The organism is Arthrobacter sp. Z1-9 (genome assembly GCF_054792695.1).
Window position 1 is genome coordinate 3,985,025 of record NZ_CP096456.1, and the last position, 230,686, is coordinate 4,215,710.

193 protein-coding genes, 1 tRNA gene, 9 rRNA genes, 2 pseudogenes and 2 riboswitches (2 of these 207 cut by a window edge) are annotated in these 230,686 nt (G+C 64.2%); of the genes and pseudogenes, 90 read left to right on the forward strand and 115 right to left on the reverse strand.

Going from position 1 to position 230,686, the window contains the following annotated elements; genetic code table 11:
• Positions 1-184, forward strand: partial view of a low molecular weight protein-tyrosine-phosphatase gene (locus M1D93_RS18430; protein ID WP_461172897.1) — the 3' end only. Its footprint begins 350 nt before the window's first position; only the last 184 of its 534 coding nucleotides appear in the window; its start codon lies beyond the left edge, outside the window; it ends in the stop codon at positions 182-184.
• Between the two features lie 33 nt (positions 185-217).
• Positions 218-2,302 carry an aminodeoxychorismate synthase component I gene (pabB, locus tag M1D93_RS18435; RefSeq protein WP_461172898.1) on the forward strand — a complete coding sequence of 695 codons (2,085 nt, stop codon included), beginning with the start codon at positions 218-220 and terminating at the stop codon, positions 2,300-2,302.
• A gap of 12 nt (positions 2,303-2,314) precedes the next feature.
• On the opposite strand, the gene cls is transcribed toward pabB, so the two are convergent.
• A complete protein-coding gene (gene cls / locus M1D93_RS18440) occupies positions 2,315-3,787 on the reverse strand; it encodes a cardiolipin synthase (protein ID WP_461175065.1) in 1,473 nt (490 codons plus the stop codon).
• 99 nt (positions 3,788-3,886) lie between these two features.
• On the opposite strand from cls, the gene M1D93_RS18445 reads away from it, so the two are divergent.
• Together M1D93_RS18445 and M1D93_RS18450 are read left to right on the forward strand one after the other, a co-directional pair.
• Complete coding sequence (locus M1D93_RS18445; protein ID WP_461172899.1) at positions 3,887-4,816, forward strand: aminodeoxychorismate lyase; 930 nt, start codon at positions 3,887-3,889, stop codon at positions 4,814-4,816.
• Positions 4,817-4,873: 57 nt separating this feature from the next.
• Entirely contained in the window at positions 4,874-5,338 is a 465-nt protein-coding gene (locus M1D93_RS18450) for a pyridoxamine 5'-phosphate oxidase family protein (protein WP_461172900.1), read from the forward strand.
• A gap of 21 nt (positions 5,339-5,359) precedes the next feature.
• Here M1D93_RS18450 and M1D93_RS18455 read toward each other — a convergent pair whose 3' ends face one another.
• Positions 5,360-6,070 (reverse strand): TetR/AcrR family transcriptional regulator C-terminal domain-containing protein, encoded by a 711-nt coding sequence (locus M1D93_RS18455; RefSeq protein WP_461172901.1) that lies wholly within the window; start codon positions 6,068-6,070, stop codon positions 5,360-5,362.
• 233 nt (positions 6,071-6,303) lie between these two features.
• Between M1D93_RS18455 and M1D93_RS18460 the strand changes: the two genes are divergently transcribed.
• Positions 6,304-6,558, forward strand: a complete 255-nt coding sequence (locus M1D93_RS18460; protein ID WP_461172902.1) for a hypothetical protein — start codon at positions 6,304-6,306, stop codon at positions 6,556-6,558.
• Between the two features lie 62 nt (positions 6,559-6,620).
• Here M1D93_RS18460 and M1D93_RS18465 read toward each other — a convergent pair whose 3' ends face one another.
• From M1D93_RS18465 to opgC, 4 genes are all read right to left on the reverse strand, one after another.
• A complete protein-coding gene (locus M1D93_RS18465) occupies positions 6,621-7,346 on the reverse strand; it encodes a Rid family hydrolase (protein WP_461172903.1) in 726 nt (241 codons plus the stop codon).
• Positions 7,343-8,785, reverse strand: coding sequence for a flavin monoamine oxidase family protein (locus tag M1D93_RS18470; protein ID WP_461172904.1), 1,443 nt, complete (start codon positions 8,783-8,785; stop codon positions 7,343-7,345). Before M1D93_RS18470 ends, M1D93_RS18465 begins: the two co-directional genes overlap by 4 nt.
• Positions 8,761-8,946, reverse strand: coding sequence for a twin-arginine translocation signal domain-containing protein (locus tag M1D93_RS18475; protein WP_461172905.1), 186 nt, complete (start codon positions 8,944-8,946; stop codon positions 8,761-8,763). Before M1D93_RS18475 ends, M1D93_RS18470 begins: the two co-directional genes overlap by 25 nt.
• Before the next feature lie 143 nt (positions 8,947-9,089).
• Positions 9,090-11,513 (reverse strand): OpgC domain-containing protein, encoded by a 2,424-nt coding sequence (opgC, locus tag M1D93_RS18480; RefSeq protein ID WP_461175066.1) that lies wholly within the window; start codon positions 11,511-11,513, stop codon positions 9,090-9,092.
• Positions 11,514-11,800: 287 nt separating this feature from the next.
• A riboswitch (SAM riboswitch) is annotated at positions 11,801-11,915 on the forward strand.
• A 13-nt stretch (positions 11,916-11,928) separates the two neighbouring features.
• Here opgC and M1D93_RS18485 point away from each other — a divergent pair.
• The 3 genes from M1D93_RS18485 to M1D93_RS18495 are packed head-to-tail and all read left to right on the forward strand — an operon-like array spanning position 11,929 to position 13,823.
• Positions 11,929-12,207, forward strand: coding sequence for a DUF1737 domain-containing protein (locus M1D93_RS18485; RefSeq protein ID WP_461172906.1), 279 nt, complete (start codon positions 11,929-11,931; stop codon positions 12,205-12,207).
• Positions 12,204-12,614: a rhodanese-like domain-containing protein gene (locus M1D93_RS18490; protein WP_461172907.1), complete on the forward strand. Its 411-nt coding sequence runs from the start codon at positions 12,204-12,206 to the stop codon at positions 12,612-12,614. The genes M1D93_RS18485 and M1D93_RS18490 overlap by 4 nt, the downstream gene beginning before the upstream one ends.
• On the forward strand, positions 12,615-13,823 hold the full coding sequence (locus M1D93_RS18495; RefSeq protein ID WP_461172908.1) for an O-succinylhomoserine sulfhydrylase: 1,209 nt from the start codon (positions 12,615-12,617) through the stop codon (positions 13,821-13,823).
• Positions 13,824-13,895: 72 nt separating this feature from the next.
• Here M1D93_RS18495 and M1D93_RS18500 read toward each other — a convergent pair whose 3' ends face one another.
• From M1D93_RS18500 to M1D93_RS18510, 3 genes are all read right to left on the reverse strand, one after another.
• On the reverse strand, positions 13,896-14,198 hold the full coding sequence (locus tag M1D93_RS18500) for a DUF1905 domain-containing protein (protein WP_461172909.1): 303 nt from the start codon (positions 14,196-14,198) through the stop codon (positions 13,896-13,898).
• 124 nt (positions 14,199-14,322) lie between these two features.
• Complete coding sequence (locus M1D93_RS18505) at positions 14,323-15,552, reverse strand: glutamate--cysteine ligase 2 (RefSeq protein WP_461172910.1); 1,230 nt, start codon at positions 15,550-15,552, stop codon at positions 14,323-14,325.
• A 67-nt stretch (positions 15,553-15,619) separates the two neighbouring features.
• Positions 15,620-17,143 carry a UDP-N-acetylglucosamine 1-carboxyvinyltransferase gene (locus M1D93_RS18510; RefSeq protein WP_461172911.1) on the reverse strand — a complete coding sequence of 508 codons (1,524 nt, stop codon included), beginning with the start codon at positions 17,141-17,143 and terminating at the stop codon, positions 15,620-15,622.
• 225 nt (positions 17,144-17,368) lie between these two features.
• Here M1D93_RS18510 and M1D93_RS18515 point away from each other — a divergent pair, with 225 nt between their 5' ends.
• Entirely contained in the window at positions 17,369-17,620 is a 252-nt protein-coding gene (locus M1D93_RS18515; RefSeq protein WP_461172912.1) for a hypothetical protein, read from the forward strand.
• Positions 17,621-17,734: 114 nt separating this feature from the next.
• Here M1D93_RS18515 and M1D93_RS18520 read toward each other — a convergent pair whose 3' ends face one another.
• The 3 genes from M1D93_RS18520 to M1D93_RS18530 are packed head-to-tail and all read right to left on the reverse strand — an operon-like array spanning position 17,735 to position 20,711.
• Positions 17,735-18,535, reverse strand: coding sequence for an energy-coupling factor transporter transmembrane component T family protein (locus tag M1D93_RS18520; protein WP_461172913.1), 801 nt, complete (start codon positions 18,533-18,535; stop codon positions 17,735-17,737).
• Positions 18,532-20,088, reverse strand: a complete 1,557-nt coding sequence (locus M1D93_RS18525; protein WP_461172914.1) for an ABC transporter ATP-binding protein — start codon at positions 20,086-20,088, stop codon at positions 18,532-18,534. Before M1D93_RS18525 ends, M1D93_RS18520 begins: the two co-directional genes overlap by 4 nt.
• On the reverse strand, positions 20,088-20,711 hold the full coding sequence (locus M1D93_RS18530; RefSeq protein WP_461172915.1) for an ECF transporter S component: 624 nt from the start codon (positions 20,709-20,711) through the stop codon (positions 20,088-20,090). The genes M1D93_RS18525 and M1D93_RS18530 overlap by 1 nt, the downstream gene beginning before the upstream one ends.
• A gap of 65 nt (positions 20,712-20,776) precedes the next feature.
• Positions 20,777-20,917, reverse strand: a riboswitch (TPP riboswitch).
• A gap of 72 nt (positions 20,918-20,989) precedes the next feature.
• Here M1D93_RS18530 and M1D93_RS18535 point away from each other — a divergent pair.
• The 7 genes from M1D93_RS18535 to M1D93_RS18565 all read left to right on the forward strand — a co-directional run bounded on the left by M1D93_RS18535 (position 20,990) and on the right by M1D93_RS18565 (position 25,211).
• A complete protein-coding gene (locus M1D93_RS18535) occupies positions 20,990-21,532 on the forward strand; it encodes a heme-degrading domain-containing protein (protein WP_461172916.1) in 543 nt (180 codons plus the stop codon).
• A gap of 92 nt (positions 21,533-21,624) precedes the next feature.
• A complete protein-coding gene (locus M1D93_RS18540; protein ID WP_461172917.1) occupies positions 21,625-21,834 on the forward strand; it encodes a hypothetical protein in 210 nt (69 codons plus the stop codon).
• Positions 21,835-21,953: 119 nt separating this feature from the next.
• On the forward strand, positions 21,954-22,430 hold the full coding sequence (locus M1D93_RS18545) for a DUF4383 domain-containing protein (protein WP_461172918.1): 477 nt from the start codon (positions 21,954-21,956) through the stop codon (positions 22,428-22,430).
• 61 nt (positions 22,431-22,491) lie between these two features.
• Positions 22,492-23,553: an iron-containing redox enzyme family protein gene (locus tag M1D93_RS18550; RefSeq protein ID WP_461172919.1), complete on the forward strand. Its 1,062-nt coding sequence runs from the start codon at positions 22,492-22,494 to the stop codon at positions 23,551-23,553.
• Positions 23,550-24,614, forward strand: coding sequence for a glycosyltransferase family 2 protein (locus M1D93_RS18555; RefSeq protein WP_461172920.1), 1,065 nt, complete (start codon positions 23,550-23,552; stop codon positions 24,612-24,614). Before M1D93_RS18550 ends, M1D93_RS18555 begins: the two co-directional genes overlap by 4 nt.
• Positions 24,611-24,826 carry a CDGSH iron-sulfur domain-containing protein gene (locus tag M1D93_RS18560; protein WP_461172921.1) on the forward strand — a complete coding sequence of 72 codons (216 nt, stop codon included), beginning with the start codon at positions 24,611-24,613 and terminating at the stop codon, positions 24,824-24,826. Before M1D93_RS18555 ends, M1D93_RS18560 begins: the two co-directional genes overlap by 4 nt.
• A gap of 121 nt (positions 24,827-24,947) precedes the next feature.
• Positions 24,948-25,211: a DUF4235 domain-containing protein gene (locus M1D93_RS18565; RefSeq protein WP_461172922.1), complete on the forward strand. Its 264-nt coding sequence runs from the start codon at positions 24,948-24,950 to the stop codon at positions 25,209-25,211.
• 1 nt (position 25,212) lies between these two features.
• On the opposite strand, the gene mnhG is transcribed toward M1D93_RS18565, so the two are convergent.
• Genes mnhG through M1D93_RS18595 form a run of 6 tightly spaced genes read right to left on the reverse strand, consistent with a single transcriptional unit; the run spans position 25,213 to position 31,641 of the window.
• Positions 25,213-25,566, reverse strand: coding sequence for a monovalent cation/H(+) antiporter subunit G (gene mnhG, locus M1D93_RS18570; protein ID WP_461175067.1), 354 nt, complete (start codon positions 25,564-25,566; stop codon positions 25,213-25,215).
• 46 nt (positions 25,567-25,612) lie between these two features.
• On the reverse strand, positions 25,613-25,891 hold the full coding sequence (locus tag M1D93_RS18575; RefSeq protein ID WP_461172923.1) for a monovalent cation/H+ antiporter complex subunit F: 279 nt from the start codon (positions 25,889-25,891) through the stop codon (positions 25,613-25,615).
• On the reverse strand, positions 25,888-26,433 hold the full coding sequence (locus M1D93_RS18580; protein WP_461172924.1) for a Na+/H+ antiporter subunit E: 546 nt from the start codon (positions 26,431-26,433) through the stop codon (positions 25,888-25,890). The genes M1D93_RS18575 and M1D93_RS18580 overlap by 4 nt, the downstream gene beginning before the upstream one ends.
• Entirely contained in the window at positions 26,430-28,034 is a 1,605-nt protein-coding gene (locus M1D93_RS18585) for a Na+/H+ antiporter subunit D (protein ID WP_461172925.1), read from the reverse strand. The genes M1D93_RS18580 and M1D93_RS18585 overlap by 4 nt, the downstream gene beginning before the upstream one ends.
• Positions 28,031-28,552 carry a Na(+)/H(+) antiporter subunit C gene (locus M1D93_RS18590; protein WP_461172926.1) on the reverse strand — a complete coding sequence of 174 codons (522 nt, stop codon included), beginning with the start codon at positions 28,550-28,552 and terminating at the stop codon, positions 28,031-28,033. The genes M1D93_RS18585 and M1D93_RS18590 overlap by 4 nt, the downstream gene beginning before the upstream one ends.
• Positions 28,549-31,641: a Na+/H+ antiporter subunit A gene (locus M1D93_RS18595; RefSeq protein ID WP_461172927.1), complete on the reverse strand. Its 3,093-nt coding sequence runs from the start codon at positions 31,639-31,641 to the stop codon at positions 28,549-28,551. Before M1D93_RS18595 ends, M1D93_RS18590 begins: the two co-directional genes overlap by 4 nt.
• Before the next feature lie 193 nt (positions 31,642-31,834).
• On the opposite strand from M1D93_RS18595, the gene M1D93_RS18600 reads away from it, so the two are divergent.
• The 7 genes from M1D93_RS18600 (at position 31,835) to M1D93_RS18630 (ending at position 38,950) form a co-directional block, all read left to right on the forward strand.
• Positions 31,835-33,238, forward strand: a complete 1,404-nt coding sequence (locus M1D93_RS18600) for an MFS transporter (RefSeq protein ID WP_461172928.1) — start codon at positions 31,835-31,837, stop codon at positions 33,236-33,238.
• Positions 33,239-33,441: 203 nt separating this feature from the next.
• Positions 33,442-34,542 carry a Gfo/Idh/MocA family protein gene (locus M1D93_RS18605; protein WP_461172929.1) on the forward strand — a complete coding sequence of 367 codons (1,101 nt, stop codon included), beginning with the start codon at positions 33,442-33,444 and terminating at the stop codon, positions 34,540-34,542.
• Positions 34,539-35,498 carry a DUF6807 domain-containing protein gene (locus tag M1D93_RS18610; RefSeq protein ID WP_461172930.1) on the forward strand — a complete coding sequence of 320 codons (960 nt, stop codon included), beginning with the start codon at positions 34,539-34,541 and terminating at the stop codon, positions 35,496-35,498. The genes M1D93_RS18605 and M1D93_RS18610 overlap by 4 nt, the downstream gene beginning before the upstream one ends.
• Positions 35,499-35,506: 8 nt before the next feature.
• Entirely contained in the window at positions 35,507-36,229 is a 723-nt protein-coding gene (locus M1D93_RS18615) for a cupin domain-containing protein (protein ID WP_461172931.1), read from the forward strand.
• Entirely contained in the window at positions 36,226-37,284 is a 1,059-nt protein-coding gene (locus M1D93_RS18620) for a LacI family DNA-binding transcriptional regulator (RefSeq protein WP_461172932.1), read from the forward strand. The genes M1D93_RS18615 and M1D93_RS18620 overlap by 4 nt, the downstream gene beginning before the upstream one ends.
• Positions 37,281-37,763, forward strand: coding sequence for a cation:proton antiporter regulatory subunit (locus tag M1D93_RS18625; protein ID WP_256246589.1), 483 nt, complete (start codon positions 37,281-37,283; stop codon positions 37,761-37,763). The genes M1D93_RS18620 and M1D93_RS18625 overlap by 4 nt, the downstream gene beginning before the upstream one ends.
• A gap of 5 nt (positions 37,764-37,768) precedes the next feature.
• Positions 37,769-38,950 carry a cation:proton antiporter gene (locus M1D93_RS18630; RefSeq protein WP_461172933.1) on the forward strand — a complete coding sequence of 394 codons (1,182 nt, stop codon included), beginning with the start codon at positions 37,769-37,771 and terminating at the stop codon, positions 38,948-38,950.
• An 18-nt stretch (positions 38,951-38,968) separates the two neighbouring features.
• On the opposite strand, the gene dcd is transcribed toward M1D93_RS18630, so the two are convergent.
• Positions 38,969-39,544: a dCTP deaminase gene (gene dcd / locus M1D93_RS18635; RefSeq protein ID WP_461172934.1), complete on the reverse strand. Its 576-nt coding sequence runs from the start codon at positions 39,542-39,544 to the stop codon at positions 38,969-38,971.
• 128 nt (positions 39,545-39,672) lie between these two features.
• Here dcd and M1D93_RS18640 point away from each other — a divergent pair, with 128 nt between their 5' ends.
• Positions 39,673-41,391, forward strand: a complete 1,719-nt coding sequence (locus tag M1D93_RS18640; protein WP_461172935.1) for a CAP domain-containing protein — start codon at positions 39,673-39,675, stop codon at positions 41,389-41,391.
• Positions 41,392-41,396: 5 nt separating this feature from the next.
• Here M1D93_RS18640 and M1D93_RS18645 read toward each other — a convergent pair whose 3' ends face one another.
• Complete coding sequence (locus M1D93_RS18645) at positions 41,397-41,876, reverse strand: SRPBCC family protein (RefSeq protein ID WP_461172936.1); 480 nt, start codon at positions 41,874-41,876, stop codon at positions 41,397-41,399.
• A 237-nt stretch (positions 41,877-42,113) separates the two neighbouring features.
• On the opposite strand from M1D93_RS18645, the gene M1D93_RS18650 reads away from it, so the two are divergent.
• The 3 genes from M1D93_RS18650 (at position 42,114) to M1D93_RS18660 (ending at position 43,579) form a co-directional block, all read left to right on the forward strand.
• Positions 42,114-42,184, forward strand: a tRNA-Gly gene (locus tag M1D93_RS18650).
• A gap of 103 nt (positions 42,185-42,287) precedes the next feature.
• On the forward strand, positions 42,288-42,428 hold the full coding sequence (locus M1D93_RS18655) for a hypothetical protein (RefSeq protein ID WP_458780133.1): 141 nt from the start codon (positions 42,288-42,290) through the stop codon (positions 42,426-42,428).
• Entirely contained in the window at positions 42,425-43,579 is a 1,155-nt protein-coding gene (locus tag M1D93_RS18660; RefSeq protein ID WP_461172937.1) for a N(5)-(carboxyethyl)ornithine synthase, read from the forward strand. The genes M1D93_RS18655 and M1D93_RS18660 overlap by 4 nt, the downstream gene beginning before the upstream one ends.
• 44 nt (positions 43,580-43,623) lie before the next feature.
• Here the strand turns inward: M1D93_RS18660 and M1D93_RS18665 are convergent, their stop codons facing one another.
• Both M1D93_RS18665 and M1D93_RS18670 read right to left on the reverse strand, forming a co-directional pair.
• Positions 43,624-44,868 (reverse strand): IS110 family RNA-guided transposase, encoded by a 1,245-nt coding sequence (locus tag M1D93_RS18665; protein ID WP_461172938.1) that lies wholly within the window; start codon positions 44,866-44,868, stop codon positions 43,624-43,626.
• Between the two features lie 312 nt (positions 44,869-45,180).
• The gene (locus tag M1D93_RS18670) at positions 45,181-46,500 is read right to left on the reverse strand and encodes an MFS transporter (protein ID WP_461172939.1); all 1,320 of its coding nucleotides are present in this window, start codon (positions 46,498-46,500) and stop codon (positions 45,181-45,183) included.
• Between the two features lie 143 nt (positions 46,501-46,643).
• Here M1D93_RS18670 and M1D93_RS18675 point away from each other — a divergent pair, with 143 nt between their 5' ends.
• The 3 genes from M1D93_RS18675 (at position 46,644) to M1D93_RS18685 (ending at position 48,835) form a co-directional block, all read left to right on the forward strand.
• A complete protein-coding gene (locus M1D93_RS18675; protein ID WP_461172940.1) occupies positions 46,644-47,498 on the forward strand; it encodes a LysR family transcriptional regulator in 855 nt (284 codons plus the stop codon).
• A gap of 68 nt (positions 47,499-47,566) precedes the next feature.
• The gene (locus M1D93_RS18680; protein WP_461172941.1) at positions 47,567-48,373 is read left to right on the forward strand and encodes an alpha/beta fold hydrolase; all 807 of its coding nucleotides are present in this window, start codon (positions 47,567-47,569) and stop codon (positions 48,371-48,373) included.
• Between the two features lie 147 nt (positions 48,374-48,520).
• A complete protein-coding gene (locus tag M1D93_RS18685) occupies positions 48,521-48,835 on the forward strand; it encodes a hypothetical protein (RefSeq protein ID WP_461172942.1) in 315 nt (104 codons plus the stop codon).
• Positions 48,836-48,923: 88 nt separating this feature from the next.
• Here the strand turns inward: M1D93_RS18685 and M1D93_RS18690 are convergent, their stop codons facing one another.
• Both M1D93_RS18690 and M1D93_RS18695 read right to left on the reverse strand, forming a co-directional pair.
• Entirely contained in the window at positions 48,924-52,430 is a 3,507-nt protein-coding gene (locus tag M1D93_RS18690; protein ID WP_461172943.1) for a proline dehydrogenase family protein, read from the reverse strand.
• Between the two features lie 382 nt (positions 52,431-52,812).
• On the reverse strand, positions 52,813-54,276 hold the full coding sequence (locus M1D93_RS18695; RefSeq protein ID WP_461172944.1) for an amino acid permease: 1,464 nt from the start codon (positions 54,274-54,276) through the stop codon (positions 52,813-52,815).
• A 153-nt stretch (positions 54,277-54,429) separates the two neighbouring features.
• On the opposite strand from M1D93_RS18695, the gene M1D93_RS18700 reads away from it, so the two are divergent.
• From M1D93_RS18700 to M1D93_RS18715, 4 genes are all read left to right on the forward strand, one after another.
• Positions 54,430-55,344, forward strand: a complete 915-nt coding sequence (locus M1D93_RS18700; protein ID WP_461172945.1) for a LysR substrate-binding domain-containing protein — start codon at positions 54,430-54,432, stop codon at positions 55,342-55,344.
• A 149-nt stretch (positions 55,345-55,493) separates the two neighbouring features.
• Positions 55,494-55,919 carry an aspartate 1-decarboxylase gene (gene panD / locus M1D93_RS18705; protein WP_461172946.1) on the forward strand — a complete coding sequence of 142 codons (426 nt, stop codon included), beginning with the start codon at positions 55,494-55,496 and terminating at the stop codon, positions 55,917-55,919.
• An 82-nt stretch (positions 55,920-56,001) separates the two neighbouring features.
• The gene (locus M1D93_RS18710; protein WP_461172947.1) at positions 56,002-56,928 is read left to right on the forward strand and encodes an AEC family transporter; all 927 of its coding nucleotides are present in this window, start codon (positions 56,002-56,004) and stop codon (positions 56,926-56,928) included.
• Positions 56,929-56,938: 10 nt separating this feature from the next.
• Positions 56,939-58,072 carry an FAD-dependent oxidoreductase gene (locus M1D93_RS18715; protein WP_461172948.1) on the forward strand — a complete coding sequence of 378 codons (1,134 nt, stop codon included), beginning with the start codon at positions 56,939-56,941 and terminating at the stop codon, positions 58,070-58,072.
• A gap of 3 nt (positions 58,073-58,075) precedes the next feature.
• Here the strand turns inward: M1D93_RS18715 and M1D93_RS18720 are convergent, their stop codons facing one another.
• A complete protein-coding gene (locus tag M1D93_RS18720) occupies positions 58,076-59,542 on the reverse strand; it encodes an MFS transporter (RefSeq protein WP_461172949.1) in 1,467 nt (488 codons plus the stop codon).
• 1 nt (position 59,543) lies between these two features.
• Complete coding sequence (locus tag M1D93_RS18725; RefSeq protein ID WP_461172950.1) at positions 59,544-60,533, reverse strand: LLM class flavin-dependent oxidoreductase; 990 nt, start codon at positions 60,531-60,533, stop codon at positions 59,544-59,546.
• A 287-nt stretch (positions 60,534-60,820) separates the two neighbouring features.
• Here M1D93_RS18725 and M1D93_RS18730 point away from each other — a divergent pair.
• The 3 genes and pseudogenes from M1D93_RS18730 (at position 60,821) to M1D93_RS18740 (ending at position 63,660) form a co-directional block, all read left to right on the forward strand.
• Positions 60,821-61,804, forward strand: a pseudogene (locus tag M1D93_RS18730) (ABC transporter substrate-binding protein).
• Positions 61,805-61,950: 146 nt separating this feature from the next.
• Positions 61,951-62,994 (forward strand): LLM class flavin-dependent oxidoreductase, encoded by a 1,044-nt coding sequence (locus tag M1D93_RS18735; RefSeq protein ID WP_461172951.1) that lies wholly within the window; start codon positions 61,951-61,953, stop codon positions 62,992-62,994.
• Positions 62,995-63,066: 72 nt separating this feature from the next.
• Complete coding sequence (locus M1D93_RS18740) at positions 63,067-63,660, forward strand: TetR/AcrR family transcriptional regulator (RefSeq protein ID WP_461172952.1); 594 nt, start codon at positions 63,067-63,069, stop codon at positions 63,658-63,660.
• A gap of 200 nt (positions 63,661-63,860) precedes the next feature.
• Here M1D93_RS18740 and M1D93_RS18745 read toward each other — a convergent pair whose 3' ends face one another.
• Genes M1D93_RS18745 through M1D93_RS18770 form a run of 6 tightly spaced genes read right to left on the reverse strand, consistent with a single transcriptional unit; the run spans position 63,861 to position 70,130 of the window.
• Entirely contained in the window at positions 63,861-65,225 is a 1,365-nt protein-coding gene (locus M1D93_RS18745) for an NtaA/DmoA family FMN-dependent monooxygenase (protein WP_461172953.1), read from the reverse strand.
• A 10-nt stretch (positions 65,226-65,235) separates the two neighbouring features.
• On the reverse strand, positions 65,236-66,327 hold the full coding sequence (locus tag M1D93_RS18750; protein ID WP_461172954.1) for an LLM class flavin-dependent oxidoreductase: 1,092 nt from the start codon (positions 66,325-66,327) through the stop codon (positions 65,236-65,238).
• Positions 66,324-67,160: a DUF1684 domain-containing protein gene (locus M1D93_RS18755; protein ID WP_461172955.1), complete on the reverse strand. Its 837-nt coding sequence runs from the start codon at positions 67,158-67,160 to the stop codon at positions 66,324-66,326. Before M1D93_RS18755 ends, M1D93_RS18750 begins: the two co-directional genes overlap by 4 nt.
• On the reverse strand, positions 67,157-68,215 hold the full coding sequence (locus tag M1D93_RS18760; protein WP_461172956.1) for a transporter substrate-binding domain-containing protein: 1,059 nt from the start codon (positions 68,213-68,215) through the stop codon (positions 67,157-67,159). Before M1D93_RS18760 ends, M1D93_RS18755 begins: the two co-directional genes overlap by 4 nt.
• An 11-nt stretch (positions 68,216-68,226) precedes the next feature.
• Complete coding sequence (locus tag M1D93_RS18765; protein WP_461172957.1) at positions 68,227-69,072, reverse strand: amino acid ABC transporter ATP-binding protein; 846 nt, start codon at positions 69,070-69,072, stop codon at positions 68,227-68,229.
• A complete protein-coding gene (locus M1D93_RS18770) occupies positions 69,072-70,130 on the reverse strand; it encodes an amino acid ABC transporter permease (RefSeq protein ID WP_461172958.1) in 1,059 nt (352 codons plus the stop codon). The genes M1D93_RS18765 and M1D93_RS18770 overlap by 1 nt, the downstream gene beginning before the upstream one ends.
• Before the next feature lie 263 nt (positions 70,131-70,393).
• Between M1D93_RS18770 and M1D93_RS18775 the strand changes: the two genes are divergently transcribed.
• From M1D93_RS18775 to M1D93_RS18790, 4 genes are all read left to right on the forward strand, one after another.
• The gene (locus M1D93_RS18775) at positions 70,394-72,367 is read left to right on the forward strand and encodes an FAD/NAD(P)-binding protein (RefSeq protein ID WP_461172959.1); all 1,974 of its coding nucleotides are present in this window, start codon (positions 70,394-70,396) and stop codon (positions 72,365-72,367) included.
• 114 nt (positions 72,368-72,481) lie between these two features.
• Positions 72,482-72,997 carry a GNAT family N-acetyltransferase gene (locus M1D93_RS18780; RefSeq protein ID WP_461175068.1) on the forward strand — a complete coding sequence of 172 codons (516 nt, stop codon included), beginning with the start codon at positions 72,482-72,484 and terminating at the stop codon, positions 72,995-72,997.
• Between the two features lie 9 nt (positions 72,998-73,006).
• The gene (locus tag M1D93_RS18785; protein WP_461172960.1) at positions 73,007-74,719 is read left to right on the forward strand and encodes a helicase HerA-like domain-containing protein; all 1,713 of its coding nucleotides are present in this window, start codon (positions 73,007-73,009) and stop codon (positions 74,717-74,719) included.
• A gap of 72 nt (positions 74,720-74,791) precedes the next feature.
• On the forward strand, positions 74,792-75,784 hold the full coding sequence (locus M1D93_RS18790; RefSeq protein WP_461172961.1) for a hypothetical protein: 993 nt from the start codon (positions 74,792-74,794) through the stop codon (positions 75,782-75,784).
• Between the two features lie 103 nt (positions 75,785-75,887).
• On the opposite strand, the gene M1D93_RS18795 is transcribed toward M1D93_RS18790, so the two are convergent.
• The 20 genes from M1D93_RS18795 to M1D93_RS18890 all read right to left on the reverse strand — a co-directional run bounded on the left by M1D93_RS18795 (position 75,888) and on the right by M1D93_RS18890 (position 107,993).
• A complete protein-coding gene (locus M1D93_RS18795) occupies positions 75,888-77,906 on the reverse strand; it encodes an NHL domain-containing thioredoxin family protein (protein WP_461172962.1) in 2,019 nt (672 codons plus the stop codon).
• Positions 77,906-80,062 carry a cytochrome c oxidase assembly protein gene (locus M1D93_RS18800; protein ID WP_461172963.1) on the reverse strand — a complete coding sequence of 719 codons (2,157 nt, stop codon included), beginning with the start codon at positions 80,060-80,062 and terminating at the stop codon, positions 77,906-77,908. The genes M1D93_RS18795 and M1D93_RS18800 overlap by 1 nt, the downstream gene beginning before the upstream one ends.
• Positions 80,063-80,179: 117 nt before the next feature.
• Positions 80,180-80,467 carry an HU family DNA-binding protein gene (locus M1D93_RS18805; RefSeq protein WP_258803885.1) on the reverse strand — a complete coding sequence of 96 codons (288 nt, stop codon included), beginning with the start codon at positions 80,465-80,467 and terminating at the stop codon, positions 80,180-80,182.
• A 534-nt stretch (positions 80,468-81,001) separates the two neighbouring features.
• Positions 81,002-81,118 (reverse strand): 5S ribosomal RNA (rrf, locus tag M1D93_RS18810).
• A gap of 224 nt (positions 81,119-81,342) precedes the next feature.
• Positions 81,343-84,468 (reverse strand): 23S ribosomal RNA (locus M1D93_RS18815).
• A gap of 532 nt (positions 84,469-85,000) precedes the next feature.
• Positions 85,001-86,525 (reverse strand): 16S ribosomal RNA (locus M1D93_RS18820).
• The 16S, 23S and 5S rRNA genes sit together here, the layout of an rRNA operon.
• Positions 86,526-87,093: 568 nt before the next feature.
• Positions 87,094-90,126: a glycoside hydrolase family 2 TIM barrel-domain containing protein gene (locus M1D93_RS18825; RefSeq protein ID WP_461172964.1), complete on the reverse strand. Its 3,033-nt coding sequence runs from the start codon at positions 90,124-90,126 to the stop codon at positions 87,094-87,096.
• Between the two features lie 125 nt (positions 90,127-90,251).
• A complete protein-coding gene (locus M1D93_RS18830) occupies positions 90,252-91,259 on the reverse strand; it encodes a LacI family DNA-binding transcriptional regulator (protein WP_461172965.1) in 1,008 nt (335 codons plus the stop codon).
• A 176-nt stretch (positions 91,260-91,435) separates the two neighbouring features.
• Positions 91,436-91,552 (reverse strand): 5S ribosomal RNA (rrf, locus tag M1D93_RS18835).
• A 230-nt stretch (positions 91,553-91,782) separates the two neighbouring features.
• Positions 91,783-94,907, reverse strand: a 23S ribosomal RNA gene (locus M1D93_RS18840).
• A 535-nt stretch (positions 94,908-95,442) separates the two neighbouring features.
• Positions 95,443-96,967, reverse strand: a 16S ribosomal RNA gene (locus M1D93_RS18845).
• 1,134 nt (positions 96,968-98,101) lie between these two features.
• Complete coding sequence (locus tag M1D93_RS18850) at positions 98,102-98,683, reverse strand: dihydrofolate reductase family protein (RefSeq protein ID WP_461172966.1); 582 nt, start codon at positions 98,681-98,683, stop codon at positions 98,102-98,104.
• A gap of 890 nt (positions 98,684-99,573) precedes the next feature.
• A 5S ribosomal RNA gene (rrf, locus tag M1D93_RS18855) occupies positions 99,574-99,690 on the reverse strand.
• A 242-nt stretch (positions 99,691-99,932) separates the two neighbouring features.
• Positions 99,933-103,057 (reverse strand): 23S ribosomal RNA (locus M1D93_RS18860).
• A gap of 516 nt (positions 103,058-103,573) precedes the next feature.
• A 16S ribosomal RNA gene (locus M1D93_RS18865) occupies positions 103,574-105,098 on the reverse strand.
• Positions 105,099-105,732: 634 nt separating this feature from the next.
• Positions 105,733-106,038 (reverse strand): 30S ribosomal protein S14, encoded by a 306-nt coding sequence (rpsN, locus tag M1D93_RS18870; protein ID WP_163166363.1) that lies wholly within the window; start codon positions 106,036-106,038, stop codon positions 105,733-105,735.
• Between the two features lie 3 nt (positions 106,039-106,041).
• Positions 106,042-106,209, reverse strand: coding sequence for a 50S ribosomal protein L33 (rpmG, locus tag M1D93_RS18875; RefSeq protein ID WP_013602737.1), 168 nt, complete (start codon positions 106,207-106,209; stop codon positions 106,042-106,044).
• Positions 106,209-106,445: a 50S ribosomal protein L28 gene (gene rpmB / locus M1D93_RS18880; RefSeq protein ID WP_003798559.1), complete on the reverse strand. Its 237-nt coding sequence runs from the start codon at positions 106,443-106,445 to the stop codon at positions 106,209-106,211. The genes rpmG and rpmB overlap by 1 nt, the downstream gene beginning before the upstream one ends.
• 255 nt (positions 106,446-106,700) lie before the next feature.
• Positions 106,701-107,462: an SGNH/GDSL hydrolase family protein gene (locus M1D93_RS18885; RefSeq protein WP_461172967.1), complete on the reverse strand. Its 762-nt coding sequence runs from the start codon at positions 107,460-107,462 to the stop codon at positions 106,701-106,703.
• Between the two features lie 51 nt (positions 107,463-107,513).
• A complete protein-coding gene (locus tag M1D93_RS18890; protein WP_461172968.1) occupies positions 107,514-107,993 on the reverse strand; it encodes a MarR family winged helix-turn-helix transcriptional regulator in 480 nt (159 codons plus the stop codon).
• Between the two features lie 70 nt (positions 107,994-108,063).
• Here M1D93_RS18890 and M1D93_RS18895 point away from each other — a divergent pair, with 70 nt between their 5' ends.
• Complete coding sequence (locus M1D93_RS18895) at positions 108,064-108,351, forward strand: YciI family protein (RefSeq protein WP_163166369.1); 288 nt, start codon at positions 108,064-108,066, stop codon at positions 108,349-108,351.
• A 65-nt stretch (positions 108,352-108,416) separates the two neighbouring features.
• Here the strand turns inward: M1D93_RS18895 and M1D93_RS18900 are convergent.
• From M1D93_RS18900 to M1D93_RS18925, 6 genes and pseudogenes are all read right to left on the reverse strand, one after another.
• Positions 108,417-108,658: pseudogene (locus M1D93_RS18900) on the reverse strand (SGNH/GDSL hydrolase family protein); the annotation flags it as partial.
• Between the two features lie 454 nt (positions 108,659-109,112).
• Entirely contained in the window at positions 109,113-110,159 is a 1,047-nt protein-coding gene (locus M1D93_RS18905; protein WP_461172969.1) for a siderophore-interacting protein, read from the reverse strand.
• On the reverse strand, positions 110,156-110,983 hold the full coding sequence (locus M1D93_RS18910) for an ABC transporter ATP-binding protein (RefSeq protein ID WP_461172970.1): 828 nt from the start codon (positions 110,981-110,983) through the stop codon (positions 110,156-110,158). The genes M1D93_RS18905 and M1D93_RS18910 overlap by 4 nt, the downstream gene beginning before the upstream one ends.
• Before the next feature lies 1 nt (position 110,984).
• Positions 110,985-112,133: a FecCD family ABC transporter permease gene (locus M1D93_RS18915; protein ID WP_461172971.1), complete on the reverse strand. Its 1,149-nt coding sequence runs from the start codon at positions 112,131-112,133 to the stop codon at positions 110,985-110,987.
• A complete protein-coding gene (locus M1D93_RS18920; RefSeq protein WP_461172972.1) occupies positions 112,130-113,221 on the reverse strand; it encodes a FecCD family ABC transporter permease in 1,092 nt (363 codons plus the stop codon). The genes M1D93_RS18915 and M1D93_RS18920 overlap by 4 nt, the downstream gene beginning before the upstream one ends.
• A gap of 10 nt (positions 113,222-113,231) precedes the next feature.
• Complete coding sequence (locus tag M1D93_RS18925) at positions 113,232-114,323, reverse strand: iron-siderophore ABC transporter substrate-binding protein (protein ID WP_461172973.1); 1,092 nt, start codon at positions 114,321-114,323, stop codon at positions 113,232-113,234.
• 195 nt (positions 114,324-114,518) lie between these two features.
• Here M1D93_RS18925 and M1D93_RS18930 point away from each other — a divergent pair, with 195 nt between their 5' ends.
• A complete protein-coding gene (locus M1D93_RS18930) occupies positions 114,519-115,010 on the forward strand; it encodes an FBP domain-containing protein (protein ID WP_461172974.1) in 492 nt (163 codons plus the stop codon).
• 72 nt (positions 115,011-115,082) lie between these two features.
• On the opposite strand, the gene M1D93_RS18935 is transcribed toward M1D93_RS18930, so the two are convergent.
• From M1D93_RS18935 to M1D93_RS18950, 4 genes are all read right to left on the reverse strand, one after another.
• Positions 115,083-115,793, reverse strand: a complete 711-nt coding sequence (locus M1D93_RS18935; protein WP_461172975.1) for a hypothetical protein — start codon at positions 115,791-115,793, stop codon at positions 115,083-115,085.
• Between the two features lie 193 nt (positions 115,794-115,986).
• On the reverse strand, positions 115,987-119,466 hold the full coding sequence (locus M1D93_RS18940) for an ATP-binding protein (RefSeq protein ID WP_461172976.1): 3,480 nt from the start codon (positions 119,464-119,466) through the stop codon (positions 115,987-115,989).
• Complete coding sequence (locus tag M1D93_RS18945) at positions 119,463-120,221, reverse strand: DUF4194 domain-containing protein (RefSeq protein WP_461172977.1); 759 nt, start codon at positions 120,219-120,221, stop codon at positions 119,463-119,465. The genes M1D93_RS18940 and M1D93_RS18945 overlap by 4 nt, the downstream gene beginning before the upstream one ends.
• Position 120,222: 1 nt before the next feature.
• Positions 120,223-121,671, reverse strand: coding sequence for a DUF3375 family protein (locus M1D93_RS18950; protein WP_461172978.1), 1,449 nt, complete (start codon positions 121,669-121,671; stop codon positions 120,223-120,225).
• Between the two features lie 231 nt (positions 121,672-121,902).
• Here M1D93_RS18950 and M1D93_RS18955 point away from each other — a divergent pair, with 231 nt between their 5' ends.
• The 3 genes from M1D93_RS18955 (at position 121,903) to M1D93_RS18965 (ending at position 125,207) form a co-directional block, all read left to right on the forward strand.
• Positions 121,903-122,205 (forward strand): hypothetical protein, encoded by a 303-nt coding sequence (locus tag M1D93_RS18955; protein WP_461172979.1) that lies wholly within the window; start codon positions 121,903-121,905, stop codon positions 122,203-122,205.
• Between the two features lie 58 nt (positions 122,206-122,263).
• Positions 122,264-124,303, forward strand: a complete 2,040-nt coding sequence (locus tag M1D93_RS18960) for an acyl-CoA dehydrogenase family protein (protein ID WP_461172980.1) — start codon at positions 122,264-122,266, stop codon at positions 124,301-124,303.
• Positions 124,304-124,367: 64 nt separating this feature from the next.
• The gene (locus M1D93_RS18965) at positions 124,368-125,207 is read left to right on the forward strand and encodes a hypothetical protein (RefSeq protein ID WP_461172981.1); all 840 of its coding nucleotides are present in this window, start codon (positions 124,368-124,370) and stop codon (positions 125,205-125,207) included.
• Here M1D93_RS18965 and M1D93_RS18970 read toward each other — a convergent pair whose 3' ends face one another.
• A complete protein-coding gene (locus M1D93_RS18970) occupies positions 125,208-125,606 on the reverse strand; it encodes a YchJ family protein (protein ID WP_461172982.1) in 399 nt (132 codons plus the stop codon). It abuts the gene before it with no gap.
• Between the two features lie 228 nt (positions 125,607-125,834).
• On the opposite strand from M1D93_RS18970, the gene M1D93_RS18975 reads away from it, so the two are divergent.
• The 5 genes from M1D93_RS18975 (at position 125,835) to M1D93_RS18995 (ending at position 130,239) form a co-directional block, all read left to right on the forward strand.
• The gene (locus tag M1D93_RS18975) at positions 125,835-126,614 is read left to right on the forward strand and encodes a hypothetical protein (RefSeq protein ID WP_461172983.1); all 780 of its coding nucleotides are present in this window, start codon (positions 125,835-125,837) and stop codon (positions 126,612-126,614) included.
• Positions 126,615-126,656: 42 nt separating this feature from the next.
• Positions 126,657-127,661, forward strand: a complete 1,005-nt coding sequence (locus M1D93_RS18980) for an aldo/keto reductase family protein (RefSeq protein ID WP_461172984.1) — start codon at positions 126,657-126,659, stop codon at positions 127,659-127,661.
• A 3-nt stretch (positions 127,662-127,664) separates the two neighbouring features.
• Positions 127,665-128,525, forward strand: coding sequence for an SDR family oxidoreductase (locus tag M1D93_RS18985; protein ID WP_461172985.1), 861 nt, complete (start codon positions 127,665-127,667; stop codon positions 128,523-128,525).
• Between the two features lie 110 nt (positions 128,526-128,635).
• Complete coding sequence (locus M1D93_RS18990) at positions 128,636-129,763, forward strand: sulfite oxidase (protein ID WP_461175069.1); 1,128 nt, start codon at positions 128,636-128,638, stop codon at positions 129,761-129,763.
• 95 nt (positions 129,764-129,858) lie between these two features.
• Entirely contained in the window at positions 129,859-130,239 is a 381-nt protein-coding gene (locus M1D93_RS18995) for an RNA-binding S4 domain-containing protein (protein ID WP_461172986.1), read from the forward strand.
• Between the two features lie 34 nt (positions 130,240-130,273).
• On the opposite strand, the gene M1D93_RS19000 is transcribed toward M1D93_RS18995, so the two are convergent.
• A complete protein-coding gene (locus M1D93_RS19000) occupies positions 130,274-130,780 on the reverse strand; it encodes a hypothetical protein (protein ID WP_461175070.1) in 507 nt (168 codons plus the stop codon).
• 304 nt (positions 130,781-131,084) lie between these two features.
• Between M1D93_RS19000 and M1D93_RS19005 the strand changes: the two genes are divergently transcribed.
• Together M1D93_RS19005 and M1D93_RS19010 are read left to right on the forward strand one after the other, a co-directional pair.
• On the forward strand, positions 131,085-131,702 hold the full coding sequence (locus tag M1D93_RS19005; RefSeq protein ID WP_461172987.1) for a uracil-DNA glycosylase family protein: 618 nt from the start codon (positions 131,085-131,087) through the stop codon (positions 131,700-131,702).
• A 13-nt stretch (positions 131,703-131,715) separates the two neighbouring features.
• Positions 131,716-132,648: a hypothetical protein gene (locus tag M1D93_RS19010; protein WP_461172988.1), complete on the forward strand. Its 933-nt coding sequence runs from the start codon at positions 131,716-131,718 to the stop codon at positions 132,646-132,648.
• An 18-nt stretch (positions 132,649-132,666) separates the two neighbouring features.
• On the opposite strand, the gene M1D93_RS19015 is transcribed toward M1D93_RS19010, so the two are convergent.
• Together M1D93_RS19015 and M1D93_RS19020 are read right to left on the reverse strand one after the other, a co-directional pair.
• Positions 132,667-133,917: a type II toxin-antitoxin system HipA family toxin gene (locus M1D93_RS19015; protein WP_461172989.1), complete on the reverse strand. Its 1,251-nt coding sequence runs from the start codon at positions 133,915-133,917 to the stop codon at positions 132,667-132,669.
• Positions 133,914-134,180, reverse strand: a complete 267-nt coding sequence (locus tag M1D93_RS19020) for a type II toxin-antitoxin system Y4mF family antitoxin (RefSeq protein WP_461172990.1) — start codon at positions 134,178-134,180, stop codon at positions 133,914-133,916. Before M1D93_RS19020 ends, M1D93_RS19015 begins: the two co-directional genes overlap by 4 nt.
• Positions 134,181-134,435: 255 nt before the next feature.
• Here M1D93_RS19020 and M1D93_RS19025 point away from each other — a divergent pair, with 255 nt between their 5' ends.
• Positions 134,436-135,548: a thermonuclease family protein gene (locus M1D93_RS19025; protein ID WP_461172991.1), complete on the forward strand. Its 1,113-nt coding sequence runs from the start codon at positions 134,436-134,438 to the stop codon at positions 135,546-135,548.
• 65 nt (positions 135,549-135,613) lie between these two features.
• On the opposite strand, the gene M1D93_RS19030 is transcribed toward M1D93_RS19025, so the two are convergent.
• Positions 135,614-136,864 carry a hypothetical protein gene (locus M1D93_RS19030; RefSeq protein WP_461172992.1) on the reverse strand — a complete coding sequence of 417 codons (1,251 nt, stop codon included), beginning with the start codon at positions 136,862-136,864 and terminating at the stop codon, positions 135,614-135,616.
• Positions 136,865-136,987: 123 nt separating this feature from the next.
• Here M1D93_RS19030 and M1D93_RS19035 point away from each other — a divergent pair, with 123 nt between their 5' ends.
• The 3 genes from M1D93_RS19035 to M1D93_RS19045 are packed head-to-tail and all read left to right on the forward strand — an operon-like array spanning position 136,988 to position 140,546.
• The gene (locus M1D93_RS19035; protein WP_461172993.1) at positions 136,988-138,484 is read left to right on the forward strand and encodes a type I restriction-modification system subunit M; all 1,497 of its coding nucleotides are present in this window, start codon (positions 136,988-136,990) and stop codon (positions 138,482-138,484) included.
• Positions 138,481-139,608 (forward strand): restriction endonuclease subunit S, encoded by a 1,128-nt coding sequence (locus tag M1D93_RS19040; RefSeq protein ID WP_461172994.1) that lies wholly within the window; start codon positions 138,481-138,483, stop codon positions 139,606-139,608. Before M1D93_RS19035 ends, M1D93_RS19040 begins: the two co-directional genes overlap by 4 nt.
• A complete protein-coding gene (locus tag M1D93_RS19045) occupies positions 139,608-140,546 on the forward strand; it encodes a restriction endonuclease (protein ID WP_461172995.1) in 939 nt (312 codons plus the stop codon). Before M1D93_RS19040 ends, M1D93_RS19045 begins: the two co-directional genes overlap by 1 nt.
• 29 nt (positions 140,547-140,575) lie before the next feature.
• Here the strand turns inward: M1D93_RS19045 and M1D93_RS19050 are convergent, their stop codons facing one another.
• Positions 140,576-140,968, reverse strand: a complete 393-nt coding sequence (locus M1D93_RS19050) for a PIN domain-containing protein (protein ID WP_461172996.1) — start codon at positions 140,966-140,968, stop codon at positions 140,576-140,578.
• The gene (locus M1D93_RS19055; RefSeq protein WP_461172997.1) at positions 140,953-141,222 is read right to left on the reverse strand and encodes a type II toxin-antitoxin system Phd/YefM family antitoxin; all 270 of its coding nucleotides are present in this window, start codon (positions 141,220-141,222) and stop codon (positions 140,953-140,955) included. Before M1D93_RS19055 ends, M1D93_RS19050 begins: the two co-directional genes overlap by 16 nt.
• Positions 141,223-141,359: 137 nt before the next feature.
• Here M1D93_RS19055 and M1D93_RS19060 point away from each other — a divergent pair, with 137 nt between their 5' ends.
• From M1D93_RS19060 to M1D93_RS19080, 5 genes are read left to right on the forward strand one after another with little or no spacing between them, the layout of a single operon-like run.
• Positions 141,360-144,728: a DEAD/DEAH box helicase family protein gene (locus M1D93_RS19060; RefSeq protein ID WP_461172998.1), complete on the forward strand. Its 3,369-nt coding sequence runs from the start codon at positions 141,360-141,362 to the stop codon at positions 144,726-144,728.
• Between the two features lie 45 nt (positions 144,729-144,773).
• The gene (locus M1D93_RS19065; protein ID WP_461172999.1) at positions 144,774-145,481 is read left to right on the forward strand and encodes a FadR/GntR family transcriptional regulator; all 708 of its coding nucleotides are present in this window, start codon (positions 144,774-144,776) and stop codon (positions 145,479-145,481) included.
• 26 nt (positions 145,482-145,507) lie between these two features.
• Positions 145,508-146,548 (forward strand): asparaginase, encoded by a 1,041-nt coding sequence (locus M1D93_RS19070; RefSeq protein WP_461173000.1) that lies wholly within the window; start codon positions 145,508-145,510, stop codon positions 146,546-146,548.
• A 7-nt stretch (positions 146,549-146,555) separates the two neighbouring features.
• Positions 146,556-147,971: an aspartate ammonia-lyase gene (locus M1D93_RS19075; protein WP_461173001.1), complete on the forward strand. Its 1,416-nt coding sequence runs from the start codon at positions 146,556-146,558 to the stop codon at positions 147,969-147,971.
• A 38-nt stretch (positions 147,972-148,009) separates the two neighbouring features.
• Positions 148,010-149,524, forward strand: coding sequence for an amino acid permease (locus tag M1D93_RS19080; RefSeq protein ID WP_461173002.1), 1,515 nt, complete (start codon positions 148,010-148,012; stop codon positions 149,522-149,524).
• A gap of 96 nt (positions 149,525-149,620) precedes the next feature.
• Here M1D93_RS19080 and ggt read toward each other — a convergent pair whose 3' ends face one another.
• Positions 149,621-151,450: a gamma-glutamyltransferase gene (ggt, locus tag M1D93_RS19085; RefSeq protein ID WP_461173003.1), complete on the reverse strand. Its 1,830-nt coding sequence runs from the start codon at positions 151,448-151,450 to the stop codon at positions 149,621-149,623.
• A gap of 279 nt (positions 151,451-151,729) precedes the next feature.
• On the opposite strand from ggt, the gene M1D93_RS19090 reads away from it, so the two are divergent.
• The 3 genes from M1D93_RS19090 (at position 151,730) to M1D93_RS19100 (ending at position 154,953) form a co-directional block, all read left to right on the forward strand.
• Positions 151,730-152,218: a universal stress protein gene (locus tag M1D93_RS19090; protein WP_461173004.1), complete on the forward strand. Its 489-nt coding sequence runs from the start codon at positions 151,730-151,732 to the stop codon at positions 152,216-152,218.
• 146 nt (positions 152,219-152,364) lie between these two features.
• The gene (locus tag M1D93_RS19095) at positions 152,365-153,681 is read left to right on the forward strand and encodes an ATP-binding protein (protein WP_461173005.1); all 1,317 of its coding nucleotides are present in this window, start codon (positions 152,365-152,367) and stop codon (positions 153,679-153,681) included.
• An 18-nt stretch (positions 153,682-153,699) separates the two neighbouring features.
• Positions 153,700-154,953 (forward strand): low temperature requirement protein A, encoded by a 1,254-nt coding sequence (locus M1D93_RS19100; RefSeq protein ID WP_461173006.1) that lies wholly within the window; start codon positions 153,700-153,702, stop codon positions 154,951-154,953.
• Here the strand turns inward: M1D93_RS19100 and M1D93_RS19105 are convergent.
• From M1D93_RS19105 to M1D93_RS19130, 6 genes are all read right to left on the reverse strand, one after another.
• Positions 154,931-155,584: an HD domain-containing protein gene (locus tag M1D93_RS19105; RefSeq protein ID WP_461173007.1), complete on the reverse strand. Its 654-nt coding sequence runs from the start codon at positions 155,582-155,584 to the stop codon at positions 154,931-154,933. The genes M1D93_RS19100 and M1D93_RS19105 overlap by 23 nt on opposite strands.
• A gap of 60 nt (positions 155,585-155,644) precedes the next feature.
• A complete protein-coding gene (locus tag M1D93_RS19110; protein ID WP_458780194.1) occupies positions 155,645-155,845 on the reverse strand; it encodes an AsnC family protein in 201 nt (66 codons plus the stop codon).
• A gap of 102 nt (positions 155,846-155,947) precedes the next feature.
• The gene (gene gluQRS, locus M1D93_RS19115) at positions 155,948-156,844 is read right to left on the reverse strand and encodes a tRNA glutamyl-Q(34) synthetase GluQRS (RefSeq protein ID WP_461173008.1); all 897 of its coding nucleotides are present in this window, start codon (positions 156,842-156,844) and stop codon (positions 155,948-155,950) included.
• 365 nt (positions 156,845-157,209) lie between these two features.
• On the reverse strand, positions 157,210-160,353 hold the full coding sequence (locus M1D93_RS19120) for an efflux RND transporter permease subunit (protein WP_461173009.1): 3,144 nt from the start codon (positions 160,351-160,353) through the stop codon (positions 157,210-157,212).
• A 6-nt stretch (positions 160,354-160,359) separates the two neighbouring features.
• Positions 160,360-160,818 (reverse strand): hypothetical protein, encoded by a 459-nt coding sequence (locus M1D93_RS19125; protein WP_461173010.1) that lies wholly within the window; start codon positions 160,816-160,818, stop codon positions 160,360-160,362.
• Positions 160,815-164,093, reverse strand: coding sequence for an efflux RND transporter permease subunit (locus tag M1D93_RS19130; protein WP_461173011.1), 3,279 nt, complete (start codon positions 164,091-164,093; stop codon positions 160,815-160,817). Before M1D93_RS19130 ends, M1D93_RS19125 begins: the two co-directional genes overlap by 4 nt.
• Before the next feature lie 243 nt (positions 164,094-164,336).
• On the opposite strand from M1D93_RS19130, the gene M1D93_RS19135 reads away from it, so the two are divergent.
• Together M1D93_RS19135 and M1D93_RS19140 are read left to right on the forward strand one after the other, a co-directional pair.
• The gene (locus M1D93_RS19135) at positions 164,337-165,014 is read left to right on the forward strand and encodes a response regulator transcription factor (protein WP_461173012.1); all 678 of its coding nucleotides are present in this window, start codon (positions 164,337-164,339) and stop codon (positions 165,012-165,014) included.
• Between the two features lie 75 nt (positions 165,015-165,089).
• Complete coding sequence (locus M1D93_RS19140) at positions 165,090-165,548, forward strand: Lrp/AsnC family transcriptional regulator (protein ID WP_461173013.1); 459 nt, start codon at positions 165,090-165,092, stop codon at positions 165,546-165,548.
• Between the two features lie 3 nt (positions 165,549-165,551).
• On the opposite strand, the gene M1D93_RS19145 is transcribed toward M1D93_RS19140, so the two are convergent.
• Positions 165,552-166,007 (reverse strand): Lrp/AsnC family transcriptional regulator, encoded by a 456-nt coding sequence (locus tag M1D93_RS19145; RefSeq protein ID WP_461173014.1) that lies wholly within the window; start codon positions 166,005-166,007, stop codon positions 165,552-165,554.
• A 106-nt stretch (positions 166,008-166,113) separates the two neighbouring features.
• Here M1D93_RS19145 and M1D93_RS19150 point away from each other — a divergent pair, with 106 nt between their 5' ends.
• On the forward strand, positions 166,114-166,779 hold the full coding sequence (locus M1D93_RS19150) for a LysE family translocator (protein WP_461173015.1): 666 nt from the start codon (positions 166,114-166,116) through the stop codon (positions 166,777-166,779).
• Here M1D93_RS19150 and M1D93_RS19155 read toward each other — a convergent pair.
• Complete coding sequence (locus M1D93_RS19155; RefSeq protein WP_461173016.1) at positions 166,776-167,753, reverse strand: hypothetical protein; 978 nt, start codon at positions 167,751-167,753, stop codon at positions 166,776-166,778. The two genes, M1D93_RS19150 and M1D93_RS19155, sit on opposite strands and share 4 nt — an antisense overlap.
• 154 nt (positions 167,754-167,907) lie before the next feature.
• Here M1D93_RS19155 and M1D93_RS19160 point away from each other — a divergent pair, with 154 nt between their 5' ends.
• On the forward strand, positions 167,908-168,114 hold the full coding sequence (locus M1D93_RS19160) for a hypothetical protein (protein WP_461173017.1): 207 nt from the start codon (positions 167,908-167,910) through the stop codon (positions 168,112-168,114).
• Position 168,115: 1 nt separating this feature from the next.
• On the opposite strand, the gene M1D93_RS19165 is transcribed toward M1D93_RS19160, so the two are convergent.
• From M1D93_RS19165 to M1D93_RS19185, 5 genes are all read right to left on the reverse strand, one after another.
• The gene (locus M1D93_RS19165) at positions 168,116-168,490 is read right to left on the reverse strand and encodes a nuclear transport factor 2 family protein (protein WP_461173018.1); all 375 of its coding nucleotides are present in this window, start codon (positions 168,488-168,490) and stop codon (positions 168,116-168,118) included.
• 41 nt (positions 168,491-168,531) lie between these two features.
• Positions 168,532-169,035 (reverse strand): DUF456 domain-containing protein, encoded by a 504-nt coding sequence (locus M1D93_RS19170; protein WP_461173019.1) that lies wholly within the window; start codon positions 169,033-169,035, stop codon positions 168,532-168,534.
• A 97-nt stretch (positions 169,036-169,132) separates the two neighbouring features.
• A complete protein-coding gene (locus M1D93_RS19175) occupies positions 169,133-170,332 on the reverse strand; it encodes an NAD(P)-dependent malic enzyme (protein WP_461173020.1) in 1,200 nt (399 codons plus the stop codon).
• A 255-nt stretch (positions 170,333-170,587) separates the two neighbouring features.
• Positions 170,588-171,172, reverse strand: a complete 585-nt coding sequence (locus M1D93_RS19180; RefSeq protein WP_461173021.1) for a TetR/AcrR family transcriptional regulator — start codon at positions 171,170-171,172, stop codon at positions 170,588-170,590.
• 166 nt (positions 171,173-171,338) lie between these two features.
• Positions 171,339-172,613, reverse strand: coding sequence for an MFS transporter (locus M1D93_RS19185; protein ID WP_461173022.1), 1,275 nt, complete (start codon positions 172,611-172,613; stop codon positions 171,339-171,341).
• 122 nt (positions 172,614-172,735) lie between these two features.
• On the opposite strand from M1D93_RS19185, the gene rraA reads away from it, so the two are divergent.
• From rraA to M1D93_RS19200, 3 genes are all read left to right on the forward strand, one after another.
• A complete protein-coding gene (gene rraA, locus M1D93_RS19190; RefSeq protein WP_461173023.1) occupies positions 172,736-173,233 on the forward strand; it encodes a ribonuclease E activity regulator RraA in 498 nt (165 codons plus the stop codon).
• A 106-nt stretch (positions 173,234-173,339) separates the two neighbouring features.
• On the forward strand, positions 173,340-174,992 hold the full coding sequence (locus tag M1D93_RS19195; protein WP_461173024.1) for an MDR family MFS transporter: 1,653 nt from the start codon (positions 173,340-173,342) through the stop codon (positions 174,990-174,992).
• 211 nt (positions 174,993-175,203) lie between these two features.
• Positions 175,204-176,643 (forward strand): sugar porter family MFS transporter, encoded by a 1,440-nt coding sequence (locus M1D93_RS19200; protein ID WP_461173025.1) that lies wholly within the window; start codon positions 175,204-175,206, stop codon positions 176,641-176,643.
• 104 nt (positions 176,644-176,747) lie between these two features.
• Here M1D93_RS19200 and M1D93_RS19205 read toward each other — a convergent pair whose 3' ends face one another.
• The 10 genes from M1D93_RS19205 to M1D93_RS19250 form a co-directional block, all read right to left on the reverse strand.
• Positions 176,748-177,791, reverse strand: coding sequence for an IS3 family transposase (locus tag M1D93_RS19205; RefSeq protein WP_461173026.1), 1,044 nt, complete (start codon positions 177,789-177,791; stop codon positions 176,748-176,750).
• On the reverse strand, positions 177,755-178,201 hold the full coding sequence (locus M1D93_RS19210; protein WP_461173027.1) for a hypothetical protein: 447 nt from the start codon (positions 178,199-178,201) through the stop codon (positions 177,755-177,757). Before M1D93_RS19210 ends, M1D93_RS19205 begins: the two co-directional genes overlap by 37 nt.
• A gap of 200 nt (positions 178,202-178,401) precedes the next feature.
• Entirely contained in the window at positions 178,402-178,923 is a 522-nt protein-coding gene (locus tag M1D93_RS19215) for a GNAT family N-acetyltransferase (RefSeq protein ID WP_461173028.1), read from the reverse strand.
• A gap of 200 nt (positions 178,924-179,123) precedes the next feature.
• Complete coding sequence (locus M1D93_RS19220) at positions 179,124-179,885, reverse strand: iron ABC transporter ATP-binding protein (RefSeq protein WP_461173029.1); 762 nt, start codon at positions 179,883-179,885, stop codon at positions 179,124-179,126.
• Positions 179,882-180,928 (reverse strand): iron chelate uptake ABC transporter family permease subunit, encoded by a 1,047-nt coding sequence (locus M1D93_RS19225; RefSeq protein WP_461173030.1) that lies wholly within the window; start codon positions 180,926-180,928, stop codon positions 179,882-179,884. Before M1D93_RS19225 ends, M1D93_RS19220 begins: the two co-directional genes overlap by 4 nt.
• Positions 180,921-181,928 (reverse strand): ABC transporter permease, encoded by a 1,008-nt coding sequence (locus M1D93_RS19230; protein WP_461173031.1) that lies wholly within the window; start codon positions 181,926-181,928, stop codon positions 180,921-180,923. Before M1D93_RS19230 ends, M1D93_RS19225 begins: the two co-directional genes overlap by 8 nt.
• Before the next feature lie 26 nt (positions 181,929-181,954).
• Positions 181,955-182,902 (reverse strand): siderophore ABC transporter substrate-binding protein, encoded by a 948-nt coding sequence (locus M1D93_RS19235; protein WP_461173032.1) that lies wholly within the window; start codon positions 182,900-182,902, stop codon positions 181,955-181,957.
• A 203-nt stretch (positions 182,903-183,105) separates the two neighbouring features.
• Complete coding sequence (locus M1D93_RS19240; RefSeq protein ID WP_461173033.1) at positions 183,106-184,269, reverse strand: mannitol-1-phosphate 5-dehydrogenase; 1,164 nt, start codon at positions 184,267-184,269, stop codon at positions 183,106-183,108.
• Complete coding sequence (locus M1D93_RS19245; protein WP_461173034.1) at positions 184,269-186,359, reverse strand: PTS mannitol transporter subunit IICBA; 2,091 nt, start codon at positions 186,357-186,359, stop codon at positions 184,269-184,271. Before M1D93_RS19245 ends, M1D93_RS19240 begins: the two co-directional genes overlap by 1 nt.
• An 83-nt stretch (positions 186,360-186,442) precedes the next feature.
• Positions 186,443-187,171 (reverse strand): TetR/AcrR family transcriptional regulator, encoded by a 729-nt coding sequence (locus tag M1D93_RS19250; protein WP_461173035.1) that lies wholly within the window; start codon positions 187,169-187,171, stop codon positions 186,443-186,445.
• Between the two features lie 160 nt (positions 187,172-187,331).
• Between M1D93_RS19250 and ptsP the strand changes: the two genes are divergently transcribed.
• Complete coding sequence (ptsP, locus tag M1D93_RS19255; protein ID WP_461173036.1) at positions 187,332-189,017, forward strand: phosphoenolpyruvate--protein phosphotransferase; 1,686 nt, start codon at positions 187,332-187,334, stop codon at positions 189,015-189,017.
• A 33-nt stretch (positions 189,018-189,050) separates the two neighbouring features.
• Here the strand turns inward: ptsP and M1D93_RS19260 are convergent, their stop codons facing one another.
• The gene (locus tag M1D93_RS19260; RefSeq protein ID WP_461173037.1) at positions 189,051-189,833 is read right to left on the reverse strand and encodes an alpha/beta fold hydrolase; all 783 of its coding nucleotides are present in this window, start codon (positions 189,831-189,833) and stop codon (positions 189,051-189,053) included.
• A gap of 112 nt (positions 189,834-189,945) precedes the next feature.
• On the opposite strand from M1D93_RS19260, the gene M1D93_RS19265 reads away from it, so the two are divergent.
• Positions 189,946-190,389, forward strand: coding sequence for a helix-turn-helix domain-containing protein (locus tag M1D93_RS19265; RefSeq protein WP_461173038.1), 444 nt, complete (start codon positions 189,946-189,948; stop codon positions 190,387-190,389).
• Here M1D93_RS19265 and M1D93_RS19270 read toward each other — a convergent pair.
• Positions 190,352-191,569, reverse strand: a complete 1,218-nt coding sequence (locus M1D93_RS19270) for a PucR family transcriptional regulator (RefSeq protein ID WP_461173039.1) — start codon at positions 191,567-191,569, stop codon at positions 190,352-190,354. The two genes, M1D93_RS19265 and M1D93_RS19270, sit on opposite strands and share 38 nt — an antisense overlap.
• 231 nt (positions 191,570-191,800) lie before the next feature.
• Between M1D93_RS19270 and ald the strand changes: the two genes are divergently transcribed.
• Positions 191,801-192,919: an alanine dehydrogenase gene (gene ald, locus M1D93_RS19275; RefSeq protein WP_461173040.1), complete on the forward strand. Its 1,119-nt coding sequence runs from the start codon at positions 191,801-191,803 to the stop codon at positions 192,917-192,919.
• Positions 192,920-193,013: 94 nt separating this feature from the next.
• Here the strand turns inward: ald and M1D93_RS19280 are convergent, their stop codons facing one another.
• The 6 genes from M1D93_RS19280 to M1D93_RS19305 form a co-directional block, all read right to left on the reverse strand.
• Positions 193,014-194,084, reverse strand: a complete 1,071-nt coding sequence (locus M1D93_RS19280; protein WP_461173041.1) for a Gfo/Idh/MocA family protein — start codon at positions 194,082-194,084, stop codon at positions 193,014-193,016.
• 225 nt (positions 194,085-194,309) lie between these two features.
• Complete coding sequence (locus M1D93_RS19285) at positions 194,310-196,031, reverse strand: ABC transporter family substrate-binding protein (RefSeq protein ID WP_461173042.1); 1,722 nt, start codon at positions 196,029-196,031, stop codon at positions 194,310-194,312.
• A gap of 52 nt (positions 196,032-196,083) precedes the next feature.
• On the reverse strand, positions 196,084-198,321 hold the full coding sequence (locus M1D93_RS19290; protein ID WP_461173043.1) for a dipeptide ABC transporter ATP-binding protein: 2,238 nt from the start codon (positions 198,319-198,321) through the stop codon (positions 196,084-196,086).
• Positions 198,318-199,307, reverse strand: coding sequence for an ABC transporter permease (locus tag M1D93_RS19295; protein ID WP_461173044.1), 990 nt, complete (start codon positions 199,305-199,307; stop codon positions 198,318-198,320). Before M1D93_RS19295 ends, M1D93_RS19290 begins: the two co-directional genes overlap by 4 nt.
• Positions 199,308-199,309: 2 nt before the next feature.
• Positions 199,310-200,293 (reverse strand): ABC transporter permease, encoded by a 984-nt coding sequence (locus M1D93_RS19300; RefSeq protein ID WP_461173045.1) that lies wholly within the window; start codon positions 200,291-200,293, stop codon positions 199,310-199,312.
• A 354-nt stretch (positions 200,294-200,647) separates the two neighbouring features.
• The gene (locus M1D93_RS19305) at positions 200,648-201,256 is read right to left on the reverse strand and encodes a TetR/AcrR family transcriptional regulator (RefSeq protein ID WP_461173046.1); all 609 of its coding nucleotides are present in this window, start codon (positions 201,254-201,256) and stop codon (positions 200,648-200,650) included.
• Between the two features lie 127 nt (positions 201,257-201,383).
• On the opposite strand from M1D93_RS19305, the gene M1D93_RS19310 reads away from it, so the two are divergent.
• From M1D93_RS19310 to M1D93_RS19335, 6 genes are all read left to right on the forward strand, one after another.
• Positions 201,384-201,941, forward strand: coding sequence for an NAD(P)H-dependent oxidoreductase (locus tag M1D93_RS19310; protein ID WP_461173047.1), 558 nt, complete (start codon positions 201,384-201,386; stop codon positions 201,939-201,941).
• Positions 201,942-202,103: 162 nt separating this feature from the next.
• The gene (gene ligD, locus M1D93_RS19315; RefSeq protein WP_461173048.1) at positions 202,104-203,348 is read left to right on the forward strand and encodes a non-homologous end-joining DNA ligase; all 1,245 of its coding nucleotides are present in this window, start codon (positions 202,104-202,106) and stop codon (positions 203,346-203,348) included.
• 166 nt (positions 203,349-203,514) lie between these two features.
• On the forward strand, positions 203,515-204,270 hold the full coding sequence (locus tag M1D93_RS19320; protein ID WP_461173049.1) for a GerMN domain-containing protein: 756 nt from the start codon (positions 203,515-203,517) through the stop codon (positions 204,268-204,270).
• A 77-nt stretch (positions 204,271-204,347) separates the two neighbouring features.
• Entirely contained in the window at positions 204,348-205,640 is a 1,293-nt protein-coding gene (locus tag M1D93_RS19325; protein WP_461173050.1) for an aminotransferase-like domain-containing protein, read from the forward strand.
• Positions 205,641-205,687: 47 nt separating this feature from the next.
• A complete protein-coding gene (locus M1D93_RS19330) occupies positions 205,688-206,116 on the forward strand; it encodes a universal stress protein (protein ID WP_461173051.1) in 429 nt (142 codons plus the stop codon).
• Between the two features lie 156 nt (positions 206,117-206,272).
• Positions 206,273-206,608 carry a hypothetical protein gene (locus M1D93_RS19335; RefSeq protein ID WP_461173052.1) on the forward strand — a complete coding sequence of 112 codons (336 nt, stop codon included), beginning with the start codon at positions 206,273-206,275 and terminating at the stop codon, positions 206,606-206,608.
• An 8-nt stretch (positions 206,609-206,616) separates the two neighbouring features.
• Here the strand turns inward: M1D93_RS19335 and M1D93_RS19340 are convergent, their stop codons facing one another.
• The 7 genes from M1D93_RS19340 to M1D93_RS19370 form a co-directional block, all read right to left on the reverse strand.
• A complete protein-coding gene (locus M1D93_RS19340) occupies positions 206,617-207,231 on the reverse strand; it encodes a phosphatase PAP2 family protein (RefSeq protein WP_461173053.1) in 615 nt (204 codons plus the stop codon).
• Positions 207,232-207,246: 15 nt separating this feature from the next.
• Positions 207,247-208,758 (reverse strand): dihydrolipoamide acetyltransferase family protein, encoded by a 1,512-nt coding sequence (locus tag M1D93_RS19345; protein ID WP_461173054.1) that lies wholly within the window; start codon positions 208,756-208,758, stop codon positions 207,247-207,249.
• A 7-nt stretch (positions 208,759-208,765) separates the two neighbouring features.
• Complete coding sequence (locus M1D93_RS19350; protein ID WP_461173055.1) at positions 208,766-209,746, reverse strand: alpha-ketoacid dehydrogenase subunit beta; 981 nt, start codon at positions 209,744-209,746, stop codon at positions 208,766-208,768.
• Positions 209,746-211,026 (reverse strand): pyruvate dehydrogenase (acetyl-transferring) E1 component subunit alpha, encoded by a 1,281-nt coding sequence (gene pdhA, locus M1D93_RS19355; RefSeq protein WP_461173056.1) that lies wholly within the window; start codon positions 211,024-211,026, stop codon positions 209,746-209,748. The genes M1D93_RS19350 and pdhA overlap by 1 nt, the downstream gene beginning before the upstream one ends.
• Positions 211,027-211,176: 150 nt before the next feature.
• Positions 211,177-212,295, reverse strand: coding sequence for a histidinol-phosphate transaminase (locus M1D93_RS19360; protein WP_461173057.1), 1,119 nt, complete (start codon positions 212,293-212,295; stop codon positions 211,177-211,179).
• A gap of 154 nt (positions 212,296-212,449) precedes the next feature.
• Entirely contained in the window at positions 212,450-214,285 is a 1,836-nt protein-coding gene (locus M1D93_RS19365; protein ID WP_461173058.1) for a pectinesterase family protein, read from the reverse strand.
• Positions 214,286-214,326: 41 nt separating this feature from the next.
• Positions 214,327-215,697 carry a pectate lyase family protein gene (locus tag M1D93_RS19370; protein ID WP_461173059.1) on the reverse strand — a complete coding sequence of 457 codons (1,371 nt, stop codon included), beginning with the start codon at positions 215,695-215,697 and terminating at the stop codon, positions 214,327-214,329.
• Positions 215,698-215,946: 249 nt separating this feature from the next.
• Here M1D93_RS19370 and M1D93_RS19375 point away from each other — a divergent pair, with 249 nt between their 5' ends.
• Positions 215,947-216,369: a phage holin family protein gene (locus tag M1D93_RS19375; RefSeq protein WP_461173060.1), complete on the forward strand. Its 423-nt coding sequence runs from the start codon at positions 215,947-215,949 to the stop codon at positions 216,367-216,369.
• A 55-nt stretch (positions 216,370-216,424) separates the two neighbouring features.
• Here the strand turns inward: M1D93_RS19375 and M1D93_RS19380 are convergent, their stop codons facing one another.
• Positions 216,425-217,792: a hypothetical protein gene (locus M1D93_RS19380; protein ID WP_461173061.1), complete on the reverse strand. Its 1,368-nt coding sequence runs from the start codon at positions 217,790-217,792 to the stop codon at positions 216,425-216,427.
• Positions 217,792-218,094 carry a hypothetical protein gene (locus tag M1D93_RS19385; RefSeq protein WP_461173062.1) on the reverse strand — a complete coding sequence of 101 codons (303 nt, stop codon included), beginning with the start codon at positions 218,092-218,094 and terminating at the stop codon, positions 217,792-217,794. Before M1D93_RS19385 ends, M1D93_RS19380 begins: the two co-directional genes overlap by 1 nt.
• A gap of 169 nt (positions 218,095-218,263) precedes the next feature.
• On the opposite strand from M1D93_RS19385, the gene purB reads away from it, so the two are divergent.
• Both purB and M1D93_RS19395 read left to right on the forward strand, forming a co-directional pair.
• Positions 218,264-219,706, forward strand: coding sequence for an adenylosuccinate lyase (purB, locus tag M1D93_RS19390; protein ID WP_461173063.1), 1,443 nt, complete (start codon positions 218,264-218,266; stop codon positions 219,704-219,706).
• A 104-nt stretch (positions 219,707-219,810) separates the two neighbouring features.
• The gene (locus M1D93_RS19395; protein WP_461173064.1) at positions 219,811-220,485 is read left to right on the forward strand and encodes a histidine phosphatase family protein; all 675 of its coding nucleotides are present in this window, start codon (positions 219,811-219,813) and stop codon (positions 220,483-220,485) included.
• Here the strand turns inward: M1D93_RS19395 and M1D93_RS19400 are convergent.
• Entirely contained in the window at positions 220,482-221,411 is a 930-nt protein-coding gene (locus M1D93_RS19400; protein ID WP_461173065.1) for a serine/threonine-protein kinase, read from the reverse strand. The genes M1D93_RS19395 and M1D93_RS19400 overlap by 4 nt on opposite strands.
• A 196-nt stretch (positions 221,412-221,607) precedes the next feature.
• On the reverse strand, positions 221,608-222,120 hold the full coding sequence (locus tag M1D93_RS19405) for a MarR family winged helix-turn-helix transcriptional regulator (RefSeq protein WP_461173066.1): 513 nt from the start codon (positions 222,118-222,120) through the stop codon (positions 221,608-221,610).
• Between the two features lie 146 nt (positions 222,121-222,266).
• Here M1D93_RS19405 and M1D93_RS19410 point away from each other — a divergent pair, with 146 nt between their 5' ends.
• The 5 genes from M1D93_RS19410 (at position 222,267) to M1D93_RS19430 (ending at position 227,521) form a co-directional block, all read left to right on the forward strand.
• Positions 222,267-222,770 carry a GNAT family N-acetyltransferase gene (locus M1D93_RS19410; RefSeq protein WP_461173067.1) on the forward strand — a complete coding sequence of 168 codons (504 nt, stop codon included), beginning with the start codon at positions 222,267-222,269 and terminating at the stop codon, positions 222,768-222,770.
• A gap of 69 nt (positions 222,771-222,839) precedes the next feature.
• Positions 222,840-223,274: an acyl-CoA thioesterase gene (locus M1D93_RS19415; RefSeq protein WP_461173068.1), complete on the forward strand. Its 435-nt coding sequence runs from the start codon at positions 222,840-222,842 to the stop codon at positions 223,272-223,274.
• A 238-nt stretch (positions 223,275-223,512) separates the two neighbouring features.
• Positions 223,513-224,589: an extracellular solute-binding protein gene (locus M1D93_RS19420; RefSeq protein ID WP_461173069.1), complete on the forward strand. Its 1,077-nt coding sequence runs from the start codon at positions 223,513-223,515 to the stop codon at positions 224,587-224,589.
• Positions 224,590-224,636: 47 nt separating this feature from the next.
• Positions 224,637-225,701, forward strand: a complete 1,065-nt coding sequence (locus M1D93_RS19425; RefSeq protein WP_461173070.1) for an ABC transporter ATP-binding protein — start codon at positions 224,637-224,639, stop codon at positions 225,699-225,701.
• Positions 225,701-227,521, forward strand: a complete 1,821-nt coding sequence (locus tag M1D93_RS19430; protein WP_461173071.1) for an ABC transporter permease — start codon at positions 225,701-225,703, stop codon at positions 227,519-227,521. The genes M1D93_RS19425 and M1D93_RS19430 overlap by 1 nt, the downstream gene beginning before the upstream one ends.
• Here M1D93_RS19430 and M1D93_RS19435 read toward each other — a convergent pair whose 3' ends face one another.
• On the reverse strand, positions 227,522-228,577 hold the full coding sequence (locus M1D93_RS19435; protein ID WP_461173072.1) for an FAD-dependent monooxygenase: 1,056 nt from the start codon (positions 228,575-228,577) through the stop codon (positions 227,522-227,524). It abuts the gene before it with no gap.
• Between the two features lie 54 nt (positions 228,578-228,631).
• Between M1D93_RS19435 and M1D93_RS19440 the strand changes: the two genes are divergently transcribed.
• Entirely contained in the window at positions 228,632-229,171 is a 540-nt protein-coding gene (locus M1D93_RS19440) for a TetR/AcrR family transcriptional regulator (protein ID WP_461173073.1), read from the forward strand.
• An 82-nt stretch (positions 229,172-229,253) separates the two neighbouring features.
• Here the strand turns inward: M1D93_RS19440 and M1D93_RS19445 are convergent, their stop codons facing one another.
• Together M1D93_RS19445 and M1D93_RS19450 are read right to left on the reverse strand one after the other, a co-directional pair.
• Positions 229,254-230,444 (reverse strand): 4-hydroxybenzoate 3-monooxygenase, encoded by a 1,191-nt coding sequence (locus M1D93_RS19445; RefSeq protein WP_461173074.1) that lies wholly within the window; start codon positions 230,442-230,444, stop codon positions 229,254-229,256.
• A gap of 117 nt (positions 230,445-230,561) precedes the next feature.
• Positions 230,562-230,686, reverse strand: the end of a protein-coding gene (locus M1D93_RS19450) for an IclR family transcriptional regulator (RefSeq protein ID WP_461175071.1). Its footprint extends 619 nt past the window's final position; only the last 125 of its 744 coding nucleotides appear in the window; the start codon falls outside the window, past its right edge; the stop codon is at positions 230,562-230,564.

Below are 230,686 nucleotides of genomic sequence, written 5' to 3' on the forward strand. Positions count from 1 at the left end.
GCTCCGGAGCTTTGATCCCCGGCTGGCAGAAAAGGACCTGCTGGACCAGGGCATCGAGGACCCCTGGTACGGCGGGCACGCAGACTTCGACGCCGTCTGGCACCAGATCCATGCCGCGCTGCCCGGGCTGGTGGGCTACCTCAAAGGGGCTGTTCTCCAGGACGCCCAGCTCCAGCGCGGATGAAAGCCCTGCAGGGATAAAGGTACGCTCTAAACCATGAGCCCTGCCCCCGTCATCATCGCCGTCGACGGGCGCTCAGGCGCAGGAAAAACAACGCTCGCCGTTGAACTGGCGGCACGGCTGCGCGCCCACCACAAGGTCTCGCTGTTCCACCTCGAGGACATCTACCCGGGCTGGAACGGGCTGATGGCCGGCGTGGACCGCTACGTCTCCACCGTGCTGGCACCCTTGAGCCGGGGCGAGGCGGCTGCCTGGGTCAGCTGGGACTGGGAAAAACACTACGATGGCGATGCCCGCGTCACGCTGCCCGCCGAGATTGTCATCGTTGAAGGTGTGGGATCCGCTGCTGCCGCTGCCCGCCCCTTCCTCAGTGCCGTCATCTGGGCGGACTCGCCCGAGGACGTACGCCGGAGCCGCGCCCTGGACCGCGACGGCGGAACGTACGAACCGTACTGGGACCAATGGGCGGCGCAGGAAGAGGAATGGCTGCTCGGCGACGACGTCCCCGCCTATGCTGATGTCCGCGTGCTGAACCGCGCAGACGACCGCGCCCCCGCCGACGTACTGCAGCTCCTGCCCTTTCTTCCGTCGCTGGCTGCCACCCTGTCCCCCGAACTGTCCGCCCGCCGCGGCTTGAGCCTTCGCGCGGAACGCCTCAACCGGCGCCCGGAAGCCACCGCGCTGTTCGACGCCCTCTATGGCAGCTCATCGAACGCCGTCTGGCTGGACTCCTCCAACACCGGTGCTGCCGGGACACCGCCGCAGCAGTCCGGGTCCGCAGCTGCGGAGCGCAGCCGCTACAGCATCATGGCGGACGACGGCGGGTTGTCCGGCCAGTGCGTGACGCACCGCTCCGGCAGCAGCCTGATCCGCGCGGGCTGCGCCACAGCCACCATCGAAGGGCCCTTCTTCCGCTGGCTGGACACCGTATGGGGAGGCGCAACGGTCCGCACCCCGGACGGCTACCCGGGCGAATTCACCCTGGGCTGGCTGGGTTGCCTGGGTTACGAACTCAAGCGGGAAACCGGCGGAACCGATCTTGCCGCATCCACGCCGGACACGGCCTTGATCTTCGCCGCCCGGGCAGTGGTCCTGGACCACGCCGCAGGCACTGCCTGGCTGCTGGCCCTGGACCTTCCGGATGCGGACGAGTGGCTTAGGGACGCGCGGGACGCCGTCGAAACTGCTTCCGCTCCGGCTGCCGGAACCAATCGCGCTGCCAGCGCCGGCGGCAGCAACGGCGTCGTCCTTTCGCAGGCGTCAGCTTTCCGGAGCCGCGATACCAGCGACGCCTACAAGGCAAAAATCACCGCAGCGCAGCACGAAATCGCCGAAGGAAACACCTATGAGGTGTGTTTGACCACCACCCTCTCGGCCAAGGTTCCGGCCGCAGAGCTGGACCCGTGGCAGGCGTACCTTGCCTTGCGGCGCAGGAACCCCGCACCTTTTGCCAGCTACCTCCGGTTCGGCGGCCTCACGGTGGCCAGCACCTCGCCCGAGCGCTTCCTCAAGATAGCGTCCGACGGCGGCATGCGTGCCGAGCCGATCAAGGGAACCCGCCGCCGTGCCTCCGATCCGGCCGAAGATGCCCGGCTGCGCTCCGACCTTGAAACGTCCCTGAAGGACCGCGCCGAAAACATCATGATCGTTGACCTGCTGCGGAATGACCTCAGCCATTTTGCAGTTCCCGGCTCCGTGACCGTGAGCAGGCTCTGTGCCATCGAAAGCTATGCCACTGTGCACCAGATGGTGAGCACGATTGACGGGCAGCTGCGGCGCGGGTCGTCCCGTGCAGAGGCTGTGGCAGCCTGCTTCCCGGCCGGCTCCATGACCGGCGCACCGAAAATCAGCACCATGGCAATCCTGGACCGGCTGGAAGGCGAAGGACGCGGGCTGTACTCCGGCGCCGTCGGCTACTTCTCGCTGAACGGTGCAACGGACCTGGCGGTGGCCATCCGAACGCTGGTGATCAGCGAGGGCGCTGACGGAACCGCGGACCTGTCGCTCGGCGTCGGCGGCGCCATCACTGCCGATTCCGACCCGGGAGAGGAGTACGAGGAGATCCGGACCAAGGCCTTCGGCGTCCTCTCAACGCTGGGTGCCGTGTTCCCGGAGGACTGAAGTCTCCTTGGCTTACTGAACCGTTGCCGTCAGCCTGGCCACGTTGTCCACATAACGCGCCGCCAGCGGCCGTTTGAGCCAGTCAGACAACTTGAGCTCGTGCGAGATGTCCCGGTAGGTGTCTTCCACGGCGCGCATCTTGGTGACGATGTCTGCGCCCAGCAGCATCACCGACACCTCCAGGTTCAGCGAGAAGGAGCGCATATCCATATTGCTGGAGCCGAGGACCGCCACTTCGTCGTCGATGGTGAAGTGCTTGGCGTGGAGCACAAACGGGGCTTTGTACAGGTAGATCCGGACGCCGGCCTCCAGCAGCGCCTCGTAGTAGGAGCGCTGGGCGTGATGGACCAGGAACTGGTCGCCCTTTTCGGAGACGAACAACTCCACGTCCACGCCGCGCTGGGCAGCTGTGGTGATGGCGTACAGCAGCGAATCGTCCGGCACGAAGTACGGGCTGCAGATGGAGATCCGATGCTGGGCGGAGTAGATAAGGGTATTGAAGAGCCGCAGGTTGTTTTCGGTGATGAACCCCGGGCCGCTGGGGACCACCTGGGCGGTGACATTACCGGGATGCGGATTCGTAGGAAGCTGCAGCTGGTGTTCCAGGGACTCGTCGGTTTCGCTCAACCAATCGGTGGCGAAGACGACGTTCAAGGTGGTGACGATCGGCCCTTGGAGGCGGGCCATCAGCTCCACCCATTCCCGGCCGGCCCTGCGATGCCGTGAATTGTTGTAGGAGGGCTCGATCAGGTTCTGCGAGCCGGTGAAGGCGATCTCACCGTCGATCACCATAATCTTGCGGTGGTTCCGCAGGTCGGGGCGCCGCCACTGGCCATGGATGGGCAGGAGCGGGAGCATGCGCTTCCACTGGATCTTTCCGGCCCTGAGCCGTTTTAAAAGGTTGTTGTAACCCTTGACCCGGAGGGTGCCGATGTGGTCAAACAACACCCGGACCTCCACTCCGCGCTCGGCAGCTTCTTCCAAAGCGGTCAGCAGGTCATTGGTGATGTGGTCCGTGCTCATGATGTAGAACTCGGCGTTAACGAACTTCTTCGCCTTCCGCACCGCTTCCGTCATCTGCAGGATGGAGTCCGGGTAGCCGGGGATCAGGTCCACGGAGTTGTCGTCCACCATGGGAAGCGAACCCAGCCGCCGGTTCAACTCCGCGGCCGACCTCACCCATTCCGGGCCCGGGTAGTCGCTCTCCACGTCAGCCAGGGACGAGATCCCGGCGCGCACCCTCTCGTTGACCAGCTGCTGCTGCTCCCGGCGCCGCTTCGACAGCTGGAAGTTGCCGAACAGCAGGAAAAGGATAATGCCCACAAACGGGACGAAAAAAATTCCCAGCAGCCAGGCCATCGCGGTGGTGGGCCGCCGGTTGCCGGGAATGATGCCCACCGCCAGCACCCTGATCACCAGGTCCGCGACGGCCAGCAGCACCACGATCCATGTCGGCGCGGAACCGGCAAGCGAAAATGGCCACAACACGTGAATAACCCCCGGAAGATGGGCCACCGGCGGACGGGTTCCAGCCGGGGCACTCTGCCCAGCTTATCCGGCGGGGCGCCGCACTAAGCTGGAGCCATGACCTCTCCCGCTTCAGTGGTTCTCGTATTCCTCGACCCCTCCTTCCCGGACGGCCGGCTGGCCGATGCGTCCAAGCCGCAGTTGTTGGTGACGGACCAAGGCGCCACCCGGGGCGACGGGATCTTCGAGACCATGCTTGCAGTTGACGGCAGCGTGCGGAAAATCCAGGCGCATCTGGACCGCCTGGCCGGTTCGGCAAACGCGCTGGACCTCGCCATTCCCAGTGAGGAGGAGTGGCGCCGTGCCATAGCCACCGCCGTGACCGAACACCGCTCCCAGCATCCCCCCGTTTCCGTGTCTGCCAACGAGCTGGTGGTCAAGCTCGTGGTGACCCGCGGTGTGGAGGGCGCTTCAGCCCCCACCTCCTGGGTCCAGGTTTCTCCTGTCGGGGCCGCCGGACGCCGCCAGCGCGAGGCCGGCATCGATGTCATCCTCCTGGACCGCGGCTACGACAGCGACGTGGCCGAGCGCGCCCCGTGGCTGCTGCTGGGCGCAAAGACGCTTTCCTACGCCGTTAACATGGCCGCCTTGCGGCACGCGCACAAGCAGGGTGCGGACGACGTCATCTTCATCTCCTCCGACGGCCGCGTCCTGGAAGGCCCGACGTCCACCGTCCTGATGGCACATGTCGAAACGTCCGACGGCGGCGCTTCAGTCAAGCGCCTGGTCACGCCGCAGCTGGACAGCGGCATCCTGGCAGGCACCTCCCAGGGTGCATTGTTCGCTGCGGCCAAAGCCGCCGGCTGGGAACTGGGGTACGGCCCGCTGGAGCCCCAGGACCTGCTGGATGCCGACGCGGTCTGGCTGATTTCGAGCGTGCGGATGCTTGCACCGGTGAACCGCATTGACGGCAAAGAGGTGGGCATGCCCTCGGTGCAGAAGGAGCTGACCGCGGAGTTGAATGAGTTGTTCGCCGGTATCGAGTAGCATTTTTCACCTCCCGGGCCATGTTCCCCGCGCGGCAGGAGCCGTAGGGTATGGTTCATGACTTCTGACGGACAGAGAACCGAGCAACTGACGTTTGATGAGTGCTGGGACCTCCTGGAGGGTGACACCCTGGGCCGCCTTGCCCTGGTGGTGGACGGCCATCCCGAAATCTTCCCGGTCAACTATGTGGTGCACCGCAGGAGCATCGTCTTCCGGACCGCCGGTGTCACCAAGCTGTGGAATGCCAAGTCCGAACGGCCGGCGGCACTTGAAATCGACGGCTATGACCCACACGCCGAAGAGGCCTGGAGCGTGGTGGTTCGCGGGGACACCGGGATCATCGAGGGCCAGTCGGACAAGGATGCCGTGGACGGGCTGGGCCTGGAACCCTGGCAGCCGGGTGACAAAGCCCACTACATCAGGTTGTCGGCACGGGCGATGACCGGCCGCCGCTTCAAGGTCAACTCGCCGGACATCTGGAATACCCGCACTGCTGACCGCCGGCGGGCATCCTTCGAGTAGCCGCCCGCGGCACTCCTTCCCCTATACCGGGGTAGCCTGCGGTGCCGGAGCCAGTTGCGCTTCCAGACCGGTCAGGAGGATCGATAGGCCTTGGTCCAGTTCGCGCCCGCCATCATAGTCGGCGAGCGCAGGAGCCAGGGCACGGAGCCGGGGAAACTCTTTCGATGGCAGCCGGTGCAGCCCCAGCCGGAGCAGCACCTCGTTCTCTTCCGGGTCCACGACGAATTCCTGCAGCTCATTCAAGATGTGGCCATAGAGGAATCCGTAGTAGGCCCGGTAGACGTGGAGGGCATCGGCAGGGCTGAACCCGGCGCCAATGAGCAGGGAAAGGATCTGCTCTAGGGGGCGCAGGGTGCCCAGGGGCCTCAACCCCAGTGGCGTGGAAAGTGGCCTGGTCACCAACAGCGGCACGACATTTGGGTGCAGCAGCGCCAGCCGCCGCAGGTTGTGCGCGATATGCCGGAGCTGGGATTTCCAGTCGGGGTCCTCGGGGTGGATGGGCAGCTCGTTGAGCACCAGCTCCGAGACGCCATCCAGTAGTGCCGCCCGGTTCTCCGCATAGCGGTACAGGCTCATGGGATCCCGCTCCAGCTCCTGCCCCAGGCGCCGCATGGTAAGCGCCTCAAGACCTTCCGCGTCCACTACTTCCAGAGCTTTGGTGAGCACCACGTCACGGCTCAGCTTGGCTTTGCGGTCGGGGCCTTTGGTGCCTGGGCTTTTGGGCGAGGACATCGGTTTTCCAATCTGGAGCTGGCAGCAAGCCCTGCCCAGAGGTAATTCCAGACGCTTGCCGTATTGGTAGTCTACGGCTAAAGTCTACATTGTAGATGAGGTGTTAACGCCGCCTTGAATACATCTATTCGCCCAGGAACCGATCAAAACACCACGGCCTTGTGCACGGCTGGGATGTTAACGCTGCTGTAGCCGAACGGCGGCAACCACGCACGTAGCGAAGGGACGCCGTCATGGCACATTCGCAGTTCGACATTTTCCTCCAGGAAGCCACCCAGCTGGACCGGGCCTATGACCACAGCCTCGACGATGACCGCCTTTACGGGCTGTACACCAGCTGGTGCTTTATCAACCAGCAGGCGCCGGGCCGGGAGTCCGCCTTTTGGGACGCCATGAAGCATCGGATCACCCCGGGCCGCAACGGCCTGAGAATGAAGGGGCCGGCCGCCGCCGACTACATCCTGTCGAGTTACCCCGGGCTCGTCTAAAAGCCGGGAACTGAGAAAAGGCGTGTACCGCAGCCCACCAGGGCCGCGGTACACGCCTTTTGCTATTTGCCTCCGGGGGCCGGGTAAGCGGCGTCCACCTCCACCTCGACGAGCCAGCCGTTCACCGGCAGGTTCTCGATCTCGAGGGCAAATCGTGACGGCCGGGCAGGATTGGTGACGAACGGTTCGGCGGGCGCAGCCGAGCCCAAGGGAACCTTGACAGCGGAACCGTCGGACAGGCTGGTGTTGGCGAAGTACTGCCGGTAGGCACGGTTCCAGCCGTCGAAGTCGGCCTTCTCCGCACCGGCGGGGTTCTGAAGGAACACGCGCATGGTGATGACGTCGTCGTAATCCAATCCCGCCTGGGCCAGGTTCTCACCGATCCTGCGGAGGACGTTGATTCCCTGCGCCTCGGTGATGGTGACACCCGGCGGCAGGACCCCGCCGGGAAAGACTGACGTGTCTATGTAGCGCTGCTCACTTCCTGCAGTGGCAGCGGCATTGAGCGCGGAGGGTCCCAGGCCGCTGGTCTTGTAGATGGGGGTGTTCGCACCGATGGCCACCCCGCTGGCAATCATTGGATTGTCCTGTCCCGCCGGCAGGTTGGAAACCGTGGTGCCGGGCTTGGGATCGGTGAGGTCCTTGAAGACTGCCGGTGCGGCGAAGGCTGCGGTAGCGGTGAGGCTGATACCGGCAATTCCGGCGGCGATGAGGGAGAGTCTGCGACGGAGCATGGGCTTCTTTCGGCTCTTGGCTTGGGTGATGGCGGGAGCGGTGACGGGGTTCATCCGGCCACCATTGCTGCCGCTTTGGTGTGCAGGGCGGTGACGGCCGCCCGGGCGGAGGTCATGGCGCCGTGCTGCCAGGCGATGGCGTGGCTCAGGTGGTCGCCGGCGAAGTAGATGTTGCCGGAAGGTTCCAGCAGCTTGGCGTACTTGGCGTCCGTCTGGGACGGCCAGCCCACCCAGGCTCCTTCGGAAAAGGCGGTGGTCCCCCAGTCAACCGAGAACGACGCCGCTACGTCCTTGCGGTAAACGTCGCCGTGGATCCTGGCACCCTGGTCAAGGGCACGGCTCAGGCGCTTCTCCGGGCTGAGTTCCTTGTACACGCGGGCGCTGGCGCCGGTGTTGTAGTACCCGACCATGGTGCCGCGCTGCCCGTGGAAGCCGGTGGACGGGTACCACATGTTGCCCAGATCGATATTGGTGTTGGTGATGCCGCCGAAGATGCGATGGTCTTCCTCCCACCAGCGGCGGGAGTATTCGATGCCGATCTTGCCGGCGTCCGTGGGGCTGGCGAATTTGAGGGCGTCCAGCACGTCCGTCGGAAGGTTGCCCGGAATCTTGGCGGCGATGTGCGGCGGCAGGGTGCAGACGGCAAAGTCCGCTTCGATCTTTTTGGCCTGGCCGCCCGGGTTGGTGTACTCCACCGCTACGCCGGCGGCGGTGTTGTTCATGGACAGGACCTGGGCCCCGTAAACGAACTTGTCCTTGCCAATGGCGGCTTCGAACGCATACGGGATGCGGTCCATGCCGCCCACGGGCTGGAACATCATCATGGCCTGGTCCCAGCCGAATTCGAAGGAGAAGTAGTTGCCGACGCCACTGGCAAAAACATCCGAAAGGGCATCCGGCGCCAGGGGTGTTCCCGCTTCCAGCCCGGCGCCCGGTGCCACCGAGTAGCCCTTGCGGCCCGTGCCGGTGTACTTGAAGCTTGCCGCCGCGTCACCGGGAACTTTCGCACCGATGGCCCCGAAGTTCCGCAGGAAGGTGATCAGGTTCTCCTTGTCCGCTGCGGTCATGTAGCTGTCCAGGGCACCCTGGTCCGTGGCTTTGGCGAGGAGTTCTGAAACATAACCGTAGACGTCCGCTTTCGCGGCACGGTGGCGGACAGGCGTGTTGGAAAGCTTGGTGTTGCCCTCCCGGAACAGATAACCGTCAGCGTTCTGGTTGGTGAACGGCTCAATCGCCACCCCCAGTTCCTTGCAGTAGTCCAGGGTGATGTGGTGCTGGGGAATGCGGCCGGGGCCGGCATTCATGTACTGGTCCTTCGAGAATGCGGCGCGCTGGGTAACTCCGCGGAGGTCTGTTTCCTCCGTACCGCCACGAACAGTCCAGTTACGTCCGCCGGGGCGCATCCGGGCCTCAAGGATAGTGACTTTGTAACCGGCCTTACCCAGCTCATAAGCCGTGGTCAGTCCTGCTATGCCGCCACCCAAAATGACCACGCTCTTACCCTTGCCCTGCAGGTCGTTTGCCCGGGGGCAGCGTAGGCAGGGGCAGCGGTATCTGGAGCCAGGCCCATCGCCGCCATGGTCTCGTACATCACCCCGGCTCCCCCCACCATGCCCACGTAGCGGAGGAAGTTCCTGCGAGTCGCATCTGTCATTTTTTCCCTTTCACCGGAGTGTTACGAGGTGAGCGTATGGGGGAATTGTTTCGTCAAATGCTGTGACAATGTCGGTGTTATGGCGTTCAGATTTCAGCGAAGTAAACGCTTCCCGCCGGTCGCAGGCAACTCCAGCTGATGCCCTACGTGGGAATGATGCGGAAGAGGAATTTGGTCCGCACCATGACCCAGAGGAGCCCCAGCACCACGGCGTAGGCGGCAGTGTTGAGCAGCACGTTCTCCTGCTGCAGCGCCGGAATGTTGGCCACCACGGCAATCAGGACCACGTGCATGATGAACACGTAGAGGGTGGCGCGGCCCAGGGGGATCAGGAACCAGCCCAGGGCCCGCTGCACCGGCTTCCAGTACGCGGTAAGGAAGGCATACGCAGCCACCACCAGGACCAGGACATTGAGCAGCCGGCCCGGTGCCAGATACGTGCGGCCAAAGAAAAGGTCGTACATGTTCCGGTACGCCGCATCCGGAACAATCGCGAGCCGCAGATCGAAGCCGTTGGCCAGGTAGGGGTTGCCCCAGGACAAGAAAGCGAAGACGAACGCGGCCACTGTGCACGCGGCCACCACCCAGGCATGGCCGGCCAGCCATGCAACGACGCGGTGCCGGTGGTACCCCGCCACGAGGCCGATGACGAACAGGACCTGCCACACGAGCAGCGGGAACGAGTCCTCGAACTGCGACGGCAGGATCCGGACCCGCGTTGCCGCTCCCACGCCGTAAACCACCAAAGTGCCGGCCAGCACCCACGTTGCCTTGCCGCGGTTAAGGGCAGCCAGGAGCAGCGGGCTGGCAAGGAGCAGCACCACGTAAAGCCCCATCACGTTGAATTGCCAGGGTCCGAACTGCAGCAGCAGGATGGCAGGAAGCACCTGCGGCGGCACAGGGAACTGGAACAGGGACTCCATCCCCGCATACAGGTCATAGGTACGGCCGGCGCCGTCGTGCCCTGCCCCGCCCGTCCCCTGGTCCACGAAGGTGGTGAGGGCATCGGTCCGGAATATTGGCAGCAAGGACATCAGGAAGACGCCAATAAGCACTATCAGGGCCGTCAGGTAGAGCTTGCCCGCCCGCCGGGAGGTAAGGTCGACCACCTTTCCGAAGTCATCCTTCGCTCTGGGCCCGTACACCATGCCGACTACCAGGCCGGAGAAAAGAACGAACAGCTCGGCGCCCGAAACGAAGCCCACCGCTTCCTGCGTGAGCAGCTGGAACAGCGAGGTCATGCCCAAGTGGTTGACCACAACGAACACGATGGCCAGGCCGCGGAGCATGTCCACGCGTGAGTCCCTGCTGGAAGGATCCCTGTACTGCCAGGCTGTCGCAGCATTGACCCTGCCGGGGATCTGCCACAGGGCAACCAGGAGGATAAGAAGCGCCGCCCCTACTGTCCAGGCGGCGGCTCCGGTGAGGGTGTTGGCACGGACGTACCCGGTGCCTGTGCTGACTTCCGTGACCGGCCCTGTGACGATGGGGGACGATTCCAGCCTGCCGACGGCTGCCTGGGCAATGGCGGGGTTTCCGCTGAGCAGCCAGTCGATGCTCGCCACCCCGGTGTCCCTGGTGCTTGTGCGCTCATCCCACACCACAGCCCCTGTCATCCGGAATTCAGCGGCAGTGGCGGTCCCAACCACCTGGTCCCACCAGGCCACCTTGACGTCGGATTCCGATGCGCCGCCGGAGGCCGGGCTGTAGAAAGCGGCGGTCTGCAGGAGGAAAGGCTTGTCAGGTCCGCCGGAATAGGTGGCGTAAAAGTTTTCACCCCCGGAGCCCGTGAGCATCTCCCGCAGTTCGCCCGCACGGGGGACGGTATTGACGGCAGCACCGCCGGCGGTGTCGTCGTGGAAGGCAGTAAGCCCCACCCAATCGACCGCTTCATCCCCTGGATAGTAGGGTTCGTAGGCCGCGTCCGACCCGTTCCAGGCGCCGTCGCCGTTGGTATCGAGCAGGGCGAAACCGTCGCTTCCCGGGGCGGGTGCGTTCCGGTTCCGGTCGAAGGGATAGTCCTTGCCCAAATAGGGCTGCCACACCATAAGCGTCCGGCCGCCGCCTCCGGCCTCCCGGAAGGCGGCAGTGACCGTCTGGAAGGCAGAGCGGTAAGTGGCTGGTTGCTGTCCCCACTCCACCCAGCTTGCATTCATGTCCGGAGCAAACCGGATCAACAGCTGTCCCTTAAAGCTGGATGCAAGCTCCAACACCCTTTCGGCGAAGGACTTCGCAGCCGCGGCGTCGACCTGGTCCAGCGGCACCGTTGGCTTCACGGTGAGCATCGCGTGGGCACCCTGCAGCGAGGACTGTTCCAGGAAGCCCTCGATATCGTTTTGCTCGGATGAGCGGTACGGAAAGGCTATGTCGTGGCCAAAAACAGCCGGCGAGGCACCCAGCCGCTCGGCGAAACCGGCAGCGGTGTCCTCGCCCCATTCCAGAAGGGCGCCCAGCAGGGGCTTTCCCTCTTCCGGAAAGCTCCTCGCGGCCTGGGCCGACCCCGCGGGCAGCACCACAGCCACGAGGGCAATCAGCAGTGTGGCAAGGACAGCCCCAGCCACGCGCAGCCGGGGTACTTGAGACGGACCCGTACGGTGTTGTGGCGTGGCAGTTCGCGTGCTGATGGGGACCCCCAGGTGATGGTTCCAATGATGAGGCAATGCCCCTAGGAAACTTTATCCGGCGGTCCGTCCGTGAAAGGGCAAGAAAAGCGTGCCCACCTGCGGTGATGCCGCCGTCGTCCGTTCCTCTTGCCCCGCAAAAATCACCGCCTGCTGCACCGCGCCCGGTTCAGTTACGGAACATGACGACGGCGGCGGTGCTGCCCCGCGCGCCAAGTGTTACGTTTTTGGGGAGTAATGAGTACCGGCGCCAAGCCCTGACTGGCCGGTCGGCAACCCTCCTTTCGCGGCGGGGTGCCTCAGGTGAATACTCGGCATATCGACCGATTCGAGTTGCAAGCGTGAGAGAAGGAGATCCGTCGTGTCTGACGCACCTGCCCCTGAAGAGAGACTGTCGTACCGGCTTGTTACCGGTCCGGATGACAGGTCTTTCTGTGAACGGATTTCCGATGCCCTGGCCGAGGGCTACGTGCTGCACGGGAGCCCGGCGGCAACGTTCAACGGCAGCAGCGTCATCGTTGCCCAGGCCCTGGTCCTGCCCGCGGCCATCGCTTCAGCCGATGCCGCCGTGGCCACAGCGGTGGATAGCCTCGAAACCGCTGGCGAAGACCTCGAGTTCGACGGCGAGGGCCACGCATGAGCTACGCAGGAGACCTGACGCCCCAGGAGGCATGGGAAAAGTTGCAGCAGGGAGCCATCCTGGTGGATGTGCGCACTGAGGGCGAATGGGCCCATATCGGCATTCCCGACACCAAGGCCACCGACAATGATCCGCTGTTCATCCAGTGGACGTTTCCGGGAGGCATTCCCAACCCCGATTTCATCAGCCACCTGAGCCAGCAGGCTCCGGAGGATCCGGCCACCGAACTGGTATTCCTGTGCCGCTCGGGGCAGCGTTCCATCGCGGCCGCCATTGCCGCCACCCAGGCCGGCTTCACCTCCTACAACGTGCTGGAGGGCTTTGAGGGCGAGCCGGACCGTTACGGCGAACGCACCGTGAACGGCTGGAAGAACCGCGGCCTGCCCACCAACCTCGGAAAGAACTAAGTGACCTTCAACGAAGACGCCGCCGGCTGGAGCCCCGACACCCAGGCCGTCCGCGGCGGACTGGACCGCACCAACTTCCAGGAAACAAGCGAGGCGGTATTCCTGAACTCGGGGTTCGTCTACGAGTCCGCAGCCGCTGCCGAGCGTGCCTTCACCGGGGAGGACGAGCGATTTGTGTACTCCCGCTACGGCAACCCCTCTGTAGCCACCTTCCAGGAGCGGCTGCGACTCCTCGAGGGAACCGAGGCGTGCTTTGCGACGGCGTCCGGCATGTCCGCCGTGTTTACCGCCCTGGGTGCGTTGCTGGCTGCCGGTGACCGCGTGGTGGCCGCCCGCTCGCTGTTCGGCTCCTGCTTTGTGATCCTGAACGAGATCCTGCCGCGGTGGGGCGTGGAGACGGTATTCGTCGACGGCCCGGACCTGGACCAGTGGCGCGACGCCCTGTCCCAGCCCACCACTGCCGTCTTCTTTGAGTCGCCGTCCAACCCCATGCAGGAGATCGTCGACATCGCCGCGGTGAGCGAACTCGCGCACGCAGCAGGTGCCACCGTCGTCGTCGACAACGTCTTTGCGACTCCCCTGCTGCAGCGCTGCGGGCAGCTGGGGGCCGACGTTATCGTCTACTCCGGCACGAAGCACATCGACGGCCAGGGACGAGTCCTGGGTGGCGCCATCCTGGGCACCAAGGAATTTATCGAGGGGCCGGTCAAGCAGCTGATGCGCCACACCGGTCCGTCGTTGTCCGCCTTCAACGCCTGGGTGCTCACCAAGGGCCTCGAGACAATGGCCCTGCGCGTCAACCACTCTTCGGCGTCTGCCCTGCGGCTGGCTGAGTGGCTGGAGCAGCAGCCTGCCGTGAGCTGGGTAAAGTACCCGCTCCTGAAGTCCCACCCGCAGTACGGGCTGGCTGCCAAGCAAATGAGCGCCGGCGGTACGGTGCTCACGCTTGAGCTTGCTCCGTCCGGCGGCCGCTCCGGCAAGGAAGCCGCCTTTGCCCTGCTGGACGGGCTGCGCATCATCGACATCTCCAACAACCTTGGCGATTCCAAGTCCCTGATTACGCACCCTGCCACCACCACGCACCGCGCCATGGGGCCGGAAGGCCGTGCTGCAATCGGCCTGAGCGACGGCGTGGTGCGGCTTTCCGTGGGCCTGGAGGACGTGGACGACCTGATCGGCGACCTCGAACAGGCTCTGAAGCAGATCTAGAGTTGCCTGGCGCTGCGGCCAAGTTCCTCTCCGGCACCGGCGCCTGCGCTGGATATACGGGCGAGGGTTTCATCAGTTGTCTTCGATGGAGAGGTGGACGGCCACCTCGTCGCCTTCCCTGATCCCGGCTTTGTCCCTGATGGCCTTCTTCACGGGCAAGAGGTACGAAGCGGCTTTCTGGTCCGCGAACAGCGAGGTCTGCCAGGAGTGCCCTGCGATTTCCGCAGTCACTTTGACGGATCCGAATGCCTTGCTGGCGCCGGCGGTTAGTTCGTGGATATCGTCCGCGACGTCTGCCGGGAGGGTCAGGAAATGCCAGCCCGCTTCGCCCGGATATAGCCAAAGTTCAGCTTTGAAGGAGTAGGACGCCGTCACGCGCCGAGTATGGCACGCCTCCTGCCTGGGCGCCACCGGCTGTCGATTCTTTCCTGTCAAAGGCTTTTGTTGTGCTTTCCACCTCGCTGAAGGCAGCACCAGGCGAGCGGAAGAATTGATCCTGCTAGGACTGGCGGACGCGCAGCAACTCCGGGGACCCGTCGACAGCTGAAAGATGGCCGGAACCGCGCATCGTCACGTCCACCGCGTGCTTGACCACCGCACCAAAGCCCAGGTCTTCCGGGGCCAGGGCGGCCAAAGTCCGGTCGCGGATGCGGCGCTGTTCAGCTGCCCCTGTCCCTCGCGCAAGGATGTCCTCGACGCCCTGGCAAACCAGTGCAAGTTCACCCTGCTCCTGCAATACCGGGGCGAGGTAGTCCACCAGGGAATGCACTACATCGGCGGCCCGCGCGGGCCGGAACGTACCGAAGTCCAGGAGTTCCCCGCTGAGTCCACCGCTGCTGGCCTGCCAGGAAGCCATCCGCAAAAGTACGGTGGGCACCGGCGCGGGCTCAACCCCCTCGTGCCACTCACGGCTCGCAGTCTCCACCAGCGCCCTGACGAGAACGGCAAGAAGAGCTGCGTCCTCGGCCCGGAGGCAGACGTCTGCAACCCGGACCTCGACAGTGGGATGGTTCCGGGACAGGCGGGCGTCGAAGTAGATCATCCCTTCGTCCAGCATCACTCCACTGTCCAGAAGACGGGTGACCACCCTCCGGTAGGCGGAATATGTCCCGTAGATACCGGCGGGACCGGATGTGGGCCAGCGGTTCCACGCTTGGGTGCGGTAGCTTTCGAAGCCGGTCTGAAGCCCGTTCCAGAACGGCGAGTTCGCACTTAGGGCCGTGAGGACTGCCAGCTTGTCGCGGATCCGGTCCAGCACAGCCACGCCCTCGTCCGGTGACTCAATGAAGGTATGGACGTGGAAGCCGCAGGTCAGCTGTTCCTGAGCGGTCAGGCCAAAACGTTCCAGCATCCTTGCATAGCGTGGATCAGGGGTGGTGTGGCTGGCCAGGCCAAGGGGCGACGTGGCCAGCGCAGCAATCCGGGCATCATGTTTCCTGGCAGCCTTGTCAGCGAGCGCCCGTCCAGCCCGGATCTGGTCAAGCAGCACACCGTACTCCAGGCACGGCCGCGTCTGGGTCTCGATCTGTTCCAGCTTGAGTTCGGCACTCAGGCCCAACCCGTCGTCGTCGTAAGCGGTTTTGTCTTCGGTTGCCAGGTCCCGGGGGTCGTCCGGAGCGTCGTCGGCCGCCAACCGGCGGACGGACAGCAGGGCATCAGCGAGGGCAAGCGGCTCCCCGCTTTCCGGATCAACGATCAGGAGCTCTTCCTCAACGCCGAATGTTCGCATACTCACATTCTGCGGCAGCTGGAGGACTTTTGAAGGTCCTCAGAATTTCATGACGAAGCGTGAATGCTCAGTCCTGGAAGTACTCCACTTTGGCCCCGATAGCGTTCAGCCGCTCCGCCAGGTCCTCATAGCCGCGCTCAATGACGTAAATGTTCCGCAGCTCGGAGACCCCCCGGGCTGCCAGCATGGCAAGCAACAGGCAGGCTGCGGGACGCAGGGCCGGCGGACAGCCCACCTCCGCGGCGCGCCACTTGGTGGGCCCATTGACATAGATCCGGTGGGGATCCAGCAACTGAACCTGCGCACCCAGCCGGTTCAATTCCGTGAGGTAGATGGCGCGGTTTTCGTAAACCCAGTCGTGGATCATGGTTTGGCCGGTGGCATTGGCGGCAATGACTGCAAAGAAAGGCAGGTTGTCGATGTTCAGGCCCGGGAAGGGCATGGGGTGGATCTTGTCCTCCGGTGCGTGCAGCTCTGAAGGCTTAGTGGTCACGTCCACCAGCCGCGTCCGGCCGTTGCGTGCCATGTATTCGCCGGATATCTCCAGCTGCTGGCCCATTTGCCCCAGTGTGGCCAGCTCGATCTCCATAAACTCGATGGGGACGCGGCGGATGGTCACTTCGGAGTTGGTGACAATTCCGGCGGTGATGAGGCTCATTGCCTCGATGGGGTCCTCGGAGGGGAAGTATTCGATGTCGGCATCGATCATGGGGCGTCCGGTGATCTTCAAGGTGGTGGTGCCGACGCCGTCGATGCTCACGCCCAGCATCTGCAGGTAGAAGCAGAGGTCCTGCACCATGTAGTTCGGGCTGGCGTTGCGGATCACCGTTGTCCCCTCGCGGTGTGCCGCTGCCATGATGGCGTTTTCGGTGACAGTATCGCCGCGCTCGGTCAGGACGAAGGAACGGTCGCGGGTATCGGCCAAAGGAGCCTGAACGCTGTAGAAGCCGGCGGTGGCCTCCACTGCGAGTCCGAACTGGCGCAGCGCCTGCATATGCGGCTCCACGGTGCGCGTGCCGAGGTCGCAGCCACCCGCGTATGGGAGCTGGTACTCCGAGGATTCGTCCAGCAGCGGCCCCAGCAGCATGATGACGCTGCGCGTGCGGCGGGCCGCTTCCACGTCCATCGCCGCCAGGTCCAGGACGGCCGGCCTGCGCAGCTGGAGGTCGGTATCATTGAGCCAGGTGCACTCGACGCCGATGCTGCTGAGCACCTCGACAATCCGGTTAACTTCTTCGATGCGCGCAAGCCGGCGAAGAACGGTTGTCCCACGGTTGATGAGGCTTGCGCACAGCAGTGCGACGCCGGCGTTCTTGCTGCTGTTGACGTCCACGGCTCCGGACAGCGTATGCCCGCCCTCCACGCGAAGGTGCGTCATCTGCGGTTTGCCCACGTTGACGATGCTCCGGCCAAAGATGGTCTCGAGCCGCTGGATCATTTTCAGGCTCAGGTTCTGCTTGCCCTGCTCCATCCGCGCAATGGCGCTCTGGCTGGTTCCTAGTTCGGCGGCCAGCTGGCCCTGGGTCCAGCCTTTCTCGCCCCGGGCATCCCGGAGCATGGCGGCAACGTGTTCCGTGGTTTCCTGCGTCATGCCCAAAAATATATCATAAATGAGTTAGAGGTAGGCGAATTCGGTGCGGTCCGCATCAGGATGGAGAGCGTTTACCCACTACATGCGATAGAAATCGCCGCGAGCTGAATGTTGACCCTGCGCGCCGGCGCGGAGGACACTTTTATAAAACCTCTTTCCTCGACGACGACGGAGGCGCCAATGGGCTGGGTTCGAGGCACCCGAGCGGCAGCCACAGTGGCCGGCGTGCTGTTAGCCGTCCTGCTCCTGGTCTCCGCCCGGCCGGCCTCGGCAGCGCCATCGCCGGGAGAGGGGAATCAGTCAACACTGGGAACTGACGTCTCGTGGCCCCAGTGCAACAACAACCTTCCCACGGGCCAGGCCTTTGCAATCGTCGGCGTCAACAACGGGCTGGCCAACAACACCAATCCCTGCCTGAAGGAACAGCTTAAGTGGGCTGCCACGTCCTCCGGCCTGGCCACCCAGAAGTCACACTGACCCAGTTCGTGTCCGGGAAATTCGACTACAACCACTCCTGCGGCTGAGCCGGAGCTCTTGTGCCGCAGTTCCTGGCCGCAGCGTCCTGCATCAGCATCAGCATCAGCGTGACAGTCAGCTCCCCAGCCACACCATGTTCCAGGTGCCGGCCCATACGGCGGCAACAAAGGCTCCACCGGCCATCAGCACCCCGGCAGCCAGCACCCAAACGTCGAGCGCGCTGTACGTCGACTCGCGCGCCCACGTCCGCCGTCCGCCGCCAAACCCACGGGCCTCCATGGTGACAGCAAGCCTGGAAGCCCGCCGGATAGCCTGGACCAGCAGCCCAAAGCTCTGCCCCAGCGTCGCCTTCACCCGCTGCAGGGCATTACCGCGGGAACCGACGCCGCGGGCACGGCGGGCCATGCCAATGGTCTGCCACTCCTCCGCCATCAGCCCCACAAGCCGCATGGCGGCCAAGGTCCCCAGCACGAACCGGTGCGGAAGGCGCGCCTTCTGCGCGAGCGCATCGGCCAGGTCCGTAGGATCGGTGCAGCTCATCAGCAGGACCGCCGGCAACGCAATCGCCAGCCCCCGCAGCATGAACCCGACCCCCAGCTCCAGCGAGCCTTCACTCATGGTCCAGATGCCGACGTCGATAAGCGTCTTTCCGCTGTCCGCCGCCAGGATGGAGGTGCTCCAGCCACCCACGGCGGCGGCGATAATGAGCGGCCAGCCCCGCTGCCACAGCAGAGTCAGGGTGAGGCCTGCCAACGGGAACAGCAGGAACTCGAAGACCAGCGCCACCGACGCGGACACCCAGTCGATGGACAACGCCAGCACTGCGGTGACCAGGAAGACGGCGGCGAACTTGCTGAGCGGATTGGCGCGGGTCAGCAGGGCGTGGTTGCCGTGCAGGTTCAACTCCTGCCTCATGGTGCCACCGCCGCCGCAGCAACCATCCGCAGTTCAGTCCCGCCCAGGGCGGCAGTGAACTCGGCATCATGGGTTACGGACACCACGGCCGTGCCCGCATCCAGGAGCTCGGACAGGAACGATGCCAGCTCCGCCCACGTGTTGGCGTCCTGCCCGAAGGTCGGCTCGTCCAGGACCAGGACCTGGGGATGCGCTGCCAGGACCGTGGCTACGGAGAGCCGCCGTTTCTCGCCGCCCGAAAGCGTGTACGGGTTGGCGTCAACCAGTTCGGTGAGCCTGAGCCGCTCCAGCAGCTCGTCCACGCGTTCTTCGCCATGGCCAAGGTGCCGCGGGCCGAACAGCAGTTCGTCCAGTACTTTTCCCGTGACGAACTGGTGTTCCGGCTCCTGGAATACCGTGCCCACGCGCTCGATCAGCTGTTCAGCCTTCCACTGGTAAGGGTCGATCCCAGCTCCCCGGCTGAGCGCCAGCGTAGCGGAAACCTTGCCTGCAACGGGCTCCAGCAGCCCGGCCAGCGTCAGCGCGAGGGTCGATTTTCCCGCTCCATTCGGCCCGGTGACAGCCAGCGCCTGCCCGGCGCGGACCTGCGCGGAGATACCCTGCTGCACCGGCACCGGCGGCACCTTCCGAAAGCCTTTGCGGCGGGCACGTTCACGCGACACCGCCAGCTCCTCGGCAGCAAGCAGCAGGTCGCCAGTCCCGGGAGCCGAACCGGCAGCACGGAGGCGGGTCGGAGGGACGTAGCCGGGCACCCAGACCCCGGCCGCGATCAGCATGCTGCGGGCTTCGCTAAGGACCTGGTCCGGCGGCCCGTCCAGCAACACGGCGGAATCGGTCGAAGAGCCGGGCTGCAGCACCACAATCCGGTCCACCAGGTCCTTCCACACGGCCACCCGGTGCTCCACCACCACCAGGGTGGCGCCGGTCTTGTCCAGGCAGCGGCCCACGGCGTCGCGCACCTCCACCACCCCGGCAGGGTCCAGGTTGGCCGTCGGCTCGTCGAGGAGAATCAATCCCGGCCGCATGGCCAGGATGCCCGCGAGCGCAAGCCGCTGCTTCTGCCCGCCGGACAGCGCCGACGTCGGGTGGTCCGGCGGCAGGTGCGAAAGTCCGACGTCCTCCAGCGCTTCATGCACCCGTGCCCAGATGTCGCCACGGGGCACGGCGAGGCTCTCGGCGCCGAAGGCAACATCGTCACCCACGCGCGAGAGGACAACCTGGGTCTCCGGGTCCTGCTGCATCAACCCGGCCCGGCCGCGCTGGTCCCGGGGGGAGGCCCCGTCGATCAGCAGCGAACCGGACTCATCGGAATCGCCGGCCTCGCCGTCGTCGTCATTCGCATCCCCCAGCACCCCTGCCAGCGCGTGGAGGAGCGTGGACTTGCCGGCGCCGGAGGGTCCCAGCAGGAGCACGCGTTCACCCGGTTGAATGTCCAGGTCGAGGGCACGGACAGCAGGCTTGGACCGCCCGGCGTGCCGCCAGCCCCAGCCGCGGGCGGTGACTGCAGCCGGCCGCGCCGCCACCGCAGCGCCGGAAAGGGAAGGAGCAGTCATCAGGAAAAGACGGGCTCCGCTGCCGCCTTGCGTGACGCAAAGGAGCTCAGGACACCGGTCCTGGCCAGGCCGCGGGTGGCGATCCAGGACAAAGCCCCGGCAATCACGGCGCCGGAGATGGCGGTGAAGATGATGTATGCCAGCTTGTCCCCGCCGGAGTAGGCGATGTTCCAGCCCCAGGGCGCAAAGGAATCGTTCAGGCCGCAGAAAAGACCCGCAGCTGCGCCGGCGAGCAGTGATACCGGCAGGTTGAACTTCCGGTACACGAAGATCGCGAAGATGATCTCGGCGCCCAGACCCTGGACAAACCCGGAGAACAGCACGGAGGCACCGTACTGCGAGCCCATCAGCAGCTCACCCGTGGCGGCCACTGTTTCGCAGAACAGTGCCGCGCCCGGCTTGCGGATGATGAGCATGCCCAGCACCGCGGGGATCATCCAGCCGCCGGCCAGCAGGCCGGTGAGGGGCGGATAGACGGCGTTCATCGGTGCCGAGACTGCGGCTGCGCCCTGGGACCAGGCCCAGAAAATAACGCCGCCGGCGATGGCGATGAGGGCTGCCACCACGATGTCCACAACGCGCCAGGACTTGCTGGTGGTCTTCTTGATTGCTGTCGTTGCCATGTGATCCTCCTGAGGAACAGGAGGGGAAAGTGGATACAGCAACCGGCGCTGCCGCCGTTGCCGCACACTTCGAGAACTCGACTCCCTTGCGCCGGTACTAACCGGATCAGGTTCGAGGGTCTGCGGCTATCCGCACTCTCAGCGCCCACCTGCGGATCCTGGCATGGCCAGTGATGCCCGACGGCGGCGCTCCCCTGTCGTTGAATGATTCTGTCGGTAAATAATCGCCCTTGTGGGCGGGGTCCAGTTTACACCGGAGGAGGGGTAGATTGTGGGCCATGACTGCCAATTCCCCGCATGTGACCGAGTTCGATCCGGATTCCGATGCCGTCCAGCCGGAGGGATCCCTGCAAGCGCTCATCGCCCGGATCGAAGGGGAGATCCACGAGCTCCAGTTTCCCGGCTTCTCCCTGGATGATGCACTGAATCTGGGGCTGCTGCTCGTGGAGCTGGGCAAGGAGGGCCAGTTTCCCATCGCGATAGACATCACCAAGGGCGAGCAGGTGCTGTTCCATGTGGCGCTGCCCGGCGCCACGCCGGACAACGAGCACTGGATCCGCGCCAAGCAGCGCACCGCCGCCCGGTATGAGGTGCCCTCCCTGCTGGTGGGGCTGCGCGGCCGGCTCAATGGCGGACGGATCGAGGACAACGCCTCGTTCGATCAGAGCCGCTATGCGGCCCACGGAGGCTCGTTCCCTGTGTACGTCACGGGGGTGGGTGCAGTCGCAACGGTGACTGTTTCCGGGCTTCCGCAGGTGCAGGACCATGACCTGGTGGTACAGGCCCTGCGCGAGGTCCTCGGTTCCATGTGGACGGACTGACGTCGGGGGCCTCAACGAGTTCGCTATGGACTCCGCCACATGCCGGGAGTACATTCGAGGCGAGCGGCCGGAGTTCCACACAGGAGGACGCCATGATTGGTCCTGCAGCCGAAAACCAGGTGCGGGCGGCGGTGGACAAGGCCGCCGAGGAAATGATCTACATCGGCCCGGACCACCCCTACTATCCCCTGCTGGCGGAACTTGTGTCCGCCGTCGGGAAAGCCTGGCAGCAAGGGTACGAGCACGGCCGGCGCGGCGGGCACCATGCCAATCCCTACATGTGGAGCACCTCGGAGGGGTGAGCACCACCCGGCCACAGGGGCCGCGCAGCGGCCGCCGTCCAGCAGGATGCAAAGCGTCCTTAGCTTTTATTAGTAACCATGCTTACTATGTTGTCTCCCGGCTTTTGAGGAGACAGGTCATGACAATCAGCACCCGGGCCACCGGAGCGAGGACCGGCCTGCAAAAGGCCGCGCTTGCAACCGGCGCCCTCTTCCTGCTGGTCGGTGTCCTGGGGTTCATCCCCGGGATCACCACTAACTATGAAGCCCTGGGCATGGCCGGGCACCGCTCGGGAGCCTTGCTGTTGGGCGTTTTCCAGGTATCCATCCTGCACAACATCGTGCACCTGGCCTTCGGGGCGGCGGGACTTTTGCTGGCCAGAACCCACCAGCAGGCAAGGAGCTTCCTCATCTACGGGGGCGTTGTTTACCTGGTCCTCTGGCTCTACGGCCTCCTGGTGGGCGATCAAACCCCGGCCAACTTTGTCCCCGTCAACGGGGCCGACAACTGGCTGCACCTGGCCTTGGGGCTGGGCATGATCATCCTGGCCATCCTGTTGTCACCGCGGACCACCCCACGCCGCCGCCCCGGCCGGAACTCGACCACCCAGCCATAACCGAACCGTCACCGTCGACGCCGCAGCACCGGCAGCACCACCTGCCGCCCAAAGGAGCATCATGAAAATTCCGGAACCCCGAGGTCCCATCAGCACCGCACTGTTCGGTGCCCTGGCAGTTGCCCCCGGCACCGGCGACGGCGCCACGGGCGTGGAGGAACTGCGCCGGCTGGTCACGGAACAGCTGGATGCAGCCACTGACATCATCGCGGACGACGACGTCCAGCTGGCTCTCTTCTGCCTCTACGAGCTCCACTATTCCGGCCTTGACGGCGTCAGCGATGACTGGGAGTGGGAGCCGGGCCTTATCCAGGTCCGCCGCCTGCTCGAAAGGCCGTTCGAGGAAGCGCTGCGTGCCGCTGCCCAACCGATAGCCGGCGAGCTGGACCTGCCGCCTGCAGCGGAGATGACCAGTGACGCTGTGGCCGACGTCCTGTTCGGACTTGCCGGCACCGACACGGGGCCCAGCGTGTCCCGCTACGTGGCCAAGAAGGCGAGCCTGGACCAGCTCAAGGAGTTCCTGATCCACAAGTCCGTCTACCAGCTCAAGGAAGCAGACCCGCACACCTGGGCCATCCCCCGGCTCACGGGGAGGCCGAAGGCTGCACTGGTGGAGATCCAGGCCGACGAGTACGGCGGGGGACGCCCCGAGCGCATGCACAGCGCGCTCTTTGCCCGCACTATGCGGGGGTTGGGCATGAACGACGAATACGGGGCCTACGTCAACGCGGTACCCGCAGTCTCCCTGGCCGCGGTGAACATGATGTCCCTCTTCGGGCTGAACCGCCGGCTTCGCGGCGCCATCACCGGACACCTGGCACTTTACGAGATGACCTCCTCCCAGCCCAACCGCCTTTATGGCAAGGGCTTCCGGCGGCACGGCTTCGATGCGGACGTGACCCACTATTTCGACGAGCACGTTGAAGCCGACGCCGTCCACGAGCAGATCGCCGGCCGGGACCTGGCCGGTGGACTGGTGGAGGCTGAGCCCGGGCTGCTCGCGGACGTTCTGTTGGGGGCAACGGCGGCAATGGCGATCGACGGCAGGCTTTCCACGCACCTTTTGGGGTGCTGGGAAAACGGACAGACCTCGCTGCGGGCGGGCGTGCCGGCGGCAGCATGAGTACTCAGGCCATCAGGCAGTCCGCAGAGTACATCCTGCCGCTGCGCTGGACCGAGGATTCAGCACTCCCGGACCTGGTCGCCTACCTCGGGCACCTTACCGGGTGGATACCCGTCACCGTGGTGGACGGCTCCGCTCCGGAACTGTTCAAGCGGCATGGGGCAGCTTTCCCGCCTGGCGTCCGCCATATCCGTCCGGCAGCGGGCGAAGACAGCCACAGCAAGGGTGCAGGCAACGGCAAGGTGGCCAGCGTCATGACCGGCGTCCGTGCCGCCAAGGCTGAGCTGCTGGTGATAGCCGACGACGACGTGCGGTACACGCGCGAATCGCTCACCGCCGTCGTCAATCACCTCGACTCGGCGGACATCGTACGGCCGCAGAACTACTTTGAGCCCCTGCCGTGGCACGCGTGGTGGGACACGTCCAGGACCCTGATCAACCGGGCCTGGTCCGCGGACTTCCCCGGCACCCTGGCCGTACGGCGGAGTGCACTGCTGGCCACCGGCGGTTACGATCCGGTGCTCTTTGAAAACCTCGAGCTGATCAGGACCGTCAAGGCAGCCGGCGGCAAGGAAAAAATCCTGCCGGACCTGTTCGTTGCCCGCAGGCCGCCCGGACCACGTCACTTCCTCAAGCAGCGCACCCGCCAGGCCTACGATGACTTCGCCCAGCCGGGCCGCCTCGCCGCGGAGCTTTCCCTACTTCCGGCGATCGCCGCAGCAGCCTGCCTTCCCGGGCGGCTCCGCGGGCGCGCCTTCCTGGGACTGGCGGCGGCGCCGGTCGTCATCGCCGGCATCGGACGACGACGGAACAACGGGGCTGCGGTCTTCCCCTTCCGGGCCGCGTGGTGCGCCCCGCTGTGGGTCCTCGAACGGGCAGTGTGCATCTGGATCGCGCTGGCATTCCGGCTAGGCGGGGGCGTTCCCTACGCCGGACAACGGATCAGGACCGCCGCCCACTCGGAGGCTGAACTGCAGCGCAAACATTCCGGAAAACTGGCCACATTGCGCCAACAATACGTCCCGCCTTCCGCCACCCATCCACACCAGGAGCAGCCATGAACCAGGAACCCGCCGAAAGCTCGATCGTGGTGTGCCCCGACGGGCCCCTGATCGTCCGGGGCGACTTCGAAATCGTGACGCCCTCCGGCGAGCCCGTCCCACGCGAGCGCAAGACTGTTGCACTGTGCCGCTGCGGCGCCTCGGCCATCAAGCCCTACTGCGACGGCACCCACAAGATGATCAAGTTCCGGACGGAACCGCCCGTTGCTTGAACAGCGCTCCTCCACTGAGTGCGCAACGCCAACAGCGAACCGGCGCTTTGCCGCACCGGCCGCCGCCATGATGCCGCTAGGCTGAAGTCAGTCCGTTTCCCGCCCGCAAGGAGTACTAAGAATGAACCTCTTCATCAAGCTGCTCGGCACCGGTGTGAGCCTTGGCGCAGGCTTCGTCGGAACCAAGCTGGTCAACACCATCTGGGAAAAGTCCACCGGACGGAAGCCGCCCACCGGCAGGGACGAGGATATCCCCACCAGCTTGCAGTCGGCGCTGACCTTCGCGTTGATCTCGGCCTCGGTCAGCACCATCATCCAGGTCCTGGCCAACCGCGGCACCCAGCGCGCCATCAGCCGGTTCGCCAAGAGCGAGGACATCGTCTGACCTAGTGCACCGGGCCGTCGCCGGAGCCGTCCTCACGGGCGGTTTTGGCGGCGGCTTTCTGTACCACTGCCTCCAGCTCATCGGCCGTCAGCAGCTCGCGGTGCAGGTGCTTGGTGCGGTAACCCGCCCTGCCCACCATGTGGGCAGACACCGGCACCGTCAACAGCTGGAAAATCCAGGCGACCACCAACGCGGGCCAAACCCACCAGGTGCGCATCTGCAGGCCGATGGCTGCCAGCAGCAGGAACAGCCCCAGCACCTGAGGCTTGGTGGCGGCGTGCATCCGGCTCAGGAGGTCCGGAAAACGCAGCAGGCCGATCGCGGCACCCAGGGACATAACGGCCCCCACCACCATAAACACGGCTGACAGCAGGTCGATCCAGCTGTCGAGGGAAGCTGCTTCAGGATTCAATGGGCTGTTCCCTTCGATCGGCCACGAACCTGGCAACCGTGACGGACCCGATGAAGCCGATGATGGAGATGGCCACCACGAGCATCAGGTTGTTCAGGTGCCGGTTCACGGCCATGTCCACACACAGTGCCCCGCCCAGGATGGCGAGCAGGACGTCTGTGGCAAGCACCCGGTCCAGCAGCGACGGCCCGCGGGAAATCCTGACGATGGCGCCGGCAGCGGCCAGCGAGAAGATGACGGCTGTAACAACCAGGACGGTTTGCATCATGACGCAGCCTCCAGACGGACGGTTTCGAGTTCTTCCCTGGTACCCATGATCCGGATCAGCCCGGCCTCGATGGACAGCACCTCGTTCCGGAGGTTCTCCACTTCCTCCGGGGAGCTGATGTTCAGCGCATGCAGGTAGAGGGTGGAGGTCGACCTGTCCACCTCCACCACCAGCGACCCGGGAATCAGGGAAATCACGTGCCCGGTGGCGGTGACCAGCAGGTCCTGGTGGCTGCGCAGGGTCACGGCCACCACCGCATTCTTAACCCGTGGCCCGCGCATTATTGCCAGGTACAGGACCTGTGCGCTGGCAACCACCACCTTGGCCAGGAACGTGAGTGCGAACGGGACGGCGTGAAGGATGTTGAAGCGGCCGCTGAGTTCCACCGGCGGGAGGTAGAACAACCTGGCCACTGCAACAGCCAGCAGCGCACCGAACAGGAGGTTTCCGGGGCTGAAGTCCTGCCACAGTGCACCCCAGACGATGACCAGCCACACCAGGAGTGGAAGTTCCTGGCGCAGCGAGATGCGCCGGCGGCTCATTTTCCTCCTCCTGACGTGAGAACCATCGGGACAGTGGTCTCCTCGCCCAGCACGGCCTGGATATACGAGGACCTGTCCAGCATGTCCTTGGCGGCGTGGTCGGAGACGGTGAACAGCGGACCCGCGAAAACAGTGAGCGCGACGCCGAGGACCACCAGGCCCAGGGTGGAGCCCACCATGGTGCGCGGCAGGAGGGTCGCAGTGTTCCGCTTGGCGCCCGGGCCGGCCATTGCTGCCATCGGCGGGGCCAGCAGCACGGGATCGGGATGTTCGGCGTCGCTGGGGCTGCGCCAGAAGGCGCGGTTCCACACCCTGGCGACCGCGAGCAGTGTCAGGAGGCTGGTGACAACCCCGCCGATCACCAGCGCGTACGCCAGCGGCGTGCCCAGCTCGATGCCGGCCTGCATCAGCCCCACCTTCCCCAGGAATCCGGAGAACGGCGGGATGCCGGCCAGGTTCATGGCGGGAACAAAGAACAGCAGCGCCAGCAGCGGCGAGAGTTTGGCGAGGCCGCCCAGCCGGTCCACGGACGAGCTGCCGCCACGGCGTTCAATCAGACCGGTCACCAGGAAGAGGCTCGTCTGGATGGTGATGTGGTGGGCCACGTAGAAGACTGCCGCGCCCAGGCCGGCCGTAGACGACATGGCGAGGCCGAACACCATGTAGCCGATGTGGCTGACCAACGTGAACGAGAGCAGACGTTTGATGTCGTTCTGCGCCAGCGCACCCAGGATTCCCACCACCATGGTCAGCAGGGCGGCCACCATCAGGGGTGTGTTGAGGGTGTCACCGGGAAAGAGCAGGGTCTCGGTCCGCACCATCGCGTAAACGCCGACTTTGGTGAGCAGGCCCGCGAACACAGCTGTGACCGGTGCGGGCGCCGTGGGGTAGGAGTCCGGCAGCCAGAACGACAGCGGGAAGACAGCCGCCTTGATGCCGAAGGCCACCAGCAGCATCACGTGCAGGAGCGTTTTGGTGCCCTGGTCAAGCTCGCCGAGTTTGATGGCAAGGTCGGCCATGTTGACGGTGCCCGTGGCACCGTAAATCATGGCGATGGAAATCAGGAACAGCACCGATGACACCACGGACACCACCACGTAGGTAACGCCCGCCCGGATCCTCGGCCCGGTGCCGCCAAGGGTCATGAGGACGTAGCTTGCCGTCAGCAGGATCTCGAAGCCTACGTAAAGGTTGAAGAGGTCCCCCGAGAGGAACGCGTTGGAGACACCGGCCACCAGGATCAGGTAGGTGGGGTGGAAGATCGAGACCGGCGCGTCCTGGTCGCCGTCGGCCATGCCTTGCCCGGTCGCGTACACCAGCACGGCGAGGCTCACGGCTGAAGAAACCACCAGCATGAGGGAGGAGAACTGGTCCACCACCATCACGATGCCCCACGGCGGCAGCCAGCCGCCGATGGTCACGGCAGCCGTCCCGCCGTCCCACACGGAGGCCAGCAGGAAGCATTCCAGCAGGAGCGTGAGGGACAGCAGCGCAATGCTGACCGCCCGCTGGGCCCGTGAGTGCCGGATCAGCAGGAAGGTCAGGGCGGCGCCAAGGATGGGAAGTACGACGGCGAGCGGGGCAAAGCTTGCGATGTTCACTTTCCGACTCCTTCCGGGCCTAGGGCCACATTTTTGGAGCCGGGTTTTTCTTCCGCTGCAGCATGTTCCACAGGCATCTCACGTCCGCCTGCCATGAGCGTGGCGACTGGGAACTCCGAAGTCTCGGCGGGAATCTCGGCGTCGTCCTCCGCGTCGAAGCTTGGCGTTTCCGCGACGCGGCGGTCTTCCACGTCGTCCTGGATTTCATCCTGGCGGGCCAGCACCCAGGTGCGGTAGATGATGCCGAGCATAAAGGCCGTGACGGCAAAGGAGATCACAATGGACGTCAGGATCAGGGCCTGGGGAAGGGGATCGTTGTAGTCCTGGGCGGCGATGTCCTTGGAATACAGCGGGGCGAGTCCGGAGTATCCGCCCGTTGCCAGGATCAGCAGGTTTGTGGCATTGGCCAGGAGCATAAGTCCCAGCAGTACCCGCGTGAGGCTGCGCTCCAGGATCAGGTAGATTCCACAGGCATACAGGGCGCCCATAACTATCAGCAGGGTCAAATTGATGCTCATGCGTGGCCCTTTGCGGTGGTCTCTGCGGGGAGGCCTTCAGGCCTCTGTTCCCGTGCGGGCGTGTCATGCGCGGCAATGCCTGCGGCCTGCGCGTCCCCGGCGGATTCCTGCCCGTCGTCTGCCATGTCATGGGACACAGCAGCGGAGCCCTTTTCAAAGTGCTCGTCGATTTCGGCTCCGAGGCTCCGCAGGACGTCCAGCACCAGCCCCACCACCACAATGTAGACGCCGATGTCGAAGATGGTTGACGTGACGAACTTGATGTCTCCGAACACGGGCAGCCAGAGTTCGATGATGGCCGTCTGGAACACCTGGCCGCCCAGCAGCAACGGCGCTACGCCTGATGCTGCGGCAACTGCCAACCCCACGCCCAGGAGGGCGCCGGCGCTGATGGGGGTGGCCTCGCGCAGTTCGAACCGGCCGCCGGCCAGGTAGCGGATGGTCAGGGCAAGGCCGGCGGTGAGGCCACCGGCGAAGCCACCGCCCGGCAGGTTATGGCCGGCCAGCAGGAGATAGAGCGAGAAGATGATCATGGAGTGGAAGACCAGCCGGGTGACCACCTCGAAGATAATGGAGCGGCGCTCCGGAGCCAGGGTCCTGCCGGCCACAATCCACGCGTCGCCTGCGGACGCGGCGAACTTCCGGCTCACGGCCAGCGCTGCAGCGTCACGGGAACCGGGGTTGACGCCGCGGTAGCGGCCGACCGTGCCCGCGGCAACGGTGGCGGAGTTCTTGATCCGGTCGCCGCGGCCCCGGACGAAGATGAGGCTGGCGACACCTGTTGCCGCCAGGGCAAGGACGGTGATTTCGCCAAAGGTGTCCCAGGCCCGGATGTCCACGAGCGTGACGTTGACGATGTTCAGTCCCCCGCCGCCCTCGTAAGCAAGGCGCGGAAACTCCAGCGAGACCGGGATGGCTGTCCGGGCGCCCATGGCGAAGATCGCGGCGAACACCATGGTGGTGCCGAAGCACAGTCCGATGATGACGCGCACCACCCGGTATTTGCCGCCGGTGCGGTCCCGAAGCTCGGGCGGCAGGCTCCGCAGCGCCAGGACAAAAGCCACCAGGACGATGGTTTCCACCAGCATCTGGGTCAGGGCCAGGTCCGGAGCCCCCTGAAGGGCAAACATCAGTGCGATGCCGTAGCCGGTGACGGAAACCATCAGGACCGCCAGGAAGCGCTTGTTGGCCTTGACCGCGGCCAGGGCGCCAATCACGATTCCTGCGCCCACCACCAGTTGGAGCGGCGAGCCCGGATCCACAAGGTAGATCCCGTCCGGAAGCGGCTTACCCGCCAGCAGGATGGCGGACAGGGGAAGCACAAAGGCGACACTGAGGATGACGGCCAGGTAGTAGTACAGCGAACCGCGCTGCGTGCGTCCGGTAACCCACACAGCAACGTCATCCAGCGCCCCGATGGTGTACTGGTAGCCCTTGTCCGAGTCCACCCACGGCGGCACCAGGGACTGAGCCCGCGAAACCGCGTTGCGGCCAGCGTACATCGCCAGGCCAAGGGCGAAAGTGAGGGCGGTCAAACCAAGCGCCGGTGTGAAGCCGTGCCACAGCGCGAGGTGGCCTGCCTGCTCAGCGGGCGTGCCGGCGTCGGGGGCGGGGGAAGCAAACAGCGCGGCGTAGGGCTGGATCCATGCGTCCACCGGGACTGGCCAGAGGCCGTAGGCAATCGTCAGGACGCTGAGGATGGCCGGCGCGGCGAGGAAAGAGGGCCTGACGGCCTTAAACGGTGTGGGCTCCACTCCTGCCTTCACGGCAAACGCGCCCCACATAAAGCGTGCGCTGTACGCGAAGGTCAGGACGGATCCCAGGACCAGCCCGGCCAGGACCACCATCCCCCAGGGACCGGCGGCAGGGTCACTTGCGTGGTGGACGAAGGCCTCCAGTACCGATTCCTTGGCCACGAAGCCGGCCAGCAGGGGCACGCCTGCCATGGACGCGGCGCCGACGCCGGCCACAATCCCCAGGGCACGCGAGGACCTGAAGACCCCGGAAAGCTTGCGGACGTCGCGGGTGCCGGACTGGTGGTCGATGATGCCCACCACCAGGAACAGGGTTGCCTTGAACAGACCGTGGGCCAGCAGCATGGCCAGGCCGGCGAGGGCGGCGTCCGGCGTGCCGAGCCCCACCACCATGGTGAGGAACCCGAGCTGGCTCACCGTGCCGTAGGCGAGGATGAGCTTGATGTCGCTCTGCCGCAGCGCCCGGTAGCCGCCCACCAGCATCGTCGCCAGCCCGAGGCCCAGCACCACCGGCTGCCAGAAGGACGTCTCGGCGAAGCCCGGAGCCAGCCGTGCAACGAGGTAAATGCCCGCTTTGACCATCGCCGCGGCGTGGAGGTAGGCGCTGACCGGGGTGGGGGCCGCCATGGCGCCGGGGAGCCAGAAATGGAAGGGGACCAGCGCCGATTTGGTGATGGCACCCACCAGGATGAGTACGACGGCGGCACTCACCATGCTGCCGGAGGGTCCGCCCACTAACGCGGTTGCCTGCTGGAGGATATCCGAAATGCGGTAGGTGCCGGACGCGTGGCCAAGCATGATCAGGCCCACCAGCATCGCCAGGCCGCCCGCGGTGGTGACCATAAGTGCCTGGAGGGCGGACCGCCGCGCTGCCAGCCTGGTGCGGGCAAAGCCGATCAGGAGGTAGGACAGGATGGTGGTGAGTTCCCAGAAGATGAACAGCAGCAGGAGGTCGTCCGCCACCACCAGGCCGAACATGGCTCCGGCGAAGGCCAGGAGCTGGGCTCCGAAGGGGCCGAGGTCCTGGTCCCTCTTTTTGAAGTACCTTGCGCAGTAGACCAGGACCAGCGAGCCGACGCCCAGCACCAACAGGGACATGACCCATGCCAGAGCATCCATCCGGAAGGCGAACTCAAGCTGGAGCCCCGGAATCCAGGGGACCACTTCGGCGACCGCCCCGTCCCCGGAGTAAACGGGGCCGTGCTGCAACAGCAGCCAGATAAAGGAGACGGCGGGAACACCCGCCAGCGCGTAGAAAGCGTTACGGCCCCAGGCCCTGAACAGGAGCGGGGCCACCACAGCCACCGTAAAGTGCACGGCAAGGACTGTGATCACTGTTATCTCCGCAACGTCAGGGGTTCGATTGTCAAAAGTTGGAGCTGGCGGTCATCGGTTAGGTTCGGGAAGGCCCAGTTTATCAAGCTCCGCCTCCTCTTCCTCCGTCCGTGTTGTATCCTTGCCCCGCTTCCCCCGGCCTGGCAGGCGTCGGGTCCGCGGCCTGTTCGCCACGGGCGGATACGATGCACGTATGAACAGCGCCAGCGCTCCCGGGGCAACGCAGCCGTCCTCGGAACTTGAATCCGGGAATCAGGCAACCAGCAAGGGGCGCGTACTCGCCTGGGCATCGTGGGACTGGGGCTCGGCAGCATTCAACGCTGTGATGACCACTTTCGTCTTCACCGTTTACCTCACGTCCAACGCGTTCGGCGGCGAAGACCAGGCGTCGGCGGTCCTTGGCGGGGCGCTGGCCGTTGCCGGCTTCGCCATCGCTTTGCTGGCTCCGGTCACCGGTCAACGGTCGGACGCCGGCGGAAGGCGCAAGCTGTGGCTGGGAGTCAACACGGCCGCCGTCGCCATCCTTACCGCGCTGTGTTTCTTTGTGTTCCCCCGGCCAGAGTTCCTTCTGCTGGGGGTGACCCTCATCGCCCTCGGCAACGTCTTCTTTGAGTTCGCCGGCGTCAATTACAACGCCATGCTGGCCCAGGTCTCCACGCCGCGGAACATCGGGAAGGTCAGCGGCCTTGGCTGGGGGGCCGGCTACCTTGGCGGCATCGTTGCGCTGTTGATCGTCCTGCAGTTGTTCGTCCAGCCCAGCTTCGAGTGGTTCGGGTCCTCCACGGAGGACAGCCTGAACATCCGGCTCGTGGCAGTCTTCTCCGCCCTGTGGTTCTTTGTGTTCGCCCTGCCCGTGCTGTTTGCCGTGCCCGAACTGCCGAAGGCTCCGCAGGCACGCCGCCTGGGAATCGTGGCCAGTTATGGCCTGTTGATCCGCCGGATCAAGGCGATCTACGCCACCAGTCCGCACACCATCTACTTCCTGCTGGCCAGCGCCGTCTTCCGTGACGGCCTGGCCGCGGTCTTCACCTTCGGTGGAATCATCGCCGCAGGCACCTTCGGCTTCGAACTGCCCCAGGTCATTTTCTTCGCTATTTTCGGCAACGTGGTGGCCGCCGTAGGCGCCATCGTCGGTGGATTCCTTGATGACAAGATCGGGCCCAAATCAGTGATTATCGGCTCCCTCGTCGGCCTGCTCATCGCCGGCACCGTCATCCTCGTCCTGGGCAACGGCAACTACGTTTTCTTCGGCATGGACTGGCCCGGCAGCACCACTTTCTGGGTGTTCGGGCTGTTCCTTTGCCTGTTTGTGGGTCCCGCCCAATCCTCGTCCCGGGCGTACCTGGCCCGGCTTGCCCCGCATGGCGAATCGGGCGAACTCTTCGGGCTCTACGCCACCACGGGCCGGGCCGTCAGTTTCCTGGCTCCGGCGCTCTTTACCCTCTGCATCACGCTGGCCACCCCGCTGGTGGCCCCGGGCGAGGCCCAACGGTGGGGCATCTTGGGAATCATGGTGGTTCTCCTGGCCGGGCTCCTGGTCCTGCTGCCGGTGAAGTCACCGGATAAGGCCCCCATCGCGGTGGTCCCCTCCGCCTGATTGTCCGAACGCTGGCGCAGCACGGGCATCTGCTTTGCCCCGGCTCTGCCCGCCGCACCCGTCACGCCGTTCCGCCGTTCCGTCCCTTCCTCTGTTCCGGCCGTTCCGCCGTCCCGACGCAAAGGTCTTGACTCCTTCTGTTATCGATCACATACTTGTCAGGATCAATAAATGAATCCTTTCAATGACGAGGAGCACCACCCATGGAGCAGGTCCCGCACCGCCCGCGCGCAGCCATCATCGGCACGGGGGGCATAGCCCACGCCCATGCCGAAGCCCTTGAACTCGCCGGCGCGGAGCTAGTGGTCGCGGTGGACATCGACGCGGACCGCGCAGCAGCATTTGCGGACAAGATGGGCTTCGCCCGGACGGCGCCCAGCCTGGCCGCAGCCGCCGAAGCCGGCCTGGACGTCGTCGCCGTCTGCACCCCGCCGTCGTCGCACGCCTCCCTGGCCCTGGAGGCACTGTCCCTCGGCCTGAACGTGGTGCTGGAGAAACCTCCGGCACTGTCGCTTCGGCAGATGCGGGAACTGCAGGAGGCGGAGCGCGCGTCCGGCAAGCACGTCAGCTGCGTCTTCCAGCACCGCTTCGGCAGCGGGGCCCGCAAGTTGGCGGCGCTGCAGGAGTCCGGCGCCCTGGGCGCCGCACTCACCGGCTTCTGCAACACGCTGTGGTTCCGGAACCAGGAATACTTTGACGTTCCGTGGCGGGGCCTGTGGGACGTTGAAGGCGGCGGGCCCACCATGGGGCACGGCATCCACCAGTTCGACATGCTGCTCCATCTCTGGGGCCAGTGGCAGGAAGTTACCGCCTTTGCCGGCAGGCTAGCGCGCCGCACGGAGACCGAGGACGTGTCCACCGCCATCGTTCGTTTTGAATCCGGCGCCCTCAGCACCGTCATCAACTCCGTCATTTCACCGCGCGAAACCTCCCAACTCCGGTTCGACTACGAGAACGCCACCGTGGAACTTGAGCACCTCTACGGCTATGACGACTCCCACTGGCGCTTCACCCCGGCCCCGGGACAGGAGCACCTCGCCGACCTCTGGGCAGACGGTTCCGCGGTCATACCCAGTGGCCATCCCGCCCAGTACGCACACATCGTTGACGCGATCAGCTCGGGTGCCGTTCCGCCGGTTACCCTCACCGAGGCCTACCCCACGATGGAACTCGCGGCCGCAATCTACGCTTCGGCCATCACCGGCAAGACCGTCCGCCGCGGAGAAATCACTGAAGGAAACCCGTTCTTCGACCGCGCAGACGGCCGGTTCGAACCCTGGAAACTCGAAAAGAGCAACGCATGAGCACTGCCGCCCCCGCATCCTCCGCCACCCCCTTCAGCTGGGTCGACGACGGGGCAGCCGTCGCCGTCTCCCTGGACGGCGTCGCTGTGCTGACGTATACCTACGCAGCCGACGATCCCCAGATGGAGTCACCCAGGCCCTATTTCCATCCGGTCCGGACCCGAAGCGGCGACGTGGTGAGCGCCTACCGCCCCCATGACCACGTGTGGCACAAGGGCATCGCCTGGTCCCTGCCGCACCTGGGACCGGACAACTTCTGGGGCGGACCCAGCTACCGGCGCGGCCAGGACTACCAGTGGCTGCCCAACAACGGTGTCATGCGGCACGGCCAGCTGCGCCACGCAGCGGACGACGGCGGCAGGTTCAGTTTCGCCCATACGCTGCAGTGGATAACGCAGGCGGGGTCCCTGGTGGTTGAGGAGGAACGGTCCTTCCAGGTAGTGCCGGGTGATGATGACAGCTACATCCTGGTCTTCGACTCAGCGATGACCAACGTTTCCGGGGAGGAGATCCACATCGGATCGCCCACCACCGAGGGACGTGACAACGCCGGTTACGGCGGGCTGTTCTGGCGCGGTCCCCGCTCCTTCACCGGTGGAACGATTATCGGGCCCGGCGGGGCAACCGGCGAAGAACTGCGCGGACAGCGTGCCCCGTGGCTTTCCTTCGTGGGCCAGCACGATGAAACGTGCCGCTTTTCCACGGTTGTTATGGTCGAGGACCCCCGCAGCGAACACCCCCAGCCGGAGTGGTTTGCCCGGTCTGAGCCCTTCGCCTGCATGGGTCCGGCGCCGTTCTTCAGCCAGGAAGTCCTGTTCCCGGCCGGCTCCACCTTGCGGTACCGGTACGGCGTGGTCATAGCGGACGGCGAATCGGACTCCGGCCGGGCGGAAGCACTTGCAGCCGCCGCCCGCGATGTCCTGGCAGAGGCCTCTGCGATCCGGGCAGGAGGGTGAAGGAAACAGTGAAAGCTTCCGGCTTCCCCGGCGGTACCGCGGTGAGTGGCCTGCGGGTCTACGACTGGGAAGCCCGCGACGGTCTGTGCGGCGGATCCCCGCACCTGCATACCGTCTCCTCCGAGGCCTACCTGGTGACAGGCGGGACCGGCCAGGTCCACACCATCTCGATGGACGGCCCCGCCACAGATGAGCTTGCCGCGGGATCCCTGCTCTGGTTCAGCCCCGGAACCGTCCACCGCCTGGTCAATACGGCCGGGCTGACGCTCAACGTCATTATGTCCAACGCCGGCCTGCCCGAAGCGGGAGATGCCGTGCTGACCTTTCCGCGGGACATCCTCCAGGACCCGGACCTTTATGCGCAGCACGCTGTCCTCCCCGCCGGCACAGACCAGTCAGTGATTGCCTCCGCTGCCCGACGGCGGCGGGACCTGGCGCTGGAAGGATACGCCGACCTGCATGAATCCGTCCGCCGTGACGGGCCGGAGGCCCTGGCTGATTTCCATCGCCTTGCCGTGGCGCTGGTCCGCCCGAACGTGGAGCGCTGGAAGGAAATCTGGGCTGCGAACGTCCGCAGCCAGATGGCGGCAACCGAGCAAGCGCTGCTGGAGCTGGAGGACGGCTCGGCAGCCTCGATGGCAGGAGCGGCAGTGGCCCGGGCCCGGCAGCGAACCGGTGAAGGCTACGGCATGTGCGGCCGGCTGACCACGTGGGAAGATTCCAGGTTGTGACACAAACCCCCGCCGAGTCCCGTCAACCCGCCCGCGCTCCCACCATCTACGAGGTGGCGCGGCTCGCCGGGGTCTCGCACCAGACGGTCTCCAGGTACATGGCGGACCGCTCCAAGCTGAAGGCCGCCACCTCCGAAAAGGTGGAACGGGCCATGGCGGAACTGAAGTACTCGCCCAACCTGACCGCGCGTTCCCTGCGGACCAAGGCCACGTACCGGCTCCTGGCCCTGGTGCCCGGCGCCTCACCCTATTTTCCGTCCCGGATGCTCAACGGGGCAGCCGCCACCGCCCACGCAGCCGGCTACCAGCTCGACGTCGTGGCCCTGGAAGGAACGGGGCCGGAGCGGACCGCGAGGCTCCGAAGGATCCTCGCTGGCGGCCCCTTCGCCGGGGCCCTGTCCTTCGTGCCTGTTTCGAGCAGCGACCTCCTGCAGGCGCAGGAGCGCATCCCGGTAGTAGTCGCCGGCGAGTACGACGACAAGATGCGCGGCCAGGGCCGGATTTCCGACGGCTCCGCGGCGCAGGCCATCGTGGCACACCTCGCCGGCCTGGGGCACCGGCGGATTGCCCACATCGCCGGGCCACAGGAGTGGCCTGCCGCGCGCAACCGCCTGGCCGTGTACCGGCAGGCGGTCACCGACGCCGGCATGGAGGACGCCGGCATCGCAGTCGCTGAATGGAGCTCTGCCTCCGGTTACAGTGCAGCCAGGACCCTGATGGCTGATTCCTCCATCACCGCCATCTTCGCCGCCAACGACCAACTGGCCATCGGCGCCATGCGCGCCCTCCACGACCTTGGCCTCACTGTGCCGGCGGATGTCAGCGTGGTGGGGTGGGATGACCACCCGGAGTCCGCCTTCCTGGTGCCCTCGCTGACCACCCTGCACATGGACTTGGAGGCCCAGGGAAGCAGCACCATGCACCAGCTGCTCGCTGCGCTCAACCCTGATGCCCCGGCTTCCCCGGAGCCGGGCCCTACGGCGATGCGGCTGGTGGTGCGGGAATCCTCAGGGCCCGCGCCAAGCGGGCCGCGGCAGACTAGGCTTGATTCATGAACGTGGACGAGACGGATCTTCCGGGGCTTGGCCGGCGGAAGGATTTTATGACGGCATCCGGCCGCCGTATCGGCGTGGTGGAGCTGCGGGAAGGCCAGATGGAACTCATCGTTTCCACCTGGGATGACCCCGATACCTGCCAGGCCTCGATTCCCCTGACCGGGGACGAGGCTGCAGCCCTCGGCAACCTCCTGGGCGGGCAGCACCTGGCCATGAAACTGACGGAAGAACACAAAGACGTTCCCGGCATCGTCACCCGGCAATTCTCGATCGTGCCGGATTCCCCGTTCCAGAACCAGCCCATGGGGAAGGCCTGCATCCGCACCCGCTGCGGCGTTTCGATTGTGGCCATCATGCGCGAAGGCGAGGTGCTCCCCTCGCCGGGGCCCGACGTCGTCCTTCACACCGGCGACCTGCTGGTAGCTGTTGGCACCCAGGAAGGCCTCGACTCGGCGGCCGATATCCTGCGTAACGGATAAACGCGATGGACCCGTTGGCCCTGACCCTCATCGAACTGGGGGCCGTTGTGTTCTGCCTCGGCCTCCTGGCCAGGCTGGCCGGACGGATCGGAATGTCACCCATCCCGCTGTATCTCTTAGGCGGGCTCGCCTTCGGGGCCGGCGGGATCGTCAAGCTCGAAGGCATGCAGGAATTTGCACACCTCTCCGGGGAAATCGGCGTCATCCTGCTGCTGCTTATGCTCGGACTGGAATATACGGCCGCCGAGCTTTTTACTGGCCTTCGCCGCTCCTGGCAGGCCGGTGTACTCGACCTGGTGCTGAACTTCCTCCCTGGCGCCGCCCTTGCCCTGCTGCTGGGCTGGGGCGGGGTGGGCGCCATGGTGATGGGCGGAGTCACCTACATCTCCTCATCGGGAATCGCAGCGAAAGTCATCACGGACCTGGGCCGGCTGGGCAACCGTGAAACTCCCGTGGTGCTGTCCATCCTGGTGTTTGAAGACCTGGCGATGGCTGTCTACCTGCCCATCCTCACAGCAATGCTGGCCGGGGTGAGCTTCCTGGGCGGGCTGACCACAGTGGGGGTCGCGCTGGCCGTGGTGAGCCTCGTCCTGATGATTGCGCTGCGCCACGGACACCGGGTGTCGAAGGCCGTGCACAGCGAGAATTCCGAGGTGTTCCTCCTTAACGTGCTGGGGGCCGCACTGCTGGTGGCCGGCCTGGCCTCAGCCATGCAGGTCTCCGCCGCTGTGGGGGCCTTTATGCTGGGAATCGCGATCTCCGGCGCCACCGCCCACAATGCCACCCGCATCCTGGAGCCGTTGAGGGACCTGTTTGCCGCCATCTTCTTTGTGGCGTTCGGGCTCAACACCGACCCCACGTCCATTCCGCCGGTGCTCGGCTGGGCACTCGTGCTCGCCCTCATCACCGCAGCCACCAAGATGGCAACCGGGATCTGGGCCGCACAGCGAATGGGCATTGCACGTCCCGGCCGGTTCCGCGCGGGCGCCACCCTGATAGCACGCGGCGAGTTCTCGATTGTCATCGCCGGGCTGGCCCTGGCCTCCGGGGCGATTCCTGAAGAACTGGCCGCGCTTGCCACTGCCTATGTGCTGATCATGGCAGTGGTTGGTCCGCTGGCGGCACGCTACGTGGAACCCCTGGTCAAGGCCGGGCGGCCGGCCGCGGGTGTTGCTGCCAAAGCCTAAAGAGCGGCTGCCGCAAACCTAGATGGCGGTGCGGTGGAAGTTCAGGTGGCTGCGGCTGGCTGTCGGCCCGCGCTGGCCCTGGTAGCGGTTGCCGTAGTCGCCCTGCCCGTAGGGGTAGTCGGCGGCCGAGGTCAGCCGGAAGAAGCACAGCTGGCCAATCTTCATGCCTGGCCACAGCTTGATGGGCAGTGTGGCCATGTTCGAGAGTTCCAGGGTGACATGGCCTGAGAAGCCGGGGTCGATGAAGCCTGCAGTGGAGTGCGTCAGCAGCCCGAGCCTGCCCAGGGATGATTTGCCTTCCAGCCGTGCCGCAATGTCGTCAGGAAGCGTGACCGTCTCATAAGTGGAGCCCAGGACGAACTCGCCCGGGTGCAGGATGAAGGGTTCGTTCTGTTCCACTTCTACCAGGCGGGTGAGTTCCGGCTGCTGTTCTGCGGGATCGATGTGCGCGTACTTGTGGTTGTCGAACAGGCGGAAAAACTTGTCGATCCGGACATCCACCGACGACGGCTGCACCATCGCGGGTTCGTACGGTTCCAGCACGATCCGCTGGGAGTCTATTTCGGCGCGAATATCGCGGTCAGAGATCAGCACCGTCCCAAATTACCGTATCGGTTATCCACAGCCACATTCTTTCGTTGTTCCTGTGAACTGGTGGGGCTAATGTTGCCTCAGTGATTCAGGCGCCGGATGGTCTCCCGGATGGCCCAACAGAGCTGGGGATGTTTGTGAATAGATTGGTCGCGCCGTCTTTTATTGGCGTGCTCTGCGCGCTGGCGCTGGTTTCCTCGTCCGCGGGCACCGCGCCGATGCCGCTCCCGGCAAGCCAGGCGGCGAGCGCGGCGGAACCGCGAAGTGTCACCCTGGGCCCAGCCAGGGTGAACGACGACGGCGGCGCTTCCCCGGGCGACCCTTCGGCTGCCTCGAGGCTCACCCCCGCCGTGGAACCGGACATCCGCCCGGCGTCGCCGGCTGGAAGCACGGGTTCGGCTGCAGCAGAGCCAGCCACCGGAGCACCTGCCGCGGAGGCCCCCGCCGCACCTGCGCCGGCCCCCGGTGCAGCCGAAGAACCAGCCCCACAGGTCCCCTGGATCCCGCCACTCTGGGCGCCGGACGAGGAACTGGTGCCATCCGCCCAGCGCATGGCGGTCCCGGAGGCCGCAACAGCTTCGCCTGCGCCGGAGGCACTGATCCCGGACAGCAATGCTGCGGCGGTCCTCACGGTATTCAACAGAATCAATGAATACCGGGCGTCCAGGGGCCTGAACCCGGTGAAGTACCACCCCAGGGTGGCAGGCCTCGCACAGGAATGGTCCGACAGCATCGCTTCCCGTGAGGTTATCGAGCACCGGGCCAGCTTCTGGACTGACACGCGGGCCATGACTCCCAACAACGGCGCCGGTGAAGTCATCGCCATCCGCACCGACCGCGACGCCGCCCAGCTGGTGGAGTGGTGGAAGGGATCGCCCGGCCATAACGCCATGCTGCTCGATCCGCGTTTCAACGTTATGGGTGCCGGAATCACGTACACGGACCGCACCTACAAAATCTGGGGCGTGGTGAACTTCTTTGGTTACACCACCCTTCCGGCCGGCACTCTCGATTCCCCCGGCGGTTCCGGATCAGGCATTGCTTTACCCTCGCCGGCGCCGAGCATGTGCGAAGCTCCCGTCCGGCACATGCCGCCCACGTTGGACCTCTCTGCAGCAGCAATCACGGGGCCAGCCGACCTCGTGACTGTCGACCCAGCCGGCCAGCTCCTCGCCCGGGCGGCCACCGGCGCGCGCACCTATGCAGCGGCCAGGCCCATCGGCTCAGGCTTCGCGGGCGCCAAGGAAGTGTTCACCACCGACTGGGACCGCGACGGCGCATATGACCTCCTGACGCAATGGACCAGCGGAACGCTTACCCTGCACCGCGGCATTGAAACCGGCGGGTTCCAGGCACCGGTCACGCTCGGGCGCAGCGGCTGGGAAACGCTCACCCTTGCCGTGGGCGGCTGGTGCGCCAACAACAGGTTGCCCCAGCTTCTGGCCCTTGACGGGGCCGGAAACCTGTACCTGTATCCCAACAAGGGCTCCGGTGATCTCGCCGCGCGCGCACTGATCGGCACCGTCGGCGCTGCCCGGAAGTTGTCCATGGTGGATTACGACGCCGACGGATTCCAGGACGTCCTGGCGCTCCGGCCCGACGGAACAGTCCAGCTTCACCGCGGCTGGGGCAGCACTGCCCTGCGTGCGGAGGCAAGGCCTACCGTTGCCACCGGCTGGGGCGACGTTACGGGCATTCGGCCGCTGCGGGACGTTACCGGACTTAACTCCACGGGTTTGGCACTCCGCCGGGCCGGGGACGTGGTGCAGTACTGGGACCTGACCTCGGGAAACCTCGCATCGCCGTCGAACCTTGCAGGGCCATGGGCGGGGCAGCGAATGGCCCAGTAAAGAGGCTAAATGGCCGGCTGGAGCTCCAAGACGTCTTTGAGGCGCTCCAGCTGGGCTACCTCGGAGTTGAGGCTCCGTTGCATCATCGTGTTGAGGAATCCGAGCCGGTTCAGGAAAGCAAGCCGGTTCAGGAAAGCGTAGGGCCCCTCTTGCTCGGCCTCCACCGCGAACCGGACGCGCGTTCCCGACGTCTCTGTGCTCAGGTAAAAGCCGCCCGACCGGCAGGCCGGGCCCGAAATGACGTCGAACTGGATTTCAGCCCCCGGTCTCGCCTGGGTGATTTCCAGGTCGGCCGGAATGCTCAGGCCGGACCGCCCTGCCACCATCTGCCTGTACACGGCACCCTTGGTCCCGGCGGAGCCACGCAGCAGTTTGACGCTGCGGACACCGTCACGCCAGAGCGGCAGGTTGGTTGCATCGAGCAGGTACAGGTAGACAGCCATGGCGTCGCGGCGGATGAGGACCTCATGCTCTGCGAATGCCATCGGCAACTTTCGTGGTTGACTGCTATCTGCCGCAGCAGCTGCACCCCCCGGCTCTGCAGCTACCCGGATCAGGTTAGCCCGCGCTCCCCCGCCCCCACCTAGCCAACGCCCGGGACGTTATTGAACAGTTACTGGATGACGCCCGGGTGACCGGACACGGGCGTCCTACCTTCCGCTTGGACGGCCCATGGACACTTCTGCGCTAAGCTATGTTCTGGCCCCTGGAATGGGGGCGATGCGGCTGTAGCTCAATGGTAGAGCGCTAGCTTCCCAAGCTTGATACGCGGGTTCGATTCCCGTCAGCCGCTCCCCGAATGCAGCGGAAGCGATCCCAACCGCCCCTGTGCCATTAGGTACCGGCGTGTATCGTCAGAGGTCAGGAACCTCTTCGGTTCCGCTACAGGAGCAATCATGGCTGACAAGTCCCCGCGTCAAGCAGCATCCAAAAAATCCGGCAAATCCATCAAGGAAAAGCGCGCGGACAAGAGGGCCGCTTCCGCGCCGGCCAGCTCCCTGGACGTGACGTCCAGCAAGGCCGCAAAGAAGAAGTGACGGGCCTCGAGAGCAAGCTGACCCTGGGCGTCCTGGCGTCCACCCGAAAACCGGCCGAGCGCAGGCTCCCCATCCATCCGCTGCATTTTGAGCGCATCGCGCCCGATCTCCGGCGGCACATCATCCTCGAGCAGGGCTACGGCGAGCGCTTCGGCGTCCCGGACTCGCATCTTTCTGCCTTGGTGGGCAGGATGGCGGGCCGGGGGGAACTGCTGGCGGAGGCCGACGTCGTCCTCCTGCCGAAGCCGCAGCCGGAGGATCTGGCCGAGCTGCGGGACGGGCAGGTCCTCTGGGGCTGGCCGCACTGCGTCCAGGACCGCGCCATCACGCAACTGGCTATCGACAAGAAGCTGACGCTGATTGCCTTCGAGGCAATGAACCACTGGGCCAGCGACGGCGGCTTTGGCCTGCACGTCTTCCACAAAAACAACGAGCTCGCGGGGTACTGCTCAGTCCTGCATGCTCTCGCACTGACTGGCTCAACCGGCGTTTACGGGCGGCGCCTGAGCGCAGTGGTGATCGGTTTCGGCGCCACGGCCCGCGGCGCGGTGACGGCGCTGAATGCCCATGGTGTGCATGACGTCCAGGTGCTGACCAACCGCGGAGTGGCCGCCGTCGGCGCGCCGATCCACTCGGTCAATATCGTCCAGTTTGATCACGACGACGAGGCGCCCTTCCTGAGCCAGGTCATCACCGAGCGGGGCCGGGTGCCGCTTGCCCCGTTCCTGGCCGAGAGCGACATTGTGGTCAACTGCACCCTGCAGGATCCCAATAATCCGCTGACCTACCTGCGGACAGGGGATCTTGACGCCTTCAGGCCGGGAAGCCTGATCGTGGACGTGTCCTGCGACGAGGGGATGGGCTTCAGCTGGGCCAGGTCCACCACGTTCGCGGATCCCATGTTCACCGTTGGTGACCACATCGACTACTATGCGGTGGACCACAGTCCGTCCTACCTCTGGAACTCCTCCACTTGGGAGATCAGCCAGGCCTTGCTCCCGTTCCTGGCAACCGTTATCGACGGCCCGGAGGCGTGGGCCGGGAACGACACCATTACCCGGGCCATCGAGATCCGGGACGGCGTAGTCCGTAATAAGGACGTCCTCGAGTTCCAGAAGCGGGAAGCCGCGTACCCGCACCTGGCCCTCTGACATGAAAATGAGGGTTGGGCGAATGGTTGCCGGCAGGGGGCGATTTATCCAGTTTGGTGCAGGGGCTCGAGGGTGACCTGGTAACCCAGGGATTCGAGTTGTCCGATTGCGCGGGCTTTTGCCTTGGCGGGTGTGCGTTGCGTGAAGTAGTCGGCTCCGGGGTCGCGGTAGAGTTCGCCGGTGGCGAGCATGTGCCAGGCCGCGGTGAGCATGGCATGTTCGACCGCAACGAGAGCCTTAACGGGTCCGCGCCGGAAAGCGATGCGCCGGTACTTCGCTGAGAAGTATGTGCCGTTGGACCGTACCGCCGAGAGGGCCGCGATGCCCAGGGCGCCTTTGAGGTATCTGTTGCCCGGGCGGGTCTTGGTTGATTTGATCCGGCCGGCGGATTCGTTGGCTCCGGGGGACGTGCCTGCCCATGATGCCAGCTGTTGCGGTGTCGGGAAGACCCTCATGTCGGCTCCGGTTTCGGCGATGAAGACCTCGGCGATGGTGGTGCTGAATCCCGGGATGCTGGTCAGGAGCTCCCGGGCGAGGCGAAAGGGCTCCATCGCCTCCTCGATTCTGGCGCTGAGGTCTTTGATGTCGGCGGTGTGGGCATCGATGCGGTGCAGATAGAGGGCCGCCATGTAGCGGTGATGGTCGCTGAACCGGCCGGTGAGTGCGTCGGTGAGCTCGGGGATCTTTGCACGCATCCTCGCGTGGGCCAGTTCCGCCAGTACGGCGGGGTCGTCCTCCCCTTCGATGAGTGCCTGCAGCATCAGCCGTCCCGAGAGCCCGGTGATGTCCGAGGCTACCGAGGACAGTTTGATGCACGCGTCCTCGAGCAGTTTCTCCAGGCGCTGCATTTCCCTGGTGCGTTCACGGGTGATTAGTGTCCGGGCGCGGGTCAGGTCCCGCAGCTCGCGTACCGGTGGCGGGGGCACGAAGGAGGCTCGGACCAGCCCGTGAGCGCCGAGATCGGCGAGCCAGGCCGCGTCCGAGACATCGGTTTTGCGGCCGGGGACGTTTCTGGCGTCGCGGGCGTTGACCAGGATCACGTCCAGGCCTTCGTCTTCGAGCAGGTAGTAGAAAGGGCGCCAGTAGTCGCTGGTGGCTTCCATCACGACCAGGGTCACGTGTTCGTTCAGCAGGTGGTCCCTCAGGTCCAGGATCCGCGCGGTCATCGCGGCCCAGGTCGTGACGGTGGACGTGGTGGGCCGGTTGCCGCGGCCCTGGATACGGACGCAGACCTTAGCGTCCTTCTTCGAAACATCGACACCCGCGCAGCGCGAGTGAATGACCTCCATGGTGGATCACCTTCCGAAACCGTTCGTGCGGACAAGGCGTCTGTGTTCCGGGGAGGGCGGATAAACAACAAATCTGACATACGTGCTCGAAGGCAACATTCCACGGTCCCGCGGACAAAAAGCTGTGCCCTCCACCACCAAACTAGCCCACAGGCTCACCGGCACCATAGAAGCATCGGGGACGACCGAAACACACTCATCAAGTCTGCCCCGCACCATGGAACAACACCAGATATCACCGGCTCAGGTGCCCGCGACGTATATTTTCCATCCCCACGGCGGAGCGAAGCCCCTCGGGAACTAGCCTGGCTTTCAGGCCGCCGTCGCCTTGCTGACGATGCTCACGGGGTGGCGGCGGTCCTTGAGGCTGACACGAAGCAGCAGCGAACCTTTCCGGGCCAGGACGACGGCGACTGTCAGGGCCGCAAGGGCCGGGACTCCCCCGGCCACCAGCAGGGCCGCATGCGGGCTGGCGTGCTCCGAGAGCCAACCGAGCATCGGCCCGCCGATGGCCTGGCCGCCGACGAGCACCATGATGTACAGGCTTACCACCCGGCCCCGGATACTCATGTTTGAACTGACCTGGACCAGCTGGTTGGAGCCAGTCAGGAACATCAGGCACCAGAATCCGGACAGCACCATCACCGCTCCGAACATCACCATGGTGGGCGCCGCGGCGGCAAGGCAGAGCATGACTCCGTACATGCCGGCGCAGAACACTACGGAGCGCAACCGCAACTGCCTGCGCCGGGTAGAGGCAACCGCCCCGGCAATGGCCCCGAGGGCAACGAGAGCGTTTAGCAGTCCGTAGCCTCCTGCCCCGACGTTGAAAACGTTGTCGGCGAAGGCGGCCAGCACCACAGGCAGGCTCATGGCAAAAACCGCAATGAACCCCGCCATCAGCCACGGCCAGTAGATGGTGGGCTTACTGAGGGCGTAGCTGAGCCCTTCCCGCAGCATGGCCACGGTGGAGCAGCAGGCGAAGGCGTTGCCGGCGAACGCCCATCCTGCCCCCACCGCTGTGAGCAGCCATCCGGCCAGGGCAGGGCCTATCAGGCCGCCCAACTGGTAGGTGGTGGAGTTGACGCTGATGGCATTTCGCAGGTACTTCGGGCCCACCAGTTCGTTGACGAACACCTGCCTGGCAGGCTGATCCAGCACGGTGACCAGCCCGAGCACCAAGGCGATGACGTAGACGTGCCAAACCTCCACGGCGCCTGTCAGTGCAAGAATCGCGAGCGCGGCGGCCAGGAGCGCAGCCATGCTCTGGCAGAGGATCAGGATCTTGCGCTTGGCGAACCTGTCGGCCACCATGCCACCCCAGGGGCCCAGCAGAAGCGAAGGCAGGAACTGCAGTGCAACGGTGATCCCCACTGCAGTCACGGATCCGGAAAGCTGCAGGACCATCCAGTCCTGGGCAATCCGCTGCATCCAGATGGCGATGACGGCGATGAAGTGGCCGATCGCGAAGATCCGGAAGTTGGGAACCCTCAACGAGATAAAGGTGTGTTTCCATGGCAGCCGTTCAGGGACGACGGCGAGCGGCTGCGTCTGGGTGTCCGGCTGTACAGCGCTTGCGGAGTCGATGACGGGCTGGGTGACAGTTGCCGATGACGGCGGTGGGGGTGCCACAGGTGTGTCCTCAAAATTGCGGTCGGTCCGGGATGCCGTTAACGCTAGGCTGATGCACGTGATTATGGAGACGTATTGTCCCTATAACTCGTATTGCAAACTGCAATGCCGCCACTATCCGCTCTGCCCCACTGGAGTCCACAGTGTTTGAACCTTCGCAGCTGCGCTCCTTCTTGGCGGTCGCCGAAACCCTGAGTTTCACCAAGGCTGCTGATCGGCTGGGCTTGGCCCAACCCACCGTCAGCCAGCACGTCCGCAAGCTCGAAACAGCCGCCAAGCGGGTGCTGATTACGAGGGATACGCGGGATGTCCGGCTGACGGACAACGGTGATGCCATGGCAGGCTTCGCACGGAACATCCTTTCCGCCCACGATGCCGCTTCGCGGTACTTTTCCGGCTCCGCCATGCGTGGGCGGCTGCGGTTCGGTACCGCCGATGACCTGGCGATCACCGGCCTGCCACGGATCCTGCGCGAATTCCGGCAGATCTATCCGCAGATCAACCTCGAGCTGACGGTTGGCCAAAGCGATCAGTTGTACCGGAAGCTGAATGCAGGCCAGCTGGATCTGGTGTTCGTGAAATGGGTGGCCGGGGCCAAGGACGGCACAGTGGTGCAGCATGACTCCTTCTCCTGGGTGGGGCAGGAACAGACCGTGCTGGAGCCCGGGGCTCCCGTCCCGCTGATCGCCTACCCTTCACCCAGCCTGAGCCGAAAGCTCGCCATCGATGCGTTGGAGTCCCACGGAAGGACGTGGCGCATCACCTGCACCACACGCCAGATCAGCGGCGTCCTTGCCGCAGTCCGGGCCGGCATCGGGGTCGCCGTCATGCCGTCCTCCCTGGTGCCCGAGGACCTGAAGATCATCACCCGCCGCTTTGACCTGCCGGCAGTAGGTGACGTGGACTTCACCTTGATCCGCAACCCCCTGGCCAACTCCGAGGTGATCGATGCCCTGACGCAGTCCATCGTGGGGCGGACCATCAACCGCCCGGCCTAGGCTCCCGGGCCTTTCGAAGCTATTGAAGCGGGTCCATGCCTGCGGCTCCCACCGGCTAGGTTGTACGCATGACAGCAACCACCGTCGTTGGACAGCAGTTCGCCCTCGATGTTGGATTAGGGGTCCGGATCAACTACTTCGACACGGGCGGGAACGGCCTTCCGGTCGTTATCCTGCACGGGCTGGCCGGCAGTGCAGTGGAATTTTTCGAAACCGCCCGCGCCCTTCCGGACTTCCGGACTATCCTGGTGGACCTTCGCGGGCACGGCCGGAGCACCTCCAGGCCCGGCGACCTTTCGCGGGAGGCCTTTATTGCCGACGTCGTCCACGTGATCGAATCCGCAGTGCACGGTCCTGCAGTACTGGTGGGCCAATCGATGGGCGGCCACACCGCAATGCTCGTTGCGGCGCAGCGGCCGGACCTGGTCACCAAGCTCGTGCTTTTGGAAAGCAGTGCCGGCAGCAGCAGCGCTGCCGAGAATATGCAACTCGGGGAATTCTTTCGTTCCTGGCCCGTTCCGTTCCCGAGCCGGGCCGCCGCGAAGGAGTTCTTGGGCAACGGCCCCCTGCAGAAGGCGTGGGTGTCCGACCTTGAAGAACGTGAGGACGGATACTGGCCCCGCTTCCACGCAGACGTCATGGTGGACACGATGAACGGGCTGATTCGGCCCCGGTGGGAGGAGTGGGCTGCCGTCACAGCTCCAACCCTCGTAGTCTATGGCGAGGAAGGAATGTTTCCTGCGGAGGAGAAGACGGAGTTCGTCGCCCGCGGCCATAACGTCCGGCGTGTCGACATTCCCAGGGCATCTCATGACGCACACCTCGATGCCACCGGTGCGTGGGTAGCAGCACTGAAATCATTCCTGACCAGCTAAATCTTCCGCTGGAAGACAACCCGTTCTCCGTTGATGCCGGAACGTTGCATCACCTATGCTGGATTTCCCATGGTCAAGCAGCTGGCCAGTTCTTCAAATACGAGCACGCCCTGCCCCTCGGGTTTGCGCGCTCGGGACAGGCAGCCAATGACGACAGCCAAGAACACCCGCCTCAGCTCCACTCATGCCCGCCCGCATAACACTGCGCGGCCGCTGGCCACCCGCCAAACCACCCTCGGCTCCGGTCTGACCACGGACTCCGGATATGTGGGAAAGCCCACCTGCGACAAGTGCCGCACCGATGAATTTGTTTACCTCGAGTCCTACATTCCGCCGACGTACCGGCGTGACGGGGGTGTTGCCGCCCTGGGCGAAGTGGCCTACACCTGCACCCGCTGCGAGGAGTTTTCCGCCCACAGCGTGCCGGTGACATGGACACCGCCCGGCTGGTACCTCGGCTAACGGACAACCGACCAAACCAAAAACAGAAGGCCGGGTGGCCACCGTCAAGGTGGCCGCCCGGCCTTCCGCTTTGCCGCTGGGACTGAAACTAGATCAAAGCGTCCGAGAGGTGGTTCGGCGTGCCGAACCGGTGCGCGGTGATGCTGACAGCCTGCTCATGCAGGAACGGCAGCAGTTCCACGCGGCCGGCCTCCGTGACCGGGTGGGAGTAGACGGCAAGGTCCGGGCGGCCGCCGGTCGCGTGCGCCAGGGCAGCGGCATCTCCGCCAATCAGGCGGATGCGGGCTCCGGAAAGCCTGCCCGCGCTGGCGAGCTGACCAGCGGTTGCCAGCCACTCGCCGTCGGACTCAACTTTGATGTCAATGTCCAGTGCGGTGAGCACCGCGCGCAGCTGGGCGGGAAGCCCGACGGCGGTGGACACTGTCAGCTCCGAGCCCGCCAGCACTCCGGCCGCTGTGGTCCGCACGAGGTGCGCGAGCGGCGCGCCCTCGGAGAGGCGGATGGTCACGGGCAGGCTCCGGTAGCGGAAGATGTTGCGCTCCGCACTGAGGCCGGAAACGTCCTTCGCCGTGCCGAACTCGCTGGCCCAGGCCTCAGCATCGGAGGCCAGTGCACGCTGGACGGACTCGAGTTCTGCAGGTTCCAGGGCAGAACCGGCGGCATTGATGATCCGCCCGACACCGGGATGGGTGACGGAGGTATCCGCCGCACTTGCGGTGGAAGTCCACCCGCCCAGGCCGGCCAGGTAGTTGGGTCCGCCAGCCTTGGTGCCGGCGCCAACTGCTGACTTCTTCCAGCCGCCGAACGGCTGGCGCTGCACGATGGCGCCGGTGATGCCGCGGTTCACGTACAGGTTTCCGGCTTGGATGCTCTCCAGCCAGGTACCCAGCTCCGCCGAGTTGAGGGAGTGCAGGCCTGCGGTAAGGCCATACTCGATCTGGTTCTGGATGGCGATGGCCTCTTCCAGGGTTTCAGCGGTCATCACACCCAGCACCGGGCCGAAGAATTCGGTCAGGTGGAAGTAGGAACCGCGCTTCACGCCGTAGCGCACGCCCGGGCTCCAGAGCCGGCCGGTGTCGTCCAGCTTTTTCGGTTCAACGGCCCAGTTTTCACCCTCGCCCAGGGTGGTGAGCGCGTTGAGGAGTTTTCCGTTGGCGGGCTCGATGATCGGGCCCATCTGGCTGGTGGGGTCCTCCGGGTAGCCCACCTTCAGGGAGGTGACGGCGTCGATCAGCTGGTTGTGGAACCGCTTGGACTTGGCTACCGAGCCCACCAGGATCACCAGTGAGGCTGCGGAGCACTTCTGGCCGGCGTGGCCGAACGCGGAGTACGCCACGTCCTTGGCTGCGAGGTCCAGGTCGGCGCTGGGGGTGACGATGATGGCGTTCTTGCCGCTGGTCTCGGCCAGCAGCGGCAGGTCTTCGCGGAAGGAACGGAACAGCTCAGCAGTCTCGTAGCCGCCGGTAAGGATCACTCGATCAACGGCCGGGTGCGAAATCAGCTGCTTGCCGAGCTCCCGCTCACCAAGCTGCACCATGGTAAGGACGTCACGGGGCACACCGGCTTCCCAGAGCGCTTCCACCATCACGGCACCGCTGCGGGCGGCCTGCTTCGCCGGCTTGATCACGACGGCGGAGCCGGCGGCGAGTGCCGCCAGGGTGGATCCTGCCGGGATGGCGACCGGGAAGTTCCACGGCGGCGTGACGACGGTGAGCTTCGCCGGGACGAACGTGGCGCCGTCAACCTCGTCCAGCTTCCGCGCAGACTCAGCGTAGTAGTGGGCAAAGTCCACGGCTTCGCTGACCTCCGGGTCGCCCTGGTCGATGGTCTTGCCGGTCTCACTGGCCATGACCTCAAGCAGGTCGGCGCGGCGGGCCTCCAGAACGTCGCCGGCGCGGTGCAGGATCTCGGCGCGCTCGGCGCCGGAAAGTTCGCCCCAGGCCTTGCCCTTCTCAACAGCCTTCTGGATGACGCGGTTCAGTTCCGCCTCGTCCTTAATGGAGGCTGCGGCGACGGAGGCGTTGCCCAGGGTGGAGGACGGGACGCGTTCCAGGATGGCCCGGCCCCAGTCGCGGTTGGCCGGCAGGGAGGGATCTGTGTCGGGCGTGTTCTCGAAGCCGTCATGGGGCATCGGCTCAGGCGGCAGGTTGCGGTTCTGCTGCCGGTTGGCCGGCGGAACGCTGTTGTCCAGCGCCGCAAGCGAGGCGAGGAAGCGCTGCTTCTCACGCTCGAACAGGACCTCGTTCTCGCTCAGCTCGAACACCGCAGACATGAAGTTGTCCTGGCTCGCACCTTCTTCGAGCCGGCGGATCAGGTAGGCGATGGCGACGTCGAACTCGGCCGGGTGCACCACCGGGGTGTAGAGCAGCAGCGAGCCGACGTCCTTCTTGACGGCTTCGGCCTGGCCCTGCGCCATGCCCAGCAGCATCTCGAACTCGATGCCGGATTCGACGCCGCGCTGCTTGGCAAGCAGCCAGGCGAAGGCGATGTCGAACAGGTTGTGGCCGGCCACGCCGATCCGGATGTTCTGGATGCGGTCCGGATGGAGGGAGTAGTTGATGACGCTCTTGTAGCTGGTATCTGAATCCTGCTTGCTGCCCCAGGTTGCCAGCGGCCAGTCGTGCAGCGACGACTCCACCTGCTCCATGGGCAGGTTGGCACCCTTGACCACACGGACCTTGATGGCTGCGCCGCCGTTGGCACGGCGTTCGGCCGCCCAATCCTGCAGGCGGATCATGGCGGACAAGGCGTCCGGAAGGTAGGCCTGGAGCACGATGCCGGCTTCAAGGTCCTTGAACTCCGGCTTGTCCAGGATCCTGGTGAAGACCGCGATGGTCATGTCCAGGTCCTTGTACTCTTCCATGTCCAGGTTGATGAACTTCGCCTTCTTACCGTTTTCGGCGAAGGAGGCGGCGCGCTGGAACAGCGGCGTGAGCTTCTCGACGACGTGCTCAACGGCTTCGTCAAAGGCCCAGGCGGAGTGCGGGGCGACGGTGGAGGACACCTTAATAGAGACGTAGTCAACGTCGGGGCGGGCCAGCAGGGTATGCGTACCCTCGAGCCGGCGGGAGGCCTCGTGCTCGCCCAGGACGGCCTCGCCGAGGAGGTTGACGTTGAGCTTGATGCCGTCCTTGCGGATCTTGGCGATGGCCGGGCCGAGCTTGGCGTCCGTGGCGTCGACGATCAGGTGGCCCACCATTTCCCGCAGGACCTTGCGGGCGATGGGGATAACAACCTGCGGCATGACCGGAGCCATGGTCCCGCCCAGCTGCACCGCGCGGCGCATATACCAGGGCAGGAACGCGGGGACCTTGGGGGCGAGGGCGGCGAGGTTCCGGGCGGCCACGTTCAGGTCCTCTGGACGGACCACGCCGTCCACGAAACCAACAGTGAACTCCAGCCCGTTCGGGTCCTTCAACACGCCTGCAAGCTGCTGGGCGGAAGCGTCCACGGGAACCTTCGATGCCTCGGTCAGCCAGTGGCGGACCAGCGCTACGGCTTCGTTGGCCAGCGCCTTCGCCTCAGGCACATCAACATCGACGGTCCGCGGCGTAATTCCGGACGCAACTGCCGGTTCCATTGCAATGTGGGTCATGGCTTTTTCTCGTTCTTTCCTATGGTTCGAGGAGGTCTTACCCACCAGTATGAGCTTCCTGTCACATAAGATAAAGCGATCTTTTCTAAGCAATACAGGTTAGAAAAGCCAAAGATTCGCGGACTCACACGTGACCCCCGCACCCCTCCTCAGACGCCCCATCACCTCCCGCACCTTCCAACCCCACGCCCCATCACCTTCTGCACGAATTCCGGCAACGCTCCCGCACTGCCCGGACAAACAACGAACCCTCCCCCACAGGAAGTGGAAGAGGGTTCGTGAAAACGGGTCAAAGGTGATGGAGCGTCCCCGAAAAAGGCGTCAAAGGTGATGGCGCGTCCCCGGGAAAGGCCCCAGAGGTGATGGGGCGTTCGGGAGAGGGTCAGCCGACGGGCCGGTGCATCTCCACGATCTCCTCGTGCCGGGGGCTGTTCGGGTTCATCAGGGAGTTCTTCTTGCCATAGAAGAAGTAGATGGCCAGGCCGATAACAAGCCAGACGCCGAAGCGGGCCCAGGTTTCCCAGTGCAACTGGAACATCAGGAACGCCGAGGCCAGCACACCGAAGGCCGGGATGACCGGCATCAGCGGCAGGCGGAAGGACCGGGGAGCATCCGGTTTCTTGTAGCGGATCACGATTACAGCGAAACAGACGACGACGAACGCGGCCAGGATGCCGATGTTCGTGAGGTCGGCAACGGCCTTGATCGGGAACACTCCGGCCAGCAGGGCGGATGCCACGCCGGCGATCCAGGTGACGCGCTGCGGGGTGCCGTGGCGGTCGGTCTTCGAGAACCAGCCGGGCAGCAGGCCGTCGCGGCTCATGGAGAACCAGACGCGGGTGACACCCAGGAGGAAGGTCAGCATCACGGTGAGGATGGACAGCACGGCGAACACCGAAATGATCGTGGCGATCACCGGCAGGCCGACGCCCGTGAAGGCGGAGGCGAACCCGGCCTTCGGATCGATGTCCTTGTAGTTCTGCATGCCCGTCAAGACCAGGGTGGCTGCCACGTAAAGCAGCATGGCGATGATGAGCGACAGGATGATTGCCTTGGGCATGTGCTTCTTGCCGTCGGTGGCTTCCTCTGCCGCGGTACTCATGGCGTCGTACCCGAAGACCGCAAAGAACACGGTGGCGGAACCGGCAAGGACCGGGCCGAAGCCGGACGGCATGAACGGGTTGTAGTTGTTGGTGTCGATGTAGAAGACGCCCAGCCCGATGATGAACAGGATCAGGATGACCTTGATGGCCACGGCCACAAGTTCAAACCGGCCGAACGCCTTGGTTCCCCGCGACAGGATCCAGGTCACGATCAGGCAGACCACGATGGCGGGTATGTTGACGATGCCGCCCTTGCCTTCATCCGGGGTGGAGGTCATCCAGACCGGCATGTTGATGCCGATTCCGGAGAGGAAGGCATCAAAGTAGCCCGAGATGCCGATGGCCACGACGGCCACAATGGCGATGTATTCCAGCAGCAGGTCCCAGCCGATGAACCAACCGATCACCTCACCCAGCGCCACGTAGCCGTAGGTGTAGGCGGACCCGGCGCGTGGAATCATGCCCGCGAACTCCGCGTAGGACAATGCTGCCGCTGCCGACGCAAGGCCGGCAATCAGGAACGAGATCAGTACCGCGGGCCCCACCCCGGGTGCGGTCTCGCTGCCGGCGGCCACCAGCCCCGCGAGGGAGAAGATGCCGACGCCGATAATGCCGCCTACGCCGATCGCCGTAAGCTGCCAAAGCCCGAGTGACTTAAAGAGGCCACTGTGTTTGTTCTCTTCTTCAATGTCGTCAATTGGCTTGCGCCGCATGATCGACTGGGTCATGTCTCGTGTGCTCATCAGGAACTCCTGCTTGGGGTGCGACCCCATCACGGCGCGCGAAGAATCGCTTGTGACGGGGGTAACTCGGTCCCAACAGTATGCAAGGGCGCTTGCGTTAGATAAAGTGACTACTTCTAACCTATATTCGTTAGTTTAGGTAAGGATTTCCTCATGCTTGATGTCCGCCGCCTGCGCCTGCTCCGGGAATTAAGCATCCGGGGTACGCTCGCCGAGGTGGCCGAGGCACTGCAGTACAGCCCGTCGTCGGTATCCCAGCAGCTTGCCCTGCTGGAAAAGGAAGTGGGCGTAGAGCTGCTGCGCAAGACGGGACGGCGGGTCCAGCTGACCCCGCAGGCCGAAGTCCTGGTGGCCCACACCGCCAGCCTGCTGGAGACCATGGAGCAGGCCGAGGCGGACCTGGCCGCGTCGTTGACCACTGTGACGGGCACCGTCCGGATCGCGGTGTTCCAGTCGGCCGCACTGGCCCTCATGCCGGAAACCCTCACGCGTATGGCCGGCACGTATCCGGAGGTCCGGATCGAAATGATCCAGCGCGAGCCCGAGACCGCGCTTCACGAAACATGGGCCCGTGACTTCGACCTGGTCATCGCAGAGCAGTATCCGGGCCATGCTGCCCCCCGCTATCCGGAACTGGACAGGATCAAGCTGACCACCGACGCTATCCGGCTCGCCGTTCCGCCGCCGTCCGACGGCGGCCCCGCCATTTCCTCGATCGAGGACACTGCGGAACTCGCGTGGGTCATGGAACCGAGGGGTGCCGCGTCCAGGCACTGGGCAGAGCAGGCCTGCCGGAGCGCGGGGTTCGAGCCCGATGTGCGGTATGAAACGGCTGACTTGCAGGCCCAGATCAGGCTTATTGAGTCGGGCAATGCCGTGGCGCTGATGCCGGACCTGGTGTGGACGGGGCGCGGCACTACGGCTCAGCTGCTGGACCTGCCGGGCAAGCCGCGCAGGACTGTATTCACTTCGGTTCGCCGCTCCAGCGCCCAGCGGCCAGCCATCCTGGCGGCGCGGGAGACCTTGGCGGCGACCGCAGCGGCCGTGGCCACGCACGACGGCGGGTGACCGGCCGCCGTCGTGCGTGCCCTTCCAAAGGCGGAGGGGCGGCCCTCCCTGCGTCACTGCTCCCCCCGGCCCTGCGATGGTAGCCTCCCTGCTGCAGTGTTCCCTGCGTCACTGCGCGCAATGGCCCCCGGCGCTAGACTAAAGCCGTTATGAATCGAACAATGTTCAAGTCCAAAATCCACCGGGCCACCGTCACGCACGCCGACCTGCACTACGTAGGTTCGGTCACCGTTGACCTGGACCTCCTCGATGCTGCCGACATTCTTCCCGGCGAGCTTGTCTCTATCGTTGATGTGACCAACGGTGCCCGGCTGGAGACATACACCATCGCCGGCGAGCGCGGTTCCGGCGTAATCGGCATCAACGGTGCTGCGGCCCACCTGATGCAGGAAAACGACATTGTCATTCTGATTACCTACGCGCAGATGACCACCGAGGAAGCGAAGGCCTACGAGCCCAAGGTGGTCCACGTGGACGAAAACAACCGCGTTATCGAACTGGGCAACGACCCCGCCGAAGGACTGACGCCCGGGCTGCTGCGCCCCCCGTTTGCCCTTAACAACGCTTCCCTCTAACCCGGAGCGTGCGTTCCAGTACCCTCCGCCGCTGCGCCCTGGGGTTTAACAGCCTGCGGTCCAACACCCTGCGGGTCATCCCTTGCTAGGTGTCCTGGCCGGCTTCTTCGTGGTCTGGTGCATCATCCTGGTGGGCTGGTTCGTGGGCCGGCAGAAGATACTCGGTGACAACGCACGCCAGGTCCTGAGCTCCCTCACCTTCTTCGTGGCCAGCCCCGCGCTGCTTTTCGAAACGCTCAGCAAGGCGCGCCTCGCAGAGGTTTTCGCGGCTCCTCTGCTGGTCGCGGCGGTATCGGCCATCGCCACCGCTGTCATCTTTTTTGCCATCGCCAAGTTCTGGCTGAAACGCTCCCTTCCCGAGTCCCTCATGTCCTCGATGGCGGCCTCCCTGGTGAACTCCGCAAACCTCGGCATCCCCATCGCCGTTTACGTCCTGGGCGATGCGAGCTACGTGGCGCCGCTGCTGATCTTCCAGCTGGCCTTCTTCACGCCGCTGTTCCTGATGATCCTGGACTCGAGCACCAGCTCGCACCGCACCACTCCCCTGAGCTTTGTGGTGATGATCCTCAAGAACCCGATGATCGTCGGCTCCGCCCTCGGCCTGCTGGTGGCAGGCACCGGCTGGCAGGTTCCGCCGCTGGTCATGGAGCCCATCCACCTGATCGGCGGTGCCGCCATCCCGGCCATGCTGATCGCCTTTGGCATGAGCCTGAACGGCACCCGCCCGCTGCAGGCCTCCGCCGCCCGCCGGGTGGACACCCTGCTGGCCAGTGCGTTCAAACTGGCGGTCCAGCCGGCGCTTGCCTATGTCTTTGCCCGGTTCGCGCTGGGGCTCGAAGGCCACATCCTGTTCGCCGTCGTCGTCACCTCAGCGCTGCCAACAGCGCAGAATGTTTTTGTGGCTGCCAGCCGGTACAAAACGGGCCTGACCGTGGCCAAGGACACCGTGCTAATTACTACCGTGGTGGCCGTCCCGGCGATGATTGGCCTGGCGCTGCTGCTGACGTGATGGGAGTTTGATGAAGAAGATGCTGGACACCGTGGTGATCGGCGGCGGAGCCATGGGTTCGGCTGCAGCCTGGGCGCTGTCCCGCCGCGGACGCCAAGTGACGCTGGTGGAACAGTTCGGGCCGGGGCACAAGATCGGCGCCTCGCACGGGGCCACGCGCAACCTGAACCCCGGCTACCACCGCCCCGAGTACGTGGCCATGCTGGCCGAGGCCTTGAGCCTGTGGGACGAGCTCGAGCAGGACAGCGGCGAACAGTTGCTGGCTCGAACGGGAATCGTTAACCACGGCCCGGATCCACGCCTTCCGGAGGTGGCGGATGCGCTCAACCAGGCGGGCATTCGCGCCGAGTTCCTGTCCCCGGCTGCGGCAGGCGAGCGCTGGCGCGGCATCCGTTTCGACCAGCAGGCACTCCACATGCCCGACGGCGGCCAGCTTAACCCGGAGGCAGCAGTGCCGGCCTTCCAGCGGCTGGCAGTGGCCCGCGGCGCCGACATGCGGCATCACACCAAAGTGGTGGAGCTGAAAGTGATGGACGACGGCGTCCGGCTCACCTTGGAGTCCGGCGCGGGCACCGAGGTGGTCACGGCCGCCCAGGTTGTGGTGACCGCCGGTGGCTGGACCGAAAAACTCCTGGCCGGCGCCACCGGAAGCACCGGGCTGCGGATCCCGAAGCTGCGGGTCACCCAGGAGCAGCCGGCGCACTTCCGGGTGGCGGACGAAGGTGCCCGGTGGCCCGGGTTCAACCACTACCCGGGCACCGGGGCGGAGTACCAAAATTGGTACTCCCCCGTCTACGGAATGCAGACCCCGGGTGAGGGAATCAAGGCCGGGTGGCACGGCGTGGGCCCGGTAGTTGACCCGGACCGGCGGTCGTTCCAGCCGGAACCCGTCCAGCTCGCCGCCCTGCAGGATTACGCCCGGATGTGGCTGCCCGGGGTGGACGCCAATTCCTTCGAGGCCATCAGCTGCACGTACACCACCACTCCGGATGAGGACTTCATCCTGGACCGGATCGGCCCTGTGGTGATTGGTGCAGGATTCTCCGGGCACGGGTTCAAGTTCACCCCCGTCGTCGGCCGCATCCTCGCCGACCTCGCCACCGGCACGCGTCCGGCCCCGGAGATCTTCCGCGCATCCCGCTAGCGGTCAGCGCTGGCTGCCGTCTTCGGCCCCGCTGGAGACCGGCTCGGCGTCGTCCTGCTGTGCCGCATTCGCCTTGACCGCCGGCATGGCCAGCACCGCCGCCACGGTCAGGAGGCCTGCGGCCAGCGCAGCCAGGAAGACGGCACCTGAGGCGGCGACGACGGCGGACGGCTCACCGGTGCCCCCTGCCGTGTTTGCGTACACCGAATTCGCGATGGCGCCGAACACGGCCACGCCAAGCGCGCTGCCAATGGAGCGGGCGAACATGTTGGTGCTCGTCACGACACCACGCTCATTCCACTCCACGCTGGACTGGGCAGAGATAAGGGTCGGGGTGGCCACCAAGCCCAGCCCGAGTCCGACGACGAAGCAGCTGATGGCGATGAGCATCACGTTCGGAGTAGCCGAAGTCAGCGTAAGGACCAGCAGGCCCGCCACTGTGACGGCAATTCCGATCAGGGCTGTGGGTTTGAATCCGATGCGCAGGTAGAGCCGCCCGGCCTGCGAGGCGCTGATCGGCCAGCCGAGGGTCAGGGCAGCGAGCGCCAGGCCGGCGATCAACGGCGAGGTGGACAGGGCCCCTTCAAGGAACGTGGGGACATACGAGGTCAGTCCGATCATGACTGCTCCGACACCGAAGGACACCAGCGCAGTGGTACCCAGCAGGCGCCGCGATATCACCCAGGTGGGCAGGACCGGCTCCGCGGCCCGCCGCTCCACCAGGAGGAACAAGGCCAGGAGGACGGCACCTCCGGCGAAGACGCCGATCCCAACGGGCGAATTCCACTCCCACGCCTGCCCGCCCTGGAGGGCGCCAAGGATCAGCAGGCTGAGCGAGCCTGCCAGGAGCGCAGCGCCGGCGTAGTCCACGCGGTGTTTGGCGCGCTCAACGTTTTCGTGCAGGGTCCGGAGCAGCATCCATCCCGCCAGCAGGCACAGCGGAATGTTGACCAGGAAGATGCCCCGCCAGATCCCCAGCGAGGAGAAGATGCCGCCCAGGCTGGGACCCACCACCGAGGAGACCGCCCACACGCTGGCGAGGTAGCCCTGGACTTTGGCCCGTTCCTCAACCGAGTAGATGTCACCGGCGATGGTGATGGATACCGGCAGCACGGCTCCCGCGCCGAGTCCCTGGAGGGCCCGGAAAGCGATCAGGGCGGGCATGCTCCAGGCGATCCCGCAGAGGATGGATCCGAGCAGGAACAGCCCGATGCCTGCCAGGATGATCGGCTTGCGGCCCACCATGTCCGAAAGCTTCCCGTAAATCGGCACCGAGACGGCCTGGGCCAGCAGGTACGCAGAAAAGAGCCAGGGGAAGGATTCGAACCCGCCCACGTCGCGGACGATCGATGGGACTGAGGTGGCCACGATGGTGGAATCGATGGCTACCAGCCCGGTGGACAGCATCAGGGCAATGAGGATGGGCCCGCGTTTGGAGCGGAATCCGACACCCTCGCTGATGGGTGCCACCTCAGACCCGGGCCAGTCCGGCGGCCTGCGCGAGCAGTTCCACGGAACGCAGCCGGGCCTCGGTGCCGGTGCTTTGGTGGGCCACGATGAGTTCATCGGCGTCGGCGTGCCTGCCGAATTCGTCCAGGTAGTCCATCACGACGTCGGGCGTACCCACCGCAGAGTACGTCATCATCTGCGAGACGTGCTGGCCCTGGGGCGAGTCGAGAATCATGTCCGCCTCGTCATCGGTGAACTCGCGGCCACCGCCGAAGAACAGCGACACCCGCGCACGCTTGGTCTCCTGCAGCATGGCCTGCGCTTCGGAGGCCGAGTCGGCGGCAATGACGTTCACACCCGCGATAACGTACGGGCCATCCAGCTGGGCCGAGGGCTTGAATTCGCGGCGGTAAAGGGCCACCGCATCCTGCAGGGCGTTGGGGGCAAAGTGCGAGGCGAATGCATAGGGCAGTCCCAGCTGGGCGGCCAGGCGCGCGCCGAACAGGGACGATCCCAGGATGTACAGCGGGACGTTGGTGCCCTTGCCTGGCGTGGCTTCGACTCCCTGGATCCGGGTGGGGCCGGTGAGGTAGCCCTGGAGCTCCAGGACGTCCTGCGGGAAGCTGTCGGCGGACATCGGGTCACGGCGCAGCGCGCGCATGGTGTTCTGGTCGCTGCCCGGAGCGCGGCCCAGGCCCAGGTCGATCCGGCCCGGGTGCAGGGTTTCCAGGGTGCCGAACTGCTCCGCGATGGTCAGCGGCGAGTGGTTGGGCAGCATCACCCCGCCGGCACCGAGCCGGATGCTTTCGGTGTGGGCGGCCACGTGGGCAATCAGCACGCTCGTGGCGGAGGAGGCGATGGAGGACATGTTGTGGTGCTCTGCGTACCAGACCCGCCGGTATCCCAGCTTCTCGGCGCTCTGCGCCATGGCCACGCTGCCCGCGAAACTCTCTGCCGCCAGCTGGCCCTTGCCGATGGTTGCCAGGTCAAGGATGGAGAGGGGAAGCGTCACGGTGGGAGCCGACCTTTCAGAACGTTACGTAGAGTTTTGCCGGCCGGGTCGCGGCGGGCACTCAGTGCATAACCACGGCGGTGCCCGTCTTATTTCTGTGACGTTCGGAATACCCGGCACTCACAGGTCGCCGCGCCGAATATGACTGCAGCGGTCGCCCGGTTAACCGGCGTTACTCCCCGTATCCCCGGGTTGCGGCGGCCTTTGATTCCTCCTCCGGAGCTGTCGGATAGTTGCTGCAACGAGCACACTCCGATGCATCCGCTACCCACCTCCAAGGAGGACAAATGGCCATTTTCAAGGCAAAACCGGCTGCTGCCGCGGCCCTGACCATCACCGCGCTGCTGGGGCTGGCAGCCTGCGCAGACCCGGGCGCGACGGCGGCGACAGCACCGACGTCGGGATCCTCCACCACCGCGGCAGGCAAGACCTTCAACCTGTCCCCTGAGCAGGACCGCTTCAAGGTTTCCGTCCACTCCGAAGCCGCCGCGCTGGTCCCCGAAGCCATCAAAGCCGATGGCAAGCTCACCGTCGTCAGCACCGGCGGCACGGCTCCCCTCAGCACCTTTGCCACGGACAACAAGACCCTGATCGGCAGCGAGGTGGACATCGGTTACGCCGTGGGCGAGACCCTGGGCCTGGAAGTCGAGGTCCTTCCCGTGGCCTGGGCTGACTGGCCACTGGGCATTGAGTCCGCGAAATACGAGGCCGTTCTCTCCAACGTCACGGTCACCGAAGCCCGCAAGGAAAAGTTCGACTTCGCCACCTACCGCAACGACCTGCTGGGCTTCTATGCCAAGAGCGATTCGGACATCGGTGAGATCAAGGAAGCCAAGGACGTTGCCGGCAAGCGCGTCATTGTTGGCTCCGGCACCAACTAGGAAGCCATCCTGGTGCGCTGGGACGAGGAGAACAAGAAGAACGGCCTGGCGCCGGTTGAGTTCCAGTATTACGACGACGACTCCGCCTCCACGCTGGCCCTGCAGTCCGGCCGCGCGGACCTGACGTTCGGACCCAATGCAGGGTCCGCCTACAAAGCCGCGCTGGACGGCAAGAGCAAGCAGGTTGGCACCCTTAACGGCGGCTGGCCGCTGACCGCGCAGATCGCCTTCACCACGAAGAAAGACAACGGCTTGGCTGTAGCGGCCCAGGCGGCCCTGAATGAGCTGATCGAAAACGGCACGTACACCAAGATCCTGGACCGGTGGGGCCTGACTTCCGAGGCCATCGAGAAGTCCGAACTGAACCCGGCAGGCCTGCCCAAGAAATAGGGAAACCTGCCGACGAATGGATCCCCGGCTTGCTTCAGCGAGGCGGGGATTCTTCACGTTCTTGCCGCGTCATGAGGAGCCACTGACAGGCGAGCCCGGGCGCATATTCTAAAGAACGAGCCGCACTCCCATGCTGAAGGAGCCCCATGCCCCACCCCACACGTCCCTTGCGCAAGCTTGGATTCCTCACCATTGGCCTGTTCGATCCGGCGGACCCCGCCGCGGGCCACCAGTCCACGTTGCAGATCATCGAACTTGGCGAGCGGCTTGGGTTCGACAGTGCCTGGCTGCGCCACCGCCATCTGCAGTTCGGAATCTCATCCCCGGTAGCGGTAATGGCCGCCGCCAGCCAGCGCACCTCCCGGATCGAGCTGGGAACCGCTGTGACACCGCTGGGCTGGGAAAATCCACTGCGCCTGGCTGAGGACCTGGCCACCGTGGACCTGCTCGCCGGGGGACGAATCAATCCTGGGCTGAGCGTGGGGGAACCGATGCACTACGACACAGTGAAGCATGAGCTGTACCCCGATTCCTCGGAGCTGGAGGACTTCAGTTACGCCCGCGTGGATCGGCTGGCACGTCTGATCGCAGGGGAAAAGGTGCGGGACTTCTCCGGCAAGCAGGGTGTGGTCGAGGAATTTTCCAACCGCGTGGAGCCGCACTCTCCCGGCCTGCGGGATCGCCTTTGGTATGGGGCCGGCAGCAGGAAATCGGCCGTCTGGGCCGGGGCCAACGGTTTCAACCTGCTCTCCAGCAGTGTGGTCTTCCCCGAAGAGGGTCAGGAACCGGACTTTGCCCGGATTCAGCAATCACAGATCCGTGCCTTCCGTGAAGCCGCCGCGGCACACGGGCACGGGCCAGCACGCGTGTCGCAGGGCCTGGTGGTGATCCCCACCGACTCTGCGTCGCCCGCTCAGCGGGAGAAGTACCAGCGCTACGTCGATGAACGTACTCCCCGCACACGGACGCCGCAGGGGCCAAAAGGCATGATGTTCGCGCTGGACCTCATTGGCACCAGCGACGAAATTGCCGAGCAGCTGTACGCGCACGCGGGATTCCAGGAAGTCGATGAGGTGGCGTTCGCACTGCCCTTCAGCTTCGACCACGAAGATTACGTCCAGATCCTGACCGACATTGCGGGCAGCCTGGGACCCGCCCTGGGATGGACACGGGCGGAGGGCGCGCAGTAGGCGGCGGGCCCCAACGGGCACCTGCTTGCGCCGGAAGTGCATTCGGCACGGGTTTGGCAATAGTGTGGCCGGGTGGGGACAAACACCGTCAATGGCGAACAGATCGACAGGCAGACACGCATTCTCGAAGCGGCGCTCGATCTGCTGTCCCGCCATGGGATTTCCGGCGTGAGCATGCGTGCAGTAGCGCGGGAAGCAGGCGTCGCCCTGGGTTTGGTGAATTACTACTACGACGACAAGACAAGCCTGATCCGCGCAGCCCTGCGCCGGATGGACGAGCACGACCTGCTGCTGGTGGCACCCGACCCGTCGTCAGCCCCCGACGAACAGCTGCGCAAGGCCCTGCGCCGGGTTGCCGGCGCGGAACTGCTGACCACCCGCTATCTGTCCCTGCGTCTGCACCTGTGGGCCCTTGCCCAGGCCGACGAGGACTACGCGCAGATCAACGCTGCCGCCTTCGACCGCTACATTGACGGGCTCGCCGCACTGGTCTCCAACGCCCAGCCTGGGATGTCCTGGGAGGAATGCCGGGCGCGGGCAGCGGACATCGTGGTGATTCAAAACGGGATGTGGCTCACGGCGCTTCTTGGCATAGACAAGGCAGCCATCCAGAGAAGTATTGCCCGCACCGAGCAGATCGCGTTCGCCCCGCCGCGGGAACAATAACCACAGCCAGGGCGCAGGGCTTCCGGAGCACATCCGTCGTCGGCCCTGCAACCCCGCCGGCAGAAGCCTACGTGGCGGAAGTCAAAGTACCTAGAGCTGCTGCTCCCATACCGTGAGCTGCAGCCTGACACCCGCCAGGGAAGGGTCGACGACGGCAGTCTCAGTGCCGTCGTCGGCCCTTTCCCCATAGCCGGCCGCGCTCATGACGCGCGGACCGCCTCAGCAGAGCGCACCGGCGTCGCCAGCCCGAGGTTTTCGCGCAGGGTGCCGCCCGGGTACTCCGTGGGGTAGACGCCGCGTTCCTGCAGCTCCGGCACCAGGTGGTTCACGATGTCGTCAAGGCCGGTAGGGATCAGCCAGGGGGAGATGTTGAAGCCATCCACCGCGCCAACCCGCGCGTACTCAGCCAACTGGTCGGCCACTCCCGAGTAGGAACCCGTGAAGGTGGCATCCACCCGTGCTGTGCGGGAGGTGACGAACTGGCGGATGGAAAGGCCCTTGTCCTTGGCCTCCGCCCGCCACTGGTCCGCCAGCTGCCTGGCTTTGGCTCCATGGAAGCCGCTGCCGCGGGTCTCGGAGGTTTCCTCCACCACGGGGTCAATCTCCGGAAGCGGCCCGTCGGGATCGTATTCGGAGAGTTCGCGGCCCCAGAACTGCTCCAGGTACGCCACCGCCTGCTGCGGACCGATCTGCAGGCTGCGGACCCATTCCTTCTTCTCCGCCGCTTCTTCTGCGGTGGGCGCGAGGATGAATTCGCTGGCCGGCATGATCTGCACGGCGTTGGCGCCGCGGCCCGCTTTCAGGGAGCGTGCCACCAGGTCCTTGCGGAACTCGACGGCGTCGTCGAACTTGGGATGGGCCGAGAAGATGACATCCGCCTGGCGGGCGGCAAAGTCGCGGCCTTCCGGAGAGTCACCCGCCTGGAAAAGCACGGGCCGGTACTGCTGGCTTCGAGGCAGCCGCGGCGTCACGTCCACCGTGTAGTGCTGCCCTTCATGGAGCACCCGGCGGGCGGGCCCTTCCGCGGTTTCCCACGAATCCCAGATGCGCTTGGCGGTCTCCACGAAGGCCTCTGCATGCTTGTAGCGGTCCGCGTGATCCAGGTATCCGCCGCGCCGGAAGTTTGCGCCGGTCCAGGCGTTGTCCGTGGTGACGATGTTCCAGGCGGCCCGGCCACCGGAGATCAGGTCAAGGGACGAGAGCCGGTGCGCCAGGTCCGCGGGGTCGTTGTACGTGGTGTTCTGGGTGGCCACCAGCCCGATGTTTTTGGTGACGGCAGCAAGGGCCGCGAGCATGGTCTGCGCATCCGGCCTGCCCACCACGTCCAGCGCGTGGGGCCTGCCGAGGTGTTCCCGCAGGCGGAGGCCTTCGCCCAGGAAAAACGCGGCGAACAGCCCGCGCTCGGCCGTCTGCGCAATCCTGCGGAAAGACGCGAAGTCGGTCTGCGAGCCCGACTCGGCCGCCTTCCAGATGGTGCCGGAATTGACGCCCTGGAAAAAGACGCCGAACTGCAGCTTGCCCGTAGGCGTAAAAACGTCGGCTGGAGCACCGCTGTGCTGTGTCATGGTCTTCCCCTTAGTTTCCGGCAGCAGTGGCCGTGGATGAATCTGCGTAGCGGCTGGCCGGGCGCGGGAGCCCGAGCAGGTCGCGGAAGGTGCCGTCCTGGACCGGCGCCCGCAGCGCGCCGCGGCGCCTCAGTTCGGGCAGGACCAGCCGTGAAAGTTCGTCCAGTTCCACGGCGAGCGACGCCGGGTGGAGGCGGACGCCGTCGGCCTCCGCCAGCAGCAGCTCAAGGAGGTCCGCCAGGCCGGCAGGGGTGCCCGTGTAGCGTGCGCGGCCGCTTTCGAAACCTGCCGCCCGCTCATCCGCAGCCTGCCCGCGGGCGTCAAGGACGACGTCGAGCTCGGCGATGACCGCCACGGACACACCCAGCCGTTCACGGACGTCCCTGACTTCGGCGGCAAGCAGTTGGGGCGTCGGCGCGGAGACGAGCACGGCATCCACGCCGTCCGCCGGGACCTGCCCCTCGCCCACCAATGACGAAGCGGCAAGCACCGGCAGCTGCCCCTGCAGCGGCCTGGGAATAATGGACGGTCCCTTAACCGAGTATGCCGGACCGGCGAAATCGGCGGGGGTTTCAAAATCGACGTAATGCAGCTTGTCCACATCGATATACCGGCCTGTTGGGACGTCGCGGATCACGGCGTCGTCCTCCCAGGAGTCCCACAGCCGGCGGGAAACCTCGATCGAAGCGGCGGCTTCCTGGACCAGCGCGGTACCGGTGACGTTGCTGCGCCCGACGGCGGCTGCCGCCTCCGGCGCTTCCGCTGCCGTTGCGATCCACCCGGCACGGCCGCCGGAAACGTAGTCCAGGCTTGCGAGCTGGGTGGAGGCGTGGAACGGCTCGGTGTAGACCGTGTCCACCTCGGGAACGAGTGCGATGGTCCGGGTTATTGGTCCGGCGTAGGCGGCGCGCTGCAGGGCGTTGGTCCGGCCCGGGGCGGGGGCGTCACTGAACGTGGCTGCGTGGAACCCTGCGGATTCCGCGGCGAGGACGGCTTCGGTGAGTGTTGCGAAGTCCCCGCCGTCCCAGCCCGCCCCGTCGAGCTCGATCGCCAGGAATCCGGCCCGTCCCGCTTCTGGTGTTTGGTTTACGAAGGTGCTCACTGCTGGTCCTGACGTTCGTAGGGGATCTTTTCGCCGGCTTCGATGGCCACCGGCAACCGGTTTTCAGCGGGCGGCAGCGGGCAGGTGGCGAGGTCGGTATAGGCGCACGGCAGGTTCACGGCCCGGTTGAAGTCGAGCTCCACTGAGCCGTCCGCGGCCGGGACCACCGACAGGGAGCGGTTGGCTGCGTAGGTGGTTTTGCCGGAGGTCTGGTCCGTGAACAGCACCAGCAGGGATCCCGGCGCGTGCCCGTTGAATGCTGTCAGCGTCAGTTCCTGGCCGGCCAGCTTGAAGCGGATTTCACCTGGCGCCTCGTAGACATGCTGGATGCCCTCGACGGCGGCACCCACCGTGGTGGGGCGGGGCACCTCGAACGGCACATAAGTTCCCCGCACGGCGTACGCCGCATCCGGTGAGTAGGCCGGTGTGCCCTGGTAGTCGCGCAGCAGCCCGTTTTCCGGGTTCCGCGGCCGCACGATGTACTCGCCGCCCCGCTTGGCAAGCTCAATGACGGTTTGCCCAGAGCTGAGGTTCAGGCCGCCGCGTTCAGCGATGGGACCGATGACCGTTTCCCCTGCCGGGAAGGCCTGCTGCTCCAGTTCCAGTGTCTCGCCGGGCTCCAGGACCACGGTGACGACGTCGTTGGCGGCGCTCCAGGTTCCGGGCACTCCGTCCAGGGCGGCCGGCTCGGGGCCCAGCCAGTGCAGGTGGGTAACGGCCAGGAAACCGTGCGGGTGTGCCCGGTGGCGTTCATGGGCCGAGTGCCATTCCTGCCAGTCGGCCTCAAAGGATTCGAATGCGGTTTCAGTGGACTTGGCTGTGGTCGCGCTCATCGGGTTTTCTCATTCTGGGTAGCGGCGGCCTGCGATGCCGCGAAGCTTTCTTCGGTGATGGTCTTGGACTCCGGCAGCGCCTCCTCGGACAGGCCCCAGCGCTCCAGCACCTCGGCGTAGGACCCGTCCTCGATGGCCGAGTTCAGGGCCTCCGTGATCACCGGTGCCAGGCCATTGCCCCGCAGGGTGGTGGCAGCCACGAGGGTCTCGGACGGCCACCCGGCGTTGACCTTGCCTACCACCTTCAGGTCGTCACGGGTGTTTTCCCGGTACACGGTGGACGGGTAGGGCGCGATGTTGAGGTCGGTGCGTCCCGAGGACAGCGCCAGGATGGTGTCGGCATCCGAGGAGTAGTACTGCAGGGTGGCGGGTGCCTTGCCCTTGCCTTCGAGCTCCTTGTTCCACGCCAGCAGGATCTTCTCCTGGTTGGTCCCGGAGCCCACCGACACCTTCAGCCCGGAGATGTCATCGGCGCCCTTGATGTCATAGCTGGCGGACTTTTTGGCCTCAAAGCCCATGTAAGCGGCCCGGTAGCTGGCGAAGTCGAAGAGCTTCACCCTGTCCTTGTTGACGCCCACGTTCGAAAAAACGGCCTCGAAGTCGCCGGACTGGGTCTTCAGCGGCCAGTTCTCCCAGGACGTCACCTGGACATCCAGCTCCAGGCCCAGCTTGTCCGCAACCAGCTGTGCAATGTCCAGCTCGGACCCGATCGGCGTTTTGTCATCCGTGGCATGGAAGGACAGCGGAATGGATCCGGCGGTGGTGGCGATGGTCAGCTTGCCGTCCTTGCCGATCAGTTCGGGCACCTTGGCGGCGAGCGCCGTATCCTTCTCAGCCCGGATACGCTGCTGGTCCGGGGCGGTGTTGTAGACGACGCCGTTGCGTGCCGCCGTCGGCTGGGCACCGTCGCTGGCGGAACCGGCAGCTGTTGCACCGGGATCGGCGCAGGCAGACAGCGCAGCTGTTCCCAGGAGCACGACGGCGGGCAGCGCCGCGAGAGTGCCCGTGTTGCGGAAGCGTGGGGTTCGGATGCCGGCTGGTGAAGAGAATGCCATGGGAAAGTCCTTTAGATGTTGAAAGCCGGTTCGAGCACTTTGGAGAGAAAGCTCCTGGTTCGCGGTTCCTGCGGGTTGGTGAAAATGTGTTCCGGGCTGCCCTGTTCCACGATCTGCCCCTCGTCCATAAACACCACGGTGTCCGCGACGTCGCGGGCGAAGCCCATCTCGTGCGTCACGATGATCAAGGTGGTACCGGATTTCGCGAGTTCGCGGATGACGTCGAGTACTTCGTTGACCAGCTCAGGGTCCAGGGCCGAGGTGGGTTCGTCGAACAGCAGGATCTTGGGGTCGAGGGCCAGGGCGCGGGCGATGGCCACCCGCTGCTGCTGGCCGCCGGAGAGCTGGCGGGGGTAAGCGCCGGCACGGTCCTTCAGGCCCACCCGGTCCAGCAGTTCCAGGCTCCGGCGCCGCGCCTCTTCCTTGGAGCGCCCCTGCGCCACGACGGGCGCTTCGGCCACGTTTTCGAGTGCGGTGAGGTGCGGGAACAGGTTGAAGTTCTGGAACACCATGCCGATCTCTGTGCGCTGCTTCAGGACGTCCTTCTCCCGCAGCTCGTGCAGCCGCTCGCCGCGGACTTCGTAGCCCACCAGCTTGCCGTCGATCGAGATGAAGCCGCCGTCCACCTTCTCCAGGTGGTTGATGGTGCGCAGCAGGGTGGATTTGCCTGAACCGGAGGGGCCCACGATGACGGCCACGCCGCCGGGTTCCACGGTGAGGCTGACGCCTTTGAGGACCTCGGTGGTACCGAAGGACTTACGGACCTGGGTGATTTCCACCAGGCCGCGGGTGGCAGCATCCTTCGGAGCGGCCGTTTTGGTGGCTGGGGCATTCGCGGCAGTCGCAGCGGCGGTCATCAGAGGCTCCTTGCCCGGTTGGTGGCCACGGCGTGGGTGGCGAAGAATTTGCGGGCCTTCTGCAGGGGCGTCAGCGGCAGGTTCCGCACCGCCCCCTTGGAGTAGTGCCGTTCGATGTAGTACTGGAAGACGCTGAGGACCGAGGTGATCACCACGTACCAAAGGGTTGCCACGAGAAGCAGGGGCAGGACCTGTTGGGTGCGGTTGTAAATGACCTGGACTGTGTAGAACAGTTCGGAGTAGGCCAGGACGTACACGATGGAGGTGCCCTTCACCAGTCCGATGATCTCGTTGAAGGCATTGGGCAGGATGGCCCGCATGGCCTGTGGCAGGACGATCCGGGTGGACCTCCGCCAGGCCGGGATGCCCAGGGCAGCAGCGGCTTCAAGCTGTCCCTGGTCCACCGAGAGGATGCCGCCGCGGATGATCTCGGCCGAGTACGCGGCCTGGTTCAGGGTCAGGCCCAGCACGGCTGCCGCGAACTGGCTGATCAGGGTGGTGGTCTGGACCTCGAAGAACCGGACGTCGGTGAAGGGGATGCCCAGGCTGATCTTTTCGTACAGGTAGCCCAGGTTGTACCAGAGCAACATCTGGACCAGCAGCGGCGTGGACCGGAAGATCCAGGAGAACGTCCAGGACACCGAGACCAGCAGCGGCGAGGCGGACAGCCGCATCAGTGCCAGGATGAAGCCCAACACAAAACCCAGGATGCCGGAGATCGCGGTCAGCTTCAGTGTTTCCAGCAACCCGTTGATCACGGACTGGGCGGTGAACCACTGCGCCACCACGCCCCACTCCCAGCGGGGGTTGGTGGCCAGTGACCACGCCACCCCGAGGACTCCGAGGGCCACGACGGCGGTTCCCACCCACCGCCAGGGGTGCTTGGCGGCCACCACACGGTAGGCGGAGTAGTCAGTGGCTACCCTGGCGGTCCCGTCTTCGGGCGGGAGCCCGCCTGCCCCGGAAACAGCCGTTCCAGGAGCTGCGGCCGGCGCCTGGCCTGCAGCTGGCTGGGCTGACTTTGTTGACTGCGCCACCGTCGTTGCTGCTGAACTCATGCGCCACCTCGTTTCTCTGGTTGGGCCGGAGCTGGTTGCCCCGGGTGCTGGCTGCAAATCTAGGACCGGCCCGAAGGGGGCAGCAAGGCAGCAGGTTGCATAACTTCACCGGAGTTCGCACAACGTCATGAGTCGGATTTTTGCGTCCCTTGACGTCTTGTGACGCGCAGTTAACGGCCGTGACCAGGCGCTCGACCGCCGTCGGAAACGCTGCCTAGCATGGGCACTCCAGCCGCCCCCAACCGCCGCTACCAGGAGCATCCATGCCAGCGAACATCCCGGCCGTCGTCTTTGTCGGCGGCGGACCCCGCACGGCCGGCGTCCTTGAGCGGCTAGCCGCAAACCGCCAGGCACTCTTCAGCGGGCCGCTGGAGGTCCACGTGATCGAGCCGCATGTCCCTGGCTCCGGCCGCATCTGGCGCTACGACCAGGAACCCGGCCTCCTGCTCAACTCCACCGCGGCAGACATCACCATGTTCACCGATGCCTCGGTTGCCTGCGAGGGTCCTGCCGGCAACGGTCCGAGCCTGGCCGAATGGGCCGCGGCCGTGGTGGACGGCTCCATCACCGACGTGCCGGACTTTCCCCGGCCTCTGTGGGAGCAGCTCCGCTCGCTGACAGGCGCCACGTTTCCCACCCGCCAGCTGCAGAGCCAGTACCTGGAATGGTTCTTCCGCCGCGCAGCCAGGTCTTTCGGCCGTCAGGTGACGGTTCACCGGACCACCGCCGTGGCTGTCAGCCAGGCCGGTGACGCGGTTTCCCCTGCCAATGCCGCCGGCGCCGGGGGCAAGTACCTCGTTACCCTGGCAAACGGGCGGACTTTGCGGGCCGACGTCGTGGTTACCGCCCTCGGCCACACTGATTCCCGTCCTGATACCGCCTCTGCCGCCTGGGCCGACTTTGCCGAACGGCACGGCGGGTTCCATGCGGCACCCAGCTACACCACCGACGTCGACTATTCACCCGTCGCTCCGGGGCAGGACGTGATCGTTTCCGGCATGGGCCTGGCCTTCGTTGACCTCCTGGTCCTCCTGATGGAGGGACGCGGCGGCCGCTTTGTGGAAAATCCCGACGGCGGCCTGCGGTACCTGGCGTCCGGCAGGGAACCCAGGTTGTGGGCCGGGTCGCGCCGCGGAGTGCCCTACCACTCGAAGATTCGCGCAACGCTCCGTGGCGAGGCGCCGGGGCCGCTGCGTTTCCTGACCGCCGCAGCGGTGAATGCCCTGCTGGAGCAGCACGAGGAACTGGATTTCCGCAGGGACCTGTGGCCGCTGATCGCGAAGGAAGCCGGCTACGGCTACTACCGGGAGCTGCTGACCGGCAGCCCGGCCCGGGCTGCCATGGGCTGGGAGGAGTTCGCCACGCGCTACTCCGCCCTGGACTGGTACAGCCCTGCCCGGGAGGAGCTCGTGGCCGCCGCCGTACCGGACCCCGCCCTGCACCTGGACCTGGAACGGCTGGACCGGCCCTTCGCCGGCCGCCGCTTTGCAGGCCACCAAGAGGTGCAGGATGCGGTGGTTGGGTCCATCGAGCAGGATCTTGCGCTCCGGGACAGCCCTGACCACCCCGAAACCCTCGCCCTTTTCCTGGCCCTGCTCCATGTCTACATGGAAGTAGGACGCGTCGTCCCGCCGGAGCGCCTCGACGCCCGGTCCCAGCAGGCGGTCCATGGTTGGTGGCACGGGTTCTTCAGCTTTGTGGACTCCGGGCCGCCGCCGCACCGGCTCCGCCAGATGCTGGCACTGCACCGCGCCGGCCTGCTGCACTTCCTCGGGCCGGGCCTTGAGGTGACCGCGGACGACTCCACCGGTTTGTTCCATGCCAGCTCGCCGCAGTCCGGGACCTCCGTAGCGGCAAAAGCCCTGATCGAAGCCCGGCTGCCCTCCCCCACCGTTGCCCGGTCGCTTAACCCGCTGCTGCAGTCCCTCCACCGGGCCGGCCTCGGCGCGGAACAGCAACTGCTTACCGCGGACGGGATCCACTCCACCGGCAAACTGCTGATCTCAGCCCGGCACGAGCTGGTGAACGCCGAGGGGAAGCCGCAGCCGGGGATGTTTGGCGTAGGCCCCGGCACCTCCGGCTGGGGCGCCGGAGCCTTTGCCCGGCCCGGCACCAACGCCGCACCCTTCCGGGAGAATGATGCCCTGGCACGGACCATCCTCACCGCTGCCCGCGGCCTCGCCGCCCGGCCCTCCGCCACAATGTCCACAGAACCAGCCGCCGTCGGAAAGAACTGAACCGTGACAGCAGAACCGGACCTCGTACGCCAGCCCCTGGACGGCGCACGCCAGCCCCTCGACATTGCCCACCGGCCGCTGGACCCGGCCGCACTGAAGGTCCTCAACCTCCCCATGCACGATCCCCGGGTCCGGCCGCTGCTGGACGAACTCGCCGTCGAATACGACACCCGCTACGGCGACCTCTTCGGCCGGCAGGCGGCCGCGGAAGAACTGAACCGCTACCCCGCCGAGGAATTTGAGGCACCCGGCGGTGCCCTCCTGGTGATCCAGGAGAACGGGGAATCCATCGCAGGCGGGGCCTTCCGCCGCTACGACTCCCGGACAGCGGAACTGAAGCGGATCTGGACCCACTCCGGCCACCGCCGCCGCGGTTTGGCCAAGGTGGTCATGGCTGAGCTGGAAACCCTCGCCGCCAGCCGCGGGTACACGCGGATCTATCTCACCACGGGTCCCCGCCAGCCCGAGGCCAAGCACCTCTACCTCACCACGGGCTACCAGCCGCAGTTCGATCTGGACGCGGACCCGGAGACGCTGAAGTTCCTGGCGTTCACGAAGGAGCTTTCACCGGCTCCGGCCGGACTGGCTGCCGGCCCGGCCCGGCCGCAGGAGCCGGACGCCCGCCGCTAAGCTAGCGGCATGGCCAACAAAACCACAGCAGAGAAGCTTGCCACCATCCAGAAGGGATACACGCTGGAAGGCGCCGCCATCGAACTGGGGGCCGCCATTGTGGACGGCGAACTCCACAAGGAAACCCAGGTCCGGCTGCCGCTGTCCATGATGAACCGGCACGGCCTGGTAGCCGGCGCCACCGGTACCGGCAAAACCGTCACGCTGCACATGATGGCCGAACAGCTGTCCACCGCGGGTGTCCCCGTCTTCCTGGCGGACATCAAAGGTGACCTTTCCGGGCTGGCCACGGCAGCCGCAGGCAGCGCGAAACTTGCGGCACGTACCGAGAGCATCGGGCAGGCCTGGCAGGGCAAAACTTTCCCCGTAGAGTTCCTCGCGCTCGGCGGGGACGGCAACGGTGTCCCGGTCAGGGCCACCGTCACGTCATTCGGTCCCATCCTGCTCGCGCGCATCATGGAGCTGAACGACACCCAGGAATCCAGCCTTCAGCTCGTGTTCTATTTTGCGGACAAGAACGGCCTGGAGCTGATCGACCTTAAGGACCTCAGGGCGGTCATTCAATTCCTTACCTCACCGGACGGCAAGGACCAGCTGGAGGAGCTGGGCGGACTGTCCAAGGCAACCGCGGGCGTGATCCTGCGGGAACTGGTGAACCTGGAGGCCCAGGGGTTGGAGAAGTTTTTCGGCGAACCGGAATTCGATACCGCCGAGCTGCTGCGGACCGCCCCGGACGGACGGGGCGTGGTCACCTGCCTGGAACTGCCCACCCTGCAGACCAAGCCCATGCTGTTCTCGACCTTCCTGATGTGGCTGCTCGCCGACCTCTTTGAGGACCTGCCCGAAGCCGGCGACCTGGACAAACCGAAACTCGTGTTCTTCCTCGACGAGGCCCACCTCCTCTTCAACGGTGCGTCCAAGGTGTTCCTGGAGGCCATCACCACCACGGTGCGGCTCATCCGTTCCAAGGGCGTCGGCATCTTTTTTGTCACGCAGACGCCCAAGGACGTGCCGGCTGACGTCCTCGGCCAGCTGGCCAACCGGGTGCAGCATGCCCTTCGCGCGTTTACTCCCGAGGACGCGAAGGCGCTCAAGGCCACGGTGACCACCTTCCCGCTGAGCGACTACGACCTCGAAGAGACACTGACCTCGGCAGGCATTGGTGAAGCCGTCATCACCGTCATGAACGAAAGGGGTGCGCCCACCCCGGTGGCCCTCACCCGGCTGCGAGCCCCTGAATCCGTGATGGGCCCGAGCGAGGAGTCCCTTGTCAGAAGCACAGTGGCCGGGTCGGCGTTGCTGGGCAAGTACGGGACCGCCGTGGACAACCCGTCAGCCTACGAGAAGCTCACCGGCAAGGCTGCTGTCCCCACCGGTCCGGCTGCGCCCGGCGAACCTCCCGTTCCCGGAGCCGGAGGCGGTGTCGGCTTTCCCGGCGGCGGCACCGACGTCGATGCCGAAGCACGGCGGATAGAGGAGGAAATCCTGGGCCGCCCCAGCAGCAGACCCGCATCCACCCGGAACAGCGGCCCGCGCGCCCCTGCTGAGGCACGGCGCACTACCCGCCAGGAATCCGGCGACGGCATGATGGGCGACCTCGGAGGAGTCCTTGGCGGTGCCCTCGGCGGCGGGCTGAAGAGCATGGCCCGGTCCATCGGGACCCAGCTGGGACGCGAGCTGCTGCGGGGCGTGTTCGGCACGTCCTCCCGGCGCCGCCGCTGACCGCAGCCGCCGCCGTGCGCTGACTCAACTGCCGCCGTCGGGCGCATGGCAGGTAACGTATGGAACGTGCAGATGAGTCAAGCTTTGGTGAGGATCGCAGCCGGATGGCTGCTGGGCCTCATGCTTGCTGTCGCCGGCGCCATTGTTGCCGTGAACCTCGTGAACGATACTGTGGCCAGCCCGCAGCAGCCGGTGCGCGAGTATCTGGATGCCTTGCAGAGCGGTGACGGCGGCAGAGCACTGGGGCTTCTGCGGGCAACGGTGCCGCCCAGCAACGCTGCCATGCTGGACGGAACGGCCCTGCAGACTGCCGCCTCCCGCCTTGCCAATGTGAACTTCGGGGACGCGGAAGAGCGCCCGGAGGGCCAGGTGATGGTGCCGTTGGAATACACCATCGACGGCAGCCGCCTCCGCACCGAGTTCCTGCTGCAGAAGACCGGAACGGAGTGGATCTTCTTCAACACCTGGGCGTTTGTCCCGTCCCGGCTGCCCACAGTGGATGTCACGGTGGTCAACGCCAGCGAGGCCACCGTCAACGGTGTGGACGTCAATATGCCGAACGGCCGGAACTCCTTCGCAGTTTTCTACCCGGGCGAATACGAGGCCACAGTGAACGGGGAATACTTTTCTGCGCCTGCCACCCGTGCCACGGTGACCGCGCGCGACGTCCCCGTAGCACCGCTGAACCTGCTGACCCAGGCGACGGACGGCCTGAAGGCGGACGTGGCGGCGAAGGTCAAGGAATTCCTGGACGGCTGCGCGGCCCAGGCAGTCAAGGAGCAGAAACTCCAGCCGGACTGCCCCTTCTACTACGCCAGCAACAACCGGGTCCAGGACGGCACCATCAAATGGTCCGTCACTGAGTATCCCAACGTGGCCATCGAGCCCTTCGACGGCCGCTGGGTGGTGGCGCCGCTGGACGGCAAAGCGAAGGTGCAGGCACTCCAGCAGAACCTGTTCACCGGTGTCTGGTACCCCCTGGACGAAGAGGTGGACTTCAGCTTCACCACCCGCCTGGACGTGGCCGGCGACACCATCAAAGTCACGCCGCTGCTGAGCTTCTAGGGCTGGATTCCGCCCGCTGGCAGGCGTAACGCAAAAAAGGCTGCCGCCCGGAACACTTACGTCACGGGCGGCAGCCTTTGCGCTCAAAGTACGACGGCGGGCGTCAGTCCATGCCGCGAAGGTCGAGTACCAGCTCGGTGTCCCCGTCAGCCTGCAGTATTACCGGGATGCCCCAGTCCTGCTGGTAGAGGTGGCAGGCCGCGTGATCCGGGATTTCGCCGTCCTCCGTTTCCGGGCCGTCACAGGCCGCTGCTCGGGCGGTGATGTGCAGGACGCCTTCCGGCACGTCGGCGGAGAGCTCCAAGGTCCGCAGCAGTCCCACCGACGTTCCGCCGCCGGCCACCAGCAGCTCGGGCGGAGTGGAGGAGATCTTCAGCTGCGTGGGATCGCCCCACCGGTCATCCAGCTTCTGCCCTGTGGGGGCAGTGAAACGCACGGTCAGCTCGAGCGGGCCGGGTGCCACCGGGCTCTTCGGCCGGTGGGTCTGCGACGCACCCTCGTCCACCTGCTGGGCTTCCTTGGGGATGGGTACGTACACCAACTGGTGCTGGTTGGCCTCCACGACAACCAGCAGCGGCTCCGAACCGGCTGACTGTGTGTGGTCCACAATCACGTCCGAGGGCTCCAGGAGCCCACGCGCCAGCGTGGAGACCGTCCCGTTTGAGGGGTCGTAGCGGCGGACAGCGCCGTTGTAGGTGTCCGCGATTGCCACGGAACCATCAGGCAGGACCGTCACGCCCAGGGGGTGCTGAAGCCGAGCCTCGGCGGCTGGGCCGTCGCGGAAGCCGAAGTCGAACAGCCCCTTGCCCACGGCGGACTCAACGGTGATGGCGCCGTCGTCAATCACGAGCTTGCGGAGGGCCGATGTCTCGGAATCTGCCACCCAGATGTTGCCCTCGGCGTCCTCGGCCAGGCCGGAAGGCTGCGCGAACCAGGCCTCGTGGGCCGGGCCGTCCAGCAGGCCTTCCAGTCCGTTGCCGGCGGCAATGGCCACGGCCCCGGTCAGCGGGTCAAAGCTGAAGATCTGGTGCGTACCGGCCATGGCGATCACCACGGCGTTAAGCTTGCTGGACCAGACGAGGTCCCAGGGCGAGCTCAGGGAGACCTCCAGCGGGTGCTCGCTCAGGCGGCCGGTGAAGCCGGCGGCGTCCTCATCAACGCGGGCCGGTCCGGTCTCCAGCAGGCGCTGGACGCCGTTGCCCACGAGGGTGGTCGCCTTCCCGTCCTGCAACGAGAGCCCGCGGAGCCGGTGGTTCACGGAATCCGCAATCACGACGTCGTAACCCACCTTCGCTGCCACGTCCTCCGGGAGCAGGACCAGGCCCTGGGGCTCGTTAAATTGAGCAACGGCCGCGTCCCCGGCGGCGGGTCCGTCAGCGTAGCCCTTTATGCCGGAGCCGTAGGTGCCCAGGACGGTCTGGAAGTCGGTGCCCAGTTCCACCAGGCGGTGGTGTCCTGTGTCGGTGACCAGCCAGGAGCCCTTTGCGGCACCGTTGGAAGCTGCGGCACCCGCCGTTGCATCGGCGTCGTCCGTTCCCTCTGAAGCTGCACCCCGCCCGGCGGGCAGGAAGAGGGCCTTGCCGGGGAAACGCAGCGTTCCCGAGGTGGGCTCAGGGGCAACGTAAGGTCCGGAGCCGCGGTGGAGTGTCCCCTTCGCTTCGTGTTCGGCGATGAGCTCGGGGATCAGCACTGCGAGCCCGTCCGCGTGGCCTTCACCGGAAAGGTGCGCCACTATGTAGCCCTCGGGGTCGATGACCACCAGGGTGGGCCAGGCGCGGGCGGTGTAGGCCTTCCAGGTGTCCAGCTCCGGGTCGTCCAGGACGGGATGGTGGATCTCGTAGCGCTCCACGGCAGCCGCCAGCGCCACCGGGTCCGCCTCGTGCTCGAACTTGGGCGAGTGCACCCCCACAGTCACAAGGACGTCGGAGTACTGCTCCTCAAGCGGCCGCAGTTCGTCCAGGACGTGCAGGCAGTTGATGCAGCAGAAGGTCCAGAAGTCCAGCAGCACGATCTTGCCGCGGAGCGCTTCGAGGTCCAGCGATTTCCCCCCGGTGTTCAACCAGTTACGGCCCACCAGTTCGGAGGCTCGGACCCGGAGGTGGGTGCGTACGGTTTCGCTCATCAGCGTCCTTCCAGCTTGTTTCGTTCAGCCAGCCTGGCGTCGCGTTCAGCCAATTTGGCAAACATATCGTTGTAAGCGGTGAGATCGGCGTCGTTATTCCTGTCCGCCGCCCGGTCCACGCGTTTTGTCTCCCGCTGGTCCGACCGGGACCACATGATGGCCACGCCGATGGCCACCAGGAGCGTGGGCACCTCGCCAATCCCCCAGGCCACCGCGCCGCCGGTCTGCTGGTCCATCAGTGCCGACTGTCCCCAGGCCCGGCCCAGGTTGCCGAAGTAGTCAGCGGCCAGCAGGTTGGTTCCGCCCATGATGGCGACGCCGAAGAAGGCGTGGAAGCCCATTGTTGCGAGCAGCAACAGCAGGCGCATGGGGTACGGCGCCCGCCGGGGCAGCGGGTCGGAACCGATCATGCTCAGGATGAAAATGTATCCGGTGAGCAGGAAGTGCACGATCATCAGTTCGTGCCCCACATGCTCCCGCATGGCGAACCCGAACAGGTCAGAGTAGTAAAACAGGACAATTGAACCGGCAAAGTTGGCGGCGGCGAACAGCGGATGCGTGACCACCTGCGAGAACTTGGAGTGCACAAACACCAGCAGCCACTCCCTGGGACCGCGCGAGCCGTCTCCGCGGGGAGGTAAGGCGCGCAGGGCCAGGGTCACCGGAGCGCCGAGGACCAGGAAGATGGGCGCCACCATGGTCAGCGCCATGTGGTCCACCATGTGCGCCGAGAACAGTACCCGGCCATAGACCGACGGCGGGCCGGAGGTGATGTAGGTGAGCACCAGCAGGCCTATCACCCAGTTCACAGACCGGAACCATGGCCACTTGTCACCCCGGCGATAGATCCTGGCCACGCCCAGGAAGTAGGAGACCAGCCCGAACAGCGCCACGGCGATCCAGAGCCAGTCCAGCCGCCACTCCGTGAGCCAGCGCGCGGGGGTCAGCTCCGGAGGGAGCTCGTAGCCGGTCAGGATGAAAGCCGGTGTTGCGTCGGGCGCGAAAGTGGTGGGCTGGGGCGGCGCAGAGCGGCCCAGGGCCACGGCCACACCGGAGGTGGCACCCATCACCAGCAATTCAGCCAGGACAAGCTGCCAGAGGACCCTTCGCGAGGACATCGTGGAGCCCTTACGGTTCAGCTGCGGGATGACCCATTGCCGATGCATCAGGCCGATCCCGCCCAGGACCAGCGTTGCAGCCGACTTGGCCAGGATCAGCTGGCCGTAGGAGGATCCGAACAAGTCCTCCCAGTTGGTGATGCGGATGCTGGCGTTGATGATGCCGGAGGCGAAGACGAGCACGAAGGCGAAGCCGGCCAGTGCGGAGAACCGGCGAAGTATTGATTCGGTGATATCCGCGGTGGCGCCGGCTTTGCGGCCTGTCAGGATTCCGGACAGCAGCGCCAGCATGATGATGCCGCCCACCCAGGTACTGACGCCCACCAGGTGCAGGCCGAGGGAGTTGATGGCGCCTTCGTGGTCCGAGGAGCTTGAGGAGTGCCCGATCAGGGCTGTCGGGACCAGGCCGATGAGTGCCAGGATCAGGGTCAGGGCCAGCCCGCCCAAGGACCTGACGCCGAACAGGGCGGTGGTCACCACGGCGGCAATGATGGTGACGGCGAGCCAGGCCCGGCCCGTCTCGATGTCCGTCATGAAGTAGACCAGGGCCTGCGTGAACTCGGCATCGCCCGACACCGCCTGCCCGGCTACGTCCGCATAGGTGAGCACCAGGACGGCGATGGCGGACAACGTCCAGACGGCCCCCGCAACGGCTGCAACGGCCAACGCGCGGGTGAAGGCCGGATGTTCGGGGGCCTCCTCGTCACCGGCATCCCGGTCCCTGCTGCGGAGCCCGAGGTTCTTGGGCAGGATACCTACTGCGAAAATCAAGCCGCCGATGACCGTGGCCACCGAGACGTTGTGAACGGCCTTGCTGACGGGCAGGCCCCAGCGGACCAGGACGCCGGGATCCGAAACCTCACGGGCAACGGCCGCGCCGGAAAAAACGAGCGCGGCTGCCAGGCCGAGGAAGAGGGCCGCCAGCCCTGCCAGCTGCCATGCCGCCGAGACGCCCGGGGCGCCGCCGACCTGCCCAGGGACTCCCTTGCCGGGAGTTGGCTGGGTTGCTGTGGATTGGGGCTTTGCGGCAGAAGGCACCTATCCATTGTCCGATACCCTTGGCCGGGCCGCGAATCGGCTTAAAAGCAAAAGGGGCGGCAACCACGTGGTTGCCGCCCCTTTTGCACGCCGGCCTGATGCCGGGGCGAAGAAGCTTTACTTCTTGTTGGAGACCGCAGCCTTCAGCTTGGAGCCGGCGGTCAGCTTGACGCTGTGGCCCGCGGCGATTTGGATGGTCTCACCGGTCTGCGGGTTGCGGCCCGTACGGGCTGCACGGTCGGTGCGCTCGACGGCGAGCCAGCCCGGGATGGTGATCTTTTCGCCCTCGGCGACAGAAGTCTCGAAAACCTCGAACAGTGCGTCGAGGACGGAGTTGACGGCTGCCTGGCTGGTGCCGGCCTTGCCCGCTACCTCTGCAACAAGTTCACTACGGTTCTTAGCCATTTATGTCCTCCTGGACGGTCATGATTCTGGAGCCTGAACGCGGCGTGCGCACAAGCCACTGTTCGAAAACTTACCAGCTTGGGCCGTCCCGTTCCGCAAATTCCGCGTGTTTCCGCGACTTTTTGAGGTTAATCACCAGATTCTTGAGGGTTTTCAGGCCTGATTGTGCCGACAGCGGACGCCCCATCACCTCCCGCATGTTTTCCGGCGACGCCCCACCACCTCCTGCAGGTTCCCGGGCCACGCCCCACCACCTCCCGCACCCTCCCCGGCGGCGCCCCATCAGCTTCTGCAGCTTCCAGTGGGACGCCCCATCAGCTTCTGTGGGTTTGGCCGGGCGGGCCAGCAGTGTTTGGAGGGGAGTTCGACGGCGGTGCTGCCGCGGGAGGTGATGGCGGGTTGCACCGTTTCCTGCGGGAGGTGATGGCGCATTACTGCAGGCGCGGAATCTGGTGGGGCCGCTGACAGCCCGGTGTCTTGTTTGTTAAACGCGGGAGGCCCCAACCTGGTGGTTGGGGCCTCGACCTAATGGTTGTCCGGCGGTGACCTACTCTCCCACACCCTCCCGGGTGCAGTACCATCGGCGCTGTGGGTCTTAGCTTCCGGGTTCGGAATGGGACCGGGCGTTTCCCCCACGCTATGACCGCCGTAACCCTTGCTCCACACCCCTGCGGGGTGGGAAATCTGGTGGTTACAACATCTCGTGCTCCCCTTGCGGGGGCTGTGGTGTTGTTATGTAGTTGTGTTTTGTTCCCTGGGCAACGAACCGGTTTGGTTTGTTGTTTGGGAACCACATAGTGGACGCAAGCAGTCTTGTTATCTTTTTACCAGTGCTTGGTGTGAACGTCTTTTGAATGCCGTTCACGCATTGGTGTGTGGTGTAAGTTATCGGCCTATTAGTACCGGTCAGCTTCACGAGTCGTTAGTCCTCGCTTCCACATCCGGCCTATCAACCCAGTGGTCTGGCTGGGGGCCTCTCACACACGAGGTGTATGGAAATCTCATCTTGAAGCGAGCTTCCCGCTTAGATGCTTTCAGCGGTTATCCCATCCGAACGTAGCTAATCAGCGGTGCACTTGGCAGTACAACTGACACACCAGAGGTTCGTCCGTCCCGGTCCTCTCGTACTAAGGACAGCCCTTCTCAAATTTCCTGCGCGCGCAGCGGATAGGGACCGAACTGTCTCACGACGTTCTAAACCCAGCTCGCGTACCGCTTTAATGGGCGAACAGCCCAACCCTTGGGACCTACTCCAGCCCCAGGATGCGACGAGCCGACATCGAGGTGCCAAACCATGCCGTCGATATGGACTCTTGGGCAAGATCAGCCTGTTATCCCCGAGGTACCTTTTATCCGTTGAGCGACGGCCATTCCACAATGTACCGCCGGATCACTAGTCCCGACTTTCGTCCCTGCTCGAGATGTCTCTCTCACAGTCAAGCTCCCTTGTGCACTTACACTCGACACCTGATTGCCAACCAGGCTGAGGGAACCTTTGGGCGCCTCCGTTACTTTTTAGGAGGCAACCGCCCCAGTTAAACTACCCATCAGGCACTGTCCCTGACCCGGATTACGGGCCGAAGTTAGATGTCCAAAGTGACCAGAGTGGTATTTCAACGATGACTCCACCCGAACTGGCGTCCGGGCTTCAACGTCTCCCACCTATCCTACACAAGCCACTCCGAACACCAATACCAAACTATAGTAAAGGTCTCGGGGTCTTTCCGTCCTGCTGCGCGTAACGAGCATCTTTACTCGTACTGCAATTTCGCCGAGTTTATGGTTGAGACAGCGGGGAAGTCGTTACTCCATTCGTGCAGGTCGGAACTTACCCGACAAGGAATTTCGCTACCTTAGGATGGTTATAGTTACCACCGCCGTTTACTGGGGCTTAAATTCTCAGCTTCGCCTTGCGGCTAACCGGTCCTCTTAACCTTCCAGCACCGGGCAGGAGTCAGTCCGTATACATCGTCTTGCGACTTCGCACGGACCTGTGTTTTTAGTAAACAGTCGCTTCCCCCTGGTCTCTGCGGCCCCGATCCCCTCCGGACAGCGTGTGTCCATCAAGGTTGGGGCCCCCCTTCTCCCGAAGTTACGGGGGCATTTTGCCGAGTTCCTTAACCATAATTCTCTCGATCGCCTTAGTATTCTCTACCTGATCACCTGTGTCGGTTTGGGGTACGGGCGGCTAAAACCTCGCGTCGATGCTTTTCTCGGCAGCATAGGATCACCAAATCCCCCCAAACGGGGGTCCCATCAGATCTCAGGCATCATGAACAGCGGATTTGCCTACCGTTCGCCCTACATCCTTAGACCGGGACAACCATCGCCCGGCTTGGCTACCTTCCTGCGTCACACCTGTTAATACGCTTGCCTCCCAGGATCAGGTCCTGCGCTCCACCAAAACCCTTCACCCACAAGGGGTGTCAGGCAGGTCTCGGGCAGTTAGTATCCCCTGTTCAGCATGGGCGGTTTTTCGCCGGTACGGGAATATCAACCCGTTGTCCATCGACTACGCCTGTCGGCCTCGCCTTAGGTCCCGACTTACCCAGGGCAGATTAGCTTGACCCTGGAACCCTTGATCATTCGGCGGACGGGTTTCTCACCCGTCTTTCGCTACTCATGCCTGCATTCTCACTCGTGTAGGCTCCACCGCTGGTTTACACCGCGACTTCACTGCCCACACGACGCTCCCCTACCCATCCAGACGCCTGAACCACAAGGGCTTAGCTAAAATCTGAATGCCACAACTTCGGCGGTGTACTTGAGCCCCGCTACATTGTCGGCGCGGAATCACTTGACCAGTGAGCTATTACGCACTCTTTTAAGGATGGCTGCTTCTAAGCCAACCTCCTGGTTGTCTTCGCAACTCCACATCCTTTCCCACTTAGCACACGCTTAGGGGCCTTAGTTGGTGGTCTGGGCTGTTTCCCTCTCGACTATGAAGCTTATCCCCCACAGTCTCACTGCTGCGCTCTCACTTACCGGCATTCGGAGTTTGGCTGACGTCAGTAACCTTGTAGGGCCCATTAGCCATCCAGTAGCTCTACCTCCGGTAAGAAACACGCAACGCTGCACCTAAATGCATTTCGGGGAGAACCAGCTATCACGAAGTTTGATTGGCCTTTCACCCCTACCCACAGCTCATCCCCTCCATTTTCAACTGAAGTGGGTTCGGTCCTCCACGACGTCTTACCGTCGCTTCAACCTGGCCATGGGTAGATCACTTCGCTTCGGGTCTAGATCACGCCACTGCAACGCCCTATTCAGACTCGCTTTCGCTACGGCTTCCCCACACGGGTTAACCTCGCGACGTAACACTAACTCGCAGGCTCATTCTTCAAAAGGCACGCCGTCACAACTACAAGGCTGCTCCGACGGATTGTAAGCACACGGTTTCAGGTACTGTTTCACTCCCCTCCCGGGGTACTTTTCACCTTTCCCTCACGGTACTGGTCCGCTATCGGTCATTAGGGAGTATTTAGGCTTATCAGGTGGTCCTGACAGATTCACACGGGATTTCTCGGGCCCCGTGCTACTTGGGATACTCATCCAGGCGGTACACAACATTACGGTTACGGGGCTCACACCCTCTCTGGCCGGCCTTTCAAGACCGTTCACCTATGCCTGCACATCACACCCCACTGTCCCGGCAGAGACAGAACGGAAAGTCCCACAACCCCGACCATGCAACGCCCGCCGGCTATCACACATGGAACGGTTTAGCCTGATCCGCGTTCGCTCGCCACTACTAACGGAATCACTATTGTTTTCTCTTCCTGCGGGTACTGAGATGTTTCACTTCCCCGCGTTCCCTCCACGCACCCTATGTGTTCAGATGCGGGTCACCAGATCACTCGCGCGTCTGGCGGGGTTTCCCCATTCGGACACCCTGGGATCACAGTCCGGTTATCGACTCCCCCAGGCTTATCGCAGATTCCTACGTCCTTCTTCGGCTCCTAATGCCAAGGCATCCACCGTGTGCTCTTAAAAACTTGACCACAAAAGATCAAAAAACAAGTTTTCGAGAGAACCACGAAAACCAACCACACCCAACAACCACTCCCCAAAGGGAAGCCATCATCACGCGCAGCCAGATCCAGGTTCATATTCTTGGAAATTGCTTCTTATAAAAGATGCTCGCGTCCACTATGTAGTTCTCAAACAACAACCCCAAACCACACACCCCACACACAACCCCACAAAAGAGGTCAACGCGCATGATCGGTGCAGCCAGGAAACCAGAAACAAACAAACCCGCAAACCAGCCCCCACAAAGGGACCAGTCCACAGCCCTGTTGCCTCAGGACCCAACAGTGTGCCAAACACTAAACCACCCATCAAACCCCCCGACCGTTCCAGGACACCTAAAGCATCCGTACTAGACCAGGAAAAAATCCAGGCGACCGCTATCTGTTGATATTCCACCCATGAGCACCCGCCGCAGAACAATCGTCTGCGCAACGGGCATTACTCCTGACAAACCCGCCACACTCACATACATGAGCCGGCGTCTTTGTAGGTGCTCCTTAGAAAGGAGGTGATCCAGCCGCACCTTCCGGTACGGCTACCTTGTTACGACTTAGTCCCAATCGCCAGTCCCACCTTCGACAGCTCCCTCCCACAAGGGGTTAGGCCACCGGCTTCGGGTGTTACCAACTTTCGTGACTTGACGGGCGGTGTGTACAAGGCCCGGGAACGTATTCACCGCAGCGTTGCTGATCTGCGATTACTAGCGACTCCGACTTCATGGGGTCGAGTTGCAGACCCCAATCCGAACTGAGACCGGCTTTTTGGGATTAGCTCCACCTCACAGTATCGCAACCCTTTGTACCGGCCATTGTAGCATGCGTGAAGCCCAAGACATAAGGGGCATGATGATTTGACGTCGTCCCCACCTTCCTCCGAGTTGACCCCGGCAGTCTCCTATGAGTCCCCACCATCACGTGCTGGCAACATAGAACGAGGGTTGCGCTCGTTGCGGGACTTAACCCAACATCTCACGACACGAGCTGACGACAACCATGCACCACCTGTAAACCGACCGCAAGCGGGGGACCTGTTTCCAGGTCTTACCGGTTCATGTCAAGCCTTGGTAAGGTTCTTCGCGTTGCATCGAATTAATCCGCATGCTCCGCCGCTTGTGCGGGCCCCCGTCAATTCCTTTGAGTTTTAGCCTTGCGGCCGTACTCCCCAGGCGGGGCACTTAATGCGTTAGCTACGGCGCGGAAAACGTGGAATGTCCCCCACACCTAGTGCCCAACGTTTACGGCATGGACTACCAGGGTATCTAATCCTGTTCGCTCCCCATGCTTTCGCTCCTCAGCGTCAGTTAATGCCCAGAGACCTGCCTTCGCCATCGGTGTTCCTCCTGATATCTGCGCATTTCACCGCTACACCAGGAATTCCAGTCTCCCCTACATCACTCTAGTCTGCCCGTACCCACCGCAGATCCGGAGTTGAGCCCCGGACTTTCACGGCAGACGCGACAAACCGCCTACGAGCTCTTTACGCCCAATAATTCCGGATAACGCTTGCGCCCTACGTATTACCGCGGCTGCTGGCACGTAGTTAGCCGGCGCTTCTTCTGCAGGTACCGTCACTTTCGCTTCTTCCCTACTGAAAGAGGTTTACAACCCGAAGGCCGTCATCCCTCACGCGGCGTCGCTGCATCAGGCTTGCGCCCATTGTGCAATATTCCCCACTGCTGCCTCCCGTAGGAGTCTGGGCCGTGTCTCAGTCCCAGTGTGGCCGGTCACCCTCTCAGGCCGGCTACCCGTCGTCGCCTTGGTAAGCCATTACCTCACCAACAAGCTGATAGGCCGCGAGTCCATCCAAAACCACAAAAAGCTTTCCACCCCCCACCATGCGATGAGGAGTCATATCCGGTATTAGACCCAGTTTCCCAGGCTTATCCCAGAGTTAAGGGCAGGTTACTCACGTGTTACTCACCCGTTCGCCACTAATCCCCCCAGCAAGCTGGAGATCATCGTTCGACTTGCATGTGTTAAGCACGCCGCCAGCGTTCATCCTGAGCCAGGATCAAACTCTCCGTTGAAGTAAAACAAAAACAGAAACCACCAGGAAACCACGGGAAAACGCGGCAACCAGGCAGCAAAAATTTGAAACCAGCTGTAAAAACCAGACCACCCACAGGGGCGGGCAGCCCGGCAAATTCAACCAATTCATAAAACAAATCGGTATCAACAAACTTGGCACACTATTGAGTTCTCAAACAACAGACACACCCGGCACCACCCAACCACACGGTTCAGGATCGCTCCGGAGCAACTTTTCAAACTTACCCGATCTCAAGCAGCGAAGCAAATCAGCGTTTCCGCGACCCACACTACCCAAAACCAGCCCCCACCCGGCCGGCACACCACAAGGCGAACCATTTCCAGGCTGTTCAAAAAAGGGGGGATTGGCCGCCATCTTTCCGCTTCAGCGGCGGCGACTCAAAAAACAATACACCCCCCAAGCCCACCCCGCAAATCCACCCCACAACACCCCCACAACCCCAAAAAACCGCGGAATCCCGCGGAATTCGGAGGCATAACGCCTGACTCGGCGCCCTCACAGCCAGCACAGCTCCAATATGGACTGGCTCACATCCCCGCACTCCGTCAACTGCATACCATAAGGGTGAGGCTGAAGTCGGCCTCGCGGGGTTTGAGGCGGTACTGCTCCAACACCCCGGGACCGCAGGCAGCGGTTCCCACCCCCCGCAGTGCATGGTCAAGGTACAGGTACGTCCGCCCATCGGCTTGAATGTCCGGCCGATGCGCCGCAGCGTTCAGGACATCCTGGCTGTAGGGCCTGACTGTCAGGGCGAAAGGATCCCCGCAGATTTCGAGGACCCTGCCGTCGAGTTGCAGCGTGGCGGACCGGGTGCCGGACCGTGCCCCGCATTCCTGCGGCCGCACGTAGTCGACGTCCAGGTCGGCCAACGGCAGCGAGAACCAGCCCGTTCTTGCCCCCTGCCCCGTATCGGGATAGCTCTGGTGGGGGCCTTGACCGAACCACGTAACCGACGTGGTCTCTTCGCCCAGCACGAGTTCCAGTCCAATCCGCGCCCACTCCACCTGAAAACCGCGGTTGACCCATTCGCCGTCAGGCCTGACCTGCGTCCGGAGTGCAACGCTTGTACCGTCGCTGCTCCAGGTGTAGTCCACCAACACGCCATATTGCTTGTCGGCGGCGCTCACGCGGGTGCGGACCGTTAACGCCTGTCCATCGTCGGAGCAAGCCTCCGAACTGATGCCCAGCAAGCGTGTATGGAGCCGGTTCAGTCCGGCATCCGTCCACTGTACGGCGAGAGGACGTTCATCGGCGCCGTGCCACTCCCGGCCCAGGTCGTTATCGGTAGGAGGCCACCACAATGCCAGGCCCATCCTCTCCACGGGGACGCTTCCGATGGAGGTGGGCATACCCGTGACACGGCTGAAGACCACCGGCCCCAGGGTGAGTTCGCTTTCCTGGACGAGCACGGGTTCAACTGGCACTGGCTGAACCGGGGCGGCGAGCCCCCGCGTGGATTGCCCCCACGCAACTTCGTGCCCGGCCGAAGCCCAGGCTGTATCAGCGGCGAGGACCGCACTGATGGTGAGTACCGCTGGCTGGTCGTCGGGCAGCGACGCTGCCAGGGCAGCAAGGCTGCCGGGCAGCTCCACAGCCGCTTCGGCCTGAGGTGCCACGGACGGAACGGCCACCGCGCCGGCGTCGATCGGCCCGCCGTCGGCCTTCACCACGTACCGGAAGCTGTAGCCGCTGGTGCCAGCGAAATCCTGCGCATTGCGGATGGTGAAACGGGACCAGTCAGCGGCGACGCTGATGCGCAGCGGTTCGATGACTTTTTTGAAGTCCAGCAGTCCCGGCCTGGGGTTGCGGTCCGCGTCCACCAGCCCATCGGTGACGAAGTTGCCGTCGTGTACTTGCTCGCCGAAGTCGCCGCCGTAGGCGTAGTGCTCGCCGCCGTCCGGAGAGGCGACAGTGATGCCGTGCTCCAACCATTCCCAGACGAAGCCGCCCATCAGGCGCGGGTACCGCTCGAAAAGCTCCTGGTACTCGCTCATGCCGCCAGGGCCGTTGCCCATGGCGTGCACGTATTCGCACAGCACAAAAGGCATGGCCCGGCGTCGGGCGTCCAACGCGGAGTCTTCCAGGACCGGCTCTATCCCTTGGCCGATCAGTCCCGTTTCCGCGTGGCTGGCGTACATCCTTGAGTAGACGTCCGTATGCGCGGAAGACCAGTCGCCCTCGTAATGGATGGGGCGGGACGGATCCCGGTCCCTCGTCCAGCGCGACATGGCGGCGAGGTTCCTGCCGGTGCCCGCCTCATTGCCGAGGGACCACATGATCACGGCCGGGTGGTTCTTGTCCCGCTCGACGGTGCGGCGCATGCGGTCTACCAGCGCGGCTTCCCATTGGGGGTCATCACTGGGATTTTGAGCCCAGCCGGCACTTTCAAAGCCGTGGGTTTCCAGGTCGCACTCAAGCACAACGTAAAAGCCGAGCTGGTCAGCCAGCGCCAGGAACTCCGGGTGCGGCGGGTAGTGGGACGTCCGGATGGCGTTGATGTTGTGCTGCTTCATGAGCCGCAGCTCTGCCTCCACCACGTCCCTGGGAACCACCCGGCCAAGGCGCGGATGGTGCTCATGGCGGTTGACGCCGCGCAGCAGGGTCCGCTGGCCGTTGACCTTGAACTGGGCGTCTTCAATGGCGATGCTGCGGAACCCAACCTGCAGTCCCACAGCCTCCCCGGGAGTACTGACGGTTGCCTCGTAGAGCCTTGGCACCTCCGCGGACCACGGCTCGACGGCGGGGAGCCGCACCTCGTTGCCTGCGGGCACTTCCAGGTTCAGTTCCGGAACGCGGACGACGGCGTCGATCGCCTTTCCGCCCCGGCTTGCCTCCACGAGAAGGACGCCTTCGCCGGTGCGGGGGTCGTAGTCCGCATGCACAAAGACATCGTCGATACCTCCGGCCGGCCGCGCCTGCAGGGTAACGTCACGGAAGATTCCCGGGAGCCACCACATGTCCTGGTCCTCGACGTAACTGGCAGCGGAGAACTGGGCGACTCGCACGGCCAGCGTGTTTGTTCCCTGCTGCAGGATTCCGGATACGTCGAATTCGTGGGCAAGCCTGCTGCCGCGCGTCGTTCCCAGCTCCACTCCGTTCAGCCACACTGTTCCGGCGGATTCGATGCCGTCGAACCGCACCAGGGCGTGCGGAAGGAACTCGGCCCCGGCCTCAAAGACCACCACGTGGTCCCCAATGGGATTTGCCTCCGGAACGTGCGGCGGCTCCACGGCAAACGGGAACTGGACGTTGGTGTAGGCAGGGGTGCCGTGCCCGTGCATCGGCCAGCTGGACGGAACGGGCAGGCTTTCGAATCCGGACAGGTCCTTACCCCGCTGCCAGCCGTTCTCCGGCGCCAGGCGGATTCCAGGGCTGAGCCGGAACTGCCATTCCCCGTTGAGCGACAGTTTGGGAGCATCGCTGATCAGGTACGCCCGGGCCGGCAGGCTGCCGGTGCCGGGCTCCACTGAACTCAGCTGCTGGACGCCCTCCGCACCCATTTCGAGGCTGACTGCCGCCCGACCTGCCGTTGGTTCAGGGCTGCTGCCGGCGGGGGCGGAAGGCGATTGAACTGACATGGACATCCTTGCTTCAGCGGTTTAGTCGGAAGGTTGTAGCGGGATTGGTCCCTTGGCTTTGGCCTCACGTGAACGTTCACGGCCGGCATGTCGAGCTTAGTAGACTTTGTCTGCTTTGAGTAGGGTCAGGCCGACTGCCGGAGGACCAGTTCGTGCTTGAGGACCAGCATGGCGTCTTCGCTTCCGGCCGCCACCGTCCCGGTCAGCAGGTTGTCGACGAGGTCGACGGCGGCCCGTCCAACCGCTCGAAGGTCGAGGGCCAGCGTGGTCAGCTCGGGTGTCACGAGCTCCCCCAGGGGGATTCCGTCCATCCCGATGACGGCACAGTCCCCCGGCACCGTTTTGCCGGCGTCGTGCAGTGCTTTTAGCGCCCCGGCTGCCATCAGGTCGTTGAATACCAGCAGACCGTCTATTCCGCCGTGCTGTTCGATCATGGAGCGGACGGCTTCCCGGGCTGCGGGGGCGGAATCAGCGGCCTGCCGGACGGTGAGCGCGATGCCGGCTTCCGCTGCTGCGGCGGCGACAGCCAGTCCGCGGGTAGTGGCGGGACCCTCCTGGTCCGAATCAAGATAGGCCAGCTCCCGGCACTGCGCCGCTTGCAGCCGGCCCAGTGCCGTCCGTGCCGCGTAGGAGTAGTCAAAGGAGATAGCGCCGGCGGCCCGGCCCGACGGGTAATCAAGCACCACCACAGGGCGCCGGCCCATCATCGCCTGGGCATCACTTGAACAAGCACCCAGATAGCCGACGAGCGCGTCAACCTGGGGCGCGAGCCGATTCACGGCGTCAAGGCCGCTCCCGCTGCCGTGCCCAAAATCATCAACAACCACGTTCCAGCCCCGCTGTGTGGCCACTTCCACCACGCTGGAGGCGAAAGCAGGAAAGTAGGGGTTGGTAAGGTCTGGGATGGCAAGGCCCAGGGAGACCCGCGCACCCTGCACCAAGCCCTTCGCAAACCGGCTCGGGCTGTAGCCCAGCTCTGCCGCAAGCTGTTGAACCCTCTCCCGCGTCGTAGGACTGATTCCTGGCATGTCGTTCATTGCGCGGGTCACCGTCTGACGCGAGACGCCCGCGGCGGCTGCCACATCCAAAATCGTTGCTCTGCGGACGCGCGGGTCGCGGGAACTTGGGGTCATGACGGTAAGTCTAGGCGGGCTGAAGCATCGGGCTGCCGGGGGTTCGGGGGGCCGGCTCGTGGTGGTTTGTTGGGGGGTGGGTTAAATGCGGCAGGGCCCTGACATGTGTCAGGGCCCCGGGGCTGTTTAAATGTGGGAGGCCCCAACCTGGTGGTTGGGGCCTCGACCTAATGGTTGTCCGGCGGTGACCTACTCTCCCACACCCTCCCGGGTGCAGTACCATCGGCGCTGTGGGTCTTAGCTTCCGGGTTCGGAATGGGACCGGGCGTTTCCCCCACGCTATGACCGCCGTAACCCTTGCTCCACACCCCGTGTGATGATGCCTGGGGTGGGAAATCTCGTGGTTACAACATCTCGTGCTCCCCTTGCGGGGTGCTGTGGTGTTGTTATTCAGTTGGTGGTTTCGTTCCTCAAGCAACGGTTTGTTGTTTGGGAACCACATAGTGGACGCAAGCAGTCTTGTTATCTTTTTACCCTGCTTCATGGTGTGAACGTCTTTTGAATCCGTTCACGAAGAGGGTGTGTGGTGTAAGTTATCGGCCTATTAGTACCGGTCAGCTTCACGAGTCGTTAGTCCTCGCTTCCACATCCGGCCTATCAACCCAGTGGTCTGGCTGGGGGCCTCTCACACACAAGGTGTATGGAAATCTCATCTTGAAGCGAGCTTCCCGCTTAGATGCTTTCAGCGGTTATCCCATCCGAACGTAGCTAATCAGCGGTGCACTTGGCAGTACAACTGACACACCAGAGGTTCGTCCGTCCCGGTCCTCTCGTACTAAGGACAGCCCTTCTCAAATTTCCTGCGCGCGCAGCGGATAGGGACCGAACTGTCTCACGACGTTCTAAACCCAGCTCGCGTACCGCTTTAATGGGCGAACAGCCCAACCCTTGGGACCTACTCCAGCCCCAGGATGCGACGAGCCGACATCGAGGTGCCAAACCATGCCGTCGATATGGACTCTTGGGCAAGATCAGCCTGTTATCCCCGAGGTACCTTTTATCCGTTGAGCGACGGCCATTCCACAATGTACCGCCGGATCACTAGTCCCGACTTTCGTCCCTGCTCGAGATGTCTCTCTCACAGTCAAGCTCCCTTGTGCACTTACACTCGACACCTGATTGCCAACCAGGCTGAGGGAACCTTTGGGCGCCTCCGTTACTTTTTAGGAGGCAACCGCCCCAGTTAAACTACCCATCAGGCACTGTCCCTGACCCGGATTACGGGCCGAAGTTAGATGTCCAAAGTGACCAGAGTGGTATTTCAACGATGACTCCACCCGAACTGGCGTCCGGGCTTCAACGTCTCCCACCTATCCTACACAAGCCACTCCGAACACCAATACCAAACTATAGTAAAGGTCTCGGGGTCTTTCCGTCCTGCTGCGCGTAACGAGCATCTTTACTCGTACTGCAATTTCGCCGAGTTTATGGTTGAGACAGCGGGGAAGTCGTTACTCCATTCGTGCAGGTCGGAACTTACCCGACAAGGAATTTCGCTACCTTAGGATGGTTATAGTTACCACCGCCGTTTACTGGGGCTTAAATTCTCAGCTTCGCCTTGCGGCTAACCGGTCCTCTTAACCTTCCAGCACCGGGCAGGAGTCAGTCCGTATACATCGTCTTGCGACTTCGCACGGACCTGTGTTTTTAGTAAACAGTCGCTTCCCCCTGGTCTCTGCGGCCCCGATCCCCTCCGGACAGCGTGTGTCCATCAAGGTTGGGGCCCCCCTTCTCCCGAAGTTACGGGGGCATTTTGCCGAGTTCCTTAACCATAATTCTCTCGATCGCCTTAGTATTCTCTACCTGATCACCTGTGTCGGTTTGGGGTACGGGCGGCTAAAACCTCGCGTCGATGCTTTTCTCGGCAGCATAGGATCACCAAATCCCCCCAAACGGGGGTCCCATCAGATCTCAGGCATCATGAACAGCGGATTTGCCTACCGTTCGCCCTACATCCTTAGACCGGGACAACCATCGCCCGGCTTGGCTACCTTCCTGCGTCACACCTGTTAATACGCTTGCCTCCCAGGATCAGGTCCTGCGCTCCACCAAAACCCTTCACCCACAAGGGGTGTCAGGCAGGTCTCGGGCAGTTAGTATCCCCTGTTCAGCATGGGCGGTTTTTCGCCGGTACGGGAATATCAACCCGTTGTCCATCGACTACGCCTGTCGGCCTCGCCTTAGGTCCCGACTTACCCAGGGCAGATTAGCTTGACCCTGGAACCCTTGATCATTCGGCGGACGGGTTTCTCACCCGTCTTTCGCTACTCATGCCTGCATTCTCACTCGTGTAGGCTCCACCGCTGGTTTACACCGCGACTTCACTGCCCACACGACGCTCCCCTACCCATCCAGACGCCTGAACCACAAGGGCTTAGCTAAAATCTGAATGCCACAACTTCGGCGGTGTACTTGAGCCCCGCTACATTGTCGGCGCGGAATCACTTGACCAGTGAGCTATTACGCACTCTTTTAAGGATGGCTGCTTCTAAGCCAACCTCCTGGTTGTCTTCGCAACTCCACATCCTTTCCCACTTAGCACACGCTTAGGGGCCTTAGTTGGTGGTCTGGGCTGTTTCCCTCTCGACTATGAAGCTTATCCCCCACAGTCTCACTGCTGCGCTCTCACTTACCGGCATTCGGAGTTTGGCTGACGTCAGTAACCTTGTAGGGCCCATTAGCCATCCAGTAGCTCTACCTCCGGTAAGAAACACGCAACGCTGCACCTAAATGCATTTCGGGGAGAACCAGCTATCACGAAGTTTGATTGGCCTTTCACCCCTACCCACAGCTCATCCCCTCCATTTTCAACTGAAGTGGGTTCGGTCCTCCACGACGTCTTACCGTCGCTTCAACCTGGCCATGGGTAGATCACTTCGCTTCGGGTCTAGATCACGCCACTGCAACGCCCTATTCAGACTCGCTTTCGCTACGGCTTCCCCACACGGGTTAACCTCGCGACGTAACACTAACTCGCAGGCTCATTCTTCAAAAGGCACGCCGTCACAACTACGAGGCTGCTCCGACGGATTGTAAGCACACGGTTTCAGGTACTGTTTCACTCCCCTCCCGGGGTACTTTTCACCTTTCCCTCACGGTACTGGTCCGCTATCGGTCATTAGGGAGTATTTAGGCTTATCAGGTGGTCCTGACAGATTCACACGGGATTTCTCGGGCCCCGTGCTACTTGGGATACTCTCCAGGCGGTACACAACATTACGGTTACGGGGCTCACACCCTCTCTGGCCGGCCTTTCAAGACCGTTCACCTATGCCTGCACATCACACCCCACTGTCCCGGCAGAGACAGAACGGAAAGTCCCACAACCCCGACCATGCAACGCCCGCCGGCTATCACACATGGAACGGTTTAGCCTGATCCGCGTTCGCTCGCCACTACTAACGGAATCACTATTGTTTTCTCTTCCTGCGGGTACTGAGATGTTTCACTTCCCCGCGTTCCCTCCACGCACCCTATGTGTTCAGATGCGGGTCACCAGATCACTCGCGCGTCTGGCGGGGTTTCCCCATTCGGACACCCTGGGATCACAGTCCGGTTATCGACTCCCCCAGGCTTATCGCAGATTCCTACGTCCTTCTTCGGCTCCTAATGCCAAGGCATCCACCGTGTGCTCTTAAAAACTTGACCACAAAAGATCAAAAACGCTAATTTTCGAGAGAACCACGAAAACCAACCACACCCAACAACCACTCCCCAAAGGAAGCCATCATCACGCGCAGCCAGATCCAGGTTCATATTCTTGGAAATTGCTTCTTATAAAAGATGCTCGCGTCCACTATGTAGTTCTCAAACAACAACCCCAAACCACACACCCCACACACAACCCCACAAAAGAGAGGTCAACGCGCATGATCGGTGCAGCCAGGAAACCAGAAACAAACAAACCCGCAAACCAGCCCCCACAAAGGGACCAGTCCACAGCCCTGTTGCCTCAGGACCCAACAGTGTGCCAAACACTAAACCACCCATCAAACCCCCCGACCGTTCCAGGACACCTAAAGCATCCGTACTAGACCAGGAAAAAATCCAGGCGACCGCTATTTGTTGATATTCCACCCATGAGCACCCGCCGCAGAACAATCGTCTGCGCAACGGGCATTTACTCCTGACAAACCCACCACACTCACATACATGAGCCGGCGCATTTGTAGGTGCTCCTTAGAAAGGAGGTGATCCAGCCGCACCTTCCGGTACGGCTACCTTGTTACGACTTAGTCCCAATCGCCAGTCCCACCTTCGACAGCTCCCTCCCACAAGGGGTTAGGCCACCGGCTTCGGGTGTTACCAACTTTCGTGACTTGACGGGCGGTGTGTACAAGGCCCGGGAACGTATTCACCGCAGCGTTGCTGATCTGCGATTACTAGCGACTCCGACTTCATGGGGTCGAGTTGCAGACCCCAATCCGAACTGAGACCGGCTTTTTGGGATTAGCTCCACCTCACAGTATCGCAACCCTTTGTACCGGCCATTGTAGCATGCGTGAAGCCCAAGACATAAGGGGCATGATGATTTGACGTCGTCCCCACCTTCCTCCGAGTTGACCCCGGCAGTCTCCTATGAGTCCCCACCATCACGTGCTGGCAACATAGAACGAGGGTTGCGCTCGTTGCGGGACTTAACCCAACATCTCACGACACGAGCTGACGACAACCATGCACCACCTGTAAACCGACCGCAAGCGGGGGACCTGTTTCCAGGTCTTACCGGTTCATGTCAAGCCTTGGTAAGGTTCTTCGCGTTGCATCGAATTAATCCGCATGCTCCGCCGCTTGTGCGGGCCCCCGTCAATTCCTTTGAGTTTTAGCCTTGCGGCCGTACTCCCCAGGCGGGGCACTTAATGCGTTAGCTACGGCGCGGAAAACGTGGAATGTCCCCCACACCTAGTGCCCAACGTTTACGGCATGGACTACCAGGGTATCTAATCCTGTTCGCTCCCCATGCTTTCGCTCCTCAGCGTCAGTTAATGCCCAGAGACCTGCCTTCGCCATCGGTGTTCCTCCTGATATCTGCGCATTTCACCGCTACACCAGGAATTCCAGTCTCCCCTACATCACTCTAGTCTGCCCGTACCCACCGCAGATCCGGAGTTGAGCCCCGGACTTTCACGGCAGACGCGACAAACCGCCTACGAGCTCTTTACGCCCAATAATTCCGGATAACGCTTGCGCCCTACGTATTACCGCGGCTGCTGGCACGTAGTTAGCCGGCGCTTCTTCTGCAGGTACCGTCACTTTCGCTTCTTCCCTACTGAAAGAGGTTTACAACCCGAAGGCCGTCATCCCTCACGCGGCGTCGCTGCATCAGGCTTGCGCCCATTGTGCAATATTCCCCACTGCTGCCTCCCGTAGGAGTCTGGGCCGTGTCTCAGTCCCAGTGTGGCCGGTCACCCTCTCAGGCCGGCTACCCGTCGTCGCCTTGGTAAGCCATTACCTCACCAACAAGCTGATAGGCCGCGAGTCCATCCAAAACCACAAAAAGCTTTCCACCCCCCACCATGCGATGAGGAGTCATATCCGGTATTAGACCCAGTTTCCCAGGCTTATCCCAGAGTTAAGGGCAGGTTACTCACGTGTTACTCACCCGTTCGCCACTAATCCCCGGTGCAAGCACCGGATCATCGTTCGACTTGCATGTGTTAAGCACGCCGCCAGCGTTCATCCTGAGCCAGGATCAAACTCTCCGTTGAAGTAAAACAAAAACAGAAACCACCAAGAAACCACGGGAAAACGCGGCAACCAGGCAGCAAAAATTTGAAACCAGCTGTAAAAACCAGACCACCCACAGGGGCGGGCAGCCCGGCAAATTCAACCAATTCATAAAACAAATCGGTATCAACAAACTTGGCACACTATTGAGTTCTCAAACAACAGACACACCCGGCACCACCCAACCACACGGTTCAGGATCGCTCCGGAGCAACTTTTCAAACTTACCCGATCTCAAGCAGCGAAGCAAATCAGCGTTTCCGCGACCCACACTACCCAAAACCAGCCCCCACCCGACCGGCACACCACAAGGCGAACCATTTCCAGGCTGTTCAAAAAAGGGGGGATTGGCCGCCATCTTTCCGCTTCAGCGGCGGCGACTCAAAAAACAATACACCCCCCAAGCCCACCCCGCAAATCCACCCCACAACACCCCCACAACCCCAAAAAACCCCTACAACACAAGGAACCAACGGGTAACCCGGCCCAACAATCACGCTCCCCGCCAGGGAACACCCGCTATGGACCCGGTCACATTTACACATTCATCCAATGCCGCAACCCCGACCGATCCTGCTTCACCGCAACTGGGGTTCGGGTCCTCCAAACGCTGCCGGCCGATCGTGGCAGCTGGAGCTCATGCGCTACGGCATAAGTCCAAGCGACAGTCGCTTGTTTGGAAAGGGATGTAGTGCCTACCAGGTGTTCTGAGCTTCGGGCAGCACCAGCTGAGCCGGCCATTAAAAGCGGCATCGACGTCGCCACCCTGGACCCGATCAACGGTCGCATCCAACTCCACCACCGCGCTGCCCCCAGCTTCCGCAACCGGGAACAACTACCGACTACGCAAGCTGATCATCGCCGGCGCACTGTCCCCCCGAGGAGCGAGGCCTACTTCTTTGTTTGCTCAGGCGTCTGCGGCTTCGACTTCGATCTTGTCGCGTGCGACCAGCAACCGGCCAGCACGCTTAGCGGGCTCTTCACAGCTGAGGATGTAATCGCTTGCTGGATGTTGGGTGGCGCCTCAGTCGCGGTGCAGCCATCCGCAGACACAACCGAAGGCCGATCACGTGTCACCGTTCGTAGTGAACTTCCTGACTATCCGCTCAGATCGGTCAGCGGCGCACCCGATAGCGGAGGTGAAGTACCCGGTTGCCCTGAATCACCACGTCGGGATCCTCCAACAGGTGCTGTGCGTGGATCGACCCGAAGTAGCGCTTGCCGGACCCGAACACGACGGGTACGACATCCATGCGCACCTCGTCGACCAGGCCCGCGGCAAGCATCTGCCCACCGACGTCACCAGCGGCGACCTCGACGATGCGTTCACCCGCAAGCTCTTGCGCCTTGGCCATGGCTGCCTCGACGCCGTCGACGAAGTGAAACGGCGCCTCGGGGTCCCAGCCCTCCGGCGGCGGCCGGTGCGTCACGACGACAACGTGGTCGATTCCGCTCGGAGGCTTCCCGTCCCAGCCGTCCGTCAGGTCAAAGACGTGGCGGCCGCAGAGTGTCACCCCGATCTGGTCCCAGTACGGTCGGGTGTAGTCGTAGGACGTCTGCGACACCTTCACCTCGCCGCTCTCGTCCAACGGGACGTCACCGTTGGTCAACCAGTCGAACAGAGGTCCGGGCTGGTCATTCCCGTCCGCGACGAAGCCGTCCACCGACACCGAGCTGTACATGACCACCTTGCCCACGGGAACTCTCCTCTGCTTTGGGGTGCCCCCACATTAGCGTCTAGTGACCTGTCGCTCTAGTAGGAGATAAATCGGCCGGCAGCGGCCAACCGTCCGGAGCGTGGCCGGGACGCTCGGGCAGGAACCGCCGCTGGACTCCGACGTACGGGGTCGGCATGAGGTCGGTGAACGCCAGGAACTCGTGGCCGAAGGGGCCGTGGTCGAGCTAGCCTGCTGCACCGGCGAGGTCGCCCCGTCGAAGGGTCCGGCAGGATTAGTCGCAAACGCGGTGGCGGCGAAGCGTGGGTGCCGGCCAGTCGCTTCGGCCTGACGCCGGTGAGCTCCTTGAACGGCCCAGGGGTCGTGGATAGCCCGTCAGCGGCGTCGCGGCCGACCGCGGGAACAACGGCGGCACCGAAGCGATCGAGGGCCTCATTGATCTCCAGCGCCCACGTTGCCAAGGGCTTCCGCAACCGGACCCGCGGTCTCCCCGGGGACCCTCCATCAGCTCCCGTGGGTTCCCGGGCGACGCCCCATCACCTCCTGCAGGTTCCCGGGCCACGCCCCATCACCTCCTGCGGGCTCCTCGGGGGCGCCCCATCAACTCCTGCAGCTTCTAATCAGACGCCCCACCACCTCCTGCGGGTTTTACCGTGGGGCCGGCAGTATGGGGGGAGTTCGACGGCGGTGCTGCCGGGGGAGGTGGTGGCGGGTTCCACCGTTTCCTGCGGGAGGTGATGGCGGGTTCCACCGTTTCCTGCGGGAGGTGATGGCGGGTTCCACCGTTTCCTGCGGGAGGTGATGGGGCGTTACTGCAGGCGCGGAATCTGTTGGGGCGCTGGCTGCGCGGTGTCTTGTTTGTTAAATGTGGGAGGCCCCAACCTGGTGGTTGGGGCCTCGACCTAATGGTTGTCCGGCGGTGACCTACTCTCCCACACCCTCCCGGGTGCAGTACCATCGGCGCTGTGGGTCTTAGCTTCCGGGTTCGGAATGGGACCGGGCGTTTCCCCCACGCTATGACCGCCGTAACCCTTGCTCCACACCCCCTGTGTGGTGATGCCTTGGGGGTGGGAAATCTGGTGGTTACAACATCTTGTGCTCCCCTTGCGGGGTGCTGTGGTGTTGTTATGTAGTTGTGTTTTGTTCCGTGGGCAACGAACCGGTTTGGTTTGTTGTTTGGGAACCACATAGTGGACGCAAGCAGTCTTGTTATCTTTTTACCCTGCTTCATGGTGTGAACGTCTTTTGAATCCGTTCACGAAGAGGGTGTGTGGTGTAAGTTATCGGCCTATTAGTACCGGTCAGCTTCACGAGTCGTTAGTCCTCGCTTCCACATCCGGCCTATCAACCCAGTGGTCTGGCTGGGGGCCTCTCACACACGAGGTGTATGGAAATCTCATCTTGAAGCGAGCTTCCCGCTTAGATGCTTTCAGCGGTTATCCCATCCGAACGTAGCTAATCAGCGGTGCACTTGGCAGTACAACTGACACACCAGAGGTTCGTCCGTCCCGGTCCTCTCGTACTAAGGACAGCCCTTCTCAAATTTCCTGCGCGCGCAGCGGATAGGGACCGAACTGTCTCACGACGTTCTAAACCCAGCTCGCGTACCGCTTTAATGGGCGAACAGCCCAACCCTTGGGACCTACTCCAGCCCCAGGATGCGACGAGCCGACATCGAGGTGCCAAACCATGCCGTCGATATGGACTCTTGGGCAAGATCAGCCTGTTATCCCCGAGGTACCTTTTATCCGTTGAGCGACGGCCATTCCACAATGTACCGCCGGATCACTAGTCCCGACTTTCGTCCCTGCTCGAGATGTCTCTCTCACAGTCAAGCTCCCTTGTGCACTTACACTCGACACCTGATTGCCAACCAGGCTGAGGGAACCTTTGGGCGCCTCCGTTACTTTTTAGGAGGCAACCGCCCCAGTTAAACTACCCATCAGGCACTGTCCCTGACCCGGATTACGGGCCGAAGTTAGATGTCCAAAGTGACCAGAGTGGTATTTCAACGATGACTCCACCCGAACTGGCGTCCGGGCTTCAACGTCTCCCACCTATCCTACACAAGCCACTCCGAACACCAATACCAAACTATAGTAAAGGTCTCGGGGTCTTTCCGTCCTGCTGCGCGTAACGAGCATCTTTACTCGTACTGCAATTTCGCCGAGTTTATGGTTGAGACAGCGGGGAAGTCGTTACTCCATTCGTGCAGGTCGGAACTTACCCGACAAGGAATTTCGCTACCTTAGGATGGTTATAGTTACCACCGCCGTTTACTGGGGCTTAAATTCTCAGCTTCGCCTTGCGGCTAACCGGTCCTCTTAACCTTCCAGCACCGGGCAGGAGTCAGTCCGTATACATCGTCTTGCGACTTCGCACGGACCTGTGTTTTTAGTAAACAGTCGCTTCCCCCTGGTCTCTGCGGCCCCGATCCCCTCCGGACAGCGTGTGTCCATCAAGGTTGGGGCCCCCCTTCTCCCGAAGTTACGGGGGCATTTTGCCGAGTTCCTTAACCATAATTCTCTCGATCGCCTTAGTATTCTCTACCTGATCACCTGTGTCGGTTTGGGGTACGGGCGGCTAAAACCTCGCGTCGATGCTTTTCTCGGCAGCATAGGATCACCAAATCCCCCCAAACGGGGGTCCCATCAGATCTCAGGCATCATGAACAGCGGATTTGCCTACCGTTCGCCCTACATCCTTAGACCGGGACAACCATCGCCCGGCTTGGCTACCTTCCTGCGTCACACCTGTTAATACGCTTGCCTCCCAGGATCAGGTCCTGCGCTCCACCAAAACCCTTCACCCACAAGGGGTGTCAGGCAGGTCTCGGGCAGTTAGTATCCCCTGTTCAGCATGGGCGGTTTTTCGCCGGTACGGGAATATCAACCCGTTGTCCATCGACTACGCCTGTCGGCCTCGCCTTAGGTCCCGACTTACCCAGGGCAGATTAGCTTGACCCTGGAACCCTTGATCATTCGGCGGACGGGTTTCTCACCCGTCTTTCGCTACTCATGCCTGCATTCTCACTCGTGTAGGCTCCACCGCTGGTTTACACCGCGACTTCACTGCCCACACGACGCTCCCCTACCCATCCAGACGCCTGAACCACAAGGGCTTAGCTAAAATCTGAATGCCACAACTTCGGCGGTGTACTTGAGCCCCGCTACATTGTCGGCGCGGAATCACTTGACCAGTGAGCTATTACGCACTCTTTTAAGGATGGCTGCTTCTAAGCCAACCTCCTGGTTGTCTTCGCAACTCCACATCCTTTCCCACTTAGCACACGCTTAGGGGCCTTAGTTGGTGGTCTGGGCTGTTTCCCTCTCGACTATGAAGCTTATCCCCCACAGTCTCACTGCTGCGCTCTCACTTACCGGCATTCGGAGTTTGGCTGACGTCAGTAACCTTGTAGGGCCCATTAGCCATCCAGTAGCTCTACCTCCGGTAAGAAACACGCAACGCTGCACCTAAATGCATTTCGGGGAGAACCAGCTATCACGAAGTTTGATTGGCCTTTCACCCCTACCCACAGCTCATCCCCTCCATTTTCAACTGAAGTGGGTTCGGTCCTCCACGACGTCTTACCGTCGCTTCAACCTGGCCATGGGTAGATCACTTCGCTTCGGGTCTAGATCACGCCACTGCAACGCCCTATTCAGACTCGCTTTCGCTACGGCTTCCCCACACGGGTTAACCTCGCGACGTAACACTAACTCGCAGGCTCATTCTTCAAAAGGCACGCCGTCACAACTACAAGGCTGCTCCGACGGATTGTAAGCACACGGTTTCAGGTACTGTTTCACTCCCCTCCCGGGGTACTTTTCACCTTTCCCTCACGGTACTGGTCCGCTATCGGTCATTAGGGAGTATTTAGGCTTATCAGGTGGTCCTGACAGATTCACACGGGATTTCTCGGGCCCCGTGCTACTTGGGATACTCTCCAGGCGGTACACAACATTACGGTTACGGGGCTCACACCCTCTCTGGCCGGCCTTTCAAGACCGTTCACCTATGCCTGCACATCACACCCCACTGTCCCGGCAGAGACAGAACGGAAAGTCCCACAACCCCGACCATGCAACGCCCGCCGGCTATCACACATGGAACGGTTTAGCCTGATCCGCGTTCGCTCGCCACTACTAACGGAATCACTATTGTTTTCTCTTCCTGCGGGTACTGAGATGTTTCACTTCCCCGCGTTCCCTCCACGCACCCTATGTGTTCAGATGCGGGTCACCAGATCACTCGCGCGTCTGGCGGGGTTTCCCCATTCGGACACCCTGGGATCACAGTCCGGTTATCGACTCCCCCAGGCTTATCGCAGATTCCTACGTCCTTCTTCGGCTCCTAATGCCAAGGCATCCACCGTGTGCTCTTAAAAACTTGACCACAAAAGATCAAAAAACAAGTTTTCGAGAGAACCACGAAAACCAACCACACCCAACAACCACTCCCCAAAGGGAAGCCATCATCACGCGCAGCCAGATCCAGGTTCATATTCTTGGAAATTGCTTCTTATAAAAGATGCTCGCGTCCACTATGTAGTTCTCAAACAACAACCCCAAACCACACACCCCACACACACAACGCGCATGATCGATGCAGCCAGGAAACCAGAAACAAACAAACCCGCAAACCAGCCCCCACAAAGGGACCAGTCCACAGCCCTGTTGCCTCAGGACCCAACAGTGTGCCAAACACTAAACCACCCTTCAACCCCCCGACCGTTCCAGGACACCTAAAGCATCCGTACTAGACCAGGAAAAAATCCAGGCGACCGCTATTTGTTGATATTCCACCCATGAGCACCCGCCGCAGAACAATCGTCTGCGCAACGGGCATTTACTCCTGACAAACCCGCCACACTCACATACATGAGCCGGCGCATTTGTAGGTGCTCCTTAGAAAGGAGGTGATCCAGCCGCACCTTCCGGTACGGCTACCTTGTTACGACTTAGTCCCAATCGCCAGTCCCACCTTCGACAGCTCCCTCCCACAAGGGGTTAGGCCACCGGCTTCGGGTGTTACCAACTTTCGTGACTTGACGGGCGGTGTGTACAAGGCCCGGGAACGTATTCACCGCAGCGTTGCTGATCTGCGATTACTAGCGACTCCGACTTCATGGGGTCGAGTTGCAGACCCCAATCCGAACTGAGACCGGCTTTTTGGGATTAGCTCCACCTCACAGTATCGCAACCCTTTGTACCGGCCATTGTAGCATGCGTGAAGCCCAAGACATAAGGGGCATGATGATTTGACGTCGTCCCCACCTTCCTCCGAGTTGACCCCGGCAGTCTCCTATGAGTCCCCACCATCACGTGCTGGCAACATAGAACGAGGGTTGCGCTCGTTGCGGGACTTAACCCAACATCTCACGACACGAGCTGACGACAACCATGCACCACCTGTAAACCGACCGCAAGCGGGGGACCTGTTTCCAGGTCTTACCGGTTCATGTCAAGCCTTGGTAAGGTTCTTCGCGTTGCATCGAATTAATCCGCATGCTCCGCCGCTTGTGCGGGCCCCCGTCAATTCCTTTGAGTTTTAGCCTTGCGGCCGTACTCCCCAGGCGGGGCACTTAATGCGTTAGCTACGGCGCGGAAAACGTGGAATGTCCCCCACACCTAGTGCCCAACGTTTACGGCATGGACTACCAGGGTATCTAATCCTGTTCGCTCCCCATGCTTTCGCTCCTCAGCGTCAGTTAATGCCCAGAGACCTGCCTTCGCCATCGGTGTTCCTCCTGATATCTGCGCATTTCACCGCTACACCAGGAATTCCAGTCTCCCCTACATCACTCTAGTCTGCCCGTACCCACCGCAGATCCGGAGTTGAGCCCCGGACTTTCACGGCAGACGCGACAAACCGCCTACGAGCTCTTTACGCCCAATAATTCCGGATAACGCTTGCGCCCTACGTATTACCGCGGCTGCTGGCACGTAGTTAGCCGGCGCTTCTTCTGCAGGTACCGTCACTTTCGCTTCTTCCCTACTGAAAGAGGTTTACAACCCGAAGGCCGTCATCCCTCACGCGGCGTCGCTGCATCAGGCTTGCGCCCATTGTGCAATATTCCCCACTGCTGCCTCCCGTAGGAGTCTGGGCCGTGTCTCAGTCCCAGTGTGGCCGGTCACCCTCTCAGGCCGGCTACCCGTCGTCGCCTTGGTAAGCCATTACCTCACCAACAAGCTGATAGGCCGCGAGTCCATCCAAAACCACAAAAAGCTTTCCACCCCCCACCATGCGATGAGGAGTCATATCCGGTATTAGACCCAGTTTCCCAGGCTTATCCCAGAGTTAAGGGCAGGTTACTCACGTGTTACTCACCCGTTCGCCACTAATCCCCGGTGCAAGCACCGGATCATCGTTCGACTTGCATGTGTTAAGCACGCCGCCAGCGTTCATCCTGAGCCAGGATCAAACTCTCCGTTGAAGTAAAACAAAAACAGAAACCACCAAGAAACCACGGGAAAACGCGGCAACCAGGCAGCAAAAATTTGAAACCAGCTGTAAAAACCAGACCACCCACAGGGGCGGGCAGCCCGGCAAATTCAACCAATTCATAAAACAAATCGGTATCAACAAACTTGGCACACTATTGAGTTCTCAAACAACAGACACACCCGGCACCACCCAACCACACGGTTCAGGATCGCTCCGGAGCAACTTTTCAAACTTACCCGATCTTCCGACCCGGCGCAAATCCTTGGGAATCTTCGCCGGTGGGAGATCGTCCCCACCTCTTCCAGAGGTGCTCGAAAGCCCTACCAGAATTGGTATTGATTTTGGGGGTTTTGGCCGCCCGGGGTAACCAGCTCTTCGCTGTCTCCCTCGCGGCGACTTAGAAAACAATACACCCCTTGGGGCAACTCCGCAAATCCCTCCCCGGGCGGCCCTCTTCCCCGTTATCCCGCGGCAAAACCGGTCATCGGCACCCGCATCCGCCTCCCGCCGTCGTACTTTCCCTGTATGTGCTGCGCCACAGTCCCGGAGGCTTAAAGCAGAAAGAGCCGGCAACCGTAAGGTTGCCGGCTCTTTCTCAAGCAGCTGGTGTCAGCGGGGCTGAATTACCAGGAAGACTTGGTGATGCCCGGGAGTTCGCCCTTGTGGGCCATGTCGCGGAAGCGGACACGGGAGATGCCGAACTTCTGGAGGGTACCGCGGGGACGGCCGTCGATGATGTCGCGGTTACGCAGACGGATCGGGGACGCGTTGCGGGGCAGCTTCTGCAGGCCCAAACGGGCTGCTTCGCGTGCTTCGTCGGTTGCGTTTTCGTCAACCAGGGTCTTCTTCAGCTCGAGGCGCTTTGCAGCGTAACGCTCAACGATGACCTTGCGCTGCTCGTTGCGAGCAATCTTGGACTTCTTAGCCATGGTTTAGCGCTCCTCTCGGAATTCGACGTGCTGGCGGATCTTGGGGTCGTACTTCTTCAGGACCATGCGGTCCGGATCGTTACGACGGTTTTTGCGGGTTACGTAGGTGTAACCCGTGCCCGCAGTCGACTTGAGCTTGATGATCGGACGTACGTCCTTGTCCTTGGCCACTAGAGCTTCACCCCACGAGCGAGAATGTCGGCGACGACAACGTCGATGCCGCGTACGTCGATGGTCTTGATGCCCTTTGCAGAAACCTGCAGCGTGACATTACGGCGCAGGGACGGAACCCAGTAGCGCTTCTTCTGAATGTTCGGATCGAACCGACGCTTGTTGCGGCGGTGCGAGTGCGAAATGCTGTGCCCAAAGCCCGGCTCGGCTCCGGTCACTTGGCAGTGTGCTGCCATGACTTCTCCTCAAGAATTGAAAGTAATGATCCGCATATCTGCTGCTGGACCATGCTGCTAAGGGCGACCCAAAAATGAAGAAGGGCAACGGTTAGTCACGCAACTTGAGCCCCTAACTACCGGCCGCCCTGGAGAAAATTACCGGGCAACCGGAGCAATTGCGCACGCTCCGCGCACTTAGCGCCTACCAAGTCTACGAGTTCACGCAATTAAAGACCAATCAGGCCCCGAAGGGTGTATAAGGAGGGCCCGTAGCTAGAGCCGGGTGAGCTGGGGGTACTTCGGGTTCAGGCCATCGCCCGAGGACTTTCCAGTGACCCGCCGAACAACCCATGGGCCCGCGTACTCCCGGAACCATCGGGCGTTTGCGCGGATGGCATCCACGCCGCTCAGCTCCGGGACGGGAGTCATTGGCGGGATATCCATGGAGTGGTCATGTTCCAGCACGTCCAGCACGCGCTTTGCCATGTTGGCGTGGCCCGCGGCGGACATATGCATCCGGTCCTGCGCCCACATGCCCCAGTCGTAGTACTCGCTGAAGCGCCAGTAGTCCACCAGCAATGCGCCATGGTCGCCGGCGATGCCGCGTACCAGTTCGTTGTAGATGGCCGTCCGTCCGCGCGTCGTGCTGAAGACCTTCGAACCCCGGGCGTCGAAGCCGGTAAACATGACCACGGCGGCACCTGCGGCGCGCAGTTTGCCGATGGCGTCGTCGTACTCCACCAGCAGGTCATCGATGTCTATCCTCGGGCGCAGGATGTCATTCGCACCTGCGTAGATGCTTACCAACGTGGGTTTAAGTTCGACGGCGGCATCCACCTGCTCAGCCAGGATCTGGCGAAGCTTCCTTCCGCGGATAGCGAGGTTGGCATAGCCGAAGCCGGGGTCAGCGGCCCCCAACTGCTCGGCCACACGGTCTGCCCAGCCGCGGACACCGTTGGGGCGGGTGGGATCGTCGTCGCCCACACCCTCGGTGAAGGAGTCACCAAGGGCAACGTACCGGGTAGTGAAATCCATTCGGCTAGTTTGCCATCAGTTGCTGGGAGCAACCAACCGTGCGATGAAGGCTTAGCTTTCCCGCAGGATCCAATGGTCGGCGTCCAGCCGGCCAACCACTTTCTCGCCGATCCGCGCCAGATCCTGCACATCCTGCTCCGTCAGGGCATCCAGGAACAGATCCCGGACCGTCTCAACGTGGCCGGGTGCCAGGCCCACGATGGTCGCCATGCCTTCGTCGGTAAGATGGGCCGTCGTGACGCGGGCATCGTGCGGATGCGGTCGGCGCTCCACCCACCCCCGCTTCTGCAGTTTGGTCACCACATGCGAAAGCCGCGACAACGATGCGCTGCTGCGCGCGGCGAGCTCACTCATTGGCAGGAACCGCTCTTCTGCCTCAGACAGCATGGCCAGGACCGTGTAGTCGAAAAGGGACAGCTTCCCCGCTGCATGGAGCTTCGTGTCCAGGGCCGCCGGCAGGAGGGTATTGATGCTTACCAGGGCCAGCCAGGCACGGCGTTCGTCGGCGCTAAGCCAGCGGGGTTCGGTCATGTGCCCATTCTACGAGAAGAGAGCGGTTGATCCTTCAAGTAGCGGCAGGGCCGGCCGGTAGGCTGGGCGCATGTATGTTGTCTCACTGAGCTACCGGGTACCCCAGGACATCGTGGACTTCCACAACGACGCCCACATCGCCTGGCTGCAGAAGGCTTTCGACGACGGCGTGTTCATCGCCGCCGGGCGCAAGGTCCCTCGGACGGGCGGTATGTTGCTCTCCCGGGCGGACCGCGCAACGCTTGACGCCAGCCTGGCACAGGACCCTTTCTATTCGAATGGCGTTGCCGACTTCGAAGTGGTGGAGTTCCATGCCGCCAGGGTGGCATCGGGTTTTGAGAACCTGCTGGACAGCTAGGGCCAAGCACTACCCGCCCGGGATGTGGTGCTGATCTTTTTCAGGCCGCCCTTTCGCGGCACCTTGTCGTTGCCGCCGGCGTAGAGCGTGACCAGGGTGGGCCGCATCATTAGCGCGGGCTCCCGCTGTTCGCCAATTACGTGCCGAAGCCGCTTGCTCCTGATCGCAGGATTCGCATACCGCCATCCGGGCTGCGCCTTCGCCAGCTCCTCAGCCCCCCGGTCCGCCCAGCCCCGGCCCCGTTGGGCAACCGCTCGTCCCGGTCCCCGACCCCTTCAGTAAAAGAGTATTTAAGAGCAACAAACACCGGCCGCCCGGAATCGGGGAGCAAAGGTTAAGCAGGCACCAGCCCAACGTAGCCACCAAAAGAAGAGTAAAACGACGCCGGGATGAACAGAAAGTGCGAGAGCGTCCGGCGAAAACCCGCGGGGACTGATAGAGCGTTGCGGATTAAGCCGCAGGGACTGATGGGGCGTTGGGGATTAAGCCGCAGGGACTGATGGGGCGTTGGGGATTAAGCCGCAGGATCTGATGGGGCGTTTAGGCGGTAGCAACAAAGATAAGCGACGCATCGAGCCGGCAGCGCTCTTTTGCGTAGGAGCGCATCGCCGACCGGAGCGAAGTGAGGCCGCCCGCGGCCGAAGGAAGCGGAAGGAGGAAGGGCGGACCCGCGGGCCCCGGACTGAGCTTGCGAAGTTTGGGCAGGGTCCAACCGCTAAGCGACAGCAAGTCGGCAGTTACGGCAACCCGACCAGGGAGCGTTAACCTTCGGCTTTGCCCTGGCGCCAGTACCCCATAAAGGCAACCTGCTTCCGGTCGATCCCAACGTCGCGGACAAGGTACCGCCGCATGTCCTTGATCACCGCAGCTTCACCGGCGATCCAGGCGTAGAACGGCATGGCACCGGCAGGCATGTCAGGGTTTTTGGTGGCCTGGATCTCGTCCGTCTCCATCCGCTGGGGAGTCTCCCAAAGGATGTCCACGTCCACGTTGACGTCCTCCGGCTCCGGCCCAGCGGCGCCGTCAGCGGCTTTGATGGCCACCCACCCGGGCACCCGAACCGCCTTGCGCACCGCTTCCTGCAGCAGCTCGCCGTGCGGCCGGGACCGTCCAATCGCGGCACCGCGCGCGAGCCAGGTGACCTCGATATCGGCGGGCGAGGACAGTTCGAGGAAGTCGCCTGCCTCGGGGACCTCCAGGAAGGCGTGTCCGGTCATGTAATCCGGCAGGCTTTCCAGGATGGCGGAAATGGCAGGGACGGCCGTCTCATCGCCGGCGAGGAGAATGCGCTGCGCCAGTCCGGGCCGCCATTCGATGCCGCCGTAGGCCTCAGCCGTCAGGCACTGCGCGGCGCGGTTATTCGGGCCAATAAGGGTGATGGCATCACCGGGCTTGGCATTGAGGGCCCAGTTGGCGGCAGGCCCGCCGTTGCCCTGGCTGTCGAAGTGCATTACGAAGTCCACGTCGATCTCCGGGTACACGGTGTCCAGGCGGGCATGGCGCACGGTGTAGGTGCGCATGGAGCCGCGCACTGCCGGGTCCATGGCCAGCCATTCGCGGTACCAGCCGGCGTGGCTCATTTCAAACGCCGGCAGCGGCAGTTCTGTGCCGTCCGCGGCAAGCGAGGGGATCATAAGCTTGATCCGGAGGTCGAGGGTGTCACCGTTGACACCGAAGTCCCGCAGCGAGTACCCGCCGAACGTGATCCGGCGGAAGTTGGGGCTGAGTTCCTGCACCGAGGAAACAGTAACCTCGAACGCCAGGGTCATGGGCTCGGTGGAGGCGGCGGCAATATCGCTAGTCTTCATGAAACGAGCTCCAGTTCGTTGGCGGGGACGTGGTGTCGGCCGATCGGAATGATCAGGGGGGTTCCGGAGACGGGATCCGGGATGACGCGGGATTCTAGGCCGAAGACGTCGCGGACCAGCCCTTCGGTGACCACGTCCTGCGGCGCGCCTACTGCCACCACCGCGCCGCCCTTCATGGCGATCACGTTGTCTGCGTAGCGGGCGGCCAGGTTCAGGTCGTGCAGGACGATGGCCACGGTGGTTCCGCGCTGCCGGTTCAGGTCAGTCACCAGATCCAGGACTTCCACCTGGTGGGCAAGATCCAGGTAGGTGGTGGGCTCGTCCAGCAGCAGGACGTCGGTTTCCTGGGCCAGCGCCATGGCAATCCAGACCCGCTGCCGCTGCCCGCCCGAGAGTTCGTCCACGTTCCTCTCCGCGAGGGCCAGCGTTTCCGTGGCTTCGAGCGCCCGCTGCACAGCGAGATCATGTGGGGACATGTCCCCCTCGCTCCAGCTGCGGAAGAAACCCTGGTGCGGGTACCGGCCGCGGCCCACCAAATCGCGGACCAGGATGCCGTCGGGCGCGGTGGGGTGCTGTGGCAGCAGGCCAAGGGTGCGGGCCAGTTCCCGCGCCGGGCGTGAGTGGATGTCCTTGCCGTCCAGGGTCACGGCGCCGGCCGCGGGTTTCAGGAGCCGGGACAGGCCGCGAAGGAGGGTGGACTTCCCGCAGGCGTTGGCTCCCACGATCATGGTCACCCGGCCTTCGGGAATTTCGGCGGTAAGCCCGTCCACCACGCAGCGCTGATCGTATTTAAGCGTCAGGTCCTTGGCGTTGAGAACTGCCACGTCAGGCATCCTTTCGGTTGGCCGTGACCAGGAGCCACAGCAGGAACGGGGCGCCAAGCGCGCCGGTGATCACACCCACCGGCAGCGCCGTGCCGTCCAGCAGCAGGGGGGCAAGGTTAGCGGCGACGTAATCTGCGGCGAGGACAATCAGGGCGCCAACCAATGCCGACGCCGGAAGGCTGGCTTTGCCGGTGAAGCGCCGGGCGATGGGCCCTGCCAGGAAGGCAACGAAGGAGACCGGGCCGGCCGCCGCCGTCGCCACTGCTGCCAGCGACACCGCAATGATCACCAGCGCCAGGCGGGTGGCACCTACCCGGATGCCCAGCCCGGCGGCGGCGTCGGGTCCGAGTTCCAGGATTCGCAAGGGCCCGGCGATGGCAACAACTGCCGGGATAAGGACGGCGAGGGAAAGGGCAAGCATACCGGCCCGGTCCCAGTTGGCGGAATTCAGGGATCCGTTGAGCCAGACGAGGACGTCCGCGGCGGTGCGGATATCCGCACGGGTCATCAGGAAATTCACCACGGCGTGCAGGGCGGCGGCGATTCCTACGCCCGCCAAAATGAGCCGGTTGCCGGCGGCATCACCGCGGTTGGTTCCGCGCAGCGCCCCGCCGCTGGAGATCGCGTAGATGATGGCGGCCACGCCGAGCGCACCTCCGAGCGCAGCACCGGAGACCGCCGCGCCGGTGGCACCGAACACCACGATGGACACCACCGCTGCAGCGCTGGCGCCGTAGCTGATGCCGATGATGTCGGGGCTGGCCAGGGGGTTGCGGAGCATGGTCTGGAACAGGGCGCCGGCCAGGCCGAACGCGAGGCCGATCATGGTGCCGATGACAGCCCGCGGCAGCTTGTTCTCCATCACGATGAAGCTTGCGCCGGGGATCTTCTCTCCGCCGGTAAGGTGCGCGAAGAGGATCTTGAAGAAGTCCGGGACGGTGACCGTGTAGCTGCCCAGCAGGATGGAAACAGCAAACAGGATCACGACGGCGGCTGCCAGGAGGGCGGTCCGGTTCAGCAGCTGCCTCCCCCGGCTCTGCCCTATCACTTTTGGTCCCTTGGGCCCGGTTTTGGCAGCCGTAACTGATAGCGCAACGGGGGTCGCGGCGGGTTTCCTGTCCTGGGCGAGGGTCCCTGCTTTCGAAATCATAGTTCCGCCCCCTTGCCCCGGCGGATGAGCCAGACGAAGACCGGCGCCCCGATGAGGGCCGTCATGATGCCGGCCGGGACTTCGCCCGGAAGAAGTACCACGCGGCCGATGATGTCCGCGCCGAGGAGCAACACGGGTGCCAGCACCAGCGAGAACGGCAGGATCCAGCGGTAATCCGGGCCCGTGAGGAAACGGACAGCGTGCGGGATGACCAGGCCAACAAAGCCGATGGGGCCGGCCAGTGCGGTGGCCGAACCGCACAGCAGCACGATTCCGAGGGCGGTGATGCCGCGGACCAGGCCTACCCGCTGGCCGAGGCCGCGGGCGATGTCGTCGCCGAGCGCCAGGCTGTTAAGGATGCGGCCGCTCAGCAGCACGATCAGCGCCCCGGCGGCGAGGAACGGCAGGCCAGGCAGCACGACGGACCAGTCCCGTCCTGCCACGCCGCCCACCTGCCAGAAGCGGAACCTGTCCAGGGTGTCCTGGCTGGAGACAAGGATCACGTTCATGAGCGAGAACAGGCCCGCGTTCAACGCTGCGCCTGCCAGGGCCAGCTTCACCGGGGTGGCACCGTCCCTGCCCAGGGAAGCGATGAGATAGACGACGACGGCCGCAACTGCTGCCCCGACGAAGGCAAACCAGATGTAGCCGGAGAACGTGGCGACACCAAAAACGTAGATACCTGTCACCACAGCCAGGGCAGCCCCGGCATTCACGCCCATAATGCCGGGATCGGCCAGCGGATTGCGTGCCACGCCCTGCATGGCGGCGCCCGCAAGGCCGAGGGCTCCCCCGGCGAGGATGCCAAGGACGGTCCGCGGGATGCGGGCCTGCACCACGGCGTGGTCGCCGTTACCGGGATCAAAGGCGGTCAGCGCCTGCACTACAGTGCCCAGGGGCAGCCCCCTGGCGCCGATGGCCAGTGAGGCACCGGCCAAAAGTGCAAGTACGACGACGGCGGCCAGCAGCCAGGCGGCGCGCTTCCCCCCGAAAGCGCGGCTGCGGGGCGGGCCATCAGGTCCTTGTGCCGGCAGTGAGGTGCCGGCACCCCCCTGCCCGGGGGCCGCCGTCGTCGTACTTTGCGTCATGGAAGGGTGCTTACTTCACTGTGTCCGCTGCGGCGGCCAGCTGCGGCAGGAACGCGTCCAGCGACCACGGCAGGCTCAGCGGGGAAGCCGCCGAGATGGACAGCGTCAGCGTGTTGTCTGAATCGGCAACCAGGGCGCCGTTCTTGATGGCCGGAATCTGGCTGAGCAGCGGATCCGCCTTGATGGCGTCGGCCGTGGAGGCGTCCGGAACCCAGGTCACGAACACGTCGGACTCAAGCTCGTTGGCCTTTTCCGCGGACCACGCGATGAAGAAGTCCGAACCGCTCTTGGTGTTCTGCTCCACCACGGGAGCGAGCTTCATGCCAATGTCAGAGAGGAAACGGGGGCGGTTGTCGATGGCGGTGTAGACGTTGACGCCGTCGCCCTTGGCCGGCTCGAGGTTGCCATAGATGAAGCTCTTGCCCTCAATCTGCGGGTACTTGGCAACCTTCTCCTCGATGGTGGCCTCGGTGTCCGAGATCAGTTTGGTGGCTTCGGCGTCTTTGCCGAGGGCCTTGGCGATGATCGAGGTGGAGTCCTGCCACGAGGTTCCGTAAGCCAGCTCGGGGTGGGCCACGACGGGCGCGATCTCAGTGAGCTTCTTGTAGTCCTCTTCGGTGAGGCCAGAGTAGGCGGCCAGGATGACATCCGGGGCGAGTTTGGCGATCTCGGTGAAGTTGATGCCGTCAGCTTCGGAGTATTGGACAGGAGCCTTGTCGGAACCAAAGCCGGCGCCCAGGTCTTCCAGTGCTGCGTCCTTCCAGGGGGTGGAGCCCTGGTCGTTGCCGCCCCATTCAGTCTTGGGAACGCCGACCGGCACAACGCCCAGGGCGATGGCGACGTCGTCGTTGACCCACGAGACGGTGGCAACACGCGTGGGCTGCTTCTCGATGGTGGTCTTGCCGTAAACGTGCTCGATGGTCACCGGGAACTGCGAGCTGCTGGAACTGGCTGCGCTGGCGTCAGTGGTGGAGGAGGCAGGGCCAGTGGCGCAGGCGGAGAGGGTGAGCGCCGCAGCGGCCAGAACGGCCGTAGCCTTGCCGGCTGACTTGAACAGTGTGCGGCGCGTGGCGCCGGGCCCGGAGAAGAGGGGGGAAGTCACGAAACTCCTTAAGTGAATGAAGCGAACTTAAGTAAGGCTAGCCTATCCTCCGGACCATTACGCAAGGTTTGTGTGTCTTATTCCCTATCGTGACCAAAGACACATCCCCTCCCGGTGGAATGGCCTTGGACAGGGAAGATGCGGTTTGGCAGGATTCCCTGCCACGGGTTTAGCCCAGTTTCGAAAGTCTCAATAGTGCAATCCATCACGCCTCAACACATCCGCTCATCGTTCAATGCCAGCCGCTCCGAAGCCGCCAGGCTCACCCTCCCCAAGGATTTCGACTCCCTCGACTGGGAGAGCCTTGACTTCCTGGGGTGGCGGGACGAAAAGATGCCACTCCGGGGTTACCTCGTGGCTCCAGCGTGCAAAGGCCTCACCGGAATCATGCTGCGCGCGCCCGAAAGCGGCGCCCGGAAAAACCGCTCGGTACTCTGCGAACTATGTCGGGACGTGTTTTCCAAGGAAGACGTGCCCCTCTGGGTCGCGAAGCGGGCCGGACAGACCGGCCGCGACGGCAACACCGTCGGCACGCTGATCTGCGCCGATTTCCTCTGTTGCGGCAACGTCCGCAAGGAACCGCCGGCCAACGAAATCAATCCGGACCCGGCAGCCGTGGTCCTCCGGCAGATCCAGGGCCTGCAGGACCGGACTGCCCAGTTCCTGGCGCGGGTGCAGGGCAGTTAGCCGGCGCAGGCCAGACTGACGCAGAGGAAGCCCGCCCTCACGGATGCGGGGGCGGGCTTCCTCAACTGCGGGTCAGCGGTAGGAGAAGTTCATCAGCACCGACTTCAGTGCCCGGCCTTCGTCACTCAAGTACCAGGTCTGCGCTGCCTCATCACCTGCGAACCGCGGTTCAGTAAACAGCACATCCGCAGTCAGAATGCGGTCGCCGATCCTGACAAGGCCGTATTGCACCTGCCCGTCCGGCGAAACTGGCGATCCCGGCGTCAGTCCCATCCGGTAATGAGTAACGCCATCAGCTCGATCAATGAAGAACGAAGAGCTGGGCGTGGGAACAGAAGCGCCGATCAGTCCCCGTACCGGATCAGTCTCAATTATGGTCCTGGAGACGTTACCGGCCGTAGCGTCACCAACCTGGCTGTAATAGATGTTGATCTGTTCCTTACCGCTGGCATCCAAGACGGTCGCCGTCTCCACTGCGGGGGACGCCGAAACCTGTTCATGCTCCACGCGCCAGCCCTCCGGGTGGGCAAAGGACAGGCGGCCATCTGCGAACGTGAAGGTCACCGGCCCCCTGGGAACGGGAGAAGAGGTAGCGGCCGGAACGATGGAGGCAGGGGGACTTTGCGTAACTGCCTCGGCAGCAGGGCCGGTGGAGGAACCGCCGGCGGGGCTGGTGGATGAAGCGCCGTCCCCGGTAGTGCCGTCAGCCGCACAGCCGGCGAGGGACAGTGCGGCAGCGGCGGTGGCTGCAAGGAAGAAGTTTGCGCGGCGTGCTGGGCGCATCGGTGGTGCCTTTCAAGGGAAGGCCGCCAACCCGTCAGGCGTCAGATGCAGGACCCAGCGTTCCACAACTGCCCGGTGGGAGGACGACGGCAAGTGCTGATGCCGACCAGCATGGCACCGGGACAAGGCCTTTCAATAGCTCCCAAGCAATATATCCATCGATTTGTTATAGAGCCGATCCGTTGATAACGGGCTAGCGCAAAACGATATCCACCGGGTTCGCTTCCGAGCGCCAGGCCCCTTCTTCGCCCGGCCGCGGCCGGATCACCGGCGCCGTCAGCACGCCCGAACGGTTCGTGCGCTTGTCGCGCAGGATCTCGGTGACCGAGCCAAGATGCCGGGACAGGTCGATGACATTTTCAGGGGCCGCCAGCAGCAGTTGGAACCCGAATTCGTGCAGTGCCTTAATTCCGGCCCCGGCGAACTCCTCGGATGCCAACACAAACGCCTCATCCATCATCACGGTGCCGTAGGTGGTGAAGCCCTGCTCCGCGATGCCCAGCTGGTAGCTCAGCGCGGCGGCCATGATGAACGCTGTAAAGCGCTGACGCTCGCCACCGGACATGGATCCAGTGTCCGCGTGCATAAAGACCTCGGTCTTCTTTGCCCCGCCCTTTTTCCCCGACGCCGGCCCGGCAACTTCCCGGTGCTCCTTGCACTGAATGAACAGGTGCCCGCGCACGTCCAGCACCTCCGCCCGCCACCGCCTGTCCTCCGGCGCCTGCGAGCCCAAGCGCTTGACCAGGGTTTCCAGGGACTTGTAGCGGGCGGTGAGCTCCGCGTCGTCGTCCCTTTCCCCGCTGGTGCCATCGGACCTGCCACTTTCGGGCTTCGCCGGCCGCGTGTGCCGGGCCTTGAGCGCATTCTGGATGGCGTCCTTGAACTGCTTGGCGGTGGGCGGGAGTGTCTGCTTGATATCCAACTCCAGGAAGCTGCCCTCGTGGAAGTTGACCTGCGAGAGAATGCCGTTCAGCGGGAGGATCCGGCTGGTGATCGAGCGGCGTTCCTCATCGAGCAGATGCAGCAGCGTGCTGAAGGATTCGTGGGTGCGCTGGTTGAAGAACTGCCGGAATTCCGCTTCCTGGGCGGGCAGGCCGTCGCTGACAATCGCGTGGTAGCGGGTTTCGAACTCGCCGGCAGCACCGATGGTGGTGCCGTGGTCGGCCGAAATGGCGCTGCCCCACTCGCGGACGAAGCCCTCGAAAATCCTGGTCAGGCGCTCGGCGGTGGTTTGTCCGCGCGACTCCGCTGCGTGCAGTTCGCCCAGCAGGGCGGTCCGCACCCGGTTGGCGAGGTTGTCCAGCTCATGCATCTCCGTCACATCACCGAAATCGGCAAAGTACGGTTCCAGCGCCGTGACGGTCTCGTCCGACGGCGGCGCCTGTGCCAGGCGGTCCCGGGCAGCTTCCAGCAGGGAATCTGCAGCCGTCAGCTGCCGGTCCAATGCCTTGTACTCGCTCTGCAGGACAGCGGCGGCCTCGGTGCTGGACTGGTGCTTCTGCCGCACTTCCTCGATGGTGGCGCGGAGGGGCTCGAGATCTGCCTGCGCTGCCAGGGCGTCCTTTAACCGCTGTTCGATCCTGGCAAGCTCGTCGGCCGCAACTGCCGCCGACACCTGCTCCCACGGACGATGGTCCTCGGCGATGCGGCGCAGGGCGTCGAGCTGCCGGCTCATCCCCTGGTGCGAGTCCTCGCGGGACTGCGCGAGTTCTGCCGCCTTGGCAACCTCCTGCCGCAGGTCTTCCACCTGGCCGGCAACGAGCTCCAGCTTGGCGGCGTTGTCGAAGCCGAGGACGTAATCCTGCCGGCTGGTGAACCGGTCGTCTTTTTCCACTGTGTGCCGGTTGCGTTTCACCACGCCGCCCAGGCTGAGGCCACGGTCCAGCACCGCCAGTTCGTCCGGCTCCTCCACGCAGGGGTACGCGAAGTCCAACGCGATCCGCTCGCGGATCCAGGACCCCGCTTCGCTTGCCACGCCCGTGGTGAGGATGTCCAGCTTGGTGAGCAGGTCGCCGTCGCGCACGTCCTCCAGCGCCAGCGCACCGCCGGAGAGCGGCTTGGAAACGTCCACTGCCCGCAGCGCGCCACGCACATTGTGGTCGTTGAGGTAGCGCGTCACAGCCGCGAAGTGCTCGCCCGGCACCAGCAGGGTGGTGGCGAGGTTGCGGAGCGCCCGCTCTGCGGCGGGCCGCCACCGCTCCTCCCCCTCGGCGAGGTCCATAAGTTCGCCGGCGAACGGCATCCGGTCCTCGGGAATGCCGGTGGCGGCAGCGATCGCGGCCCGGTTTTCAATGCTCGACGGCGGCAGCAGCGACTTGCGTGTCTTCAGCGACACGAGCTCCTGCTCAGCCGCGGCCAGCTCCCGCTTCTTCGTTGCGTGGGCGTCGAACGCTTCAAAGCGGAGCTCCTGCAGGGCCTGGGAATCGTCCTTGAGCTCGGCAGACCTTGCCGCCGCCTGCTCGTGCGCCTGCTCCCAGCCCTCGGGACTCCACTCAAGCTGGAGGCCGGCGTCGGCCAGCGCCTGGCGTGCCGCGTCTTCCACCTGCTGGCGAAGCTTCAGGCCCATCCGGGCGTTTTCCAGTGACTGTTCGATTGCGGAGATGGCGTTGCCGCCCTGGTTGTTGTAATCCGCCTCCAGCTGGCGCAGCTCCTTGGCCAGGCCGTCCCGGACTGCGCGCTCGACGCCGAGCTCCTTGGCCTTCGCCTGGGCCAGTTCCTTGAAGCGGGCCAGCATCTTCTGGTGGACCGAGACGGCAAGCTGCTGCTTGTAGGCCTCGAATTCCTCGCCGGCGAGGTCCCGCAACCGGTTCGCGTCCAGCAGTGCCTGCGCGTACTCCCTGTTCAGCCCGGGCACCGGGGCCAGCTGGTCCCGCTGCTGCCGGACGTCCTCGAGCCGCTGCCGGATGGACATCAGGTTGCTGAACTCCTCGACGACGTCATCCGCTGCCGTGAGGGTAGCCGGAGCATCCAGGACCTGGTCCCGGAAGAAGGTGTTGACGCTGCCGCCCAGGCCCTTGCCCGCCTGGATGACGCGCAGGAGCGGAAGGGCCTGGTCCGAGTTGATGCCCAGCAACCGTCGGAAGCGCTCTGCGAACGCCTTGTGCACATCGAAGACCTGGGCCTCCGGAAAAATCGTTTCCAGGGCAACCTTGGTGAACCGCTTGTCCGCGATGCCCTCAAGCGCCTCCAGGTCCAGCGGCTGGTGGTCGATGAGGTAGAACCGTCCGACGCTCGACTCCGTGCCGTTCTTTGGCAGGTCGAACAGCGCCGATACCGTCACCCGGGTGCCGGCCGCGTTGTCGAACGTCAGCGCGACCGCGGACCAGGTAGCGCCCGGCCGCTGGAACGCACTGGCCGAGCCCTCGCCCACAGCCTTGTCCCCCACCTTGCCGCGCATATACGTGAACGTGGTCCGCTTGTCCTCCACCGCACCGCCCGAGCGCTGGGCTGCGGCCTCGTTGGACCGTGGCCTCGCATCGAAAACCCGGAGCATGGCGTCAAACAGCGTGGACTTGCCCACGCCCGAGTTGCCCGTCAGCAGCGTCCCGTTCCGGTCCACGTGCATCGTGTGGGCACCGTGGAACGTGCCCCAGTTGACCACCTGCACCAGCGCAAGGCGCATTTGCCCCGGATTGGTCAGCTCGCCCAACGGCAGCATGGTTGCAATGCTCACTGGGCATCCTCCGCTTCGGTGGCGTCCTCGGTTTCGACAGGCTCAGCCACGGGGTCCCCGTCGAGCTCCAGAAGCGCTTCGGTGCCGGTGGAATCGGTTGTGGCTGCTGCCAGGGCTTCTATTTGGGCGGGAATGTCACCGATGTTTTCGAAGGGGAGGGCCAGGGGCAGGGCGTTGGAGATGGTGTAGACGTCGTCAAGGCCCGTGGGCAGGAGCAGTTGGCGGGCCAGGAGCTTGGTGATGGCCCGGTTGACCACGTCCGAGTCACGCAAGGCGTCCTGCTGGCCTGCGGGCTGGTAGTGGGTGACCAGGTCGGCGATTTCCTCGCGGGTAATGGTGGGGTCGGTCTGCGCGGTGACATGCCGGTCCAGCAGCAGGCGCATCCGCAGCAGGACAATGGTCTCCACCCGGCTGAGCGAACGCTGCTGACGCAGGATGCTGGAGCGTGTGCTGCCGCCGATGGCGTCGGGATCGACCGGGCGCAGGACCGCGATCTTCCGTTCGTGGTCCAGCTGCATCGTAAGGAACAGCTCCGAGAGCCGGCTCCGCAGGATGATCTGGTTGTCCAGCAGGACGGTCCAGAGCTTCTCGTCCCGGCCGCCGTCCACGTAGGGACCCTTGAGGAGTTTCACCAGCGCCTGCCGCACCTTCATGGTCAACACGCCCGTGTCGCCGGGGAAGAGGGCGGCACCGTCGACGAAGGTGTCGCGGGGGGAGACCGGTCCGGGGTACCCAGCGTTTGAAATCTCAGTCATGTCAATCCTTTGGAAGCGTGACCAGCGGCAGGTAGGCCCTGCGCGTGGTGCCGTCTATCTGTTCGAAGTCCAGGGCATCCAGGGCGTCCCGATCAAAGCCGGCCCCGGCGTGCAGGGCGTGCGAGAGGAGCGCCCGGATGGTGTTGATGTGCTGCTCCTCGGGCGGCAGCTGCTGCCACGCCTCGGAAAGGGTGGAAGCACCGGCCAGGGCAGAGCGGATAACTGCCGGCTTGGCCTTGCCGGTCCTCGGCGAGCGCACCCGGTCCGAGTCGCTGAAGGCAATGGGGTCGGCAAGTTTGGGCGGCGCCGCGAACTCGTCCGGGTCAAAGAGCTTCACCATGGACAGCGACTCGAATCCTGCGTTAAAGAGGACGGGCCCGCGGACCAGCCCTGGCCGTTCCCGTTCGTACGGCAGGGAACGGATGGCCTGTTCAGCTTCCCGGAGTACTTGCCGGAGCCGGACCGACTGGCGGAAGTCATCGCTTTGGACGTAGGTGTTGAGGCTTTCGCTGAGCTTGCCGTAAATCCTCTGGATCTGGCTGTGCTGCTGCCGGAGTTCTGCCACCAGGTTCTTCAGGGTTTCCCGGTCTTCCGGGGAGAGGTCGTCCGCGAACTGCCTGCTCAGGACCTCGCCGATCGCGGACCGGAACCGAAGCTGCTGCTGCGGGTCCTCCAGGAACGCGGTGAAGGAACGGAACGTCCTGCCCTCCGGGCTCTGGCGCAGGCGCTTGTCGGCCTCCAGCACCTGCGCCATGGTGGCGCCCTTGGTCAGCGACTCCTCGATGATCTGGTTGCGCAGATCGCCCACCAGCTCCTCGATGCGGTCCCGCATCTTTTTGTAGTCGGCGGGCAGGCTCGCGGCGAGGTCCAGGATGTTTCCGGCGGCTTCAACTGCCTCGTCGTCATCCAGCACGCCGTCAAACTCGCCGGAACTGATGTCCTGGATCAGCTGCTGGCGTTCTTCGATCTCCTCTTCCAAGGACTCAAGGCGGGCACTCTGGTCCGGATTGGTCTCATTGGCGAGCTTCTCGACGTCGCCCAGCAGCGTGCCAAGGCGCGAACCGTTTAAGGTGGACCGCTCGCTGGAGAGGCTGTCCAGGAACGCAAGCACCCGCGCGGCCGGTTCAGTCACTTCGTAAACGATCTGGCCTGAGTGGTTCCGCCGCGTCAGGAATTGCCGGCGCGTCCACTCGTCGCCGAAGGCCTTCCCGTTGGCACCGCCTCCCAGCCCGGGCTCCTGCCGGCGGAGCTCCTCCAGGAAGGAGTCGACGTCGGCGTGGAACTCCTCAAGCGGCAGTTGCGGCCGGGTGCGGGTAAAGGATGCCTGCAGCACCGCGATCACCCAGGGGGCGGAGCGCGTCAGGGCCCAGGCGGGTCCTTTGGTGAGGAGTTCGAGGTCCCGGAGCCGGGCGCTGATGGCGTCAGCGGATGACCTGGCGGAGCGGGGCACACACTCTCCTTGGGCTGTTTAGAGGGGCGGGGCAGGGCCTTCAAACGGAAAACTGCCAACAACAAGGTTAACGCAGGCCGCCGCGACCGCTCCGTGACCTACTTCGCCGTAGTATCTCGATCCAATATCAAGAGCCCGTTAAGCCTGCTCCGGCTCTGGCTGGGCAGGCCGACTACCCCTACGCTCATGCTACTGACTTCGACCAAAGCAATGATGCAAGCAGGGGGACTCATGCAGTTCGATCTAAGCGCAGTGGAAACAGCCACCTTGGTGTTCGCGGGCACCTTGGTGTTCGCCTTGATCCTGGCCATCTTCGTTATCGCCGCAGGGCTGACAGCACTGGTGCTGCTGGGCACCGGAAAGCTCGCGTGGACAGTGGTTTCGAAGTCACTGCTGGCCGTCGTCCACGGCATTAACGCAGGCTGGGACCGGCTGGTGCACCGGGCCGCCGCATTCGACGCCGCCGGAGACTTCCAGGGACAGTCCTCCCCTAGCACAGGAACTTACCCGCGGGTAATATTGAGAGACAGCTGAAGGGTTCTCCAACCCGGCGGACCTGGCTAAGAAAGCTATCCGGCCAAGGAGATGACCCATGAGCTCCGCCACAGACAGCCCCTCAAAGACCACCCCCGCCAGCTCCACCAACGACAGCGCAACCACGGACGCCCCGGCGGAGGAGACCCCGGTCCCGGCCGGCAAGATCGGTGCCGGCGTCACCGCGGACGAGGCCCGCGCCGTCGCCGAAGCTGCACGCGAAACCGGCTGGGACCGCCCGAGCTTTGCCAAAGGGCTCTATTTGGGCAGTTTCGACCTCAGCCTCGTCCATCCCTGGCCTACTCCTGACCCGGCAGACGTGGAACGAGGTGAAGCCTTCATGGCGCGCCTCCACGAATACGCGCGGACCATGGACGGGCGGATTATCGAGCGCGAGGCAAAAATTCCGGACGAATACCTTCGGGGCCTGGCCGGGCTTGGCGTCTTCGGGATGAAGATACCGCAGGAATACGGCGGTTTGGGGCTCTCCCTGGTGTACTACGGGCGGGCATTGGCGCTGCTCGGCAGCGTCCACCCCAGCCTCGGCGCCCTCCTTTCGGCGCATCAGTCCATCGGCGTGCCTGAGCCGGTCAAGGTTTTCGGCACTCCCGAGCAGAAACGGGAGTACCTGCCGCGGTGCGCAGCGGGTGCCGTTACAGCGTTCCTCCTGACGGAACCTGACGTGGGCAGCGATCCCGCCCGAATGGGCAGCACGGCAACGCCCACGGCCGACGGCGAGGCCTACCTTCTGGACGGCGTCAAGCTGTGGACCACCAACGGGGTGATCGCCGAACTGGTGGTGGTAATGGCCGTGGTTCCGGGCCGCACGGACGAGGACGGCACCAGGCATAAGGGCGGCATCAGTGCGTTCGTGGTGGAGATGGACTCACCGGGAATCACCGTGGAAAACCGGAACTCCTTTATGGGCCTGCGGGGCATCGAGAACGGGGTCACGCGGTTCCACCAGGTGCGTGTCCCGGCCGCCAACCGGCTGGGTAAGGAGGGCCAGGGCCTGAAGATCGCACTCACTACACTCAACACGGGCCGGCTCTCCATCCCGGGCCTCTGCGTCGGCTCAGGCCGCTGGAGCCTCAAGATTGCCCGGGAATGGTCCAATGCCCGGACGCAATGGGGCAGGCCCGTGGGCGAACACGAAGCCGTGGGCAAGAAGTTAGCCTTCATCGCCGCGTCCGCCTTTGCCCTGGACGCCGTCTTCGAGCTCTCCGCCGAGCTTGCCGACGCCGGGCAAAAGGACGTGCGGATCGAGGCAGCCCTTGCCAAGCTCTGGTCGACGGAGATCAGCTGCCGGATTGCTGACGAGCTGGTCCAGATCCGCGGCGGCCGGGGATTCGAGACAGCGGAGTCGCTGGCGGCGCGCGGTGAACGTGCGGTACCGGCCGAGCAGCAGCTGAGGGACCTGCGGATCAACAGGATCTTTGAGGGTTCCTCGGAGATCATGCGCCTGCTGATCGCCCGCGAAGCCGTGGATGCCCACCTTGCCGCCGCGGGTGACCTTGCGTCCTTGGACGCGAGCCTTTCCGACAAGGCGAGGGCCGCCGTCGGCGCCTCCGGCTTTTACGCCCGCTGGCTCCCCAAACTGGTGGCCGGCGCCGGCATGGATCCGCGCTCGTACGGTGAGTTCGGCCGCCTGGCCAAGCACCTGCGGTTCGTGGAGCGTTCATCACGGCGCCTGGCGCGGCAGACCTTTTACGGCATGGGCCGGTGGCAGGCCAAGCTGGAACGCAAGCAGGCCTTCCTGGGACGTGTGGTGGACATCGGCGCGGAACTGTTTGCCATGACGGCATGCTGTTCGCGGGCGGAGATGCTGCTCCACACTGCCCCCGAGAAGGCCGCGGGCGCCTACGACCTGGCGGAGGCGTACTGCGACCAGGCCCGCGTGCGGGTGGACGAGTACTTCGACCAGCTGTGGCGGAACACCGACGACGGCGACCAGCGGCTGACCCGGAAGGTCCTCGCTGGGGACTACACATGGCTGGAGGCGGGCGTACTGGACCAGTCGGAAGGTACGGGTCCGTGGATCGCCGACGCCTCTCCCGGGCCCTCTGAAAGGGAAAACCTGCACCGCGACTACCGCTGACGCCACTGGTCACAAAATAGTAAGCATCCTTGCTATCGCTGCGTCCCGGTGATTGAGTTGAACCATGAGCAGCTCAACGGACCCAGAGAACCTGCCCCCACGACGCGCCCGGGAGGACGTTGACCGGAGCGGAAGTTATCGTGCCGCGGCGGCTGACGATGATGCCACCCGCACCTACGACCAGGTGCCGGCACATGATGCCGACCGGACTTCCACCTACGAACGGGTTCCGGCGGCGCGCTCCGACTCGTCCGGAGCCTCCGCGGAACGGGACTATGTCCCGGCCACCCCGGCTCCCGCGGCCGATCCGAACCTGACGGACCGGCAGACCGCCGTCGCCAGGGAGAAGGAACGGTTCGGCGGCATCAAGGTGGGCTCGGCGTTCTTCGGCTGGCTGACCGCTACGGGCATGGCGGTGCTGTTGACCGCCCTGGTGGCAGCGGCCGGAACGGCTGTGGGCCTTGCAACCAACACGGACGTCAATGAGGCGGTGAACCAGGCGGCCTCGAACAGCGGCACGGTTGGCCTCGTGGGCATCATCGTCCTGCTGGTCATCCTGCTTCTCTCCTATTACTGCGGCGGTTATGTCGCCGGACGCATGGCACGTTTCAACGGCATGAAGCAAGGCCTCATGGTGTGGATCTGGGCGCTGATCGTGGCTGTCCTCGTATCCATCCTGGGCCTGGTGTTCGGACAACAGTTCAACGTGCTGGCCAACCTCAACAGCTTCCCCCGCATCCCTATCAATGAGGGGCAGCTGACCACCACCAGCATCATCGCCGCCGTCGTGGTGGCGCTGGTGGCACTGGCCGGTGCCGTGTTGGGCGGACTGGCTGGCATGCGGTTCCACCGCAAGGTGGACCGGGCAGGCTTCACTCCCGACGAGGACTACGGCGACGAATAGTCAGGCCAGAATTTCCCCGTCCAGGTAAAACCAGCGGCCGTTTTCCCGGACGAACCTGCTGACCTCATGATGGGTGCCGCGCTCATTGCCGCGCCGGAACCAGGCCTTGAACTCCACCATGCCCTGGACATCGAGCGGGCCGCCGCGGTTGACGGAGAGAATGTCCAGGCGCCGCCATTGCAGGTCCGGATCAAGGTCCAGCTCCGCAGGGGCCTTGTCCGGGTGCCAGGTGCGCAGCAGGTAGGGCCCGTCAAGGAGCACGAAGGCGCTGTACCGGGAGCGCATCAGCTGCTCTGAAGTTGCCGCTTCTGCCTCGCCGGAGTGGAACCGCCCGCAGCACAGCGCGTACGGCTCGCCGGAAAGGCACATGCAGTTCGTGGTTGGCGTGTCCTCTGCCATGGTGCTCCTGGTTCTTTCTTCCGGCCGCGCAGTGCATGCCGTGGTTCCTGCGACCGACTATAGGCGCCAGGGTGGCCTGATATTGGGGATAACAGCTTTAAAACAACCCGGGACGCACCGCTCCGCCCGTCGGCATGGCCCGGCAAAAATCCGTATGGTGGAGAAGGAGCTGTTGCCGGCAGAGGGGCGCAGGTGCGGGCTTCACGGCCGGCGGAGAGGAGAGATGACGTGGAAAATCCGGATACGCTCATCCTCAACCTGACGTTTTTGGGGACCGTGGGATTGGCTTTCCTGATGTTCCTGGCCCTCTTCCTGCTGGGGGTCATCACGCTGGTGCTCGCGGGGATCAGCCGGCTTGCAGCCGTCATGCTGATGGCCTTGTTCGGCCGGGGCCCCCGCAACGAAAGCGTCCCGTTGGTCCGCCTGGCTGGCGGCCGTTTCAGGACAAACCCCGACGACGGCACTCCAGGTTCAGTTGCGGGTCCCGCTGTTGGCGGCGTGCCCGCCGCCATGGCCCCGAAAGCCATGCGTCAGCGCCGGGACTGGCGTAGAGCGCTGAAGCCGTCCCACCTGCGCTCGGCGCTGCGCACCGCCGTCGTACGCCACCCCGCCCTGACGGCCGCGCGGCGCGAACCCCCCGTCCTTGCCGAGGACTGGGCCTCCGCTGTTGCTGAGGCGGACGCCAGGGCCGTGGCGCGGGCGCGGGAGGCTGCACCGGAAATCAAGCTTTCTGTTCGGGACCTTCCCGATCCCCGCGTGCCTGCCGACCAGGTAGTGGAGGTCGCTCCGCTCGTGGAGTCTGCCCTGGACCACCACCGTCCCGGCCGCGTGCCGCGGTCGTTTAAGAAAACGCAGGCGCCGCGGCCATTGTCGCCGCTGGATACGGGATCGCTCGTGTCGTTGTCCGGCCCGGCGCAGGCGGTCAAAGGCGCCTCCTCGAAAGGCGCAGCCGCCAAGGGAAGCGCCGTCGACCGCCCGGCATCCAGAAGCAACCCACATAAGGGCTGACAGCCCTTACCCTGAGCAACCATCTGGGTTAGCGTGAAACCCATGGAATTCAGATACCTCGGAAACAGTGGCTTCAAAGTCTCGGAAATCACCTTCGGCAACTGGCTCACGCACGGCTCCCAGGTGGAGAACGACGTCGCCTCCCAGTGCGTGAGGGCGGCCCTCGATGCAGGCATCAGCACCTTCGACACGGCGGACGTTTACGCCAACACGGCTGCGGAAACCGTCCTCGGCGAGGCCCTGAAGGGCGAGCGCCGCGAGTCCCTGGAAATCTTTACCAAGGTCTTTGGCCCCACCGGGCCCAAGGGCAAAAACGATCTGGGCCTGTCCCGCAAGCACATCATGGAATCGATCAACGGTTCCTTGCGCAGGCTGCAAACGGATTATGTGGACCTTTACCAGGCGCACCGATACGACTTTGAAACGCCGCTGGAGGAAACCATGCAGGCGTTCGCTGACATCGTCCGGCAGGGCAAGGCGCTGTACATCGGCGTCAGCGAATGGACGGCCGAGCAGCTCCGCGAAGGCCACGCCCTCTCCAAGGAGCTCGGTTTCCAGCTCATCTCCAACCAGCCGCAGTACTCCATGCTGTGGCGCGTCATCGAGGCTGAGGTTGTGCCGGCGTCCGAGGAGTTGGGCGTGTCGCAGATCGTCTGGTCCCCCATGGCCCAGGGCGTCCTTAGCGGCAAGTACCTGCCCGGGCAGCCCGCCCCCGAGGGCAGCCGCGCCACGGACCGGAAGGGTGGCGCCAAGATGATCGAGCGCTGGATGCGCGACGACGTCCTGGCCGGGGTCCAGGAGCTCAAGCCCATCGCAGAGGAAGCCGGACTCTCGATGCCGCAGCTTGCCGTCGCCTGGGTGCTGCAGAACCCGAACGTCGCTTCAGCCATCATTGGTGCGTCCCGGCCGGAGCAGATTGCAGACAGCGTGGAAGCGGCAGGGGTGAGGCTGGAACCGGACGTCCTGAAGAAGATCGACGACGCCATCGGGTCCCTAGCCGAACGTGATCCCGCGCAGACCAAGTCGCCGCCCAAGCGGGAGCATTAGGCGATGGACCCCCGTTCGGAACTGCCGGAGCTCGCAGTCACCGGGTCCACAGGCGGCCTGGGCGGAATGGTGGCGCGGCAGCTCGCCGCGGCCGGTTCCGCCCAGCGCCTGCTGGTGCGGGACGTGGCACGCGCGCCAGAGCTGGAAAACGCCGCGGCCGTCGTGTGCACGTACTCCGATTCAGAAGCAGCACGCCAGGCCCTAGAGGGCGCCAAGGTGCTGTTTATGGTGTCCGCCGCGGAGGCAGAGGACAGGCTGGACGAACATTTCACGTTCGTTGATGCTGCTGCCGGCGCCGGGGTGGAGCACCTGGTGTATACGTCCATCTACCGGTGCGCGCCGGATTCGACCTTCACCCTGGCCCGCGACCACTACGCCACGGAAGAACACATCAAGGCTTCCGGGATGGAGTTCACCTTCCTGAGAAACAACCTCTACCTGGACTTCCTGCCTCTGATGACCGGGGAGGATGGCGTGATCCGGGGACCGGCCGGCGAGGGCATGTTTTCCGGGGTGACCCGGGAGGATATTGCCCGCTGTGCTCTTGCCGTGCTTCGCGACCCCGCCATCCACAAGGGCCAGACCTACAACCTGACCGGCCCGGAAGATCTCTCCTTGTCACGGGCTGCAGAGGTGCTGACGGCAGGAACCGGCCGTACCGTCAGCTATCATCCGGAAAGCATTGAGGAGGCTTACGCGTCCCGCTCATCCTACGAGGCACCGCAGTGGCAACTGGATGCCTGGGTGAGCACGTACACGGCTATCGCGTCTGGCGAGCTGGGGGGAGTTTCTCCTGATGTGCATGGGCTGACCGGCGAGGATCCCCTCAGTCTGGCGGAGTTCCTGACCCGTCCTCAGCTGTAGTAGTCCCCACCGCCGCTCCGGGCCGTTGACGTGGCGGCCGGGCGGGCGTAAACCTGTGGCAAGGCACCATCCAGCCCTGCAAAATTCCCGCCCAGCAGAATCGCAGCGTGATGAAACAGATCCACGACAACCTGCAGTCCACGACTCCAGCTGAGGGTTCCGGGGAGCCGGCCGCGGCGCCGGCCGGGCCCACCACCGGCCCGCTCACCCCGGAGGAACTCCAGCTGGGAGCCCGCAACCACTCCATGCCCCTGGAGGCGCTACGCCGCGACATCACTCCGCCCGGACTCCACTACATCCTCACGCACTTCGACATCCCGGACATCGACCCGGCCGCCTGGCACCTCCGGATCAGCGGTGCGGTGGAGCGGGCACTGGAGCTGAGCATGGCCGCGCTGCGGAAGGATCCGGCCATCACCGTTCCCGTCACACTGGAGTGCGCGGGCAATGGCAGGTCGCTCCTCTCACCGCGGCCACTGAGCCAGCCCTGGGTACTTGAAGGAGTGGGCACCGCACAGTGGACCGGGGTTCCCCTCGCCTACCTCCTGGGCAAGGCGGGGGTGCTGCAGAACGCCGTGGAAGTGGTCTTCACCGGCGTGGATGCCGGGATCCAGGGCGGCGTCCCCCACCATTACGCGCGGAGCCTGCCGATCCGGGAAGCGCTGCGTGCCGACGTCGTACTCGCCTACAAGATGAACGGCGCCGAGCTGCCGCCCCAGCACGGCTACCCGCTCCGGCTGGTGGTCCCGGGCTGGTACGGCATGGCAAGCGTGAAGTGGCTGGAGTCCATCGAGGTGGTCACTGCCCCCTTCACGGGCTACCAGCAGCAGGTCGCGTACCGCTACCAGGATTCAGCGGACGACGCCGGGACACCGGTTTCACGGATCAGGGTACGTTCGCTGATGGTGCCGCCGGGCATCCCGGAATTTTTCACCCGCAAGCGGGTGCTGCCGCGGGGACCCGTGATGCTGCAGGGCCGTGCCTGGTCCGGGCACGCGGCCGTGACTGCTGTGGAAGTTGGCATCGATGGCAAATGGCTGCCGGCGCACCTGGAAGAACCCGCTGGCGGATTCGCGTGGCGCAAGTGGACGCTGCCGTGGGTCGCTGACCCGGGCGAGCATGTGCTGGCCTGCCGTGCCACGGATGCCAGCGGCGCCACCCAACCCCTGGAGCAGAATTGGAACTACCAAGGGCTGGGCAACAACGTGGTGCAGCGCATCAGCGTAAGGGTTGAGTAGCGGCTGTTACATGGGCAGCGTTGGGCAGGCTTGGTTTCGCGGTTGGGACACCTGTCTCCTGGGCGGGGACGCCGGGGCTATACTCGGTGCCAGCCATGACCAGTCTTCCTTCCTCCCCCGCCAGCGTCCGCATCGATGCGTGGTTGTGGGCCATCCGTGCCTATAAGACGCGCTCTGCGGCTACGGCTGCGTGCCGCGCGGGCCATGTACGGCTGAACGGCAGCCCGGCAAAGGCGTCGGCAACACTGGTCAGCGGCGACTCGGTGACGGTCCGGATGTCCGGTTACGAACGGATCCTCGAAGTGCGCCGGCTCATCAACAAGCGCGTAGGTGCAGAGGCCGCGTCCCACTGCTTTACGGACCACACCCCGCCGCGGCCTGTGGCTCCGGCGCTGGGCCTGCCGCAGCGCGACCGAGGTGCCGGCAGGCCCACCAAGAAGGACCGCCGCGAGATGGAGCGCCTCCGCGGGGCATAACCCCGCCTGGTCCGGAGTCTGATGGCGGCCTTGCCTAGCCTTTGACCCGCGCCCGCACCAGGTTCGCGAACGGCAGCTTCCCGTACTCCTCAATGAATGCCGCGTGGTACCCGGCCTCGGCCTTGTTCAAGCCTTCGGCGGGCAGTTCCTTCCATGCGATCAGCAGTTGCCGGGCGTCTTTGAGCTGCCAGACCAGGCGGCCGTCCCAATGCCCTGGCGGCTTGCCCTGCCCAAAGTCAAGGAACTCTTGGATCTGACGCCGGAGTCCGCGGTTGCCTTGGCTGCCCGGACCGGCTTTCCCCAGATAGAGCACCGCGGCGGCATCCACCCACTCGGCCGCGAGCGCCGGTTCCGGCAGTGAGGGGTCCTTCTTTTTGAAGGCGCCGGCAGTGCTTTTCTTCAGGAATTCCGGCTGGAACCCTTCCGGTGCGATGACGGCGAAGACGCCTGTGCCCTGCGGGACCCGCATAGCCTCAAGGCCTTCGAACGACCTGAAGCCCGCAAAGCCGTCGTCTCTCAGGCCCTTCCTGGTGAACTGCATGCCTATATTGAACAGCACGCCTGCTGCTAAACCCACGCGCCTACTCCAAACACCCACAGGCCACCGCTACCGGTGAACAGCTCCCCCGCTGCCCGGCACAGAAATGACTGTGACTGAAAAAGCCGCGGCCCCGCCGTCGACGTCAATTACTGTGCCGCACCAAGGCCCTCAAGCGTGCCCCCGAGCAGGAACGGCGGCGTAATGGCGTGGTGCACCTCAATTTCCCCTGCCCTCCTCCATGCGCGGAAGCGTAGAGTGGCATAAGACGCCTGATTCTGGACGCCTTGCTGCTGAGGGAGAAATCGTGACGATTGATTGGGACGAAAAGAAATCCCTGCTACAGGAACCGAATATCGCGAAGGTAACCCAGCTTTGCGACGAACTGATGGAAAAGAAGCCGGGCTCCACCGTCCCCTACATCGACCCGGTGCACGACGAGGATGAATGCCGGATCGTCAGCCTGCAGGTAAGCCCCGGAAAAGGCACCGAATCCGGCTTCGTCTCGCACTACAACGATGACGAAGCAGCCCGCAGAGCAACCCAGATCTACGAACTGGCCGAACTCGACCCCCGCTACGTGATGCCGTGGAACGCCTATCCGTGGGTACGGGATCCGGGTATGCCGTCGGCGCTGAGCGTGCAGGAAAAAACCGACGGCCTGCGCCCCTTCCGCCAGTTCCTCAAGATCAACTCACGCGTGTCCGCGATCATCGCCCACGGCACGGACGCTTCCACTTTCCTCACACTCTTTGAGAAGACCTACCATTCTTCACTGAAGAACAGCGGCATCAAGATTTACAAGGCCACCGCTCTGGGCGGCCGGGCGTTTGCCGTCTCGGAAGCGAAGCAGGAAGAGCTTCTGGCCAAGAGCGTGGAGATTTACAAGGACGCCATGCAGCGGGCGGGCATCCAGCACCTCTGACCCACTGACGCGAATGGACGTGCTCGACTGGCTGCTCGATGCCGATCCCGCCATCCGCTGGCAGGTCCTGCGGGACCTGACGGAAGCTTCTGCCGAGGAGATCCAGGCCGAGCGGGAGCGGGTAGCGAACCACGGCTGGGGCGCCAGGCTCCTCGCTCTGCAGGGCAGGGACGGGCAATGGGCGGGCGGCACCTACTGGCCGGCCTACGACGACGACCCCGACGGTCAGCCATGGACCGCGACCACCTACAGCCTGCTGCTCCTGCGCGACTTCGGCCTGGACCCTGCCAGCCAAGAAGCCCGGCAAGCCATTTCGCTTGTCCGCGAAAACAGCCGCTGGGAGGAAGGCAACCAGCTCTTCTTCGACGGCGAAGTGGAACCGTGCATCAACGGGATGACCGTGGCACTCGGGGTTTATTTCGGAGAGAACGTAGACCCGGTGGTGGCGCGGCTGACCCGCGAACAGCTCGCCGATGGCGGCTGGAACTGCGAGGCCGGGCGAGGCTCCACCCGTTCCTCCTTCCACACCACCGTCTGTGTCCTGGAGGGGCTTCTCGAGCATGAGCATGCCACCGGCGGAACCCCTGAATCCCGGGAGGCGCGGCACCGCGCCGAGGAGTACCTCCTGGAGCGCCGGCTGCTGAGGCGGGAGTCCACCGGGGAGCTTGTTAGCCGGGACTGGCTTCAGTTCTCCTACCCCACCCGCTGGTTCTACGACGTCCTTCGCGGGCTGGATTACTTCCGCGCCGCCGGCGGCGCCCCTGACAAGCGTCTCGAAGAGGCAGTGGAGGTGCTGCGGTCGAAGGAACAACCGGACGGCAGGTGGCTGCTGGAAAACAGCCACCCCGGCAAGGTCCACTTCCCGCTGGAAGACGGCGACGGACAACCAAGCCGCTGGAACACCCTTCGTGCTCTGCGCGTACTGCGCTGGTACCAGGGTTCATGACGGCACGCGCCGCCCGGCTCAGCCTTCCATCAACCTCCGGCGGTGCTTCAACTCCTTGACCCACGCCCTGGTGACCATGTCGGGAAAGGGCGAGCCGCCGTCGTCATTACCTTTTTGGCCGGGCCCCTTCAAGGCACGGAAGGCGGTACCGGCCTCCAAATCGGTGATCAGCGGGCCGGACGCCTTCAGTGCAATCTCCAAAACCTGGGCAGCCGCCCGGTCAGTTAGTCCCAGCTCCGTGGCCCAGCCCAGGAAGTGGCGGCGCGAAATCCCGGTCCTCTTCCCGTCCATGGTCAACGCCAAAGTTTTGTCGCCGTAGACCACTGTGGAGGGGATGTCGTACACCGGCGCGATGACCCACTCCCCGTGGGGCTGCTGGACCATGGAGACGTTCTTGGCATGGAGGTCTCCATTGCCCGTCAACCACGCGTAGGCCGCTTGGATTGCCAGGTTTCGAAGCGCAGGAAGCGGCGCCGAGCAGTAGTCCGCGAGCGCATGGCACACCTGGCTGTACCCCACGTTGTACTTGTCCGCCGGGTAGAGCTTCAGCACTTGCGCCCCGTCCTCCACGGCCAGGCGCCGTACGGCATCTGGCCCTGCCCCCGGGACGGCCACGCGGTCGAAACGCTCCACCAACAGCCCCGGCCGGCCGGCAACATCCCGAATTAGCTGGACGCGGCTCAGCGGAATCCGAAGCCTGGCGGCGTAGCGGAACATGACGTACTCGTTTTCCACCACGTGCGGAAACTCCGGCGCGTTGAGCTTCAGAATGAACTGGCGCCCGGTACTCGCCACCGGCACGGAAATCATTCCGGCGGACAACTTGTCCTGGACACCGGCCAGGGCTACCGGATCAATCAGGTCCGGGTCGCCGAGCAACTGATCGAAATCAACAGGGCGGCGCGGATCCAAGCGGACCGCGTGATCATCAGGGTTCAAGGGTTCCCCGTGGCCGACGATCTGGACGTCTCCCACCGGATTGCCGCCGGCCGCGATCAGAAGGGACAGGTCGTCGTCCGCGCTGGTTTTAATGGATCGACGCAGGGCGTTAAGGCGGCGGCCCTCCGGCAGCAGCCCGGTGAAATAGGGCGGAGCGGCCCCCGCACTGGACAGCACAGGTTCGTTCGTGAGCGGCAGGGAAGTGGCGACGGCGGGTCCACCGGCGCTGAGATAGCTCGGCAGGTAGCTGAATGCGGTGCCGCCGTCATGCCGTTCAAGCCGGGCGGCGAGCACGCCTGCCTTGTAGATATCGGCGATACGGTGCCTCACGGCTGCTCCCGCTGGCCAGCTGCCGCCGTCCCGCCGCGAAGGGCGGCTGCACGTGTCCGTGTAGTCAACTGCAGCTCCAGGCCAAGGGTCCCAAGCAGCGCCAAAAGTGAGTCCAGCTGGACGCTGGGTTTCCCCTGTTCGACGAACCGCACGAAACGCTCCGACACCCCTGCCAACTGTGCGAGATCGTGCTGCGTGAGATGGAGGGTCGTGCGGCGTGTCCTTACTTCCGCCGCCAGCACTTCAGAAAATGATTGAGTCACAGCACTCCCACAGGTACGATCGTGCCTATCTAGCACTCAGGTCAACCTTAGTACTGGGGAACCGACCAGCGTAAGGCGTAAGAACGGTACGATCATGCCGGTGCCGCGTGCCTAGAACTATCGCGATCTTGATCTTCTCTTGAGGAAGCCTTGCGTTTGGGTGGCCAGCATACATATAGCAAGTATTAGGTTCTTCTCGGTTGACTTATCCCCAGCTATTAGAGGGCCTGGTCAAGGTCCTATCGAAAGCACCGAATGAAGAAATTGATAACCGCCGCACTGGCAACCACGGCTTTGGTGGCAGGCTCCGTTGCAGTGGGCGCAGCTGCCAATGAAGACTCGGGGACTGTGGTGCGAGTCATTGACGGCGATACGCTTATCGTTTCCATCAACAATGGGGATCACACCATTCGGCTTCTCAACGTGGATACGCCCGAAACCAAGGACCCCAACCAACCAGTGGAATGCCTCGGCCCGCAAGCGTCGAAGTACCTGGAAGAGGCGCTTCCGAAGGGTACCCAAGTACGGCTGGAATTCGATGTTGAGCGGCACGACAAATACGGCCGGACGCTTGCCGGGGTCTTCGCTCCGGACGGGTCACTTGTGAATGCAGAGATTGCACGGGAAGGGCTGGGGATACCGGTGCAGTTCGGCAGCAACGACAAGTTCCTCCCGCCTGTCCAAGCAGCCTATGAGGAAGCCAGGACCGCGCAGACCGGCCTCTTCTCAGAGACAGTTGACTGCACCCTCCCTGCGCAACTTGCGCAGACCGCCCAAGCGCTGGAAAAGGCTGCGGCAGTCGCGCCTGCAACATCTTCGGCTGATGCTGGGGCGGCCGCCGCCGTGCTAGTCACCGAGATTGCCGCCGCGAAATCTCTCCGTGCAGTTTTTGCTGCAACTAAGGACGCCAACAGGGCAATCTACTGGGCAGGGCTTTCTGCTGCTGCCACTACGGGCGCTCTCGCCGCCCTTGATAAGGGGATCGCCACCGGGGAGCAGAAGAGGGACGAATTCAAGTCGCAGCAGTCTACGTTGGCGGCGGCTGAAAAGAAGGCCGAAGAAGAACGCCTGGCAGCTGAAGCCCGCGCCGCCGCAGAAAAAAAGGCCGCTGAGGAACGTGCGGCCGCCGAGAGAAAGGCCGCCGACGAAGCAGCTGCGGCAGCCAAGACGGCTGCAGAGGAAGCAGCCCGGCAAGCAGAGATCGAAGCTGACCGGCTTCGAAGGTTGCCCGCACCAGCGCCCTACGTCCCGCCGGCACCCCAGCCATATGTTCCACCGGCCCCCGCCCCTTATGTGCCACCGGCACCCTCCAAATACACAGGGCCTCGCTGTTATGCGCCGGGCGGGAAGACCTGGCGCCCCTGCTAAACACCCAACGACAGCGGGTCCGCGAGCCTGGATGCTCTTTCGGACCCGCTGTTGTAATTGTCGAATCAGGACGAAGTTTGATCGTTCGAGTGGGCGCTCTTGCGGCGTTCCTCGATGCTCTGGGCGACCTGCAGAATGCCGTCCTCCACGCCTCCGGCGATGGCCTTTGGTGCTGCCGCAACAGTGCCAGCCGCAGCACCAACAGCTCCGGCAACGGCGCTTCCGGCTGCGTGGCCAAGATCAAGAAGGGACGTATGCCATTCCTTGCGCTCGAAGGCCTCGGTAGCCGGCATGCCGTAAGCCTCAGAGAACACCATGAGAAGCCGCTGGATTTCGGATACCGCGTCATAGAGTTTGGGCAGTTCGAAGGGGTTCGCCACGCGAGTTAAGGTGTCCACTTTAGACGCTTTCGCAGCAGCGTCTGCCAATTTCTGAACTTTAGACCTCGTGAGCTCAAGGCGGCGGTCCCTGGCCTGCTCTACGTGACGGGCATGGGCGCCTGCGGCGTCCGAACCGGCACCATGAACGATCTCAAGTGAGTCCATGCGCACCATGTTCGTCAAAGCGACCGCTGTGATAATCAACCAGTGCTGGAGTTCACCGGATGCGGCGTTCCTTGCGCCCTCCAGCCGTTTACCAAAGCTCTTGGCACTGAGCTCGTCCGCGAGGACATCTATGTGGTTGAGGGCAACCGCGTGCATCTGGGACAGGGCAGCAGCCTGTCCTGCCACCTGGTCCCATAGGGTGGGCGTCAGCTCTCCAGTTTCTTCAAAATAGCCAAAGGCCTTGTCCAGGATGAAGGTGGTTCCCTGGATGTTTCCAAGCGCTTCGTTCCGAGTATCCCGGAGCACCGTATCGAGCTTCGCGTCCATGGACTCAAGCTGCACCTCTAAGCTGTGGATAGCAGACCGGATCGCGATCGCGGCCGCCAACATGGGCCAGTTCGTCGCCGCTGACGGGTTGACCCCTGAAGACTTCACCAGCTCGACCACAGTGTCGATGGTTCCGTCGGGCTGCCGGAGGACACCACTGACGATGCCGAACGTTTTTTTAGTGGAACCAGCCAACTCCAGGTACTTGGCGTAGGACTCGGGGGTCATCTGGAACGAGTTCCCACTTATTCCCCCCTGCCCCAGCAGGCTGAGCAGCCCGCCAGCAGCGGCCAGCATGTCAGTGACGGCCGTCCCGACCTTTGCCGTTGACTCGTGCGGAACGTCGAGCTTCCGAAAAAGCTCCGCAATGGCTTCAGATGACCCTGCTACCAGGGCGGACTCGCCATCGACGTAGAGGGCAAGGTCCGGGTTCACATCATTCATAGGGGACATCTTCACATATGGTTCAGACAGACGGCCGATCCCACATTGAGTGTCTGATCCATAAGAAGGCAGCACCGCCAATAAAAGCCAGGCGCTACTCCGCCAGCCACTAAACTCACATGGGTGATCACAGGTGAAATCAAGTCCCAAGTCGACAAGGTCTGGAATACGTTCTGGAGCGGCGGTATCTCCAACCCCTTGGAAGTCATCGAACAGATCACGTATCTGCTGTTCCTGAAACGTCTCGACGAGAACCACACGCGCGAGGAGAAGCGGGCCAACCTCCTGGGCCAGCCGCTGCAGAACGCTGTGTTTCCCGACGGTCTGGACCCGGAGGGCCGGCCCTACTCAGACCTTCGCTGGTCCCGGTTCAAAGACTTCTCCCAGGCCGAGATGTACACGGTCTTCTCGCAGAGCGTTTTCCCGTTCCTGCGTAACGAACTCCCCAAGCTTTCCAACGGCGAGGAGTCGACGTACAGCCACCACATGCGGGATGCCCAGTTCAAGATCCCGAATGCCGGAGTCCTGAAGCAGGTGGTGGATGTCATTGACAGCATCAACATGGACGGAAAGGACACCAAGGGCGACCTGTACGAGTACATGCTGTCCAAGCTCGCTTCCGCCGGCACCAATGGCCAGTTCCGGACGCCGCGCCACATTATCGACCTGATGGTGGCAATGACCGCGCCCAAGCCGTTGGAAGCCATCTGCGATCCCGCCTCAGGCACCTGCGGATTCCTGGTCCAGGCCGGTGAGTTCCTGCGGAAGAATAACCCGAACCTGCTGACCAATGACGAGAGCGGCAAGTTCTTCCACAACCAGCAGTTCCACGGCTTCGACTTCGACTCCACAATGCTCCGCATCGGCTCCATGAACATGCTGCTCCATGGGGTGGAGAACCCGGATATTTCGTACCGTGATTCGTTGGCTGACCTCCACGCCGAGGAGGAGGAAAAATACAACGTCATCCTGGCCAACCCGCCGTTCGCCGGCAGCCTCGACTACGAAAACGTCGCTAAGGACCTCCTGACCGTCGTCAAGACGAAGAAGACGGAGCTCCTCTTCCTGGCACTCTTCATCAAGCTGCTCAAGCCCGGCGGACGGGCCGCCGTAATTGTTCCCGACGGCGTGCTGTTCGGCTCCACCGGAGCACACAAGGCCCTGCGGAAAACCTTGGTCGAGGGCCACAAGCTCGACGCCGTGGTGAAGCTCCCGTCCGGCGTCTTCAAGCCCTACGCTGGAGTATCCACAGCCATCCTCTTCTTCACCAAGACCAACTCCGGCGGCACGGACAACGTCTGGTTCTACGACGTGAAGTCCGACGGCTTCAGCCTCGACGACAAGCGCACACCGCTTGCCTCCTCCGACCTCCCCGACGTCCTCGCCCGCTGGAGTGAACGGACGACGTCGGAGCTTGAGCGGTTGCGCACTGACCAGTCGTTCTCGGTGCCGCTTTCAGAGATCGCCGCCAACGACTACGACCTGTCGCTGAACCGGTACAAGGAGATCGAACACGAAGTCCTCGAGCATGCCGACCCAACGGAAATTTTGGCGACGCTGGACGGCCTGGAGGCCGAAATTGCCGAGGGTCTGGCGGATCTGCGGGAGCTGTTGAAGTGAAGCTTGGTGAACTCATTCGACCTGCAAAGATCCTGCGTGCGGGCGGCACCGGGTATCCGCTCCTCTCGATGACGATGCGCAACGGACTTGTCCCTCAAGGCGAGAAGTTCAAAAAGCGAGTCGCCGGAGCCGACCTGTCGCAGTACAAAGTCGTGCAAAATGGCCAGTTGGTCGTCGGATTTCCCATCGACGAGGCCGTCTTGGCCTTCCAGCGGTCAATGCGAGCGGGAATCGTCAGCCCGGCATACGCAGTTTGGGACGTAATCGACAAAGCGGTAGTCGATTCCCTGTATCTGGAGCGTTTCCTTCGATCTCCGATAGCCATCGCCTACTACTTAGCGAAGCTTCAAGGATCAACTGCGAGGCGGCGGTCGCTTCCCAATCCTGTGTTCCTTGACATGGATGTGCCGCTTCCAGCCCTCGACGAGCAGCGGCGGATTGCGGCGATCCTGGACAAGGCCGGCGAGCTCCGCACCAAGCGCCGCCAAGCCCTCGCCCACCTCGACACCCTTACCCACTCGATCTTCCACTCCATGTTTGAACAGATGGAATTCCCCACGGCGCCAATGGGCTCAGTGGCCACATTCTTCGGAGGTAATAGCCTCCCTGAGGGACAAGCATTCGCAAATCAGTCGCTTGGCTATTTGCTCTTGAAAGTCTCCGACATGAATCGCAGCGGGAATGAACGGCTTTTCCTCACTGCCGGCTCGTGGTCCGAAGCTCCCGGCAGCAAAGCGTCAACGTGTCCCCCCGGTTGTGTCGTTCTTCCCAAGCGAGGGGCTTCAATTTCGACGAACAAGAAGCGCCTCACTGTGCGACACTCCGTGCTGGATCCAAATCTGATGGCCGTCAAGCCTTCACCCGCACTCGATTCCGCCTACCTTTTTGCTTGGTTTGAGAGCTTCGACTTAACCACGATCACTTCGGGCAGCTCTGTGCCCCAGCTGAACAAACAGGACCTGCATCCTCTGCCGATCCCAATTCCCCCACTGGAACTTCAGCATCTCTTTGCTACCCGCATTGCGGCCGCCGAACGCTTGAAGGAGATCCACCGTAAGCACCTCGCAGAACTGGACGGACTGTTCGCGTCACTTCAGTACCGAGCATTCAAGGGAGAACTGTGATGTCGGAAGTTCAATCGGAATCGACAGCTACAGAAGTTCCAATCTGGCCAGCATTGATTGTTCCTGTTCTGCGGGCTCTTGAGAATGGTCGGACGCTGCACCGTAAGGACCTGTTCCATCAGGCGGCGGGGCAAGCAGGACTTTCTGAGTCGGCCCGACTGGAAACGCTCAATTCCGGCGGACTGCGTTACGAACAGCGAATGGGCTGGGTCCTCAGCCACCTGACGCGCGCGAACTGGATCGATAGGCCGTCAAAGGGGCACTACTGCATCACCGATGCTGGCAGGCAATGGCTTCACTCCAACCCGGATGGAATTAATTACAGCCAGGCGCATGAGCTCTTCGCGCAGTACTGGCCCAAGTCCGAGAAGCAAGTACCGGCCCAGGAGGCACTCACTGCAGGCATAACAACGGCTGAGGAACTGGAACCCGTCGAACAAATCGAGGACGGTATCAACCGTATCCACGACGAGGTGGGCGCAGCACTCATTCAGCGGCTTCGTGAAGGCCATCCCGACTTCTTCGAAGAGGCAGTGGTCAAGCTACTGCTCAAGATGGGTTACGGCGGGGCTGAACAGCGGGGGCGCCGCATCGGCGGATCGGGTGACGGCGGCGTTGACGGCGTGATCGACCAGGATGCCCTCGGCCTTGACCGGATCTATGTCCAGGCCAAACGCTACGCCGATGGCAACACCGTGGGGCGCGAAACCATCCAGGCTTTTGTGGGCGCGCTGCACGGCGTCGGGGCATCGCGCGGAGTCTTCATCACCACCAGCACCTTTACGTCGGGCGCACGCCAGTATGCCGAGAACGTTCCCTCCCGCATTATCCTGATCGACTCCGCCCGCCTGGTCAGCCTCATGATCAAGTACCGCGTGGGCGTGCAGGTGAAGCAGAGCTATGACGTGGTGGAGTTGGACGAGGACTTCTTCGAGTAAGTCTGCCTAAGAGTGGGAAGCAGGCTGCTTCAGCCCACTTCCAGGATCTCGACGACGTCACTGATCAGCTCGAAATCCTTGGCGTTCCGCGTCATGAGGGGAATGCCCAGCGAGTGCGCCTGCGCTGCGATCATGATGTCCTTGCTTCTGGCATGCTGCGGGCGAAGCGAGCGGACCTTTGCGGCCAGCTCGCCGTAGCTCTCGGCCGCGGGCTCATCGAAAAGGATCCAGTCCATCAGCTCCCGCCAAACGGCGAGGCGGCGCACCCGCTGCCGCCGGATCTCTTCAGAGGCTGAGGAACGGATGCCGAAATGCAGCTCCGCCAGGGAGATGATGCTCGAACCCAGCACCTCCCCTTCCGGCCACTCCGCTGGCGGGCTGATCAGGATGTTCGTATCGAGGAGGATCACCGAGACTCCCACGGATCCTCCAAGGGGTCCGCATCCCGGGATTCCCGGTGTTCCTCCAACCAGCCGGTTTGGTCCCCGCCGAGCCCCGCCAGTTCAAGAGCCCGAGCCACGTCGGCAGCAGGCGTCCACTTCCGGCGGTGCGTAATGGGAGACATCCTGGCCACAGCCCGCCCCTGCAGGGTGATTTCCACGCTGGCTCCGCGCTCAACGCGCTCTACGACGGCCCTAGGGTTTTGTTTGAGTTCCCGAACGCCCACCTTGTCCATATGTGCAGTGTATTCCCGAAGTAGTCTTTGTTCTACAAGTGCTGGACGCCCGCTTCCGCGTGGTTGACTAGTGCCTATACGCGGCGTGGCAGTGACGGGAGTCGATAGTGGGGGCAGGGAACAGCAACTTTGGGTTTTTGCTGGCCGATTGGCCTGACCTTGCCCAACATGCCCGACGTGCTGAAAAGTTCGCCCGCATCGACCCGCGTGCTTCCATGTTCTACTCCCGGTACACCGTTGAGCGGCTCGTGGAATGGCTCTACAAGGTAGAAACCGCTCTGGTCCTTCCGTACAAGGACGACCTCAACGCCCTGCTCAATGAACCTGCATTTAAAGGTCTCGTAGGCGGAGTCATCGGTAGCAAATTGACCATCATCCGCAAAGCGGGCAACAACGCCGTCCACAACCCGGTCAACCCCACCACGCAGGGCGCCGAAATCGTCCTCCGCGAGCTGCACCACGTCTGCTACTGGCTTGCCCGAAACTATGCGAAGAACGGCAGCCAACTGCCGCCGTCTGCGGGGTTCGACGCCGGCCACCTCGCCCCTGCCAGTTCGGCCCCGGCGCAGCAGCACTCCCCCGAGGCACTGCAGAAACTGGAGGAGGAGCTCAAGGCTAAGAACGAGGCCCTTGCCAAGGCCGCCGCCGAATCGGCGGACCTGGCAGAACAACTGAAGCAGCTGCAGGCCGAAATCGCAGCCACCAAGCAACAGAACCAGGCGGTCCCGGACCAGCACGACTACGACGAGGCGCTGACCCGCAAGCACCTCATCGACTGGGACCTCAAAGAGGCCGGCTGGCCGCTCGAGAATCCAGAAGACCGCGAGTTTAAAGTGGACACGATGCCCACGGCCAGCGGCACGCTGAGCGGCACCGGCTACGTGGACTACGTCCTCTGGGGCGCCGACGGTCTGCCGCTCGCCGTCGTCGAGGCCAAACGGACCACCAAGGACCCGCACGTTGGCAAGCAGCAGGCAAAGCTGTACGCCGACTGCCTGGAACGCCGGTACAACAGGCGGCCCGTCATCTACTACACGTCCGGCTACGAGACCTGGATCTGGGACGACAAGATGTACCCGGAGCGTGCCGTCCAGGGTTTCCACACGCGGGACCAGCTGCAGCTCCTCGTCAACCGCCGGCAGACCCGCAAACCGCTGGCGCAGCAGCAGATTGACGACGCGATCGTCGAACGGCCGTACCAGCACAACGCCATCCGCGCCGTCACCGAAGCCTACGAGAACGACTACGAACGCAAGGCCCTGGTGGTCATGGCGACCGGCACAGGCAAGACGCGCACGGTCGTCGCACTCACCAAACTGCTGCAGGAAGCCAACTGGGCCAAGCGCGTTCTCTTCCTGGCGGACCGCGTGGCCCTGGTGAAACAGGCGGCCAATGCGTTCAAAACCCACCTGCCCGGCTCCGGCCCGATCATCCTGGGCTCGGGCGAGGAGGCGGACAGCCGCATCCATGTGGCCACGTACCCCACGATGATGAACCTCATCAACAAGACAGAGGGCAGGCTGGGCCAGCGCAGGTTCGGGATCGGCCACTACGACCTCATTATCGTGGACGAAGCCCACCGCTCCATCTACCAAAAGTACAAGGCGATCTTCGACTACTTCGACTCGCTCCTGATCGGCCTCACCGCCACTCCACAGTCGGAGGTGGACCGCAACACCTACAGCCTGTTCGGCATCGAGGACAACGTGCCCACGTTCGCCTACGAACTCAACGAAGCCATCGAGGCCGGCTACCTCGTCCCACCCCGCGTGGTGCCGGTGCCACTGAAATTTCCTTACGAAGGCATCGCCTACGACGACCTCCCCGAGCACGAAAAGGAGCAATGGGACGAACTCGACTGGGACGAGGACGGCGAGATTCCCGAATCGGTGGACCCCGCCGTCGTCAATTCCTGGCTCTTCAACACCGACACCGTGGACAAAGCACTGGAAGTGCTGATGACGCACGGCCACAAGGTGGCCGGCGGCGACCGCCTTGGCAAGACCATCATCTTCGCCAAGAACAACCGGCACGCCGAATACATCGCCGAACGCTTCGACAAGAACTATCCGCACCTCAAAGGCCACTTCGCCCGAGTGGTCACATACCAGGTGAACTATGTGCAGAACCTCATCGACGACTTCTCGCGCCGTGACGCCAACCCGCACATTGCGATCTCCGTGGACATGCTTGACACCGGTATAGATATCCCCGAGGCCGTCAACCTGGTCTTCTTCAAAATGGTCCGGTCCAAGACCAAGTTCTGGCAGATGGTGGGGCGCGGCACGCGCCTATGTCCCGACCTCTCCGGCCTGGGCGAGGACAAGAAGGACTTTTTCATCTTCGACCTGTGCCGCAACGCCGAGTACTTCAACGCTGGCATGCCCGGCAACGAAGGATCCCTGGGCAAGTCCCTCGCGGAGAGCACCTTCGCCACGCGCGTCCGGCTGCTGCGAACGACGGCGGACCTCGCCTGGGATTCCAGCTCCCCCTTCGTTATTGAGCTGCAGGAGTCGTTGAAGCACACAGTGGGCAGGCTGCCGCTGGAAAACTTCCTGGTCAGACCTGCCCGGAAATGGGTGGACAAGTTTGCGGAAGAATCGGCCTGGAAGTCTTTGGGTGGCGAGGACTTTGACGCGCTCGAGACCGAAATTGCCCGGCTGGCATCCATCGGCGCCCTGCCGGATACGGAGGAGGCCAAGCGCTTTGACTATCTCCTGCTGCAGACTGAACTGGCAGCACTCCAAGGGAACCCCCTGAGTCCGTTCCGGAAAAAAGTACAAGCAGTAGCCGCCGCGCTCCAGGACCAGCCGAACGTTCCCGCCATCGCGGCGCAACTGCCGTTGATCGAAGCAATCCTCGACGACGCTGAGTGGGAGTCCGTCTCAGCGGAATGGCTGGAGGACATCAGGCTCAGGCTCCGCGAACTTGTCCACCTGATCGAGAAACGCAAGCGGAACGTCGTTTACACCAACTTCCTCGACGAACTCGGCGAGCTTGAAGAAATCGACCTCGCCGGGGCATCCAACGGCCACATCGACCTGGCCCGCTACCGCGAGAAGATCCGGCTGTACCTTGCCGATCACCAGGAGCATGCCACAATCCAGAGGCTCCGAAGAAACAAACAGCTGACCGCTTTGGACCTCTCCGAGCTGGAACGCATCCTGCTGGAAAGCGGCCTCGGCTCGCGGGAAGATCTGGAGCGGGCAGCCGATGACGGACTCGGGCTCTACGTCCGATCCTTGGTAGGCCTGGACCGCGACGCAGTAGAGGAAGCGCTGGCCGAGTTCGTTGCGGGTACAACGCTGACAGCCCAGCAACTCGACTTCCTTCAGGTCCTCACCAACCACCTTGTGGAGAACGGCAAGGTCAACCCCGCAGCGCTCTTCGATTCGCCGTACAACGAGCTCGCACCGTCGGGCCCGGACGTACTGTTCGGGGACGACAAAGTGGTCAAACTGTTCGGGATCCTCCGGTCGATCGAGGACCGCGCCCGCGTCAGTTAGTCGCTCCGCATTGACAGCAGCTGTGACCCCTGCCATATTTAAGACGTGAACCTGTCAGACAGCCGGACAGCAGGACAGCCTGCCGCCCTTCCGCTCGCACGGCTTAGTGCTGCCGAAGCTGTGTTCAACGCCATCCGGCAGGACATCGAGTCCGGACGGCTGGCAGTGGGCGCCAAACTGAGCTCGGAGGCTACGCTTGCACAGCAGTACGGGGTGAGCCGGTCAGTCATCCGGGAAGCGCTCCGCTCCTGCACGGCTTTGGGTCTCACCGTCACCAAAACCGGCAAGGGAACGTTCGTCGTCGCGAACAAAGTGGCCAACGATCTCACCCTGGGCCAGTACTCGGCCCGGGACCTGACCGAAGCCCGCCCGCACATCGAAGTTCCCGCGGCTGGACTTGCCGCAGAGCGCCGCAGCGACGAGGAGCTGGAAACTCTCCGCCACATCGTCGCCGCAATGGCCACTGAAACCGATCCCGAAGCCTGGGTAGCCCTGGATTCGAGCTTCCATGCAGCCATCGCCCGGGCCAGCGGCAACAAAGTCTTCGCCAGCGTGGTGGCGGATATCCGCGGCGCCCTGGCCCATCAGTCCGAAACGCTGAACATGGTGGCGGACCGGCAGCGCGCCTCGGACATCGAACACCAGGACATCCTGGCCGCCATCGCGGCTGGCTCGGCCGAGGACGCCCGCGCCGCCATGGCACACCACCTGCACGCCGTCGGCGTCGCCCTCGACTCCATCCTGAACAACTAGCCCCAGCCACCCCAGCCAAGGAATCCATGCTCTCCCCTGCACTTTCACCTGCCCTCAGCGCTGCCGCCCTCCCGCAGCACACGCCGTTGGTCACTGCCACCCGCGACGGACTGGTGGAGAGCGTCCACTATGGGTCGGCAATAGCCCTCGACGCTGACGGCACAACAGTGGCAGCTGCGGGTGAGCCCCTGGCTCCCTTTTATCCCAGGTCCTCGCTGAAGCCGCTCCAGGCCGTAGCCATGGTCCGCGCCGGCCTCGAGCTGCCGGCTAATCTGCTCGCCCTGGCCGGGGCAAGCCACTCGGGCGGCGCAAAGCACCGCCAGGGAGCCCTGCGCATCCTCGAACAGTACGGGCTGAGCGTCAGCGACTTCGAAAACAGCAGGGACCTCCCCTACGGTGCGGGTGAGCGGGAGGAGTGGCTGCGCAACGGGGGCCGATCCACGCAGCTCACCCAGAACTGCTCCGGCAAGCATGCCGCGATGGTTGCCACCTGCACCATCAATGGCTGGCCGGTCAAAGGTTACCTGGACCCCTCCCACCCGCTGCAGCAGTTGGTTGCCAAGACCGTCCTGGACCTGACGAACGAGGGACCACTCGCCGTCAGTACTGACGGCTGCGGCACCCCGCTGTTTGCCCTCACGCTGCAGGGCATGGCCCGGGCCTTCGGAGTCGTCGCCCGCGCCGCCGCGGACAACGACGGCAGTGCGGAAGCCGCCGTCGGCCTCGCCATGCAGCAGCATCCGGACATGGTGGCCGGGGAAGGCCGCGACGTCACCGAACTGATGCGCCTGCTCCCGGGCTCAGTGGCCAAGGACGGCTTCGAAGGCGTGCAGCTGGTGGGTCTTGCTGATGGCCGCGCCGTTGCCGTAAAGATTTCCGACGGCGGCGACCGTGCCCGGATGCCGGCCACAGTCAAACTCCTCGAGGCGCTGGGCGTGGACACCGCGCCGCTCTCTTCAATCGCGACCGCACCCGTTCTTGGCGGCGGCCACCAGGTGGGCCTGCTGCAGGCTGCCGACTTCCTGCCCGAATCATCAATGTCCATACCCGTCAACGAAGCCCTGTAAGGACCCCATGACCACGATCAACACCGCCGCGCCTGTCCGGTCGGAACACGACCTGCTCGGAGACCGCGACGTCCCCGCGGACGCCTACTGGGGCGTGCACACCCTCCGGGCTGTGGAAAACTTCCCCATTACCGGCCAGAAGCTGTCCTCCAACATGCACCTGGTCCGGGGCCTCGCGGCAGTAAAACTTGCAGCGGCCCGCACCAACCGGGAGCTCGGGCTGCTGGACGCCGAACGCTCGGATGCCATCGAGCAGGCGTGCCAGGACATCCTGGACGGCCGGCTTGCGGACCAGTTCGTGGTGGACGTCATCCAGGGCGGCGCCGGAACGTCGTCCAACATGAACGCCAACGAGGTCATCGCCAACCGTGCGCTGGAGATCCTGGGCCACCCCAAGGGCGACTACGCCCGCCTGCACCCCAACGACCACGTGAACCTGTCCCAGTCCACGAATGACGTCTACCCCACGGCCGTAAAGCTGGGCACCATCTTCGCTGCCCGGGAGCTGCTGGACGCCCTGGCCGAACTCGAGGAAGCCTGCGCGTCAAAGGCGCTGGAGTTCCGCACGGTGGTCAAGATGGGCCGCACCCAGCTGCAGGACGCCGTGCCCATGACCCTGGGCCAGGAATTCGGCACCTACGCCATCACCATCGGCGAGGACCGGCTCCGTCTTGCCGAAGCCGACCTCCTGATCCACGAAATCAACCTCGGCGCCACAGCCATCGGCACGAGCCTGAACGCACCCCTGGGCTATGCCGAGGCGGCCTGCCGGCACCTCGCCGAGGTCACCGGCCTCCCGCTGGTCACCGCCCCGGACCTCATCGAAGCCACCCAGGATGTGGGCGCCTTCGTCCACCTCTCGGGAGTGCTGAAGCGCGTGGCCGTGAAACTCTCCAAGATCTGCAACGACCTCCGCCTGCTCTCCTCCGGCCCGCGCGCCGGTTTTGGCGAGATCAACCTGCCGGCCGTGCAGTCCGGTTCCTCCATCATGCCCGGCAAGATCAACCCGGTGATCCCGGAAGTGGTCTCCCAGGTGGCCTACGAAGTGATCGGCAACGACGTCACCATCACCATGGCCGCCGAAGCCGGGCAGCTCCAGCTCAACGCTTTCGAACCAGTCATCGTCCACAGCCTCCACAAGAGCATTTCCCACCTGGAAGCCGCGTGCCGCACCCTCACGGCCCGCTGCATCCGGGGCATCACCGCCAACACGGATCATCTCCGCCGCACGGTGGAGCAGTCCATCGGCCTGGTCACAGCCCTGAATCCCCACCTGGGCTACGCCACCGCCACCGCCATCGCGCAGGAGGCACTCGCCACCGGCAAGGGCGTGGCGGAGCTCGTCCTCGAACACGGACTCCTCACCAGCACCCAACTGCAGGAACTCCTCAGCCCCGAACGCCTTGCCAACCTGAGCAAGTAATCCCCAATCATGCCAACGGATATCCCAAGGACAACCCCATGACGAATCCCCCGCTCCCAGACCACGTGATCGACGGCGGTCATGCCCATGCCTCCGAATCGGCGCTCCATGCCGAGGACAAGGGCTACCACAAGAACCTCAAGCCGCGGCAGATTCAGATGATCGCCATCGGCGGTGCGATCGGCACCGGCCTGTTCCTGGGGGCCGGCGGCCGGCTCAACGCCGCGGGCCCGTCCCTGGTCATCGCCTACGCCGTGTGCGGGTTCTTCGCGTTCCTGATCCTGCGCGCCCTGGGCGAACTGGTCCTCCACCGCCCCTCATCGGGGTCGTTCGTCTCCTACGCCCGGGAATTCTTCGGCGAAAAAGCCGCGTTCGTTTCCGGCTGGTTCTACTGGATCAACTGGGCCACGACCACCATCGTGGACATCACCGCCGCGGCCCTGTACATGAACTTCTTCGGCAACTACATCCCCTGGATGGCAGCGGTTCCGCAATGGGCTTGGGCACTGATCGCCCTGGTCGTGGTCCTGGCGCTGAACCTTGTCTCCGTGAAGGTCTTCGGCGAAATGGAATTCTGGTTCGCCCTGATCAAGGTCGCCGCCCTGGTCATCTTCCTCATCGTCGGCACCTACTTCGTCATCTTCGGCACCCCCGTGGACGGCCAACAGGTCGGCCTGAGCCTCCTTTCGGACAACGGCGGCGTCTTCCCCAACGGCCTGCTGCCCATGATCATCCTCATGCAGGGCGTCCTGTTCGCCTACGCCTCCATCGAACTGGTCGGTACCGCCGCGGGTGAAACCGAAAACCCCGAAAAGATCATGCCCAAGGCCATCAACTCCGTGGTCTTCCGCATCGCGGTGTTCTACGTCGGCTCCGTGATCCTCCTGGCCCTGCTGCTGCCCTACACCTCCTACGAAAAAGGCGTCAGCCCCTTCGTGACGTTCTTCGGCTCCATCGGCATCCAGGGCGTGGACGTCATCATGAACCTCGTGGTTCTCACCGCCGCCCTGTCCTCCCTCAACGCCGGGCTGTACTCCACCGGCCGGATCCTGCGCTCCATGTCCGTCAACGGCTCCGCGCCCAAATTCGCCTCCCGCATGAACAAAGCAGGCGTCCCCTACGGCGGCATCGCCATCACCGCCGGCGTGTCCCTCCTGGGCGTCCCGCTGAACTACCTCGTCCCGGCGCAGGCCTTCGAAATCGTCCTGAACGTCGCCTCTGTCGGCATCATCATGACTTGGGCCACCATCGTCCTGTGCCAGATCCAGCTCCACCGCTGGGCGAACAAGGGCTGGCTGGAGCGCCCGTCCTTCCGCATGTTCGGCGCCCCCTACACCGGCTACCTCTCCCTGCTGTTCCTGGCGGGCGTGCTCATCATGGTCTTCATCGAATCCCCCCTCACCATGCTCGTCACCGCCATCGCCTCGGTCCTGATGGTCCTCGGCTGGTACGCCTGCCGCCAACGCATCCGCGAGATCGCCGAAACCCGCGAAGGCTTCACCGGAATCTCCCCCGTCATCGCCAACCCACCGGCGGAGACGTTCAAGAAGTAGTACCTCTTCACAGCGCCCGACGGCGGCACCCCAGGTTCTTGAGCTACAGAACCTGGGGTGCCGCCGTCGGTGCTTTACCAGTGATACTTACGGTAATTACGGCGAGGACTTCACCACCAACGCCGACCCTCCGCCGCGACGCGTCGGTTCGGCGGCCGCGACTGTCCTTCCGTCGGAGCGGAATTCGATGGCCGTGGCTGCGCCGAGCTCGGCAACGGAGGTGAAGGCCGGGTGCCCGTACTCCATCAACTGCTTTTCGTTGGCCGCGATGAACGCCGGTTCAGCCTGCGGTGTTGCCGAATTGCGCTGCGACGCGCGGGGTGCCGCGAGCGCCTCCGAGATGCTCATGCCGAGGTCGATCCTGTTAATAAGTGTCTGCAGGACAGTAGTGATGATGGTTGCGCCACCAGGTGAACCGAGTGCCAGGAAGGGTTCACCATCCTTGAGGACGATGGTCGGCGACATGGACGAGCGTGGGCGCTTGCCGGGCTCTATCCGGTTCGGGTCGGTTTCGCTGTATACCGGCGAGAAGTCCGTCAGCTCATTGTTCAGGATGAAGCCGCGGCCCGGGACCACAATGCCGGATCCGCCGGTCTGCTCGATGGTGAGGGTGTACTCCACCACGTTGCCCCACTTGTCGGAGACTGTGAGGTTGGTGGTGTTCACGTTCTCCGTGTCTGACGTGCCTGAAAGTGCTGCCGGCTCAGCAGGGCAGGCGCCGTTGTAAGAGTTCACGTCTCCTGCAGGCACCGGCTTCGGCGCAGCCTCTGCCGGGTCAATTTCACAGGCCCGTTCCTTGCCGAAGACCGGGTCCAACAATTCTTCGGTGGGAACGTCAACAAATGCCGGATCGCCCACGTACTTGCCGCGATCCGCGAATGCGAGCGCGCTTGCCTCAAGGTAATGATGGAGGACCTTGGGCTGGTCCTCCTGCAGAGACGGCAGGTCAAACACTTCAAGGATGTTCAGCGCCTCGCCGACAGTCGTCCCGCCACTGCTGGAGGGTGCCATGCCGTAGACGTCGTAGCCGCGGTAGTCCACGTGCGTTGGATACTGGTCCAAAGCCTCGTAATCATCCAGGTCTTCAGTGGTCATGACGCCGGCAGGCCCGGGCAGGGTGTTGGGATCCGGATTGGTGGGCGCGTTCCGGACAGTGGACACGATCTCCTCAGCCATCTCGCCCTCATAGAAGACGTCCGTTCCCTCTTCACCCAGCATCCGGTAGGCGTCCGCCAGATCCGGGTTCCGGAGGGTGGACCCCACGGCGGGTGCGTCATTGTCGGGTCCAGGCAGGAAAAGTTCCCTGGTTGCCTCGAACGGCAGGAAGCGGTCCCTGTTCTCCAGGGTTTGCTGGCGGAACGTCTCGTCCACCACGAACCCCTCCGTCGCCACGTCGATAGCGGGCCGCAGGACTTCGGCCAGGCTGAAGGTCCCCCACCGATCGAGTGCCCGCTCCCACGTGGCCGGGGTACCGGGTACCCCTACCGAGATTCCGCTGGTTGCCTGCTTGGTGAACGGATAGGCCTCGGTGGTGCCGGGCTTAACGAAAGCGTCCCTCGGCATGGCCGCGGGGGCAGTCTCGCGGCCGTCAATGGTCTTCACTTTCTCCGTTTCGGCGTCGTAGTACACGAAGTAGCCACCGCCGCCGATGCCGGCGCTGTAGGGTTCGGTCACGCCGAGGGTGGCTGCCGCGGCGACAGCGGCGTCCACTGCGTTGCCCCCCTTGCGAAGGACTTCGATGGCCGCCGCGGAGGCGTCGAGGTCAACAGTACTGACAGCTCCGCCATACCCCTTGGCGGTAGGGGTCTTTTCGAAGTCGTCGGCCTCCCACGCGTGGACAGATGCCGGGCTTGCCAATACTCCAGTCGTCACGCTCATCGCCAGCGCCGCCGTTGTGGCAGCTACCCGGCGTCCCAGATGTGGCATGGGTTGCTCCTGAATGGGTTTAGTGAGATGGCTCACACGCTACTCCTCGCGTCGTATACTCTCAACGGCTGCGCCTACCCTGCTGCATGCCTTCGGAGCCGGCGTTCCGTGGTGGTACACGCCCGCCCTCTTGACCTGCGCCGGGTGCGGGTCTAACCTCAGCGCCATCCTGACGTTTCAAAGCTTGCGGGGGAGCATCGGCAAGGCGCGTTTACTGCCTGTCCTGGTCCCTCAGCTGCCACGGGACGCGTTCAGGCATACCGGTCAAGGAGGACCGTGATGAGCAATCAGGAAGCAAAAATTGTTGTTGGCGTGGATGGCTCCGATTCCTCGGTGCTGGCCCTTCGTTTGGCGGCCCGGCTGGCGCCGGCACTCGACGCGCGCATCCATGCTGTGGCCTGCTGGGATTTCCCGAAGATCTATGCCGGCTACGTTCCGCCCGATTTCGACGCCTTCGAAGCAGCCGCACGGCAGACCTTGACCGAGGCCCTGGGCAAAGCGTTCGGGCCGGAAGCGCCTGTTGAGGTCAGCCAGGAGACGCTCCGCGGCCCCGCGCCGGCCAAACTGGTCGAAGTCGGCGCTGACGCAGCACTCCTGGTGGTGGGCCGCCGCGGGCACGGCGGTTTCGCCGGTATGCACCTTGGGTCGGTGAGTTCGGCATGCGTTTCGCACGCCGCCTGCCCGGTCCTGGTGGTGCATGTCGACAGCACCCCCCGCCCCCACCATCTTTGGAGAGGTTCCAAGGATAAGAGGGCCGCGAAGCTCTAGCCCCGGACCTCCTTGGCGTAACGCAACGCCCTGCAACTCCCGGCCGGGCGCTGATCCCCTATGCTCAGCAGAGTGCCCCTTGGCGCAGGCGCCCGCAGGGGTGGCGTTATCTGAGCAGTTCAACGACGAACCATCCGGGAGACAGTATGACCAACTGGCGGATCAGGGACTTCCACTCAGCTGACCTGGACGGAATCCTGCATCTCTGGGAAACCCTCAAGTCCCATAATGTCGAACCCGTCTACGCACTGTCCGAAGTCCTCGCATCGTGCGAAAAGGACCACGCCGTGGTGGCGGTGCAGGGAGAGCAGGTGGTGGGTGCCGCCGTCGGACGCGCCGCCCACGACCAGGGCTGGATCGTTTTCCTGGCCACGCTGCCCGAATACCGCGGCCGCGGGATCGGCACCTCACTGCTGGCCGCCGTCGAAAACCGGATGGCCCCGCACGGGCTGAACAAGCTCTCGGCACTTATGCCGGAGTCGGAAACCAGGGTGGAGGCGTTCCTGGGCCGCGGCTTCGCACTGAAAAAGAACCTGCGCTACTTCGAGCGGACCATTCCCGTCCAGCGCCAGGAACTCGGCGCCCTGGGCCAGCTGGGCGGGCGCGTCCTGGCCCGCGACCTGTGGGAAAACGTGGCCGGCATGCGCAAGGAAAAGGAACTGCTGGAACGCCGCCTGGTCCTCCCCTTGGCCGAGGCCGACCTCGCCGATGAATTCGGTGTCGTTCCGCCCCGTGCCGTGGTGCTCTTCGGCCCGCCAGGTACCGGTAAAACCACCTTCGCCAAAGCCATCGCCTCCCGCCTGGAGTGGCCCTTCGTAGAGGTCTTTCCCTCCCGGCTCGCCGCTGACCCGCAAGGCCTGGCCGGGGCGTTGCGCGAGACCTTCCTGGAAATCGCCGAACTGGAGCACGCGGTAGTGTTCATCGACGAGGTGGAGGAGATCGCCTCCCAGCGCTCGGGCGAGCCGCCGTCGCCGCTGCAGGGCGTCACCAACGAGCTGCTCAAGATCATCCCGGCCTTCCGCGAACAGCCCGGCCGCCTGCTGGTGTGCGCCACGAACTTCATCCGGGCCCTGGACTCCGCCTTCCTGCGGCACGGCCGGTTCGACTACGTCATTCCCATCGGCCTTCCCGACCGGCAGGCCCGCGAAGCCATGTGGCAGCGCTTTATCCCCGCCCCGGTGGTGGACGACGTGGACGTGGAACTGCTGGTGGAAAAAACCCAGGGCTTCTCCCCCGCGGACATCGAGTACGCCGCCCGCAGCGCCTCCCAGCGCGCCCTTGAGAAGGCGGTGTACGACGACGGCGGGCTCGCTTCCGGCGGCGCACATTCCGTCCGGGAGGCAGTGCGGAAGGGGCCCTCCACCCAGGACTACCTTGACGCCATTGGTGATACCCGCACCACCGTCAGCGCCGAAGTGCACCAGGACTTCCTCGAGGACATCGACGCCCTGGGCCGGGTGTAAGGCAGTAACGTTTGAGGCATGTCCTCCAACCCCCTCCGGCATGCCATGGCGCGCATGGGCGGCCGCGATCCACATGAAAAGCACCGCGCCGCAACGCCGCTTGAACTCTTTTTCGACCTGACGTTCGTGATCGCCTTTGGGGTGGCGGGGAGCCAGTTTGCCCACGAAATCGCCGAAGCGCACTTCGTCGCCGGCCTGATGGGGTTCTCCTTCGCGATGTTCGCGGTCATCTGGGCATGGATCAACTTCACATGGTTCGCCAGCGCCTACGACACCGATGACTGGATCTTCCGCGTGGTCACGATGATCCAGATCGTTGGCGTCCTGATACTTGCCATGGGTATCGAGCCCATGTTCCATTCCCTGGTGGAGGGAAAGCATGTAGACACCGCGGTGATCGTGGGCGGCTACGTGATCATGCGGCTGGCACTGGTTGCGCAATGGCTTCGGGCAGCCAGGCAGGACCCGGCCCGCCGCGAGACGTGCCTGCGCTACGCCAAATACCTTGCCCTGGTGCAGCTCGGTTGGATCGCGGTGCTGATCATTGAGGCGGACGTTCCCACTACTTTCTACATGATTGTCCCCTTGATCGTCCTGGAAATGGCCACCCCGTACGCCGCGGAGCGCAATGCCCGGACCCCGTGGCACGCCCACCACATTGCCGAGCGGTACGGGCTGCTGGCCATCATCGCCCTGGGTGAATGCCTCATCGGCGCGATCGAGACGCTCCGCGCCATCGTGGCCAACCACGGCTGGAGCGTGGACGCCGCGCTGGTTGGCTTTGGCGGTACAGCCCTGGCTTTCGGTATGTGGTGGATTTATTTCATGCTTCCCGCCGGACGCGCGCTGCATCTGCGGCGTCACCGGTCATTCCTGTTCGGCTACGGCCACATCCCCATTTTCGCCGCGATTGCCGCCACCGGCGCCGGGCTGCACGTGGCGGCCTACTTCATCGACCACGAGGCACACATCAGCGGCGCAGTTGCGGTCGCCAGCATCGCGGTTCCGGTGGCACTGTTCAAGGGTTCGCTGACGTGGCTGTACAGCGTGATGGTGGGCGCGGACCGTACAGTCATCACCGTGGCGGCAGGCGTACTGGCGGCGCTGGCCGCATCAGTCGGCATGGCGGCGGCAGGAGTTTCGGTTCCGATATGCCTGCTGGTGATCGTGCTGGCGCTCGGCATGTCGATCGTCATTGATGAGCGCCGCGGTTCCGACCGGCTGCATCACGCCCTGGAAAAGCTCGAGACTACTGCTCCCCGCCAGTCCTAGCGTCCGGCGCCGCCCCGCCGGCGGCATCCGGCTCCCCGTAGGACAGGTTTTCGTAGTCAGTGGTGTCTTGCTCGTCCAGCTGGTTGTCCAGCTCCTCCAGCAGCCACGGATTCACCCGGGCGAGGATCTTCCGGACCTCCTCCACCTCGACGGCGGCGTACAGGACGGGACGGGCATCGCGGTACTTGGTGACAGGAGGCTTGTCCGGCCATTTTTCCGCCAACGCCCGGACCCTCTCGGGCAGTGAATTGTGGGCGTTATCGGCAATCTTGACCAATGCAGCGTCGTGGTCCTCGGCGATTTCGCGGATCCCCGCCTGGTAGTCGTCCGGGTTCTCGTGCAGCCGGCTGGTGACGCGTTCGATGATTTCGACGGCCCGCTCGGAGACGCCCATGTCCAGCAGCGCCTGGCGGGTTATGGGCGTGTCTTCGGCAATATCGTGCAGGTAGCCGGCGATCCGGATGTCGTCGTCGAAATCGGCGAGGGCGTCGCCAACGGCGAGGACATGTTCCCGGTACGGGCGCTTCAGCTTGTCCTTCTGCCGGTTGTGGGCCACTTCGGCGAGGACCTTTGCGGTCTCAACCGTGAATCTGGGCGCCGGGCTCTGCTCCGCGGCATGCTGGTCTGACATGTCCTAAGCGTAGGCCGAAGCGGTTGCTTAGGTTCAACCGACTGCGGGCGTTCCGCGCGGCTACTGCTTGCCGTACTTCCGGTGGACTGCCTGCTTGCTGACTCCCAGGCACAGCGCGATTGCTTCCCAGGACAATCCGGCCTGCCGTGCGCTCCGTACGAGCGAGGATTCCGTTCGGCTCACTTCCTTCTGCAGCTCAGCGACGGCGTGCAGCGCCTCTGCCGGCCCCATTCCATCCATTGATCCCACAAGGGTCTTCATGCGGTCCACCTCCATAGCGTCAACATTAGTTGACACTGTGGAGGTGTGTCAACGTTTGTTGACGAGGGGTCGCTGCCAGCGTCCCGACGGGGAGGCCGTGGATCAGCGCCCGGAAGTCAACATCCCTCTCCACACCCACGGTTCCCGCGGCAGGGTGGACGGGTCGAAGGCCGCCAGGGCCTTCTCAAGTGGACCCGAGGGCAGTCCCAGGGACTCCAGCAGCCGGTCCCGAACAGCAGCGGCAGAACTGCCCGCATCTGCCAGATCCCGCAGGGCCACCGCGCCATCGCGCTTTGCCAGCCGGGCGCCGTCGGCGTTCACTACCAAGGGAACATGCGCATATTCCGGAACTGGAATATGCAGCAGTGAGGCGAGGAATGCCTGCCGCGGCGTGGACGGAAGGAGATCGTCTCCGCGGACCACTTGATCGACGCCCTGCTCTGCGTCGTCCACCACCACGGCCAGGTTATAGGCGGTCACACCATCGTTGCGCCGCAGCACGAAGTCGTCCACCACGCCGGTATAGGGGCCGTGGAGCAGGTCGTGGACACTGTATTGCGCGACGCCGGCGCGCAGCCGGATGGCAGCGGGCCGCGTGGAGCGCCTAAACTCCAGCTCGGCGGGATCGAGGCGGCGGCAGGTCCCTGGATAAGCACCCTGCGGCGCATGGGGCGCGGACGGGGCTTCCTGGATTTCACGCCGGGTGCAGAAGCACTCGTAGGTCAGTCCGGCAGCCTCCAACCGGGAGATAGCGGCGGCGTAAAGATGGCCGCGCGCCGTCTGGCGGACCACCGCGCCGTCCCAGGCAACACCGATGGCCGCCAGGTCCCGCAACTGCGCAGCTTCAGCTCCGGCCCGTGCGCGGTCCAGGTCCTCCACGCGGAGCAGGAACTTCCGGCCTGTGGACCGGGCGAACAGCCAGGCAAGGAGTGCAGTCCGAAGATTCCCTACATGGAGCTCGCCGGAGGGACTGGGGGCAAAGCGGCCTGCGGAGGTCATGGGTCAACCCTATGCGGGAAGGCTAAGGGCGAAGGGACAACACAAGAGCCCCTCAGCTACCGGCGCCGGTAATCCGACGTTCGGTAGCTCAGGGGCTCTTGCCGTGTTTGCAGAATGACCGTGGTGTGAACAAGTGTCAATCAGCGGCGGCCTCCTTGCGGGAAGCGGTGTCCAGTTTCCGGGTGGTGTGCCGGGAGCCTGTAAGCCTGAGGGAATCAGCGGTAGCTTGTGCCTTCGTTGCCACTATTTGAGCACAAAAGAGGCGGGGATCACCAACAGGCGCTGTTTCCATTGATCACTTTGACCAACGGCCCGCGCCCGACGGGGGTCAGATTGATCGATATGCTTCCACTCTGCCAGGCGGCCTATCCCACCGGCGCGGGAGCGGGGGCAGCGGGGGGCTGCTCAGCCTTGGCCCGCCGTTTCCCAAACCGCAGGTACAGGGATGGCAGGATGAAAAGGTTGAGGAGCGTTGAGGACACCAGTCCGCCGACGATGACTACAGCCATGGGATGTTCGATTTCATGGCCGGGGATAGTGCCCATCATGATCAGCGGCACCAACGCCAGCCCGGTGGCGAGCGTCGTCATCAGGATGGGCGAGAGCCGTTCCCCCGCGCCCCGCAGCACCAGTTCGGGCCCGAACTTTTCATTTTCGTATTTTTCAAGGTGCTGGCAATGGCTGATGAGGAGGATGCCGTTGCGCGCCGCGATGCCCATAACTGTCAGGAACCCTACGATCGAGCCGAGCGAGAGAACGCCGCCGCTCAGGTAGGCCGCGAACATTCCGCCGACGAGTGCAACAGGGAGTGTAAACATGATCAACGCAGCCAACCGCCAGCTGCCAAATGATGCCTGGAGCAGCAGGAAAATGACCAGGAGAGCAACCGCGGCAAAGGTCAGGAGCTGCCGGGTGGCGGCTTCGCGTTCCGCGAACTCCCCAAGGACCTCGGCGTGGTAGCCGGCGGGGAATTCCACCTCGGCGAGCTCTTCCTGTAGTTTCGTCACCAAGGTACCCAGCTCACCATCCGATGCTGCATTGGCACTGATGTCGATCCTGCGTGAATTGTTGTTCCGGTCAATAACGCCCGGAGTTGCGTTAACCCTTACGTCCGCCACCTCGGCGAGCCGGACCGGCACTCCGGATGGAGTATCGATGGGCAGGTTGCCGATACTGGTTACGTCTGAACGGGTCTCCGGGGAACTCCAGATGCGGACGTCGAAGACCTTGCCTTCCCGCCACAGGTCGCCCACTTCCTCGCTGGCCACCATCGCTGCCGCAGCCCGCCGGACGTCGCCGGGCTTGACGCCGTGACGCTTTGCCGCTTCGAGGTTGACCTCGACGTCCACCTGCGGAATATCCACCTGCAGCGATACGTGCTCCTCGACGGCCTCGTCTATGCCTCCCATCACCTCCTCGACTTCCTTGGCCAGCTCGCGCAAAGTTTCCAGGTCATCGCCGTAAACCCGGACTACAACCGCGTCGCCTTCGCCGGTGAGGACCTCACGGATCCGCTCCTTCAAGTAGGTCTGTACGTCGCGGTGGATCCCTGGATATCCGTCCACTACTTCCTGCACGGCGGCCAGGGTCTTGTCGTAGTCGGCCGAGGGATCCACGCTGATCCAGTTCTCACCGAAGTTCACCCCCACCACTTCATCTGCCGCCAGTGCCTGCCCGATGTGGGCGCCGCAATTAAGGACTCCCTCTACCGCCAGCAACTCCCTGCAGGCCCGTTCGCTGATGCGGACCTCCTCGGCCAAGGACGTGCCCGGTTGGGTCACCCAGTGCATGAGGAAGTCGCGTTCCTTGAACGAAGGCAACAGTGCCTGGCCCAGCAACGGGGCCACCAGGACGCCGGAGAGAGTCAGGGCGGTAAAAGCGAGGTAGCCGGGCCCTGGGCGCCGGATAACCCGGGCCATGAGCTTGTGGTAGCCGCGCTTGAGGACCCGGACCAATGGCGGGTCCCGCGGATCCAGCGGAGCCTTGCGCAGGAAGATGAGCGCAAGGGCTGGAGTGACCGTGAGCGCCACCAGCATGGAGGCGAAAACTGCCAGCGTATAAGCGCTGGCCAGTGGACGGAAGAAAGCCCCGGTTAGTCCTTCGAGGAAGAAGATGGGTACCGCGGCCACCACAATGATGAGGGTGGCGTACACGATTGGTCCGCGGACCTCCATGGAAGCCTCCAGCACAACGGATGCCGTGGACCGGCCGCTTCCGCTTTCCCGATGCTGCCTCAACCGTCGAATGATGTTTTCAATATCGATGATGGCGTCATCCACCACAACGCCCACGGCGATGACCAGCCCGGCCAGCACCATGGTGTTCACCGTGCTGCCGGTCATCATGATGACCACGCCTGCGGTGATGAGGGACAAGGGGATGGCGATCAGGCTGATGAGGGCCGTCCGCCACTGGAAAAGGAAGGCTCCCAGCACCATCATGACCAGCACGATGCCCAGCAGCAGAGCCAGGCTCAGGTTTTCCAGCGACTGTTCGATGAAGGTGGCCGGCCTGAAAATGGCGGTGTCGACGTCGATTCCCGACAACGCCGGAGCCATCTGCGCCAGCGCCTCCTCCACTCCCCTGGTCACTTCGAGGGTGTTGCCCCACGGCAGTTTCTCCACGATAAGCATCAGGCCTTCGCCGTCGTTGATGACGGCGTCACCGATCAGGGGGTTATGGTCCATCACGACGTCGGCCACGTCGCCCAGGCGCAGGGGGTTCCCGTCGCGTTCCTGGATAGTGATCTTGGCGAGATCCTCAGGGGTTTTGATGGGCAGGACGTGTGAAATGCCGACGCGCTGGTTCGGAGTTTCAACAACGCCGCCGGTACCTACCATGTTGCCGGATGAGTGTTTGAGCAGTCCGGCGTGCATGGCGTCATTGGTGGTTGACATCACCTGTTCCAGGGAAACCTTTTCGGCCAGCAGCCGGTCAGGCTTAACGCGCACCTGGAGCGTTTCCTTCCGTTCACCCCAGATGGCAACGTTGGCCACCCCCGGAACGGAGAGCAGGTGTGCCCGCAGCTTGTAGTGGGTCAACATGGACATTTCGATCAGGCTCAGCTCGTCCGAGGACAAGCCGATTTTCATGACCCGGCTCGTGGAGGACAAGGGCTGCAGCATCACCGGTGGCGTGGCCCAGCTGGGCAGCGTCGGCGTGACCGTTGCGACTCTTTCCGAAACCAGCTGCCGCGCCTTCAGCAGATCAGTACCGGGATCGAAAATCATCAGAACTGAGGACAGCTGGGAAACCGACTTTGACCTCAGCTCGTCCAGCCCCTCCAAGCCGTTGAGCGCGTCCTCAAGCGGAACCGTGACCAGCTCCTCCACTTCCGCGGCGGTCAGGCCCAGGGCGGCGGTCTGGATTTCCACCCGGGGCGGTGCGAACTCGGGAAACACGTCCACCGAAGCTGAACTGATCTGGACGGCACCAACCATCATGATTCCGACGGCGAGCGCTACCACCACCGAGCGGAACTTGAGACTGAAAGCGATGAGCTTGCGCATAGCTGGTCAGTGCGCCGTATCCAGTTCAGCACCGAGGAGTTCGGCTGCCCCTACCGTTACGATCCTGGTGCCAGGCTGGGGCCCGCTGGCCAACTTCACGGCGGGAGCCTCGATCCGTTCAACCGCCACGGGTGCCCGGACGAACACCAGCGGCTCCGGGTTGGTGTAGACCCAGGTGCCGCCAGTGGCGTCATAGATCAGGGCCGAGTAGGGAACCTGGAGTTTACCCTCGACGGTTTCCACCGAGCCTGTAGCCACCCCCAGCCGTTCTGCAGCTTTCTCCGTCAAGGTGATGCGGCTGACTTCCTGCCCTTCAACCTCTTCAAGGGTGGCCGCTTCCAGGCCGGTTGCGGCCGGTGCCGCCTCAGGCACTTCCCCGCATGCGGCCACAGAGCCACAGACCAGGCAAGCCATAACCATGGCCCCGGACAGATGGCGCTTCCAAGGCACTTTCGCAGTCGTCATGATACTTCCGTTCTTGCAGGGAGCCCCGCGGCGTCGGTGGGGCCTTGTGGCTTCAGGGGATCCTCCGGGGCGCCAGTGCCAAACAGGATCAGGAGGGTTGGCAGGACAAACAGAACAAGCAGGGCGTGTGTCACCAAGCCACCCCATATCACGGCGGCCAGGGGCAGGATGGTTTCCCTGCCAACCACTCCCCCCAGTACCACCAGCGGGATCAGGAATGCAGCGCTGATAACCGCAGCAATCACAAGCGGGACCACGCGTTCCTGGGTTGCCTGCAAAATTGAGGAGCGCGAACCACCCTGTTGGGGGGTTTCCTCCCGCGCCTCAACAGTTGCCGCAGTGTTGGCAGCGCCCGGCGATTGGGCGCGCCGGACCAGCAGGATGGAGTCACGCACAGCCATGGCCAACAGCGCCGCGAAGGCAAGGAGAGTCACCTGGGATCCGATCCCGCCTGTGACGAATGCGCCCAAGACACCGCCTGCCAGGGCGAGGGGCAGCGCAAGGAATACAACCAGTGCCACGCGCCAGCTTCCCAGCGCGGTCTGGAGGAGGACCAGGACACCGATCAGGGCTGCCCCGGCGACGGCCAGGACCAGTTGGATGGTGTCCTGCCGCTCCGAGTATTGGGACGGCACCTGTGCGTGATACTCCATGGGGAAATCAAGGTTCGCCAGCTTGGCGTTGACATCTGACGTGATGTCCCCGGTGGACCTGCCGTCCACCTGGGCTACTACGTCGATGTGGCGGGAGGTATCGATGTGGGTGATGACCGATTCGTTGGGCGCAATGCGGACATCCGCCAGCTCCCCGAGCCGCACATGGCCACCGCCAGGCTTGTCAATGAGCAACTCCTGAACGCTGGTGAGGCTCGAGTTAGTCGCCGGAGTTCCCTTCACCACCACTTGGAAGACCTTCTGCTGCTCGAAAAGGAAGCCGACGTCCACACCCTGCAGCAAGGTGGCTGCTGCACGCCGCACATCACCTGGTTTGACGCCAGCTTGCTGTGCCTTGTCCAGATTAACCTCGATCTCGGCGATGGGCTGGAGCTGGGGAAGGGACAACTGCGGGTCAACCAGGCCAGGCGTGGTGGACATCATCTCCCTAACGTCTTCCGCCGTTTCCCGCAGGACCTGGGGATCGACCCCGAAGACCCTGACCGAGAACTCATGTTCTGACCGGCTGCGTTCCGCATCGAGCCGGTTCTGACCATATGTGACGACGCTGCCGCTGATCCCTGGGTAACCTGCCGCAACTTCCTGCACAGCCTCGGCCACATTCAAGTAGTCGGCGTCCGCCTCCATGGTTACCCAAAGTTCCCCTGAATTTGCCCCAACTACCCGGTCGGAGGTGATGGCACGGCCCACGTGCCCCCCTACATTGGCGACTCCCGGGATGTTCTTCAGTTCTTTGGTGGCAAGTGCGGATATCCGGCTCATTTCGGTGTTCGACGTCCCAGCCATCCCGTCCCACTGCACCAGCAGGATCCGGTCCTGAAGTGCAGTTACCGAGGGCTGCCCGGCAGCCAGGAGCGGAACTCCCGCTACCGCAGCTACCACGAGCAGAGCACCTGCCGCCAACACCCACCGGGATTTTGCGGCGCTCCGTTCGAATGCTGTCCGGATACCTGTCGTGATTTTGCCCGGGAGCTGCGGCGAGCGCTCCTCGCTCCCCATGAAGGTGAGGGCCAATGCCGGGGTGAGGAGCCATGCAACGACCAGGGCGACCGCGAGCGCCAGCAGGAAGGACAGGACCAAGGGAACAAAAAGGGCCCGGTTCAACCCTGTCAGGAACAGCACGGGCAGCAGGACGAGCGCCATGGTAAGTCCGGCGAAGATGATGGCATTGCGGGTCTGCTGGAGGGCGGCAGTAATGAGTGCCATCCGAGGCTCCGTCTTCACCTCTGCCTCCGCCGGGCCGCCGTCCATGCTCCCGCCGTCCGCGGCGTCAGTGGACGTTGCAGCCGCGGCCCGCCCGCCCGTACCCGGGGCGGAAAGCTCCCGCCGCCGGCGTAGCCCGTTCAGGTCAGCCACGAGGTCGGTCACAACCACGACTAGAGCCAGAATCAGCCCGGCGAAGACCATGACGTTCAGCCCGATTCCGAGCACGAACAGCAAGAGCAAAGCTGCCGCCGCGGATACTGTCAGGACAATCAGACCCACAAGGGCCATCCGCCAGGACTTGAAGAAGAGCCCCAGGAGGAGGGCCGCCAGCAACAGGCCGACGATGAAGCCCGTACCCAGGTTCTGCACCGCGGACTCAAGGAAAGTTGCAGGCCGATAGACGCTGGTGTCGACATTGATTCCCGAAAGGCCAGGCTTCAAGTCATCCAACGCCGCTTCGATCGCTGCGGTGATTTCAGCCGTGTTGGCCTCAGGAAACTTTTCGATGACCAGCATGAGGGCGGGGTCCTCATCCACCACTGCGTCACCGATGAGCGGCTGGTGGTTTTCCCTGACTGTTGCCACATCACCCAGTACGAGCGGAGCGCCTGTCACGTTTTCGACGCTGACCTGCGCCAAGTCGCTGGGCGTGGTGATCGGCAGGACATGCTGGATCCCGATGCGCTGGTTATCCGTTTCCAGGAAGCCGCCCGTTCCCGGTGTCGAGGCCTCGAGGAACGTCAGAGGCGATACCCACACCGCATTGCCCGTTGTCCGAATGATCTGATTGAGTGTTACCCCCCGCGCCTGAAGCGCTTGAGGGTCCACTTCCACCTGCATCTGCTGCTCACGCTGGCCCCAGATTGAAAGGTTCGCAACCCCGGGAACACCCATCAGGCGTGGCCTGATATTCCATCTGGCGAGGACGGACATGTCGATGAGCGGAACGTCCGCAGACGACAGCCGGACCATCATGACCCTGCTGGTGGAGGACTTCGGCTGCATCAGAACGGGGGGTGAGGAAACCCGCGGCAGCGAGTGGGCCTGAACCAGGCGCTCGGCAACAAGTTGGCGCGCCCTTGGCAAGTCCGTCCCCGGCTCGAAGAGCAACTGGATGGAGGAAAGGCCCGGAACCGACTGCGACCGGATCTCATCCAGATACGCAACTCCATTAAGGAGGTCCACTTCCATGGGTGAAGTAATCAGTTGTTCGACTTCAAGGGCGGACAGTCCCAAGGCCTCGGTCTGGATCTCAACTTGGGCGGGCTCGAATTCGGGCAACGCGTCTACTGAGGATCTGGGTATGTACCAGAGTCCCATCGCTATTATTCCTGCAGCCAATGCCAAGATCAGCAGCCGGAATTGGAAACTCCATCGTGCAAACAAAACGGTCATCGCTCATCCAAGCTGCAGGGTGGTGGCCTCATTGCCAGTGATCTAAGCTTCCCCCGGCTCAGCACCGGCAGACAGTCCCCAGATTAGTTAGACAGACCCCCAAAATAGGGGGTGTTTTAGCCCGGAAAGGGGGCCAATCACCTATACACCGGGGCTTGGGACGGAGGATACTTTTGGCATACGGGAACCGGGTACTTAACGCGCAACGGGGCGCGTAGGAACCGGTGATTGGGGATAATGGCAATGACGGCAGAAGCTGTTGACGGCGGCGTAGCCCAAACGACCGTCCTCGTAATTGATGATCACACCTCCTTTGCAGAATTGCTGACGTTGGCATTCGACCGTGAACCCGACCTTCAGGGTCTGGGTCATGCCAGGAACGCATCGGTCGGCTTCCATATGTGCCGAGCCCTTCAGCCCGACGTCGTGGTCATAGGCTGTGGCCAGCTGGAGGACCGGGGCCCCGCAATTGCTGCAGAAATCGTTGCCGCCTTCCCGGGAATACGGGTGGTGATGCTGGCCAGCGAGCCCACGAGACAGGGCCTGGCACAGGCGGCCGCTGCCGGGGCCTCCGCGTTCCTGGCCAGGGAAACACCCCTCACCAAGCTCCTTGCTACCGTCCGGCATTCCCACGCCGGGATCATCGAAGTCGATCCGCAGATTCTGGCGGCTTTCGGAGAGCAGGTGCAGCCACCGGACGCTGTGTCGGCTTCGGCCGTGCCCTTGCTGACCAAGCGGCAGCTGGAAGTGCTGCGGCTGATGGCGGAGGGTAAGGATGTGCGGTCGAATGCCAAGACCCTTGGGATCTCCCAGAACACCTGCCGGGGCTACGTCAAAGCCATCCACTCCCGGCTGGGTGTCCATTCGCAGCTCGAAGCCGTGGTGATTGCCCGCCAGCTGGGCTTGGTGCCTTCCGGCTAATACAGTTGGCCCAGCTGACTTTGTCCGCTCCTGAACCGGGGTAACGGTGTTGAATCCTGAAGGAAAGGACGGGCTGTGCAGGAACTGGACGCCACCGACAAGCGCATCCTGCAGGGCCTGGATGAAGATCCGCGTGTCCCCATCATGGTCCTGGCACAGCGGCTGGGACTGGCCCGTGGAACGGTGCAGAGCAGGCTGGAACGAATGACGGCCTCAGGAGCTTTGCGCCCCAACAGCAGCAGGGTGCTTCCCGCCGCGCTGGGACGCGGAGTGGCCGCTGCCGTAAGCGCCGAACTGGACCAGAGCCACCTCAACGAGGCCATTGCCGCGCTGCGCAAAATTCCCGAGGTGCTCGAATGCCACGCGCCGGCAGGGGACACCGACCTGCTGATCCGCGTGGTCGCCACCAGCCCGGACGACCTCTACCGGGTCTCGGAGGAAATCAGGCTTTGCCCGGGCATCGTGCGGACCTCCACCAGCATGTTCCTCCGCGAGGTGATCCCCTACCGCACTACCGGCCTGCTCAACGACTGACAGTTAGACCGGCGGACCGGCGTTCGACTTCAGGTTCTTCATCACCAGGGTGGAGGTCAGCCGTTCCACGCCCGGCAGGGACGTAAGTTCGGCGTCGTAAAAGCGCTGGTAGGCAGGCAGGTCCTCGGCGATGACCTTCAGCAGGTAATCGGGGGAACCGAAAAGCCGCTGCGCCTCCACGATATTGGGGTTGTCCGCTACGCGGTTCTCGAAAACCTCCATCGTGGAGCGGTCCACCTGCCGCAAGGTGACGAACACAATCGCCTCGAACCCCAACCCCACGGCCGAGGGGTCGATATCCGCCCGGTAGCCCCGGATCACACCCGACTGCTCCAGGTCGCGCAACCGCCGGTGGCAGGGCGCGACGGTCAAACCGACCTTTCCGGCAAGCGCGGTGGCAGTCATCCGCCCGTCCTCCTTGAGGTGGCGCAAGATATTTCTGTCTACGTGGTCAATCACGCAAAAATCATACCGCTTACGCCGTCCGGACGGCGAAAAAGGACAGCACTTCCGGGCGGAAAGTATCTAGGGTTTCTCCTGACGGATCCGTGTGGCAGGAGAGACGATGAACCTGGAGTTGTTTTTGGCCTTTGTGCTGGTGGCCGCCGCCCTCGCCTGCACGCCCGGCGTGGATTGGGCGTATTCCATTGCCGCGGGCTTGAGGCAGCGCAGCTTTGTGCCCGCGGTGGCAGGGCTTTGCGGCGGATATGTCCTGCACACGGTCTTACTGGTAGCGGGACTTGCTGCCCTTCTCACCCGGATGCCGGGGGTCCTTGGCTGGATTACCCTGGCCGGCGCCGGGTACCTGATGTGGCTGGGAGTGAGCACGCTTCGTTCCTGGCGCGGCGCCAGCTTCTCGGCCGGGGCCGGTGGTGGCGGCACCACTCGGCTTCGCACCTTCCTGCAGGGCATGGGAACCAGCGGCATCAATCCCAAGGGCCTGCTCTTCTACGTGGCGCTCGTTCCCCAGTTCGTGAGCGCGGAGGCAGCCCTGCCCGTCCCGGTGCAATCAGGCCTGCTGGGCATGACGTTCGTGCTGCTGGCGGGGCTCGTGTACACCGCCGTCGCCCTGCTGTCCCGTACCCTGCTGCAAAGCAGGCCTGGTGCCGCCCGGGTGGTGACCTTGGCCAGTGGGGTGATCATGGTGGTGCTCGGCGCCGTTCTGCTCGGCGAACAGCTCCTGCCCCTGTTGTCCCCAGCCCAATTCACCGGGGGCCAGCCGGCAACTTAATCGTCGCTGAGCTTCTTCCAGTCCTGTTCCCAGATCCGGCGCATCTCCTCGTCCTTCCGGATGGGCACCGGACCGGCGATCTCCCGCTGCGGCACCGGGTCCTCGTGCCGCCGTCCCCAATCCCGCGGGTTGAGGGACCTCCGGCTTGAGTCGAGGAGCAGCAGCGCCCGGTCCGTAAGGGCGTCGTTCCGCAGGGTGAGGTGCGTCTTCCGCCGGCGCAGGACCTCTGCAAGCGCCTGGTTCGCCGCCTCCAGCCGACCCTCCCGCCGCAGTGCCCTGGCACGCACGAGCAACAGCGCAGCGGAGAGATCATCCGCGTTGAGCAGCCCGTCGGTCCAGTCGATCACCGTCCGGCTCCGCCCCAAGGTCAAGGCCAGCGAGCAGCGTGCCAAGGCCATGGGGAGCGACGGCGGCAGCCCGGTGAGGGCGTCCAGCGCCGCCTCTGTGCGCCCTGTCTCCCGCAACGAGTGCGCCAAGGCGAGGAACACTGACTCCTCGCTGAACAGGACGGGAATCTCCACGCGCTCGGCCAGCTCGATGCGGGTGACGATCCTGGTGAGGTAGGTGGACGAATAGCGGTTCGCTTCGTCTTCATTCCTGGTGGTGAGCCCGCGCTGGAGGAGTTCTGATGCGCGCAGGTAGCCGCCCTGCTTGTAGACCAGCAGCCCGGACATGAGATAGCAAAGTCCGGCCCATCCGGGGTAGGCGCGCGCCAGCATGATCAGCTGTTCGGGCTGGCGGCTCGTGAAGACGGCATCGTGCACCGCTTTGGCCGGCTTCGGCAGCATCCGCTTCAGCCTCGGGATTTCACCGTCCACGGAGAGCAACGCCGGGTTGCGTCCGCCGAGTACGCCGGTGAGCAGGCCGCCCACTCCCCCGGCGAGGTCATGAACGGGCGTGCGCAGCTGGGGCTGCCCGAAAGGGGTGAGGTCGCGGGTGTCCCAATAAATCGGTGCAGTATCCCCGGCGGTCATCTTTCCATGCTAACCGGGACCTCCGACGCCCGGGGGCAGGCCTGAAAATCCTGGCGCGGGCACCAGACATTCAGGCGGGCCCTTGTTCCGGCCGGACATTTCCGGAAGGGTGGGAAGCGTCCTTAGCAGTTTCGTTTCCAGCAAGGAGAGTGCCGTGCAAATCGACAAGTCCCAGATCCTCGAGCTCCTCAGGAACCAGGGAGACAATGACAAGGCGGCCCAGGCCGAGACCGAGTTGCCGGACCAGGTGGACACCGACCAGCACGCCGGACTCCTGTCCAAGCTGGGCATCAACCCCGCAGACCTGTTGGGTAAGCTTCCCGGCGGCCTCGGGGACAAACTTGGCGGGCTGGGTTTGTAGCTCAGGGCCTTTCCATAAACCATTCGGTGAAGGAGGTCGCCCGCCCGGACGGGTCGAGGCGCAGGACCCAGAGGTTGTCATAGGTGGTCTGTCCGCCCGAGTACGTGGTGACGCCCTGGATGAAGGCGGTGTCCCCGTCCGTACCCAGCAGTTCCCAGCGGAAGGTCCAGTCGCCTGGTTCGTCGCGGGCGGCGAGCCAGCCGTCAACGATGCCATCCTGCCCCTGCCATGCCTGTGGGTCATGGGGCCGGGTCTCGTACCGCGCGTCCTTGGTGAAGAGTGCGAGGATGTCCTCGGGTTGATTGCTGGTCCACGCGGCCAGGTACTTTTCCATCCACCCGGACACCTGCTCATGCGTTTGGCTTCGCTCGGTCATGGTGCCGTTCTACGCCCTGGCGCATCCGGCCCGCAAGCGCTTCAGCCGTTGGCGGCGGCGATCCACACGCCGACCACCCACGTGCTGGCAGCGAGGCAGGCCAGCCCGAACTCGGCGAGCATGCCCAGCCCGGTCGCTTTGAGGGCGGCCCAGCTGGACGTCGCGGCCGTACTGATGTTCCGGGTGCGGAGGAACTCGCTGAGCAGGAGGCCGGCAGCGAAGCCGACGAAGAGCCCAACCACGGGAATAAGGAACATGCCCACCACGCCCGTGACCAGCCCGGCCGCGATGCTCCGGCTGGGTATGGCATGTTCTTTGAGCTTCCTGCCCGCCAGGACGGCGCTCGCGGCCATACCCCCAACCACGAACACCATGGCAATGGCGAACACCACCCATCCTGCCGTGCCGGCCCCGCCCCAGATGGCCCAGGCCAGCAGGCTTGCACCGATCAGGATGCTGCCCGGAAGCACGGGGATAACGGTGCCTGCCACGCCTACAAGAATTGCCAGGCCGCACAGGACGGTCACCATGGTCTCCGAGTTCATGGACCCAGTCTATGGTTGGGCCCGCTGAGCCTTGCGACGGCGGCGCCTCCAGGGCAGTGGAGGCACCGCCGTCGTAAGTCCCTTTTGGGGAAGGGCGCTACTCCGCTTCCACAGCAGCGGCGACGGCCGCGGTAACAGCCGGGGCAACCCGGGGGTCCAGCGGGCTGGGCACGATGTAGTCGGCCGCGAGGTCCTCCGCCGCGAGCTCCGCAATGGCATACGCCGCTGCCAGCTTCATGGCTGGGGTGATGCGGCGGGCACCGGCGTCCAGGGCGCCGCGGAAGATGCCGGGGAAGGCCAGGACGTTGTTGATCTGGTTCGGGAAGTCGCTGCGGCCGGTGGCCACCACGGCCGCGTACTTCACGGCGACCTCGGGCAGCACCTCGGGGTCCGGGTTGGAGAGGGCGAACACGATGGCGTCCTGGTTCATCAGGGCCAGGTGTTCCTCGGCCAGCTTCGAGGAGGAGACGCCGATGAAGACGTCCGCGCCCGTGAGCGCCTCGGCAGGGCCGCCTTCGAGGCTGCGGGGGTTGCTGCGGCCGGCGATGTCGGCCTTTTTGCTGGTGGCGTCCGCGGCCAAGTCCTTGCGGCCGGAGTTGATGATGCCGCGGGAGTCCAGCAGGACCACGTCCGTAATGCCCGCTGCCAGCAGGATTTCGGCGACCGCGATGCCTGCCGCACCCGCCCCGGAGACCACTACGCGCAGGGTTTCCAGGCCCCGGCCGGTGACCTTGGCGGCATTGGTTAGCGCGGCCAGGGCAACGACGGCGGTGCCGTGCTGGTCATCGTGCATCACCGGGCAGTCGAGCGCCTCAATGAGCTTTTCCTCAAGCTCGAAGCAGCGCGGGGCGGAGATGTCCTCGAGGTTGACGGCGCCGAAGCTGGGGCGCAGGCGGACCAGGGTCTCCACGATCTCGTCCACATCCGTGGTGTTTAGCACCAGGGGAATAGAGTCGAGGTCGCCGAAGGTCTTGAACAGGGCGGACTTGCCCTCCATCACGGGCAGTGAGGCGCTCGCTCCGATGTTGCCCAGGCCCAGGACGGCCGTGCCATCGCTGACCACGACTACCAGGCGCTCGGCCCAGGTGAGCGTGCGGGCAAGTTCGGGCTTGGCGTGGATGGCGCGGCTGACCTCGGCCACCCCCGGGGTGTAGGCGATGGACAGATCGCGCTTGTTGGACAGCGGGACGGTACTGGCGATGGAGAGCTTGCCACCCTGGTGGGCTTCGAAGATCTCCGCTTCGCTCAATGCCGTGGCTGCGGAATTGTCAGTGGTCGCAATTGCGTCAATGGACACGTCGTTGTCTCCTGGTGCTCGCCGTGGTCACACGGCACATGGGGCCCAGGTCCAAACAGACCTGCGGCGGAGTGGTGTGGCGGAAAACCCAAGGGTGGCGGGTCTGTTATGAGCTTCAGGGATTAGCCTTGCTGCTCCATTGGCACCATCGTAGGCAGCGGCATAAAGGGCTTCTGCCCGACTTGACGGCGCTTCTCCGTGACAAAACGTTTTTGCAGGGACGTTCGTGACCCACGTCACGCTAATAAGCCCGATTTAATGGCGGATTGGTCTAGACCTATTACGCGCTGTGGTGGAGTGTGTAGCTGCCTTCGCTGGCTGGAGCGAGCCGGGCACAGGCCTTTCAAAGAGTGAAAGGCGGCGGTTCCGGACGGACTGGACCAGACCAGTGACCGTCAGCAGGAGCACCCGGGCCGCTGTGGCGTCACCGCAGGCCTTTGTCACCACGTTTTCGCCCAAGGCGTCGATCTCGCGCAGGAGGGCTGTGGTGTCCCTGTCCGGAAGGTAGACGCCTCGGCTCAAGCACTGTTCCACGGCTGGCTGCATGACACGCATGTGGAAGATCTCCATCACCAGCCCGCCCAGCGCCCTGCCCCGGAATCTTGCCGCGGCAGTCCGCCCGGCAACCTGCAGTTCCCCAAGCTGGTGGCGGTAGAGCGCGAGCATCAAGTGGGTACTGGTGGGAAAGTAGCGGTACAGCGTGCCCAGGGGCACATCGGCCTTCGCCGCCACCTCGGGCAGTTCCACGGCGTCCAGGCCCTTCCGGGCGAAGCTGCCGGCAGCCTCAAGAATGCGCGAATAGCGCAGCCGCTGGCGTGGAGCTGAGGGCATGGCTGCCATGGGCAGATGGTCTGGAAAGGTCTCAGGCATCAGTATTCCGGGGTTGTGTTTGACGGTGCAGCAGCCAGGAGCGTTCCCATCCGGACCGCCTGCAATCCGGTTCAACTATACGGCAAAGCCCTATGTGCCTCATGGGTCAGGCGCCCTGGTTCCGGCCCGCTGAGGGTCAATCCACCCCTTTGATTTTGACGACGAACACGGCGCCGAGGAGGCCGATGACTGCTGCTGTAATGAACAGGGTCCGATACCCGCCCCAGTGGGCAACTGCCATAAAGGCAAGGAAGGGCGCCACCACCTGGGGCAGCGAATTGGCCACATTGATAACGCCCATGTCCTTGCCCCGGTCGACGGCGAATGGCAGCACCTGGGTGAGCAGCGCGAAGTCCACGGCCAGGTAGGCGCCGAAGCCGATGCCCAGGACGGCAGCTCCGGCCAAGGCACCCGGCCACACGGGGAAAAAGGCCATGATGGCGCCGGCCATGGCGATGGTGGCGGAGGAACCGATAACGAAGGGCTTCCGCTTGCCCACCCTGTCGCTCCAGGGCCCCGCCAGCACCGCGGTGATCATCACCATCCCCGCGTAAATGCCGGTGAGGACCAGCACGCCGGCGGCAGGGTCCTCGTGGCCAATGATGTCCCGCAGGAAAAAGAGCAGGTAGACGATGGTCAGCTGGTTGCCGACGTTCACCAGGAAGCGCGTAAGCCAGGCCCAGGCGAAGTCCGGGTAGACGAAGGGGCTGATGTAGAAGCCACGGATGAAGGTCCTTGGGCGGAATGCCGTCAGCTCCGACTTGGGCAAGGCGGGGTCGTTCCGGTGGAACAGGTACGGCAGCACGGACAGCAGCAAGGCAGCCGCGCAAAGCCAGTAGCCCACCATGAAGTTGCCGGACACCACGGCGCCGAAGACGGCACCAATAAGGATACCCAGCGTCTGGCCCATGGCCGCCAGTCCCCCCACGCCGCCGCGCTGGACCACGGGCACCCGGTCCGGGACGGCGGCCGTGATAGCCGCATACGCGGCGTTGGCGCCGAGCTGGACCAGGCACCAGAAGAGCACCATCAGCGCCACGGTTCCCGATACGGACATCGCCAGCAGCGCGGCCGTGGCCAGCACCGCGCCGGCCAGCACCCAGGGGGCCCGGCGGCCGAAGCGGGATGTGGTGCGGTCCGACAGTGCGCCAAAGAGCGGGTTGGCCACCAGGGACACGGCCGCCCCGCAGGCCGTGACCAGCGACAGGATCGCTTCCTTGGTGGGCGCATCGATGCTGATGGCCTGCTGCCCGATGAAAACGTTGATGGGGCCGAAGAACGCCGCGTTGATGCCCACGTTCACCAGCACCAAACCGGTGACCCACCGGGCCCTGACCTTTTGTGTCGGCTCGGCGAGCGCCGCCGCGGCCCTCACGGGATCCGGCGGAGCAGGTGTATTGGACAGGCTCATGGCAGGCTCCCCCGGGACGGATTGTGATTCTGAAAATCAGACTATCGTGGGCCGTACCTGGCCGCGTTGTCATACGGCGGCCGGAACATCCATTGCGGCAGCCGAGCAACAAGGAGAACCACATGAACGCAGCGTCCACTCCGGCGGAAAGCACCGCCGTCAACACCGCGGACCTCTACGACGAGCGCGGCGACGAACTGGCCTCGGTGTCACTCCAGTTCCAGTCCCTCGGCGGCCGCTCACACTTCAGCGGACAGGTGCGCACCATCCGCTGCTTCCAGGACAACGCGCTGGTGAAGTCCACCCTGGCCACGCCGGGCAACGGCAACGTGCTGGTGGTGGACGGCGGCGGCTCGCTGGGCACAGCCCTGATGGGGGACATGATCGCCGAAAGCGCCGTGGCGAACGGGTGGGCCGGCGTCGTCATCAACGGAGCAATCCGCGACCGTGAAGCCATCGCCGGGCTGGACCTCGGGGTGAAGGCCCTGGGCAGCAACCCGCGGAAGAGCGCCAAGGCCGGTGCCGGCGAAGTGGACGTGGACGTGCAGATCGACGGCGTGACCATCCGGAGCGGGGCCATGATCTGGTGCGACCCGGACGGAATCCTCGTGCAGCGCTAGTCCCCGCAAGGCAGAGATTTCTGCTCTGGCGGGAATAGGCCGGGGCGTAACATAGTTACTGAAAGCAACTATCCGCGCCTGATTTCCTTCCTTCCCTTGGAGCACCATGCCCAAACCCACTGCCGCGCGCGCTGCAGGAGAAACCCTGACCCCGCGCCAAATTGTCACCGTGATGGTGGGCCTGATGCTGGGCATGTTCCTGGCATCACTGGACCAGACCATCGTGTCCACGTCCATATACACCATCGCCAATGACCTGGACGGCCTCTCGCTCCAGGCCTGGGCCACCACCGCGTACCTCATTACGTCCACAGTCAGCACGCCGCTGTACGGCAAGCTCAGCGACATCTTCGGCCGCCGCCCGCTGTACCTGACCGCCATCGTCATCTTCCTGGCGGGATCCCTGTACGCAGGTTCGGTCCACTCCATGACCGAACTGGCACTGGCCCGCGGCGTCCAGGGCCTGGGCGCCGGCGGCCTGTTGGCCCTCGCCCTGACCATCATCGGCGACATCGTCTCGCTGAAGGACCGGGCCAAGTACCAGGGCTACTTCATGTCCGTGTTCGGCATCTCCTCGGTGCTTGGCCCTGTGGTAGGCGGCGCTTTTGCCGGTTCCGCCAACATCCTGGGGTTCGAGGGCTGGCGGTGGGTGTTCTTTATCAACCTGCCCATCGGCCTGGCCGCGCTGGCCGTGGTGTTCCTGTTCCTGCACCTGCCGGCCAAGCACGTGAAGCAAAAAATCGACTACTGGGGTGCTGCAGCCATCACCCTGGCCATCGTGCCGCTGTTGCTCGTGGCGGAGCAGGGCCGCAGCTGGGGCTGGGCGTCCCTGAACTCCTTCCTCTGCTACGGCTTGGGAGTAGTGGGCATTGTCTGGTTCCTGCTCGCCGAGAAGCGCGCCGGCGACTACGCCCTGATCCCGCTGCGGCTCTTCCGGAACGCGACCTTCGGCCTGTCATCGCTGTTGAACTTCATCATCGGCATCGGCATGTTCGGGGCCATCGCGATGCTCCCGATGTACCTGCAGTTGGTCAAGGGCCTCACCCCCACCGAGGCCGGCCTGATGATGATCACGTTCACCGTGGGCATCCTCACCGGCTCCATCACGGCCGGCCGCACCATTTCGGCGTCCGGCACCTACCGGATCTTCCCCATCCTGGGCACGGCCATCCTCACAGCCGCCGCCCTGGTGATGGGCCTGTCCCTGGGCGTGGACACCGGCCTGTGGGTTCCCGGGGTCATTGCGGTGTTCTTCGGCATGGGCCTGGGCTTCTGCATGCAGCCCCTCACCCTTGCCATGCAGGTGTCTGTGCCGCGCCGTGACATGGGCGTGGGCACCTCGTCCGCCGCGTTCTTCCGCTCCATGGGCGGCGCGGTGGGCACCGCTGTTTTCATCTCCATGCTCTTCAGCCTGGCGGCCACCCGGATCGCCGACACCATGAAGTCCGCCATGGGAAGCCCGGAGTACCAGGCCGTCCTGCAGGATCCCGCTGTGGCCGGAGACCCCGCCAATGCCAAGCTTTATGAGTTCTTCCGGGACGGCGCGTCCAACGAATCCCTCAATGACACCAGCTGGCTCCACACCGCCAACAGCACGCTGACCCGCCCCATCACCGAGGGCTTCGCCTATGCCATCGACGCCGTGATGCTCACGGCGGCCGTGCTGACCGGAATCGCCTTCCTGATCAGCTTCGCACTGCCCAACAAGAAGCTGACGGACTCCAAGGCAGTCCCACAGGAACCCGCCGCGGTTCACTGACCTGGCCCGGCACACAACACAAGACGACGACGGCGGCTCCTGAGCCGCCGTCGTCCTCTGTTTGGGGGCAAGCGGGCTCCTGGCAGCCCCGACTGGAACAGTCAGCGGGGCCGTGGAACACTGTGTAGCGCGTGTGCGCCGGCCAGGTGGCCGGTTTCCGCAGCCGACGACGTCCGCACCGCATCCACCGAACCCAAACCAAGGGAGAACCATGCCCACTGCCCAGGAGCAGACAACCGCCCAGATACCGCGGCGGGTGATCTGGCTGGCGCTCGCAGGTGCGGTGGGCGGATTCCTGTTCGGCTTTGACTCGTCCGTGGTGAACGGCGCGGTGGATGCCATGAAGGACGAGTTCGCGTTGTCCGAGGCCGTTACTGGCTTTGCCGTTGCCATCGCCCTCCTGGGCTGTGCTGCCGGTGCGTACCTGGCCGGAAAAGTTGCCGACCGCTATGGACGCATCCCTGCCATGAAGCTGGGTGCGCTGCTCTTCCTGGTCAGCGCCCTCGGCACCGGCTTCGCCTTCAGCGTCTGGGACCTGATTTTTTGGCGGCTTGTGGGCGGCCTGGGGATCGGCCTTGCCTCAGTCATCGCCCCTGCATACATCTCCGAGATTTCGCCCCGCAAGGTCCGCGGCCGCCTCGCATCGCTGCAGCAGCTCGCCATCACCACAGGCATTTTTGCCGCGCTGCTCTCGGACGCGCTCTTCGCCACCAGCGCCGGCGGCGCAGACCAGGCGTTCTGGCTGGGGATCGAGGCCTGGCGCTGGATGTTCCTGGCTGCTGCGGTTCCGGCGGTGGTCTACGGCTGGGTGGCCTACACCCTTCCGGAGTCGCCGCGGTTCCTGGTGTTCCTGGGCAAGGAAGACGAAGCACGCGAAGTCTTTGACTCGATCGCACCGGCCGAGGACACCGACCGGCACATCCGCGAAATTCGTGAAGCGATCGAAGAGGACAAGCTTGCCGGCCAGAAGGGCTCGCTCCGCGGCAGGACCTTCGGCCTGCAGGCGGTTGTCTGGGTGGGCATCATCCTGTCCGTGCTGCAGCAGTTCGTGGGCATCAACGTGATCTTCTACTACTCCACCACGCTGTGGAAGGCGGTGGGATTCCAGGAAAAGGATTCCCTCACCATCTCCGTGGCCACCTCCGTCACCAACATCCTGGTAACCCTCGTGGCCATCGCACTGGTGGACCGGATCGGCCGCCGGCCCATCCTGCTGGCGGGCTCGGTGGGTATGGCCGTGTCCCTGGCTGCCATGGCCCTGGCATTCGCCTCCGCGGTTGGATCCGGCACCGAGATTTCTTTGCCCGGAGCCTGGGGTCCGGTGGCCCTCGTGGCGGCCAACGTGTTTGTGGTCAGCTTCGGTGCGTCCTGGGGCCCGCTGGTGTGGGTGCTTTTGGGCGAAATCTTCCCGTCGCGGATCCGTGCCCGTGCCCTTGGCCTTGCCGCGGCGGCGCAATGGGTGGCGAACTTTGCCATCACGCTCAGCTTCCCGGTGATGGCCGCCGGTTCGCTGCCACTGACCTACGCCATGTACGCACTGTTCGCGGCGGCGTCGTTCTTCTTTGTGATGTTCAAGGTGCCGGAGACCAACGGCATGTCCCTGGAGCAGGCAGAGACGCTGTTCGTGGCGAAGGGCTCCGCCAAGGGCTAGCGACGCCCCATCACCTTTCGGCGCACTTCCACCAACGCCCCATCACTTAACGGGGCCTTTTCCCGGAACGCTCTCTCACTTAACGGGGCCTTTTCCGGTATTTATCAAGCTGTTTGTGACAGCGGGTTGGTTTGTTGGTGGTTGATGCCGGCTAGGGGCGGGACTCCTGGCGCGGCGGGTCTGTTTCGGTATCGGTGCGGGTTGCGGGCGTAGCAGGCGTCGAGTGTTTCTTGGCGTTGCTGGCTTGCTTGCTGGACCAGTCCGTCGTGGACGGTATCGGGGGTGTAGTAGTTCAGTCCGCTGTGGCGGTGGTGGGTGTTGTAGCCGGTGAAGAACGCCGCTAAGTGCTCCCGTGCGTGCTGGAGGTCCTGGAACCGTTTGGGGAAATCCAGGTCATATTTCACGGTTTTAAACAGGGATTCGGAGTATGGGTTGTCATCAGAGACCCGGGGCCGGGAGTAGGACGGGGTGATGCCCAAATCGTGGGCAAGTTCCAGCGTGGTGCCTGCCCGCATCGGCGCGCCGTTGTCGGCATGGAGCACCGCGGGCGTGTGTTTGTTGTCGGCGACGGCGTCCCGGATCAGGGCCGAGGCGAGAGCGGCCGTTTCGGTGTTTTCGACGCGGTGGCCGACCACCTTTCGTGAGAACACATCCATGATCGTGTAGAGCTTGTAGGTGTGTTTGCCGGGGCCGTGGAGCATGGTGATGTCCCAGCTCCAGAGCTGGTTCGGAGCCGTCGCCGTATGGACGGGCTTGGCCCTTTTAGGGCCGGTGCCGCTGCGTTGTTCGCGGCGGTCTCCGTTCTGCCCGCGCCGGGCCACGATCCGGTGCGCAGCCGCGATCGAGAACGGGCAGTAGCCCGCGTCCAGCATCCGGTAATAGGCCTGGGTGACCGAGAGATCCGCGTATTCCTCGGAGTTGAGCCGATCCATGAACTCATCGGCTTCGGCCGTGGTGATCCGATTTGGGTAGTCCCGGTCGATGTGCGCAACGGTGATCCCGGCCGGAGTTGGTGGGGTCAGGTGCCTGTACCAGGTGGTGCGGTGCAGGCCAACCAGGGCGCACGCCTTCACTGCTGACCAGCCAGCTGTCACGAGTTTCCCCGTGAAGGTCAGTGCGATGGTTTTCCAGGCTTTGGCATCAACCACTCCGGGAGCCCCGGCTCCGGTGCGTCCAGTTGCGGCTCGGTCGCCGCCGCGCTCTTGGCCATGGCGTCCAAGAGCGCGGAAGCTTTTCCCAAGATGTCCACGGCCGCCTCGGACCGGGCCAGCTTGGCTTTGAGAATCTCGTTCTCCTTGAGGACTCGTTGAAGTTGTCGTTTGTCTCCGGCGCTCAATCGCTGGTCCTCCTTAATTGGGTCAGCCACGGCAGGTAGTTCACCGGATTCCCGGGCGCGTGCCCATTGCCGGATCAGCGCTGCCCGGATTCCGATGGCCCGGGCCAAAGCGGCCTTAGAGCCCATTTCCAAGCATTTCTCGTGTTCGTCCAGAATCGCGTTTTTCTCGCCAACTGTGAAGTGGCGATTTGATTGGCGGACAGGGATAGCAAAGTCCATCATGGCCTTCCCCGTCCCATACGCCGGGGCTCCTGCCGACAAAAACCTGTCACACAAGAGCCTGACACACAGGGTTTCCCGAACGCTCCATCACCTAACGGGGCCTTTTCCCGAACGCTCCATCACGTTTCGCAGCTCAACGGCAAACCCTTCCTCATGTTTTTCTTGCGTGTGGGAGGGTTTGTCTTTGCCCGGTCACGGCGTCAGAGCTGAAGCTTCATGCCTTCATGGGAAGCTTCGAACCCGAAAAGCTCATAGAAGCGGTGCGCGGCAGTGCGGGATTTGTGCGTAGTCAGCTGCACCAGCGAACAACCACGACGACGGGACTCGCCGATAGCCCACTGCATCATCTGGTTGCCAATCCCCTTACCGCGGAGGTGGGCCGCGACCCGGACGCCCTCAATTTGTGAGCGCCAGGCGCCCCGTCGTGAGACGCCCGGCAGGAAGCTGAGCTGGAAGGTGGCCACTACCGGACCGTCCGCTGATCCGGCCGGCACGAATTCACCCACAACCAGCAGGTGGCAGGGGTCGGCGTCGATCGCTTCAAATGCCCGCTCATAAGGCGCCAAGTCGTCTCTCCCCTCCCGCTGGGCACCCATCGAGTCGTCGGCGAGCAAGTCCACGATGGCCGGCAGGTCACCCTGCTTGGCGTGGCGAAGGGCGAAAGTCCCGCCGTCGACGTCGGCAGTAAGCAAAGGGGGCAGGGCATCAGGGCTACGGGTCACCTGCCAAGCCTCGCACAGGACTACGGAGGGTTTCTCAAAATCGTCCGGAAGGTGATGGAGCGTAGCCGGAAAGGCCACAGGACGTGATGGAGCGCCGCCCGAAAGGCCGCAGGACGTGATGGAGCGTTGCCCGAAAGGACGCAGCATGTGATGGAGCGTCGCCGGAAAACCCACATCAAGTGAGAGAGCGTGGGGAAGCGTTAGGCGAAGTAGACGCCGATCCTGTTGCCGTCGATATCCTCGATGCGGATGTCGATGTCGTACACGTCGCGGAGCATGGCCTGCTGCATGATCTGGCGGGGGCTGCCCTGGTGGACCAGCCGGCCGTCCTTCATGGCCAGGATGGTGTCCGAGTAGCAGGACGCGAAGTTGATGTCGTGGACCACCAGGACGATTGTTTTCCCGAATTCGTCAGCCAGCCGGCGCAGGAGCCGCATCATCTCCACCGAGTGCTTCATGTCCAGGTTGTTCAACGGCTCATCCAGGAGCAGGTACCGGGTGTCCTGCGCCAGCACCATGGCGATGAAGGCGCGCTGGCGCTGGCCGCCGGAGAGCTCATCCACGAACCTGTCGGCCATGGGGGTCAGGTCCAGGTGGGCGATGGCCTCCTCCACCTTGGCGAGGTCCTCGACCGTGGGCCGGCCGCCGGAGTGGGGAAAGCGGCCAAAAGCCACAAGGTCCCGAACGGTGAGCCGCATGGTCAGGTGGTTCTCCTGCCGCAGGATCGCCATGGTCCGCGCCAGCTCCCGGCTGTCCGTGGCGGCGATATCCAGGCCAGCCACGGACACGGTGCCTGCCTCGAGCGGCTGCAGCCGGCTGATCAGCGAGAGGAGGGTGGACTTTCCCGCCCCGTTCGGGCCGATGATCGAGGTAATGCCGCCCTCGGGGATCACGCAGCTGACGTCGTCGAGGACCGCCTGCCCGCCGTAGCTCTTGGAGACGTTGCGGACCGCGATGGTCATTTCAGGGAGCCTTTCAGGAGGAGGTAAAGGAACAGGATGCCGCCGGCGAATTCGATGACCACGCTCAGGGCCGTGCCGAAGCCGAACACCTTTTCCAGCAGCAGCTGTCCGCCCACCAGGGCGACGGCGCCGATCAGCACCACAATGGGCAGCAGCCAGGCATGGCTGAAGCCGCGGCACAGCTGGTAGCCCAGGCTCACCACCAGCAGCCCGAAGAACGTCACGGGCCCCACCAGCGCGGTGGACACCGCCACCAGCAGCGAGCACCCCAGAAGGACCCGCATCACCACTTTCCGGTGGTCCACGCCCACATTGATGGCCACATCGCGCCCCAGCGCCAGCACGTCCAGCGTGTGCCGGGCCCGCCAGACAACAGCACAGACAACAGCAACGATGACCGCGGAGACACCCAGCAGCGCGGGATCCACATTGTTGAAACTGGCGAAGAACAAATCCTGGAGGATGATGAATTCGCTCGGCTCCATCAGCCGCTGCAGCAGGGAGGACAGGCCGCGGAACAGGCTGCCCAGGATGACGCCCACCAGCAGGAGCAGGTGGAGGGAACGGGTGGCGCCGGTGAACATCCAGCGGTAGAGCAGCGCGCTGAAGGCCACCATCAGCAGCACTTCGGCGCCGAACTGCAGCGTGGGCGGGGCGGCCACCACCGCAGCGGCGCCGAGGGTGAACGCCATCGCCGTCTGCACCAGGATGTACAGCGCATCGAAGCCCATGATGGACGGTGTCAGGATCCGGTTGGCCGTGACCGTCTGGAACAGGAGCGTGGATACGCCTACGGCAACGGCCACCAGCAGCATCGCAGCCACCTTGATGGCACGGCGCGGCAGGATGTAGTCGATGTTGCCTTTGAGCTCGAAGAACAGGAAGAGGCAGACGACGGCGGCAGCGGCCGCGAGCAGGATCCCCACCACCAGTCGGGGCGAGGCGTTGCGGATGGCGGCTTTGAGTCTGTGCTTTGCCCCTGCTGCCTGTCCCTCTACAGCAGGATTTTTGGCGGGCGGCAGCAGCGTTGTGCCATCACGCATTGCGTTTCCTCAGGATCAGGGCCAGGAAGAGAATGGCGCCCAGCACGGACATGACCATTCCCACGGGCACCTCGTAGGGGTAGCGGATGGTCCTGCCGATGATGTCGCACACCAGCACGAAGGCGGCACCGAACAGGGCTGTCCAGGGAACGGCGCGGCGCAGGTTGTCACCGAAAATGAGGGACACAATGTTGGGCACTACGAGCCCAAGGAAGGGGACGGCGCCCACGGTGGTGACCACCACCGCCGAGATCAACGAGACGATGACCAGCCCCAACCGCATGGTCCGGGCGTAGTTGAGTCCGAGGTTGGTGGTGAAGTCCTGGCCCATTCCCGCCACGGTGAAACGGTCGGCGGCGAGCAGGCCCAGCAGCATCAGGCCGGCGACAATCCAGAGCAGCTCGTACCGGCCACGGAGGACCCCGGAGAAATCGCCGATCATCCAGTTGCTGAGGGTCTGCAGCAGGTCGTACCGGTAGGCGAAGAACGTGGTGACGGCAGCGATCACCCCGCCCAGCATGATTCCCACCAGAGGAATGAGCAGGGTATTGCGGGCCGGCAGCCGCCGCAGGATGGCCAGGAAGAGTGCGGTCCCCAGCAGTGCAAAGGCGCTGGCCACAAGCATCTTGACCAGCACGGGGGCCTGCGGGGCGAAGACGGTGACCACAAGGATCCCCAGGGTGGCGGACTCAACCGTTCCCACGGTTGAGGGCTCCACGAAGCGGTTCCTGGCCATGAGCTGCATGATCAAACCGGCGACCGCCACCGCCATCCCGGCGAGCAGCACGGCGAGGGTCCGTGGAACACGGGAAATCCAGAAGACCTCCACCGTTGCCGGTTCGCCCGACAGGAGGGCCGGAAGTGAAACGTCGCTGACGCCCACAAACATGCTGGCGGCCGCGAGGGCAAGGACTGCAACTGCGGCCGCAGCCAGGCCTGCACTGTGGCGGGCCTGGCTGCGGGTTGCCGGCGCAATAGGGCGCACGGCGGTGGCTGTCATGGTCGTTGGAGCTTGGCTTGTTGGTGCTAAGCCACCGAGGCGGCGACGGCGTCCACCATGGCCTTGACGTTGTTCAGGCCGTAACCCACGACGTACCAGCCGGCAGGGTCAAGGTTGACGACCTTGTTGTTCTTGGCAGCGTTCGTGGACTGGACGAGTTCGTTGTCCAGGATGGGGTTGGCGGCGGAGCCTTCCGTGCCCACTGCGGTGTCGCGGTTGATGACGTACAGGATGTCCGGGTTAGCCTGCTTGATGTATTCGAAGGAGATTGCCTCGCCGTGGCTGCCGTCAACCTTGACGTCCGCTGCCGTGGGGACGCCCAGGACGTCGTGGATGATGCCGAAACGGGACCCGGCGCCGTAAGCGGTCAGTTCGCCGCCGGAGGTCAGGACGATCAGTCCCTTGCCGGCGTCGGCAGCCTTGGCCTTCGTATCGGAGATGGTGGCATCCACTGCGGCGAGCTTTTCTTCCACTTCCGCCGTCTTGTCGAAAATGGTTCCGAGCTTTTCGGTCTGCACCTTGAAGCTTTCCACCGGCTGGGCAGCATCGATGGACAGGTCGATGGTGGGGGCGATCTTGCTCAGTTCCTCATAGGCTCCAGCGGTACGGCCGGAGATGATGATGAGGTCCGGGTCGCCGGCGCTGACGGCCTCGAAGTCAGGCTCCTTCAGGGAACCGATCTTGCTGTACTTCGCGTCGGCATACTTGCTGAGTGTCTCGGGGTAGGCGGCTTCCGGCACGCCTGACGGCTCAACGCCCAGGGCATCCAGCGTGTCCAGGACGCCGAGGTCGAACGTGAAAACCTTCTCGGGGTTCACAGGGACGTTGGCGGTGCTGCCCTGGGCATGCTCCACGGTGATGGTGGTTGCTTCGTCAGCGGGAGTCGCGGTCGCGCTTCCTCCGCAAGCGGTGACGGTCAAAAGCGCCGCTCCCGCCGCAAGTGCCCCCAGGTAGCTCGACAGCCTCTTCTTCACGTTTTTCTCCGCTCGGGTAATACGTCACAACTTCGTTGCCTAATGAACCTGAGCCTATAAGTAAGGGAAGGCTTACTTCAAAACCGAAGTGGCAGTATTGGGTCATAAGTGGGAGAGATCACACAGAACGACGCCGGCACTTGGGGAAGTGCCGGCGTCGTCATTGCGAGAGGGTTGCCGAAAAACCCGCAGGAAGTGAGCGTCTAGGCGGGGGTTTGGGCGAGTTCCGCCTGGCGTTCCTCCACCAGGGTGGAGACGGCGTTGAACAGCGGGTGCCCGGGCTCGAGCCCGGTGATCCTTGCGGTGGCGTCGGCCGGGCTGGCAGTGGCGAGGATGCCGGCCAGCTCTGTCGCTTCCGCGTCCGCGGGATCGTTGAAGCGGAGCGCAGACGAGATGGCGCCAAGAAGCGCCTCCGGCACCACACCCCGCTCGGCCAGTTCCGCGGCCGGCCCGATGAACCGCTCGTGCCTGCCCAGCTTCCGCAGCGGGGCCCGGCCCACCCGGTTCACGGTGTCCGGCAGGTACGGGTTGGAGAACCGGACCAGGATCTTCTGGACGTAAGCCTCCTGCTCGTCACTGCTGAAGCCGTGCTTGGCCACCAGGAGCTGCTTGGTTTCCTCCAGCACCGCCCGGACGTCCTCGGCTACATCCTGGTCCGCCATGGCGTCCGAGATCTTCTCCAGGCCCGCCTCGAACCCGAAGTAGGCGGCCGACGCGTGGCCGGTGTTGACCGTGAAGAGCTTCCGCTCGATGTACGGCGAAAGATCGTCCACAAACGTGGCTCCCGGAATTTCGGGGGCGGCATCGGCAAAAGCTGTGCGGTCGATGACCCATTCGTAGAACGTCTCCACCGTGACATCCAGCCCCTGGCCGGCTTCCTGGTTGGGAACGATGCGGTCCACGGCGGTGTTGGCGAACACCGCCGCGGACTGCAGGGGGCCCAGGGCGTCGTCCCACAGGGCTGCGACCTCGTCCCGCAGGATGTCGGTGGCATTGATCGCGTTCTCGCAGGCCATGACCTGCAGCGGGGCCAGCCCGGCGTCCCTCGCGGCGATGCCTTTGGCGATGGCCGGCGCCACGAACTTGAGGATATGCGGCCCCACTGCTGTGGTGACGATGTCCGCCGTCGCGATTTCCGTGACGAGCTCAGCCTCCTGCGTGTTCGAATGCAGTGCCCGGAAGTTGTTCACCGTCCGCACCGCAGGGTTCTCCCCCACTTCATGCACGGCGTAGCTGTCCGCCGTGGCGAGCTGGTTGATGAGCTCCTCCGCCACGTCGGCGAACACCACCTCATATCCCGCCTTGTGCAGGAGCAGGCCCACAAAGCCCCGCCCGATGTTTCCGGCCCCGAAATGTACCGCCTTCACTATGCGTTGACCTTTCCGAAGAGCTCCAGGACCTCGTCCTCGGACGTGGCACCCTCGAGCCGGGCCACCTGTTCCTTGTTGGTGAAGACCTTCGCGATGGAGGACAGGATGTGCAGGTGTTCGTTGTTGATGCCGGCAACGCCCACCACGAACTTGACCTGTTTCCCGTTCCAGTCGATGCCTTCGGGGTAGCGGATCACGGACACTGCAGACTTCCGGATGTGGTCCTTGGCTGCGTTTGTTCCGTGCGGGATGGCCAGGAAACTGCCCATGTAGGTGGACACGGACTGCTCGCGCTCGTGCATGGCCCTGACATAGTCCTCATCCACGGCGCCGCGGGCCAGCAGGAGCCGGCCGGCTTCGTCGATGGCGGCATCACGGGTGGTGGCTGCACCTCGCAGCACCACGCTTTCCCGGGCCAGGATTTCGGACGTCCCGCTGCCTGAGGCTTCGGTTTCGGAAGTTCCGACGGCGGTGCCGGCGGCTCCTCCAGCTGCAGCTCCAGCGGCCGCTCCCGTTGCAGGACCGGATGCGGATGCTCCGCCCGGCGTGCCTGCCCCGGCGCCCGGACCTTCCGTTGCAGAGGTGCCCTCCGTGTTGCTCTCCCTGACCAGTTCCACGATCTCGTCGTAGCGGGGGCTGTTCATGAAGTTGTCAACGGAATAGTGGACGGCGCTGGACGTGGCCGGCTTGGCACGTTCGGTCAGGTCCTGGTGCGTGACCACAACGTCATAGTTGTCGTTGAGGTTGGCGATGGAGGCGTTGGTGACCTTCACGTCCGGGAAGCCGGCCGCCTTGATCTTGTTGCGCAGCACCGAGGCGCCCATGGCACTGGAGCCCATGCCGGCGTCGCACGCGAACACAATGTTCCGCACGGGCCCGGCCATAACGGCCACTCCGCCCGCCCCGGCAGCGGCACCGGCGCCGGCACCCGTCAGGGTGGAGGCAACGGAACTCTTTTTGCCCTTCATCTGCTCCATCCGTGAGGTGGCGTCGTTGAGGTCCGTCTCGTCGCTGTGTTTGGTGGTCTTCATGATGACCGAGGCCACCACGAAGGAGGCTGCCGTGGCCAGCAGGACCGCGAGGATGACTCCGATGTAGCTGTCCCGGGAGGTCTGGGCGAGTACGGCGAAAATAGAACCCGGGGCGGCCGGCGCCACGAGGCCGGAGTTGGTAATGGCCAGGGTGGCGATGCCGGTCATGCCGCCTGCGATGGCTGCCAGGATCAGCAGCGGGCGCATCAGCACATACGGGAAGTAGATCTCGTGGATACCGCCCAGGAAGTGGATGATGGCGGCACCGGGAGCCGAAGCCTTGGCCACGCCGCGGCCAAAGAACATGTAGGCGAGCAGGATGCCCAGGCCGGGGCCCGGGTTGGCCTCAAGCAGGAACAGGATGGACTTGCCCTGTTCCAGGGACTGCTGAACACCCAGCGGCGTAAGGACGCCGTGGTTGATGGCGTTGTTGAGGAAGAGGACCTTGGCCGGCTCAATGAAGATGCTGGTGAGCGGCAGCAGGCCGTTGTTGACCAGGAACTGGACCACGTTGCCGGCGCCGGCACTGAACGCCGAGACCACCGGAGCGATGGCATAAAAGCCCAGCATGGCCAGCAGAGCGCCCCAGATACCCGCGGAGAAGTTGTTCACCAGCATCTCGAAGCCGGGGCGGATTTTTCCGTCCCAGATGGAGTCGATCTTCTTCATGGTCCAGCCGCCGAGCGGGCCCATGATCATGGCGCCGATGAACATGGGGATGCCGGCACCCACGATCACGCCCATGGTGCCGATGGCACCCACCACGCCGCCGCGGACGTCGTAGACCATCTTGCCGCCGGTGTAGCCGATCAGGAGCGGCAGCAGGTAGGTGATCATTGGTCCCACAAGCCCGGTGTTCGGGACACCGTTTGTCTCGCCGAAGCCACCCAGTTGGGGAACAGGCAGCCAGCCCTTCTCGATGAAGAGGGCTGTGATGAGGCCCCAGGCGATGAAGGCGCCGATGTTGGGCATGATCATTCCGGACAGGAACGTCCCGAACTTCTGGACGCCAACCCGCATGCTGGTGCGGGGTTTTGCAACTGTCTCTGTTGCCATGTGCTTTCCTAACCGTCATTCCCGCTGCTCCGCAGGATGGTCCGATACTTACGACGACGTACTGATGGAACTGGTGGCGCTTTTCAGCCGGCCGGGCTGGTGGAGATGCGGTGAAGCCATTCGAGGAAGAGTTTGAGTTCCGAGCTGGAGAGCTGGTCTGAGTGCGAGGCCTGAAGTGCGGCGTTCAGGGCGATCGCTGCCACCACCACCGATGATTTTCCGGTGTCGCCCGGGGCCGCGCCGCTGGCGGGCTCGGCTGACACCGCGAAAATCATGGCGTCCCGGGTCATGGTGGACAATTCGAGGTTCCGGTCGGAGGCGGGCTCCGCAATCAGCATCAGCGTCACGCCCACGTTCGCGGCCAGGATGGACCTGGCAGCCTCCCTGGGCTGGACGTTCAGCTGGCCCGCCACCGCTGCCTTGTTCAGCATCTCCTCCATCAGCGCCTCGGCATCGGCAACGATGGCGGGGCGGCTTTCCGGGCGGATGTTGCCGAACATCACCAAGTACAGCTCCGGCTGGTTGAGCCCGAACTGCACGTGGTTGTCCCACATTCTCCGGATATCCTCGAGCGGCTGTCCGGAGGGGGCGAAATCCCTTTCGCCCGCCACATACTCTTCAAACCCTGCGGCGACGACGGCGTCGAACAGCCCTTCCTTGTCACCGAAGTGGTGGTACAGCGTGGGAGCCGTCACCCCTGCCAGTTGAGTGATCTGGCGTGTGGAAACGGACGCTCCCGCAGAGTTTGCCAGCAGCTCGGCGGCTGCACGCAGCAGCCGCATCTTGGGGGGAAGCTGGCCATCCAAACTCATAACCGCTACCCTAGCACCTATAGCAATGCTATATGAACTGAATCACATACAATTTTTTCAGGCACGTTTCCCGCCTCGGACGTAGCAGTCCTGCGGCGGACCGGCATGGCGCCGGACAACATCGGCGGGCCTGGCAACCGGCAGAGAATGAGGACCTTCAGTGCAGAACTTCCCAGGAGTAGGCGTCAGTCCAGGCCGCGTTATCGGCAGCGTCCGGCAGATGCCCAAACCCATCAGCGAGCCCCCGGCCGGCGAGCAACTGGCAGCAGGCACCACCGCCGAGGAAGCCACAGCAGCGCTGAAGGCGGCCTCGCAGGCCGTGCACGACGAGCTCAAAGCGCGTGCCGCCCATGCCACCGGCGACGGCAAAGCAGTCCTGGAAGCCACGGCACTGATGGCCAAGGACACGATGCTGATCAAGGGTGCCGCCAAGCTCGTTGCCCGCGGCACATCAGCTGAACGCGCCATCTGGGAGTCCGGCTCCTCGGTCTCGGAAATGCTTCACAATCTGGGCGGCTACATGGCCGAGCGCGCCACCGACGTCCTCGACGTACGCGCCCGGATCGTGGCCGCACTGCGCGGTGTCCCCGCCCCAGGTATCCCCGCATCCAGCACGCCCTTTGTCCTGGTGGCCGAGGACCTGGCCCCGGCCGACACCGCCACCCTGGACCCGAACAAGGTCCTGGCCCTGGTAACTTCAGGCGGCGGGCCCCAGTCCCACACCGCCATCATCGCCCGCTCCCTCGGCCTTCCCGCCGTCGTCGCAGCAGTAGGGGTGGACGAACTTCCGGACGGCACGGAAGTGTATCTGGACGGTGCCGCGGGCACCGTCACGTCCGAGCCGGACGAGTCCTTGCGTGCCGCAGCTGAGGCATGGGCGGCCACGGCTTCGCTGCTGGCCGAGTTCAGCGGCACGGGCTCGACGGCGGATGGCCACCTGGTCCCCCTGCTCGCCAACGTGGGCGGCGGCAAGGACGCCGAGGCAGCCGCCAAGCTGGGAGCCCAGGGCGTGGGCCTGTTCCGCACGGAGTTCTGCTTCCTGGAACGTGACACCGAACCCTCCGTCGAGGAGCAGGCCCTTGCCTACAAGAAGGTCTTTGATGCCTTCCCGGGCAAGAAGGTTGTTTTGCGCACGCTCGATGCCGGCGCGGACAAGCCGCTCCCCTTCCTGACAGACTCCACTGAGCCCAACCCCGCCCTGGGCGTCCGCGGCTACCGCACCGACTTCACCACCCCCGGCGTCCTGGACCGGCAGCTGGAAGCCATCGCGCTGGCTGAGCAACAGTCTGAAGCGGATGTGTGGGTGATGGCCCCTATGATCTCGACGGCGGAAGAGGCTGCCCGGTTTGCCTCCATGTGCGCAGATGCCGGCATCAAGACCCCCGGCGTGATGGTGGAGGTTCCTTCCGCTGCCCTCACTGCTGAAGCCATCCTCCGCGAAGTCGGCTTTGCGAGCCTTGGCACCAACGACCTCACCCAGTACGCCATGGCCGCCGACCGCCAGCTTGGCCCCCTCGCCAACCTCAACACACCGTGGCAGCCCGCTGTCCTGCGCCTGGTTGGGCTGACGGTGGAGGGATCACGCGCCGAGGGCAGCAACAAACCCGTGGGCGTCTGCGGTGAGGCGGCCGCGGACCCGGCGCTCGCCGTCGTCCTTACCGGCCTGGGCGTGAGCACACTGTCCATGACCGCGCGCTCCCTGGCCGCCGTCGCTGCGGTGCTTAAGACGGTGACCCTGGAGGAAGCTCAGCAGCTCGCCAAGCTCGCCCTGTCCGCGCCCAGCGCCACGGAGGCCCGGGCGTGGGTGCGCGAAAAGCTGCCCGTCCTGGAGGAACTGGGGCTCTGACGCTGCCGGCCCCCGCCCTGCCGGCGGGGGCCGTCAGGCCGTAACGTCGAACCCGTTCACTGCCCGGACCCAGCCGCTGATGGCCTGGGCCGCGATTTCCGGTGCGGTGTGCTGGAAGACGTGGCCCTGGCCCAGGATTTCGGCCATCGTTCCCTGCTGGGCAACCTCAGCGAGGTGCACGCACCAGGGCCGGCGGGCAATGGCGTCCTTGGTTCCGCGGAGCACCAGCACGGGCTGGCGGACAGCGGCCAGCCGTTCCTCCAGCGGGTATTCCATCATCACCGGCAGTTCGGTCAGGTACCAGCGCGGGCCCGCCCGGAAGTAGTCGCTGAACACGATGGCGTTGGAGGTCAGGGACTCGCTGAACATCGCGTCGCGCGTCAGCGCCATCGCCTGCCTGGCCACCGACTTTCTGCCCGATTCCACCACTGGTCCCATCAGGACTGCGCCGGATACCCGCTCAGGTTCCCGCAACGCCAGTTCCACCGCGAACTGCGTGCCCATCGAGTGGCCCACCGGCACGTAATTGTTGACCCCGGCCTCCGTCAGGACATCGCCAACGAACGCAGCGAACTCTTCAACCTGCAGCCGGCGTCCGGGGCTTGACGCCTTTCCAAAGCCGGGCAGGTCAAAGGAGTAAACGTCCGCTGATTTTGCCAGCTCCTGGTGAAGCCGGGCCAGGTAGCGGTGGGAGACACCGATGCCGTGCAGCAGCACGTACGCTGGCCGCGCTCCCATCTCCGCCGGCTGGACGGAGGCGTAGAGCCTTCCCTGCAAACCACCGGATTCAACGTCCCGGCCACCAGTTAATGCCATCAGCCGAGCATACCGCCGGAGCCAAAGGCGCCCCGGCAGGCCGGGTCACGGGAGGCCGGGCACACCGGGGCCGGCACACGGGCAGGCCGGAATCCAGCGGTAGGCTGGGGCCATGGCACTCATTGCTCCCAGGATGGCCGGCGCCCTTCCGCCGGAGGAGGCTGTAAAGCTCCAGCAGGCCCTGGCCGGCAGCGACGACATCACGGTTTTCGTGGACGGTACCGTCCACCGGCTGCCGCCCGTGGCGCGGGACGCCGTCGTTGACCTCCTGCTGCGGTTCAGCCGCGGCGAGGCTGTGACCGTGAGCAGCGTGGAGGAAATGCTGACCACGTCTAAAGCTGCAGAACTGGCCGGAATCTCGCACACCTACCTGCGCAACATGACGGACCGCGGCGAGATTCCAGTGGAATACCGCGGCAGCCACCGGAGGATTCCCTTGGCGGCGATCATGGCGTGGCTGGAGGGGCAGAAGAAGGACCGGCAGAAAAAGGCGGCTGCGGACCAGGCAGACGGGGACCTCAGATCCGGGGGCGAAGAGCCCAGCGACGCATCTTGAGGGCAGCGTGGAGTTCCAGGCGGGGCAGCCCTTTCAGCGGATCCACGCCCAGCACCTGGCGGATCCGGCCCAGCCGGTTGTAGATGCTGCTGCGGTGCAGGTGGAGCTTCGCGGCCACGTCCTGGACGGAACCGTCGTTGTCGTACAGCAGTTCCAGGACCGGGATTAGTTCGCCGTTGCGGTCGTGGTCCTCAAGCATGCGGAAGTACACGGACCCGGAGTCAGCCCACGCACCAGCCCCTCCCCCCGCAGAGGCCAGCAGCTGATAGACGCCGGTGGACCGGCAGTCCACCAGTTCCCCGAGCTGCGGGTCCACCGCGGCAGCCTGTGCGGCGAGCCTGGACTGCCGGTAGGCCTCGGCGAGCTCCCGCGGCCGGGCAAACCCTTCGCTGATCCCCAGGATGATGCGGTGGACCGGCCGGCCGGAGCGCTTGGCCAACTCCAGCTGGTAGTGCACCAGGACCTGGGCGTGGTTCGCACGGCCCGATGACTCGCGGAACAGGACGACAGAGTGGGTTTCGGTCCCGGCGCTGAAGAGGGTGGCATCAACTCCCACCGTTGCCTGGAGCGCCACCGAACGGTGGATCAGGGTTGAGGCGATGGGATCGGGCCCGCCTGCCCATCCGTCGGCGTCGAGCACAGTGACCATCTGCCACGGCCCGCGGCCCTGGACCTCTTTCCACCCAGCCACTGCCGCCACGGCATTGGTTTCGCCGGCGCAGGCTGCCAGGAATTCCCGTTCACGTCCGCGCCGGAATTCAGACTCCGCGGTGTTCGAATCGAGCAGCAGCCCGGAGAGCATCTCGAGTTCGTTGGTGACTGACGGCAGTTGGGTGAGGATCGCCGTCGGATTTTCCTCTACGGAGTCCTGCTGGACCCAGAGATAACCCACCCTGAAGCCGCGGACCATCAGTGGGACACAGACACGGCCCAGCATCCCAAGGTGCGGGTTTGCGGGGACCACCACGGGCCGGACGGCGGTGGCAATGCCGTGGGACAGCTGCCAGGCGCTGACATCCCCCGGCACCTTCTTGCTGAGCAGGAAGTTCACGCGGACCCGGTCGGCGTGGGACTGGTTGGAGCTGTAGGCGAGCAGCACACCGTCCAGGTCTTCCAGGGACAGGCCCCGGCCCAGTTTCTGGGCCACCTGCTCGACCAGTTGCTCCACGCCCTGCTGCATGGCCCAACACTACTGCTTTTCCGCCAGCCTGCTTGAACGGACACGAGGCGACACCTGATGCCTAAGCACTGAACAAATGTCGAAGCGGCGGCGGCGAAAACCGCGGAATCACGCGGTTCTCCCCGTTCCGCCCGTCAGCTCCCTGTGTCGGCTGGCTCACAACGGATTTATCGTGGAAACACAGAATCTTCCGCACTTTCCGGCTTACCAGCCGAGAACCTGGAGCCCACGATGATCATCGGTGTCCCCAAAGAAATCAAGAACAACGAATTCCGGGTGGCCATCACCGCCGCCGGTGTCCACGAGTTCCGCAGCCACGGCCACACCGTGCTGGTGGAGCGCGGTGCAGGGCTGGGCTCAGGCATCACGGACGAGGAATACGCCATTGCCGGAGCCGAGATCGTCAACGACGCCGATGACGTCTGGGCCCGCGCCGACATGGTCATGAAGGTCAAGGAACCCATCAAGGCCGAGTACCACCGCTTCCGCAAGGGCCTGATCCTCTTCACCTACCTCCACCTCGCCGCCGAGCCTGAACTCACCCGCGAGCTCATCAACTCAGGCGTCACCGCCATCGCGTACGAAACGGTTCAGGAAGGCCGCACCCTGCCGCTGCTGGCCCCCATGTCAGAGGTGGCCGGCCGGCTCTCCGTGCAGGTGGGCGCCGCTTCGCTGATGGCCCCCGCCGGCGGCAAGGGTGTGCTGCTGGGCGGCGTACCCGGCGTCCGGCCCGCCAAGGTGGTTGTCCTGGGTGCCGGTGTTGCCGGAACCAACGCTGCCGCCATGGCACTGGGTCTGGGTGCGGACGTCACCATCATGGACATCAACATCAACCGCCTGCGCGAGCTGGACGCCCAGTACCAGGGCCGGCTCAAGACCGTGGCGTCAAACTCCTACGAGATCGAAAAGTCCGTGGTGGATGCCGACCTGGTGATCGGTTCCGTCCTCATCCCGGGTGCCAAGGCCCCCAAGCTGGTCACCAACGATCTCGTGGCCCGCATGAAGCCCGGATCAGTCCTGGTGGACATCGCCGTGGACCAGGGCGGCTGCTTCGAGGACACCCACCCCACCACGCACCAGGAACCCACGTACAAGGTCCACAACGCCATCTTCTACTGCGTGGCCAACATGCCCGGTGCCGTACCGAACACCTCCACCTACGCGCTGACCAACGTGACCCTGCGGTACGCCGTGTCCCTGGCCAACCTCGGCGTCAAGGCCGCCTTCGACCGCGACCCCGCCCTCGCCCTCGGCCTTAACATCGCAGCGGGCCACGTAGCCCACCACTCCGTCTCGGAGGCGCACAACCTGCCCCTCGTAGCGGACTGGCACGAACTGGTTTCGGCTTAGTACTCCCTGCTGCCGTAAGGACGGCAGTCATCCAACGCGTGCTGCTCCTTCGTCGCTCTGACGCACGCTTTCTGGATGGCTGCCGTCCTTACGTTTAAGCTCTCGCCGAAGACAGTTCGCGTGCTTGTTTTATTAGTTTGAGGACTTCGACTGGTCCGGCCGGGTCTACCGGGAGCGGCAGCTTTGAGGCCGTGCCGCCGTCGAGGATTTTGTCCGCCAGGAGCCGGTAGAACTCCGGGTAGGCGCCCCGCTCGGTGGGCAGGGCATCCAGGTGGCCGTCCCGGCCCAGGAGCCCTGCCCACTCCGGCGCTTCCTCACCGTACTCCTCGTCCAGGGGGCTGCCGCCGGCAACGATGTAGGGCTCCTGCGGGTCCACGCCATTTTTGGTGAAGCCGCCCACGGAACCCAACACTCGGAACCGCGGGCCCTGCTGCGCACAGAGCATGTTCATCGTGAGGTGGCTCAGGACTCCGGTGTCGTGCCGCAGCACCAGGAAGACGTCGTCATCCGCCCGCTCGTCCGCGCGCCGGGCCTTCAGCTCGGCGTGGACCACCGTCGCGGGACCAAACAGCAGGAGCGCCTGGTCGATCAGATGGCTGCCGAGGTCGAACAGGACGCCGCCACCATCCGAGGCGGTGGCGTGCGCCTTCCACGCCTTGGCGATAGCGGGGGACCAGCGCTCAAACCGCGACTCAAACCTGGTCACTTTCCCCAAGGCGTCCGCCGCCAGGAGCTTCCGGAGCGTCAGGAAGTCACCGTCCCACCGCCTGTTCTGGAACACCGTCAGCACCCGGCCCAGTTGTTGGGCGAGGGCAACAAGTTCCTGTCCTTCCTCACCGGTCACCGCAAACGGCTTGTCCACCACCACATCCAGGCCGGCCTCCAGCGCTGCCTTGGCGAGAGGGTAATGCGTGGCCGGCGGGGTGCCCAGGACCACGAGGTCAAGGTCGGCGGCGCGCGCAAGGACGGCATCGCCGTCGTGCACGGTCCTTACGCCGGGGTAACGGGCAGTGGCTGCTTTCTGCCGCTCCACATTGGATGTGGCGATGACGTCCAACGAGTAGCGTCGGTCCGTACCGATCAAGGGCGCGTGGAAGACGCTGCCGGACAGGCCGTAGCCGACGACGGCCGTGCGGATGGTGCGTGGAGCGGCGGAGTCAGTCATAGGGCTACGCTACTCCCGCACGTGTGCGCCGGCCCCGTTCGAAGCAAAGTGAGAGAGCGTCGCGGGAAACCCCGCGGTAAGTGAGAGAGCGTTGCAGGAAAAGGCGCGGTAAGTGAGAGAGCGTTGCAGGAACGGCGAAGCCGGCACCCCTGATGTCCCAGGAGATGCCGGCCTCGCGTCTTGCCGTATTGCCGTATTCAGTTGCTCTTCAGCTGGGGCGGGCTGTTACTTCTTTTCCCAGCCGAGGGTGGTCCAGTCCGGGACCTGGGACAGGCTCTGGAACAGGGACGGGCCGTAATTGGCCAGGCCGGTGCGGACGAAGGAGATCTGCGGGCCGTTGAAGACCACACCCATGGAGTAGTACTTCGCCATGTGTTCCTTTTCAACTTCCATGGCTGCCTTGTTGCGCTCGGCGTTGTCCTCGATGGACGCCAGGTCGGCGATCTTCTTGTCCAGCTCGGCATCGCCCAGCTGGTTCTCATTGGTCTTGGAGTCGTAGTACTGCTTGACGGCGGATGTTGCGTCCGCACCGACGGTGTAGCCCGAGATGCTCACGTCGAATTCGCGTGAGCCCAGGACCTTGCCGAAGTCGGCCGAAGCGCGCTGGTCAATACCAACATCCATGCCGCCGGCCTGGAGCTGCTTCTGCAGGGTCTGTGCGACGGCCAGCGCCGTTGGATCGTCACCGAAGTTGCTGATCTTAAACGCGGCGGGCTTGCCGTCCTTCTCCATGATGCCGTTGGCGTTGGCGGTGTAGCCGGCGTCGGTCAGCACCTTCTTGGCCGCGTCCGGACCCGTTTCCTTCACAGGGTAGTTGTCCTGGTAGTACTCGGAGAACGGCAGCAGCATCATGGAGCCGGAGCTGGGCTCCTCCCAGTTCAGGCCGTTGAACCGCACCTTGCGGATGGCCTCACGGTCCACTGCTGCGAAGATCGCCTTGCGGACGGCCACGTCAGTGATGCGCTGGGCGTTGAGATTCAAGCCGCCGGCGAACAGGCGCTGGCCGCGGCGGACCTCTGAGTCCTTGCTGCCTTCCAGCTGCTTGTAGAGGGAGACGGTGTTGGCGGAGATTCCATCGATTTCACCGTTCTTGAAGGCCGCGATCTGGGCGCTGCTCTCAAGTTGGCGGAACACCACGCTTTCCAGGACCGGCTTGGTGCCCCACCACTTCTCGTTGGGCACCAGGGATACTGTTTTGGCTGCGGTATCGTACTGGTCCAGCTTGAACGGGCCTGCCATCCACTCCGGGTGCAGTTCACCGTTGAAGCCCTCGTTGAAGATCTGCGGCGTGTTGACGGCGGGGTGGATCAGGCCGAAGAACAGGTCTTCCAGCGGGTATACCGGCCGGCTGGTCTTGACGATGACTTCCTTGTCGCTGCTGCCGGCCTCAACGGATTCAACGAATTCGTAGGCTCCGGAAGTGACAATGTCGTAGCCGGCGTCCGGGCTCTTCAGGATGTTCCAGGTGTTCTGGAAGGCCTTGACGTCGATGGGGGTGCCGTCGTTGTAGGTGGCCTTCTCGTTGACCTTGATGGTGATGGTCTGTTTGCCATCTTTGACTTCGTTCGTAACCTCCTCGCAGAAGTCCTTATTAGGCGAAGCCTTGCCTTCGAAGTCGACCTTCCAGCAGCCGCCGATGCCGCCGCCCGAGACCGCGACCGGGTTGATCGGTGCCATCAATGCAGAAGTGTCTGCGCTGTTGCCGTTGTTGGAAAAGCCGTTGAAGTCCGGGCCGATGTTGCCCAGCGGAAGGGTGACCTTGCCGCCCTGTTCAAGATCGGCAGCGGGCTTTTCGTTGACACTGATGAGCTTGGACAGGTCGCTGCCTGCCTCCTGGCCCTTGGCCGTCTCCGGCCCGGTGGCCCCGCCACCGCCGGCGCCGCACGCCGTCAGCGCCAGAGCAGCGGCAATGGCCGCAGCTCCGCCGATCTTGTTCAGATTCCTCATGGTGTTCCCTTCGTTATTGCAGGTGGTGATGCTGGTGATGGGTCGAAAAAACTCAAGGCGCATGGTGGTCCGGTGATTCGTGGACTACCAGCATGTCCTCGTCCAGTTCCCCGTCAGGGAAGAAGCAGGCGAAGCGCTGGTCCACGGCGGGCAGCGGGTGGGCGGCCAAAGCCTGGGCCGCAGCCGAGGGTGCCACCGCTTCCAGCGGGGGCTCCAGGGTGAGGCACTTTTCCTGTTTTACGGGCGGCAGGGCTGCGAAGACGGGGCACCGGGTGGCAAAGTTGCAGCCCTTGGGTGCGTCAAGCGGGGAAGGCAGGTCGCCCCGCAGGATGATGCGCTCCCTGGTCCGCTCCACCTGCGGGTCCGGCACCGGGATGGCCGAGAGCAGCGCCCGGGTGTAGGGATGGCGGGGGTTGTCGAACACCCGGTCCACTTCTCCGATCTCCACGATCTTGCCCAAGTACATAACAGCCACCCGGTTGGAGATGTGCCGCACCACCGAAAGGTCGTGGGCCACCATCAGGTAGCTGAGGCCCAGCTCGGCCCGGAGCTTGTCCAGGAGGTTGATCACGCCGGCCTGGACGGAAACGTCGAGGGCGGAGACAGGCTCGTCCAGGACCACCAGCTTCGGATTCACGGCCAAAGCGCGGGCAATGCCCACCCGCTGGCGCTGTCCGCCGGAAAACTGGTTGGGGAACCGGTTGACGTGGTCCGGCTGCAGGCCCACCAGCTTCATCAGTTCCATGATGCGCTTCCTGATGGCCGGCTTATCCATGCCGGCGTTCTGAAGCGGCTCGGCGAGCACCTCGTAGACCGTAAAGCGCGGATCGAGCGCGCCGGTGGGATCCTGGAACACCATCTGCATCTCGCGGCGCATTGCGCTCTTGGTCCTGGCGTCGGCAGCCTGCTTGTTGCTGATGCCGCCAATCACCACCTCGCCGTCCTGGTCCTTGTGGAACTCCATGATTTCCAGCAGGGTGGTGGTCTTTCCGGAACCGGACTCGCCCACAATCGAGAAGCACTCGCCCTCGCGGATGTCGAAGCTGACTCCGTCCACGGCCTTGACAGTGCCAATCCGGCGCTTCAGCAATGCCCCCTTGGTCAGCGGGAAGTGCTTTCGCACGTCCTTGAGCTGCAGCACCGGGGAGCGTTCCCCGCGGGGTATGGCATCAAAGCGGGACACTGCAACCGGCGGAGCCGAGAAGACGTCGTGGACGTCGACTTCGCCGCCCAGGGATCCGGACTTGATGCAGGCGGCGCGGTGAAGGGCACTTCCCGGTACCGCCGCCAACGCCGGCTCGCCCTCCAGGCACGCGTCCGAGGCCAGCGGGCAGCGTGGCGCGAACGAGCACCCGGTGGGCGTCTGGATCAGGTTGGGCGGCATGCCCTCAATGGGCACCAGGGACGACTTCTCCGCCACGTCAACGCGCGGCACGGCGCCGAGCAGTCCCATTGTGTAGGGCATCCTCGGGTTGTAGTAGATGTCGTCCACCGCGCCGGTCTCCACGGGCTTGCCGGCGTACATCACCATGATGTCGTCTGCCATCCCGGCCACCACGCCGAGGTCGTGCGTGATCATCACGACGGCGGCCCCCGTCTCCTCCTGGGCGGTATGCAGCACCTCCAGCACCTGGGCCTGGATGGTGACGTCCAGCGCCGTCGTCGGCTCATCAGCGATCAGGACGCGCGGGTTGTTCGCGATCGCGATGGCGATCATCACCCGCTGGCGCATGCCCCCGGAGAACTCATGCGGAAAGGCCTTCAGCCTGTCCTTGGGGCTCGGAATGCCCACCATGGCCAAAAGTTCGACGGCGCGGGCTTCTTTGGCCTGTCTGCTCATCGTTGGGTTGTGGATGGAGAGTGCTTCCGCGATCTGCGTGCCGACGGTGAACACCGGTGTCAGGGAAGACAGCGGGTCCTGGAAGACCATTGCCAACTCGTTGCCGCGGTACTGGCACATGGCTTTGTCGCTGAGGCCCAGCAACTCCTTGCCCTTGAGCCGGACGGAACCGGAAACTTCCGCTGCAGCGGGGAGGAGCCCCATGATAGCCAGGGACGTGACGGATTTGCCGGAGCCCGATTCGCCCACAATACCCAGCGTCTTGCCGGGCAGGAGGTCAAAATCGACACCACGGACTGCGTGGACTACGCCGTTCTCGGTGTTGAAGCGGACGTTCAGGTTCCGGACTGACAGGACTGCATCCGTGGGGGCGTGCAGGCCTGCGACGTGCAGTCGTTCCACTGTTGATGGGGGCTGTTCGGCTGGCCCGGCGGCAATTTCGCTGCTCATGAGGACTTCCCCTTAACACGGGTTTTCCGGGTACTGCGTTTTTTGGCACTGCCGCTTGAACTGGAGCTGGGGTCGAAGGCGTCGCGCAGTCCGTCGTTCATCATGGCCAGCGAGCCCGTGAGCAGGAACATTACGGTCAACGGCACCCAGAACATCCAGGGAAAGGTCTGGACCTGCGAGGTGGCGCCGCCAATGAGGACGCCCAGGCTGACGTCCGGGACTTTGATGCCGATGCCGATGAACGAGAAGGCGACCTCGGCAAGGATGGCGCCGGTGACGCCCCGGGTGATGTCCAGGACCAGCAGGGAGCCGATGTTGGGAACCAGGTGCCGCCAGACGATCCGCCGCGGCGGGACACCCATGTACTGGGCCGCTTTGACGTAGTCCCGCTGCATCAGGGACATGGACAGCGACCGGATCAGCCGGGCCGTGCCCATCCAGCTGAAGACCAGGAGCACGATGATCAGCAGCAGCCAGGACGGCAGGTCCCGCTTCAGGCCTTCGCCGCCCCCGCTGGTGGCAACCGCAACCACCAGCAGTGCCGGCATCATGATGAGCGCTTCAAGGATGAAGAGCATCACCTTGTCCACCTTGCCGCCGAAGTAGGCCATGGTGCACCCGTAGACGGCGGCGATGAGGACGGACACAAGCCCCACGATCAGGCCGATCAGGATGGAGATCCGGGTACCTTCGACCGTCATGGCGTAGAGGTCGATGCCGGCCTGGGAGGTACCGAGGTAGTGCTCGGCCGATGGCGGCATCCCGATGTTGAAGGGGTCTATGGTCTCCTTGTCCCACTGGGTGAAGTAGCCGCCCACAAAGGAGAAGACAGTCAGGGCCAGGAAGATGGCAAGACCCGCCACGGCCGTTTTGTTGCGCATAAAACGGCGGAAGATGATGGTGTTCTTGCCGATGATGACATCGGCGTTTTCCAGGTGCGCGTCCTGCGCGACCGCGGCCGGGTCTACGGCGTTGAGGTTGGTCATGGCTACTGCACCCGCACTCTCGGGTCAACGAGGGTGGTGGCGAAGTCCGCCAGGATGGCCCCCAGGGCGAAAATAACGGAACCATAGGCCAGCGTGGCGGTGGCGGCGTTGACGTCCTGGAGCGAGATGGCGTCGATGCTCCAGGAGCCCACGCCGGGCCAGGCGAAAATCTTTTCCGCGAAGAAGCCGCCGGCAAAGATGGCCGGAATGGTGAAGGCGATGCTCTGGGCAACGGGAATGAACGAGACCCGCAGGGCATGCCGGGAAATCGCCTGGTTACGGGTCAGCCCCTTGGCGCGGGCCGTCCGGACAAAGTCGGCGTTCACGTTGTCCAGCAGGTATTGCCGTTGGGCGATCTGGTAGGAACCCCATCCCACCAGCGTGATCGCGATGGTCGGCACGGCGTAATGCGCCAGCATGTCCACGAACTGCGCCCATCCGGGTTCGATGCCGGGAGTGGAGATGCCGGTGACAAAGAAGATGCGCTCCCCCACGGTTTCATTGATGCTGATGGCGCCCAGCTGCACCAGGAAGTAGGCAATGGGGGCGGGGACAATGTAGGCGAGGTAACTGTAGGACGTGATGGCACGGTCCTGGAACTTGTACTGGCGGGCTGCCGAATAGACCCCGAGTGCCACGCCGATGACGAGCGTCAGGATGATGGAGGCCAGGAAGAGCCGGGTGGAGATCCATACCCGGTCCCCGAACTCTGCGTTGATGTATGCGCCGTTGGGGCTGCGGCCCCAGTCCCAGCGCGTGACGATGGCAGTCAGCCATTCCACGTAGCGCTCCCACGGGCTGAGGTCCGGGTCCAGGCCCTTGAGCCGCATCGAGTTTGCCACCTGTTCTGGGGTGGGCCGGGGAATCCGTTCCTGCTCCAGCAGCGCGGGCTTGAGCGAGCTGACCGCCAGGAAGTATCCGGCCGAGGTGGTCAGGAAGATCATCAAAACGTACGTGATGCCGCGCCGTGCGAGGTACCTGAGCATGGCGCTAGTTCTGCTTCGCCGCCGGGAGCTGGACGTTGAAACCCCGCGGTGTCAGCAGGTAGGCCAGGCTGTCGGGCAAATCAACAATCACGTGCTGGATCCTTCCGTTATCCCCGGATCAGCGGGGGTTGTGCCGCGTCATCGGGTCCTCTGCCAGCGGATAGCTGGGCTCCCGCAGCCTTTGCAGGCCTAGCCCTTGTGGACTATGTCGCGGGTCACATTCCAGAGGAAACTATCACAAGCAACTAGCGAAAAAGCGCCGGTTGCGGGCAAACCGGCCCGGCCGTACCAGATCGTTATGAATAATTCTGTAATCTCGATGTGACTGAACGCCGAAATGCTGTATCCCGTGCTCTACGCACCGGTGACAACCCGTGTGACGAGCTCCCTCCACGAGTCATTCAGACGGTCCGCGCCCACGCCATGCACCCGGACCAAATTGAGGAGCCGGTCCGGCGCGAGGGTGGCACCGAGGGAATGCGCCATCAGCCAGGGGTCCGCAGCGAACCCCTCCTCCGTGAGCAGCACCTGGATGTGGCGGTGCCACAGTGCGGCAGCGGGAACTTCAAAGCGGCCCCGGGAGGAGTTCTCTGCTGCGAGCACCAGGTCACCGAACTCCATCACGTAAGCAATCCGTTCCACACCAAAAGCAATAAGCCGTTCCAGTCCCGGCGCTCCGGGCCCCAGGGGCGGCGGCCCAAACATAAAGCGGGCCTGAAAGGCAGCCTCGGATTCGCTGAGGAGGGTGAGCATGAGGCCGGCCCGGCTGCCAAAGCGGCGAAATATGGTGCCCTTGCCCACCCCGGCGTGCTCGGCAAGACGGTCCATGGTCAGACCTTCTGCCCCGCATTCCGCGATCAGGTCACGGGCCGCCTCCAGCAGGCGCTCCCGATTCCGGGCGGCATCGCTGCGTTCCACCGCCTCACCCGGCGAGGGCGGAGGGCGCATTGGGATGAAGCTCACAGTCCACATTCTAGACCGGGGGAATAAGAAGCGGACCGTAGTCCGTTTAGATGGGTGAAGGCACCACATGCCTCAGCATTCACCCGGCCGGCGGCCCCTCCCGCCGCCCCAACCTGCAGGAGTTCTCATGACCAAGAGCACCGTACTCACCCTCGTCGGCAGCCTCCGCGCCGAGTCCACCAACCAGAAGCTGGCCGAGGCAATCCAGCTGAACGCGCCGGAGCAGGTGGACGTCGTCATTCACGAAAACCTGGGCAACATTCCCTTCTATAACGAAGACATTGACGTCGAGGGCCAGGTTCCTGCGGCTGCTGCCGCCCTGCGCGCCGCAGCAAACGAGGCCGACACGCTCCTCCTGGTCACTCCGGAGCACAACGGCACCGTGCCCGCAGCACTGAAGAACGCCATCGACTGGCTGTCCCGCCCCTTCGGTGCCGGCGCCCTCGCCGGTAAGCCCACGGCCGTCGTCGGCACTGCCTTCGGCCAGTATGGCGGGGTCTGGGCCCAGGACGAGGCACGCAAGGCAGCAGGAATCGCCGGCGCGCAGGTCCTCGAGGACGTCAAGCTCGCAGTGCCGGGTTCCATGGTGCGCTTCGCTGAAATCCACCCGAAGGACGATGCAGAGGTTGTGGAGCAGATCAAGGGCGTGTTTGATGCCCTCGCAGCTTCCCAGCCTGCGGCATAACGAGCCTTCTGCGGTGCCCGGTGCGTAACTGCGCCGGGCACCGCTGCTTTAAGCCGGGCACCTTCGTGTCCCGGCACCGCTGTGCCCGGCGGCGGGGACAGCCGATACGATGTGTCCCGCCCAACTCTGGCTGCGGGATCCAATCGTTGCTAGCGTGACGGAATGACGCCCTCGAAGACCCCGGCCGAGATCCTCGACATCGGCGGCACGGAGGTTCGCATCTCGAGCCCGGACAAGGTGGTGTTCCCGGGGCCAGGGCTCACCAAGCTTGACCTGGTGCAGTACTACCTCGCGGTCGCGGATGGCGCCCTGCGCGGCGCCGGCGGGCGGCCCATGGTGCTCAAGCGTTTCCCGAAGGGCATCGACGCCGAACCGTTTTTCCAGAAGCGCGTGCCCGAAAACCATCCCGGCTTCATCGATACGGCGACTCTGCACTACGCGTCCGGCACATCGGCCGAGGAGGCTGTTATCCGGGATGCCGCAGGGTTGGCGTGGGTGGTGAATCTTGGCTGCCTCGACCTCAATCCGCACCCGGTAAGGGCGGAGGACCTCGAGCACCCCGATGAGCTTCGGGTCGACCTCGATCCGATGCCGGGAGTGGACTGGTCGCAAATCGTAGATGTCGCCTATGTAGCCAGGGAGGTACTCGGGGACACGGGACTGGTGGGCTGGCCGAAGACCAGCGGCTCCCGCGGACTCCACATCCTGGTGCGCATCGAGCCCGAATGGTCTTACCGTGAGGTGCGGCTCGCCGCCGAGACCCTTGCCCGTGAAGTCGAAAACCGGGCCCCGGGACTCGCCACCGCCCGGTGGTGGAAGGAGGAACGCGGCGAGAGCGTGTTCGTGGACTTCAACCAGAACGCCAAGGACCGTACGGTGGCATCCGCATATTCAGTCCGGCCCCTCCCCGACGCGCGGGTCTCAACGCCGCTTTCCTGGGAAGAGGTGCGCTCCGCCCATCCGGATCAGTTCACGGTCCTCACAGTGCCCGCGCGCTTCAAGGACGTGGGCGACCCCCATGCAGGGATTGACAAGGCCGCAGGCAAACTGGACAAGCTCCTGGCCCTGGCGGAGGAACTGGGGCCTGCGGAGAAAGCGCCGCGCAGCGGTGACGGCTCCGGCCGCCGGCAGTCGGTGATGCCGCTCATCGAGGTGGCCCGCACCAAAAGCAAGCCTGAAGCCCTCGCGGCGCTCGACGAATGGAAGTCCCGGCATGCGGACCTCGTCCCGGCCCTGCACCCTGCGGACGTGCTGGTGGACGGGATGCGCGGATCGAGTTCCCTTTGGTACCGGGTGCGGGTGAACCTGCAGCACGTGCCCGAGGCGGAGCGTCCGCCGCAGGAGAAACTCGTCGCCGACTATGACCCCTGGGCGGGCAGGGAGTGGCCTGGGCGCCCGGGATCCTGACCCGGGGACCACAGCCCTGGCCTTTGATGCTGTGACCAACTCTTATCCCAACCGGTACCTCACGGACATTCTTTAGCGGACGGGCGCGCCGTAACGTTAATCCACGGACGTACCGGGACGGGATTGCGGTGCAGGGATGGCAAGAAAGGCGATAGCGGGAAGGCGGATGACGGGCGGGCGCGCTGTCATGGCGGCATCCGCCCTGGCGCTTCCGTTGTGGGCCGCCGGCTGCGTCAGCCCGCCTCCTCAACAAACACCGCCACCTTCCTCGGCCCCGCTCGTCGACGCCGGTCCCACCCCCACCCGCGCAACCGTACCCACCGCACCCGCTCCCCAGCCTCAATTTGCACCCCCGGAAGGCACAGCCCCCGAGACGCAGGGCAGCGCCACGCCCAGCCCTGCCGAAACCCCGCCCCGTGCCGGGTCCACAGCTTCACCCTCGCCGGAAGCACCGCCGTCGGCGGCCCCCGTCCCGTCCGAGCCGGTTCCCTCGGGCAGTATTGCCGCCCAGCGGACAGTAACCGCCTACTACGTGCTCCTGGACGACGGCGGCAGCAACGGAGTGCGGTTCGGCTGCAATGACAGCCTGGTGGGGGTGGCCCATACCAGTTCCCCCCAAGAGGAACCGCTCCCCGCCGCCGTGCGCGCGCTCCTGACTGCGCCGGCCGATGCAGAAGCCTCACGGCCCTCCCCCGATGTCTACAACGCGCTCGAAGACTCGGACCTGACCTTCCTTTCAGGAAGCTTCGACGGCACCACCGTCACGGTGTACCTCGCCGGCACGCTCAGCATGGGAGGCGTCTGCGACGCCCCGCGGGTGGAAGCCCAGCTGACCCAGACGGCGGTTTCCGCAGTCGGGGCCGTCCGGGCGGAGATCCATATCAACGGGCGAAGCCTGGCCGAGGCCTTACGGCAGGACTAACGGCTGCTTGCGCCGCCGCACGTCTTTGCTCAACGAGTGTTGCCTATTTAGCAACACTCGCCTGTATCCTGATTGATGTGAGCCACGAGACACTCGACGCCGCAGCACAGACGCTGCCTGCCGAAGCCATTGATGCCATCGAGCGGGCGGCAACGTCCGCCCACCGCCATGAGGAACTCTTCTCAGAGCGCGCCGCCAACATCCGCCAGTCCGCCGTCAGGGACGTCTTCGACATCTCCCTGCGCCCCGGGCTGGTTTCCCTTGCAGGCGGAAGTCCCTACCTGCAGTCCCTCCCCCTTGACCGGCTGGCCGCCACTGCGGCAACCATCATCGCCGAGGACGGCCTGGCGGCCCTCCAGTACGGCAGCGGCCAGGGCACCGAAGAGCTGCGGGCCCAAATTTGCGAAGTGATGGCGGCCGAGGGCATTCTCGACGCCCTGCCCCGGAACGTGGTGATCACCGCAGGATCCCAGTCCGCCCAGGATGTTGCCACCAAGGTCTTCTGCAATCCCGGGGACGTGGTGCTGGTGGAAGACCCCACCTATGTGGGTGCGTTGAATACCTTTGAGGCGTACCAGGTCCAGGTGGAAACGGTGGAGATGGACGGGGACGGCCTGGTTCCGGATCTCCTCGAGGCCAGGATCGCCGCCCTGCAACTCGCCGGCAAGAGCGTGAAGTTCCTCTACACCATCCCCAACTTCAACAATCCGTCCGGAATCACCCTAGCCCGGGAGCGGCGGCAGAAGATCGTGGACATATGCCGCAACGCGAATATTTTGATCCTCGAGGACAACCCCTACGGACTCCTGCGCTTTGATGGGGAACCGCTGCCACCCCTCCGCGCCGACAACCCGGCCGACGTTATTTATATGGGCTCTTTCTCAAAGATCTTCGCGCCCGGGCTCCGCATCGGCTGGGCGCTGGTGCCCGAACACCTGCAACGCCGGTACTACCTTGCGGCCGAAGCGGTAACCCTTTGCCCGCCGGCCCTCAACCAGATGCTGGTATCCGCGTACCTGCGCGACTACGACTGGCGGGGCCAGATTGAAACGTACCGTGGACTGTATGCGGAGCGGTGCCGGGCGATGCTCGCTGCCCTGGAAGCACACATGCCCGCCGGGACCAGCTGGACCAGCCCGGAGGGCGGGTTCTTTGTCTGGGTGACACTGCCGGAGGGGCTGGACACTTACCCGCTGCTGCAAAAGGCAATCGACGCCGGAGTGGTGTTTATCCCCGGCGCCGCCTTCACGCCGTCAGACGAGCCCTCCAACAAGCTGCGCCTGGCCTACAGCGCCGTCCCGCCCGAGGCCATTACCGAAGGTGTGCGGCGCCTTGCGCCAGTGCTGCAGGAAGCCATCGCCGCGCTGTAGCCTTGGGCTCACTGACTTAAGCCGCACACCAAGCAAAGGAGCAACACATGAGCGGAATCATCGTTGTAGGGGTTGACGGCAGCGGTACAGCCAAGAAGGCGGCGGAGTCGGCCCGGGATCTCGCCGCAGCACTGGGAGCCTCGCTTCACGTGGTCTCAGCCTTCGACAGCGACCGCACGGAAGTGTTCGGCAGCGGCAGCGACCGGTGGATCGTGTCCGACGCTGATGCCGCCGAGCACGTGGCCCGCACGGTCGCTGAATCCCTGGGCCGCGACATCAAGGTGACCTACTCCGCAGCCCGTGGCCGCCCGGCCGACGCCCTGATCAAGGAGGCGCTGCGGATGGAAGCCCGCATCATCGTGGTGGGAAACCGCAGGATGCAGGGCATTGGGCGCGTCCTTGGCAGCGTGGCCAACAGCGTAGCCCACAACGCTCCGTGCGACGTTTACATCGCCAACACCTACGACGCCGACTAGACGTTACTGCGGACACTCCCTGAGGTGGCAAAGGTCGCTCCGGGGGGTGTCCGTTCTCACGCCTGATAGGCCAGTGTGGGCCCGGGCGCAACGATAAAATTGGATAAGCCCCCAATGGAGCGGACACCCAGCATCCACACTTATCAAGGGGCACCATTGATCACTCTCCAGCGCCGCCACCTCGTAGGCCACGACATCCTCCTGGCCCGCCACGGAAACCACATCTGCTCCATGCGCGTCGACCGCAGCAACGGCAGGGTGGTGGCGCTGCTGGATGACGGAACCGTGGACAGCGCACCGAACCTGATCGCCCCGGGCCTGGAGCTTCCCGCCACAGTGGGCAGCGTGATGCGCGAGGACTGGAAAATTTTGACCGTCTGCGGAGCCGTGGCTGCGGGAATGGGTGCGCTGATGGTGACAGCAGCAGTTGCCCTGGGAACAATGGCGAATCCCACCGCAATTGAAATGCTCTCGGCCTACGCCATCTACTGAGGCACTCCCTAAGGCACCATCCAGCCTTGCAGTGCCCACCAGATTCCGGCCATCACCAGGCCGCCGAAAAGTGAACCGGCAACCACCTGCGCGAGGGTGTGGGCGCGCAGCACTACCCGCGACCACCCCACCGCCGGGATAAGCAGCAGCAGCGGAAGCCACGGCGCTCCGAGCATGAGCACCGCGATCACCGCAGAAGACGAAATGGCGGCAGCATGCCCGCTGATCTTCCAAAATGGACTGACGCCTGCCAGCACAACCACGCCGGCTACCACTCCCAGCACCATGGCCACGACGCTTTGCGGGGCTCCCGCCGCGTTCAGCACCAGCAGTCCGGCCACAATTGAAGCCAGCGCCATCAGCAGTACGGGCGCCCGCTGTTTGCGGTCGCTCACGTGATGGTCGGTGACTTTACCCAGCCTCACCAGGACCAGCAGCAGGACCAGTGGGATCACGCAGACAAACAGCGCCGCCAGGGCGCCGTAGGCCATCGTTTCGGGAAAACCGGCCTGCGTCAGGGGACTGATCAACAACTGCACGCTCACCACCACCGGCGGCTGCAACGTCTCCGTGATCCATCTGGCTGCCCTGTTTTTGGCACGGATACGCCCGGCATCAGTCACCACAGTTGTCAGTTCCTAGTCCAGCAGCAGCGCCGGTTCCTCCAGGATGGCGGCGACGTCGGCCATAAAGCGGGCCGACAGGTCGCCGTCCACCACACGGTGATCGAACGAGCCGCCAAGGGTGGTGATCCAGCGGGGAATCACTTCGCCGTCAAGGACCCAGGGCTTCTGCTTGATGGTTCCGAAGGCGACGATCGCCACCTCGCCGGGGTTGATGATCGGCGTGCCGGTGTCGATGCCCAGGGCTCCGATGTTGGTGATGGTCAGCGTCCCGCCCTGCATCTCGGCGGGCTGGGTCTTGCCTGCCCTGGCGGTGGTGGCCAGGTTGTTCAGGGCCAGCGCCAACTCCTTCAAGGACAGGTCCTGCGCGTTTTTGATGTTCGGGACCATCAGGCCGCGCGGCGTTGCCGCTGCGATGCCCAGGTTCATGTAGTGCTTGACCTGGATCTCGGCGGTGCCTTCGCCGTTGTCCACCCAGGTGGCGTTGACGCTGGGGTTCCGGGCGGCTGCCCAGATCACGGCCTTTGCGAGGATGAGCAGCGGCGATACCCGGATGCCTTCGAAGTCGCGCGAGGCCTTGAGCCTCTTGACGAACTCCATGGTGCGGCTGGCATCCACGTCCACGAAGATGCTGACGTGGGGTGCCGAGAAGGCCGAGTCCACCATCGCCTTCGCCGTGGCCTTGCGGACGCCCTTGACGGGGATCCGTTCCACCCGCTGGTCCTGCGGCTTTCCTGCTTTGCCCCAAAAGCCGTCCGCCTTGTCCAGCTCGGCGTCCCGCTGGGCCTGGTAGCTGACCAGGTCCTCGCGCGTCACCTCTCCGCGTGAGCCCGTTGCCACCACGTCCGCCAGGTCGATGCCAAGGTCGCGGGCGATCTTGCGGACCGGGGGCTTGGCCAGCACCTTGTTCACCAGGCCCGTGATGGTGCCGCCAAGCGTTGGACGGGTGTCGACGGCGTCGCCGGCGGTATGGGCGGCAGCCGCCTGCACAGCATGTGCTGTGCTTGCCGGTGGTTCGGCGGTCACGGCAGCAGGGGTGTGGGGCTGGACGGGCTCGACTTCCGGGGCGTTAGCTGTCAGGGCGCCGGCAGCGCCGCCAGTGGTTGAACCGGTAGAAATCCGCGGCCGGCGCTTGACGGCGTCGGCTTTGGGACCGGAACCCACCAGCGGACCCGCCGCCCGCGCGCTTTCCGTTGCGTCGCCGTCGGACCCCGGAAGCGTGCCGTAGAGCGGCTGCACGGGCGTCTCGGGAGCACGGACGTCAGCCGGTGTGGGAACCCCGGCCACCTCGCTGCTGACGCTGATAATGGCGGTGCCGACGTCGATGGTGATGCCTTCGGGGACCAGCAGTTCGCTGACGGTGCCGGCGAACGGCGAGGGCAACTCCACGATGGACTTGGCCGTCTCGATCTCACAGAGGACATCGTTGATGGCGACGGCGTCACCGGGCTTGACCTTCCAGGAGACAATCTCCGCCTCGGTAAGGCCCTCGCCGACGTCAGGCAGGTTGAACTTGTTCAGAGTCATGGTGTCCTCAGTAGGAGAGGGCGCGGTCCAGCGCCTCGAGGATGCGGTCGATGTCCGGAAGGTAGTCTTCCTCCACCTTGGCAACGGGATAAGGCATGTGGAAGCCGCCCACGCGGATCACCGGCGCCTCCAGGGAATGGAACGCCCGCTCACTGATCCGGGCAGCGATTTCGCCGCCGATTCCGCCAAAGGTGGGTGCCTCGTGGGCCACAATCAGCCGTCCGGTCTTTTTCACCGAGGCCGTAACGGTATCGAAGTCAAGGGGCGAGATGGAGCGCAGGTCGATCACCTCAACGCTGCGTCCGTCCTCCTCCGCCGCGTTCGCCGCGGCCAGCGCTACCGGTACCAGCGGCCCGTACGCCACGATGGTGGCGTCCGTCCCGGCCCGGAGGACATGGGCCTTGAACGGGTCCGCCGCCAGGCCCGGCGCCTCGACGTCAACCTCGCCCTTGAGCCAGTAGCGGCGCTTGGGCTCGAAAATGATCACCGGATCCTGGCAGTCCACCGCCTGCTGGATCATCCAGTACGCGTCATGCGGGTTGGACGGGGTGATGATCCGCAGCCCCGCCGTGTGGGCAAAGAGCGCTTCGGGAGATTCGGAATGGTGCTCCACCGAGCCGATGCCGCCGCCGTAGGGGATGCGGATGACCACCGGAACGGTGAGGTTGCCGTTGCTGCGGGCATGCATCTTGGCCAGCTGGGTGGTGATCTGGTTGAAGCCCGGGAAAACAAACCCGTCGAACTGGATTTCACACACCGGGGTGTAGCCGCGCAGTGCGAGGCCGATCGCAGTGCCGATGATGCCCGACTCTGCCAGCGGGGTGTCCACCACGCGGTCGGGGCCGAACTCTCCGATCAGCCCGTCCGTCACGCGGTACACGCCGCCCAGGGCGCCGATGTCCTCACCCATCAGCAGTGACTTGGGGTTGTCCGTTAGTGCTGCTCGAAGGCCTTCGTTTATGGCCTTGGCGATGGTCATGCTCGTCATCAGTGGCCTGCCTCTTGGGATGCCTTCGCGGTTGCTGCCTGCCGGGCGGGTTCTCCTGCAGGTTCTTCACCTGCGAAGCCCGCCGAGTACTCCTCAAACCAGGCCAGTTCCTCTGCCACCAGCGGATGGGCTTCCACGTAAGTGTTGGCGAACGCGGACCGAATATCCGGGGTTTCCAGGTCATGGGTGGTGCGCCGGACGTAGGCTGCCAGCTCGTCGCCGTCAGCTTTCACCTTGGCAAAGAACGCCTCATCGGCGAGGCCTTCGGAGCGCAGGTACTTCTCTAGACGCATCAGTGGATCCTTGGCCCGCCAGGCGTCCTCCTCCGCCGACTCGCGGTATTTGGTGGGGTCATCCGCGGTCGTGTGTGCACCAACCCTGTAGGTGAACGCCTCGATCAGGACCGGGCCCTTGCCCTGGCGCGCGTGCTCCAGGGCCCACTCGGTGACGGCGTGCACGGCGATGACGTCGTTGCCGTCCACCCGGATGCCGGGAAAGCCGTAGCCCTTGGCCCGGTTGGACAGCGGCACCCGCGTCTGCACGTTGGTGGGGACGGAGATGGCCCAGTGGTTGTTCTGGCAGAAGAACACCACGGGCGCGTTGTAGGAGGAGGCGAACACCATGGATTCGTGGACGTCACCCTCGGAGCTGGCGCCGTCGCCGAAGTAGGCGATCACCGCTGCGTCGGCAGCCTCGTTGACGGGCCCGCCGACGTTGATCGCCCCGGCACCTGCGGCGGCGAGCTTCTGGTCCCGCTGGATACCCATGGCGTAGCCCACCGCGTGAAGCGTCTGGGCGGCCAGCACCAGGGTGTAGAGGTGGAAGTTGGTGTCCTTCGGGTTCCATCCCCCGTTGGAGACACCGCGGAACTGGCGCAGGAGCTCGGCCAGGTCCACATTGCGGGTCCATGCAACACCGTGCTCGCGGTATGTGGGGAAGATGTAGTCCTGCGGCTGGCTGGCCCGGCCCGAACCGATCTGGGCGGCTTCCTGGCCGGTCAACGGAACCCAGAGCGCCAACTGGCCCTGCCGCTGCAGGGCTGTGGCTTCGACGTCGAACCGGCGTATTGCGGCCATGTCGGCGTAGAGCCCCCGGAGCTTCTCCGGGGTGAGCTTTTCGGCGTAGCCGGTGAAGACAGGATCGAAACCCATTTTCCCGTCGGGGCCGAGGAGCTGGACCATCTGCGCCGGAGGCTCGCCCATTACAGCTTCGGCATCAGCCTCGCGCTGGTCGTCTACAGCTGTTCCATCGAACTCGGTGGCAGGCAGATGTGCGCCCATACCGTCTCCTTGCTTGCCGCATCCGGATGCAATGCAAATGTCGCTGGGATATATGCCGCAAGGGGAATGGATTCCTCCTGCGGCATATATAATGGCTTACTGATCCTAACTTTATCTTCAGTAAGTAACCGCGAGGCTACTTGTTAAGTGCTAGGAACCCCGCGGGGCCTTTGTATAGTCCGCACACAGAGCAAGAAAACGCGTATTGGCTTCTTCCTCCCCGATGCTGACCCGGACGCCTTCGCCGGGAAACGCCCGCACGGACAACGCCTGCGTGGCAGCCAGCTCGGCAAACCCGGTGCTGTCATCGCCAAGATCCAGCCAGACGAAGTTCCCCTGGGCATCTGGAACAGCCCAGTCGAGGCTCCGCAGCCCTGCCATGACGCGTTCCCGTTCGTCCACCAGTTTTTGTACCCTCTCCACAACTTGCGGGTAATTCTGCAGGGAAACAATTGCGGCAGTTTCTGCAATCTGCGACACGGCGAACGGGGTGGCTGCCACCCGCAGGTGTTGGGTCAGCACAGGATTGGAGACACTGTAGCCCACCCGGAGGCCGGCAAGCCCGTGTGCCTTTGAGAAGGTCCGGAGCACAACAACGTTGGGGTACTTGCGGTACAGCGCGATCCCATCGACCGCATCCGCTGCCCGAACGAACTCCTGGTATGCCTCGTCGATCACCACCACCACGTCAGACGGGACGGAGCGGATAAACGCCTTCGTCTCGGCCGCAGCCAGGGCAGGACCGGTGGGATTGTTGGGGGTGCACAGGAGGATCACCTTGGTGCGGGCTGTGACTGCCGCCGCCATGGCTTTGAGATCGTGGCGGCCGCCGGGACCCAGCGGAACGGGGACGCCTTCGGCACCGGAGAGGCCAACGCTGATGGGATATGCCTCGAAGGAGCGCCAGGCATAAATAACTTCATCGGGCTTGCCGTCTTCGTTCCGTCCGGCGAATGCGGCCAGCAGCTGGTTCAGGGCGCCCAGGCTGCCTGCGCCGGTGATGATATCTTCGGCGGGTACATCGAGGAACGCTGCGAGCTCTGTACGAAGCCTGCTGCTCAGCGGATCCGGGTAGCGGTTAAAGTCCGTCTGCCGCGTAATTGCCTCAAGGACTGCCGGAATCGGGGGCAGCGGGTTTTCGTTCGAGGACAGCTTGTAGCTGGTCAGTCCGTCCACGGCGACGGGAGGTTTGCCAGCGGCGTAGCGTGGCAGCTTTGCCACTACTGGGCGCGGCTGGATGCCCCCGGCGAGGGTATCTGATGAAGTCATGCAAACCAGCCTACTTCTCCGGCCGCAGGACGGAAGGAGGCATTCGGCGCACCGATGCCTCAGCCCCCGCGTGGTGGCACGGGGCCGGACGGGCGCTAATCGCAGACCCCGTCCGGCCACCTGCCCCTCCTCCTCGCTCCCTGTTAGCAGGCACCTACACCCGCGGAGTGCTGTCCAAACGGGTGCCTGCCAACTGGGGAGCCCAACCGTCGAGTCCCTGGAGATAGGCGTCCAACGTGAACTCTTGCGCCAGCCCCGGTTCGAGTTGTGGCCTTTCCGGGGTGATGCGGGACCCCGGACCGTTGTTGTTGAACTCGTGGAAGCGCGCATCTCGCCAGGAGAATCCGCTCATATCCGTCCAGGGTGTGCCGGAAATGTGCGCACCGAGCCAGGAATCCCGGATCAGCACCTGGGCAATGGCCTCCACATCCCCGCTGGGATGCCAGGGGCGCCCCAGATGGACCGAACCAGCGGCGGCGTCGGAGACAAAGCGGCAGCCGGTAAACAAATACCCGTGCTTGATCCCAATGTTCAGGCTGCCGGCGGAGACGTAGCCGTTGTTGCTGCCGGAACCACGGTCAAGGGAGCGGATTTCACTGTCTGCGAAGACAGCCGTGCCCCGGCCGAAGATGAAATCCACGTCGCCTTCGATGTAGCAGCTCCTGAAGAAGAAGCGCGCCTGTACCCCGCGGGAAGGGGAATCAACCAGCAGAGTGTCCTGGTTGCCCAAGCACCGGACGTTGTTAAGGACGGCACGGTCTCCTGCCAGGAAGAGCGCCACCGCCTGGCGGTTCTTCATGTCTTGGTTGGCGGCCTCGTCAAAGTCATTGCTGAACGTGATGTTGGCAGCGGTGAAGTCCGGTCCGTCAATTCGAACGCTTGCGCTTCCGCCCGTCCCGTAGGGTCCCGTGCCATCCGGCTTGGGCGTGCCGGAGGCGTTGTTGTAAACCAGGACAACGTCTTCCGCTTTCCCGCCGAGCCCGAGGAACGAGATTCTTGGCTTGTTGGCCGGCACCCTGATGGCTTCCCGGTAGATGCCCGGCTGGATCCGAATAAGGGTTCGGCGGGTGCTGCCTGTCGGAACCGCGTCAACGGCTGCCTGGACTGTCGCGAACGCCTGGCCCCTGCCCACGTCCAGGACGACGGGCTTGTCCACAGGGCGTTCACTGGGCCAGTAGATGCCCGTGAGAGCATCCAAGCGGGCGTCGAGGTGCTGGAAGTACCCGGGGGGAAGTGCCTGTTGTGCCCGTAGTTCAGACGCAACCAGCCTGGCCACGGCCAGGGCGCCTTGCGCCTGGAAATGCGTATTGTCGGTCACGCCTTGCGGGTACTGCGGGTACTGGCCCGGCGAGGCATAGAGGAAGTGGGACTTGGTTCCCTCTGCGCCGAGCTGCTGCCACAGATCCTTCGAAGAAGCGGTGAGGTCCACAAGCGGCGTCCCGGTGGCGGCCGCGAGTTCACGGACAGCCTGCGGGTAGGCGCCGTGGGAGTCCTGGGCGATGCCAAGGGCACTGAACCGGCGTCGTTCCACGGGCGTCACCAGTATCGCCTTCGCGCCACGGCCGGCGGCACCGTCGACGTACCTCTGCAGGTACTCCTTGAAAGTGGTCTGCGGATCGGTTCCCCTGGCGGGGTCCTCCACCTTCTCGTCGTTGTGCCCGAAGGAGATGAGCAGGTAGTCGCCAGGCTGGAGCAAGGCCACCACCTCGTCCAGCAGGCCGGCATCGGCGAAGCTCTTGGACGAAGCTCCGGACCAGGCGTAGTCAAAGACGTCAGCCTGTGGTCCCAGCAACAGCGGGAGGGCCTGCCCCCAGCCGGCCCGGGGACGCTCCGAGTGCTGGTAGGCGGAGGAAGTGGAATCGCCCACCACGAATATCACGGGCTTGGTTCTTGCCGTTGGGGGGACCGCCACGGCACGGACTGCGGCTTCCGAGCGGGCAACCCCTGGCCCGGCGAGGCCCGCGGCCGCGGTCACTGCTCCAGCTGCCACAGCCGCGAGCATTGAGCGGCGCGTGGGTTGGAAGCCCCGCATCAGCGGGCATCCCCTGCCGTGAAGACGGGCCCGACGGCGTCCGCCAGGAGTGCGGGAACGGCCTGGGCGGCGTTGACGTGCGTCCGCAGTACAGGCGTCCAGGTGTCATCGGCGCTCAACTGCCTGTCCGCAGGCGCAGTTTCGTTATAGGCGGCGCGGAGATCGACGATTTTGCCATTGACTGCGTTTCCGCTGGTGGTGATGACCTTCCCCTTGAAGTAGGAAATCAGGGACTGCACGGGGATGTCCGCCGGGAGTGTGAAGGCGTTGGCCTCGGCGTGCAGGTGGGACTCAACACCTGCCCCGAAGGTGTAGCCATACGGGATATCCGAATCCGGAGTTGTCTTGAAGTGGTTGTTGTAAACGTCCACTTGTCCGAAACGGACCCGGGGTGCACGCTGGCCGACGTTCTCGAAAACGTTGTGGTGGATGGTCACCCGCAGCTTGCCGGCGTCTCCCCGGTTGGTCGAGTCCGTCGAGCCGATGAGCAGGAGCTTGTCGTGCTCGGAGAACCGGTTGTAGGACATCGTCACAAGGTCGGAGCCGTTGGTGACGTCCACTGCTCCGTCGTGGACCTGGTACGGCCGGCCGAAGTAGCTGGGCTGGGCGCTGTCCAGGTTCGGGGCATCAGTGAAGTGCGAGTGGTCCACCCACACGTGCTTCGAGCCGTTGATGATTTGCAGCAGGTCATACTCGCTGTTCCAGTTGCCGGTGGCACCGTCCGTAGGGTCCCACGCGGGGAAGCAGTCGGCGGCATCCCGCACTGTGAGGTTCCGGAAGATGACGTTTTCGGCTCCGCTGATCCTCAGGGCAGCTCCGGTGATGCTGCTGTCCGGGCCGGCCCCCACGATCGTCGTGTTGCTGGGGATGTCCCAGCGGATGGCGGCGGCCTGCTTGGATGCGGCCAGTCGCCGCGCGTTCTCCTGCGTGCCCTCCGGCTTTTTCGCGGTTCCGTAGCGGGTCGGGTCGAAATCATGGAGGTACTGGGCCAGCGAGTAGCCAGTACCGCTGGCGTAATCTTCACAGCTGATCGGTGCGCCGTCCACGCTGGCGTTCGCAGCAATGTCCCCGTGGACCCTGATGATTTTGGGCTCCATGCCCGTAGCGAGGGCCGCGAGGAATTGTCCTTTGTTGGAGACGTCGTAGACCCGGTCTTCCGCAGCCACTGATCCTCCCGTTGTGCCGGCCCCCGAGGCTGCCCAGCCGTCGTTCTGGGGGAGAACTTGGCGTTCAAGGGGCTGGCGTGCGGTCTGGGCTGTTGGATCCGCCTGCGGGGACGGGGATGCTGACGAATGGGCAGGTGCTGCGAGCAGGGATACGGCGATGACCGCGGCGACCGATACGGGCGCGAATGGCATCTTCTTGCGCATGATCTCTCTTCCTCCATTGGAATGAACCACGCTTCGGTGCTGGCCTCGAAGCGCCAGCACGTCAGAAAGCGATTTCTCAACTATGGGAAAACGGTTTCTTCTTGTCAAGGGTTAGTTGATATTTGACACGGGCTTTCGGGCGGCCGTCACGCGTACCCGCGGCACCGGGGCCGGTGCTTGACGCACGGAACGGGTCGACGCATCAGCGCTACCCGCAGGGCCTTCAGGGCCATGTGCAACCATTGGGTTATGCGACTGATTGCCCGGGTACTGATCAATGCCCTTGCCCTTTGGGTGGCCGGCTGGATCCTGCCGGGGTTGAAGATCTCCAGCTCAGCAGCCACCGACGCAGTGGCGCAAACCGGTGTGACGCAAGGGACGGACACCATTGGGATCGTCCTCGCCTACTTGTTCATTGGCGCCATCTTCGGCCTGGTGAATGCCTTGGTCTGCCCACTGGTGAGCCTCCTCGCGCTGCCCATCACCATCCTCACCCTCGGCCTGTTCACGATTGTCATTAACGCGGCGATGCTTTACCTGACATCCTGGATCAGCAGCTACACGCCGGTGCACTTCACCATCGACTCCTTCTTCTGGACTGCTGTTTTCGCGGCGATCATCATCACGCTGATCTCGTTGGTGGCCGGCCGGATTGCTGGAACCCGAAGGTAGCTGAATTCCCGGGGACTGCGCGCACGGCAGGTGCTGGAGCCGCGTCCCGGCCACGCTACCGTCCGCCATATCCGCGCTCCTGCCTGCGGGTATCTGCTGCGTGGAGGTTTGGCGCGGGAGCCTTGGTCCGGGCCAGGGAAAAGCGGGTAGCGGTGGCCGCGCCGCCGGCTCCCAGTACAGCCCCCAGTGCGGCGGTGGACCCGGCCAAGGAGAGGTCGTTGCTGGCTGAAACGAGCCGAGCGCCGTCCTGATAAGTGCTGAGAGTGTGGCCGATTCCGATCCCGCCTTCGCCTTCTGCGGCCCTCGGCGTGTTGCTCAGGGAGACCGTCACACGGTCCCTCGTGTCCGGATTTGGGGCCCCGTCCGAGCCCGGCACCCAGTCGGCGCGATGTTCAAGGTGCAGTGACTGCACTCCTGGCACGGGATTAACGCCGGCGACTGGGGAGCCGGCAGTCAGCACGTACCGCAGGTCGTAATCCCGGAGAAACCGCGGATCCGCAGCCAGATTCATGGCATGGATACCGCCCTGGCTGTACCCCACCGCCACCACGGGGGCTCCGTGCTCGGCGCCCGCCGCATTGAGGGCCTGGAGCGCGGCAACCCTCATTTCGTCCGAGCTGTAGACCATTGCCTCCGCTACTCCGGTTTCATCAAAAGGGTTTTCCCCGCCGACCCCGAAACCAGCAGGTTGAGTGCCGGGGACTATAACCACATAGGCCTTTTCCCCTCCGTTGACGATTTCGACGACCTCGATAAAGCCGGCACCGCGCGCATCTATAAGTCGGATACGTTCCAGCAGGCCGGCCGGAGAAGCGTCCAGGCTCACCGGAACGGTCTCCTCCAGGCGAATGTCAATCGGACGGCTGAGGGTGCCGGAACGCGCAAGGGCATCCCAGACCAAGGTTTCCTCCGCAACCCGCCGCTTCACATCACCGGCCGCGAGCCCCAGGCTGGCCGTGATCGACTCCATCGTTTTGTCATCAGGAAAGTGCGTGGCTGCCATATTGGCCAACGAATCGCGGACATCTGTGGGACTGACTATGCCCATCCACCGGGCAGTGTTGGCAAGTGACTCCGCCATCTCGTACTCCCGTTTGCAGGCGCGGACCTCGCTGCTGATGCGCTGCAGTTCGGTCCGCACTGCCTGAAGGCTCCGCTCTGACTCACCAACCGCACTGAGGGCCATGGTCCCGGACCACCTGGGCAGATTCTGGAAGGGAACGAGGTCCTCCCAGATGCGGCGCGCCTCAACCTCCAGTTCGGCAAGCCTGGCGGCGAGGTCATCCACCCTTTCGGCACCTCCGGCCAGTTCCTCCAGCTGGAAACTGATGCCGCCCACGCCGCCACGGATGGTAAGGGGCCCGTCGTCAGGAGGACCGTACACCCTGATGGAGCCGCTCCCCGCAGGCGCAACTTCGGTCATCAGGGCCGGCCCGGGTAAGTGCAATCAGCGGTGAAGGTTTCGCGGGCATGCCGCTCCACAGCAGCCTTTGCTTCAACGAGCGCCTCAAGGGCGCGCCGCAAGGCAGCAGACTGCAGCGATACCGCGTCCCGGTACGCACGGCCGGCCGGTGACTCCCAATCGAGCATCTGAATATTCCTAAAGCCTGCCAGCACGTCCTCACCGCGACCAACGCAATAGCCCACGCGGTCCGCCAACTGCTCCACCTGGGAAGCGCGCAACATATCTTGTTGCAGGTTCACCCCTGCCGGCTCACTGCCCATTGCCTTTCCCTTTCCCGGACCGTCCGGTAGCTCCGGACGCCCCTTGAACTACTGAAGTGAACGCTACGGAGGACAACCTCCCGGCCCAACCGCCGCCGTCGGCTATGTGGACAAGTAATCCTGCGGGAACGGCTAAAGCGGCCGCGGGAGTTCGTGAAAGAATCAGCACATGCCTGAAACTGCCGCCACAGCTGACACCCGTACGCCCTCAGGACGCCTGGCCCTCGCCGCGTCCCCGGAAAAAATCGCGCTCGGCCCGCTGGACGGCCGCTATCAGTCCGCCGTCGCCCCGCTCGTGGATTACCTGTCGGAGGCAGCCCTCAACCGCGACCGCGTGGCAGTGGAAGTTGAATGGCTCATCCATCTGACCAGCAACAACGTGCTTCCCGGCGCCGGCCCCCTGACACCCGGGCAGCAGGACCAGCTGCGGGCCATCGTCACCGAATTCGACGCCGGATCGGTGGCCGAGCTGGCTGACATCGAGGCCGTAACCGTCCACGACGTAAAGGCTGTGGAGTACTACATCGGCCGCCGGCTCCCGGCCATCGGCATCGAGAACCTCACAGCCATGGTGCACTTCGGCTGCACCTCCGAGGACATCAACAACCTTTCCTACGCACTGGGCGTCAAGGGCGCCGTGGAGGACGTGTGGCTTCCGGCAGCGCGCGCCCTGGTGGCCCAGATCAGCAAGATGGCGCAGGACAACCGTGCTGTCCCCATGCTGTCGCGCACTCACGGCCAGCCCGCCACCCCCACCACGCTCGGCAAGGAACTGGCCGTTATCGCGCACCGCCTCACGCGCCAGCTCGACCGCATCGCCAAAACCGAATACCTGGGCAAGATCAACGGCGCCACCGGTACCTACGCCGCCCACGTTGCGTCGGTTCCGGGCGCGGACTGGCAGCAGGTGTCAAAATCCTTCGTGGAGGCCCTGGGCCTGACCTGGAATCCGCTGACCACGCAGATTGAAAGCCACGACTGGCAGGCTGAACTCTACGCCGACGTCGCGCGCTTCAACCGCATCCTCCACAACGTCTGCACGGATATCTGGAGCTACATCTCCATCGGCTACTTCGCGCAGGTCCCCGTGGCCGGCGCCACGGGATCTTCCACCATGCCGCACAAGGTCAACCCCATCCGCTTCGAAAACGCCGAGGCCAACCTGGAGATCTCCTCCGGGCTGCTGGACGTATTGGGATCCACGCTGGTCACCTCCCGCTGGCAGCGCGACCTCACAGACTCCTCCAGCCAGCGCAACATCGGTGTGGCATTTGGCCACTCACTCCTGGCCATCTCCAACGTGGCCAAGGGCCTGGAACGCCTCGACGTTGCCGAGGACGTCCTGGCCGGAGACCTGGACACCAACTGGGAGGTCCTGGGCGAAGCGATCCAGATGGTCATGCGCGCCGAAGCCATCGCGGGCGTCAAAGGCATGGAGAACCCCTACGAGCGGCTCAAGGACCTCACCCGCGGACAGCGCGTGGATGCCGCCCGCATGCAGGAATTCGTCCAGGGCCTTGGCCTCTCCCCCGAAGCCGAAGCGCGCCTCCTCGCATTGACCCCCGGCAAGTACACCGGCATCGCTGACCAGCTGGTGGACCACCTGAAGTAGACGTACGACGGCGGCGCCGGGCCTGGGAAGGCCCGGCGCCTACTTCTTTCCCGGCTCTCCCGTGGCCGGGCAAAGCGCCCGTTCCAAGGTGCGAAACTGGAGGAATGAAGCTGCTCCTCATCCGCCACGGACAAACCCCGGGCAATGTGCTTGGCCAACTGGACACTGCCCACCCCGGCCCCGGGCTTACTGAACTGGGTGAGCGGCAGGCGGAGGCCCTGGCCCGTTCGTTGGCCAACGAGCCGATCGAGGCCCTGTACGCCTCCACCCTGGTTCGAACCCAGATCACTGCGGCGCCATTGGGCCGGCTGCACAGCCTGGACGTCGAAGTCATGGACGGCCTTCACGAAATCGAGGCCGGGTCACTGGAAAAGCTGACGGACCACGAGTCGCACAAGCGGTACATGGGCACAGTGTTTTCCTGGGCGGCCGGAGATCTTGACCAGCGAATGCCGGCCGGCCCGGACGGCCATGACTTCTTTGACCGGTTTGATGCTGCCATCGCCCGGGTTCTGGAACGTGCGTCCGGGGATGAGGCCACGGCGGCAGTTGTCAGCCACGGCGCTGCCATCCGCACCTGGGCCGGGCGGCGGGCCAAGGACGCCGACCACGAGTTCGCAGCAAAGCATGTACTGGCAAACACCGGAATTGTGGCGCTTGAGGGCGACGCGGAGAGCGGGTGGAGGCTTGTCCATTGGGACGGCAGCCCGGTGGGCGGGCTGGCACTTGCCGATCCCACCGCTGAGGACCCCACCGGACGGAATGCGGAGGAGCCCTAAAGCAGCTGCCTGATCCTTCGGGCGGGGAACACAGCCATCTTCCGGCAGCTGCTGTCGGCCTCGCCACCTGCTGCCGTGGGCAAAAGCTGAGCGGCCAACACGGCCGCCTCAGCCGCCGTCGGCCGTGCATCGCTGTCCATGGCCGTAAGGGCTCCGAGGAAGTTGCACCATTCGGGACCCAGCGAGTCCGGAATGGCCGGGCTGCGAAGCGTCCTGGCCACCAGGGATTCGATGGTGGTGCCCGGAAAGGCCTTGGACCCAGTGAGAAGCTCCAGCAGGACCAGGCCCATGGCATAGATGTCCCACGAGGCCCGGGCGGGTCCGCCCGCAGCCTGCTCCGGGCTCATGTAGTGCACTGTTCCTGATGACATGCCTGGCTCCGGAGCCGAACCGGTGGCAGCCACGATGCCGAAGTCAACGATGCGTACCGGGCTCCTCCGCAAGCCGCTGAGCATCAGGTTGGCGGGCTTGATGTCGCGGTGGACCAATCCCTGCCCATGCAGATGGGCAAGTGCCCCAAAAAGGCCGTGCGCCCAACCTGCAACATCACCGGAGCGGGGCCGGCCCGTGCGGACTGCCTCCGACAGGCTCGCGCCGAGGGCCAGCTCTTCAACCAGGAACGGGCGGCCGGCCAGCGGCGTCCCGGCCGGCATCACGCCCTGTGCAATGAACTTGATGATGGAGGGGTGGTTCAGTGCCGCCAGGACCTCCGCTTCCTTGCTGATCCTCTCGAAGTGCTTTTTGGAGCTGCCCACAGCCACCTTGACGGCGACATCAGGGCCGCCCTGGGGGTCGGCAGCGCGGAACACCTCGGCCAGTGACCCGCGGCCCAAACGTTCCTTGAGGTGGTAGCGGCCCGCGGTCAGGGGCTTCCCGGAAAGAAGGGCACCGACGCTGTGCAGTGTCTCTGTTGGGGCGGAAGTCATGCGGAAAGGGCCGCGCTATGGGTTTCTTCTGGATGAGCAAGCTGCCCCGCATCCTCAAGCCAAACACTGTTGGCGCAGGCATTTGGGGCGCCAATTTCAGTAGCAGTTACCAAAGCACTCACGACTCCAGCCGAAGTAAGTTCAGGAATGATCGTAAGCATACATATTACTAGGTCGTCTAGCTAGTACGCCCGGGTCACTTTTCTCCGCGCCCCTCACCAACGTCCTGCAGGGCGTCAGTCATGCGCTGCAGGAACTCGATAACAACCTGCGCCTCATGTGCGCTCAGCCCTTCGGCAACCGCCATCATGCGCCGATGCATCGCTCCGAGGGTCACCCGGACTTCCTTGTCCGACTCAACTGTGGGCACAACCACCACGGAGCGCCGGTCCGTAGGGTGGGCTTCACGCCGGACGTGCCCGCTCCGCACAAGCCTGTCAATCAGCGATGTGGTGGAGGCACTGGTGATCCCTAAGAATTTGCTCAGGTCCTTTGGGGCCGTCGCCTCGCCGGAGGCCTGGACGCGAAGGAGGTAGCGCAGGGCGAGGATGTCGGTCTCACCCATGCCCATGGAGTCACGGGTGGAGCGCCGGACGGTTGTCTCAGCAGCACGGTAATCCCGCAGGGACTTCAGTACGGCCGCGCCGTAATCCAACTGGCCGTCAGGCCCGTACCAATAGCCCGAAGCTTCATTACCGGTGGAACGCATGGAAACATTCTAGATCAACTGGTATCTAGACAACCGAGTGAGTTGCCGCCGTCGGCGTTATCCGCGCGCTTACCGGGCAGAAACACCAGCGTAACCGCACGCTTCTATTCTTGATTTGCATATCCCTTCGGCGAATCGAGGCAGACATGCAGACCAATCCGCGTCTGAACATCCGGCAGGTCACGTGGTCCAACCCGGTTGGTGCGGACCTGCGCCGCGCCCAGCAAGCCGAACTCGATGCCCGATTTGGTACCCCTGACCATGAACCCGGCACCCCGCCGTCGGGGGCTGACTGCGGCGTGTTCCTGGTGGCCTATGACAAGGGATCCGGTCAGCCCGTGGGTTGCGGCGGCCTGCGGCTCCTCGATGACAGGACAGCAGAAATAAAGCGTTTGTACGTTCTCCCCTACACCCGGGGATCGGGAGTGGCGAGCTCCATTCTGGCGGCGCTGGAAGCCGAGGCCTTTAAGCAGGGGATCACCCGCATCAAAGCGGAGGCCGGGTCCGCCCAGCCCGACGGGCGCAACTTTTACGAGAACTCCGGCTTCGAGCCGGTGCCCAATTTCGGCCCCTACGTTGGCGTTGCGCACTCCTACTGCTACGCCAAGAGCATCCATGCCCGCAGCGCTGCGCATACTGCCATGGCGTAGCAGGAGCTGCCGGGAACCGCGGTTTCGTCACACTCGGTGCCGCCCGTGCGGCTGGGCTAACCTCGGCCTATGGAATCAGCAGACATCACCTTCCGCACCCGAAAGTGGGTCCGTCCCGAGGACCTCAACGCCAACGGTACCCTTTTCGGCGGCAGCCTGCTGAAGTGGATCGATGAGGAAGCCGCCATCTACGCCATCCTCCAGCTCGGCAACGGGCGCGCCGTCACCAAGTACATCTCGGAAATCAACTTCGTCAGCTCCGCAGTGCAGGGCGATCTGATTGAGATGGGGCTGACGGCCACCCGGTTTGGCCGGACGTCCCTGACCATGCGCGCCGAGGTCCGCAACATGATTACGCGCCAGAGCATCCTCACCATCGAAGAGATCGTCTTCGTGAACCTGGACGCGTCCGGCAAGCCGGAGCCGCACGGCTACACCGAAATCACCTACGACAGGGACCGGATCCCCACGCACCACCTGACAGGCACCCTCCAGCAGGACTGACCGGCGGGCGGATCGAGGCATAAGGAGGACTGCCGTCCTGCAAGACGAAACGGCAGCGGCACCGCGGCAATCGTTAACCCCAGGTTTGCCCGTCCGGCGCCGGACGTTTCCCTCGCTGGACCACGCTGGACAGTCGGGCTGTTTATCAAATCGATAGCAATAACGCCCGACTTTCGCCATGCCCGGCTATAGGCTTGCCGGACATGCTCCGATTCCAGTCCAGAAATGAGTCCTGATCGTGCGTAAATTGCAGACTTTGGTTGCCGCCGCCGTCGCCGTCACCCTCCTCGCCGGATGCGGCGGGGGCACAGCAACACCAGCCGCCTCAGGTGATGCCTCCTCGGCCCCGGCAGGGCGTTCAGGGGAAACCCTGGTTATCTATACGAACTCCAACGGTGAAGGCCGCGGGGAGTGGCTGACCACAAAAGCAGCGGAGGCCGGCTTCAACATCGGGTTTGTCGGTGCAGGCGGCGCAGACGCCACCAACAAGCTAATCGCAGAGAAGAACAACACCATCGCTGACGTTGCGTTCGGGTTGAACAACATGTACTTCTCCCAGCTCACAGCCGAGGATGCCCTTGAACCCTATGAGCCCGCCTGGGCCGGCGAGGTGGACAAGGAACTGGGCGACGGCGAAACCTACTGGCCACTGGTCAAGCAGGCCATCCTCTTGGGCTACAACTCCGATAAGTTTGCCAAGGACGCCGCGCCGCAGGACTGGACGGACCTTTGGACGAAGGACGAGTTCAAGGCCCGCTATGAGCGGGTCACGGGCCTGGGCACTGCCACTGCGCAACTCGTTTTCGCGGGAATCCTGAGCCGATACCGGGATGACTCAGGCGACCTGGGCATCTCCGACGAAGGCTGGAAGCAGGTGGAACAGTACTTCCAGAACGGGAGTCCCGCCGTCGCCAAGACCGACCTCTTTGCCCGCATTGCATCGGGCGAAGTGGACATGGGCCAGATGCCGTCCTCGATCATCGCCGAGCGTGAAAAGTCGTTCAAGGTGAACGTTGAAACGGTGATCCCGTCCGTCGGTGTCCCGCTCGCCGTGGAGCAGGTGGCGCTTGTGAAGGGCACGAAGAAGAAGGAGCAGGCCCAAAAGTTCATCGACTGGTTCGGCAGCGCCGAAGTCCAGGGCGAGTTCGCACAGCAGTTCAATTCCATGCCGGTGAACAAATCTGCTGAAGCGAAGGCCAACCCCGAGGTGGTGGACTTCTTCGCGGACCTCAAGCAGCAGGATATCGACTGGGAATTCGTGCAGGAGAACATGGGCGCGTGGGTGGAGAAAATCGAGCTCGAGTACATGACCTAGCCCGCGGTTTCCGGCCCTCCCACCCGCTTCACCAGACAGGTTTTGCCATGATCCGCTTGGACAACATCACAGTATCCTTTGGTGACTTCACCGCCATTCCGCATCTGGACCTGCACGTCCGGCCTGGCGAGTTCTTCACCTTGCTCGGGCCTTCAGGCTGCGGCAAAACGACGGCGTTACGGACCCTGGCTGGTTTTATCCAGCCCTCGGCGGGGACAGTCCAGGTGGACGGCAAGGACGTGACCCGGCTTCCCAGTGACAAAAGGCAGGTGGGCATGGTCTTCCAGAACTATGCCCTGTTCCCCAGCATGAGTGTGTGGGAGAACATTGCCTTCGGGTTGCGGGTGCGGAAGGAGAAACCAGCGGACAGTGACCGCCTGGTCCGGGACATTGCCGGACGGGTGGAGCTCAGCGATGAGCAGTTGTCCAAGAACGTGGCTGAACTGTCCGGCGGCCAGCAGCAGCGGGTGGCGGTGGCACGGGCACTCGTGTTGCGGCCCAAGATCCTGCTGCTGGACGAACCTTTGTCCAACCTTGACGCCAAGCTCCGGCATCAGTTGCGGCAGCAGCTGAAGGACCTGCAAAGCGAGTTCGGGATCACTACTGTCTACGTCACGCATGACCAGGACGAGGCCTTGGCGATGAGCGATCGCGTGGCTGTCTTCAACAAGGGCGTAGTGGAGCAGGTGGGAACACCTCAGGAGATTTATGATCAGTCGTTCACCGAGTTCGTCTGCAACTTCATCGGGGACAGCTCCGCCCTGACGCCTGAGTTCGTGGCGGAACTGAACCGGCTGTCAGGGGCGGGGCTCAGCACGGATGCCAAGTCCTATCTCCGGGTGGAAAAGGCGTCGCTGAACCCGGCGGCGGACGGGAGTACCGCCGTCGGACTTCCCGGCACGGTGACGTCCCGCACGTACCACGGCCTTCACAGCCGCTACGTGGTGAGGAGCCATGGCGCGGATATCCGCCTGCTGGTGAAGGAGGACGGAGGCGCCCACCCTGAGCCGGGCACGGAAACCACCATCTACCTTCAGCCTGCCCACGTGCTGCAATATCACCCGGGGACCGGTGCCGTACTCAAACGGGAAGACCAGGCGGTATCCCTGTGATGGGCGGGACACCGGTCCGCAGCATGGCCCGCTCCCCCTTCGTCCTGATTGTCGGGGTTGTCCTCACGTGGTTCATCGCTGCGTTCCTGGTGTGGCCCAACGTCAACGTCCTGATCGCCACCTTCTTCCCGGACGGCAATTTTTCGGGACGTGCGGCGGAAAAACTCTTTTCTTCGCAACGCGCCATGAAAGCCCTGGGAAACAGCTTCCTGCTCGCCGTCGCCCTGTCCATCACGGTGAACCTGGTGGGCATATTCATTGTCCTGGTGACGCACTACTTCTGTATCCGGGGCTCAAGAATCCTTTTCCTCGGCTACGCCTCCACCTTCATCTACGGCGGCATCGTGCTGGCCGCCGGCTACAAGTTCATTTACGGGGACAAAGGAATCGTCACGTCCCTGCTCGTAAAGGTTTTCCCGGCCATGGATCCGGCATGGTTTTCCGGTTTCTTCGCCGTCTTGGTAGTGATGACTTTTGCCACCACCACCAACCACATGCTCTTCGTGGCCAACGCGCTGAAGGGCATCGACTACCAGACCATTGAGGCAGCCAGGAACCTCGGCGCCTCAACCTGGACCATCCTGCGGCGGATTGTGCTGCCCATGCTCAAGCCAACGCTGTTCGCCGTAACCATCCTCTCCTTCCTCACCGGCCTCGGTGCGCTGAGCGCCCCGCAGGTCCTGGGCGGCCGGGATTTCCAAACGATCACGCCGATGATCCTGACGTTTACGAACAGTCCCACCTCACGCGACCTGGCGGCGCTGCTTGCAGTCATCCTGGGCGTGGCCACCATTTTGATGCTCGCGGTGATGTCCCGCCTCGAAAAAGGCGGCACCTATTTTTCGGTGTCAAAGGTTTCATCAGCGCTGGAGAAGCAGGACATCACCAATCCGGCGGCCAACGTGGCGGTCCATGCTGTGGCGTACCTGCTTTTTGCTGTGTACACCCTGCCGGTGCTGCTGATCGTTCTGTATTCATTCGCTGACGGCGCCGCCATCCAAACCGGACAGCTCACGCTGGGGAGCCTGACACTGGACAACTATGTCCGGGTCCTGACCCAGCAGTCCGGGTTGCGTCCGTTCGTCGTCAGTGTGGTGTACAGCGCGCTGGCCGCCCTGATCGCCGTCGGCGGCCTGCTCTTCGTGGCCCGGCTGCTGCAGAAGTACAGAAACTGGGTGTCGGCTGTCGTCGAATACCTGCTGCACATCCCCTGGGTCCTGCCGTCGGCCCTTCTGGCCCTGGGCCTGATCATCAGTTACGACCATCCGAATCCACTGGTGGGCGGGGCTGTTCTTACTGGAACCACCGTGATTCTGCTGATCGCTTTTGTCACCGTAAAGATCCCGTTTACGCTTCGCATGCTCAAGGCGTCCTTCGCCTCGGTGAATGCGTCGCTCGAGGAAGCGGCAGCCATCATGGGCGCCAAAACCCTTTACGTGTTCCGGCGGATCCTCCTGCCGCTGGTGTTGCCTGCAGCGGCTGCCATCGCGGCCCTGAACTTCAACAGCCTGCTGGACGACTACGACACAGCCATCTTCCTGGCCCACCCCTTGGTCCAGCCCCTCGGCTTGGTCATCAAGGCCAACACGGACGGGGCCGAGGGCGTGGAAGGCGTGGCCAATACGTTCGTCTACACCGTGCTCCTGATGGTCATCACGGGCGTCACCATGTATCTCGTTTACGGCCGGTCCCGCCGGCGCGGGTCAACAAAGAAGCGGCTGCCGGGCATCCCGCCTGCCGCACCCGCTGCCGGGCCCACTCTCGCCGGCGCCCCTGTGCCCGCCGAGGACACCACCCAACCGGCAGCTGCCGCTCGCTGATCAGCCGCCCGAACCGCTGCCGACGGCGGCGCGCTGGTTCCGGCGTCGGGCCAGCCTTAACAGACCGTCCCGCAGCGGTTGGGCACCGTCCGCCAGGGCGACACGCACGAGCGCCGAGGAGGCCAGGCTCAAGGCACGCGTCCGCAGCAGGCGCCGCCGGTTGTACGCACGAAGTGCCGCATCCCTGGGCAGTGTATTGAGGAGGTCAGCCAGGGTTACCGCGTCCACCAATGACTCGCACGCACCACGGCCGAGACTCGGGGCCATGGCGTGCGCGGCGTCGCCGATGAGCACAAACCGGCCGCGGACGAAGGACGTGAGACGGGGCGCGGTCCAGATCCGCTGCACCAAAATGCCCTCAGGCGTGGCGGCAGCGAGTACCTGGCGTATGGCTGGTGCATGCCCGGCATAGCGCTCCCGGGCCTGCTCCAGGGCTTGCCCTGCGTCAATTCCATGGGGACCCAGCCCGGACCGGTAGCTGGCGTACCAGAACAAACCACGTTGTGCAGCGGCGATCCCGAACAAGTCCCCGCGGCCCCAGTACTCGCCCACCACGTCCGGGGGGACCGGGAAAGGGAGAGTCCCGCGCAGTGCAAGGTATGGCGTGAGTTTGGCAGCGCTGCCGGCACCCCACACCTCCCGGCGGACCACGCTATGCACGCCGTCCGCCCCTACCACCAGGCCGTCGTGGACCGGCAGCGCCTGGACATTGCCCGCCACCCGGTGCACCGTCCCGGGTACGGCTGCATCAAGCAGCCGCAGCAGGTCAACCCGGGAAATCGCAAACATTTCTCCTCCGTCGACAGTGACCCAGGGCTCACCGGCGGCGTTACGGACCGAGCCGCTGCCGATCACGGGACTGACGGCCCGCGCCTCCTCGAGCACTCCGATCCGGGCGAGCGCACGTTGGGCGTTCGGCCACATCCCCAGCGCATTGCCGACGGCGGGCAGCCCGGGCCGCTTCTCGTACACGGTCACGTCGAAGCGGTCCGGGTCCAGGCAGGAGGCCAGCGCCAGGCCGGCAATTCCGCCCCCAACAATCGCTATCGTCTCCATAAGGGCCACTCTACTACTTTTGTAGTGGCTGGGAAGGGGCCATACACTGGGCCCATGCCTGACCGCCGTACAGAACTGATGGATGCCGCCTTGAAGGTGGTGGCGGACAAAGGCATGAAGGGACTCACCCACCGGGCCGTGGACGCGGCGGCGGAACTGCCTCAAGGCACCACCTCCAACTACTACCGGAACCGCGCGGCCCTGGTCGACGCGGTGCTGGAGCGCCTGCTGGAGCTGGACGCCGCGCTCCTGCAGGAACAGGGACCGGCCGGCCCGCCGCAAACCATCGAGGAGCTGGCAGCCCAACTGGCCAGCCTGGTACTTGCCCTGGCTGGCCAGCATGCGGGCCTCACCCGCGCCCGGCTTGCCCTCTCACTGGACCAGCCCGAGTCAGTAACAGCCGGGCACTTCCGGCTGGTGGGCGGCCTCGAGCAGGCCCTCGCCGTGCTGGGAATCACTGATGCGCCCGCACGGGCCCGGGACGTGGCGGACTACGGCGACGGCGTCCTGCTCCACCTGCTCACGGTCAGGCGGGACGAGCAGCCTGACGCTGCCGCCATCGCCGCAGCAGTCCGGCGGCTGTTGGCACCCTGAGGCGCCCTTTCCCCACCGCCCACGACGGCGACCTGCCCCCAAGCAGGCGGCCCGGCCCGCCGTCGTACCCCCCGGAGTTTTGTCAGGCCTGGCCCGGCCAGCCCGTGTACGCCTCGGCGAGGTAGGCCATGCCGTGCCGGGATGAAACGACGGAGTGCAGCTCGCCGAGCTGCCGTGCGCGGGAGAAGTCATCGGCGTCGGCCGGGGTGTGCAGCATGGTGGTCATCCAGTAGGAGAACTGCTGCGCCTTCCACACCCGCTCCAGGGCGCGGTCGCTGTAGGACTCCAGCAGGCGGCCGGAGCCGGAGTTGTAATGGCTGTCGAGTCCTTCGAAGAGGACTTTGACGTCATGGATCGCCAGATTCAGGCCCTTAGCGCCGGTGGGCGGCACCGTGTGTGCGGCGTCGCCGGCCAGGAACAGGTTGCCGTGGCGCATGGGGGTGTGGACAAAGCTCCGGAAGGGCAGGACCATTTTCTCGATGACCGGGCCTTCCTTCAGCTCGAAGCCGTTGCCGTTGACCCTGCTCCGGAACTCGGCCCAGATCCGGTCGTCGTCCCACTCGGCAACGTTTTCCTTGGGGTCGCACTGGAAGTACATCCGCTGGACCGTCTCGGTACGCTGGCTGATCAGGGCGAAACCGTTGGCGGAGTTGGCGTAGATCAGCTCGTCGGAACTGCGCGGGGCTTCTGCGAGGATGCCGAACCAGGCGAAGGGGTATTCGTGGAAGTACCACTTGCGGTGCGCCTCGTGGATCTGGAACCGGCAATGGCTGCGCGAACCGTCCGCGCCCACCACGAAGTCCGCCTGGATCTCGTACTCCACCCCCTCTTCGTCGGTGAACCGGACCTTGGGCTTGCCCTCGAGGTCGTGCACGGACGTGTCCGTGACGCTGTAGCGGACGTCGCCGCCGTCGGCGTTCCTGCGCGCGGCGAGGTCCAGGAACACGTCCGTCTGCGGGTACAGCCACACGGACTCCCCCACCAATTCCTTAAAGTCGACGCGGTGGCTCTCGCCGTTGAAGCGCAATTCGATACCGTCGTGCCGGTCACCGTCCCGCAGCACCCGGTCCGAGACGCCGCTGTCCACGAGCATGTTGACGGTGCCGTGCTCCAGGATTCCGGCCCGGACAGTCTCGGAGATCTCCTTGTGGCTGCGGACTTCAATCACCGTGGACTCGATGCCGGATTTCGCCAGCAGGTGGGAGAGCATCAGCCCGGCAGGTCCGGCTCCCATAATGGCCACCTGGGTGGTGATGATTTTTCGTGTTGCCATGGCGCTGTCTCGCTTCATTGCGGGCTCCGCGGGGCGGTGCCGGGTTGCTGGTCTGGCACCCAGTGTGCGCTACGCGGCGTGACTGGCGGCACACCGATTCCGTTGAATGGCAGCAGGTTAGGAATCGGGCAGGCGGCGGGCGATGCCGCGGGCGGCGGTCTGCAGCGCCGGCACCAGCGCCTGCAGGCGCATCTCGCGCAGGGGCACCACGACGCCGAGCGACGCCACGGCGCGCTGGCGGG

Bases quoted from the DNA above. Each gene is read 5' to 3' on its own strand.
- gluQRS (WP_461173008.1), bottom strand. From the start codon at position 156,844: ATGACCTCCGCAGGCCGCTTTGCCCCCAGTCCCTCCGGCGAGCTCCAT.
- M1D93_RS18790 (WP_461172961.1), top strand. From the start codon at position 74,792: ATGAGTCAAGCTTTGGTGAGGATCGCAGCCGGATGGCTGCTGGGCCTC.
- M1D93_RS18445 (WP_461172899.1), top strand. From the start codon at position 3,887: ATGACCTCTCCCGCTTCAGTGGTTCTCGTATTCCTCGACCCCTCCTTC.
- M1D93_RS19290 (WP_461173043.1), bottom strand. From the start codon at position 198,321: ATGAGCAGCGAAATTGCCGCCGGGCCAGCCGAACAGCCCCCATCAACA.
- M1D93_RS19135 (WP_461173012.1), top strand. From the start codon at position 164,337: ATGACGGCAGAAGCTGTTGACGGCGGCGTAGCCCAAACGACCGTCCTC.
- M1D93_RS19120 (WP_461173009.1), bottom strand. From the start codon at position 160,353: ATGCGCAAGCTCATCGCTTTCAGTCTCAAGTTCCGCTCGGTGGTGGTA.
- M1D93_RS18520 (WP_461172913.1), bottom strand. From the start codon at position 18,535: ATGAGGCAGGAGTTGAACCTGCACGGCAACCACGCCCTGCTGACCCGC.
- M1D93_RS18955 (WP_461172979.1), top strand. From the start codon at position 121,903: ATGCAGTTCGATCTAAGCGCAGTGGAAACAGCCACCTTGGTGTTCGCG.
- M1D93_RS19430 (WP_461173071.1), top strand. From the start codon at position 225,701: ATGGGCGGGACACCGGTCCGCAGCATGGCCCGCTCCCCCTTCGTCCTG.
- ald (WP_461173040.1), top strand. From the start codon at position 191,801: ATGATCATCGGTGTCCCCAAAGAAATCAAGAACAACGAATTCCGGGTG.
- M1D93_RS19220 (WP_461173029.1), bottom strand. From the start codon at position 179,885: ATGACCATCGCGGTCCGCAACGTCTCCAAGAGCTACGGCGGGCAGGCG.
- M1D93_RS18755 (WP_461172955.1), bottom strand. From the start codon at position 67,160: ATGAGCGCGACCACAGCCAAGTCCACTGAAACCGCATTCGAATCCTTT.
- M1D93_RS19230 (WP_461173031.1), bottom strand. From the start codon at position 181,928: ATGACAGCCACCGCCGTGCGCCCTATTGCGCCGGCAACCCGCAGCCAG.
- M1D93_RS19195 (WP_461173024.1), top strand. From the start codon at position 173,340: ATGCCCAAACCCACTGCCGCGCGCGCTGCAGGAGAAACCCTGACCCCG.
- M1D93_RS18550 (WP_461172919.1), top strand. From the start codon at position 22,492: ATGAAAATTCCGGAACCCCGAGGTCCCATCAGCACCGCACTGTTCGGT.
- M1D93_RS19200 (WP_461173025.1), top strand. From the start codon at position 175,204: ATGCCCACTGCCCAGGAGCAGACAACCGCCCAGATACCGCGGCGGGTG.
- M1D93_RS19410 (WP_461173067.1), top strand. From the start codon at position 222,267: ATGCAGACCAATCCGCGTCTGAACATCCGGCAGGTCACGTGGTCCAAC.
- M1D93_RS18505 (WP_461172910.1), bottom strand. From the start codon at position 15,552: ATGCGAACATTCGGCGTTGAGGAAGAGCTCCTGATCGTTGATCCGGAA.
- M1D93_RS19030 (WP_461172992.1), bottom strand. From the start codon at position 136,864: ATGAATGATGTGAACCCGGACCTTGCCCTCTACGTCGATGGCGAGTCC.
- M1D93_RS19090 (WP_461173004.1), top strand. From the start codon at position 151,730: ATGAGCAATCAGGAAGCAAAAATTGTTGTTGGCGTGGATGGCTCCGAT.
- M1D93_RS19280 (WP_461173041.1), bottom strand. From the start codon at position 194,084: ATGACTGACTCCGCCGCTCCACGCACCATCCGCACGGCCGTCGTCGGC.
- M1D93_RS18945 (WP_461172977.1), bottom strand. From the start codon at position 120,221: ATGACTGAGATTTCAAACGCTGGGTACCCCGGACCGGTCTCCCCCCGC.
- M1D93_RS18655 (WP_458780133.1), top strand. From the start codon at position 42,288: ATGGCTGACAAGTCCCCGCGTCAAGCAGCATCCAAAAAATCCGGCAAA.
- M1D93_RS18915 (WP_461172971.1), bottom strand. From the start codon at position 112,133: ATGATTTCGAAAGCAGGGACCCTCGCCCAGGACAGGAAACCCGCCGCG.
- M1D93_RS18765 (WP_461172957.1), bottom strand. From the start codon at position 69,072: ATGACCGCCGCTGCGACTGCCGCGAATGCCCCAGCCACCAAAACGGCC.
- ggt (WP_461173003.1), bottom strand. From the start codon at position 151,450: ATGCCACATCTGGGACGCCGGGTAGCTGCCACAACGGCGGCGCTGGCG.
- M1D93_RS19260 (WP_461173037.1), bottom strand. From the start codon at position 189,833: ATGGCATTAACTGGTGGCCGGGACGTTGAATCCGGTGGTTTGCAGGGA.
- M1D93_RS19080 (WP_461173002.1), top strand. From the start codon at position 148,010: ATGACGAATCCCCCGCTCCCAGACCACGTGATCGACGGCGGTCATGCC.
- M1D93_RS18600 (WP_461172928.1), top strand. From the start codon at position 31,835: ATGAACAGCGCCAGCGCTCCCGGGGCAACGCAGCCGTCCTCGGAACTT.
- rraA (WP_461173023.1), top strand. From the start codon at position 172,736: ATGAACGCAGCGTCCACTCCGGCGGAAAGCACCGCCGTCAACACCGCG.
- M1D93_RS19435 (WP_461173072.1), bottom strand. From the start codon at position 228,577: ATGGAGACGATAGCGATTGTTGGGGGCGGAATTGCCGGCCTGGCGCTG.
- M1D93_RS19440 (WP_461173073.1), top strand. From the start codon at position 228,632: ATGCCTGACCGCCGTACAGAACTGATGGATGCCGCCTTGAAGGTGGTG.
- M1D93_RS18980 (WP_461172984.1), top strand. From the start codon at position 126,657: ATGGAATTCAGATACCTCGGAAACAGTGGCTTCAAAGTCTCGGAAATC.
- M1D93_RS18805 (WP_258803885.1), bottom strand. From the start codon at position 80,467: ATGGCTAAGAACCGTAGTGAACTTGTTGCAGAGGTAGCGGGCAAGGCC.
- pabB (WP_461172898.1), top strand. From the start codon at position 218: ATGAGCCCTGCCCCCGTCATCATCGCCGTCGACGGGCGCTCAGGCGCA.
- M1D93_RS18830 (WP_461172965.1), bottom strand. From the start codon at position 91,259: ATGACCCCAAGTTCCCGCGACCCGCGCGTCCGCAGAGCAACGATTTTG.
- M1D93_RS19170 (WP_461173019.1), bottom strand. From the start codon at position 169,035: ATGAACTCGGAGACCATGGTGACCGTCCTGTGCGGCCTGGCAATTCTT.
- M1D93_RS19150 (WP_461173015.1), top strand. From the start codon at position 166,114: ATGAACCTGGAGTTGTTTTTGGCCTTTGTGCTGGTGGCCGCCGCCCTC.
- M1D93_RS18990 (WP_461175069.1), top strand. From the start codon at position 128,636: ATGAAACAGATCCACGACAACCTGCAGTCCACGACTCCAGCTGAGGGT.
- M1D93_RS18605 (WP_461172929.1), top strand. From the start codon at position 33,442: ATGGAGCAGGTCCCGCACCGCCCGCGCGCAGCCATCATCGGCACGGGG.
- M1D93_RS19380 (WP_461173061.1), bottom strand. From the start codon at position 217,792: ATGACCGAAGTTGCGCCTGCGGGGAGCGGCTCCATCAGGGTGTACGGT.
- M1D93_RS19250 (WP_461173035.1), bottom strand. From the start codon at position 187,171: ATGAGTTTGGATGGCCAGCTTCCCCCCAAGATGCGGCTGCTGCGTGCA.
- M1D93_RS18680 (WP_461172941.1), top strand. From the start codon at position 47,567: ATGACAGCAACCACCGTCGTTGGACAGCAGTTCGCCCTCGATGTTGGA.
- M1D93_RS19265 (WP_461173038.1), top strand. From the start codon at position 189,946: ATGGCACTCATTGCTCCCAGGATGGCCGGCGCCCTTCCGCCGGAGGAG.
- M1D93_RS18970 (WP_461172982.1), bottom strand. From the start codon at position 125,606: ATGGCAGAGGACACGCCAACCACGAACTGCATGTGCCTTTCCGGCGAG.
- M1D93_RS19155 (WP_461173016.1), bottom strand. From the start codon at position 167,753: ATGACCGCCGGGGATACTGCACCGATTTATTGGGACACCCGCGACCTC.
- M1D93_RS18695 (WP_461172944.1), bottom strand. From the start codon at position 54,276: ATGAGCACACGAGACATGACCCAGTCGATCATGCGGCGCAAGCCAATT.
- M1D93_RS19330 (WP_461173051.1), top strand. From the start codon at position 205,688: ATGAGCGGAATCATCGTTGTAGGGGTTGACGGCAGCGGTACAGCCAAG.
- M1D93_RS18890 (WP_461172968.1), bottom strand. From the start codon at position 107,993: ATGACCGAACCCCGCTGGCTTAGCGCCGACGAACGCCGTGCCTGGCTG.
- M1D93_RS18780 (WP_461175068.1), top strand. From the start codon at position 72,482: ATGCACGATCCCCGGGTCCGGCCGCTGCTGGACGAACTCGCCGTCGAA.
- M1D93_RS18905 (WP_461172969.1), bottom strand. From the start codon at position 110,159: ATGAAGACTAGCGATATTGCCGCCGCCTCCACCGAGCCCATGACCCTG.
- rpmB (WP_003798559.1), bottom strand. From the start codon at position 106,445: ATGGCAGCACACTGCCAAGTGACCGGAGCCGAGCCGGGCTTTGGGCAC.
- M1D93_RS18490 (WP_461172907.1), top strand. From the start codon at position 12,204: ATGAGCTACGCAGGAGACCTGACGCCCCAGGAGGCATGGGAAAAGTTG.
- M1D93_RS18825 (WP_461172964.1), bottom strand. From the start codon at position 90,126: ATGTCAGTTCAATCGCCTTCCGCCCCCGCCGGCAGCAGCCCTGAACCA.
- M1D93_RS19285 (WP_461173042.1), bottom strand. From the start codon at position 196,031: ATGAGGAATCTGAACAAGATCGGCGGAGCTGCGGCCATTGCCGCTGCT.
- M1D93_RS19270 (WP_461173039.1), bottom strand. From the start codon at position 191,569: ATGCAGCAGGGCGTGGAGCAACTGGTCGAGCAGGTGGCCCAGAAACTG.
- M1D93_RS18690 (WP_461172943.1), bottom strand. From the start codon at position 52,430: ATGACCCACATTGCAATGGAACCGGCAGTTGCGTCCGGAATTACGCCG.
- M1D93_RS18745 (WP_461172953.1), bottom strand. From the start codon at position 65,225: ATGACACAGCACAGCGGTGCTCCAGCCGACGTTTTTACGCCTACGGGC.
- M1D93_RS18555 (WP_461172920.1), top strand. From the start codon at position 23,550: ATGAGTACTCAGGCCATCAGGCAGTCCGCAGAGTACATCCTGCCGCTG.
- M1D93_RS18580 (WP_461172924.1), bottom strand. From the start codon at position 26,433: ATGAGCCGCCGGCGCATCTCGCTGCGCCAGGAACTTCCACTCCTGGTG.
- M1D93_RS19165 (WP_461173018.1), bottom strand. From the start codon at position 168,490: ATGACCGAGCGAAGCCAAACGCATGAGCAGGTGTCCGGGTGGATGGAA.
- rpsN (WP_163166363.1), bottom strand. From the start codon at position 106,038: ATGGCTAAGAAGTCCAAGATTGCTCGCAACGAGCAGCGCAAGGTCATC.
- M1D93_RS18775 (WP_461172959.1), top strand. From the start codon at position 70,394: ATGCCAGCGAACATCCCGGCCGTCGTCTTTGTCGGCGGCGGACCCCGC.
- M1D93_RS19105 (WP_461173007.1), bottom strand. From the start codon at position 155,584: ATGTCAGACCAGCATGCCGCGGAGCAGAGCCCGGCGCCCAGATTCACG.
- M1D93_RS18530 (WP_461172915.1), bottom strand. From the start codon at position 20,711: ATGGCAACGACAGCAATCAAGAAGACCACCAGCAAGTCCTGGCGCGTT.
- M1D93_RS19100 (WP_461173006.1), top strand. From the start codon at position 153,700: ATGTCCTCCAACCCCCTCCGGCATGCCATGGCGCGCATGGGCGGCCGC.
- M1D93_RS18540 (WP_461172917.1), top strand. From the start codon at position 21,625: ATGATTGGTCCTGCAGCCGAAAACCAGGTGCGGGCGGCGGTGGACAAG.
- M1D93_RS19415 (WP_461173068.1), top strand. From the start codon at position 222,840: ATGGAATCAGCAGACATCACCTTCCGCACCCGAAAGTGGGTCCGTCCC.
- M1D93_RS19110 (WP_458780194.1), bottom strand. From the start codon at position 155,845: ATGAAGACCCTTGTGGGATCAATGGATGGAATGGGGCCGGCAGAGGCG.
- M1D93_RS18995 (WP_461172986.1), top strand. From the start codon at position 129,859: ATGACCAGTCTTCCTTCCTCCCCCGCCAGCGTCCGCATCGATGCGTGG.
- M1D93_RS18525 (WP_461172914.1), bottom strand. From the start codon at position 20,088: ATGACTGCTCCTTCCCTTTCCGGCGCTGCGGTGGCGGCGCGGCCGGCT.
- M1D93_RS19385 (WP_461173062.1), bottom strand. From the start codon at position 218,094: ATGGGCAGTGAGCCGGCAGGGGTGAACCTGCAACAAGATATGTTGCGC.
- M1D93_RS18795 (WP_461172962.1), bottom strand. From the start codon at position 77,906: ATGAGCGAAACCGTACGCACCCACCTCCGGGTCCGAGCCTCCGAACTG.
- M1D93_RS18965 (WP_461172981.1), top strand. From the start codon at position 124,368: ATGAGCAGCTCAACGGACCCAGAGAACCTGCCCCCACGACGCGCCCGG.
- M1D93_RS18630 (WP_461172933.1), top strand. From the start codon at position 37,769: ATGGACCCGTTGGCCCTGACCCTCATCGAACTGGGGGCCGTTGTGTTC.
- purB (WP_461173063.1), top strand. From the start codon at position 218,264: ATGCCTGAAACTGCCGCCACAGCTGACACCCGTACGCCCTCAGGACGC.
- M1D93_RS18985 (WP_461172985.1), top strand. From the start codon at position 127,665: ATGGACCCCCGTTCGGAACTGCCGGAGCTCGCAGTCACCGGGTCCACA.
- panD (WP_461172946.1), top strand. From the start codon at position 55,494: ATGAATCGAACAATGTTCAAGTCCAAAATCCACCGGGCCACCGTCACG.
- M1D93_RS18685 (WP_461172942.1), top strand. From the start codon at position 48,521: ATGACGACAGCCAAGAACACCCGCCTCAGCTCCACTCATGCCCGCCCG.
- M1D93_RS18575 (WP_461172923.1), bottom strand. From the start codon at position 25,891: ATGATGCAAACCGTCCTGGTTGTTACAGCCGTCATCTTCTCGCTGGCC.
- M1D93_RS19095 (WP_461173005.1), top strand. From the start codon at position 152,365: ATGACCAACTGGCGGATCAGGGACTTCCACTCAGCTGACCTGGACGGA.
- M1D93_RS19310 (WP_461173047.1), top strand. From the start codon at position 201,384: ATGACCAAGAGCACCGTACTCACCCTCGTCGGCAGCCTCCGCGCCGAG.
- M1D93_RS19445 (WP_461173074.1), bottom strand. From the start codon at position 230,444: ATGGCAACACGAAAAATCATCACCACCCAGGTGGCCATTATGGGAGCC.
- M1D93_RS19350 (WP_461173055.1), bottom strand. From the start codon at position 209,746: ATGACGAGCATGACCATCGCCAAGGCCATAAACGAAGGCCTTCGAGCA.
- M1D93_RS18640 (WP_461172935.1), top strand. From the start codon at position 39,673: ATGTTTGTGAATAGATTGGTCGCGCCGTCTTTTATTGGCGTGCTCTGC.
- M1D93_RS19125 (WP_461173010.1), bottom strand. From the start codon at position 160,818: ATGACGACTGCGAAAGTGCCTTGGAAGCGCCATCTGTCCGGGGCCATG.
- M1D93_RS18510 (WP_461172911.1), bottom strand. From the start codon at position 17,143: ATGACGCAGGAAACCACGGAACACGTTGCCGCCATGCTCCGGGATGCC.
- ligD (WP_461173048.1), top strand. From the start codon at position 202,104: ATGACGCCCTCGAAGACCCCGGCCGAGATCCTCGACATCGGCGGCACG.
- M1D93_RS19130 (WP_461173011.1), bottom strand. From the start codon at position 164,093: ATGACCGTTTTGTTTGCACGATGGAGTTTCCAATTCCGGCTGCTGATC.
- M1D93_RS18545 (WP_461172918.1), top strand. From the start codon at position 21,954: ATGACAATCAGCACCCGGGCCACCGGAGCGAGGACCGGCCTGCAAAAG.
- M1D93_RS18785 (WP_461172960.1), top strand. From the start codon at position 73,007: ATGGCCAACAAAACCACAGCAGAGAAGCTTGCCACCATCCAGAAGGGA.
- M1D93_RS18760 (WP_461172956.1), bottom strand. From the start codon at position 68,215: ATGGCATTCTCTTCACCAGCCGGCATCCGAACCCCACGCTTCCGCAAC.
- M1D93_RS19025 (WP_461172991.1), top strand. From the start codon at position 134,436: ATGAAGAAATTGATAACCGCCGCACTGGCAACCACGGCTTTGGTGGCA.
- pdhA (WP_461173056.1), bottom strand. From the start codon at position 211,026: ATGGGCGCACATCTGCCTGCCACCGAGTTCGATGGAACAGCTGTAGAC.
- M1D93_RS19425 (WP_461173070.1), top strand. From the start codon at position 224,637: ATGATCCGCTTGGACAACATCACAGTATCCTTTGGTGACTTCACCGCC.
- M1D93_RS19400 (WP_461173065.1), bottom strand. From the start codon at position 221,411: ATGACTTCCGCCCCAACAGAGACACTGCACAGCGTCGGTGCCCTTCTT.
- M1D93_RS18625 (WP_256246589.1), top strand. From the start codon at position 37,281: ATGAACGTGGACGAGACGGATCTTCCGGGGCTTGGCCGGCGGAAGGAT.
- M1D93_RS19010 (WP_461172988.1), top strand. From the start codon at position 131,716: ATGGACGTGCTCGACTGGCTGCTCGATGCCGATCCCGCCATCCGCTGG.
- M1D93_RS19320 (WP_461173049.1), top strand. From the start codon at position 203,515: ATGACGGGCGGGCGCGCTGTCATGGCGGCATCCGCCCTGGCGCTTCCG.
- M1D93_RS18960 (WP_461172980.1), top strand. From the start codon at position 122,264: ATGAGCTCCGCCACAGACAGCCCCTCAAAGACCACCCCCGCCAGCTCC.
- M1D93_RS18465 (WP_461172903.1), bottom strand. From the start codon at position 7,346: ATGAACCCCGTCACCGCTCCCGCCATCACCCAAGCCAAGAGCCGAAAG.
- mnhG (WP_461175067.1), bottom strand. From the start codon at position 25,566: ATGGTGGTGGGGGCCGTTATGTCCCTGGGTGCCGCGATCGGCCTGCTG.
- M1D93_RS19210 (WP_461173027.1), bottom strand. From the start codon at position 178,201: ATGATGGACTTTGCTATCCCTGTCCGCCAATCAAATCGCCACTTCACA.
- M1D93_RS19395 (WP_461173064.1), top strand. From the start codon at position 219,811: ATGAAGCTGCTCCTCATCCGCCACGGACAAACCCCGGGCAATGTGCTT.
- M1D93_RS19295 (WP_461173044.1), bottom strand. From the start codon at position 199,307: ATGACCAACCTCAACGCCGTAGACCCGGCCGCGGTCGCGCAGGACGCG.
- M1D93_RS18885 (WP_461172967.1), bottom strand. From the start codon at position 107,462: ATGGATTTCACTACCCGGTACGTTGCCCTTGGTGACTCCTTCACCGAG.
- M1D93_RS18610 (WP_461172930.1), top strand. From the start codon at position 34,539: ATGAGCACTGCCGCCCCCGCATCCTCCGCCACCCCCTTCAGCTGGGTC.
- M1D93_RS19375 (WP_461173060.1), top strand. From the start codon at position 215,947: ATGCGACTGATTGCCCGGGTACTGATCAATGCCCTTGCCCTTTGGGTG.
- M1D93_RS19000 (WP_461175070.1), bottom strand. From the start codon at position 130,780: ATGCAGTTCACCAGGAAGGGCCTGAGAGACGACGGCTTTGCGGGCTTC.
- M1D93_RS19300 (WP_461173045.1), bottom strand. From the start codon at position 200,293: ATGCTCAGGTACCTCGCACGGCGCGGCATCACGTACGTTTTGATGATC.
- M1D93_RS18735 (WP_461172951.1), top strand. From the start codon at position 61,951: ATGCCCCACCCCACACGTCCCTTGCGCAAGCTTGGATTCCTCACCATT.
- M1D93_RS19180 (WP_461173021.1), bottom strand. From the start codon at position 171,172: ATGGCAGCCATGCCCTCAGCTCCACGCCAGCGGCTGCGCTATTCGCGC.
- M1D93_RS18560 (WP_461172921.1), top strand. From the start codon at position 24,611: ATGAACCAGGAACCCGCCGAAAGCTCGATCGTGGTGTGCCCCGACGGG.
- M1D93_RS19070 (WP_461173000.1), top strand. From the start codon at position 145,508: ATGCTCTCCCCTGCACTTTCACCTGCCCTCAGCGCTGCCGCCCTCCCG.
- M1D93_RS19345 (WP_461173054.1), bottom strand. From the start codon at position 208,758: ATGACTCTGAACAAGTTCAACCTGCCTGACGTCGGCGAGGGCCTTACC.
- M1D93_RS19370 (WP_461173059.1), bottom strand. From the start codon at position 215,697: ATGCGCAAGAAGATGCCATTCGCGCCCGTATCGGTCGCCGCGGTCATC.
- M1D93_RS18535 (WP_461172916.1), top strand. From the start codon at position 20,990: ATGACTGCCAATTCCCCGCATGTGACCGAGTTCGATCCGGATTCCGAT.
- M1D93_RS18665 (WP_461172938.1), bottom strand. From the start codon at position 44,868: ATGGAGGTCATTCACTCGCGCTGCGCGGGTGTCGATGTTTCGAAGAAG.
- M1D93_RS19045 (WP_461172995.1), top strand. From the start codon at position 139,608: ATGTCGGAAGTTCAATCGGAATCGACAGCTACAGAAGTTCCAATCTGG.
- M1D93_RS18935 (WP_461172975.1), bottom strand. From the start codon at position 115,793: ATGCGCCCAGCACGCCGCGCAAACTTCTTCCTTGCAGCCACCGCCGCT.
- M1D93_RS18645 (WP_461172936.1), bottom strand. From the start codon at position 41,876: ATGGCATTCGCAGAGCATGAGGTCCTCATCCGCCGCGACGCCATGGCT.
- M1D93_RS19360 (WP_461173057.1), bottom strand. From the start codon at position 212,295: ATGACTTCATCAGATACCCTCGCCGGGGGCATCCAGCCGCGCCCAGTA.
- M1D93_RS18920 (WP_461172972.1), bottom strand. From the start codon at position 113,221: ATGACGCAAAGTACGACGACGGCGGCCCCCGGGCAGGGGGGTGCCGGC.
- M1D93_RS19245 (WP_461173034.1), bottom strand. From the start codon at position 186,359: ATGGCAACAGAGACAGTTGCAAAACCCCGCACCAGCATGCGGGTTGGC.
- M1D93_RS18700 (WP_461172945.1), top strand. From the start codon at position 54,430: ATGCTTGATGTCCGCCGCCTGCGCCTGCTCCGGGAATTAAGCATCCGG.
- M1D93_RS18770 (WP_461172958.1), bottom strand. From the start codon at position 70,130: ATGAGTTCAGCAGCAACGACGGTGGCGCAGTCAACAAAGTCAGCCCAG.
- M1D93_RS19075 (WP_461173001.1), top strand. From the start codon at position 146,556: ATGACCACGATCAACACCGCCGCGCCTGTCCGGTCGGAACACGACCTG.
- M1D93_RS18460 (WP_461172902.1), top strand. From the start codon at position 6,304: ATGGCACATTCGCAGTTCGACATTTTCCTCCAGGAAGCCACCCAGCTG.
- M1D93_RS19185 (WP_461173022.1), bottom strand. From the start codon at position 172,613: ATGAGCCTGTCCAATACACCTGCTCCGCCGGATCCCGTGAGGGCCGCG.
- M1D93_RS19225 (WP_461173030.1), bottom strand. From the start codon at position 180,928: ATGCGTGATGGCACAACGCTGCTGCCGCCCGCCAAAAATCCTGCTGTA.
- M1D93_RS18895 (WP_163166369.1), top strand. From the start codon at position 108,064: ATGTATGTTGTCTCACTGAGCTACCGGGTACCCCAGGACATCGTGGAC.
- M1D93_RS18565 (WP_461172922.1), top strand. From the start codon at position 24,948: ATGAACCTCTTCATCAAGCTGCTCGGCACCGGTGTGAGCCTTGGCGCA.
- M1D93_RS18715 (WP_461172948.1), top strand. From the start codon at position 56,939: ATGAAGAAGATGCTGGACACCGTGGTGATCGGCGGCGGAGCCATGGGT.
- M1D93_RS19055 (WP_461172997.1), bottom strand. From the start codon at position 141,222: ATGGACAAGGTGGGCGTTCGGGAACTCAAACAAAACCCTAGGGCCGTC.
- M1D93_RS18455 (WP_461172901.1), bottom strand. From the start codon at position 6,070: ATGTCCTCGCCCAAAAGCCCAGGCACCAAAGGCCCCGACCGCAAAGCC.
- M1D93_RS18475 (WP_461172905.1), bottom strand. From the start codon at position 8,946: ATGACAGATGCGACTCGCAGGAACTTCCTCCGCTACGTGGGCATGGTG.
- M1D93_RS18450 (WP_461172900.1), top strand. From the start codon at position 4,874: ATGACTTCTGACGGACAGAGAACCGAGCAACTGACGTTTGATGAGTGC.
- M1D93_RS19405 (WP_461173066.1), bottom strand. From the start codon at position 222,120: ATGCGTTCCACCGGTAATGAAGCTTCGGGCTATTGGTACGGGCCTGAC.
- M1D93_RS18590 (WP_461172926.1), bottom strand. From the start codon at position 28,552: ATGAGCATCAATTTGACCCTGCTGATAGTTATGGGCGCCCTGTATGCC.